Genomic DNA, 220291 nt, shown 5'->3' with positions numbered 1-220291 from the left:
CCATTTCGATCGCCGGCGCGTATTATACCGCTAAGGTCGGCTTCGCCCAATGCACTGAAATCGACATCTGTTTTCTTTGCAATCGTACGCAGGAGGGCTGTTATGAATTTTTCAGTGTTACCATTTGATGAGAGATTTGAACGCAGATCGCGGAAAGCGGACATGACATCTGGATACTGAGCGAACAAATACGGAACCTCGTTTACCGCAGCAAGAAAGGACTGCATAGGTGCGCCATCGCGATCCCAAGTGCCGTCTATGCCAAACCGAAAGCCAAATAACCTGCGAACGCAATCGACACGCATTCGCTCAAGTTCATTTTTCTTGATTAATTTGAAGGCGAAAAATATTGCGATACCTGCCGCGAGCAATGTCGAGAATGATTGGATCAACGCGCTCCAAATCTCGACCATGGTTGTGGCGCCCTCGGCTCAGACCGTCGCGATATCCGGCGCGTCCGGGTTCTTCATGCCCACGATGTGGTAGCCGCAATCCACATGCTGCACCTCGCCGGTCACGCCGGAGGACAGATTGGACAGCAGGTAAAGCCCCGCCCCGCCCACATCCTCGATCGTCACGTTGCGCTCCATCGGCGCGTTCAGCTGGTTCCACTTCAGGATGTAGCGGAAGTCGCCGATTCCGCTGGCGGCCAGGGTCTTGATCGGCCCGGCGGAGATCGCGTTCACCCGGATGCCGGACTTGCCGAGGTCGGCCGCCATGTAGCGCACGCTGGCTTCCAGCGCCGCCTTGGCCACGCCCATCACGTTGTAATGCGGAATCACTCGCTCCGCGCCCAGATAGGACATGGTCAGCAGCGATCCGCCCGGCTTCATCAGCGGCACGGCGCGCTGCGCCACGCTGACGAAGGAAAACACGGAAATATCCATCGCCTGCAGGAAGGCGTTGCGCGGCGTATCCATATAGCGGCCGCGCAGGAACTGCTTGTCGGCGAAGCCAATGGCATGGACCAGGAAGTCGATCCCGCCCCATTCGCGGCCCAGCGTCTCGAACACCGCATCGACGCTGGCATCGTCGGTCACGTCGCAGGGCAGCACCAGCTTGCTGCCGATGCTGTCGGCCAGGGGCCGCACCCGGCGTTCCAGCGCTTCCCCCTGATAGGTGAAGGCGATCTCGGCGCCCTGGGCGGCGATGGCCTGCGCGACGCCCCAGGCGATGGAGCGGTCATTGGCGACGCCCATGATGATGCCGCGCTTGCCCGCCATCAGCGTGCCGGTCGGTACCCCCGTGCTGGCGGCATCTGGCGTAACGTCGTCTGGCATGGGGAAGGGGCACCGGAGGCTGGTTGCGAATGGCCCCCGGTGGTGGCACATGCCCTTGTCACGGGCAAGGGGCATGGCATCTGTCTGGCCCCCGCACCCGCAGGAGAGCCGCCTTGGATTCGCCCCCGACCGACGACCCCATCGCCCAGTTCGAGTCCTGGATGGCGGAGGCGGCGAAGACCGAAATCAACGATCCCAATGCCGTATGCCTGGCCACCGCGACGCCGGAGGGCCGGCCCTCCGCCCGCATGGTCCTGCTCAAGGGCGTCGATCCGGGGGGATTCGTCTTCTACACCAACCTCGAAAGCCGCAAGGGCGGGGAGCTGGCGGCGAACCGCTTCGCCGCGCTGTGCTTCCACTGGAAGACCCTGCAGCGCTCCGTCCGGGTGGAAGGCGCCGTGCAGCCGGTCTCGGCGGAGGAGGCCGATGCCTACTACGCCTCCCGCGCCCGCGGCTCGCGCATCGGCGCCTGGGCGAGCAAGCAGTCCCGCCCGCTGGAATCGCGCTTCGCCCTGGAAAAGGCGGTGGCGGAGCAGACGCTGCGCTTCGGCCTCGGCGAGATTCCGCGCCCGGCCCATTGGTCCGGCTTCCGCCTGGTGCCGGACCGCATCGAGCTGTGGCGCGACATGCCCTTCCGGCTGCATGAGCGCCGCGTCTTCCACCGCGACGGCGCCGGCTGGCGGCTGGAGATGCTGTATCCGTGACCATCCCGGCGGATCAGGCCCCTGTCGCGGCGCTGCTGCGCCGCCTGGCCGGGGCCGATCCGGTGGAGACGCATATCTCGGCCGTCTTCGTCGGGCCGGACACGGTGTGGAAGCTGAAGAAGGCGGTGCGCCTCGGCTTTCTCGACTTTTCCGCCCTCGCGGACCGCGAACGTTTTGCGCGGCGGGAGCTGGCGCTGAACCAGCCGCATGCGCCGGGGCTGTACCGCGATGTGGTGCCGGTCACCCACGCGGCGGATGGCAGCCTGTCGCTGGATGGCGAAGGCGAGGTGGTGGACTGGGTGCTGCGCATGGCGCCCGTCCCGCCCGGCGACTTTTTGGACAATGTGGCGCGGCGCGGCGGGCTGACCCCGGCGCTGCTGGACGAGACCGCCGATGCGGTCTTTGCCCTGCACCAGGCTGCCGTGCCGGCCCCGCCCGGCTTCGACGCGCCCGCCGCCGTCGGCCGCGTGCTGGCGGGCAATATCCGCGACTGCAACGCCACTGGCCTGCCACCGGCGGAGGTCGCGGCCCTCGGCGCCGCGATGCAGGCGCGGCTGGACAGCCTCGCCCCGCATCTGGCCGGCCGCGCGGCGGAAGGGCGGGTGCGGCGCTGCCATGGCGATCTGCATCTCGGCAATTTGTGCCTTTGGGAGGGCCGGCCGACGCCCTTCGACGCGCTGGAATTCGACGAGGCCCTGGCCACCACCGACATCGGCTACGACATCGCCTTCCTGCTGATGGATCTGTGCCAGTTCGGCCAGCGCGCGGCGGCGACCCGGGTGATGAATCGCTATCTGGCGCGCGGTGGCGATTTCGGCCTGCTGCCGGCGCTCGGCTTCTGGATGGCGCTGCGGGCCATGGTGCGCGCGCATGTGGAGGCGCGGCGCGGCGGCGACGGCCATCGCTACCTGCGCGCCGCCAGCGATTTCCTGCGCCCGGTCCCGCCACGGCTGGTCGCCATCGGCGGCCTGCAGGGCACCGGCAAGACCTGGCTGGCGCGGGCCCTGGCGCCGGAGCTGGGCGCCGCGCCGGGCGCGCTGCATCTGCGCACGGATGAGACGCGCAAGCGCCGCGCGGGCGTGGCCCCGGAAGCCCGCCTGCCCGAGCAGGCCTATGCCGAGGCGGAAAGCCAGGCCGTACATGCCGAGATCATGGCCGCCGCCCGGCTGGCCCTGGCCGCCGGGCAGTCGGTGGTGCTGGACGCCGTCTTCCTCGACCCTGCGCTGCGCCAGGCGGCGGAAGCGGCCGCGGCGCCCCATCCCTTCACCGGAATCTGGCTGGCCGCGCCGCTCGATCTGCTGCGCGCCCGCGTCGCCGCGCGCAGTGCCGAGGGCCGCGATGCCTCCGACGCGACGGTGGCGGTGCTGGAACGTGCGGCGCGCGCCGATCCGGGCGCGATCGGCTGGGCGGTGCTGGACGCCGCCGCCCCTTTGCCCGCCGCGAGGGGGATGCTGGCCTTGGGTCCCGGAGATAGGGCATAAAGTTTCCGGGACCGCTTTCCGCACCCACTGGATAAAGGAGAGGCGCGATGGCCTATCGCCGCCTGTTGCTGCCGTTGACCGGGACCGCGGCCGGGGAGGCCGCACTTGCCACCGCCCTGATGGTGGCGCGGATCTGGAGCGCGCATCTGCACTGCCTACATGTGCGCGTCGATGCGCGCGATGTCGCGCCGCTGGCGGGCGAAGGCCTGTCGGGGGCGATGATCGAGGAGATGATGGCCGCCACCGAACGCGAAAGCGGCGAACGCGCCGGCCGCGTCCGATCGCTGTTCGAGAAATTCACCGCCACCCATGGCGACCTGACCATGGCGCCCGACCCCAATACCGCGCTGAAGGTGCCGGGCGTCACCCTGTCCTTCGAGGCGATCGCGGGGCGGGAGGAGGATGTGGTGGCGCAGCAGTCGCGCCTCTACGACATGGCGGTGGTGCCGCATCCGGAGGCGGATGAGGATGTCTCCTCCTCCGACGCGCTGCATGCCGTGCTGTTCGATTCCGGCCGGCCGGTGCTGATCGCGCCGCGCGTGGCGCCGGAGGTCATGGGCTCCCGCGTCTGCATCGCCTGGAATGGCAGCGCGGAGAGTGCGGCGGCGGTGGCGGCAGCGCTGCCCTGGCTGCACCGCGCCGAGGCCGTGCGCATCCTGCATTCCGAGGATTACCAGCGTCGCGGCCCGGCGGCGGAGGGCATCCAGGCCTATCTGCGCTGGCACGAGATCGAGGCGGAGCTGGTGCCCTTCAAGTCGCAGACCCGCGAAGTCGGCGCCGGCCTGCTGGGCGCGGCGCGCGATTTCGGCGCCGACCTGATGTGCCAGGGCGCCTACAGCCATTCCCGCCTGCGCCAGCTCATCCTGGGCGGCGTGACGCGGCATGTGCTGGAGAATTCGGAAATCCCGATCCTGATGTGCCGCTGATCCTGGGATGAACCGCGACTGGCACGCGGCGAACCCCATGCCGAAGCCGGCGACGCTGGACCAGCGCGTCGCCTGGCACCTCGCCCATGCCGAGGCCTGCGGCTGCCGCGACCTGCCCCGTACGGTGCGGGAGGAGCTGGTCAGGCGGGGCCAGGCCATCCCGTCGCGTCGCGGGGGCGACAGGGTCGCGTCACGATAACGGGCTGCGGCTTCATTCACTTGCTGAATGCCGCACATCCGTTCGGACCTGCTGCACGGATGCCGGACTGCGCCTATCTCTCCGTCCAACAGAAGCGCCGGGGCGGACCCCCCGGTCGCAGAGCGGAGACCCTTCCGATGATCGATGTCCGTCCCTTCGCCAGCCTCGGCGGTGCCAACCACGGCTGGCTCAAGGCGAAGCACCATTTCTCCTTCGCCAACTACCACGACGAAAGGCGCATGAGCTGGGGCCGGCTGCGCGTCTGGAACGATGACGAGATCGCCGCCGGCACGGGCTTCGATGCGCATCCGCATCGCGACATGGAAATCATCACCTATGTCCGCGAAGGCGCGATCACGCATCGCGACAACCTGGGCAATGAGGGCCGTACCGAGGCCGGCGACGTGCAGATCATGTCGGCCGGCACCGGCGTGGTGCATGCCGAATACAATCTGGAGCCGGAGACGACGAAGATCTTCCAGATCTGGATCATGCCGGATGTCCGTGGCGCCAAGCCGAACTGGGGCGCCAAGGCCTTCCCCAAGGCCAGCAAGGAAACCGGCTTTGCCGTCCTTGCCTCCGGCCGCCCCGGCGATGCCGGCAGCGATGCGCTGCCGATCAACGTCAATGGCGCGGTGCTGGCGACGACCCTGGCCAAGGGCCAGAGCCTGACCCAGAGGCTGGGCGCAGACCGGGCGGCCTATCTGGTGGTGGCGAAGGGTGCCGCCACGGTGAACGGCGCGGCGCTCGGGGAGCGGGATGGTGCGGGGATCGTCGATGAGGCGACCATCACCATCACGGCGGAGGAGGATGCGGAGCTGGTGATGGTGGAAGTGGCGAAGGAGTAAAGCGCGATGACCGAAGGTGCGAAGGCACCGGAGGTCTGAATCGCGCGTCTATACAAACTTGATTGCTGCGGGGGCTTGCCCCCGCAGCAGCCACCAAAGCTCATCCCGCAGCAGCCCCACCGGGTCGCGGCCCTGGCCACCCGCCACCAGGGCGCGGTGGCCGCCTTCCAGCACGCGCTGCCGCGCCCCCGGCAGCAGGGCCGAGCCGAGCGGCACCAGCCCATCGCCCGGCCCGGCGCCCTCCGCCTCCATCCAGCGCGCCAGCCGGCGATAGGCGCTTTCGCGCCAGTCGCCGCGCGGGGCGATCACGGTCGCCAGCGTGCTGACCGGGATGCGCGCGACCAGCGCCGCCACCTCCGCCGCATGCGCCCGCATCCAGGCCTGCCGCACCGGCACGGTCAGGTCGCGCAGGCCCCGCCCGGTGCCGAGGTGGGACAGCCGCGCCAGGTGATGCACCGCCAGCAGCACCTGCCGCCGCGCCAGTATCGCATCGGCCAGCGGTGATCCCATGAAGGGCGATTGCAGCGCGATGAAGCCGCGGCAGCGCTCGGCCATGCCCGGCCGCACCAGCGCCGCCAGCGCCTCCAGCCCCCCCTTGGAATGGCCGATCAGGATAGCGGGGGAGGGCTCCGCCAGCATCGCCGCGACGATGCGCCCGGCATTGACGCCGACCGGCGCAGCCGTCGGCAGTTTGGCCAGGTGCACCGCGACGTCGATGTCGCGCAGCCAGGCCATCTGGCGGCCCATATAGTCCAGGCCGATCGGGGCGAGGCCGGCAATGACCTCCCCCAGCAGCCCGTAGCAGAACAGCACCCGCGTGCCGTCCAGCGCGCGAGCCAGATCGGCGTCGGCCTTCAATCCAGCGCCACCACCTGCTTGCCGAAGTTGCGGCCCTCCAGCATGCCGATGAAGGCGGCCGGCGCATTGGCCAGGCCCATCGCCACATCCTCCCGGTACTGCATCCGCCCGGCCTTGATGTGGTCCAGCATCTCCGCCCGGAACTGGCCGTAGCGCTTCCAGCCATTGTCGGAGACGATGAAGCCCTGGATGCGCAGGCGCTTGCGCACCACCGGGCCGAGATTCGGGCCGGGCGGGGCGCCATGGGCGGCGAGGCCGGAGGCGGTGTTGTACTGGGCGATCACGCCGCACATCACCATGCGGCCGAATTCATTGAGGCGCGGAAACACCGCCGCCTGCACCGCGCCGCCGACATTCTCCCAATAGACATCGATGCCACCGGGGCAGGCGGCATCCAACTGGGCATCCAGGTCGCCGCGATGGTCGATGGCGGCGTCGAAGCCGAGCGTGTCCTTCACATAGGCGCATTTCGCCGCGCCCCCGGCGATGCCCACGACCTTGGCGCCCCGGATCCTGCCGAGCTGGCCCACCACCTGTCCCACGGCACCGGAGGCGGCGGAGACCACCAGCATCTCCCCGGCCTTCGGCTGGCCGATATCCTCCAGCCCCACCCAGGCGGTCAGCCCCGGCATGCCGAGCACGCCCAGCGCGGTGGAGGGGGAGGCCTCGGTGGGGTCGATCGGGATCAGCGCATGGGCCGGTCGCACCGAATGGCTCTGCCAGCCGAAGCCGCCCAGCACCCAGTCGCCTTCCTGGAACCGTCCATCCCGGCTGGCCGCCACCTGGCCCACCGCCTGGCATTCCATGACGGCGCCGAGCGCCACGGGGGCGGAGTAGGATTTCGCGTCATCCATCCGCCCGCGCTGATAGGGGTCGAGCGACAGGAAGCGATGGGCGACGATCACCTCGCCATATTCCGGCTCCGGCAATTCGGTCTCGACGAAGCGGAAATCCTCGGGCACGGGCGCGCCCTGGGGGCGGCGGGCGAGCAGGATCTGCTGGGTTTTCATCGGGCGGTTCTCCAGGCTTGCCGGAGGTCTATCACTCCGCGTCCCGCTTGGCGCGCTCCGCCTCCCGCAGCCAGTCCTCGGTGGTCTTGGCCACCGGGCGGGCCGGGCCGGCATAGGGATCGATCCGCGCATCGGTGGCGGCGAAGGGCCGGCAATCCTCGCAGAGCCGCAGCAGCGCCAACTGCCCGCTGTCGCGGAACATCCAGTGGCCGCTTTCGGTCAGCTTGCGGGTGACGCGGTCGATCTGGGATTTCACGCCGAAGGCTTTGCCGCAGCTTTCGCAGCAGAACGGGTCTTCCTGCTTCACCACCCGCATCTGGCTGGATTCAGGCGCCAGGTTCAGGCGTGGCTCCAGGGTGATGACCTTTTCCGGGCAGGTGGTGGCGCAGAGGCCGCACTGCACGCAGGCATCTTCCAGGAAGCGGAGCTGCGGCGTTTCCGGATTGGCGGTGAAGGCGCCGGTCGGACAGACCATGGTGCAGGCGAGGCAGAGGGTGCAGCCTTCCACCGCCACCTGCGCCTGGCCGAAGGGGGCCAGCGCCGGCATCGGCAGCACCGCGTCCCGCCGCTGCGCACCCTCCGCCAGGGCACGCCCGGCCTGGCGCAGCACCTCCCGCCCCGTGCCCAGCGCCACGAAGGTGGCGGGCGGGAAGGGCAGGCCGCGGCGGGGCAGGGCGGCCAGCGCCTCGCCAAGGGTGAAGGGGTCGTCCGTCTCGATGGCGGCGGCGCGCGGCGCGCCGTGGTCGGGCACGCCGAGGCCGGCCAGGGTTTCCAGCGCGAAGCCGATGTTGCGGAACACGCCTTCGGTCCCATGGCTGCGATGGCCGCGCATCAGCAGGCGGATCTGCGCCGCGCCCCAGGCGAAGGCCGAGAGGAAGAAGGCCAAGTCGAGCTGCGAGACCTCGTTCACCCGCAGCGGCAGCACCCGCGCCGGCAGCCCGTCGCCATGCCGGGCCAGGGCGTCGATCAGGGGTTCGCCATGCTCGGCGTCATGCACCAGCAGCACGGGGGATTCGCCGCCGGCCTCGCGGAAGGTCAGCAGCAAAGCGCGCAGGCGTTTCAGGAGCGATCCGGAATCGGGCAGGGCGTAGCTGGCCGCGCCGGTCGGGCAGACGGCGGCGCAGGCGCCGCAGCCGGCGCAGATCTCCGCGCTGATCTGAACGCTCTCCTTTCCCGGGGTGATCGCGCCGGTCGGGCAGAGGTCGAGGCAGCGGGTGCAGGCCACGCGCTTGTTGCGGCTATGGGCGCAGAGCCCGGCCTCGAAAGTGATGAAGCGCGGCTTGTCGAATTCGCCGACCAGCTCCTTCGCCGCGCCGATGGCGCGTTCCACCGCGGCGGCATCGGCGGGGTCGGCGCGCAGATAGCCCTGGCGCAGCTCATGCGTGGGGAACAGCGCGGCGCCGCCGGTCAGGTCCAGCACCAGGTCGCAGCGGCTGACCGCGCCATCGCGGCGCGGCCCCCATTCATAGGCGGTGCGGGAGGAGGGGCGCGGCATGGCATGGCCATCCACCACCACCTCGAAGGCGCCGAGCCAGCCCGTCGCGCCCCGGGCCTTGCCGCGCGCCACCGGAAAATCGGCGCTGCGCCGGGGCTGGACCGGGGCAGTGCCGTCCAGCAGCACGGTCACGTCCAGCGTGCCGGCCAGCCTTTCGGCGGCGGCCAGGGCCACCTCGTCCCGGCCGAGGATCAGGGTAACGCCCTCGCTCTTCAGGGGCACCAGGGCGGTGGCCGGCATCGGGACGGCGGCGGCGGCGATCAGGGCGGCCATCTTCGGCGCGGCGGCCTTGGCCTCCCGCGCCCAGCCGGCCGTCTCGCGGATGTTCACGAAGTCGAGCGGCCCGGTGAAGCCGGCATCCTCCGCCACCTCGGCGAAGAGTGGCGCCTGGGCGGTGCAGGCCACCGTCACGGGCACGCCTTCCCCCAGCGCCGCGAGGAAGCGGTCGAGCTGCGACTGGCAGAGCTGCTCCGCCATCCGGGGCGCGCCGCCGCCGCAGCCGCGCGCGATCACGCGGCCATCGAGCGGCATCGTATCCTCGCAGGTGCAGGCGAAGGTGATGCGGGCGCTGGCCATGGGGCGGGGGGTCATCCTGGCTGTCCACAGGCCCAGGACCTGTGGACAGTTGGGTTGCGGGCACGTCCGGCGGTGCTTTTCCGCGCTGGGTGCGTCAGCCATGCTCGCCGATGGATAGCCATCGGCTCCGCTGTCTTCCTTCCCAACACGAAAAATCCCTCACCGGCCGCATCCCGGCCCCAACTGTCCACAGGCCCTAGGCCCGGGGTGACCCTGCCCATATATCCATGGTCTCGCCTGCTTGCGAGGGATACCGGGAAAGACACCGCCGCCGTGACAACCGGCCTGCCCGAATTGCCGCCCGTCTTCCACCCCGTCATCGCCTTGCGGGAGGGTGGCGGCGACGCCATGCGTCGCGCCATCGAGGCCGCGCCCGGCCACGGCGCCGGCACGCTGGTCTGGGTGCGGTCCCTGGCCCGGGTGGAGGTGGCGGTGGTGCTGGAACCCGAAACGCCGCTCGCCGCCGCCCGCCCGGCCCTGTTCGCCGCCGCCAGCGCCTTCGCCGATGCGATCGGCGCCTATGGCCCGGCGGAGGTGCCGGTCAGCTTCGGCTGGCCCGACCGCCTGCGCATCAATGCCGGGGAGGTCGGTCGCGCCCGGCTCGCCTGGCCCCCCGGCACGCCAGAAGATGCGGTGCCGGACTGGCTGGTGGTGGGCATCGAGGCCCGGCTGATCTTTCCAACGGGCTGGGAGCCCGGCCATGGCCTGCACCAGACCGCGTTGCGGGAGGAAGGCTGGCTGGAGGAGGATCTCTCCGCCACCGACCTCACCGCCGCCTGGGCACGGCATCTGATGGCGGGCCTGGCCGAATGGCAGCATCCGGGCCGCCAGGGCGGCTTTTCCCGGCTCGCCGAACGCTACCTGGCGCGGCTGGATGCGGAGGATTGGATGGGCGCCGCGCGACGTGGCCTGGACCCCGCCACCGGCGCCCTGGTGCTGGAACAGGATGGCACGCGGCGCATGCACGCCCTGGCCGAGGCGCTGGTCGCCGCATGACCCGCCACCTGCCGCGCTGCCTGCGCCTCGACCCCTCCGACACCGTCATCTTCGAACAGCCCGCCGAGCCCGGCGAATGGGCGGTGCCGGGCGGCTTCGAATTCTGGGACACGCCGCCCGAAACCCTCGCCGGCAAGCGCCGTCAGGCCTTTCGCGGCGGCTTTCTGGGGCTTTTGTCCTTTGGCTGGTCCACCCTGGTCGAAGTCGCGGAGGTGACGGAGGCGGAACACGCGACTGCCCTGGCCGCCCTGGCCCGGCGCATCCGTACCCATCACGGCGCGCCCGACGACGCGGCCGCGATGGCGGCGGCGCGGGAGGAGCTGGCCTTCGCCGAAAGCCTCTGCGACCACCCGCCCGGCACCGTCCTGGCCCTGTCCCGCCGCGTCGAGGAGGGGGAGGTGCGCGAGAGCTTTCGCACGTTGCACCGGCGCGAGGCGCCGCATACCCAGTTCACCACTTTGCCGGTCTTCTCCGTCGTCGAGGACGAGGCGCCGGAACATCCCGACCTGACCGCATTCGCGAGGCGCCTGAAATCATGACCACGCCGGCCGGCCTCGCCCCGGGGGATTTCTGGGTCGCCAGCGGCCATCACCTCTGCGACCGCGACGATCAGGGCCGCATCCTCGGCACGCCCGACCTCTGGCGCGCCTTCTGCGCCCGGCCGGAGCTGGTGCCGCCGGAGGAGGCCTGCCCGGCGGAACGCGCGCTGCACGCGGCCCTGCTGCTGGAGCCGATGCGGGTGGTCCCGGCCGCCGAACTGGCCGGTCTGGCCGACCCCGATGCGCGGGAGAATTTCGGCGTCTTTCTGGGCTTCCGCGACCGTGTCGCGGCGCAGCCGAGCCTGGAGGCCGCCTGGCTCGACCTGTTCCGCAATGGCGTGCAGGGCGTGCCGCCGATCTTCCTTCAGATGCTGACCCATCTGGTCACCCGCGCCGCCCTGGAAGGCGTGGACGACCCCTTCGTGCTCCGCGCCGCCGAGCTGTTCTTCCGGCCACAGCGTGCCGCCATCCACCATGGCGCCCTGTTGCTGGCCGATGAGGAGTTTCTGGAGGCGCGCGGCGGCGATGGCGGCTTCGGGCCGCTCGGCCAGTTGCTGGTGGAAGCCGGGTCGCCGCCGCGCGAAGTGGAGCTGGATGTGCTCTCGGAGGAGACGGCGCCGCTGTATCGCGGCCGCTCCGACGCGCATGATTTCGCCCTGGATATCGCCGAGAACCGTCCCGGCCAGCACGGCCTGGCCCGCGCGCTGGAGCATTTCATCGGCCATGTGATCGGCGAGCAGGTCAAAATCCGCCCGGTGCCGGTGATCGAGGACCACAACTGGACCTGGCATGTCGGGCTGGATGCGGAGGCGACCTCCATCGCCAACGACCTCTGGCAGGGCAAGAAGGTGAAGCAGGCGCGGCTGGCCCGCATCCTGTGGCTCGGCGTTCTGGAGTTCTCGGAAACCTCCCGCGTGCTGCCGCGGGTCGCGGGGCGGCCGGTCTATCTGGCGCTGGCGATGGATGCGGCCCAGAAGCTGCGGATGAAGCCGCAGAACCTGGTCACCGGCCTGCCGCTGCGGGCGCGGGAGACGGGCGCATGACCCGCTCGCACAACCCCGAAAGCCTGTTCATCCCGCTGGCGGTGCTGGTGGAACGCCGCCCCGGCGTGACCCGCTGGGCGGAATTCGCCTGGCGCGCCATCGAGGTGCTGGAGGAAGCGCCGGACGTGCCGCCCTGGACCGTGCTGCGGGAGGAGCCGGGCCGCACCGTCTTCTTCGCCGGCAGTGCGGATGTGGCGCTGCACCCCACGGACACCGACAACTACCGCCACAACCTCGCCTCCGCCCAGCCCCTGGTCTGGGTGCTGCTGCGGCCCATCGAGGCCGCGCCGGGCTTTCATCTGCAGACGGTGACGGCCGATCCGGGGGAGGCGCATCTCTATGCCGATGTGGGGCAGGACCTGCTGGAATCCCTGCCCATGCCACCGCGCCTGCTGGCGGTGATGACGGAGTTCGTCGCCCGCCACCACAAGGAACGCGGCTTCTGGAAGCGCAAGCGCGACCAGGCGGACCCCGAAGCGCTGGCCCATCGCAGCCGCCTGACGGGGGAAGGATGAGCGGGGAGGAGGAGGGCTTCCTCAGCCGCTGGTCGCGGCGCAAGCGCGCGCCGGAGGCGGAGGCGCCCCAGCCGGAGCCGGAGAAGGTCGAGTCGCCCCCGCCGGCGCCGCGCCCGGAAGGGGACTGTCCGGCGCCGGCGGAGCCCGAGCTGGACCTCACGGCCCTGCCGCGGATCGAGGATCTGGATCTCGGCAGCGACCTGACCGCCTTCCTGCGCCCCGGCATTCCGACGGCGCTGCGCAGCGCCGCGCTGCGGCGGATGTGGAGCCTCGACCCGGGCATTCGCGACTTCATCGGCCCGTCCGATTATGCCTGGGACTACAACACCGCGGCCGGCATGCCGCCCGGCTTCAGCTTCGACCTGGGCGGCAACCTGAAGGAATTGCTGGCCCAGGCGATCGGCGAGCGGGAGGAGGCGCCGCCAGAGGCGACGACGGCGGAGGGAGCGGAGGCTGAACCCGAAGCCGAACCGGCCGCCCCGCAACTGGTCGCGGAAGCGGCCCCCGAGGCTGTGCCCGCGAGCCAGCCGCGCGCCGAGCCGACACCCGAGCCCGGCGCCCCGCGGCGGCGCCATGGTGGGGCCCTGCCCAGCTAGCTCTATCCCAGGCCATGGTTGCCTCCTGCCTTATGGCGGGCCCTCCGGCTCCGCCCAGTTGAGAACAATTCTCAATTAAATATCAAATGCTTGCAGATGGCCTGGCTTTGGGCTTGGCTGTACATTCCTGCGGGTCGAACATGGCTGGGGAGCTGTGCGACGCTGCACGAGGCTTGATTGACGCGAATGACCGAAGAAGCGCAGGCGGCGGTGCTGGAGACGAGGCTGGACCCGGTGGATGCCGAGCGGGCACGGCTGTTCGCGCTGCTCGGCCGGCTGCTGGGCGCCCCGCCGGATGCCGGGCTGCTGATCCGCATGCGGGCGCTGCGCGGCGAGACGGGCGAGCTGGGTGAGGCCTATGCGGCCCTGGCCGATGCCGCCGGCCGGACCAGGGCCGAGGCGGCCGAGAAGGAATTCTTCCATCTGTTCATCGGCGTCGGGCGCGGCGAATTGCTGCCCTATGCCAGCTACTACCTGACCGGCTTCCTGCATGAACGGCCTTTGGCCGATCTGCGCGGCGACCTCGGCCGGCTGGGCATCGAGCGGGCGGAGGGCATCGCGGAACCGGAAGACCATATCGCCTTTGTCTGCGAGGCCTTCGCCGGCCTGCTGGCAGGCGCCTTCCCGAGCGAGGCCGGGTCGTCCGCGCCCTTCTTCACCCGCCATATCCGCCCCTGGGCCGCGCGCTTCTTCGCGGATCTGGAGAAGGCGGAGATGGCGGATTTCTACCGTGCGGTTGGGCGGCTCGGCCGTCTGGCCGTGGAGCTTGAGGCCGCGGCAGCGGATCTGCCGGCCTGATATCTGTTGGGGAGTGCCAAGAGATGAACGAACAGGGACGTGAAGCGCCCGTCCGCCGCGGCTTCCTGAAGGCCCTTGGCCTCGGAACCGCCGCCGCCGCCGCCGTGGCGCCCGCATTGGCACAGCGCGCCGACAGCGTGCCGGCCCGCGATGCCCGGAAGGAGAATGCGCAGCAGCGCGTGGCGGCCCGCTACCAGGCCGATTCCGCCGATGTGCAGGCCTTCTATCGCACCAATCGCTACGAATAAGCACCGATGAACAAGAACGGGGAGCACGCCAGATGCTGATCAAGCGCTCCGAGGGCAAGGCCGCACGCCAGCGCCTGTCCGCTGCCTATCAGGGCCTTTCCTCCGGCGGTCTCGACCGCCGGAGCTTCCTGCGTCAGGCCGGTTTCGCCGGGGCGGGACTCGCAGCCTTGGGCTCGCTCGGGGCTTCGCGCGCGCAGGCTGCGCCGGGTGCCGCCATGGGCGTGCAGGACTTCAGCAAGCCGGTGCAGCGGATCAAGAACATCTGCACCCATTGCTCGGTCGGCTGCACCGTCACGGCGGAAGTGCAGAACGGCGTCTGGACCGGGCAGGAGCCCACCTGGGCCAGCCCGATCAACCGCGGCACGCATTGCGCCAAGGGCGCCTCGGTCCGCGAGCTGGTGCATGGCGACCGGCGCCTGAAATACCCGATGAAGCTGGTGGGCGGGCAGTGGCAGCGTCTGTCCTGGGACGTCGCGCTGAACGAGATCGCCGACAAGATGATGACGATCCGGCAGGAATCCGGGCCGGACAGCATGTTTCTTCTGGGCAGCGCCAAGTTCTCGAATGAGGGCGCGTACCTGTTCCGCAAGTTCGCGGCCTTCTGGGGCACGAACAGCGTCGACCACCAGGCGCGCATCTGCCACTCGACCACGGTCGCCGGCGTCGCCAACACCTGGGGCTACGGCGCGCAGACCAACTCCTACAACGACATCCGCAATTCCAAGACCATGATCATCATGGGCGGGAATCCTGCGGAGGCGCATCCGGTCAGCCTCCAGCACGTGCTGTCCGGCAAGGAACGCAACCGCGCCAACCTGATCGTCATCGACCCGCGCTTCACCCGCACCGCCGCCCACGCGAATGAATACGTCCGCATCCGGCCGGGCACCGACATCCCCATCATCTGGGGCATGCTGCACCACATTTTTGCGAACGGCTGGGAAGACAAGGACTTCATCGCCCAGCGCGTCTACGGCATGGAGCAGATCCGCGCCGAATGCGCGAAATGGACGCCGGAGGAGGTGGAGCGCGTCACCGGCGTGCCGGGCGCGCAGCTTCGCAAGGTGGCGGAGGCCTTCGCCACCCAGAAGCCGTCCACGCTGATCTGGTGCATGGGTGCCACGCAGAAGACCGTGGGCACCGCCAATGTGCGCGCCTTCTCCATCCTGCTGCTGGCCACCGGCAATGTCGGCAACAATGGCGGCGGCGCGAACATCTTCCGCGGCCATTGCAACGTGCAGGGCGCGACCGACTTCGGTCTCGATGTCACCACGCTGCCGGCCTATTACGGGCTGGACGAGAATGCCTGGCGCCATTGGTGCCGCGTCTGGAATGTTCGCTACGAGGACATGATCCCGCGCTTCGACAGCGCCGCGATGATGGGCACCCCGGGCATTCCCACCACCCGCTACTTCGATGCCATCACACTTCCAAAAGACCAGATCCAGCAGCGGGACCGGCTGCGCGGCATGCTGGTGGTGGGCCATGGCGGCAATACCGTCACCCGCATGCCGGAGGCGGTGAAGGGGCTGGAGGCGCTGGACCTGCTGGTCGTCGCCGACCCGCATCCCACCACCTTCGCCGTGCTCGCCGACCGCAAGGAGAACACCTACCTCCTGCCGGCGACCACGCAGTTCGAATGCGACGGCAGCCGCAGCGCCTCCAACCGCTCGGTCCAATGGGGCGCGCGGATCGTGGCGCCGCTGTTCGAATCGAAGACGGACTATGAGTTGATGTACCGGCTCGCCGGCGCGCTGGATGGCGCGGCGGAGCGCAAGGGCATGCCCATCCGGTTCCGGGAGGAGATGTTCAAGCCCTACGAGATCCGGAACAACGCGCCGACCGCCGAGAGCATCCTGCGCGAGATCAATCGCGGCTCGCTCAGCACCGGCTATTCCGGCCAGTCGCCGGAACGCCTGAAGCTGCACATGGAACACCAGGACAAGTTCGACCTGGTGACCCTGCGCGGCGCCCCCGGCACCCCGGTGGCGGGCGAATTCTACGGCCTTCCCTGGCCCTGCTGGGGCACGCCGGAGATGAAGCACCCCGGCACCCACGTGCTCTACAACACCAACCTGCACGTGAAGAACGGCGGCGGCACCTTCCGCGCCCGCTTCGGGGTGGAGCGTGAGGGCCAGACGCTGCTGGCGGAAGGCTCCTACTCGCTGGGCTCCGAGATCCAGGACGGCTACCCGGAATTCACCGTGGCGGTGCTGAAGCGCCTCGGCTGGTATGAGGAGCTGACGGAGGCGGAACGCGGCTGGATCGAGAGCAATGGCGGCACCTTCTCCTGGGCCACCGACCTCTCCTGCGGCATTATTCGCGTTGCCATGGAGCATGGGTGTGTTCCGTACGGGAATGCCAAGGCGCGCGCGGTCGCATGGAATCTTCCCGACCCGGTGCCGGTGCATCGCGAGCCGATCTACACGCCGCGGACCGACCTGATCGCGCAATACCCGACCCTGCCGGACCGCCGCGGCTTCCGCCTGCCGCATCTGGGTGTCTCCGTGCAGAACCGCAGCCATCAGGTGGCGGGCGACTTCCCCATCATCCTCACCTCCGGCCGTCTGGTCGAATATGAGGGTGGCGGCGAGGAGACGCGCTCCAACAAATGGCTGGCCGAGCTCCAGCAGGACATGTTCGTCGAGATCAACCCGGAGGACGCCGCCGCCCGCAACATCCGCGACGGCCAGTTCGTCTGGGTGATGGGGCCGGAGAGCAATTCCAAGGCCCGGGTGAAGGCCATGGTGACACCGCGCGTCGGCCGGGGCGTCGCCTGGATGCCCTTCCACTTCGCCGGCTGGTTCCAGGGCGTGGACCAGCGCAGCAAGTATCCGCAGGGCACCGACCCGATCGTGCTGGGTGAGAGCGTCAATGCGATCACCACCTATGGCTACGATCCGGTGACCTTCATGCAGGAAACCAAGGTCACGCTCTGCCAGATCAGGAGTGCCTAATCATGGCGCGCATGAAGTTCCTCTGTGACAGCGACCGCTGCATCGAATGCAACGCCTGCGTCACCGCCTGCAAGAACGAGCATGAGGTGCCCTGGGGCATCAACCGCCGCCGGGTCGTCACCATCAATGACGGCAAGCCCGGCGAGCGGTCGATCTCCATGGCCTGCATGCACTGCACCGATGCGCCCTGCGCCGCGGTCTGTCCCGTCAGCTGTTTCTACACGACGGCGGATGCCATCGTGCTGCACGACAAGGACCTGTGCATCGGCTGCGGCTACTGCTTCTACGCCTGCCCCTTCGGGGCGCCGCAATATCCGCGCGTCGGCAATTTCGGCGGCCGCGGCAAGATGGACAAATGCACCTACTGCGCCGGCGGGCCGCAGCAGGACAATACCATCGTCGAATACACGCAATACGGCGCCAACCGCATCGCCGAGGGCAAGCTGCCGCTCTGCGCCGAGATGTGCTCGACCAAGGCACTGCTGGCTGGCGATGGCGAGATGATCGCCACCATCTACCGCGAACGCGTGCAGCAGCGCGGCTATGGCGCCGGCGCCTGGGGCTGGCATACCGCCTATCGCGAGACGGTGACGGTATGATGCGCCTCGCCCCCACCCTCGCGCTGGCGCTGCTTCTGGCAACGCCCGCCCTTGCACAGACCCAGCCTGGCGCGCCCGCGGCCGGGACGCCGGAAATCCAGGCGCCGGTGCCGGAAGTCGGCCCCGCCAGCGGCGGCCAGGGCAGCGGCCAGGTGCCGGAATCGACGATCCAGGGCGATACGCCCACCGGCACGCCGGCGCCCGCGGCGGCGGCGGCTGTCACCGCGCCGCAGGCGCGCCAACCCTCCGCCCAGGCGCCGACTCCCGCGCCCTTCAGCGACCGTGGCCAGCCCTCGGCCGAGGAGCTGGAGTTGCAGGCGGCGCTGCGCGGGGAGCGTATCACCGGCCGCATCACCATCCCCGATGCGCGCGCGGCCACGCTGATCCAGCCCGAGGGCCAGGACTGGCGGACCTTCCACAACCGCACCCTGACCCTGGTGGGCGGCATCGCCGTGCTTGGCATGCTGGCGATCCTGGCGCTGTTCTACCTGGTCAAGGGTCGCATCCGCATCGATGCCGGCGCCTCCGGCCGCACCATCCAGCGCTTCAACCTGTTCGAGCGCGCGGCGCATTGGATGACGGCCAGCAGCTTCATCGTGCTCGGCCTCTCCGGCCTGAACCTGACCTTCGGCCGCTACCTGCTGCTGCCGCTGCTGGGGCCGGAGGCCTTCACCGCCGTCAGCATGTGGGGCAAGATCGCGCACAACTACCTGGCCTTCCCCTTCACCCTCGGCATCGTGCTGCTGTTCCTGATCTGGGTGAAGGACAATATCCCGGACAAGGTCGACCTGGCCTGGATCAAGGCGGGTGGCGGGATGCTGCGCCATGGCCATCCGGATGCGAAGCGCTTCAATGCCGGGCAGAAGGTGGTGTTCTGGATCACCGTGCTCGGCGGCACGCTGGTGGCGCTGTCCGGCTATGTGCTGATCTTCCCCTTCGCCGTGACCGACATGGCCGGGCAGCAACTGGCCCATATCGTCCACGGCATCCTTTCGGTGCTGATGGTCGCCGCGATGCTGGCGCATATCTATATCGGCACGCTGGGGATGGAGGGCGCCTTCCATGCCATGGGCTCCGGCGAGGTCGATCTGAACTGGGCCAAGGAGCACCACTCCCTCTGGGTGGAGGAGGAGCTCAGCAAGGCCCGTGGCACCGTGACCGGCCCGACCGCCGCCCGGCCCCTCGGCGCCGACTGACTTTCAGCCCCTTGCCCGAAGCGGGCCGGCCATGGTGGAAGCCATGACCGGCCCTTTCGCTGTCTGGATGACCTGATGCGCCTGATCGGATTGGCCGGATGGAGCGGTTCCGGCAAGACCACGCTGCTGACGCGGCTGATCCCGGAACTGGCCGCGCGGGGGGTGTCCGTCTCCACCCTGAAGCACGCCCACCATGCCTTCGACATCGACCAGCCCGGCAAGGACAGCCACAGCCACCGGGAAGCCGGGGCGCGGCAGGTGCTGGTCTCCTCCGCCCGCCGCTGGGCGCTGATGACGGAGCTGCGGGAGACGCCGGAGCCAAGCCTGAAACAGCTTCTGACTCGCTTCGACCCGGTGGACCTGGTGATCGTGGAGGGCTTCAAGCGCGACCCGCATCCGAAGATCGAGGTCTTCCGCCAGGCCAATGCCAAGCCCTGGCTGCATCCGGCGGACAGCGCGATCATCGCCGTGGCCAGCGACACGGCGCCGGACACCACCCTGCCGCATCGGCATCTGGACGATATCGCGGGGATCGCCGATCTGCTGCTGCAAGGCGCCATCCCGCTGCGGGATGTGCTGCAAGGCTGAAGGAGGCAGGACTTGGCCCAGCTCAGCGACGACTGCTTCGCCTTTGGCGGTCGCCTGATGTCGGTGGATGAGGCGCAGGCGCTGATTGCCGACCGCGTGCCGCCCTTGGCGGAGGTGGAACGCGTGGCGCTGCTGGCCGCGCCCGGGCGGGTGCTGGCGGAGGCCCTGCATGCCCCGCTGCCGCTGCCGCCCTTCTTCAATTCCGCCGTCGATGGCTATGCCTTCCGCCATGCCGACCTGGCCCCGGCGGGCGAAACGCGCCTGCCCCTCGCCGGACGCCTCCAGGCCGGGCAGGCGGCGGCGCCGATCGCGCCCGGCACCGCGCTGCGCATCTTCACCGGCGCACCGATGCCCGAAGGCGCCGATACAGTGATGATGCAGGAGGATGCGCGGGAGGCGGAGGGTGCCGTGCTGCTGGCGCCTGGCCTGAAGCGCGGCGCCAATTGCCGCCCGGCCGGGGAGGATGTGGCCCAGGGCGCGCTGGCCCTGCCGCAGGGCCGCCGCCTGCTGCCGCCCGATATCGGCCTGGCCGCCGCGCTCGGCCTGACCACGCTGGAGCTGCGCCGCAGGGTGCGCGTCGGCGTGTTTTCCACCGGCGACGAGCTGGCGGAGCCGGGCACGGTGCTGGGCGCGGCGCGGACCTATGATTCCAACCGCTTCACCCTGCTGGCCCTGCTCGCCGGGCTGCCGGTGGAGGCCAGCGACCTCGGCATCCTGCCGGATGAGCCCGCCGCCACCGCCGCGGCCCTGGCCGGGGCCGCCGCACGGCACGACCTGCTGCTGACCTCGGGCGGTGTCTCGACCGGGGAGGCCGACCATGTGCGCGCGGCCATCGAACAGGGCGGGCGGCTGGTGTTCTGGCGCCTGGCGATCAAGCCGGGGCGGCCGGCGGCGATGGGGGTGATCGGCGGCACGCCGGTCGTCGGACTGCCGGGCAATCCTGTGGCCGCCGTGGTCACCTTCCTGCACCTGGCGCGCCCGCTGGTGCTGCGCCTGGCCGGCGCCCTGCCTGAGCCCCTGCCGAGCTTCCCCGCCGAGGCCGCCTTCGCCTATCGCAAGAAGGAAGGCCGGCGCGAATATGTGCGGGTGCGCCTGACCCAGGCCGCCGGCCTGCCGGTGGCGGAGAAATTCGCGCGGGAGGGTGCGGGGCTGCTGACCTCGCTCACCCAATCCGATGCCCTGGCCGAATTGCCGGAGGACATCACCACGGTCAGCCCCGGCGACCGAATCCGGGTGCTGCCCTATCGCGGGATATTCTGACTATACCGCCGGTCTCTTGACCGGTCCGAGCGGCCGCCGCCGCTTATGCGGCGAAGCCAAACCGCCGGAGGGCGGCCCGGAGCGGTCACGCGGATGGGCCGTTGGTATCAAGCGATCAGAGCCGCACGCCCTGCGTCGCGTAGCGCTGGTCGGCGGTCTGCTGGAAGTTGTTGTCCAGCACGGCATAGGCGCCGATGGCGACGATGATGGCCGCCAGGGCGCCGATCAGGATGGATTTCATGGGGACGCGCTCCGTTTCCACTCCGCACCCTCCTGTATCGGATCAGGGGCGTTGCGTTGCAAGGCCAGCAGCGCCTCGGCCTGCGCCAGATCCTCCGGCGCATTGGCATTGAAGAAGGGGTCGAGGGGCGTCACCGGCCAATCGGCATGGGCGATGCCGTGCCGCGCCGTCCAGCGGTCGATCTTGCGCTCGCCCTCCAGCAGCGCCTGCCGCAGCGCCCCGCGCAGCGCCACGGGCCAGAGGCCGATGGGCGGATGGGTCTGGCCGTCCGACCGGGCGCAGGCCAGCGGCACGCCGGCCTGCGCCCGCGCCTGGTGCAGCCGTGCCACCAGATCGGGCGGGATCAGCGGTGAATCCCCGGGCACCGAGACCACCCAGGCGAGGTCGGGCCGGGCCTCTGCCGCCCAGTCCAGCCCGGCGAGGATGCCGGCCAGCGGGCCGGGATGATCCGGCAGGCTGTCCGCCACCACGGTCAGGCCCCAGTCGGCAAACCGGGATGAATCGCCATTGGCGTTCAGGATGGTCGTCGCCGCCTGCGGCCGCAGGCGTTCCAGCACATGGTCCAGCAGCGGCCGCCCGCCCAGCAGCCGCAGCGGCTTGTCGCCACCGCCCATGCGTCGTGCCAGCCCGCCGGCCAGCACCACCGCCAGAGTCTTGCGCGCCTCCGGCGCGACCGTGTCATTCCGCATCGGCGCGGCCCATCGCCTCGGCGCTGTTCTTGCGCCAGTGTTTCGCGGATTCCTCCGGCACATGGGTCAGATCGGCATCGAAGACGATGCGCTGTTCGCCGGCCAGGGCCAGGAAGCGCTTGCCCTTGCAGCGGCCGATCAGGGTCAGGTTCGCCTCCCGCGCCAGTTCCACCGCCCAGGCGGTGAAGCCGGAGCGGGAGATCAGGATGGGGATGCCCATGCGGACGGTCTTGATGACCATCTCGGAGGTCAGCCGGCCGGTGGTGTAGAAGATCTTGTCCTCCGGCGCCTCGCGCTCCCGGAACATCCAGCCGGCGATCTTATCGACCGCATTGTGGCGGCCGACATCCTCCATATAGACGATCGGCGCATCCTGCCGGCACAGGGCGCAGCCATGGATGGCGCCGGCTTCCAGATACAGGCTCGGCAGGGTGTTGATGCGGCCGAGCAGGCCATACAGCCAGGAAGTGCGCAGCCGTGCTTCGGGCGCCAGTTCGACCGTAGCAAAATCCTCCATCAGGTCGCCAAAGGCGGTGCCCTGCGCGCAGCCGGAGGTCAGGGTCTTTTTCCGAAGCTTGGTCTCGAAATTGGTCGGCGTTTCGGTGCGGACGATGACGAGCTGCAGATCCTCGTCATACTCCACCGCGGTCACCGCATCGGTCCGGCGCAGCATGCCCTGGTTCAGCAGGTAGCCCAGCGCCAGCTCCTCCGGCCGGTCGAGGATCGTCATCATGGTGACGATCTCCTGCCCATTGAGGAACAAGGTCAGGGCGCGTTCGACCGTGACGCTGGTCTCCACCGCCTTGCCGGTCTGGTCGAGCCCGGTCAGGCGCCGGGTCAGGCGGGGGTCGGAGGGGTCGGGTTGGACGCGGAGCGAGGACATGTGGGGAAGGTGGCGCCGCGCCGGGCTGGCCGCAAGCGGGCAGCGGGCAGGTTGCCCTTGTGGGAATCGTACAAAGAAAACACCATCAGCAACCCGCGATCGCTTACACATTTCCGGCAACATGGTATTGTGCATACGTGATCGAGCCGTCGCACCTGTCGTCGCCCGAGGCCCATGCGCTGGACCTGTACGCGTCCTTGGTCGATGGGCGCGGCCTGACCGCCGCGATCGAGCCAGTGGCCCGCGCGCTTCAGACCAGCACCCATGCGGTGCATCTGATGCAGTATGAGCGGGGCGTGCTGCGTGAAAGCCGCTGCGAGGGTGCCGGCCTCGCCACCGAGGTCACCACAGACTACCAGACCCACTGGATCCATCGCGACCCTTGGGCCACCGCGGCCTCCCGCCACGGGGAAGGCGTGTTGAACATGGACCGGGTGGTGCCGATGCGCCGCTACCGCGCCTCCGCCATCTGGAATGAGTGGAAGGCGAAGCGCGACGGCGCCTTCCACTGCCTGTCGGCGATGATGCAGGGTCCGGACGGCATGGTCGGCCGCATCGCCTTCCACCGCTCTGCCCGCGCCGAGCCCTTCGGGGCGGCGGAGGAAGCGCTGCTGACGCCGCTGTTCCTGCATCTGCGCCGTGCCCTGCTGATGGAAGCGCGGCTGGCCGCGAGTGGCTGGCAGACGGCCAATGCGCTGCGCAGCGGCTTCGCCGCGCTGCCGCAGGGCGTGGTGCTGCTCGATCGCCACCGCCGCGTCGTCGCGACCAACCCGGCGGTGGAAGCGATGGCGGCCCAGGGCGATGGGCTTGCCCTGGGGGGCGACAGCGGCCTCTCCACGCCGAATGCGCAGGCACGCCATGCCCTGTCCCAGGCCGTGGGTGCCGCGATCCAGGCGACCACCGGCAAGGTGAGGATGATGCCGGCGGCCGCCGGTGTCGCCCTGCCGCGACGCAGCGGGCGCCCCCCCTATATCGTCCAGGTTCTGCCCCTGCGCCGTATCGCGGCCCTCGGCATGCCGGAGGATTTCACCGGCGCAATGCTGCTGGTGACCGATGACAGCAACCGCCCGCGCCCGCGTGCGCCGCTGCTGCGCCAGGCCTTCGGCCTGACCCCGGCGGAGGCCCTTCTTGCCGCGGCGCTGGCGGCCGGGCGGACCGTGGCGCAGCACGCCGCGACTCGGAACATCGCGGTGGAAACGGCGCGCGGCCACCTCGCCGCGGTGCGCCGCAAGACCGGATGCCGGAGCCTGGCCGAGTTGACCGCGCTGCTGGGGCGGCTGAGCGGCTGATCCCGGCGGGCCGAGGCTTGCGCCTCAGTAGCCGCCGCCGATGGAAAAGGGCCGCATCAGGAAGGCCGTGCCCCAGCCGAAGGCGCCGTTCAGCAGCGCCGCGCGCGCCCAGACAATGGTGTTGCCGCCGGCCCACATCGGCACGCCGCGCCACTCCGCCACCAGGGTGAAGCCGACCACGGTGCAGATCACGGCGCCCAGCAGGAAGCCGGTCAGCAGGTCCGGCAGCCGCCCCCAGCGGATCAGCCCCGCCAGCACGATGCCCCAGACCCCGCCCCAGAAGGCCAGGGACAGCACCTGCGGCACGCCGAAGGGCGGCACCGGGCGGATGTTGAAGCCCGCGGCGCCGGGCCGGAAGGCATCCGGCACGCCCAGCATCTTGATCAGCGCGAACTGGTGGTACAGCACATAGAGCGTGCCCTGGTGGAACACGATCACCGCCAGGGCACCGCAGAGGAAGCCGACCAGAAGAACTTTTTTCATGCGGCGTCATCCAGGACCAGGGACGAAGACCCTATCCCGCCGCCCGGCCTGGCGCCATCCGCCCCGGCATCATTCCACCCCGAGCAACTGCTCCGTCCGCCGCAGCGCCAGGGTGTGGGTGACGCCGTTGTTCAGGTAGAATTCGTCGCGCGGGAAGACATCCGTCAGCACCGGTTCCGGGCGGGCCGTGCCGGGCTGCCAGACCAGCGCCGGCTCATCGAACATCCAGCCATAGTCACGGGTTTCGCGATTCCCCCGTTCCAGATGGGCGATCACCTCCGGCTGCGCGAAGCGTCGCGCCAGCTCGGCCGGGTCATAGGGGATGGGGCTGTCCGATCCGATCAGCACGCTGCCCGGCATCAGCAGCAGCGTATGCGGGAAGACCGCGGCGAAGGTCGCCACCACGCGCTCCGTCGGCCCCCATTGCACATAGATCCCGCCAGGCGCCAGGCGGCGGCGCACCTGTTCCAGGAACTCGGCGGAATAGAGCAGGCCGGAATGCGAGCCCTCCGGCAGGATCGCATCGGCCTGGATCACATCATACAGCGTCTCGCCCCGGGACAGTGCCCGGCGCCCGTCGCCATATTCCAGTTGCCAGCGCGGGTTGGACAGCATCGTCGCGATCGGACTGTCCGGGTAGCGCGCGGCGATGCCGGCATGGGCGGTCAGCACCGGCCCCACCAGCTCGATCGCGCGGACCGAGTCCGTCCGGGGTGAGACGCCCGCCGCCCAGGGCGTGCCGCCGGAGCCGATGCCGATGCACAGCACGTTCTTCGGATCCGCATGCAGCAGCGGCCCGACCGCGCCCAGGAACTGATGGATCGGCAGGAAGGGAATGCGGCCCTGGCTGAAGCCCTGGATGAAGAAGGGACCGTGCGGCCCGCCCTCCGCCCGGTTCTCATCGCGGAAGAAGGCGATGCCGGAGCGGTCCTCCGCCCAGTCCACCACCTGGTGCGGCTGTTCGGCATGCAGCCGCGACCACAGCGCCGCATTGCCCGGCAGCGCCACCAGCGCCACGCCGCAGGCCGCCGCCAGCGCCATCTCCGGCCGCCTCCCGCGCCCGGCCTTCCACAGCCAGCCGAGCATCAGCAGCAGCGACAACGCCGCCAGCAGCCGCAGCGTGCCGGCGGTGCCCAGCAGATGGAAGGTGACCAGGCCGGTCAGGATCGACCCCGCCGCATTGCCCAGGATATTCGCCAACTGCACCCAGCCGACGCGGGCGCCGACGCTGGCCAGGTCCTGCTGCACGGCGCGCTGCACGAAGGGGAAGGTCATGCCGATCAGGAAGCTCGGCGGGCCGACCACGGCGAGCGTCAGCAGGACGGTCGTCACCAGCCCGCCATCGCGCAGCCGCTGCATGTCGGCGGAGACGAACTGATTGACCGGCCAATGCGGCAGCGCCCAGATCAGCAGCAGGATCAGCGCCGCGCCCAGCGCGAAGCCGCCCGCCTGGGTCAGGAAGAAGGCCGGCCGCGGGTCGCGCATGCGCCGCACCATGCGCGACGCCACGGCGATGCCCAGCCCATCGGCCAGCAGGAAGATGCCGAGCACGGTGGGGAAGAGATAGGCGTGATACTGACCCACCTGGCCCATCAGCCGCACCCAGACGATCTCCAGCGCCACGATGATGTAGCCGGACAGGAAGACCAGCAGGCACCACAGGCGCAGGCTGCCGAAGGGCTCCGCCGGGGCCTGCGCGCGGGCCGAAGGGGCGGGCGGTGCCGGCGCCACGCGGGACAGGCCCGGCAGCAGCGTCAGCGCCAGGGCGGCGGCGAACAGGTCGAGCCCCGCCGCCAGGGCCAGGGCGCCGACGAAGCCCAGATGCCCCACCAGCACCCAGCCGCCCAGCAGCGCGCCGAGGCCAGCCCCCAGCGTGTTCAGCCCGTAGAGGCTGCCCACCCGTTCCGCCACCGTGTCCAGGCTGGTGGCGATGGCCCGCGCCAGCAGCGGCAGGGAGGCGCCCATCAGCGTCGTCGGCAGCACCAGCCCGGCGAAGCACAGCGCGAAGATCGCCACCGGGCTGTCCACCACGCCGGCCAGGTCGGTTGCCAGAAAGTCATACAGGAACAGCTTGGAGACCAGGGCGAATCCGGCGACCCCGGCCTCCGCCACGGCGAAGCCGAGCAGCGCGTGCCAGGGCGACAGCCGGTCGGCCAGCTTGGCGCCGATGATCGAACCCAGGCCAAGCCCGGCCAGGAAGGCGCCCACCACCAGGGCCGCCGAGATCGTGTCGGATCCTGCGAAAATGCCGAGCATGCGCTGCCAGACGATCTGGCACAGCAGCGCCGCAAAGCCGGAACAGAAGAACGCAATCGCCAGGCGTGGCATGCCCACCGCTCCCCAGAATCGCGCGGAAGCCCCCCTCCTCACGCGAATGTCAACCATGGCGGGCGGATTGCAGGACGTAAATCCGCTCGTCACCATCCGGACACAACATGGATGCATGTTCATTCATGAGGCACCCTTGCCGCCTCGTGCCGGGCCGCGCACCCTGCGGACATCGTGTTGGGGAGGTTTGTGGTGAACGGAGCCGAAAGTCTGGTGCACACCCTGCTGGGCGCGGGGGTGGACACATGTTTCGCCAATCCCGGCACCAGCGAGATGCATTTCGTCGCGGCCTTGGACCGCATCCCCGGCATGCGCTGCGTGCTCGGCCTGCAGGAGAATGTCGTCACCGGCATGGCCGATGGCTATTTCCGCATGACCGGCAAGCCGGCCGCGACCCTGCTGCATTGCGGCCCCGGCCTGGCGAATGGCCTGGCCAATCTGCACAATGCGCGGCGCGCGCGTTCCGGCATGGTCAATTGCGTCGGCGACCAGGCCACCTATCACCGCCCGCTGGACGCCCAGTTGACCGCCGATACCGAGGGTTTCGCCCGGGGCGTTTCGGGTTGGGTCCGGACGGTGGAGAAGGCCACCGAAGTGGCGCGCGATGCCGCCGTGGCCGTGCAGGCGGCGCGCACCTCCCCGGGCCAGATCGCCACCCTGATCCTGCCATCGGATGTGTGCTGGGACGAGGCGCCGGATGGTGGCGCCGCGGCGCTGCCGGTGCCGGCCGCGCCGCAGGCCGATCCGCTGGCCATCCGCAACGCCGCCGATGCCCTGCGTGGCCGGAAGAACGTGCTGATCCTGCTCGGCGGCCTGGCGCTGACGCAGCAGGCGCAGGCGCTGGCCTGGCGGATTGCCCAGGCGACGGGCGCCCATGTGCTGGCCGAGATGTCGAACAGCCGTGTCGAGCGCGGCCAGGGCCGCATGCAGCTGGAGCGCGTGCCCTATCCGGTCGATCTCGCGATCGAGGCGCTGAAGCCCTACACCACCATCATCCTGGTCAACAGCAAGGCGCCGGTCGGCTTCTTCGCCTATCCCAACAAGCCTTCGCGCCATCACCGCGAGGATGCGGACATCCTGCTGCTGACGCGCTACGAGGCCGATCCGATCCAGGCGCTGACCGCGCTGGCCGATGAACTCGGCGCGCCCGCCGCCGCCTTCCTCGACCCCGGCCCCCGGCCGCAGCCCGGCCGCGGCACCCCGACGCCGGAGGGCCTGGCGCAGACCCTGGCGGCTCTGATGCCCGACAATGCCGTGGTGGCCGATGAATCGGTCTCCTTCGGCCGCGGCTTCTACAAGTTCACCCACAACGCGCCGGCGCATGACTGGCTGCACATCACCGGCGGCGCCATCGGCTGCGGCATTCCGCTGGCGACGGGCGCGGCGATTGGCGCGCCGGGGCGGCGGGTCATCAACCTCCAGGCCGATGGCTCCGGCATGTATACGCTCCAGGGCCTCTGGACCCAGGCGCGGGAGAGGCTGCCGGTGACCACCGTCATCATCTCCAACCGCAAGTACCAGATCCTGATCGGCGAGTATCACGGCGTCGGCGCCAATCCGGGCCGCACGGCGATGGACATGCTGGACCTCGGCAATCCGAACCTCGACTGGGTGAAGCTGGCCAATGGCATGGGGGTGGAAGCGGCGCGCACCAACACGCTGGAGGGCGTCGCCGACCTGATGCAGCAGAGCTTCGCCGCCGATGGCCCCTTCCTGATCGAGATGGAGGTCTGAGCCGCATGGACCTGCAACTGGCCGGCAAGCGCGTGCTCATCACCGGCGGCTCGAAGGGCATCGGCCTGGCCTGCGCCCAGGCTTTCGCGGCGGAGGGCTGCGACCTGGTTCTGGTGGGGCGGGATGCGGCGACGCTCGCCACCGCTGCGGATGCGCTGCGCGGTGCTGCGCAGATCCGAGTGGAAAGCCTGGCCGCCGATCTGTCGAAGCCGGATGAGCGGGAGAGGCTGCACGCAGCCTTCCCGGAGGTCGACATCCTGGTGAACAATGCCGGCGCCATCCCCGCTGGCCGGTTGCAGGATATCCCCTTCGCCCGCTGGCAGCAGGCCTGGGACCTGAAGGTCCTGGGCTATATCCACATGTGCCAGATGTACTACGCCGGAATGGAGGCGAAGGGCGCCGGCGTCATCCTGAACATCATCGGCATGGCCGGCCGCGCGCCGCGCATGGGCTATATCTGCGGTGGCACAGGCAATGCGGCGCTCATCGCCTTCACCTCCGCGCTCGGCGGCGCGGCGCAGGCCAGCGGCGTGCGGGTGCTGGGCATCAACCCGGCGGCGACCCGCACGGACCGGATGGAGACCCAGGCGCGGGTCAACGCCCAACTGAAGTTCGGCGATCCGGAACGCTGGGCGGAGACCTTGACCGGCCTGCCCTATGGCCGCGCCATCGAGGCTGCGGAGATCGCGGACCTGTCGGTCTTCCTGGCCTCGCCGCGGGCGGGCTATATCAACGGTACCGTGGTGGATGTGGATGGTGGTGGAATGTTTCGAGGCTGAATCAGCCTGTTCCAGTCCCCGATGAGCGTCGCCAGCCCACGGCGTGGTTGCGGCGGACAGCGGCTCATGTCACGGTCGAATCATTAAGCGCTTGTCCACATGATCCCGCGGTGGATATGGGTGGGCTGCGGCGCCAGAATGGCGCGAAGCGCGGGCGATGGGGGGCAGGACCCTCCGGCGTCGAACCGTCAAAGCCATACGGGGTGGGCCAGGGATGAGCATCCGCGCGCGATTGCTGTGGCTTGTCGCCATGGCCACGATCGTGCCCGCGCTGCTGCTGGGATACCGCTTCGTGCAGGAACGCGACGCGCAGATCCAGGCGGCCACCAGCCGCCTGGTCAACTCCGCCGAGATCGTCGCGCGTGACTTCGACAGCCGCATCCATGCCACGGGCCAGCTTCTGTATGGCCTGTCCCGCGCCCGCGACCTGCAAAGCGACAATCGCGCCGCCTGCTCGGCCTTTCTCGGCCGCGTGCTGGACCAGTATCCGCAATTCACCGGAATCCTGACCATTTCGCCGGAAGGCGCGCTGTTCTGCGATTCCCTGCAGACGGGGCGCGAACTCGACCTGCGCGACCGTTCCTATTTCCAGCAGGCGCTGACCCTGCGCCGCGGGGTCGCGCTGCAGGCGGTGTTCGGGCGATTGACGGGGCTTTCCGTGCTCCAGATCGCCCAGCCTGCCCGCACGCCGGCCGGCGACCTGGATTTCATCCTGCTCGCCTCGCTGAACCTGCGGGCGGTGGTGCGCGACAACCTCTCCCTGGTGCAGCCGAATACGGAAATCCTGATGCTGGACCAGCAGGGCACGGTGCTGGCCTGGAATGGCGCATCGGGCACCGAGGGCGGCATCGGGCGATCCCTGGCCGGCACCCCGCTCGGCGACTTCGCGCTGCTGGCGGGCGATGGGCAGACGGCCGAATTGCGGGAGGCGGATGGCCGCCGGCAAATCTGGGCGGCCGGCAGCAACCCATTGCTGGCCCAGGCGGGGCTGCGCGTGTTGGTGGGGCAGGACCGGGAAGACCTGGTCGCCACGGCGGATCAGCGGCTGCGGGAGGATCTGGCGATCCTCGCCATGCTCTCCCTGGTCCTCGGCATTTCCGTCTGGCTGATCGGGGAGGTGGCGATCCGGCGGGAGGTCGCACGGATTTCGCGCATGGCCTCGCGTCTGGGCCAGGGCGACCTGTCGGTCCGCATTCCCCCGCCGCACCCGGGGGGGAGCTCGGCGGGCTGATGGCGGTGCTGAACCGCAGCGCGGAATCGCTGCAGAACCAGCAGGAAGCGATCTCCGAACTGAACCGCAAGCTGCTCCAGGCCCAGCGGATGGAGGCGGTGGGTCAGCTCACCGGCGGGCTGGCGCATGACTTCAACAACCTGCTGACCGTCATCCTGGGCAGCGCCGAATTGCTGGCCGAGCGGCTGGAGCATGATCCGGACCTGCTGCAGCTGGCCGAGACCACCCGCGACGCGGCGGAGCGCGGCGGGGAGCTGACGCGCAGCCTGCTCGCCTTCGCCCGCCGCCAGCCGCTGGAGCCGCGGCCGGTCGATGTCGGGCAGGAGATCCAGAGGATGGAACTGCTGCTGCGCCGCACGCTGGGAGAGCGGGTGGAATGCCGCTTCGACCTGACGCCCCGCCTGCCGCCCGCCCTGGTCGATCCGGCGCAGCTTGAGGCCGCCTTGATGAACCTCGTGCTGAACGCCCGGGATGCGATGCCGGAGGGCGGCCGCATGACGCTGGAGACCGGTTTCGCGCAGATCGACGACGACTATGCCGCACGGCATGAGGAGGTGGTGGCGGGCGAATATCTGGTGGTGGCGGTGACCGACACCGGCAGCGGCATGACGTCGGAGGTGCTGGCCCAGGCCTTCGAGCCCTTCTTCACCACCAAGGAATTCGGCCGCGGCAGTGGGTTGGGCCTTTCCATGGTCTATGGCTTCGTCAAGCAATCCAATGGCCATGTGAAGATCTATTCCGAGCCCGGCCACGGCACCACGGTGAAGCTCTATCTGCCGCGGGCGGCGGCGGCCGGCGTGCCACGCCCGATGAATCCCGGCCGGCCCGCGCGGCTGCGCGGCGGCACCGAATCGGTGCTGGTGGTCGAGGATGACGAAATGGTCCGCACCCATGTGGTGGGGGAGCTGACGCTGCTCGGCTACCGGGTGCTGGCCGCGCGCAACGGCGTCACGGCCATGGAGATCCTGCGCAGCGAGGTGCTGATCGATGTGCTGTTCACCGATGTGGTGATGCCCGGCGGCATCTCCGGCCCCCAGCTTGCCGAGGCCGCGCTGCTGCTGCGGCCGGGGCTGCGCGTGCTGTACACCTCCGGCTACACGGAGAACGCCGTGGTGCATCACGGCCGGCTGGACCCGGGCGTGGTGCTGCTCAGCAAGCCCTATCGCCGCCAGGAACTGGCGGAGAAGCTGCGCTACGTGCTGCGGCCGGAGGGCTGAGCGGCGCATGTCACGACGTGATTGGCTGATCCTGGCCGGCCTTCTGGTGGCGGCGCTCTGGACCGGCTGGCCCCGGCTTCGGGAGACGCCGGTCGGGCGCTACCTGGCCGGGGAGAGTCCCAGCTGCTGCGGCCGGGCGGGAGGCGGCGGCTTCAGACCCTCTCGATAGCGGCGCCCACGGCCGAAAGCTTGCGCTCCAGCGCCTCATAGCCCCGGTCGAGGTGGTAGACGCGGTTGACGATGGTCTCCCCCTCCGCCGCCAGCCCGGCCAGCACCAGGGAGACGGAGGCGCGCAGGTCGGTCGCCATCACCGGGGCGCCGGAGAGCTTCGGCACGCCGCGCACGATGGCGGACTGGCCGTGATACTTGATGCGGGCGCCCATGCGGGTCAGCTCCGGCACATGCATGAAGCGGTTCTCGAAGATCGTCTCGGTGATCATGCTGGCGCCCTCGGCCACGCACATCAGCGCCATGAACTGGGCCTGCATGTCGGTGGCGAAGCCGGGGAAGGGCTCGGTCATCACATCGGCGCCGCGCAGCCCGTTCTTCCGGGTGATGCGCAGCCCGGCGGTTTCCTCCGCCACATCCACCCCGCATTCCCGCATGGTCCGCACCACGGCGCCGAGGTCGACCATCCGCGCGCCCTCCAGCAGCACGGAGCCGCCGGTGATGGCGGCGGCGCAGGCATAGGTGCCGGCCTCGATCCGGTCCGGGATGATCGGGTGGGTGGCGGCGCCCAGGCGCTTCACACCCTCGATCACCAGGCGGTCGGTGCCGATGCCCTCGATCCGCGCGCCCATGCGCATCAGGCACATGGCCAGGTCGCCGATCTCCGGCTCCCGCGCCGCGTTCACCAGCTCGGTCGTGCCCTCGGCCAAAGTGGCGGCCATCAGCAGGTTCTCGGTGGCGCCGACGCTGACCTGGGGGAAGATGATGGTGGCGCCGCGCAGGCCCTTTGGCGCCTTCGCATGCATGTAGCCGCCTTCCAGGTCGAAGACGGCGCCCATCTGCTCCAGCCCCTTGATGTGCAGGTCGACCGGGCGCGTGCCGATGGCGCAGCCGCCGGGCAGCGAGACCCGCGCCTCCCCGAATCGCGCCACCAGCGGGCCCATGACCAGGACGGAGGCGCGCATCTTGCGCACCAGGTCATAGGGCGCCTCCAGGTTCTCGGCGGCGCCGGACAGCACGAGGCGGCGCTGCGCCTTGTCGTGCTCCACCTTCATGCCGTGCTGGATCAGCAGGGCGCGCATGGTGGCGATATCCGCCAGGTCCGGCGCGTTTTCCAGCGTCAGCGGCCCGTCGGAGAGCAGGCCGGCGGCCATCAGGGGCAGCGTGGCGTTCTTGGCGCCACCGATCGGGATATTGCCCGAGAGCGGCTTGCCGCCGCGGATGCGGATGCGGTCCATCAGAGGTACTTTCCTGGCCGGATCATCAGAACAAGGCGGGTGCCCGAAGGGCAACCGAGGCCCCGGATGGGGCCCGCGGCACGTGCCGCGTACTTCAAAGTTTCGGCAACGAGACGCCGCGCTGGCCCATGTATTTGCCCTTCCGGTCGGCATAGCTGACCTCGGGTGGGGCGCTGCCTTGCAGGAACAGGAACTGGCAGATGCCCTCATTGGCATAGATGCGGGCGGGCAGGGGCGTGGTGTTGCTGATCTCGATGGTCACCTGGCCTTCCCATTCAGGCTCCAGCGGCGTGACGTTCACGATCAGCCCGCAGCGCGCATAGGTGGACTTGCCGAGGCAGATCACCAGCACATCGCGCGGGATGCGGAAGTATTCGATGGTGTGGCAGAGGACAAAGCTGTTCGGCGGGATGATGCAGGTCTCCCCGCGCCGGGTGACGAAGCCCTGGTCCGAGAACACCTTCGGATCGACCACCGCATTGTCGACATTCGTAAAAATCTTGAACTCGTCGGCGAGGCGCGCGTCGTAGCCGTAGCTGGACAGGCCGTAGGAGATCACCCCCTCCCGCCGCTGGGATTCGACGAAGGGCTCGATCATCGCCGCATCCTGCGCCATGCGGCGGATCCAGGTGTCGGGCATGATGGACATGGGGCAGCGGCCTTCGGGCAACGGGAGGGCCGGGTTACCCGATGCGGGCGCGGGCGTCCAATCCGGCGCGGCTCAGTCCTGCTCCTCCGCCGCCGGCCTGGCGGGCTGATCGGCGCGGGCGCGCGCCTGGGCCTTGCGGCGGCGCAGGTTCTCCCGCAGCGCGGCGGCCAGCCGCGCTTCCCGCGCAAGCTGCGCCGCTGACTTGACCGGTGGCGTGGGGTCCGGCGGTGTGTCCATGCAAGGGGAGGAACCGCGCCGGGCGCGGTGGGTCAAGCCCTGGATTGCCTGGTGCATCGCCCCGCCGCGCGACGTGACCCCAGGGCCGGCGTCCTCCTCGAAAGCGGCGCGTCAGTCGATGCGGATCCCCGCCGCCTGCACCACCGCCGCCCAGCGCTGGACCTCGGCCGCGACGAAGGCGCTGTATTCCGGCGCGGTCATGCGGCGCGGCGTGGCACCGGTCTCGATCAGCTTGGCGGCGATATCGGGTGTCGCCAGCGCCGCCAGCACCTCCGCATTCACCCGGTTGACGATGGCGGGCGGCGTATTGGCGGCGGCCGAAAGGCCGAACCAGGTGGAGGCGACGAGGTCCGGGTGACCGAGTTCCTTGAAGGTGGGCAGGTCCGGCCAGCCCGGGACCCGCGCATCCGCCGTCACTGCCAGCAGGCGGAAGCGTTCGTTGCGCCCGGCCTCGACCAGGGTGGTGATCATGGATTCCAGCGCGCCGCCGGCCACGTCGTTCATCATCGGTCCGCTGCCGCGATAGGGCACATGGGTCGTCTCGATGCCGGCGGAGCGCTGCAGGATCGCTTGCTTGGCGTGGGAGGAGGTGCCATTGCCCGGCGAGCCGACATTCAGCCCCGGCCGCGCCTTCGCCGCGGTGATGAAGTCCGCCAGGCTGCGGATCGGGCTGCTGACATTCACCGCGAGGACGGAGGGAATCTCCGCCAGCAGCGCCACATGCGCGAAATCGGTGACGGAGTTGTAGGGCATGCTGCGATAGACGCTGGGCGCCACCCCGAAGCTCGCGATGTTGGAGACGATGAGCATGAGCCCATCCGGCGCGCTTTTCGCCACCAGGTCGGAGCCCAGCGTGCCGCCGGCGCCGGCGCGATTCTCGACCACGAAGGTCTGGCCGAAGACGGTGCTCAGCCGGGCGCTGACGAGGCGGGCGATGAAGTCGGTGGTGCCGCCGGGGGGGAAGGGCACGATCACCCGCACCGGGCGCGCCGGATAGCCTGCCTGCGCCAAGGCGAGGGAGGGGGCGGCGAGGGCGCCGGGCAGCAGGGACAGCAGGTGGCGGCGACGCATGGGTGATCCTCCGGTCGGGCAGGCGGGGCGTGGCAGTTAGCCCCGGGCGGGCCTGACGGACAAGCGAGTTGTATGCCAGTTTGCCGCCGCGGAGCGGAGCCCGTGCGTCGAGGCGCCAAGGAGCAAGGTCAGGATGACAGTCGAATACGCCCCGCGCGGGCTGGTGGGCGTGCTGACGCCGCAGGCGAATACGACGGTGGAGCCGGAATTCGCCATGCTCTGGCCGCCCGGCGTGGCCATGCTGAATGCCCGCATGACCAGCACCAAGCCGACCATCATCGCCCGCCTGCTGGATTATCTCCGGGACCTTCCAGGGGCCGCCGCGCAATTCGCCAATGCGCCGATCGATGCCATCGCCTTCGCCTGCACCGGCGCCAGCTACTATGCCGGCGTGGCGGAGGAGGATGCGCTGGTGGCGCGGATGCAGGATGCGCTGGGCATTCCCGTCATCACCGCGGCGCTGGCGGTGTGGGACGCGTTCCAGGCCGTGGGGGCGGAACGCATCGGGCTGGTCTCGCCCTATCCGGACGACCTGACGGAGGCCGCGGTGGGCTACTGGACCGCGCGCGGCTTCGACGTGACGGAGGTTTCGCGGGGCGCCATGGCCGATGGCAGCTTTCATCCGATCTACGCCATGACGGCACAGGGCGCGGCGGCGGCCCTGGCCGCGCTGCCGGCGGGGAATGTCCAGGCGGTCGCCATGCTCGGCACCGGCATGCCGACGCTGGGGCCGATCCTGGGGCAGCCTTTCGTGGGGGAGGCGCCCGTCACCTCCTGCATGCATGCCCTCGCCTGGCGCAGCGTCTGCGCCGTGACGAAGACAGCGCCCTCGGCGGAGAATTTCCTGGCCTGGGTGCGCGGGGAGGGCTGGGGCGCGCGCTACCGCGAACGCATGGGCGGCTGAACCCAGCCGCCCATCGGGAGATCAGGCCCGCAGCGAATTCGGCACGCGGCCGCCATTCTCCGCCAGCTTGGTCATCACCTGGCGATGCAGCCACAGGTTCATCGTGGCCGTATCGGCCATGTCGCCCGTGTAGCGCAGTTCCTTCGCCAGGTCGCGACGCGCGTCCTGCGTGCTGTCGAGGCCCAGCAGCTTCAGCAGGTCGACGATGGACCGCCGCCAATCCAGCTTCTGCTTGGAGGCGGCGGCCATCTGCATCAGGACGACTTCCACATCCACCTGCGCGATGGGCGTGGTGGCCGTCGTGGTGGTGCCGGCCGGCGTGGCGGCGGCGGCGGCGTCGCGATCGCCGAAGATCTTGGTCAGAATCGATTTGAAGATACTCAAGCCCATGCTCCCGAGGCCAAGGCGGCCATTCGGGGCTTCAACGCGGCAGGATGCGTTTGGTTCGTTCGTCTAATGGTTCGATACCAACCAATCCCGCAGCAGCGCATCGGTCTCCGCCGCCGCCTCATAGGCCACCCAATGCCCGGCGCCGGGCACCACGGCCACGCGCGCGCCCGGCCGGGCCTCCAGCAGTGCATCGATGCGAAGCTGGAGATTGGGCCAGGCCACGGCATCGCGCTCCCCCCAGATGGCATTGACGGGCACGCCGATGGCGGCGGCCAGGGCTTCCTTCAGATTGCCGCTGGGCGCGAATTGGCGGCTGCGCAGGCGGGCGGCCTGGGAATTGATCTCCTGGATCTCCAGCGCCAGCGCGTCGATTTTCTGCGGGTCCGCGAACATCAGGCTCGCCAGGTTGTGGCGGTGTGCCGCCACCTTCTCCGCGCCCTGCTTGTCCCGCACCTTGACCAGATGCGTCGGGCTGCGCGGCGTGCCCAGCGCGCCGGCGCCGCAGATGGTGACGCTGCGCAGCCGGGGCGCCAGCAGCCGCGCCACATGGCCGCTGGTGATGGCGCCGAAGGAAAAGCCGACGAGGTCCATCGCCGCCGTATCCGGCACGATCCGCTTCAGCCCCTCCACCAGCACGCCGGCGATGGTCGCGGGGTCCTGCGGCTCCGGCGGATCGTCGCTTTCGCCCAGGCCGGGGATATCGGGCGCGATCACCATGCGCTGCGCCGCCAGCCAGGGAATCTGCTTCACCCAATGCCGCCAGGACCCGCTGCCGCCATGCAGCAGCATCACCGGCGTGCCGCCCGAGGCATTCCATATCCGCCAGACCATGCGGCCACTGCCGCTCGGGGTTTCGACCTTCGTGGCCTGGGCATCCAACTCGGCAAGCATCAATAACATCCAGTCTCAGTAGCTTCGGGGAAGTCCGAGAACGCGCTCGGCGATGTAGCAGAGCACGAGCTGCGGGCTGACCGGGGCGATGCGCGGGATCAGGCTTTCGCGCAGCAGGCGTTCCAGATGGAATTCCTGCGCATAGCCATAGCCGCCCAGCGTCATCACCGCCTGCTGGCAGGCGTTGAATCCGGCCTCCCCGGCCAGGTATTTCGCCGCATTCGCTTCCGCGCCGCAATCCAGCCCCTGGTCGTAGCGCCAGGCCGCCTGCATCACCATCAGCCGCGCCGCCTCCAACTGCATCCAGCATTGCGCCAGCGGATGCTGGATCGCCTGGTTGCGGCCGATGGGGCGGCCGAAGACCACGCGTTCCTTGGCGTAGGCGCTGGCCCGGGCGATGGCGGCATGGCCGATGCCCACGGCCTCCGCCGCGACCAGGATGCGCTCGGGATTCATGCCGTGCAGGATGTAGGCGAAGCCCTGGCCTTCCGCGCCGATGCGATCCTCCAGCGGCACTTCCAGCCCGTCGATGAAGAGCTCGTTCGAATCGACGGCGTGGCGGCCCATCTTCGGAATCTCGCGCACCTGGACCTTGCTGCGGTCGAGCTTGGTGTAGAACAGCGACAGGCCCTCGCTGCGCTTCTTCACCTGCTCCAGCGGCGTGGTGCGGGCCAGCAGCAGCACGCGGTCGGCGACCTGCGCGGTGCTGATCCAGACCTTCTGGCCATGCACGACATAGCCGTCGCCGCGCCGCTCCGCGAAGGTTTTCAGCTGTGTGGTGTCGAGGCCCGTATTCGGCTCCGTCACCGCGAAACAGGCCTTTTCGGTGCCTGCGATCAATGGCGGCAACATCCGATCCTGCTGCGCTTCGGAGCCATGCACCACCACGGGCATGGGCCCGAAGATGTTCATGTGGATGGCGGAGGCGCCGGACATGGCGGCGCCGGATTGCGCCACCGCCTGCATCATGATCGCCGCCTCCGTCACGCCGAGCCCGGCGCCACCCACCCGTTCCGGCATGCAGATGCCGAGCCAGCCGTCGCGGGCCATGGCCTGGTGGAACTCGACCGGAAAGCGGTGGCCGCGATCCGCCGCCAGCCAATAGGCATCGTCGAAGCCGGCGCAGATGCGGGCGACCGCGTCATGCAGCGCCTGCTGCGCCTCGGTCAGGGCGAAATCCATGGGTGTCTGTCTCCTCCGCGCGCAGCGTGCCAAGCTGCGGGCGAAGCGCAACCCCGCCAGGACCGCCGTGCCCCTTTTCGCCCCGACTGACTTCCTGATTCCGCCCGACCTGATCCATGTCTGCGCCGGCGGCCAGACCCCGGTGCCGCATGCCCAGGGCGCCGCGCTGGCGCGCTATGCGCTGGACAAATCCACCGGCCCGGCCGGCCGCGCCCGCATGGATGCGGAGGTCGACCGCCTGCGCGCCCGGCTCGCGGCCTTCTGGTCCGTGGCGACGCCGGATATCGGGCTCGTCTCCTCGGTGGCCGAGGGCATGTCGATGCTGGTCGAGAGCCTGGATTGGCGGGAGGGCGACAATGTCGTGCTCGATGCCCATGAATACCCCTCCATCGCCCTGCCGATGGCGATGCGTCGCGGCGTGACCCTGCGCCACGTGCCGATCATGGACGCGGATGCGGTGGCGGCGGCGGTGGATGCGCGCACGCGGATGGTGGCGGCCAGCGCCGCGTCCTATTTCGATGCCAGCCGGCCGGATCTGGCGCCGCTGCGGGCGGCGGCGGATCGCGTCGGCGCGCTGCTGGTGGTGGACTATACCCAGGCGAGCGGCTGGCTACCGGTGGAGGCCGGAATCGCCGATTTCGCCTTCGCCGCCTGCTACAAATGGATGCTGGGCGGCACCGGCCTCGCCATCGCCTATTGGAACCGGGCGCGGCAGCCGGGCTGGGCGCCGGCGACGGCGGGCTGGTATTCGGTGGCGGACGATGCCTCCAACGAATACCGCAGCGCGCCGCCGCTGCGGCCGGATGCCAATCGCTTCACCCGAGGCAATCCGGCGCATCTGCCGGCCTATGCCTTGCAGGCGGCGATGGATCTGCACGAAAGCCTGCCGCGCGGCGCCATGCAGGCGCATGTGCAGGGTCTGACCACGGCATTGCTGGCACGGCTGGACCAGGCCGGCATTCCGAGCATCACCCCGCCCGACCCGGCGCGGCACGGCGCCAGCGTCTGCATCGCCCATCCCCGCGCGTCCCGCATCGTGGCCGCCATGGCGGAGCGGAACGTGCTGACGTGGAACGGCCGCGGCCGCATCCGCATCAGCTTCCACGGCTACAACGACCTTTCTCAAATTGACCCCATCATGGGCGCGCTCACCGCCGCGCTGGCTGACTGAGGACCGGAAAAAGATGCTGCAAGCACCGCCCGCCGAACCCGGGATGCGCGAGGAGGAGGTTGATACCCCCGCGCTGCTGCTCGACCTCGATGCCTTCGAGCACAACCTCGACACCATGGCGGCGATCCTGGCGCCGACCGGCGCGAAGCTGCGTGCCCATGCCAAGACACATAAATCCCCGATCATCGCCCTGCAGCAGATGAAGCGCGGCGCCATCGGCCAATGCGTGCAGAAGGTGGCGGAGGCCGAGGCGCTGGCCTGGGGCGGCGTGCCGGACATCCTGGTGAGCAACGAGGTGATCGCGCCGCGCAAGCTGGCCCGCCTCGCCGCTTTGTCCGGCCTGGCGAAGGTCGCCGTCTGCGCCGATGGCGAACACGGCATCGCCGCCATCGAATCCGCGGCCGAGGCCGCCGGCCTGCGCATGACCGTGCTGGTCGAGATCGATTGCGGCGGCGGCCGCTGCGGCGTGGCGCCGGGGCCGGAGGCGGTGGCGCTGGCCGAGCGCATCGCCGGCAGCCGCCACCTGATCTTCGGCGGGCTGCAATCCTATCACGGCAGCGCCCAGCACTACCGCACGCCGGCCCAGCGCCAGCAGGCCATCGGCGCGGCGGCGGACGGCACGCGGCGCACGGTCGAACAGCTGCGTCAGCGCGGGCTGGACTGCGCCATCGTCGGCGGCGCCGGCACCGGCACCTTCCGCAACGAGCTGGCGAGCGGCGTCTGGAACGAGATCCAGGCCGGCTCCTATGCCTTCATGGATGCCGATTACGGCCGCAACGACGACCCGCCGCCCTTCCGCCAGTCCCTGTTCGTGCTGGCCCAGGTGATGTCGGCGCCGCGCCCGGGCCTCGCGGTGGTGGATGCCGGGCACAAGGCGGTGGCGATCGACAGCGGCCCGCCGCTGGTGCACGGCTTCCCGGGCGTGACCTATGCCGGCGCCTCGGATGAGCATGGGACGCTGAAGGCGGAAGACCCCTCGGCCCTGCCGCGCCTCGGCCAGTCCGTGCGGCTGGTGCCGGGCCATTGCGACCCGACGGTGGATCGCCACGATTGGTATGTCGGGGTGCGCAAGGGCCGGGTGGAATGCCTCTGGCCGGTGGCGGCGCGGGGCGGCATGGCCTGAGGACGGAAGGACAAGGGCGGGTGCGTCCGGCGTCGACTGACCGCGCCGGCTGCGCCCCGCCCTGCTTTACCGGTTTCGTTTCCGGGATTAGTAAGCCGGCCCGGCTGTCTGGGTCGTCTGCATGCTGAAGCTGGCGTTTCTGTTGATTGGGCCGGCATCCTTCCGAGCCCACTGGTCCGCCATCTCGGTCCTCGGCGGCAGCCTCATCCTCCTGGCCATCCTGATCGCCGCCAATGTCGTGCCGGCCTTCGCCGAGATTGCCGGCGCGCTGCTCGGCCTGGCCTTCGCCGCCTATGGCGCGGCTGCGCTGGCCGGGGCGCTCGCCGCCCGGCAGCGCGGGGCGGAGCGTCTCGCCTGGGTGTTGCCGGCGGCCTCCGTCCTCATGGGCCTGCTGCTGATCCTGGCGCCCTTCCAGAGCGACCTGGCGCTGGGCTGGCTGCTCGCCATCCTCTTCCTGACCGATGCCATCGGGCGCGTGGTGCCGGCGCTGGTCGGCAAGTTCCGCGGCTGGCGCCTGCATGTGGCGATCGCTGCGGCGGAGGTGCTGCTGGCGGCCATGCTGATCCTGAACTGGCCGCTGCCGCGCAGCCAGAACATCCCCCTCTGCATCGGCGCCTTCCTCGGCCTGGCCGGCTGGCTGCTGCTGCGGCTGGGCGTCATGCTGCGGAACCTGGAGGAGGAGGTGGCGATCCTGATGCTGCCGATCTTCGCCGGTCGCGGCTGGTACGAGCATGCGCCGATCCTGGTGGATGACGACACGCCGCCGGGCCGCAGCGAGACGCCGCTGCTGATCCGCGTCTGGACACCGCGCGGCTGCGCCGTCGACACCGAGCGCATGCCGATCGTGGACCGCTATTTCGGTGCGGTGAATCCCGATGGCAGCATCTCCACCGGCCATTCCTCGCTGGAAATGGCGCCGGACGTCTATATCAGCCACTACCCGGTGGAGGAGAGGACACGCTCCCGCGACCATTTCCTGCATGCGCTCAGTGCCAGCACGGACAATGATGCGCCGGGCATCTTCCAGCCCTCCTATGCGGTGGAGGTCGCCAACTGGGTGGAGGCGGACCAGGAGGTGCGCTTCCACACCTACAATGCCCGCCGGCTGCGCGCCTTCTGGATCGGCTACCGGCAGGACACGCTCTACAACGTGGTCAACCGCAACTGCTCCACCGTCATCGCCGGGGCGCTGGATGCGGCGCTGGAGGGCGTGCTGGCCACGCCACATCCCTGGCGGCGGCTGCTTGGCCTGCTGCTGAACCCCGACCTGTGGCTGGCCGCGCTGATGCGGGTGCGGGCGGATTCCGCCACCTGGACGCCGGGATTCCTGCTGGACTACGTCGTGCCGCTGTCGCGCATCGTCGACCGGCCGGAGCTTTCCTGGTCCGCCCGCTTCGCCTGGTTCCTTTCGCGCTTCCGCCGCAGCATGCGGGATTCGGTGCCGGAGGCGGGGCGCCCGGAGGCGGCCTAGTCTAGCCGGGCCGCCGGATCCGATAGAGGCCCACATCGATGGCGCCTGTGCGGAAGCCGCCCTCGCAATAGGCCAGGTAGTAGCGCCACAGCCGCTGGAAGCGCGCATCCAGCCCCATTCCCGCCATGCGCGGCTGCGCCGCCAGGAAGCGCGCATGCCATTCGGCGAGCGTGCGAGCATAGCTCTCGCCGAAGCATTCCGCATGGTCCAGCACCAGGCCGGCGCGCGCGATCTCGGCCCGCAGCACGGAAGGGGAGGGCAGCATGCCGCCGGGGAAGATATGCGTCTGGATGAAATCCGCCCCCTGGCGATAGGCGGCGAAGCGCTCCTCCGCGATGGTGATGACCTGCAGCACCGCCAGCCCGCCTTCCACGAGACGCGCGCGCAGCGCCGCGAAGAAGACGGGCCAATAGGCCTCGCCCACCGCCTCGAACATCTCGATGGAGACGATGCGGTCGAAGCGCCCGGCCTCGTCGCGATAGTCGCGCAGCGCGAGCGCGGCGCGTGGCGCGAGGCCCGCCGCCGTGAGCCGCGCGCTGGCATGGGCCAGCTGGCGGGGGGAAAGGGTCAGCCCGGTCAGCCGCGTGCCGGGCACCGTCCGCAGCAGCCGCTCCACCAGCCCGCCCCAGCCGATGCCGATCTCCAGCACCGACTCGCCGCCCTGCATCTCCAGCAGCGCGATGGCCCGGTCCTGCTTCGCGGTCTGCGCCGCCTCCAGCGTCTCCTCCGGCCCGTGATACAGCGCGGAGGAATAGGACATGCCTGGGTCGAGCCAGGCGGCGAAGAAATCGTTGCCGAGGTCGTAATGGGCCAGGATGTTGCGGCGGCTACCGGCGTGACTGTTGCGGCGCAGCCGGTGCCGCAGCCGGTTCCACGCCCGCGCGAGGCGCGAGCCGCCGACCAACGGGTCGACCGTCTCCGCATTGACGCAGGCCAGGGCGATCAGGCTGGCGGGATCGGGGCTGGACCAGTCGCCGTCGCCATAGGCCTCGGCGAAGGCGACATCGCCGCCCCAGGCGAGGCGCCGCAGCGCGCGCCATCGATGCAGCGTCAGCATCGCCTCCGGCCCCGGCACCGGGCCGTGATGCTGCCAGGTGGATCCGTCAGGCAGCAGGATGGTCAGGCTGCCGCGTTGCAGGCCGGCGGCAAGCCGGCGCAGCAGCGCGCCCCGCAGGCTGGGACGCCGCTGCTGGGCGGCGGCTTGCTGGACGATCGCGCGCATCGCCGGCTCAGCTTGATGTGATGGCCGGGCCGGGCGGGGCGAGGGGATGTGCACGCGGGAGCAAACCTGGAGATCTGTTCGGAGTCGGTCCGGCCCGCTGTCGCACCGTCCGTGTCGCGGGCCGCGCGCCAGTCAGGCGGGGTGCCTCAGCGGCGCGGCCGGGGCGGGGCCAGCGGGGTGGTGCGGCGCGGGGCGATGGCGCTGCGCGTGGTCACCGGGCTGCGCGCGGCGCTGCGGCTGGTGGCCGCGGTGCCTCGGGTGGCGGTGCGGACCGTGGGGGTCGGCGCGGCGGCGCGGCGGGCGGGCTGTGCTGCCGGGCGGGGGCTGGTCGCGGCCGCGCAGGCGGCAGCCGGGCGGGGCGCGGTGCGGGCCGCCGCCGGGCGCGGTGCCGTCCTGGCGGCCCGGGCGCTGCGTGCCGCCGGGCGGGCCGGCGTGGCCCGGGCGGCGGAGGCGCTGCGCGCGGCGGGGCGGGGCGCCTGCCGGGTCGCGGTGCGGGTCGGCGCCGTGGCGGTGCGGGCCGCGGCGCGGGGGCTGCGGCTGGTCGCCGCCTGGGCCTGGCGCATCACCAGCGGGGCGGCCGCGGCCTGCGCCATGGCGGCGCGTGGCGTCGCGCCCAGCCGATCAAAACCCTGGTCGAGCAGCGCCGTCATGTGCTGGTCGCGCTCCACCCAGGAACTGCCACCGAACACCGCGCCCACCACCCGGCGCCCGTCGCGATTGGCGCTGGTGACGATGTTGAAGCCGCTGGCGCGGATATAGCCGGTCTTGATGCCGTCCACGCCCTCATAGCTGGTCAGCATGCGGTTGTGGCTGCGCAGGCGCAGGCCGCGGAAGGCGGCCTCGGTGCGGCCGAAATAGTGGTAGCGGTCGGGGAAATCGAGCATCAGCCGGCGGCCGAGCGTCACCATGTCCCGCGCCGTCGTCACCTGGTCCCAGTCCGGCAGGCCGGAGGCGTTGCGGAAGGTGGTGCGCGTCATGCCCAGTTCGCGGGCGCGCTGCGTCATCATCTGGGCGAAGCGTTCCTCGCTGCCGCCGAGCAATTCGCCGAAGGCCGCGGCCACGTCATTGGCGGATTTGGTGACCAGGGACAGGATGCCCTGCTCCACCGTCACGCTGCCGCCGGCCGGGATGCCAAGCTTGGAAGGCGGGCGGGACGCCGCCTCCTCCGAGATCGGCACGGCGGAGCCGAGCGAGAGGCGGCCGTCCCGCAGCGCATCGAACACCATGTAGAGTGTCATCATCTTGGTGAGCGAGGCCGGATGCCGCGTCTCATCCGCATTGGCGGAAACCAGGATGGTGCCATTGCGGTGGTCCACCACCATGGCGGCATAGCGTTCGCTGCCGATCTGCGCCTGGGCAGGCGAGAGCGCGGCGAACAGACCGGCCGCCAAGGCGACCAGCGGCGCGAGCCGAATGAACATGGTCGAAGACCCCCCGGGCAGCACACCCCCCGTGCGCCGCCAGAGCATGCAGGCTAGCGGTCCTGCGTCCCGCCTGTCCACAGGGGCGAATGCAGAACATCCTGTTACTGCAAGCACTTGGGCGGCGCGGCTGCAACGGAACGCTCGGCGAGCGGGCGGTGTTAAGGTCCCTTAGCGATTCCAGCATGCGCGACAAAATTATGCTGCACCGCAAAATCTCCTTGCATCTTCCGTGCGGTGGGCGATATGTGGAGCCTGTGCTGCACCGCAGCATAACGCGCCGAGCGACGCCTCCGGCTCCGGCCCTGGCGGTCGAGTTGGTGGGGCCTGAAAGGTCCCGCAAGGCGGCGCGGCGAGGAGTGAGGACGAAGGCCGTGGATAAGGCAGTGCGCCGCGGACGCCGCGGTGTGGCGAAGAACAGCCCTGGAACCGGGCCGAAGGTTCCCGCGATCCGGCCTGACCGGCGCGACACCGAGGAGGCCGATGTCATGGCGACGGAACCGAACGCCGAGACCACGCGCGAGGTCGCGCTGGTCGAGACCCCCACCGACCAGGTGGCGGAGACTGCCACGGAGAGCGTGGCCCAGATCACGGTCGAGGCGGCCAGCGAGGCCGTCGAGACCGCCGACGTGACCATCAACAAGACGATCGAGGAGGGCGCCAGCCAGGCGCGCATGACGATGGAGCAGGGTATGCAACAGGTGACGAAGACGGCCGAAGGCTTCTACAAGGCAGCCGAGGAGGCCGCGGAGTTCGGCCGTGGCAACATGGAAGCCTTCACCAAGGCGACGCAGGCCCTGACGGCCGGCTTCCAGGACCTGGGCAAGCAGTATTTCGCGATGTCCCAGGCCCTGTCCGAGCACGCGATGGAAAGCGCCAAGGCGCTGTCCGGCGTGAAGAGCCTGAAGGAGGCCACCGACATCCAGGCCGCCTTCGCCAAGGCCTCCATCGAGCGGACCATGTCCGAGACGGCGAAGCTGCAGGAAGCCGCCTACCGCCTGGCCGAGCAGGCCAGCGCGCCGATCACGGCCCGCATGACGCTCGCGGCGGAGAAGTTCTCCCGCCCGCTCGCGGCCTGATTGAGGCTTCCGGCCCGGCGGGGGTTTTCCCCGCTGGCCTGGTCGTGACAAAGGCCCGTCCGGGTCGCCGACTGCCCGGTTGCGGGCGGTGGGCGACCCGGGCGGGCCTTTTCGCCGTTTTGGCGGTTCCTGTTGCCCGGCTCTTCGCGGAGCGGTAACCCAAATCAGGTCTTCTGCACGGAGAAATGCGTCAAGCCCTTTCCGTGCGCCCCCGCGCTCCGATATCCTACCAGATGAGGCACCCGGCCAAGGCCCCCGATGCGACAGGGGGCGGAGGCCCAGCCAGGCAACCAAGGCAGGCATGAGCGACACCGACAAGCGCCCCGGGCAAGGCAATCCGGGGCAGGGCAGCAACGGCGGCGACAACCCGACCACGGGCGTGGTGGTCAAGGCACGTCCGCGCACGCGCAAGCCCGCCATGTACAAGGTGCTGATGCTGAACGACGACTACACGCCGATGGAATTCGTCGTGCATGTGCTGGAACGCTTCTTCCAGAAATCGCGGGAGGAAGCGACCCGCATCATGCTGCACGTCCATCGCCGCGGCGTCGGCGTCTGCGGCGTCTTCACCTATGAGGTGGCTGAAACCAAGGTGACACAGGTCATGGACCTGGCGCGCCAGAACCAGCATCCTCTGCAATGCACCATCGAAAAGGAATGATCGGTGGTGCGTCCCGTCCAGGACCCTTCGAAGTGTTGGACCCTTCGAAGTGTTGGGCGGGGGCTGGCCCCGGGCAGGGGGAGCGACCACATTGAGGGCAACCCGCGCCGGGATTCGTTTTTGAGTTTCCCGGCCACCCGATAGGGAGCGTCAGACCATGCTGTCCCGCAACCTCGAGCAGACGCTCCACCGCGCCCTCGGCCTCGCCAATGACCGCCGGCACGAATATGCGACGCTCGAACACCTGCTTCTTGCCTTGGCCGATGATGTCGATGCCGCCACCGTGCTCCGCGCCTGCGGGGTCGATGCCGACAAGCTGAAGCGCGACCTGGCGGAATTTCTCGACAAGGACCTCGCCGGCCTGGTTTCCGACCGCGCCGGGGACGCCAAGCCCACCGCCGGCTTCCAGCGCGTGGTGCAGCGTGCCGCCATCCATGTGCAATCCTCCGGCCGGGACGAGGTTTCGGGCGCCAATGTGCTGGTGGCGCTGTTCTCCGAACGCGAAAGCCATGCGGTCTACTTCCTGCAGTTGCAGGACATGACCCGGCTGGATGCGGTGAACTTCATCAGCCACGGCATCGCCAAGGCCCCCGGCCGCAGCACCACCCGCCCCGTCCAGGGCAGCGCCCAGACGCCGGAGGAGCCCGCCGAGAAGGAGGAGAAGCCCGCGCGCGGCAATGCCAATCGCGGCCAGGACGCGCTGTCCAACTACTGCGTGAACCTGAACAAGAAGGCCCAGGCCGGCAAGATCGACCCGCTGATCGGCCGCGACTCGGAAATCGAGCGCACCATCCAGATCCTCTGCCGCCGCACCAAGAACAATCCGCTCTATGTGGGTGATCCGGGCGTCGGCAAGACCGCCATTGCCGAGGGGCTGGCCAAGCGGATTATCGAGGGCGATGTCCCCGAGGTCCTGGCCAAATCCACCATCTTCGCGCTCGACATGGGCAGCCTGCTCGCCGGCACCCGCTACCGCGGCGACTTCGAGGAGCGGCTGAAGGCCGTGGTGAACGAGCTGGAGCAGCAGCCCGGCTCCATCCTGTTCATCGACGAGATCCATACGGTGATCGGCGCCGGTGCCACCTCCGGCGGCGCCATGGATGCCTCCAACCTGCTGAAGCCGGCCCTGGCCCAGGGCACGCTGCGCTGCATCGGCTCGACCACCTACAAGGAATACCGGCAGCACTTCGAGAAGGACCGGGCGCTCGTCCGCCGCTTCCAGAAGATCGATGTGAACGAGCCGAATCTGGAAGACGCGATCAAGATCCTCCAGGGCCTCAAGACCAACTACGAAAAGCACCACAAGGTCCGCTACACGCCGGAAGCCATCCGCGCCGCCGTGGAGCTTTCCGCGAAATACATCCATGACCGGAAGCTGCCCGACAAGGCGATCGACGTGATCGACGAGGTCGGTGCCAGCCGCATGCTGCTGCCGGAGCACAAGCGCCGGAAGACGGTGACGCTGAAGGATGTCGAGGAGATCGTGGCGAAGATCGCCCGCATCCCCCCGAAATCCGTCAGCTCCGACGACAAGGAGACGCTGCGGAACCTGGAGCGCGACCTGAAGGGCATGGTCTTCGGCCAGGACAAGGCCATCGACGCCCTCTCCGCCGCCATCAAGCTTTCCCGGGCCGGCCTGCGCGACGCGGAGAAGCCGATCGGCAACTACCTGTTCAGCGGGCCCACCGGCGTCGGCAAGACGGAAGTGGCCAAGCAGCTCGCAAAAACGCTCGGCATCGAGCTGATCCGCTTCGACATGTCCGAATACATGGAACGGCACAGCGTCAGCCGGCTGATCGGCGCGCCCCCGGGCTATGTCGGCTTCGACCAGGGCGGGCTGCTGACCGATGGCATCGACCAGCATCCGCATTGCGTGCTGCTGCTCGATGAGATCGAGAAGGCGCATCAGGACCTTTACAACATCCTGTTGCAGGTGATGGACCACGGGAAGCTGACGGACCACAACGGCAAGACCGTCGACTTCCGCAACGTCATCCTCATCATGACGACCAATGCCGGCGCCTCCGACATGGCGAAGAACTCCATCGGCTTCGGGCGCGACAAGCGCACCGGGGAGGATGAGGACGCCATCAAGCGGCTGTTCACGCCGGAATTCCGCAACCGCCTGGACGCCGTCATCGGCTTCGCCGGGCTGTCGCAGGAAATCGTCGCCCGGGTGGTGGACAAGTTCATCATGCAGCTGGAAGCCCAGTTGGCCGACCGCAACGTGACCATCGAACTGTCCTCCGCCGCCCGCGAATGGCTCTCCGAACGCGGCTACGACCCGCTTTATGGCGCGCGGCCGCTGGGCCGGGTGATCCAGGAAGTGGTGAAGAAGCCGCTGGCGGAGGAACTGCTGTTCGGCAAGCTGGCCAAGGGCGGCTCGGTCAAGGTCGGGCTGAAGGACGGGCATCTCGCCTTCGAATTCTTCGAAGCCGCGCCCCCCGCTCTGCCCCGCCCGGAAGACAGCGGCGACGGCGAATCCGAAAAAGAACCCGAAACTGCCGAGTAGTTTTGGGACGCTGCCGCGGTCTGGTTGGGAAGGTGTCTCCTGGTAAGGGGGGCACCTTTCTGTTTGTCAGGGGGGAAGAGTGATGACCACCGATACGCGCATTGAGGATTGGGACGGCTACAGCGCCGGGCTGCGGGAACGCGGCAAGGAACTGGGCACGCTGCATCCGGAGCTGATGAAGGGTTTTGGCGCGCTGAACCGCGGCGCCTCCACCACGAAGCATATCGACGCCAAGACCCGCGAATTCATCGCGCTGGCCGTCGCCGTCACCACCCGCTGTCAGGGCTGCATCGACGCCCATGTCCGCAAGGCCAAGGCGGCCGGCGCGACGAAGGAGGAGATCGCCGAGGCGCTGGGCGTCGCCATCGCGCTGAACGCCGGCGCGGCGCTGACCTATTCGCTGCATGTGCTGGATGCGATGGACGGCACCGGGCAGGGGTAGGACGTGCAGGTCACGCCTCGCCTGCGCTAGGCTGACCTCATGCCCACCATCCAGGACCTGGACCGCCGCCTCACCGCCGATATCGCCGCCGCGCGCAAGCCGTTGCTGGTGGCCTTGGCAGAGGCCGCGCGCGGCCGGTCCTGGCACTACCTGCTGTTCGGGTCGCTTGCGCGGGGTACGGCCCGGCGCGGCAGCGACGCCGACATCGCGGTGATCGGCGCGACCGGCCGCGATCGTGCGCTGGCGGAACGCGCGGCGCGGGACGCCTGCGAGGCGCTGGGGCTTGTCCCCGATCTGGTGCTCTGGGACGATCTTGCGCCCCTGGTCCAGGCCGAGGCGCAGCGGGAGGGTATTCGCTGTGGCGCCTGATCCACGCTGGCTGCCCCTGGAGCGCCTGCGGGACGCGGCGCTGGAAGACCTCGATCTCGCCCTCACGCTATGGGAGACGCGCGGGGCGGGTGAGGTTCTTGACATGCGGATGCGGGAGAAGGCCCTGCAGAAGTGCCTTCAGGATGCCTATGCCAGCCTGGAGCAGGTCGCGCTGCGCATCCTCGCCTTGGCGGAGGACCCCAAGCCGTCTGGATCGAGTTGGCATGAGGATTTGCTGGTGATGGTCACCCGCCCCTCCTCGCGTCGTCCCGCTTTTGCCGGGATGCTGTTCCCGGAACTCGACGAATTGCGGCGCTTCCGGCACGTCGCGGTGCATAGCTATCTGGGCTTCCGGCTGGATCGCGCGGCGCCGGCTATCGAATCCGCGGCGCGACTCCGGTCGGAATTGCCGGCGGCCTTCGAACACTTCGGGAAGGCGTTCGGGCTGCTACCCGGCTAAGCTCCGGACAAAGTCCACCACTTCGGCCACCACGGGCGCCGTGGTCAGCCCGACCAGCCCCGCCCCCGGCACGAAGCCGGTCATGATGCCGATATGGCCGACCTCCGGATACAGAACCAGCCGCACCGGCCGTCGGGCGCGTTCCAAGGCGGGCGCCAATTCGCGGGAATGGATGTCGCCCACCACCGTATCGGCCTGCCCATGCAGCAGCAGCATCGGCGGTGCGCCGGCCAGCATGGCGGGGTCGGGCGCGGCCTCGATCCGCCCGGCGGGGGCGGGGGCGAAGATGCTCACCACGGGCTCGTCCGTTGGCTGCCAGGAAATCGGCGCGGCCATCAGGATGCCGCCGGCCAGGGCGCCGCGCCCTTCCGGCAGCCCGGCGGCCGCCAGCCAGCGCGGGTCCAGCGCCAGGGCGGCGGCGATGAAGCCGCCCGCCGAATGGCCCATGACGAAGACCGGGCCGCGCGGCATCTCCGGATTGGCACGCAGCCAGGCGACGGCGCGGGCCGCATCCTCGATGAAGTCGGGCCAGCGCGCCTCCGGCCACAGCCGGTAATCCGGCACGGCGACCGCCATGCCGAAGCTGGCCAGACGCCGGGCGACGAAGGCGTATTGCCCACGCCCGCCTTCCGCCCACCCACCGCCATGGATGAACACCACCAGCGGCGTCTCCGGCGTCGGCATCGGCGGCAGGGTCAGGTCCAGCCGGTGGCGGGGTAGGGGGCCGTAGGCAAGCCCCTCCACCAGCATGGTGCCGCGCCGGGGTGTGGCGAGGTTGGCGATGTCATTCGGCGAGCAGGCCGCCAGCGCCATCCCGCCGAGCGACAGCCCCGCCAGCGCGCGACGGCGGATCAGGCGCGCAACTCCTCGCCGGCCTGGATCAGGGCGCGGCGTTCCTCCTCCGTCACCCGCGGGTAGTGCAGTTCCAGCTGCTCCAGCGCCCGGCCAATGGCGGCGACGACGACCAGGCGGGTGAACCACTTGCGGTCCGCAGGCACCACATACCAGGGCGCCTCGGGGGTGGCGGTGGCGCGGATCGCCTGTTCATAGGCGTCCTGATAGGCGTCCCAATGCGCCCGCTCCCGCACATCGCCGGCGTTGAACTTCCAGTTCTTCTCCGGCTCCTCGATCCGTTGGAGGAAGCGCCAGCGCTGTTCGTCCTTGCTGATGTTGAGGAAGAACTTCAGCACCACAGTGCCCTGCCGGCCGAGATAGCGCTCATAGGCGGCGATATCCTCCAGCCGCTGCTCCCAGATCTTTTCCGTCCGCAGGCGCGGCGGCAGCTTTTGCGAATCCAGGATGGCGGGGTGGATGCGCGCCACCAGCACTTCCTCGTACCAGGACCGGTTGTGGATGCCGATCTGGCCGCGGCTGGGCAAGGCGGTGGAATGGCGCCAGAGGAAATCGTGGTCCAGCTCATTCGCGGTCGGCGCCTTGAAGGACACCACATGGCAGCCCTGCGGGTTCACGCCGGAAAAGACATGCTTGATGGCACCGTCCTTCCCCGCCGCATCCATCGCCTGGAAGATGCAGAGCACCGACCAGCGATCCTGCGCATAGAGCATGTCCTGCTGGGTGGAGAGGAAATCCACGCCGCGCTTCAGCAGCGCCGGCGCCTCCGATTTCTTGATGTCGAGACCGGCCAGCTCATCCGGCTTGTGGTCCTTCAGGCGGAAATCGCGGCCGTCCTCCACCCGGAAGCGGGACAGGACCGATTCGATGCGCTTTTCCATGCCCGCCTGTCCTATCCCCGTCGTTCCGGCCGCAGCATCACCAGGCCGGCCGCAAGCTGAAATGCCACCGTCATCGCCATCGCCCAGCCATAGCCCGCCGAGGCCCAGCCGCCATCCGCCATGCGCGGCCAGAGGTCCAGGATCCAGCCGATGGCGTTCTGCAACAGGAACACGATCCCGAGCATCGCGACATTGATGGCGGTGGCCACCCTTCCGGCCAGCTCCGCCCCGAAGCGCTGGCCGATCGCGGCATAGCCCGCCGGCCCCGCCGAGCTGAACAGGGCAAAGAGGAACCAGATCGCGCCAAGCGCCGCCTGGTTGCCTGGGGGATGCGCGATCAGCAGGACCTGCACCAGCACGATCCCCGCCATGGACAGCCAGGGCACCAGCATCGGGTGCAGCCCGCGCCGTTGCAGCAGGGACGCCGCCTGGCCGGTGCCGACGCTGCCCAGCATCAGCCCCGCCGCGTAGCACAGCAGCAGCAGCGCCCGCCCGGCATCCCCCTGGCCGCCCACATCCCGCAGCCAGGGTCCGGCCCAGAGGCCCTGATAGGTGAAGTTCATCGCCGAAAGCAGCGCGACGGAGGGGGCGAAGCGCAGGAAGGTCGGGTGGCGGAAGATGCGCCCGAACTCCGCCACTTCCGCGGTGAGCCCTCGGCGTGGTGGCGCCGCCGCGCCCGGCCCGCGTTCGGGGACTGAAATCCAGATCCACAGGCTGACGCCGACCGACATCAGCGCCAAAAGCGCAAAAACGCCGCGCCAGCCGATCAGCGGTTCCAGCAGCGCCACCGGCAGGGTGGCCGCCAGGCTGCCGAGCGAGCCGAACAGGATGCCGAGCCCCGTCATCCCCGCCACCCGGTCGCGCGGATACCATTGCGTATTGACCTTCAGCATGGCGATCAGCCCGGCCGAGATCCCCACCCCCGTCACCACCCGCCCCAGCGCCAGCCAGAATGGCCCCACCGCCAGGGCGCACATCACGAAGCCCAGGGCGGCGACCAGCCCCAGCACCGTCTGCACCCGCCGGGAGCCCCAGAGGTCGATGGCGAGCCCCACCGGCAATTGCGCCGCCGCATAGGCCGCGAAGAACATCGCCGCCAGCAGGCCCAACTCGCTGGCGGACAGCGCGAATTCCAGCGCCAGCAATGGCCCCAGCGTCGCGATCATGGTGCGCGAGGCCTGGTTGACGAAGTTCAGCCCGGCGAGGGGAAGGGTGATCCGGGCGAATTGGCGCATGGCGGCGATACTGGCACGCCGGCCCGACTCAGGGGAGGCGCAGGCGGACGCTCATAGGGCAATGGTCCGACAGCGCCCAGCGATAGCGGCGCGCGCGTTCGCTGTAGGTCAGCACGGCAAAACTGTCCCGCACCAGCCAGTCCCGCGCCGGCCCGCCGAGGAACAGGTGGCTGACGAAGGCCCGCCCGCCCCGCGCATCCGCCCAGCAGGGGGAGGAAAGCCCCTCCGTTGTCCGGGTCAGCGGCGCCGCGGCTTCGAGAATTGTGAGAAAATCATCGCCCGGCGCCATGCGGCGGTTGAAGTCGCCAAGGATGGCGAAGCCCACCCCCTCCCGCGCCCTGGCCTGGGTCCAGCGCGCGAGAATCTCCGCCTGCCGTTCCAGGTTGCGGCAGTCGCGGGAGGCGTCGGGGGCGAATTCATCCTCCCGGCAGCCGGCATCCAGATGCACCGACAGCAGCCGCAGCCGCGCCCCGCCGCGCGATTCCACCAGGATATCGGCGCCCCGGCGCAGGCTGAAGCGGGCGCGCGGGATCAGGTCCAGCGCGCGGAGGTCGGGCTGGGGGGTGACGCGCAGATGCCGGCGGATGGCGAAGCCGGGGCGCTGGGTATCCTCCTCATCCGTCAGGTGGATGGTCCATTCGGCGGGATCGAACAGGCGCCGCGCCGCCGCCTCCCCATCGATTTCCTGCAGCGCCACGACATCGGCGGCGAGGCGGCTGGCATAGCTGCGCAACAGCCGGAAATCCTCGGGCGTGCGGGTTTCGAGGTTGCGCGGCAGGGCGGGGTCGCCGGCCTGTTTCAGGGTCAGCCAGGCGATGTTCCAGGTGGCGAGCTTGATCTCCTGCGCCCAGGCCGGGGCGGCGAGCAGCAGGAACAGGGCGAGAAGGAAAGGGCGCATGGGGCGCGCCTATAGCAGCAGGGCGGGGGCGGTGTCCTGTGGTGCCAGGGTGGCCTCCACCAGGGGGTGGGCACCGCAGGCGAGCAGGAAATCCGCCACGGCATCCATCTCCGCCGCATCCCGCGTCGGGTCGTGGAAGGGGCCTTGGCGGGGGCTGCCGGGCGGTACCCAGATCACCGTTTCATAGCGCGCGCGGGTCAGCAGCACGCGATAGGTGTTGCGGATGAAATCCTGGTCCTTCGCGGCGCGCTGCCAGGACGTGCCGGAAAAGGCGCGCGCCACCCAGGCACCACCCCGCCGGATGAAATCGCCACCCCAGGCGAGGCCGACCACATCCAGCTCCAGCCCCTGGCAGGCATATTCCGTCGCGGCGGCTTCCAGCGCGTCGGAGGCGCGGATATCGGGCCAACGGCGCAGGAACCAGTCCGGCACCTCCTTGGTCTCGACCTCCGCCCCCAGCCCCTCCGCCCGCAGGCGCCGCGCGCCCGCCGCACGCACCAGCCCGGCGCGACGCAGGCCCCGCGCCATGCCGCGCAGTGCCGCCCGCAGGGCGGTGAGGTCGCGGGTCACGAAGATCGGCAGGTTCGGGCCGGCGAGGCGCCGGGCTTCCGTCGCATCCCCCTCCAGCACCGCCGCCACCCAGGCGGCGCCCGAAGCGTCCCGCACGCTGCGGATCGGCACCATCAGGTCGAGGTCCGGATCCAGCGCCAGCCAATCGGGCCGTCCCTCCGCCAACCGCTGCACCGGGTCGGTCGCATCCACCACGCGCGGCGCGGCGGCGGCGCGCCAAGCCGGGTTGGCGGCGATCACACGGCCCCATTCGGCGAGGCCGGCTTCCCCGGTATTGATTTCCTGACCCTGGCCGATCAGGGCGACGATGACGGCCCAGCCGGGCCGGCGCCCCATGCTGTCCAGCGTATGGGCCGGCTCACTCATTGTCAGGATGGAGCGCTTGTTCTGCGTGCCGGCGCGCGCCTTGGCCTCGTCCCAGGCGCGCTGCGCCTCGTCGAAGACGATCAGCCGTTCGGGCGGGATCTGCGCGGGGTCGCGCGCATAGAACTCCAGGAAGTGGTGCACGTTCTGCAACTGCGCCTTCACGCGCCGCTCCGCCTCCCGCCTGTCGCAGTCGCCGCGCGCCACGGCGTCCCGCGCCAGGGCCGAGCGCAGCACGGCGACCAGCGGCGCATTGCCGGTGAGGAAGGCGGCGCCTTCCTGCCGAGACGGGCCGAAGACGGCGTTCAGGCCACAAAGCGTCTTGCCGGCGCCGGGAATGCCGGTGACGAAGACCACGACCTTCGCGGAATCCGCGCGCGCCGCCGCGATCTGCCGCGCAATGGCGTCCGCCGTAAGGCTCAGATTGGCGGCATCGGCCCGTGCCGCGGCGATCTCCGCCACGCCGTTGCGCGCATAGAGCAGCGTCGCCGCCTCGACGATATTGGGCACCGGCCGATAGGGCGCGGTGAGCCAGGCCGCGCCATCGAGCGGCAGGCCGGCGGGGCAGGCCTCCGCCACCCAGCGCAGCAGATCGGGCAGCCCGGCGCTGCCGCAGACGATCGGCTGCAGCACGCCATGCCAGAACAGGGGTGGCTGCGTCGGCGGGGTGAAGCCGCCGGGGCCGGCGACCAGCACCGGCAGGATGGGATGGCCGCGGCTGCCCTCATGGAAGTCGCGCAGGTCCAGCGCGTAATCCTCCGCCTCCGCCAATGTGGCGGGGGAGGCAGCGGCGGTCTTGAATTCCAGGCTCAGAATGGCGCGGTCGGTCAGCAGCACCGCGTCGATGCGCTTTTCCAGGCGCATCAGGTCGAATTCCAGCGCCAGGGTCCAGGCCTCGCCACCTGCCAACGCCACGGCCCGCCGCAGCGCGGAGACCTGCCCCTGCCACGCGGCCTCCTGATCCGGGGAACCCGCAAAGCCGCGCGCCTGCTGCGCCGAGGCCAATCGGCCGACAGTGTCGGCCGGCGCGCGGTTCAGCAATTCCAGACCGGTACAGGCGAACCAGGCGCGCATCCGCCCAGCCTAACCGTTCCGCCTTCGTCCTGGCCAGGTGGCCAGCAGCATGCTGCCTGTCAGCAGCACGAATCCAGCCGCATGCACGGCCGAGAACGCTTCCCCCAGAAACACCACCGCCACCAGCGCCGCCGTCGCCGGCAGGAATGCGGTGAACACCCCCGCGATTCCCGCCGGAGCCCGGCGCAGGCCCGCATACCAGAGCAGCAGGCAGATCACGCTGGCGGTCAGGCTGTGAAACACCAAAAGCCCCGCCACCTCCGGGTCCGCCAGCGCCGCGGCGCTGCCCAGCACCGGCAGGCAGAAGGGCAGCATCAGCAGCATGGAGAAGGCCTGCATCCAGAGGCTCGCCGTCACCAGCGGCACCCGGCCGGCGATGCGCTTGGCGAGCAGGATATAGATCGCCTCGCCGCAGACCCCGCCGAAGACCAGCAGGTTGCCGAGCAGGCTGCCATGCGCCTCCCCACCCGCGCGGGCCAGGGTCAGCGCGCCCATGCCGAAGGCGGCCAGCGCCACGGCAGCCCATTGCCGCGGCGGCAGCACCTCCCGCAGCCACAGCGCGCTGCCGATGGCGACGACGGCGGGCAGGGTGGCCAGCACCAGCCCCGCCTCCAGCGCCGTGGTCAGCCGCAGCCCGGCCAGCAGCCCGGCATTGTACAGCGCCGTGCCGAAGGCCGCCTGGAGGAACAGGTTGCGCAGGCATCGACCGTCCACTTGCACCCGGCCTTCCATGGCCCGCGCCAGCGGCCACAGCACCAGCACCGCCAGCAGGCAGCGCAGCCCGACGATCATCGCGATCGGTAGCGACCCCGCCAGCACCTTCGCAACGCCGACATTGGCGCCGACCAGCGCCATGGAGCCGGCGAGCTGCGCATAGGCGGTCAGCACGCTAGCGTCTTCTCCATGAAGACACTGAGCGGGTCCGGCGCATAACCCTCGAAGGCCGCGATCTCGACGAAGCCGGCGCGGCGATACAGCGCCAGCGCCGCATGGCTATGCACCCCGGTCTCCAGCCGCAGCAGGCGCAGGCCGGCATCGCGCGCGGCCTGTTCCAGGGCTTCCAGCACGGCCCGCGCCACCCCGCGTCCGCGGGCGGCAGGGTCGGTCCACATGCGCTTGATCTCGCCCCAGTCGCCATGCGCCACGACCGCCCCCGTGCCGAGCGCCAGACCTTGCGCGTCGCGCGCCACATGGAACAGCACCCCGGGCGCGCGCAGCGACGCCAGGGGCAGGTGATGGTTGCTCTCGGCCGGATAGAGCGCGGCGCTGTTCGCTTCGCCGGCGCGCAGCATGGCGAGGATGGCGGGTTGGTCCGGATCCTCGATCGTGACGGTAATCATTCGCCCTTGCGCTTGAAGGGCGAGGCTTCGTGCAGCGCCTCGATCTCCGCCATCATCGCCGGCCTCTCCCGATCCAGGAAATCCGCGATGGCGCGGCGCAGGCCGGGATGCTGGATCCAATGCGCCGAATAGGTCGGCACCGGCAGGTAGCCGCGCTGGATCTTATGCTCGCCCTGGGCGCCGGCCTCGACGCGGGACAGCTTGTGTTCGATGGCGAAGTCGATGGCGCGGTAGTAGCACAGCTCGAAATGCAGGAAGGGCGCTTCCACCAGGCAGCCCCAGTTGCGGCCGTACAGCGCATCGGTGCCGAGCAGGTTCAGCGCGCCGGCCACGGGCTCGCCCTCCTGCTCCGCCACCATCAGCACGACCTTGTCGCCCAGCCGCTCGCCCAGCAGCGGCCAGAAGGATTTTTTCAGATAGGCGCTGCGGCCCCATTTCTTGTCGGAGGTCGAGACATAGAAGCGGTGAAACGCCTCCCAATGTTTTGGCGTGATCTCATGGCCGCGCAGGGTCTTGAGCACGAAGCCGGAATTCTCGGCGTCGCGCCGCTCGCGCTTGATCTGCTTGCGCTTGCGGCTGGACAGCGCCGCCAGGAAACTTTCGAAGTCCGCATAGCCGGCATTGGACCAGTGGAATTGCGTGCCGATGCGTTGCAGCCAGCCGGCCTCGCCGAGGGCTTCCCACTCACGCGGCGTGCAGAAGGTGCAGTGAACGGAGGAAAGATCGAGCTGGCCGCAGGCCTGCACCAGGCCCTGCGCCAGCGCCTCCACGCCGATGCCGGAATCGGGCCGCACCAGAAGGCGGGGGCCGGGCACAGGGCTGAAGGGGGCGGCGACCTGGAGTTTGGGGTAGTAGCTGCCGCCGGCACGCTCGAAGGCGTCGGCCCAGCCATGGTCGAAGACATATTCGCCCTGCGAATGCACCTTGGCATAGCAGGGCGCGCAGGCCAGCAGCCGGCCGGCCTCGTCGCGCAGCGCCGCATGCTGCGGCAGCCAGCCACTGCGCCCACCGACGCTGCCCGACTCCTCCAGCGCGAGCAGAAAGGCATGGCTGACGAAGGGATTGTCGGCGCCCGCGCAGGCGTCCCAGTCCAGCGGAGGAATATCCGCGATGGCGCGGTGCAGCGAGAGGCTGAGTTCGGGCATGCCGGTCAAGGTTGGGCGCGCCCGCCGGGGCACAAGCTCTCAGGCGATCTCGAACATGCCTTCGACCTCGACCGCGGCATCGCCGGGCAGGGAGGGCACGCCGATGGTGCTGCGCGCATGCCGCCCGGCCTCCCCGAACACCGCCACGGCAAGGTCCGACGCGCCGTTCATCACCAGCGCATGCTGGGTGAAGTCCGGCGTGCAGGCGATGAAGCCGCCGAGGCGCACCACGCGCTTCACCCGGTCCAGATCCCCCACCGCCGCCTTCACCTGCGCCACCAGGTTGATGAAGCAGGTGCGCGCCGCCGCCTGGCCCTGCTCGACCGAAACGCCCGCGCCGAGCTTGCCGGTGGTGCTGATCTTGCCGTCCACCAGCGGGATCTGGCCGGAGACGACCAGCAGATTCCCGACGAGGTTGAAGCCGATGTAGTTCGCCACCGGCGCCGGCGCCTGCGGCAGGGTGATGCCGAGTTTGTCGAGATTCGCGTCCACGGTGCCGGGCATGTCTGAATTCCTTGATCCGAAACGGGCTGCGCGCGCTCTATCCCACCAGCTTCAACTGCCGCCGCCGCTGGCGCGGGGCCGGGCTGGCTGGCAGGTCCATCGGCAGCAGCGGCAGGTGTTCCGCCGCATGGCCGGTGGCATCCGGCGCGCAATCCTCCTCCGACGGGTCGATCAGGTCACGGCGGCCGAGATAGTCCAGCGCCAGCCGCCGAAAAGCCCAGTCGAGCACGCTGGTGGCGCGGCGGATCGCCGGGTCGCCATCGACCGTCCCGGAAGGCCCGAAGCGGGTATAGGCATAGGCCTCGATATAGGAATCCAGCGCCACGCCGCCGGCCAGCCCGATCGAGACCGCCTGCAGCATCGCCTCCATCAGGCTGCGATAGGCGGCCGATTCCTTGGTCAGCGCGATGGTCACCTCGGAGAGGCGGCCCTCCGCATCCTCCGCCGTGCGCAGCACCACCTTGTGCCCGCCGACCGAAACGCGCCAGACGGCGCCCGCCGGGCGCTGCGCCTGGGTCGGCGCGCGTTCCGGCAGGGGCGGCGCGGCGCGGGCCGGGGCGGCGGGGGCCACCGGCATGGGCGGCGGCACATGCAGGAAGGGGGCGAGGGCCTGGGCCATGCCGGCCCATTCGGCATCCGGCACCGGCGCCAGCAGCGTCTCCGCCGCCGCGCGGCCGATGCGCAGCGCGGTGCGACTCGGCACCTCCGTCACCCAGCCCTGGGCGTCCAGCGCCAGGCGGGTGGCGCCGGGGGTGGGGGCGAGGCCACCCGTCTCGGCGCCCAGAAGCTGTTCCACCGCATCGGGGGCGGAGAGCGCCACCAGCACCTGGTGCCGCAGGCCGAGGCTGCGCGCCGCCGCTTCCAGCGCCGCGCGGGCGGCTTCCGCCAGGCCGGGCACCACGGTGGCGCCGGGCGGGGCGGGGGCGAACAGAGCGAGAGGCTCGCGGGCGCCGCCGAGGACAGCGCCGATCCGGCCCGACTCGGCCTCCGCCGCGCCACGGGTCAAAGCGGTGATGGCCGCACCCACGGCGCGCGCCTCCGCGCTGCCATAGCGCAGGCCGAGGCCTGCCAGCAGCCCGGCGAGATCGGCGAAGCCGACCGACAGGCGCGGCGCCTTGGCGCCGGTCCAGATATCCAGGGCGCGCACCGCCAGGGCCACCGCCTGCCCATAGGCCGCGGCGTCGAAGCCGCCCTCCGGGTCGAGGAAGGCCGGCAGGTTCAGCACGAAGCGGGCGGGGCCGCGGGCCTCGTTGCGCCAGATGGTGACGCCCGGCGCGCCACGGCGGGCCAGCAGCAAGGCGCGCAGTGCATGGGCGAAGCTGTCCTGCGCCGCGGCGTCGGCCAGCAGCCCGACCTCCCGCCCACGCAGGGCAAGGCGGTTGATCCAGGCCTCTGCGAGCTTCGGGAAGACCACCGGCCCGGCGCCAGGTGCCAGGGCGGCCAGCGCCTCCGCCGCCTGTTCATCCCAGGCGACGGGCAGGGCGATGGGGCGGGTGGCGGCGTCAGGATCGGGCGCGGCGCGAACCCGCCACAGCGCGACCTGATCCCACAGCGTTCCGGCGAGTGATGTCATGCCCCAACCCTAAAGGCCCCTTGCGCCCGGCGGAAGCCGTATCTGGTGGGTGATTTGCGCGGATGCCGCAACATCCTGTGGACAACACGGCATTTTGCGTGAGGGCCAGGGTTGTGCGAAACTGTCCGCCCCCGCAGATGACGGCACAGCCATGGCAAGGGTCGCCAGGGCCGCGCCGAAGGATCGCATATGTCGCTGATGATGCGTCTGACCACAGCCCTGTCCGGTCGGAAGATCGGCACCGATCGCTTCGGCAACAGCTATCACGAGTCCCGCCGGGACTACCTGCAATATGGCCGCAAGCGCCGCTGGGTGCTGTTCAACGGCGCCGCCGACCCGACCAAGGTGCCGCCCGAATGGCATGGCTGGCTGCACCACACCGCCGCCGCGCCGCTGCCGGAGACCAAGCTGCATGCCTGGCAGGTGGAACACCGCCCGAACCCGACCGGTACCGCCTTGGCCTGGCACCCGGCGGGCCACGACTATTCCGGCGGGCGCCGCCAGGTGACCACGGGCGATTACGAGGCCTGGACGCCGGGGTCCTGACCCTGCGCGCTCCTGACAGGATCAAGCATCCATGAAGCGTCGTTCCCTCGCCGAGGTCCTGGCCGGCGCCGTGGTCCTGCTGGTGGTCTGCGGCTTCCTGTTCTACGCCCTGACCAATAGCGGCCGCACCGGCTTTTCAGGGCCGGGCGTGACCCTGACCGCCAAGTTCGACCGCATCGACGGGCTCGCCCCTGGCGCCGATGTGCGGATCGCCGGCGTGAAGGTGGGCAGCGTGGTGGATCAGCGCATCGATCCGACCAGCTTCCTGGCGGTGCTGTCGATGCGCATCGATTCCGCGCTGCAGATCCCCTCCGACAGCTCCGCCGAGATCGCGAGCGAAGGGCTGCTGGGCGGGCGCTTCGTCTCCCTGGTGCCGGGTGGCTCGGATCGCATCCTGGCCGATGGCGGGGAGATCACCATCACCCAGTCCGCCATCAGCCTGGAAAGCCTGCTGGGCCGTTTCATCTTCTCGATGACCGAAGGCCAGCCGACCCGCAGCGAGGGTGCGCCCGCCGCTGGCGGGGCCGCACCGAACGCGGCGCCCAGCCTGGCGCCCAGCCTGGCGCCATGAGCGGCCTCGCCCCGCCCGCCATCTGGCCGGGCACCGATGGCGCGCCGCTGTCGTGCCGGGAGAAGCTGAAGGTGCTGGCCGAGAACCATGTGGAAGCGGCCCAGGTGCTGCGCGATGCCTTTGAGGATGCGGTGCTGATGGGCGTGGATGAGGCGGCGATGCGGCGCATCCTGACCGAGATGGTCGCGGCCCTGCCGAGCCCGAAGCGCGCATGACGCGGCTTGCTTTCGCCTTCCTGCTATTGGCTGGCCCGGCTTTGGCCCAGGACTGGCGGCCGCAGCGCATCGCCCAGTTGCAGGCGCTGGACAAGGTGACGGCCCGCATCACCGTGCTGCGCGCCGCGCTGAACCAGCCGGAACGCTTCGGCAGCCTGACCATCGTGGTGCGCGCCTGCCATGCCCGCCCGCCGGATGAGGTGCCGGACGCCGCCGCCTATCTGGAGATCAGCGACAGTCGCCAGCCCGCCGAGGCCAATCCGGTGTTCCGTGGCTGGATGTTCGCCGAGGCGCCGGGCGTGAACATGCTCCAGCACCCGGTCTATGACATCCGCATCCTGGAGTGCCGGGCGCAGTAGTGCGCCGCCGTCAGTCCTCGCCCGCTGTCCCTCTCAGCCGGCGGATTTCGGCCAGCACGGCCGCTGGCTCCACCGCGTCGTTCCAGACGCCCTGCTCCTCCACCGCTTCCGACAGCAGGCGCTTATAGGCCTGGCGCGGCACCTCATGGCAGCCGAACTGGGCCAGGTGGGTGGTCTGGAACTGGGCGTCCAGCAGGGTGAAGCCGAACAGCCGCAGCCGCGCCACCAGATGCACCAGCGCGACCTTGGAGGCATCGCGGGCGCGCGAAAACATGCTTTCGCCGAAGAAGGCGCCACCCAGGGCCACGCCATAGAGGCCACCCGCCAGTTGCGGCCCGCCCTCCCCGGGCAGCCAGGCCTCCACCGAATGGGCGTGGCCCATGCGGTGCAGGGCGCCGAACAGGCGCTCGATCTCCGGGTTGATCCAGGTGTCCTCCCGCCCCTCGCCCGGGGCGGCGCAGGCGGTGATGACGCCGGCGAAGTCGCGATTGGTGGTGATGGCATAGGGGCCCGCCAGCACGGTGCGGCGCAGCCTGCGGGGCAGATGGAAGCGGTCCAGCGGCAGCACGCCGCGCAGCTCGGGGTCCAGCCAGTACAGCCGGTCCCCGCGCCGGGTTTCGGCCATGGGAAACAGCCCCGCGCGGTAGGCGCGGAGCATCAGGTCGGGGGTGATGTCGAACTGGCGTCTGCTCACCTGCTCACTATGGGGCAAGGAGCATGGCATCGCGAGGGCGACCTGTTTCGGCCGATGTCGCGGCAGTGATGGCGGGGCAGGAGTTGCGGCCGGCCCCGACCAAACTCAGGCCCCGCGCTCCACGAAGCGCTCCAGCCAGTGGATGGTATAGTCGCCGGCCTGGAATTCCGGGTCCGCCACGATGCGCTGGTGCAGCGGCAGGGTGGTCTTGATGCCGGAGACGACCATCTCCGCCAGCGCCCGCTTCAGGCGCGCGATCGCCTCCGGCCGCGTCCGGCCATGCACCACCAGCTTGGCCACCAGGCTGTCGTAGTTCGACGGCACGGTGTAGCCGGAATAGAGCGCGCTATCGACGCGCACGCCCAGCCCACCCGGCGCGTGGTACATATCCACCCGGCCGGGGCTGGGGGCGAAGGTTTCGGGGTCTTCCGCGGTGATCCGGCATTCGATGGCGTGGCCGGAGAAGCGGATGTCCTCCTGGGTGTAGCCGAGCGGTTCGCCGGCGGCGACGCGAAGCTGTTCCTTCACCAGGTCCACGTTGCAGACCATCTCGGTCACCGGATGTTCCACCTGAAGCCGGGTGTTCATCTCGATGAAGGCGAACTGGCCATCCTGCCACAGGAATTCCAGCGTGCCGGCATTGCGATAGCCGAGCTGGCGCAGGCCCTTGGTGACCTGGGCGCCCAGCGCATCACGCTCATCCGGCGTCAGCACCGGGCTGCCGGCCTCCTCCACCAGCTTCTGGTGGCGGCGCTGGAGCGAGCAGTCGCGCTCGCCGAAATGCACCACATTGCCGTGGCTGTCGGCCATCACCTGAAGCTCGATATGCCGCGGGCGATCCAGGTATTTTTCCATGTAGACGCTGTCATCGCCAAAGGCGGCCTTGGATTCCGTGCGCGCGACGCGCCAGGCTTCCTCCAGCTCATCCGCGCTGCGCGCCACCTTCATGCCGCGCCCGCCACCGCCGGCGGCGGCCTTGATGAGCACCGGATACTTGATTTCCTCCGCGACCGCGCGGGCTTCCTCCAGGCTGTCCAGCGCGCCGAGCGAGCCGGGCACCAGCGGCACGCCGAGGCTGCGCATGGCGTCCTTGGCGGCGATCTTGTCGCCCATCATGCGGATATGCGCCGCCGTCGGGCCGATGAAGGCCAGGCCGTGCGCTTCCACCATCTCGGCGAAATTGGCGTTTTCCGAGAGGAAGCCGTAGCCGGGATGGATCGCCTCCGCCCCGGTGATGGCGGCGGCGGAGAGGATCGCGGCCATGTTCAGGTAGCTGTCGCGGGCCGAGGGCGGGCCGATGCAGACGCTCTCATCCGCCAGCCGCACATGCATCGCGGTGTTGTCGGCGGTGGAATGCACGGCGACGGTGCGGATGCCCATTTCCTGGCAGGCGCGATGCACCCGCAGCGCGATCTCGCCGCGATTCGCGATGAGAACCTTCTTGAACATTATGCTCTCCTCCCGCCGCTGCGCGGCGTGCGGAGGCCGACCGGTTCAACGCATGCGTTGAACGACGTCCGAGCCTCCGGCCCTCCCGTCATCGGGCGGCTGATGGCTGGCGCCATCACTCGATGATCATCAGCGGTTCGCCGAATTCCACCGGGGACCCGCCATCCACCAGGATGCGGGTGACGGTGCCGGCGCGGGGGGCGCGGATCTGGTTGAAGGTCTTCATCGCCTCGATCAGCATCAGGGTCTGGCCCTGCGCCACCTTGGCCCCCAGCGTCACGAACTGCGCCGCGCCAGGCTCCGGCGACAGATAGGCGACGCCCACCATGGGGGAGGTGATGAGGCCCGGATGCGCCGCATCGGCCACGGCCGGATCCGGCGCCACCAAAGCGGCGGGGGCGGCGGCCAGGGGCGCGGCGGCGGCGGGCAGCTGCGCCACCTGCGTCACGGTGATCTGCCGCGCCACGCGGATGCGGCTGTCCTTCTCCACCAGCTCGATCTCGGTGAGATCGGTCTCCCGCAGGATCTTGGCGAGTTCGCGGATCGCCGCTGCGTCGAATTGTACGCCCGACATCAGGGCTCTCCTTCTTCAATGACCAGCTCGGCGATCGCCTGCAGCGCCAGGGCATAGCCCTGGATGCCGAGGCCCGCGATCACGCCGGTCGCAGCCTTGGACACATAGCTGAGATGCCGGAATTCCTCCCGGCGGTGGATGTTCGAAATATGGACCTCGACGATCGGCAGGTCGGTGGCCTTCAGCGCATCCATCAGGGCGATGGAGGTATGGCTGTAGCCGGCCGGGTTGATGATGATGCCATCGGCCCGGCCGCGGCATTCCTGCACCCAGGTGATCAGCTCGCCTTCCCCATTGGTCTGCCGGAAGTCGATGGCGAGGCCGAGCTGTTCCGCGGTTTCCGCGCAAAGCTGCTCGACATCGTCGAGCGTCGCGGCGCCGTAGATCTCCGGCTGGCGGGTGCCGAGCAGATTCAGGTTGGGTCCGTTCAGGACGGCGATCAGCGGCGGGTTCACGGGAATCCCAGGTTTTGCAGGGTTCGCCGGGCTAGCACGGTGGGATCGGCGGGGGCAAGCCGCCGTGCCTGCCCCAACCTGCCGGAAGCTTCCGGCGCCGCCCTTTTCCCGCCCGCATGTTACCCGATCTGGGAGTCGAACCAGGTCTTCCAGGCCGGAACCGCCCGGGCATAGGTGCCGCGATGGGTGGAATCCGCGCCGGTGGAAATCGCCTCCACCTTGTCATTGCCCATGGCGCGCTGGAAGTCCTGCGCCAGCCGGCCGACGCCGACGGTGATGACCTCGTCCCGCTCGCCGTAGTAGTTGCGCACCGGGGTGCGGATGACCCAGCGATAGCCGTGATTGGCGGCCATCTGCCGGCCGAAGGCCGATTCGGCGAAGAACTGCGTGTCGAAATAGGGCGCCGTCACCAGGTCGCGGAGATTGGTCGGAACCTTGGCCGGGTCGAAGGGCTGGCCCTGATAGGCCTGGAGGCAGAGGTCGTAATGCTCCGGCTTCAGGATCGACCGCGCCAGGCCCGGCACGCCGTAGTAGTTCTCGAAGGAGAAGGAGGCGAGGATGAACAGCGTCGTCGTCCAGGGCGCGTCGAAGGGCCGCGGGAAGTTCAGGAAGCCGTTGAGCGAGAGCCACAGGTCGATCGGCGCGCTGGCGGTGGCGGCGGCCTGCACCGGCATGCCGATCGCCTCCAGCCGCTCGGCCAGCGTCATCGTCACATAGCCACCCTGCGACCAGCCGGCGAGGAACAGCCGGTTGTCCGTCAGCCCGATGGCCCGCATCACGGCGCGGGCGGCCGGAATCAGGTCGGCCGTCGCCTGCTGGTGGCTGCCCTTCACCATGAAGCCCTGCGGCTCGGTCGATTCGCCCATGCCGACATAGTCGGCGCCGATCAGGGCATAACCCTGGCCGGCGAACTGGGCGATCATCAGCTGCGTCTCGGGGGAGTTCTCGGGGAAGGAGGGCACCTCCTGTTTCCCGTAGACCGTGCCGTGCTGGTAGGAGACCAGCGGCAGGCTGGTGGCGCCGCCATCCGGAATGGCCAGCAGGCCGGTGAGGGTCACCGGCTTGTTGCCGCGCTCCGGCACCATGGTGGGGTAGCTGATCCGGTACAGCCGCACGGCATTGCGCGCCGGGGTGTAGGTGACCGGGAAGCCGGAGAAGGCAGGGGTATCGACGCTGAGGATGCGGTTCAGCCGCGCCACATCCCACTGCCCGATCAGGCGGTAGCTGATGCCGCCGGGCACCTGCTGCGCGGCACCGGCCGGCGCCGCGCTGCCTTGCGCGGCGGCGGGGCCGGCCGCGGTGGCCAGGGCCAGGGCGCCGAAAGTGAGGCCGGCGGCGGCGGCCTGGCGGCGGTTGAGCTTCGGGGGCAGGTCCTGGGTCATGCGGGCCTCTTGCGAAATGTGTCCTGGCGATCATGACGCTACAGCAAGAAAAGTTTACAATCCGTGGTTGTGTGGCGGGAGTTCGCCTCCACCGCTGCTTTTCCCGCGGTGCTGCCTGCGGCGGTGAATGCCAGCCCTGCATAGCGCGCGCCTTGTTGCCGGGACTGCCGCCGGCCATCTTCCCGCCATGACGGGGACGACAATGGCCGGACAGATCGAGATCGAGGTGAATGGCGAGCGGCGGGAGGTGCCCGAGGGCGCGTCCGTCGCCGAATTGCTGACGCTGATTGGCCTGGCCGCGCCCAAGGTGGCGGTGGAACGCAATCTGGAGATCGTGCCGCGCTCCGCCTGGTCCAGCACGCGTCTTGGCGCGGGGGACCGGCTGGAGATCGTGCACTTCATCGGGGGTGGTTGAGATGGATGGCATTCCGCAGGCCGATGAGGGCTGGACCGTCGCCGGGCGGCGCTTCCGCTCCCGCCTCATCGTTGGCACCGGCCGCTACAAGGACCTGCCGGAGACCAAGGCGGCGATCGAGGCCTCGGGCGCCGAGATGGTCACCGTCGCGGTGCGGCGGGTGAACCTGTCCGATGCCAGCCAGCCGATGCTGCAGGATTTCGTGCCGCCCGACCGCTTCACCTACCTGCCCAATACCGCCGGCTGCTTCACCGCCCAGGACGCCGTGCGCACCCTGCGCCTGGCGCGGGAGGCCGGGGGCTGGAATCTGGTGAAGCTGGAAGTGCTCGGCCCGCCACCCTTCCTGTACCCCGACATGGCCGCGACCTTCGAGGCAGCCGCCGCCCTTCTGGCCGATGGCTTCGAGGTGATGGTCTATTGCGCCGACGACCCGGTGGCGGCGAAGCGGCTGGAGGAGATGGGCTGCGTCGCCATCATGCCGCTGGGCGCGCCGATCGGCAGCGGGCTCGGTGTGGCGAACCCCTTCATGATCAAGGCGATCATCGCCCAGGCCCGCGTGCCGGTGCTGGTGGATGCGGGCATCGGCACGGCATCGGATGCCGCGCTGGCGATGGAACTGGGCTGCGATGCGGTGCTGCTGAATTCCGCCATCGCCCATGCGCGGGACCCGGTGCGCATGGCGCGCGCCATGAAGGCGGCCGTGGCGGCGGGGCGGGACGCCTTCCTGGCCGGGCGCATGCCGCGCAGTCCGGCGGCGGATCCTTCCAGCCCTGTCGCGGGATTGATCCGCTGAGTTGAAAAGCCTGGCGGCGTCTCACTTGTGGGATCGACCGCCTGTATCCTAGCCTCGGCCCGTTGCAAACAGTTACGTAGCGGGAGAGAGACTATGAATCGCCGTCACATCGGGGCGCTGGGCTTCATGGCCCTGGCGCTGTCCGCCTGCGTCGAACAGCAGCAGCGCCCCGTGGTCGTGATGCCCGCGCGGGGCTGCGACACCTCGTTCCTCGTCATCAACCGGTCGTCCCAGACCGTGGCGCAGCTGCATTTCAGCCATGCCAGCCTGAATGGCTGGGGCACCGACCAGCTCGGCGCCAACGTGCTGCCGCCGGGACGGCAGATGAGCTACCGCGCGGCGAATACCGGCCAGTATGACTTCCGGGTGACCTGGGCGAATGGCCGCACGGCGGAGCTGCGCCGGGTGAATGTCTGCGTCGCCAGCCGGATCACCGTGACCAATAGCGGGCTGATCGCCAACTGAACGGCTTCCGGCGTTTTCGCGCGAGAACAGCGCGATTCGCCGGAGCCTTCCCGGCCATCCCCCCGGGGCCACGGGGGGGCTTTCCGGCCATTTAGCAAAGCTCACGGAAAAAAAACGGGCAGGTGGGCAAATACCGCTTCCCTCCCGGGCTCGCGGCGCCTATATGCGCCGCAGACGCAGTACGCACGTGCCGAAGGCCCCAGGCCCACGGAACCGGTCAGTAAGGCCCGGTCACCGCGGCGCAAGGTTAACGCAACGACGTCAGCGTTCTGGCAACCCCGGCGGCTCACCCCGCCGGCCTCCTTTGGTCGCTGGTTCGTTCGACCGTTTCGTCAATCTAGGGGCCGTCCCCCCAACAGGGGGCTGTCTCCGCTATTTGCAGGAGTACGGGCGCGATGAACCCGAAAATCGCTTCCTATCTGCGCGACCATGCGCCGGCCACCCCGTGCCTCGTGCTCGATGTGGACCGCGTGGAGCAGAATTTCCGCCGGCTGAAGGCCGCGCTGCCGCTCGCCCGCGTCTATTACGCGGTGAAGGCGAATCCGGCCGCGCCGATCCTGGACCGGCTGAGCGGCCTCGGCTCCTCCTTCGATGCGGCGTCCTGGGAAGAGATCCAGGCCTGCATGGAAGCCGGCGCGCGTCCGGCCGACATCTCCTTCGGCAACACGGTGAAGAAGGAGAGCGCCATCACGGCCGCCTTCGCCGCCGGCGTCACCATGTTCGCCTTCGACAGCGAGCCGGAGTTGAAGAAGCTCGCCCGCTCCGCCCCCGGCGCGCGCGTCTATTGCCGCATCCTGGTGGAGAACAAGGGCGCCGAATGGCCGCTCTCGCGCAAGTTCGGCTGCGAGGCCGAGATGGCGAAGGAACTGATGGTGAAGGCGGCCGAATGGGGTCTCGACCCCTATGGCATCTCCTTCCATGTCGGCAGCCAGCAGACGCAGACCGGCGCCTATGAGGCGGCGATCGCCCGCGTGGCGATGATCTTCACCGATCTGAAGGACGCCGGCATCAACCTGCGCATGGTCAATCTCGGCGGCGGCTATCCGGTGCGCTACCGGGCCGAGGTGCCGGAGATCGACGCCTTCGGCGACGCCATCATGGGCGCCATGACCACGCATTTCGGCAATGCCCTGCCGGAGATGGTGATCGAGCCGGGCCGCTTCATGGTGGGCGATGCCGGGGTGGTGTCGTCCGAGGTCGTGCTGGTCTCCCGCAAGGGTGAGGACGATCCGGTGCGCTGGGTCTATCTCGACATCGGCCGCTTCGGTGGCCTGGCCGAGACGGAAGGCGAGTCCATCCGCTACGCCTTCCAGACCCCGCATGACGGCGGCGAGGAAGGCCCGGTGACCATCGCGGGACCTACCTGCGACAGCACCGACACGCTGTATGAGAAGTCCAACTACCGCCTGCCGATGGCCCTCGATGCCGGCGACCAGGTGCAGCTTCTGTCGACGGGTGCCTATGTGACGACCTATGCGAGCCAGGCCTTCAACGGCTTCCGCCCGCTGGCCGAACACTACATCTGACGGCGAATGGCGGTCGCGAGGCCGCCATTCCACGTTCCGCGCGCGCTAGCGCAGGAAGCCGATCCCGAGGGTATTGGTTTCATCCTTGTTCCCTCCGGGCTGAACTTCCAGCGCGCCGTTCACCATGAGCGTTGCGCTGTCGCTGCCATCCAGAAACACCGCATTGTCGAAGCCGAGCGCGAGAAGCTGCTCGGCGAGCGTCGTGTAGCTCTGGCCCGGCAACACACCATCAGGCTGCACGGCGATGAGCAGTTTTTTCAGCCTGCTATGGGAGGCGAGAATCGTCTTTCCTGTCGTCGGCGGTCGCTTTTCGACAGAAATGAACGTGTTGTTGTTGCGCTGAATCAGGGACTTCGAGAGCTGGCCTCCGGGATCCCCGCGCAGCGGCAGGCCGGTCGTGCCCGGGCGGCCCTTGTTGCCGTCGCCATAGCGTAGCCCCTCGACGATCAGCGGCCCGAGGCCACCGATGGCGGCGATGATCGAGGCATTTTTCGGCGGATCGCCTGCGCCAGCAAAAAAGGTCCAGCCGGGCGCATTGGTGGTCGGCACCCGCATTTGCGCGAAGAAGAACCGTTCCGGCTCAGTTGAGCCAGCAACCAGCACGCCATTGCTGACGACCTGACCCAAAATCGTCGTCTTGTTCGCAGCGACGGGGTCCGTGCCGAAGGCTGCGTCTAAACTACCGAGGAAGGAAAGATCATAGTAGCTGCCATTTATGCAGGCGTTCATCCGCGCCCCGTCCCGGCGCAGCATATCCAGGAAGAGTTCCGTCTTTTTCCTGATGAGAGGCACCATCTTCACAGAATGGTCCATCACCAAGTATCTCAGGGAGCCATGCCGCAGCAGCTTGCCTTCGAGATTTGTGACGAGATTCCAGAATCGGGGATTGTTCAGAAAGATCTCCACGATGCCTCATCCCCGCTTCTGACCCACCCGGCGGCGGTGACGGCCCTTCCGGTCCCCGTGGTCCAATATCCTCGCTGTCCGTTCAGGAGATGACAAGGTATTTCGATATCGATTCGTATTCGGGGCGCAAGGGACGGGCGGTGCGCCCGGTTCTTCCGGCGTGATTGTCGATCCGCCGTTTCTTTTTTGGCGCCCCCCGGTCTAAGCTCGCTCCATGGATGAAATCGATCGCAACCTCGTCGTCGCCCTGCAGGAGAATGGGGCGGCTGGCCTCGCCGAATTGTCCAAGGTCGCAGGCCTGTCCGTCTCGGCCACCGCGGAGCGGGTGAAGCGGCTGGAGGAGCGGGAGGTGATCCGCGGCTGGCGGATCGACCTCGACCCCGTCGCCGCCGGCTGCCCCCTGCTGGCCTTCGTCTTCGTCGCCATGCATCCCGGCGACGGCGATGCCGGCTTCGTCGCCGCGATGAAGGGGCGGGAGGCGGTTCTGGAATGCCATACCGTCACCGGCGCCTGGTGCTACCTGCTGAAGCTGCGCCTGGCGGATATCGCCGCGCTGGAGACTTTTGTCTCGGATGCCGTGCGCGGCCAGCCCGGGGTGGCGCGGACCGAGACGATCCTGGCGCTGGCCTCGCCGAAGGAAACGGCGATCCTGCCGGTGGCGGAGGCCGAGGAGGAGTAGAGGGTTTCGGGGCGAGGCGGGCCGTTCCCGTCCCGGGCAGCCCCCCTCACCCAACCCTCTCCCCCCGTCGGGGGGGAGAAGGCTTTTATCGGGCGGGGACTCAGTTCGCGGGGCGGGCGTTCATCGCAACCGTGCGCTCATCCATCCGCGGCTCATAGGTGATGCCGCGGCGGGTGGCCCAGAAGTTCACGAGCTGGAACAGCGGGATCATCGCCGTTTCGCGATCCACCATCGCCACCGCCTGCTGCAGCAGCTTCTCGCGCTCGGCATCGTCCAGCGTGCCGGCGGCGCGGGCCGTCAGCGCATCCAGCTCCGGATTCGAGTAGCGGGAGTTGTTGGAGGCGCCGGTGCGGCGTTCGCGGTTATAGGTGCCGAAGATATTCACCAGCATGTAGCTGGCCTCCCCGGTCACGCTGCCCCAGCCGGCCAGGCGGGCGTTGAATTCCTGGCGGGAATTGCGCGCCGCATAGCTGGTCCAGGGCAGCGCATCGACGGAGGTGCGCACGCCGATGCGGCTCCACATCTGCGCCACGGCCTGGGCCGTGCGCGCGTCGTTCGGATAGCGGTCATTCGGCGTCGTCAGGGTCAGCCGGAAGCCCTGCGGGAAGCCGGCCTCGGCCAGCAGGCGGCGGGCGCCCTCCGGATCGGGGCGCGGGGCCTCCACGGCCGGGTTGTAGGAATAGGAGCCCGGCGGCAGCCACTGGCCGGTCGGGCGCGCGGTGCCTTCCATCACGCGATCGGCCAGCGCTTCCCGGTCGATGGCGATGGACAGCGCGCGCCGCACCCGCGGATCCAGCATCGGGTTGCGTTCCAGCGGCCGGCCTTCGTTGTCGCTGACCAGCACCGGCGCGGTGTCGGTGCGGGAGAAGTCGGTCATCAGGTAGATCAGGCGCAGGCCCTGGATCTCGGAGATGCTGAGCCGGTTGTCGCGGCGCAGCCGGGCGATGTCGGTCGACGGCACCTGGTCGATGACGTCGAGGTCGCCGGCCAGGATGCCCGCGGTGCGCGCCGCGTCATTGGCGACGAAGCGATAGGAGACTCGGCCCCAGGGCTCGGCGCCCTTCCAATAGGCCTCGTTGCGGGCGAATTCGGTGCGGTCGCCGGGGCGGTAGGACACCAGGCGATAGGGGCCGGTGCCGATGGCGGCGCGGCCCGCATTGTAGTCCTCGGTCGCCGCACCTTCGCCGACATGGCGGGAGATGATCTGGATCGAGGCGAGCTCGGTCGGCAGCAGCGGATGCGGGGCGGCGGTGTGGAAGCGGATGGTCAGCGGGTCCACCACCTCGACCCGGGTGATGGCGCGGACGAAGCCGCCGAAGCCGCCCGGGCTGTTCGGCACATTGGGCGCGCGGCCGACGGTGAAGGCCACGTCATCGGCGGTGAAGTCGCGCCCGTCATGCCACTTCACGCCGGCACGCAGCTTGAATTCCCAGGTCGTGTCGCTGACCGCGCGCCAGCTTTCGGCCAGCGCCGGCTGGATGCGCGCCTGCGAATCCTGCTCCGTCAGCCGGTCGAACAGGTGCATGGTCAGGCTGATATTGGGCGAGGCATTGTAGAAATGCGGGTCGAGCGAGGTAGGGGACCCGCCGATGCCGATGGTGAGGTTGCGCGATGCCGGCTGCGCAAAAGCGGGCGACGCGGCAGCCAGCAAGACCGCGGCCAGCAGCGCGTGGCGGCGACGCGGAGGATTAAATTGCATTCGCTGTGTCTCTCCGGACAGTCATGAACAGGCCGTTAGCCTAGCCGGTCGCGACACATGCTGCTACAGAGGCCGCTTCGGGGAAGCTTTCGTTGAGGAGAAGAGTGATGCGCAACAGCATCCGCAATGCCGCCCTGGTGGCAGCATCCGTTGTGGTGGCGGGCCTGCCGGCGGCAAAGGCTCAGACGCTGAACATGGGCGTTGGTTCGCCCGTGACATCGCTTGATCCGCATTATCACCAGTTGTCGCCGAACAACGCCGTCAGCGACATGATCTTCGACAAGCTGGTCAGCACCGATTCCGCGGCGCGCAACATCCCCGGCCTGGCGGAAAGCTGGCGCGCGGTCGGCCCGACCACCTGGGAATTCAAGCTGCGGCCGAATGTGACCTTCCACAACGGCAACGCCTTCACGGCGGAGGATGTGGTCTTCACCATCCAGCGCCTGCCGAACGTGCCGAACAGCCCGTCCTCCTACGCGGCCTATGCGCGGCCGATCGTGCGGATGGAGATCGTCGATCCGCTGACCATCCGCTTCCACACCGCGCAGCCCTATCCGCTGATGCCGCTGGACATGACCAATGTCCGCATTCTGGATTCGGAGACGCATGCGAATGCGGCGACCGAGGATTTCAACAGCGGCCGCGTCGCCATCGGCACCGGCCCCTGGCGCGTGGTGAACCATCGCAGCGGCGACCGGATCGAGTTCGCGCGCAACGACAATTACTGGGGCGACAAGCCGGCCTTCGAGCGGGTGAACTACCGCATGGTCACCAACGACGCGACGCGCACGGCGTCGCTGCTGTCGGGCGATCTTGACGTGATCGACCAGGTGCCGACCAGCGATCTGGCCCGGCTGCGCCGCGACCCGAACATCAACGTCACGGAGACTGTGGGCCTGCGCCTGGTCTTCCTCGGCCTGGACCATCTGCGCGCGGCGGATGAGAATTCGCCGCAGATCACGGACAATGATGGCCGGCCGCTGGGCCGCAACCCGCTGCAGGACGTGCGGGTGCGGCGTGCGCTGTCGATCGCGATCGACCGCAAGGCGATCGCGGAGCGGGTGATGGAAGGTGCGGCCACACCGTCCGGCCAGTTCCTGCCGCCGGGCACCTACAGCCATGTGCCGGGCCTGGAAGCGCCGGAATTCAATGCCGATGCGGCCCGCCGCCTGCTGGCCGAGGCCGGCTATCCCAACGGCTTCCGCATCACGCTGTCCGGCCCGAATGACCGCTACATCAATGACAGCCGCATCATCCAGGCGGTCGGCCAGATGTGGACCCGCATCGGCGTCCGCACCGCCGTCGAGGCGCAGACCTGGTCCACCTTCGTCGGCCGCGCCGGCCGCCAGGAATTCTCCTCCTTCCTGATCGGCTGGGGCTCCAACCCGGATGGCAGCCACCCGCTGCGCAACATCCTGGCCACCTACAGCCGGGACCGTGGCTGGGGCGCGTCGAACCGCGGCCGCTTCTCCAATGCCGAGGTGGACGCGCTGCTGACCGAATCGCTGTCGGAGCTGGACAATGAGAAGCGCGAGCAGCTTCTGATCCGCGCGCAGCGCATCGCGGCGGAGCAGGTGGCCGTGATCCCGCTGCATATCCAGACCAACATCTGGGCGTCGCGCCGCGGCTTCACGCATCAGGCGCGCGTCGATGAGCTGACCCGGGCGCAGGATACGCGCCCGGCGGCCGCCCGCTGAGCAAATAGGTCAAGGGGACCGGGATGAGCGTCTATCTGCTGCGGCGGCTGATTCAGGCCGCCGGCGTCGTGCTGGCGATGTCCATCATCGTCTTCGTCGGCGTCTTCGCCATTGGCGACCCGGTCGAGATCCTGATCAGCCCGGATGCGGACCAGTTCGAGCGTGAGCGCGCGATCATTGCCCTCGGGCTCGACCTGCCGCTCTGGCAGCAGTACCTGATCTTCCTGGGCAAGGCGGTGCAGGGGGATCTGGGGCGCTCCTTCGTCTTCAACGAGCCGGCGCTGCAACTGATCCTCCAGCGGATGCCGGCGACGCTGGAACTGGCCTTCGCGGCCACCTTCGGCGCCATCCTGATCGGCCTGCCGCTCGGCCTCTATGCCGGGCTGAAGCCGAACAGCGTCGGCTCCAAGGCCATCATGGCCGGGTCGATCCTCGGCTTCTCCCTGCCCACCTTCTGGGTCGGGCTGATGCTCATCATGGTCTTCGCCGTGCAGCTCGGCTGGCTGCCTTCCACCGGGCGCGGCGAGACGGTGGAGATCCTCGGCACGCGCTGGTCCTTCCTGACCTGGAACGGGCTGACGCATCTGGCGATGCCCGCGCTGAACCTCGCACTGTTCAAGATCAGCCTCGTCATCCGCCTGACCCGCGCGGGGGTGCGGGAGACGATGCTGATGGACTATGTGAAATTCGCCCGCGCCAAGGGGCTCAGCCCCTTCCGCGTGACCTTCGTGCATGTGTTCAAGAACATCCTGATCCCGGTCGTCACCGTCACCGGGCTCGAATTCGGCAGCACCATCGCCTTCTCGGTCGTGACGGAAAGCATCTTCGCCTGGCCGGGCATGGGCAAGCTCATCATCGACAGCATCAACGTGCTCGATCGCCCGGTGATCGTCGCCTATCTCATGATCGTGGTGCTGATGTTCATCACCATCAACCTGGTGGTGGACCTGATGTATTCGGTGCTCGACCCGCGCGTGCGGCTGGACAGCAAGTGAAGGGGGGCGCGGCATGAGCGCGGTCGTCGGCCAGGGGGCGCCCATCGAGGACCCCGCCAAGATCAAGGTGGAAACGCCGTTCCGGCGCTTCTGCTCGGAATTCGCCGAATCCAAGCTCGCCCTGGGCGGCTTGATCGTGATCTCCATCATCATCGTGGTGGCGATCCTCGCGCCCTTCATCTCGCCGCAGGATCCCTACGACCTGGCGGTGCTGGACATCATGGACGGGCGGCTGGAGCCGGGGGAGAAATCCGGCGACGGATCGATCACCTACTGGCTCGGCACCGATGACCAGGGGCGGGACATGCTGTCCGGCATCATGTACGGGCTGCGCATCTCGCTGACCGTGGGCGCCGGTTCGGCCTTCATCGCCTGCATGGTGGGCGCATCGCTGGGTCTCGCCGCGGCCTATGCCGGCGGCAAGACCGACAGCATCATCATGCGCATCGTCGACCTGCAGCTCTCCTTCCCCTCGATCCTCGTCGCGCTGATGATCCTGGCGTTCCTCGGCAAGTCCGTGACGAACGTGGTCATCGCCATCGTCGTGGTGGAATGGGCCTATTACGCCCGCACCGTCCGCGGCACCGCGCTGGTCGAACGCCGGCGCGAATATATCGAGGCGGCGGAATGCCTGGCGCTGCCGCGCTACCGCATCCTGTTCCGCCACCTGCTGCCGAACTGCCTGCCGCCGCTGATCGTCATCGGCACCATGCAGGTGGCGCGCGCTATCGCGCTGGAGGCGACGTTGTCCTTCCTCGGCCTCGGCGTGCCGATCACGGAGCCCTCGCTGGGGCTGCTGATCGCCAATGGCTACGAATACATGCTCTCGGGCAAATACTGGATTTCCTTCTATCCAGGCATCGCGCTGCTGGTGACGATCGTCGCCATCAACCTGGTCGGCGACCAGTTGCGCGACGTGCTGAACCCGCGGCTGCAGAAGTAAGGGTGCCCATGGCTGACTCCCTCAACCCGGCGACGGCCGCGGCGCCGACGCTGGAGGTGCGCAACCTCCAGACCCATTTCTTCACCCGCGGCGGCGTGGTGCGGGCGGTGGACGACGTGTCCTTCACCATCGGCCGCGGCAAGGTGCTGGGGCTGGTGGGCGAAAGCGGCTCCGGCAAGACCGTGACCGGCTTTTCCATCATGGGCCTCGTCGATGCGCCGGGCCGCATCGTCGGCGGCTCCATCCTGTTCCAGGGCAACGACCTGGCGAAGCTGTCCGAGGAGGAGATGCGGCATCTGCGGGGCAACCGCATCGCCATGATCTTCCAGGACCCGATGATGACGCTGAACCCGGTGCTCCGTATCGACACACAGATGATCGAGACGGTGCTGGCGCATGAGAAGGTGTCGGAGGATGAGGCCCGCGCCCGGTCCCGCGACGCGCTCGGCATGGTCGGCATCCCATCCCCGGATGAGCGGCTGAAATCCTATCCGCACCAGTTCTCCGGCGGCATGCGCCAGCGCGTGGCGATCGCCATCGCCCTGCTGCACCGGCCCGACCTGATCGTGGCGGATGAGCCCACCACGGCGCTGGACGTGACCATCCAGGGCCAGATCCTCGCGGAGGTGCAGAAGCTCTGCGCCACCACCGGCACGGCGATGCTCTGGATCACCCATGACCTGTCGGTGGTCGCCGGCCTCGCCGACGATATCGCCGTCATGTATGCCGGCCGCGTCGTCGAGCATGGCGATGTGGGAGAGGTGCTGGATGCGCCGCTGCATCCCTACACGCATGGCCTGATCGGCAGCGTCCCTTCGCGCAACAAGCGTGGCGAGCCGCTGCGGCAGATTCCCGGCATGACGCCCTCTCTGCTCAACCTGCCGGAGGGCTGTTCCTTCCGCGCCCGCTGCCCGCGCGCCCAGGCCGATTGCGTGGTGATGCCCGAACTGAAGCCCTGGCTGCCGGGGCGTCTCGCCCGTTGCCATCATCCGCATCTTGAGGAGGTGGTGGCGGCATGAGCCAGTCCCAGATGCAGATGCAAAGCGAATCCGTCGGCACCGCCCGGGTCTTCTCCGACAGCGAGACCCCGATGGTCGAGCTGCGCGGCGTCACCCGCCGCTTCGCCAAGAAGCTCGACATCGCCGCCAAGCTGGCGCGCCGCCTCGGCGCCTCGGTGAAGGAGGAGATTGTCCATGCGGTGGACGGCGTCGACCTCCGCGTCCGCAAAGGCGAGGTGGTGGGCCTGGTTGGTGAATCCGGCTGCGGCAAATCGACGCTCGGCCGCATCGTCGCGGGCATCCTGCCGCAATCCGAAGGCCAGGTGCTGTGGAACGGCCAGGACGTGGCCGGCATGCAGGGCGAGGCTGCCAAGATCGGCAAGCTGCGCCGGCAGATGATCTTCCAGGACCCCTATGCCAGCCTGAACCCGCGCATGCGGGTCGCCGATATCGTGGGCGAGGCGCCGCTGGTGCATGGCCTGACCACGCGCGCGAATTTCGACAGCTATGTCGATGAGCAGATGCGCCGCGCCGGTCTCGACCCCGCCTTCAAGCGTCGCTACCCGCACCAGTTCTCCGGTGGCCAGCGCCAGCGCATCGGCATCGCCCGGGCCCTTGCCGTGGCGCCGGAATTCATCGTCTGCGACGAGGCGGTGGCAGCGCTGGACGTGTCGATCCAGGCGCAGATCCTGAACCTGTTCATGAAGCTGCGGACGGATCTGGACCTCACCTATCTGTTCATCAGCCATGACCTTGGCGTGGTGGAACATCTGAGCGACCGCGTGGTCATCATGTATCTGGGCCGGGTGGTGGAGGAAGCGCCGACCGAGCGCGTCTTCACCGCGGCCAACCACCCCTATACCCAGTCGCTGCTGAACAGCGTGCCGCGCATCGGCAATCGCAAGCGGGCCTTCGCCACAGTGAAGGGGGAAATCCCCTCGCCGCTGAACCCGCCGCCCGGCTGCCATTTCCACCCGCGCTGCCCGCATGCCTTCGCACGCTGCTCGGTGGAAGTGCCGAAGCTGCGGGAGATCGCGCCGGGCCAGCGTAGCGCCTGCCATCTGAACGACGCGGCCTGATCCTGTTTCGCGCCCAATGGGAAAGCCGCGAGCTGGTCGCGGATTTCCTCGGCGGGCGCGATGCGGCGACCGATCCGCTCTGGGCCGCCAGCGGCGCGGCGGATGCGGCTGAATATGGCCGCTGGGCCGGGCACCTCTGCGGCTGCGCCTGTCTGCAAATGGTGCTCGGCGCGCTGGGGCGGCCGGTGCCGCCGATCCATGACATCCGGCGCGGCGTCCAGGCCGAGGGCGGCTACGTGGAAACGCCGGAGGGCGACATCCGTGGCCTGATCTATGCCGGGGCTGTGGCCTGGCTGGCGGGGCAGGGGATCGCCGCGCGCATCGCGCTGGACCTGACGGCGGAGCACCTGCCGGAGGGTCTGTTCATCGCCTCCGTCCATCCCGGCATCCGCCGGCCGGACATCGCGCCGCCGTCGCGCGGCGGGCATCTGGTGCTCGTCTTCGGCCGGGACGGGGCGGGCGCGCTGCGCTTCAACAACCCCTCCGGCGACACGGCCGCCACGCAGCAGGATGCCCGGCTGGCGCCGGCCGTTTTCGACCGCTTCTTCGCCGGGCGCGGCATCGCCATCGGCTGAGCGGCGGCCGTCAGATCCGCACGGTGCCGCCGCGGCCGCGTCCCGGCGGGTCCGTCGGATCGCGATCGGTCGGCCCGCTGGCGCCCTTGCGCGGCGCGGCGCCCCCCCGGCCTGCGCCGGGCGGATCGCTGGGGTCGCTGTCGCTCGGGCCGGCGCCCGGGCGATTGCCGCCACGGCCGCGTCCCACCGGGTCATTCGGGTCGCTGTCGGTCACGCCGGTGCCCGGCCGACTGCCACCACGGCCCCGGCCCGGCGGATCGGTCGGGTCGCTGTCGCTGGTGCCGGCGCCCGGCCGGTTGCCGCCACGACCCCGGCCTGGCGGATCATTCGGGTCGCTGTCGGTCGCCCCGCTGGGGGGCGGGGTGGGGGCGCTGCCGCCCTTGCCACCTGGCGCATTCGGAGCGCTGGGCGCCGGGCCGCCCTTCCCCCCTGGCGGCGCACCGGGCGCGACCGGCGGTGACTTGGAACTCTGCGCCGCCGCCGCAACGGGCAGCGCCGCGGCACCGCCCAGGCTTGCCAGGCGCAGTACCAACAGGCGTCGGGCCAGCGGGGACCCCTCGGACTTGGACATGCGGCGCTCCTTGCTTGGCACCATGTTCACGGGGCCGGCCGGCTTTCACAAGAGGCATCGTGGGCCGGGTCGGACAGCGTGATACGCATGGGGCCGAAGCGACAATGAATCGGCTTGCGTTCATGTTCTTGATATGTTCCAGTCACCCCCATGAGCAGCATCGCCCTCGGCTACCGCCCCCAGGCCTCTGTCGCCAGCGACATCCCGGCCGAACTCCGCATCCCGCCGCGGCCGCAGGTTCTGCAGCGCGCGGCCCCGGTGGAGCCCGCATGGAGGGAAGCGATGCGCTGGTCCTGGATCGGCCTGTCAGCCAGCATGGTGGCCGGGGAAGTGGCGCTGGCCCTGTTCGGGCCGTGACGAAGCGTGATGGCCGGAGGTGCGAAGGCACCGAAGGTCTGAATCACGCGTTCAGACGAAGGTTAGAGTGCGATGCGTGAACGAAGGTGAACGCATCGCACTCTAGACCGGCAAGGTCGCCAGCGCCGCCAGCCCGCCGCCGGCCCGGTTGCGCAGCACCACATCGCCGCCATGCGCCCGGAAGATGTTCCGCGCGATGGGCAGGCCGAGGCCGGTGCCGCCGGTTTCCCGGTTGCGGCTCGCCTCCAGCCGCCGGAAGGGTTGGAACACGTTCTCCAGCTCATCCTCCGGCACGCCCGGCCCGTCATCCTCCACCACGATCCGCACGACACCGCCCACCGGCGGCTGCAATCGCAGGGTGGCGGACCCGCCATAGGCCACGGCATTGCCCACCAGATTGGCCAAAGCGCGCTTCAGGGAGCCAGGCCGTGCCGCCACCGTCAGATGCTCCGGCCCCAGATAGGTGATGAGTTCGGCATAGTCCGGGCTACCATCCGCCGCCTCATCCATCACCGTGCGGCAGAGCGAGGCGAGGTCCACCGGCACCGACGGCTCCCGCGTCGAATCGTCCCGCGCGAAGGCCAGGGTGGCGGCGATCATCGCCTCCATCTCATCGAGGTCGGCCAGCATCTTCCGGCGCTGCTCGTCATCGTCCAGGAATTCGGCGCGCAGCTTCAGCCGGGTGATCGGCGTCTTCAGGTCGTGGCCGATGGCCGCCAGCATCTGGGTGCGATCGCCGACGAAGCGCCGGATGCGTTCGGCCATGGTGTTGAAGGCGCGCGCGGCAGTGGCGACCTCGCTCGGTCCGGTCTCCGGCAAAGGCGGCGCATTCACGTCGCGGCCGAGCCTGTCGGCCGCCTGCGCCAGCGCCGTCACCGGCCGGGTCAGCCGCCGCACGGCCCAGAGGGTCAGGGCCAGGGCGGCCAGGGTCATCAGCACGAAGGCGATGAGGAAGGTCAGGGAATGCCAGGGCCGGGGCGGCGGCATCTCCAGCCGCAGGTTCAGCCAGCCCTGGTCGGGGAAGCGCAGGCTGACCATCAGCCGGCCCGGATGCCCGTGGGTGCCGATGATCACCTCCCGCGGCCGCAGGCGCGGGGGCGCGCGGTGCAGGCCATCGAGGCGCAGCAGGCGGATCAGCCCCGGAGGCGGCGGCGGGAAGCCCGGCTGGGCGAGGGCCACCTCATCCAGCGTGATCCGCATGCCCGGCGGCATGTCCAGATCCTCCAGCACCGATTGGCGGCGGTCGGGCGGCAGTGGCAGCAGGCTGCGCCAGGCGCCGAAGGAGCGTTGGGAAATCTCCCGCGCATGCTGGTAGCGCTGCAGATCCACGCGATCCAGCGCATGGATGGTCAGCCCGGCCACCTGCACCAGGATCAGCCCCGTCAGCAGCACCAGCGCGGTGCGCCCGGCCAGGCTGCTCGGCCACAACCAGCCCAGCCAGCGGCGCATGGTCAGCCGCGCTCGACGGTGGCGGAGAGCACGTAGCCGCCGCCGCGCACGGTCTTGATGACCTGCGGGTTGCGCCCGTCATCCTCCAGCTTGCGGCGGAGGCGGGAGACGGCGACATCGATGGCGCGGTCGAAGGGCCCCGCCTGGCGGCCGCGCAGCAGGTCCATCAGCATGTCCCGCGTCAGCACCCGGTTCGGGCGTTCCACCAGCACCATCAGCAATTCGTACTCGCCGCCGGTCAGCGGCACTTCCGCGCCCTGCGGGTTCAGCAGGCGCCGGCGCGTCGGCTCCAGCACCCAGCCGGCGAAGCGGAGGACCTTGGCGGGCGGCTCCTGGGACGGGCCGGTGCTGCTGTCGGCCGTCGCGCGGCGCAGCACGGCGCGGATGCGGGCCAGCAATTCGCGCGGGTTGAACGGCTTCGCGACATAGTCATCGGCGCCGAGCTCCAGGCCGACGATGCGGTCCGTCTCCTCCCCCATCGCGGTCAGCATCACGATCGGCACCTCCGACTGCGTGCGCAGCCAGCGCGCGAGGTCCAGGCCGGATTCGCCCGGCATCATCAGGTCGAGCACCACCAGATGGTAGCGGCCCAGCGGCCAGAGCTTGCGCGCCTCCCGCGCATCGCGTGCGGCGGTCACGCGGAAGGATTGCTTTTCCAGGAACTTGCCGAGGAGTTCGCGGATTTCCCGGTCGTCATCGACCACCAGGATATGCGGGGCTGTGGGGTCCATGTCTGTAACATAGCGCGCCGGGCGCTGGTCCCTAGCGGCAAAGCGGGGGGATTGTTGCGGCGGGTGACGCCAGGGGCCGCCGTAACATGGTGTTGCACTTCCTGACGCTTCGGCCCCTGACCGCGTAACCGGCGCGGCCCATTTCCCGAATACGGCACGCCATTCCGGGCCGCGGCCACCACTATGCCGTGCGAGTCCCCCTCCCAGCCCGGGGTGGCGTGTTGTACTGGCGGCGGGGATGAGCCCCCCACCGATGTCCCCGCCGCCCATCTTCTTCCCCCACCCGCCCGGCTGGGCGCGGGATGCGGTGGCCGCGCTGGCGCTGCTCGACCCGGATTTCGCCGGCATCGAGGCGGCGGCCGGGCCATTGCCCTGGCGCTCGCGCCCGCATGGCTTTCCCGGGCTGCTGCGCACCATCTGCGGCCAGCAGATCTCCAACCAGGCGGCCGGCGCCATCTGGCGGCGGCTTTCCGCCATTCCCGGCGCGCTCGACCCGGCCGGGCTGGTGGAGATGGGCGATGATGTGCTCTGCGGCATCGGTGGCCTGTCGCGCCCCAAGGCGGCGCATGCGCGGGCGCTCGCCTTGGCCTGCATCGAGGGCCGGCTGCGCTTCGACCTGCTGGACGGCATGGGCGATGCGGAGGCGGTGGCGCATATGGTCGCGATTCGCGGCCTCGGCCCCTGGACGGCGGAGGTGCATCTGCTGTTCGCCCATGCCCGGCCCGACATTTTTCCGAGTGGCGACATCGCTTTGGCGGCCAGCGTCACGCATCTGAAGGGCCTGGCGGCGCGGCCCGCGCCGAAGGCGCTGGCGGCCATGGCGCTCGCCTGGCGGCCCTGGCGCGGCATCGCGGCGCGGCTGCTCTGGCATCATTGGCGGCATGTCACCGGCCGCCCGCTGGTGGAGGACGCGCCGGATCCATTGCCCGCCCCGCCTGGGGGCGGCACCATCCAAGCATGATTCTGTCCGACCGGGTCCTGGAGACCGCCGCCCCACCCATCCCCGCCGCCCGTGCCTGGGCCGCCCGCTATGCCGGCGCGGCCGGCGCGGCGCTGGACCTGACCCAGGCGGTGCCCGGCTACCCGCCGCCGCCCGAACTGCTCGCCCGGCTGGCGCAGGCGGCGGGCAGCATCGCCTGTTCCGGCTATGGCGCCATCGATGGCGATGCCGGGCTGCGCGCGGCGCTGGCCGAGGATATCAGTGGCTTCTACGGCGCGCCCATGGCGCCGGAGCATGTGGCGATCACCGCCGGCTGCAACCTCGCCTTCGCCATGACCATGGCGGCCCTGGCCGCGCCGGGGGAGGCGGTGATGCTGCCCGCCCCCTGGTACTTCAACCACCAGATGGCACTGACCCTGCGCGGCGTGCGCGCCGTGCCGCTGCCCGCCCGCGCCGAGGCCGGATTTGTGCCCGACCCGGCCGAGGCCGCCGTGCTGATGGACGCCACGCCGGTCCGCGCCTTGGTGCTGGTCACGCCCAACAACCCGACCGGCGCGGTCTATCCGCCCGAGGTCATCCATCAATTCGCCAGGCTGTGCCGGGACCGCGGTGTCTGGCTGGTGCTGGACGAGACCTATCGCGACTTCCTGACCGCCGCCCAATCCCCGCCGCATGGCCTGTTCGCCGAGCCGGGCTGGGGCGACCGGCTGGTGCATTTGTATTCGTTTTCCAAGGCCTATTGCGTGCCGGGGCACCGGCTTGGCGCGGTGGCCGGCGGCCCGGCCTTCCTGGCTCAGCTCGCAAAGCTGCTGGACACCTGGCAGATCTGCCCGGCGCGGCCGGCCCAGGCGGCGCTGGCCTGGGCGGTGCCGGCGCTGCGCGACTGGCGGGCCGGCAACCGGGCGCTGATGGCCGAACGCGCGGCGCTGTTCCGCGCCGGGGTCAGCCAGGTGCCCGGCTGGCGGCTGGACGCCATCGGCACCTACTTCGCCTATCTCCGCCTGCCGGAGGGCGCGCCATCCGCCGAGGCCGCGGCCGAAGTCCTGGCCGCCGAACAGGGGCTGATGACCCTGCCCGGCAGCTTCTTCGGCCCCGGCCAGGACCGCCACCTGCGCATGGCCTTCGCCAATGCGGGGGCGGAGGTGCTGGCGGAGGTGCCGGGCCGGATGCGCGCGGCCGCCGAAGCCTGGGGGTGACCCACCGGCTTGTGGAGATGGCCGTCGCGGCCGAAAGTCGCCGAAACGAGAGGACTCGCCTGCCATGAAGCTGACCACATCCGCCAACAGCCCCTATGTCCGCAAGGCGATGGCCTGCGCCATCCAGCGCGGCATCGACGACCGCATCGAGGCCTGGGCGGATGCCGGCAAGGACCCGGCGCTGCCGGCCCGCAACCCGCTGTCCAAGATCCCGACCCTGGTCACGGATGACGGCATGTCGCTCTATGACAGCCCGGTGGTCTGCGAATATCTCGACAGCATCGGCGATGCGCCGAAGCTGTTCCCCGCCGCCGGGCCGGCGCGCTGGAATGCGCTGCGCCAGCAGGCGCTCGGCGACGGCATCATGGACGCCACCCAGCCGCGCCGCCGCGAAATCGCCCTGCCGCTGGATGAGGGCCGCCGCACCTATATCGAGACCCAGCAGGGCAAGGTCAGCCGGGCGCTCGATGCGCTGGAGGCGGAGGCCGATACGCTCGGCGCCCTGACCACGATCGGCGAGATCACCATCGCCTGCGCGCTGGGCTATCTCGATTTCCGCTATGCCAATGAGCCCTGGCGGCCCGGCCATCCGAAGCTGGAGGCCTGGTTTGCGAAGGTCTCCGCCCTGCCCGCCATGGCCCGCACCGCGCCGCCGGCGGGGTGAGGCTGGGCGGCGGCACCTTACAACAGCGGACCGGTCTCTTGACCGGTCCGAGCGGCCGCCGCCGCTTATGCGGCGAAGCCAAGGAAACCGGAGGTTTCCGCCCGGGGATTGAGGGCGGTTGATATGTCTCAGCGCTCGCCCAGCACCTGCCAGACATCGCCCTGCACATCCCGCCGCTCGATATGGGCGCGGTGCCACAGGGCGTAGAACAGCAGGTGCCAGGCGGCGAAGCCGCGATGCTTGTCGCCGGCGGCGTTGCGGAACAGGGCGGCGACGCGATCCGGCCGGGCCACCTCCGCCACCCCGGCCTGCGCCGCGACCAGCGGCCCCAGACGCTCCCCCACCCCGCCGATCCAGGCGGCGACCGGCACCGTAAAGCCCTGCTTGGCGGCGAAGGGCTTCGCCCCCGGCACATGCCGGGCAGTCCAGGCCCGCAACAGCCACTTGCCGGTGCGGCCGCGCACCTTGAGCGAATCCGGCAGGCGAAAGGCGCAGTCCGCCACCGCCGGGTCGAGGAAGGGCGTCCGCCCCTCCACCGCATGGGCCATCAGGCAGCGGTCGAGCTTCGTCAGCAGGTCGTTCGGCAGCCAGTCGGCGATATCGGCCGCCTGCGCCGCCTGAAGCCGGCTGCGGCCGGGCAGGGCGGTCGCGGCCTCCGCCGCCGTGATGCCGTCCCGCCAGGCGCGCGGCGTCTCCCGCAGCACATGCTGCACATGGTCGAAGGCGCCCGTGGCGCGCGGCCGGCGGCCCCAGAGCCACCAGGGGCGCATGGCGCTGCGATAGCGGCCATAGCCGCCGAACAGCTCGTCCCCACCCTCCCCGGAGAGCACCACCTTCACATTCTGGCGCGCCCGCTGGGCCAGGAACCAGGTGGGGATGATGGCGTAATCCGCCGCCGGATCGTCCATCGCCGCGACGATTTTTGGTAATTCGCGCCAGACATCCGCCTCGGTCACGGTGATGGTGGTGTGAAGCGCGCCATGCGCCTTCGCCGCCGCCTCCGCCGCCGCGCGTTCATCCGCCGCGCCGGGCACGTCGAAGCTGGCGGTGAAGGCGCGCACGGGCTGGCTGTTCAGCCGCGCCATCATCGCCAGCACGGCCCCGGAATCGATGCCGCCCGAGAGGAACAGGCCGTAGGGCACATCGGCCCGCTGATGCAGCCGCACGCTGTCCTCGAAGGCGGCGTCGAGGCGGGACAGCGCCTGTTCCTCCGTCATCGGCACCGGCCCGCCTTCCGGCAGCGCGGCGCGGCGGTGGCGCTCCACGATGGCGCCATCGGCGATCACCACGGTTTCGCCGGGCAGAATTCGGGAAATGCCGGCAAAGATGGTCTCGGCGCCGGTGGTGAACTGCGATTGCAGCAGCTCGTCCCGCGCCTCCGCCCGCACCTGTGGCCGCACCAGCCCGGCGGCGATCAGCGCCTGGGGTTCGGAGGCGAAGGCGATGCCGCCCTCCACCTCGGCCAGGTACATGGGCTTGATGCCGAAGGGGTCGCGCGTCAGCACCAGGCGGCGCGTGGCGCGGTCGTGCAGCGCCATCGCATACATGCCGCGCATCGCCTGCGCCGTCGCCTCGATGCCGTCGCGGCGGTACAGGTGCAGCGGCGGTTCGCAGTCGGATCCGGTCGCGCAAACCAGCGCATGGGCCTGCCGCAGCTCGATGTAGTTGTAGACCTCGCCATTCGCGACCAGCGTGGCCGGGCCGGCGAACAAGGGCTGGTCGCCGGTCGCCAGGTCGATGATCGCCAGGCGGTTATGGGCGAGGCCGACATTGTCGGCGATATGCACGCCCTCCCCATCCGGGCCGCGATGCGCCAGGGCGGCGAGCATGGCCTTCAGGAGCGCGGGATCGGGCGTCAGGCCTGGGCGCAAGGCGAGGCCGGCGATGCCGCACATCAGGCGAGGCTCCCATGCCGGCGTGCGGCTTCCTCCAGGAACCGCGCCCAGGCGGCCAGCCCGGCGGCTTCCGCATGTTCGGCCAGGAAGGCGGCGCGGCCAGCGGCGGCGAGGGCCTCCGCGCGCTCCGGCTGGTCGAGCAGGGTGGTGATGGCGGCGGCCAGCGCCGGCGCGTCGCCAATCGGCACCAGCATCCCGTTCTCCTCCGGCCTGATGACCTCGCGCGGCCCATCGGCCAGGGTGGCGACGACGGGGCGGCTCGCGGAAAAACCTTCCAGCACGACATTCCCCAAGGGCTCGATCCGCGACGGGACCACCAGCATGCGGCTGGCCGCCAGCAGCGCGCCCACATCCTGGCGCCAGCCGAGGAAGGCAACCCGCCGGCCCAGCCCGAGTTCCCCGGCCAGGGTTTCGAGCATGATCCGTTCTGGCCCGTCCCCGGCCAGCGCCAGATGCACCTGCCCCGGCAGCAGCGCCATGGCGCGCAGCAGCGTGGCGAAATCCTTGTTGGGATGCAGCCGGCCCATGGCCAGCAGCGGGATGGCGCCCGGTGCGAAGGGCAGGGTGGCGGGCGGCGTGCCCAACAGGTCGGCAGCGAAATTGGGCACCCGCCGCACCCGATCCGCCGGCCAGCCCTGCGCCGTGATCCAGTCGCACAGCCCCTGGGTATTGGCGGCCAGCAGGTCGCAGGCGCTGTAGTGCCGCAGCGGATAGGCCCCGCCGAGCCGCCCCGTCATGGCCCAGGGCGGATTGCGGCCGGAGGCGGCACGGGCGAAGCCGGCGGCGCGGCTCATCCAGGCCACCACCACCCGCGGCCGGAATGTTTTCAGCTCGCGCCGCAGGCGTGGCGCGGTCAGCCAGTCCAGGGGACCGCCAAAGCGGAGTTGTGTGGGGGGCAGCCCGGCCTCCGTGAGGCGCGCGGCGCGGCCCGCATCCCGCCGGATCACGGCCAGCACATCCATCCCGGCGCGGTGCTGGGCGAGGACCAGGCGTTCGAAAAAGGCCTCGGCCCCGCCATGGGGGGCGCCGGCCATGACATGCGCCACTCTCACGCCGCCACCGGCCGGGCCAGCAGGCGGTTCGCCGCATCCAGCACGCGCTCGGCGGGCAGGTCGGTCATCGGCGATTCGAAGGGCGGGCCATCGGCCTCCACCGCCACGGCATGCGGGCCGGTCGGGCCGTATTCGGCGGCGCTGCTGCGGCCGAACAGGCCGATGGTCGGCACCCCCGTCGCAGCTGCCAGGTGCATCAGGCCGGAATCATTGCCGAGGAACAGCGCCGCCCGGCGCAGCACCGCCGCGACCTCCGGCAAGGCGAGACTGCCCACAAGGTCCACCGCCCCCGGAAAGGCGGCGAGCACCGGTGCCGCCATCTCCCGCTCCCCAGGCCCCGGGCCGCCCAGCACCGCGATCCGCGCGCCGGCCAGCGCGCCAGCGGGGGCGGTCAGTGCCTGTGCCACCTGCACGAAGCGATCCGCCGGCCAGACCTTCTGGGACCAGTTGGCGGTCGGCCCGAGCACGAGCCACGGGCCGCCGGGCAGCAGGGCGGTGGCGCGGGCCGCATCCTCCGGCGCCGTCCAGGCGACCGGCAGCGGCGGCGGCGCCAGGCCGAAGAGCGCGCCGAGATGGGTCAGGCGATGCCCGGCCCGTCGCCCGCCCTTGCCCGTCAGCCGCCGCCGCGCCGGCACCAGCCAGGCGAGCGCGGAGGCGCGCAAATCCACCACCAGGTCCCAGCGGGTGAAGGCCACCTGCCGCCACAGCTCGAGCCAGTGCAGCGACCCGCGCCGCTTGGCCAGCACGATCAGCTTTTCCAGCCCCGGCATGCGGGCGAAGACGCCGGCCGCCGCCGGGCCGCAGGCAACCGTGATCCGCGCCCCCGGATGGGTGCGGAGCAGGTGGTCGAGCAGCCCTGTGGACAGGACCGCATCGCCGATCCGGGTGGCTGTGACGAACAGGATGCGCATGCAGGGCGCGGCCATAGCACGGCCTTCGGAGCCGCCCCAACCGGGATGGCGCCGGATTGCACTTCGCCATGTTGCATCTGCACAGCGTCCCGCCCATGTCCCGCAGATGCCGATCACCCATCTCAGCGGACGTGGCGTTGTGGAGCTGACCGGGCCGGACCGGCTCGGCTTCCTGCAGGGCCTTGTCTCCAACGACGTCGCCGCCGCCACGCCCGAACGCGCGGTCTGGGCCGCGCTGCTGACGCCGCAGGGCAAGTGGCTGGCCGATTTCTTCATCCTGGCAGAGGCCGAGCGCCTGCTGCTGGATGTGGAGGCCAACCAGGCCGAAATGCTCGTCCAGCGCCTGTCGCGCTTCCGGCTGCGCGCCAAGGTGACGCTGCGCGATGCCTCGGCGGAGCTGGCGGTGCTGGCGGCCTGGGGCGGCACGCCGCCGCCGCCCGGCATGATCGCCGCCCCCGATCCGCGCCTGCCGGAGGCCGGCTGGCGCCTGCTGGCGGATCGTGCCGCGCCGCTGCCGGTGGCGGATGCGACGGAGGCGGATTGGGACCTGCACCGGCTGCGCCTCGGCCTGCCCGATGGCTCCCGCGACCTGGAGGCGGAGAAGACCGTGCTGCTGGAGGCCGGCTTCGACGAGCTCGGCGGCGTGTCCTGGTCCAAGGGCTGCTACATGGGGCAGGAGCTGACGGCGCGGACCAAATATCGCGGGCTGCTGAAGCGCCGGATCGTCCCCGTGACCGTGGCGGGCGGCCTGCCACCGGCCGGCACCCCGGTGCTGCGCGACGGGGTGGAGGTGGGCGCCATGCGCTCCGCCCGCGATGGCCACGGGCTGGCGCTGCTGCGGCTGGATGCGCTGGTGCCGGGCGTGACGCTGACCGCCGATGGCGCGGTGCTGACGCCCGCCGTGCCGGGCTGGATGAAGCTGCCCGCCGCCGCCGAGTGACGCCGCGGGAGCAACCCCTGTCGGGTGGTCGCGACACGCGCGGCGTGGTGCGGGTTGGCGATACGGTGCGGCGCCCGCGCAAGGACTCTTCTGATTTTGTGCGGGACCTGCTGCGGCATCTGGAGGCGGTGGGTTTTGCGGCCGTGCCCCGGCACCTGGGCGAGGATGCGGCGGGGCGGGACGTGTTTGGCTATATCCCCGGCGAGGTGCCCGCCAAGTTTCGTTACTTTGGGGATGATCAGGTGGCCGAGGCGGCGCGGCTGCTGCGCGGCTTCCACGAGGCGACGCGCGGCAGCGCCCTGGCCGGCGCCAGCCCGGTGGTCTGCCACCATGATGCCGGGCCGAACAATACGGTGTTCCAGTCCGGCCGCCCCGTGGCCTTCATCGACTTCGACTATGCCGCGCCGGGCGAGGCCCTGGTCGACCTCGCCTATATGGGCTGGAGCTGGTGCATCTCCTCCCGCCCCGACCGCGGGCCGCCGGCGATCCAGGCGGCGCAGTTGGGCTGCCTTGTGGACGCCTATGGGCTGGATACGGCGGGGCGGCAGGGATTTGTCGCGGCCATTATCCAGCGGCAGGCCGCGAACATGGCGCTGTGGCAGCAACGCCTGGCGCATTTCGACGGGCCACCGACGCCACTGGCAAAAATCCAGGAGGTGATCGACTGGTCGGAGCGGGAGATGCGCTTCACGGTCGCGAATGCCGCGCTGTTCAGCGGGGCGCTGTAGGCGGTCAGGCCGCGCGGCACCCGGCGGCGCGCAGCGCGGCGGCAAGATCGTGGTCCAGTTGCAGGTTCAGCCAGAAGCGCGGCGCATTGCCGAAGCGCCGTGCCAGCGGGATGGTGGTTTCCGCGGTGATGGCGCGGGTGCCGTTCAGGATGCCGTTGATGCGGTTGGGCGGAACGCCCAGCTCGCTTGCCAGCCGCCGCGCCGAGAGGTCCAGCGGGTCCATGAACTCGGCCCGCAGGATCGCGCCGGGCGTCACATCCTCCAGGCGCAGGCCACTGTCGATGTCGGCCAGATCGACAATGCCGGCTTCCAGATCCTCGCGGGTGAAGCTGGTCGACATGTCTGCATTCCTCAATAGCAGTCCACGATCTCGACATCGTAGGCATCGCCGTCGCGCCAGACGAAGCAGAGGCACCACTGCTGGTTGATGCGGGTGCTGTGCTGGCCCACACGACCCCTCCTCAGCGCTTCCAGCCGAATGTTCGGAGGCAATTTGAGATCGTCCAGGCCGGTCGCGGCATTCAGGATGCGAAGCTTGCGCTGGGCGACCTGCGCGATCTCCGTCGGAAATCCCTTGGGCAGGATGCCGAGGAAGACCGCGGCGGACTTGTCACCCCGCAGCCGCCTCGATCTCCGACCGCGTGAGCAAATCCGCGTATTTCTGGCCCATGTCGAACAGGTTCGCCTCATGCGGCCCGATCGCGCGGTCGCCGACGCAATCCGTCGCGACGATGGTTCGAAAGTTGTGCTGCAGGCTGTCCACCACGGTCGCGCGCACGCAGCCGCTGGTGGTGCAGCCCGTGACCACCAGCGTGTCCGCGCCCTGGTAGCGCAGCCAGGAAGCGAGGTTGGTGTCGAAGAAGCCGCTGGCACCCTGCTTGCGGACGATGTGCTCGCCGGGCAGCGGGGTCAGTTCCGGCACGATCTGCGACAGGGGCGAATGCTCGGTCAGCTTCAGTAGGGAAGGGGCCTTCAGGGTGAAGACGCCGGCATCCGACCCATCCTCGGCATAGACCACGCGGGTATGCGCCACCGGCCATTTGCGGGCGCGGGCGAAGGCGAGGAGCTTCACCGTCTGTTCGATGGCCGGCGCGATATTGCCGCCGCCGAAATGCGCGGGGTCGGCAAAACCCACCACGAAATCGACCATGACCAGCGCCGGGCGCTGGCCCATGCCGGCGGTCTTGCCCATGCCCTGGCGGTGGTAGATCTCGGCCTCGGGATGTCCGCTCATGCCACGCTCTCCAGGTCTCGCAGGGATTGGATCATGGACGAGCGTAGCAGATAGGCGCGGTGGCGCGCGGGGTCGGCGACCGTGGCGCGCAGCTCGTCGTGATAGGCCCGGCGCGCTTCCGGGTCGCGCTGGTTCAGGATCTGCCGGTTGCGCAGCGCCTGCTGCTGCACGACGTCGAGCGCCACCTTGCGGCGCTGGCGCTGGTAGCGGCCCATGCTGGCAAGGTCGGCGCCCTTCCAGACGGCGGTCAGCTTCTCCGCCAGGTTGAAGGCATCATGGATGCCGCCATTCATGCCCATGCCGCCGAGCGGGTTGTTGATGTGGGCGGCATCGCCGGCCAGGAAGACGCGGCCATGGACGTAGTCGTCCACCACCCGCTCATGCACCCGGTAGCCGGTGCGATGCACCACCTCATAGCCCGCCGGGTTCGGCACCACGGCCTGCAGGCGTTCGTTCATCCGCGCCGGCGCCGTCATCTGCTCCTCCGTCTCCTCCGGATCGGTCGGGAACAGCACGCGCCAGAGCGAGGCGGTGCGCAGCAGCACGAACCATTCCTGCGGGTCGGAGATGTAGGAGATATCCGCGAGGTCCGGGATCGCCTCATGGAAGGGGAAGGTGGTGGACATCGACAGGAAGATTTCGGGAATCGTCTGGCCGCGGAATTCCGTGCCCACCGCGCGGCGCACGGCGCTGCGCGCGCCATCGGCGCCGATCAGGTAGCTGCCGGCCAGCTTTTCCGTGCTACCATCCGCGCGCTCGATGGTCAGCGTCACGCCATCCGCATCCTGCGTCACATCCGTGGCGCGGGCGTCGTAGATGAAGGTGACCTCCGGGTTCGCCGCCATCCGGTCGCGCAGCATCTGCGTCAGCCGCCACTGCTCGCATTGCAGGCGATAGGGGTGGTCGGTGTCGGCGGAGAGCACGCCCATGTCGAAGGTGGCGATGGGGCCGGTGGCGCGGTCGCGGAACTGCCAGTTCGGGCAGACCAGCCCCTGTTCGATCAGGCTGTCCACGACGCCGAATTTGCCGAGCATGTCGAGCGTCGGCGGGTGGAAGGTGGAGGCGCGGAGGTCGCTCGGCAGTTCCCGCGCCTGCTCCACCACCGTCACCGGAATACCCTCCCCGGCCAGATAGGCGGCGGCGACCATGCCGACCGGGCCGGCGCCGGCAATGAGGACGGGGGAAGGCTTGGCCATCGGGAACCCTCGGGAGATGTTGTCCGGACAATGACCCGTCACGAGGCCGGGCGGAAGGGGTGCCGCCTTGTTCCGCCGGGGCGGCGGCGTATCTGGGAAGGATGCAGATTCCCTTCCTGTCCAAAGCCCCCCGCATCGCCGTGCTGCGGCTGTCCGGCCTGATCGCCGCGCGCCCGGCCAGCGCCTTCGCCGCCGCCGGCATCAGCGCCCAGGCCACCGGCCCGCTGATCGAGCGCGCCTTCGCCATCAAGCGCCTGTCGGCCGTGGCGCTGATCATCAACTCGCCCGGCGGGTCGCCGGTTCAGTCCAGCCTGGTGGCCCAGCGCATCCGCCGGCTGGCGGAGGAGAAGAAGGTCCCCGTCACCGCCTATGTCGAGGATGCGGCAGCCTCCGGCGGCTATTGGCTGGCCTGCGCGGCGGATGAGATTGTGGCCGACCCGGCCAGCATTTTGGGCTCCATCGGCGTCATCAGCGCTGGCTTCGGGCTGGAGGAGGCGATCGGCCGCATCGGCGTGCGCCGCCGCCTGCACACGGCCGGGGAGAACAAGAGCTTCCTCGACCCCTTCCGCCCGGAGGAGCCGGAGGATGTGGCGCGGCTGGAGGCGCTGCTGGGCGACCTGCACGAGACCTTCCGGGACTGGGTCCGGAGCCGGCGCGGGGCGAAGCTGACGGCGCCGGAATCGGAGCTGTTCAGCGGCCGCTTCTGGATCGGCAGGCGGGCGGTGGAACTCGGCCTGGCGGATCGGCTGGGGGAGTCCTCGGCCGATCTGCGCGCCCGATTCGGGGAAAAGGCGCAGGTGGTGAACATCGGCGCGCGCCGCCCGCCCTGGCCGCTGCGGCTGCTATCCGGCGCCGCGCTGGCGGAAGGCGCGATGGCGGCGGTGGAGGAAAGAGCTGCCTGGGCACGGCTGGGGGTCTAGCCACCTTCAATCGCCGTGCAGCCGGTCCAGCATCGCCTCGATATTGCGCCGCGCCCGCTTCTCGCGGTCCAGGTAGAAGCGGTCGGTCAGATAGAGGCGGCTGCGCCAGAGCAGCATCTGAAGCGCGGCGATGCGGCCCATGCGGTAGCGTTCCTCCGGCAGATGGGCGAATTCGTGGCGGATTGCGGCCTCGTAATCCGCATAGCGCTCGGCCGATTCGCCCAGCGGCGCATTGTCGAGGTCGAGCAGCAGCGCGGCATCGGCGCGCAGGCCGGGATCCTCGGTATCCGGCGGTTCCTGGCGCAGCACGGCCTGGATCAGCGCCTCCGCCCGCGCCAGCATATGCGGCGGCATCGCCCGGCCGAGATGGCGTTGCAGCAGGGCGATGGATTGCGCGGCGCAATCGGGCACGCCGCGATCGAAGACGGCGGTGTGGAACATCACGGCCAGGATGAAGGCCGGCCGGTCCGCCAGCGCATGCGAAACCTCCTCCGCCATTCCCAGCATGGCGGAGATGCGCGCCCAATTGTGCCAGGCGCGATGCGGCTCGGCGTGACGGTGCTGGAGGTCGGCGAGGATGGCCGGGGTCATGCCGTCACTTTGAAGGATCGCCGGGCGAGGTGCCCGCCCGGCGATCCGCCTTTAGTCTGGCGCCAGTCGCTTGTCAGGCGCTTTCGTAAAGCCGCGTCAGGCTGAATTCGCGGTGGCCCAGAAGCTCGGCCGCCGTCAGCTCGCCATCGGCGGTGCGCAGGATGCAATCCAGCAGCGCCTCCCCGGCCTCGTCCATGTTCATCTGCTTCTGCAGCAGCCCGGTCACGTCGACGTCGATATGTTCGGACATGGTGCGCTGCGTGCGCGGGTTCGCCGTCAGCTTGATGACCGGCAGGATCGGGTTGCCGATGACATTGCCCTGCCCCGTGGGGAAGGTGTGCACCGCGAAGCCGGAAGCGGCGCAGAGCGTTACCATCTCCGCCGCGGCGGAGGAGCTGTCCATGAACCACAGCCCGGCATGGGTCGGCACCTCGGCCTTGTCCAGCACGCCATCGACCGTGCACTTCTTGCCGATCTTGGTGATGTTGCCGAGCGCCTTTTCCTCGATGGTGGTCAGGCCACCCTCGATATTGCCCTTGGTCGGCTGGCTGTCGGACAGGTCGCTGGTCTTGTTCGCTTCCACCACGCGCTGGTAGCGGTCGAACATCGCCATGAACTGCGTGCGGATTTCCGGCGTCTTGCAGCGCGCGGCCACGAGGTGCTCGCCGCCGGTCAGCTCCGTGGTCTCGCCGAAGACCAGCGTGTTGCCGTTGGCCCAGAGCTTGTCATAGGAATTGCCGACGGTGGGGCACGACGCGAGGCCGGAGGTCGTGTCGCTCTCGCCACACTTGGTCGAGACCCACAGCTCCACCAGCGGCGCCTTGGTCTTCTTCAACTTGGACGCATGCTTGACCAGCCGGTAGGCGGCGCGCGACGCGCTGGCGATGGTGTTGATGTCGCCGTTCTGCTCGATCGCGAAGCCTTCCACCGGCTTGCCGGACTTGGCGATGCCCTCGACGATCTTGCCGGTCCAGCCCGGTTCGATGCCGATGACCACCACGCCGGCGACATTCGGGTTGGTCCCCGTGCCGATCAGCGTCCGGAAATGCAGGTCGAGGTCGGCGCCGAATTGCAGCCGGCCATAGGCGTGCGGGATGGCCAGCGCGCCCTTGATGTTGTTCGCCACCGCCTCGGCGGCCGCGTTCGAAAGATCGTCCACCGGCAGGATGATGACGTGGTTGCGCACGCCCATCCGGCCATTCTCGCGCCGCCAGCCTTCGAAGCTGGCCTCTCTCAGGTTCAGGCCCATCGGATGCGTTCCCTTACCAGCGCTTGGTCTTGACGTTGTGGACGTGCAGATGCTCGCCGGCGCCGATATCGGCCACCGCGCGGCCGATATCCGTGCCGTATTTCATGATGGTATCGCCCTGGGCGATGGCGCGGATGGCCAGCTTGTGGCCGATGGGAATGTCCGACTTCGCGTCGAATTCCATCATCTTGTCCTGGTCCATGATCCAGCCGTTCAGCCGGGTGCCGGCCTTCAGGCCTTCCACCACCACCACGCCCACGCTGTCGCCTTCATCATGGACGACGAAATGGATCGTCATCTGTTCCCCCCTGAAGCCGTGTCCCGGTCGCACCCTAGGCGCGGGCCGCGCCCCCTTCAACCATCCCCCCGGACGTGCCATTGCTGGGGGCAGGAACGCGGGAAGAAAGGGCTGCCGCCATGGCGGGCGTCTATTGGTATGCCGGCAACTGGTCCACCGAGGAGCCGAAGGTGATCGGCCCGATGGACCACGCCTTCTGGCTCGGCAGCGTGATTTTCGATGGTGGCCGGTCCTTTGGCGGTGTGGCACCGGACCTCGACCTGCATTGCGCGCGGGCGGTGCAGTCGGCCCGCAACATGCTGATGAAGCCGACGAAGACGCCGGCCGAGATCGAGGAACTGTGCCGCGAGGGCATCCGCCGCATGGGCCCGCAGGCGGAGCTCTACATCCGCCCCATGTTCTTCGTCCGCAAGGGCCTGGGCGCCGCCCGGCCGGACCCGGACAGCACGGATTTCATCCTGGCGATCTACGACAGCCCGCTGCCGGAGTACAAAGGCTTCTCCGCCTGCCTGGCGCCGCAGCGCCGCCCGGCACCGGACCAGGCGCCGACCGACGCCAAGGCCGCCTGCCTCTATCCCAACGGGTCCCGCGCCGCAGCCTTCGCCCATGACAAGGGGTTCGAGGCGGCGGTGGTCTGCGACCCGATCGGCCATGTCGCGGAATTCGCCCATGCCAACCTGATGTTCGCCAAGGATGGCAAGGTCATCACCCCGGCGGTGAATGGCACCTTCCTGGCCGGCATCACCCGCGGCCGCGTCATCGCCCTGCTGCGCGAGGCTGGCGTGACGGTGGAGGAACGCGCCGTGAAGCCGGAGGAGCTGGAGACGGCGGACGAGATCTTCTCCACCGGCAATTACGGCAAGGTCCTGCCCTGCTCCAACTGGCAGGGCCGCGCCATGCAGCCGGGGCCGCTGTGCCAGAAGGCCCGGACGCTGTATTTCGACTGGGCGGAGGCCAAGTGGCGCATCCTGCCGAAGGTCGCGGCCTAGCCGACTTCGGTAGTCTGCCGCGAAAGCCCTCTCCCTCCCTCGGGTGGAGAGGGCCTTGTTCCGCCATCCGCCGGGGCGCTACCGCTCGCTGAACAGGACGCCGCCCTTGGCCTTCGAGTCCTTGTCCGCCTCGACGATCTGGATGGTCACGGCCTCCGCCGGGACGCCGAAATTCTTCACCATGGCCTCGGTCATGTCACGGACCAGGGCGCGCTTCTGGTCGGTGGTGCGGCCGGCAACGGCGTAGATGATGATCTCGGGCATGTTTCTCTCCTCGATGCCGGCAGCATGGCGCCAGCCGCCTCGGCCGCCAAGCGCATGAGCCTGGTGCTTCTGCCCGGCTTCATGCTGGACGCCGGGTTATGGGACGACATGGCGCCGCTGCTGGCCCCGCTCGGCCCGATCCACCATGGCGACCTGTTTCGGGACGAGACGCTGGAAGGCATGGCGCGGCGGGTGCTGGAGGCCGCGCCGGCGCGTTTCGTGCTGGTGGGCTTTTCCATGGGCGGCTTCGTGGCGCGGGAGGTGGCGCGCATGGCGCCGGGGCGGGTGCGCGCCCTGGTGCTGATCGCCACCTCCGCCCGCGGCGACAGCGCCTCCCAGCGCGCGCGCCGTCATGCGGTGGCGGGGCGCCCGGCGGACTCCGCCTTCCGGGGGATGAGCCGCACCGCCATCGCCCGCGGCCTGCACCCCAGCCGTGCCGGCGATGCCGCGCTGGTGGACCGGCTGCGCGGCATGGGTGACCGGCTGGGGGGCGAGGTCTTCCTGCGCCACACCCTGCTGCCCCGCCCCGCCTTCGACGACCGCCTCGGCGAGATCGCCTGCCCCACCTTGGTGATCGCCGCCGCCCAGGACGCGCTGCGCAGCCTGGCGGAGGCGGAGGAGTTGCGGGACGGTATCCCCGGCGCCAGCCTCCGCGTCATCGAGGGCAGCGGCCATATGCTGCCGGTGGAGATGCCGGTGGAACTGGCGCGGCTGATCCTGGACTTCGTGGCTCAGGCGGAGACCTGACGGATCCATTCCGGCAGATTGTACTGCGTCGCCACGCGGGCGATCTTGCCGTCCCGGATGGTCAGGAAGGCACCGGCGGGCAGGGTGTAGCGCTGGCCGCGTGCCTCCGGCAGGCCTTCCTCGGTCCGCAGATACTGGCCGAGCACGGTGAATTCCGCCGCCGCGCGGGTGCCGGTGGCGTCCACCATGACCACGAGGTCCGTGATGCGCTCGGCATAGGCGGCGTCCATGCCGGCCAGGAAGGCGGAAAAGGCGGGCTTGCCGCTGCGGCGGGTGCCCTGGTTCGGGTCGTGGATCACGTCATCGGTCAGCAGGGCCAGCATGGCGGCGCGGTCGCCGGCATCGAAGGCGGCGTAATAGGCGCGGATCAGGCGCTCGGCATCGGTCATAACGGGGTCCCTTGCTTGCCGGGGGAGGCGGCAGGGGGGTATTGAAACAGCCGCAACCTCCCCGGCAAGACCTGTACTCGGCATGTCCGCAAAACCCCCTTCGTTCCAGGACATCATCCTTCGCCTCCATAATTTCTGGAGCGCCCAGGGCTGCCTGATCCTGCAGCCCTATGACATGGAAGTCGGCGCCGGCACCTTCCACCCGGCGACCACGCTGCGGGCGCTGGGCGCCAAGCCGTGGTCGGCCGCCTATGTGCAGCCCAGCCGCCGTCCCTCCGACGGCCGCTACGGCGAGAACCCGAACCGGCTTCAGCACTACTACCAGTACCAGGTCATCATGAAGCCGAGCCCGCGCGACGCGCAGGACCTGCTGATCGCCAGCTATCGCGACCTCGGCCTGGACCCGATGAAGCACGACTTCCGCTTCGTCGAGGATGACTGGGAAAGCCCGACGCTCGGCGCCTGGGGCCTGGGCTGGGAGATCTGGTGCGACGGGATGGAAGTCGGCCAGTTCACCTATTTCCAGCAGGTTGGCGGCATCACCTGCGAGGTGCCGTCCTTCGAGATGACCTACGGGCTGGAACGCCTGGCCATGTTCATCCAGGACGTGGACGATGTGTATGAGCTGGATTTCAACGGCCGTGGCGTGAAGTACGGCGAGGTGTTTCGCCGCGCCGAGGTGGAATACAGCCATCATAATTTCACGGGCGCGGACACCGCGATGCTGTTCCAGCACTTTGCGGACGCCGAGAAGGAATGCCAGTCGCTGCTGGCCTATGACCCGCCGCTGGCCCTGCCGGCCTATGACCAGTGCATCAAGGCGTCCCACCGCTTCAACCTGCTGGACGCCCGCGGCGCCATCAGCGTGACCGAACGCGCCGCCTATATCGCCCGCGTCCGCGCGCTCGCGAAGGGCTGCTGCGAGGCCTGGGTCGCGGGCGAGACCGCGTGACTTTGCCGGGTGTTTCTACCATATTGGCGCTTCGTTCTACCATGAGGGCGCCATGGGCCAGTTGAACATCAAGGACGATGCGCTGATCGCCGATGCGAAGGCGTTGGCCGAACTTTTGGGCACCAGCACCACCGCGGCGTTGCGGGAGGCTGTGCAGGGTCGCCTCGCCGCGGAGCGTGCGGCGCGGGAGGACCGGGTGCGCCGGAAGTATGAGGCGCTGATGGCGACGGGTCGGGAGTCCGCAAAACTGTTCCCGCCCGGCAGCAGCAGCGACCACAGCGACCTGTATGACGAGAACGGCCTGCCCAAGTGATCGTCGATACCTCCGCCTTCATGGCCATCCTGCAGCAGGAGCCGGAAGCCGAGCGCTTCACCGCGCTGCTGTCCGAGGCGCCGGAGGTGGCCGTTTCGGCCGCCACCCTGCTGGAACTGGGAATTGTGGCGGAGGGCAAGGCCGGCGCCGCGATCCGCTCACGCGTCGACCGGCTTCTGGCGGATGCGGAGGCGGAGGTGGTGCCCCTCACGGAGGCCCAGGCGCGCCTGGCGCTGGAAGCCTGGCGCCGCTTCGGCAAGGGCCGCCACAAGGCCGCGCTGAATTTCGGTGATTGCTTCGCCTATGCCCTGGCGCAGGAGCGCAATGCGCCGCTGCTGTTCAAGGGCACTGATTTTTCCGAGACCGATGTGAAGGCCGCGATCTGATGCCGGAGTTTCTGCTCGAACTCTTTTCCGAGGAAATTCCGGCGCGCATGCAAGCGCGGGGTGCCGAGGATCTTGCTCGAGTCTTCGCCACCGCCGCGGCGCCGCTTCTGGAAGGCGCACCGAAACCCTTCTACGGGCCGCGGCGCATCGGTCTGTCCGCGACGCTGCGCGCGGAGGTGACCACCGAGGGCAAGGAGGAGCGCGGCCCGCGCACCGCAGCCCCGCCGGCCGCCCTCGAGGGGTTTCTCCGCAAGCACGGCGCGACGCGGGAGCAGCTGGTGGACCAGAACGGCTTCTGGGTGCTCCAGAAGCCGGGCGAGACCATCGCCGCCGCCGCGCTGCTGTCGCAGGTGCTGCCCGGGCTGATCCAGAATTTCGGCTGGCCGAAATCCATGCGCTGGAACGGCCCCTTCACCTGGGTCCGCCCGCTGCACCGCATCCTGTGCCTGCTCGACGGCCAGGTGGTGCCCTTCGCCATCGAGGCGCTGCCGGGGATGGAAAGCGGCAACCTGACCGAGGGCCACCGCATCATGGCGGCGGAGGACCGGGTTTTTGCCGTGACCGGCCTCGCCGACTACGAAGCCGGCCTGCGTGCCCGCTTCGTGGAGCCGGATGCGGCGGCGCGCATGGCGCTGATCGAGACCGGCCTCGCGAAACTCGCCGCCGAACAGGGCGTCGCGGTGGTGCCGGATCGGGGGTTGCTGGAGGAGGTGGCCGGGCTGGTCGAATGGCCGGTGCCGCTGCTGGGGCGCATCGACGACGCCTTCATGGACCTGCCGGCCGAGCTGATGCGCACCACCATGCGCGTCAACCAGCGCTATTTTTCGATGACGAAGCCGGAGGGCGGCGCCGCGCCCTTCTTCGGGCTGGTGGCCAATATCGTCCCGAATGACGGCGGCACGGCCCTGATCGCGGGCAATGAGCGGGTGCTGCGGGCGCGGCTTTCGGATGCGCGCTTCTTCTGGGACCAGGACCGCAAGCAGAAGCTTGAGGACTTCCTGCCGAAGCTGGATGACATGGTGTTCCAGGCTAAGCTTGGTACACAGAGGCAGCGCGTAGAGCGGCTAGAGCGGCTAGCACGCTGGCTGGCACCAAAGGTCCGCGCCAATGCGGACGACGCTGCCCTTGCCGCGAAGCTGGCGAAGGCGGACCTTGCCTCCGGCTTGGTTGGCGAGTTTCCGGAATTGCAGGGCACCATTGGCCGCTACTACGCCCTCAACCAAGGTGAGAAGCCGGCAGTGGCTCAGGCGATCGGGACGCAGTACCGGCCGCTCGGCCCGGGCGATGCGGTGCCGAGCGAGCCTGTCGCTATCGCCCTGTCGCTAGCGGATAAGCTAGATACATTGGTTGGCTTTTTTGCAATCGCCGAAAAGCCCACGGGAAGCGGCGACCCATATGCCTTGCGACGTGCGGCACTAGGCATGCTTCGGTTGCTGCGAGAGGGTAACGTCCGTCTGCCCCTCCGGCCATCAATTGAATTCGCCTATGACTGTTTTATGGACACGTGGATCGGCGGGTTCCACTTGGCGCAGGACATATCCGTCGAGCGCCAGGCCGCCGGCGATCCCTTGGATTTTGAGCGCATGATGGAAGAAGACGATCTTCAGCGCGCAAAAAATGATCAGGCCAATGTTTATGTTGTGGGAACTGGCGTTGTCGCCGATTTCATGGAAGGCGACGACGGTCAAATTTATCGCACCTCTCATGTTACCAGGGCGGCATCAAAAGAAAGAGCCGTTCGGCTTGTTCCCAAGAGTGCGCTGGTTGGCGAGTTACTCGACTTCCTCGCCGAACGCCTCCGCGTCCAGCTGCGCGCCGAGGGCGCGCGCCACGACCTGGTCGCCGCCGCCTTCGGCCAGGGCGGTGAGGATGACCTGCTCCGCCTGCTCGCCCGCGCCGAGGCGCTCAAAACCCTGGTGGAAGGCCCGGACGGCCCGAACCTGCTCGCCGCCGCCAAGCGCGCCGCCAATATCCTGCGGATCGAGGACAAGAAGGACGGCCCCCATGCCGGCCCGGTCGATCCCGCCCTGCTGACGGCGCCGGAGGAACAGGCGCTGGCCGCCGCCCTCGACTCGGCGGAACCCGCCGTCGCCCAGGCCCTGCTTGCCGAAGATTTCGCCACCGCCATGTCCGCCTTGGCGGCGCTGCGGGCGCCGCTCGATGCCTTTTTCGAGAAGGTCATCGTCAACGACCCCGACAAGGCAACCCGCGCCAACAGGCTGCGCTTGCTCGCACGGCTCAGGGGCGCCATGGATACCGTTGCAGACTTTTCCCGGATCGAAGGCTGAGAAGCGGCGCCTCCCCCCACTCCCCTGGGGCTCCGTAACAGTCCAAACAGGAGAACGCCGTCCAATGACTCAATGGGTCTACAGCTTCGGCGCCGGCCACAATGAAGGCCGCGCGGATATGCGCAATCTCCTGGGTGGCAAGGGCGCCAACCTGGCGGAAATGGCCAGCATCGGCCTGCCCGTCCCCCCCGGCTTCACCATCACCACCGAGGTCTGCACCTACTACTACGACCACGGCCAGTCCTACCCGCCGGAGCTGCGCCACGCGGTTTCCGAGGCCCTGGGCCGGGTGGAACAGGCGGTCGGCGCCAAGTTCGGCGACCATCACAAGCCGCTGCTGGTCTCCGTCCGCTCCGGCGCCCGCGTCTCCATGCCCGGCATGATGGACACGGTGCTGAACCTCGGCCTGAACGACGCCACCGTGGACGGCCTGGCCGCCGCCTCCGGCGATGCCCGCTTCGCCTGGGACAGCTATCGCCGCTTCATCCAGATGTTCGGCTCCGTCGTCCTCAACGTGGACCACCACCGCTTCGAGGAAATCATCGAGCATGTGAAGCTCGACCGCGACGTGATGGAAGACACCGACCTTACCGCGCAGGACTGGCACCGCGTAGTCGATGGCTACAAGGACATGGTCGAGGAAGTCACGGGCAAGCCCTTCCCGCAGGACCCCCATGCCCAGCTCTGGGCCGCCATCGGCGCTGTCTTCGGAAGCTGGATGAACCCGCGCGCCAATACCTATCGCCGCCTGCACGACATCCCCGCCCAATGGGGCACCGCCGTGAACGTCCAGGCGATGGTCTTCGGCAATATGGGGCTCGATTGCGCCACCGGCGTCTGCTTCACCCGCGACCCCTCCACCGGCGAGAATTTCTTCTACGGCGAGTACCTGGTGAATGCGCAGGGTGAGGACGTCGTCGCCGGCATCCGCACGCCGCAGCCCATGGCCGAATCCCGCGCCAAGCCGGGTGAGCGCAGCATGGAAGTGGTGATGCCGAAGGCTTACGCGGAGCTCGTCGAAGTCCGCGCCAAGCTCGAGGCCCATTACGCGGACATGCAGGACATCGAATTCACGGTGCAGCAGAACAAGCTGTACATGCTGCAGACCCGCAACGGAAAGCGCACCGCCGCCGCCAGCTTGAAGATCGCCGTGGACATGGCGCGCGAAGGCCTGATCGACCGCACCGAGGCCATCAAGCGCGTCGACCCCAAGGCCCTCGACCAGCTCCTGCACCCCACCCTCGACCCCAAGGCCCCGCGCAAGGCCATCGCCAAGGGCCTGCCGGCCAGCCCGGGCGCGGCCTGCGGCGTCATCGTCTTCTCGGCGGATGAGGCCGAAGCCCGCGCCGCCAAGGGCGAGGCCGTCATCCTGGTCCGCATCGAGACGTCCCCCGAGGACATCCACGGCATGCACGCCGCCAAGGGCATCCTCACCACCCGCGGCGGCATGACCAGCCACGCGGCGGTCGTCGCCCGCGGCATGGGCCGGCCCTGCGTCGCCGGCGCCGGCTCGGTCAGCGTCGACTATGCCGGCCAGACCCTCACCGCCGGCGGCAAGCGCCTGACGGCCGGGGACACCATCACGCTGGACGGCGCCACCGGCGAAGTCTTCGCCGGCACCGTGGCGATGATCGAGCCGCAGCTCTCCGGCGACTTCGCGACCCTGATGGAATGGGCCGATGGCGTGCGCAAGATGAAGGTGCGCGCCAATGCCGAAACCCCGCTGGACGCCGAAACGGCCCGCAAATTCGGCGCCGAGGGCATCGGCCTCTGCCGCACCGAACACATGTTCTTCGACCCGGAGCGCATCGGCGCCGTCCGCCAGATGATCATGGCGGATACCGAGGACGCCCGCCGCGACGCCCTCGCCCGCCTGCTGCCCTTCCAGCGGGAGGATTTCCTCAAGCTGTTCCGGATCATGGCCGGTCTGCCCGTGACCATCCGGCTGCTCGACCCGCCGCTGCACGAATTCCTGCCGCACAAGGACAGCGAAATCGCCGAGGTGGCGCAAAGCCTCGGCGCCGACGTCGCCGCCATGCAGCGCCGCGCCGCCGACCTGTCGGAAGCCAACCCGATGCTCGGCCATCGCGGCTGCCGCCTCGGCCTGACCTATCCCGAAATCTACGAAATGCAGGTCCGCGCCATCTTCGAAGCGGCCGTCGCCACGGGCCAGGAAACCGGCAAGGCGCCCGTGCCGGAAATCATGATCCCGCTGGTGGCCGTGCGCCGCGAGCTGGAAATCCTGCGCGCCCTGGTCGACCGCGTCGCCCAGGAAGTCTTCGCCGAAACGAAGTACCACATCATCTACCAGGTCGGCACGATGATCGAACTGCCCCGCGCCGCCCTGACCGCCGACAGCATCGCCGAAGCCGCCGACTTCTTCAGCTTCGGCACCAACGACCTGACCCAGACCGTCTTCGGCCTGTCCCGCGACGACGCCGGCAAATTCCTGCCCTTCTACGTGGAAAAGGGCATCCTGCCGAAGGACCCCTTCGTCTCCATCGACATCGACGGCGTCGGCGCCCTGGTGCAAATCGCCTCCGAAAAAGGCCGCAAAACCAAACCCGACCTCAAACTCGGCATCTGCGGCGAACACGGCGGCGATCCCGCCTCCATCCACTTCTGCGGCTCCGTCGGCCTCGACTACGTCTCCTGCTCCCCCTACCGCGTCCCCGTCGCCCGCCTCGCCGCGGCACAAGCGGCGCTGACAGGGCAGGGCGGGGACCGGACGGCCTGAGAGGGCTGAAGTCGGCGCTGGTTGTTTGCAGGGGGCGCTGCCCCCTGCACCCCCGCCAAAGGGACAGTGGTCCCTTTGGAAACCCATTTAAGGGGTAGGCGAGAGGAGGGGCATTGCGCATCCGCTTGTCCCAACGCGCCCGCCGTGCCCCTCCTCTCGCCTACCCCTAAGTCGAGGGTTCGAAGGGGCCACTGCCCCTTCGCGGGTGGGTGCAGGGAGGGCGGAGCCCTCCTTGCAATCACCCGCGCCCACCTTCCAGCCCTTTCGAGGCCCGTCCGATGTCCCCACCCCGCCTGTCCGCGCTGATTGTCGCGCGGAATGAGGAGCAGCGACTGCCGGCGTGTTTGGCGTCGGTGGTGTTTGCGGATGAGGTGGTGGTGGTTTTGGATCGCAGCACGGATGGCTCCGCGGATTTGGCGCGGGCGGCGGGGGCGGTGGTGCTGGAGGGGGCTTGGGAGTTGGAGGGGGAGCGTCGCAATGCCGGGATTGAGGCCTGCACCGGGGACTGGGTGCTGGAGGTGGATGCGGATGAGCGGGTCAGCCCGGATCTGGCGCAGGCGGTGCGGCGGGTGATCGGGGAGTCGGGTTTTGCCTGGCACCAGGTGATGGTCGACAATTATGTGGGTGACCGGCTGATCCGGTACGGCTGGGCTGGCAGTTTCGGCACGACCTCGGTGCCGCGCCTGTTCCGGCGGGGGGCGAAGCGCTGGCGGGCGCAGCGGGTGCATCCGGGGTTGGACTGGGTGGGGCAGCAGGGGCCGCGGATCGAGCAGGGGGCCTTGGTGCATCTGGTCGACCGGGATGTGTCGGACATGCTGCGGCGGCTGGACAAGTATTCCTCGGCCAAGGCGGCGGATTTGCTGGAGAGTGGCAATATCGGGTCGCTGGCGGCGAATCTGCGGCGTTTCGTCTCGCGCGCCTTCAAGTCCTATGTGTCACGCAAGGGGTATCGGGAGGGCGCCTGGGGCGTGCTGCTGGCCTTCTGCACCGGGGCCTTTCCCTTGCTGTCCTATCTGAAGGCCAGGCTGGAGCCCGAGCGGCACGGCGGCCCCAAGTGATGCCGCCCAATTTGATAAGCCCTCTCCCCCCAACGGGGGGAGGTTGCGGCACTGCCGCAACGCCGAAGGCTGGTTGGGTGAGGGGCGCCGTGCCACCTCTCCCCTGGCACCGCTCCCCCACAAGCCCCCTGGCCGTCCTGCTGGCGATCGCGCCGCCCCTCGCAGTCGCGCAGTTCCGGGCCATGGCCCTGGCGGTGACGGTTGCCCTGCTGCTGGCGGTGGTCGCGCATTGGCGGCTGCGGCGCGCGGTGCCCTGGCCGCGCCCTGGCCGCACCGGCTGGCTGGCGGTGGGTCTGCTCGGCTGGTGCCTGCTGGCGGCGCTGTGGTCGCTGGAGCCGGCGCGGGCGGTGCAGACGGTGGGCGGACTCGCGGCGCTGCTGCTGCTGGCGCTGATGGCGTCGCGCGCGGTCGAGGATGATGAAGCGGCGCCGCGCCGGCTGGGCCTGGCCCTGGCGGGCGGGCTGGCGGCGGGGGTGGTGCTGGCGGCGCTGGATCATGCGAGCGGCAATTGGCTGCGCCTGGCGGTGCGCGGCTTTCCCACGGACATGCCGCAGATCAGTTTCGGGCTGAAGCCGGCGGTGTCGCTGATGGCGCTGCTGCTGCCGCTGGTTCTGGCGGTGCCGACGGGCTGGGTCTGGCGGGGCGCGCTGGTGGTGGCGGGTCTGGCCCTGTCGCTCTGGCTGCCCGCCGATTCGGCGAAGATCGCGGCGTTTGGCGGCGTGCTGGCGGCCGGGGCGGTGGCGCTGCTGCCGCGTCTGGTGCCGAGGCTGGCGGCGCTGGCCTTGGCCGGCTTCGTCGTCGCGGCGCCGCTGGTCTTCGCGGCGGGGCTGGCGCGGGCGCCGTCGCTGGAGCCTTTGCCACGTTCGGCGGCGCATCGCGTGCTGATCTGGGATTTCGTGGTGGACCGCATCGCGGAACGGCCGCTGATCGGCTGGGGAATGGAGGCAGCGCGTTCCATCCCCGGCGGCAGCGACAATTTCCCGGTGGAGGACCTGGCGCGCTACGGGCTGAATTCAGCGGAGGCGCGGCAGTGGTTCGCCATGCCCTCCGCCCGCCGCCTGCCGCTGCACACCCATAATGCCAGCCTTCAGGTCTGGCTGGAGCTGGGGCTGGTGGGGACGGCGATCGCGGCGGGGCTGGGGGCCGCGGCCTTGCTGGCGGCGGGGGCCAGCCCGGCGGGGTTCGGCATGGCCGTCTCCGCCGTGGTGACGGGCCAGCTTTCCTTCGGCGTCTGGCAGCCCTGGTGGGTGGCCTCGGTGCTGCTGGCGGCCGTGGTGGCGGGGGCTCTGGGGCGGCGGCGCTGAGCCCCCCCAAATCTGGCTTCGCTGCACTTGCGGCGGCGGCCGCTCGGCCGCTCGGACCGGTCAAGAGACCGGTCCGCTGGGCGCAGCTCACCACCGATGGCCACAAGGCGTATCTGGAAGCCGTAGAAGGCGCCTTCGGCGCCGATGTGGATTTATGCCCAGCTTGTGAAGCTCTATGGCGACACGCCCGGCCCGGCGGGGCGCTACAGCCCTGCGGAATGCACCGGCATCCGCAAGACGCGGATCGAAGGCCGCCCCGACAAGGCGCATGTCAGCACCAGCTACGTTGAGCGCCAGAACCTCACCATGCGCATGTCCATGCGCCGGTTCACGCGCCTCACCAACGGGTTCTCTAAGAAGGCCGAGAACCACGCTCACATGGTCGCGCTTTACACCGTCTGGTATAATTTCGTGCGCACCCACAAGACGCTGCGTTGCAGCCCTGCGATGGCGGCCGGGATCAGCAAGACGCTTTGGTCTATGGAGGACGTGGTTGCGCTGATCGACGCGCGTGAGGAGCCGGCAGCGAAGCGCGGTTCTTACAAGCCTCGCCAGCCGAAGGCGGCATAAGCCTATTTATCTGAGAGACATGCGAAGGCGCTTGCCAAACAAAGGACAAGCCAATCGCTCTAAGATTTTTCGCTCGGACCGCGCTTAACCCATCCATCAACGATTCGGTCAAGGAACCGGACTATGTATTCCATGCCACATTTGCGGGCCAGGACGCTGAGCAGGATTATTTGCAGGAAGACGATCGCCAGAGGAACGCCAGTGGTCTGAGTATTGGCAAAGATCGTCGTGTTGAATAGTATGACCGAAACAAGAATCCAGCAAAAACGCTCCTCCAGACGACCATCCTTAAGCGCCTGAACTTCCTCTTCAAGAGCAGCTATAGCTTGCTCTTGCGCCATTTCAGGCGGTCGAGAGACTCTGCCGGACGCAAAAATGCGGCCGAGCGGAGAATCAGGTGGATTGCTGTCTGGCTCGGAACTCATCTGCAATAGCTTCGTTCGGGATTATGATGCCGCGAGTACTTGGGCGGTAAACCTTCGCCCACGCTCCGTTTTGCCAATGCGTCAGATTTACCAACTGGCCTGGCGTGAAAGGCGCCAGAAACGGAACGACCTCGTTCAGGGTCGCTTTCTCGGCACCCTCCGGTAATGGTCGGGCATCGTAGAACACGTCCTTGATGGGCTGCGCGCCGAACATGCGGACCTGCCGGTATAGGCTCGGAATGACCGGCCCGTAATCCCACGCCTCGAAGCTCTCAGGCACAAGCGGGGCACCGAAGCGCCCGAGATGAACCATCTGAGCGACGTACAGGATTTTCTGCAGGGCGAGGTTCGAGACCTGCCAGTCCCGCATCTCGCACACAGCCTTGGCGGCTGCCGGAGTCGAGATCGTCATGCTCTGCGCCTCCCTGACTGCGGTTGCTTGCTGTCTAGGCTACAACAAGGCTCGACTGTCAATCGATGATATGTGTTTCCCAAATGTTCTCAAGCGAAATTTTGAGACCAGTAGCGGTGTTGCGGGTGCCGTGATCGGCCGCGCCCGCAAACAGCCCCTCATTTCAAACTGAGACACTACCGTCCGCTGGCATTATCCCATGCAGCGCATGAACAGGGTGGAGGGGTGCGCGATCTCGCCCACCTCTGCGGGGCTGCGGGGCGGGTTGTCGGCCAGCGTCGGCGTCACGCCGGCGGCGCGCAGAAAGTCCACCGCCTCATTCCCCTTCACCGCGAAGTTCACGTTCTGCGGGATGTCGCCGGTGCGCTGGGCGACGCGGGCGGCGTTGAGCTTGGAGACGATGACCCCCACCACCTGCCCGCCGAGGTCGAGCAGCGGCCCGCCGGAATTGCCCGGCTGCACCGGCGCCGAGATCTGGAACTGCCGCTGGTCATCCGCCAGCCCCGCCAGGGCCGAGATCTCGCCGGTGGTCAGGGTGGGACCGGAGGAGAGCATGCCGGCCAGCGGGAAGCCGTAGGTCACCACGCCCTCCCCACGCCGCATGTTCATCTCGCGTCGGAAGGACAGGGCAGGGCCGGAATCCGCGGGGATTTCAATCAGCGCCAGGTCGCGCTGGCGGTCGGCGCGCAGCACCCGGGCGGTGGCATCGGTGCCATTGGCCAGGCGCACCCGCACGGCGCGGCAGCGTTCCACCACATGGGCATTGGTCAGTGCCCGGCCGGGCGCCACGACGAAGCCGGTGCCGGAGGATATCATGCGGCCGGTGCCGCCCGGGGCGGGACCACCCGGCTTGCCGGGAACACCCGCCTGCGGCCCGGGGGCGAGGGGTGGTGGCTTGCTGGTCGGCAGCGGCGGGAAGCCGCCGGGCTGCGGCCCCGGGGCTGCGCCCAGGGGCGGTGGCTTGCCCTGTCCCAGGGCGTCGCCACCCAGGAGCAGGCCGAGCAGGAGGGCTGGGATCAGCGCGAGGGGACGGTGCATGTTCGGCCAGCATGCCGGGTCACGGGGCGCGCGGTCAACCGGCACCGGTTTCACCGCATGTCACAACAGCCCCTCGCGCCGGAAGGACAGGTGGCGGCCATTGCCGACGATCAGGTGGTCATGCACGGCGATGCCCAGCACCGCGGCGGCGGCCTTCACCTCCCGCGTCATCGCGATATCGGCGCGGGAGGGGGTGGGATCGCCGGAGGGGTGGTTGTGCACCAGGATCAGCGCCGTGGCCTGCAGTTCCAGGGCGCGCTTCACCACCTCCCGCGGATAGACCGGGGTGTGGTTCACGGTGCCGCGGGCCTGGGCCTCATCGGCGATCAGGCGGTTCTTGGAGTCGAGGAACAGCAGGCGGAACTGTTCGATGGGATCGCGGGCGAGGGCGGCGTTCAGGTAGCCGATCAGCTTGTCCCAGTTGTCCAGCACCGGTTGGTGGCGGATTTCCGCCCGCATCAGCCGCAGCGCCGCGCCGTGGACGGTCTTGAGCGCGGCGGCGCCGGCCTCCCCCATGCCTTCCACCTCCTGCAATTCGCGGGCGGGGGCGGCGATGGCATTGGCGAAACTGCCGAAGCGGGTCAGCAGGGCGCGGGCGATGGGTTTGGTGTCGCGGCGCGGCAGCGCCTGGAACAGCAGCATCTCCAGCATCTCATGGTCCAGCAGGCTGTCCGGACCGGCGGTCAGCAGGCGGCTGCGCATGCGGGCGCGGTGGCCGAGATGGCCGGGCGGCGGAGCCTCATCCGCCGGCGCCACGGCCGAGAACAGCCCGCCGAACCCGGCGCTGGCCTCCGATAATTGCGGCTTCCGGGCCATCCCGTCCCCTCTGCGTCCCGGCGAAGGTGCAACGACGGCCCGGGATATTCAACCGTCGCGCGCTACCAGCCGAAGACGACGGCACCCATGATGCGGCCGGGCAGCAGGGTGAAGGCACCGGCGACGATCAGCGCGCCGAAGAACAGGGAGATCATGGCGCTGCGATGCGACCGTATCCGGCCGCGCCGGGCGGCCAGCACGGCGAAGGGCAGAACCACCAGCGTCCAGCCGGAGATCAGGTGGATCCAGGACAAATGACCGCGGGACGTGATCCAGAAGGAGGAGACGGCAACAACCGCCAGCAGCACGACCCAGGCCCAGCCCAGCGTCCGGTGCGGCATGGTGCCTTTCGGCGCCAGCAACTGCACCACCCCCAGCAGCAGCGCCGCCAGGGCCGCGAAGGCATGGAGCTGGATGGTGGCGGAGGCAGCCAGCAGCGGCGCGAGGCTCATCGCGCCGACCCACCCTCGCGCACCGGCCGGTCAGGCGGCGTAGGGGGGGTGGTGCAGCCCGGCCGGCGACAGGGTGAAGATCTCCACGCCCGTCTCCGTCACGCCGACCATGTGTTCGAACTGGGCCGAGAGGCTGCGGTCGCGGGTGACGGCGGTCCAGCCATCGTCCAGCACCTTCACCTCCGGCCGCCCGGCATTCACCATGGGCTCCACGGTGAAGAACATGCCAGGCTTCAGCGTCGGGCCTTCGCCGGGGCGGCCGAAATGCAGCACATTCGGGGGGGCGTGGAAGCGGCGGCCGATGCCATGGCCGCAGAAATCCCGCACCACGGAAAAGCGGTTGCGCTCGACATAGGCCTGGATGGCGTTGCCCACATCGCCGAGCGTGGCGCCCGGCTTGATGGCGGCGATGCCGCGCATCATGGACTCATAGGTCACGTCCATCAGCAGCCGCGCCTTGGTCGAGGGTGTGCCGGCCACGTACATCCGGCTGGTATCGCCATGCCAGCCGTCCAGGATCACGGTGACATCGATATTGACGATGTCGCCCTCCAGCAGCGCGCGTTCCCCGGGAATGCCGTGGCAGACCACATGGTTGATCGAGGTGCAGGAGGATTTGGTATAGCCGCGATAGCCCAGCGTCGCCGGGATGGCGTTGTTGGCCAGGATGAAGTCATGGATCAGCCGGTCGATCGCCTCCGTCGTCACGCCCGGCTTCACATGCGGGGTGATCATGTCGAGGGTCTCGGCGGCCAGGCGACCGGCGCGGCGCATCCCCTCGAAATCGGCGGGGGCGTGGAGGGTGATGCGACGGCTCTCGCCGCCCTGCTGGTCCATGGTGCTGTGACCGTCCTGACATGATGCGGGATATGTGCCTGAAAGATGCGCCGCACCCCCCATGGATGCAAGGCGCGGCGGCGCAAGGCTGGGCTGCGATCAGCCTTGCGTCTTGTGTTCCACCGTGCCGAGCGCCTCGGCCAGCCGGTGCGTGGCGCTGCCGGGGCGGGCGGGCTGCTGCTGGCTGGCATGCGGGGCCCAGCCGGTGAGCATCAGCAGGCGCAGCCCCGGCTCGATGCCCTCGCGGCCTTCAGGCAGGGCGGCCGCTGCCATCGGGAACAGGGCGCGGGGCGGGGTGCGGCCGTCGCGGGCCAGCACGGCATTGCCTTCCCCGGCGGCGCGGAGGTCGGCCAGCAGGGCCAGCGGATTGCGATAGGCGATCGCCACCTCCTCCACATCCGCCACCGGCAGGGCGAAGCCGGCGCGCTGCAACAACCCGGCGGCGTCGCGCAGTTCCGGGAAGGGCGAGATGCGGGGCGACAGGCCGCCGCGCAGCGCCGTCTCCGCCTCCGCCAGCGCCTGGCGCAGCGGCTGCAAGGTGCCGAGGCCGGGCAGGGAGGCAAGGAACAGCCCATCCGGCGCCAGCGCCCGCCGGATTTGGATGAGTGCCCCCGGCAGGTCGTTGACCCAGTGCAGGGAGAGGGAGGCGACGATCAGGTCGAAGCTTTCGGGGGCGAAGGGCAGAAATTCCTCATCCGCCGCCACGGCCAGCCCGCCGGCCTGTGCCGCCATGGCCGGCGACAGGTCCGTGGAGATGACCGAGGAAATGCCGCGGGCGCGCAGCATCGGGGCCACCACGCCGCGGCCCCCGATCTCCAGCGCGCGGCTGAAGCGGCGCGTGGTGTCGTCCAGCCGGTCGAGCAACCGCTCCGCGCAATCCGCCAGGATCGGCGCCACCCGCTCCACCGTGGTGGCGGCCCGGTCGCGCCGCCGGCGCACCAGCTTCCGGTCGAAAACCTGCATCGCATCCATCCCCCGCAGATGCGCCGGCTTCGCCCCGCCTGCAAGCCGGTCTAGCCTGTCCAAAACCGGAGGATGCCCGCCCATGACCACCCGCCAGATCGCCCCCGCCACGCTGAAGGCCTGGCTGCATGATGGTCAGGAGCTTGCGATCCTGGATGCGCGGGAGGAGGGCGAGTTCGGCGCCTCCCACCTGTTCTGGGCCGTGCCCTGCCCGCTCTCCCAGGCCGAGCTGCGCGCGCCCGGCCTGCTGCCGCGCCGCGATGTCCGCGTGGTCTGCACCGATGGCGGGGAGGGATATGCCGAACGGCTGGCCGCCGTGTTGCAAAGCCTCGGCTGCACGGATGTCGCGGTGCTGGAAGGCGGCACGCCGGCCTGGCAGACGGCGGGCTACGAGCTGTTCTCCGGCGTGAACGTGCCCTCCAAGGCCTTCGGCGAATGGGTCGAACACCATTACGAAACGCCCTCCGTCGATGCGGCGGAGCTGGCGGCGATGCAGGCGGCGGGGGAGGACCTGCTGGTGGTGGACAGCCGGCCGATGGCGGAATTCCGGAACATGTCCATCCCCGGCGGCATCGACGTGCCGGGGGCCGAACTGGCCTACCGCGTGCCCAGCCTGGTGCAGCGGCCGGAGACGCTGGTGGTGGTGAACTGCGCCGGCCGCACGCGGTCCATCCTCGGCGCCGAAAGCCTGCGCCGGTCCAGCCTGCCGAACCGGGTGGTGGCGCTGCGCAACGGCACCATGGGCTGGGAGCTGGCGGGCTTCCAATGCGACCGGGGCAGGGAAGCCCGCTATCCGGAAGGCACTCCCGCCGACGCCGCCGAGAGTTTTGCGCGCGCGCGGCGCTTCGCGGAGGGCGTGGGCGTGCGCTGGATCGATCGCGCCGGGCTGGCGGCGCTGCGGGCCGAGGCCGGGCGCAGCCTCTATGTCCTGGATGTCCGCGACCCGGACGAATTCGCCGCCGGCCACCTGCAGGGCTCGCGCAGCGCCCCGGGCGGTCAGTTGGTGCAGGCGACGGATGGCTGGGTGGCGGTACGCGGGGCGCGGATCGTGCTGGTGGACGACACCGGCACCCGCGCCGCCATGACCGCCGGCTGGCTGCGCCAGCTCGGTGGCTGGGAGGTTTTTTGTTTGTCTGGCGGGCTGGAAGGCGATCTGGAAACAGGGCCGGTCACGCCCACCCTGGCGCAGCGGCCCGATGTTCCGCGCGTCGTGCCGGATGCGGTGCGGGGCGGGGAGGTGACGGTGGTGGACCTCGCCCGCTCGCTGGCCTTCCGGACCGGCCATATCCCGGGCGCGCTCTGGGGCGTGCGGACGCGGCTCGCCGCGCTGCTGCCGAAGCTGCCGGCGGGGCGGCCCGTGGCGGTCGCCGCGCCCTCCGCCGATCTGGCGGCGCTGGGGGCGGCGGAGCTGGCGGCGCTGGGCGTCAGCCCCGTGGCGGTGCTGGAAGGCGGCACGGCGGGCTGGGTGGCGGCGGGCTATCCGCTGGAATCCGGCCGCACCAACCCGCCGGACGAGGCCTGCATCGACGCCTATCTGCGCCCCTATGACCGCAACAGCGGGGTGGAGGATGCGATGCGCGCCTATCTGGCCTGGGAGATCGACCTGGTGCAGGCCGTGGAACGCGACGGCGATGCCCCCTTCGGCGCCTGGTAGGGCGCTTCGCCAGGGGCTGGCGCGGCTCGGCCTGGGTGCGCTGGATGCGCTGCTGCCGCCGCATTGCCTGAGCTGCGAGGCGCCGGTGGCACGCCAGGGCACGCAATGCGCCGACTGCTTCCGGCAGTTGACGCGCATCACCGCGCCCTTCTGCGCCCATTGCGGCGTGCCCTTCCTGCATGCCGGCCAGGCCGGGCCGGGTGGGCTCTGCCCCGCCTGCCTCGCCCGGCCGCCCGCCTTCGCCGAGGCGCGGGCGGCGTTGCGCTACGATGAGGGGGCGCAGCGGCTGATCCTGCCCTTCAAGCACGCCGACCGGACGGAACTTGCCCCGGCCCTTGCCGTGATGATGGCGCAATCCGGCGCGGCGCTGCTGGCGCGGGCCGATCTGCTGGCGCCGGTGCCGCTGCATTGGCGACGGCTGCTGCGCCGCCGCTACAACCAGGCCGCCTTGCTGGCCGGGCGGCTGGCCGCGATATCGGAAAAACCTTGCATTCCGGACCTGCTGCGCCGGTCCCGCGCCACGCCGGCGCTGGGCGACCGGGGTGCGGCGGAACGGGCGATGCTGCTGGCCGGTGCCTTCACCCTTTCCGCCCGCGCCGCCGCGCGGGTCGAAGGGCGGCGGGTGTTGCTGGTGGATGATGTCATGACCTCCGGCGCCACGGCGGAGGCCTGTGCGCTCACGCTGCTGGCGGCCGGTGCCACGGCGGTGGATGTGCTGGCCGCCGCGCGGGTCCCCGACCCGCGGCTGCAACGGGAGGCTTGACCGCGGGCCGCGACCGCCCGATGTGGGAAGCATGGCGAAGATCGAGATCTACACCCAGGATTTCTGCCCCTACTGCGCCCGCGCGGTGGCCCTGTTCACGCGCAAGGGCGTGGCCTTCGAGGAGAAATACGCCCCGAACGGGTCCGAGGCCCGGGCGGAGGCCATGGCACGCTCCGGCGGCCGCAGCTCCGTGCCGCAGATTTTCATCGACGGCCGGCATATCGGCGGCTGCGACGACCTGATGGCGCTGGACCGCAAGGGCGGGCTCGACCCGCTGCTGGCCGCCTGATGCGCGGCGCGGGCCTGGGAATGGGCTTCACCGCATGATCCACTACCAGCTTCGCTGCGGCGCGGCGCATGAATTCGATGGCTGGTTCCAGGACAGTGCCGGCTTCGAGAAGCTGGCCGCTGCCGGTCTGGTGGAATGCCCGCATTGCGGCGGCAGCCAGGTGACCCGCGCGCTGATGGCCCCCGCCGTCCGCAAGTCCCGCAGGAAGGTCGCCGCGCCACCCCCCGAGGAGAAGGCGGAGGACAACAAGCCCATCGAGGCCCCGGCCGCCCCGGTGCCGGCGCCGCAGGAGCCGGGCGGCATGGGCCAGCGGGTCGCCGCCGGGCCGATCCCGGCCCAGTTACTGGCCATGCTCCAGCGGATGCGGGCCGAGGTGGAGAAGTCCTGCGACTATGTCGGCGACGGCTTCGCCGAGGAGGCCCGCAAGATCCACAATGGGGAGGTCGAGGCCCGCGGCATCTATGGCGAGGCGACGGAGGCCGAGGCCGAGGCCCTGGCCGAGGATGGCATCGACATCGCCCGCCTGCCCTGGGTGCCCCGCGCCGACGGCTGACGCGGCACGTCGTGATTTGGCGCTGAACGGCCGGAAGGCATAGATTCAGCGCATGTTGGTCTTCAGCTTCGGCATTCCCAAATCCGGGTCCACTTTGGCCTTCGAACTCGCCAAGGGCGTGGCGCGGCTGGGCGGCCACCCGCAACGGCCGCTGCCGCCCGCGCTGAATCCCGGCGGCCACAAGGTGAATTTCGCGCAGGAGCTGACGGTGGAAGGGCTGCATGCCCTGTCCGAGGCGGCGGGCGCGCGCATCCTGGTGGTGAAGACCCATGCCAGCCCGGGGCCGGACTGGGTCGCGGCCTATCGGGCGATGGCGGCGGAGGGGCGGGTCGCCGCCCATGTCAACCATCGCGATCCGCGCGACATCTGCCTGTCGCTGCTCGATGCCGGCCGGCTGGCGCGCAGCCGGGGGGAAAAGGCCTTCGCCGAATTCGTGACCCTGGAGGATGCGGCCCACCGGGTGCGGGGCTACCTGGCCGAGCAACAGGTCTGGACCGACCTGCCGAACCGGCTGGACCTGCAGTATGACGACTGCGCCTTCCGGATGGATACGGCGATCGACGCCATCAAGGCACATCTCGGCATCGCCTGTCCGAACTGGCCCGTGCGCGTCTGGGTCCGCCGCTTCGCCTTCACCTACCGCAACAAGGCGGTGCCGAGCCGGTATGCGCAGGAGCTGACCGAGGCGCAGTCCGAATGGCTGGTCCGCGAACTCGACGCCTCGCCGGCGGGCTGAGCGCCTGCCAGCCACCAGGCGGACCAATCAATATATTGGCGCGATCTCCGTTGAGCATGTGAAATATCATGCCCCAACTGTCCGAGGCCTCGCGCAAGTCGCCTTGGCATCTCGACAGGATCGGCAGGTCAAGAGGGACGAGCCATGCGCCTGGCCGAAAGTTATGGGTCGGCTTGTCCACAGATTTACCCCCGTGAATGTGGAAAACCTGTCCTGTGGCCGAGATGATACATGGCGTGGCCAATGAATATTTTATCGGTGGGATCGAACACAGGAAGAACATCGCTGCGCGGCGCCGTCGCCCAAGGGGTCCCACAGGACATCCGGCGGCTTATCCCCAGATGCATCCACCGCTTTGGGGGATAAGTGGGCCTTGACCGGGGTAAGAGCGTGATGACCGAAGTTGCGAAGGCACCGAAGGTCTGAATCACGCGATCCAGCAAAGCTTGGACCGTGATGCGTGAACGTGAGTGAATGCATCACGGTCCAAGCCGGGTCAGCGCCGCGCCATGGCCAGGTAGTTCACCGACAGGTCCGGCGTTTCCCGCCACTGTCCGGTCAGCGGCGACATCGTCATCCCCGCCAGCTCCGCGATCCGGTAGCCGGTCGGGCGCAGGGCCGCGCCCAGCTCCCCGGGCGTGATGAACATGCGCCAGTCATGCGTGCCCACCGGCAGCAGCCGCAGCACATATTCAGCGCCGAGCTTGGCCATCAGGAAGGACCGCGCGGTGCGGTTCAGGGTGGAGAGGAAGATCGGCGCGCCCGGCTTGGCCAGGCTGGCCAGCGCGGCCAGGAACTGGGCGCGGTCCTCGACATGCTCGATCACCTCCAGCGCCACCACGGCATCGAAGCGCCGGCCCTGCGCCAGCAGATCCTCCGGCCCGCCCTGGCGGTAGTCGATGGAAAGCCCGCCGGCGGCGGCATGGGCGCGCGCGGCCTCCAGCGCCGCGCCGGCCGCATCCAGCCCGGTGACGGCCGCGCCCATGCGGGCGAAGGCCTCGGCGGCCAGGCCGGCGCCGCAGCCGACATCCAGGATGGTCCTGCCCGTCAGGTCGCGCCCGCCGAGGCGGTCGGCGATCCAGCCCGTGCGCAGCGGGTTCATCCGGTGCAGCGGGCGCATCGGCCCGTCGGGGTTCCACCATTCGCCGGCCAGCGCATCGAATTTGCGGCGCTCGGCCTCCACCGTCGTGCCGCTTTTCGCCGTCGCGCTGTCCGTCATGGCTGCATCCCCTTGCGTCATGGTTGCCCGCCGGCCGTCCCCCCGTTATCTGTCCGCGCCCCGGCGAGGCGCAACAGGGGTTGCCTCGCCAGATATCTGGACCCACCCCCCGGACCCGAGCATGGCCCGCATCGTGATGAAGTTCGGCGGCACCTCCGTCGCCGATCTCGACCGTATCCGCAACGTCGCGCAGCGCGTGAAGCGCGAGGTCGAGGCTGGCCATGAGGTGGCCGTGGTGGTCTCCGCCATGTCCGGCGTGACCAACCAGCTGGTGAAATGGTGCCAGGAACTGTCGCCGCTCTACGATGCGCGGGAATACGACACGGTCGTGGCGACCGGCGAACAGGTGACCATCGGGCTGCTGGCCATCGCCCTGCAGACGGTGGGCGTCGATGCCCGGTCATGGCAGGGCTGGCAGGTGCCGGTGCGCACCGACAATGCCCATGGCCAGGCGCGGGTGGACAGCATCGAGGGCGCGCTGCTGATCGAGCGGATGCAGATGGGCCAGGTGCCGGTCGTCGCCGGCTTCCAGGGCATCGGCCCGGACAACCGGGTGACCACGCTGGGCCGTGGCGGGTCCGACCTTTCGGCGGTGGCCATCGCCGCCGCAGTCAAGGCGGATCGTTGCGACATCTACACCGATGTCGATGGCGTCTATACCACCGACCCGCGCATCGTGCCCCGCGCCCGCAAGCTGGAACGCATTTCCTATGAGGAAATGCTGGAACTGGCCTCGGTGGGGGCCAAGGTGTTGCAGACCCGTTCCGTGGAACTCGCCATGAAGCAGCGGGTGCGGGTGCAGGTGCTTTCGAGCTTCGAGGACAAGCCCGGCTCGCTTGTCGTGGATGAGGATGAAATCGTGGAACAGCCCATCGTCTCCGGCATCGCCTATTCGCGCGACGAGGCCAAGGTGACGCTTCGCAGCGTGCCGGACCGCCCGGGCATCGCGGCTTCGGTCTTCGGCCCGCTTTCGGCGGCCAATGTGAATGTGGACATGATCGTGCAGAACATCGGCGCCGATGGCAGCACGGACATGACCTTCACGCTCGGCCGGTCCGACCTGCCCCGCGCCCGCGACCTGCTGGAGAAGCAGCAGGAGGCGATCGGCTTCCAGGCGCTGATCGCCGATCCGGACGTCGCCAAGATCTCCGTCGTCGGCATCGGCATGCGCACCCATGCGGGCGTGGCGTCCACCATGTTCAAGACGCTGTCGGAAAAGGGCATCAACATCCAGGTGATCTCGACCAGCGAGATCAAGGTGAGCGTGCTGGTTTCCGCCGACTACACGGAACTGGCGGTGCGCGCCCTGCACACCGCCTATGGCCTGGACGGGCCCGAACCCGCCCGGCGCGGCGAGGCCTGAGCCCATGGACATGCTGGCCCCCGTCGCCCCGCCTGCCGAGGCCCTGGCCCGGATCGACGCGCTGATGGCGCGCGGCGCGGCCTTCTTCGGCAGCCGCTACGCCATCATGGGCGGCGCGATGTCCTGGGTCAGCGAGCGCAACCTGGTCGCCGCGCTGTCCAATGCCGGGGCCTTCGGGGTGATCGCCTGCGGCGCGATGGAGCCCGACCGGCTCGCGCAGGAAATCGTCGCCACCCAGGCGCTGACGTCCAAGCCGTTCGGCGTGAACCTCATCACGATGCATCCGCGGCTGGACCAGCTGGTGCAGACCTGCATCGAGCATAAGGTCGGCCATATCGTCTTCGCCGGCGGAATCCCGCCGGGTTCCGCCATCAAGGCGGCCAAGGATGGCGGCGCCAAGGTGGTCTGCTTCGCCCCGGCGCTCGCGCTGGCCAAGAAGCTGGTGCGCTCCGGCGCCGACGCGCTGGTGATCGAGGGCAGCGAGGCCGGCGGCCATATCGGCCCCGTCTCGCTCACCGTGCTGGCGCAGGAAATCCTGCCGCATATCCGGGACGTGCCGGTCTTCGTCGCGGGGGGCATCGGGCGGGGGGAGGCGATCCTGTCCTATCTGGAGATGGGGGCGGCCGGCGCGCAGCTCGGCACGCGCTTCGTCTGCGCCACCGAATCCATCGCCCATCCCGCCTTCAAGAAGGCTTTTGTCCGTGGCGCTGCGCGTGATGCGCTGCCCACCATCCAGCTTGATGAGCGGTTTCCGGTGATCCCGGTGCGCGCGCTTCAGAATGGCGGCACCAAGCGCTTCCTGGAGCACCAGGCCGAGACCATCCGCCGCTTCCTGGCCGGGGAGGTGGAGAAGGGCGCGGCGCAGTTGGAGATCGAGCATTTCTGGGCCGGCGCGCTGCGCCGTGCCGTGATCGACGGCGATGTCGAGAACGGGTCGCTGATGGCCGGGCAGAGCGTGGGGCTGGTGACGCGCGAACAGCCGGTGGCCGAAATCGTTCAGGAACTTGTCACACAGGCGGCCGTCGCCCTGGCCGCGCGACGGGTATAAATCCCTGTCCTGGCAGGCGGCTGCGCGGCGTCGCTGAGATTCCGCGCCGCACCCGCCGGAATCGGTTTGCGGGCTGGATGGCCCCGCGCTAGGTGTCTCAGCCGTGGCCTATGACATGAAACGCTCCTCCCGTCTCACCGACACCAGTGGCGCCGAAGCCGCCCGCGTGGGCGAGGAGTTGCGCGATTCGCGCCTCTCGCTCGGCCTTTCGGTGGAGGAGATGGCGCAGCGGCTGCGTATCCGCCGTCCCTATCTTGAAGCGCTGGAAGAAGGCCGGGTCCGCGACCTGCCTGGGCCGGCCTATGCCGTGGGCTTCGTGCGCGCCTATGCGGTGGCGCTTGGCCTCGATGCCGATGAAATGGTGCGCCGCTTCCGCGACCTGTCCGGCGCGGCGGTGAACGGCAAGACCAACCTGGTCTTCCCCGAGCCGGTGCCGGAGCGTGGCGTGCCGGCCGGCGCTGTGGTCGTGGTGGGCGCGGTCCTGGCGATCGGCGCCTATGTCGCCTGGTACAATGTCTCGGGCACCGGCAATCGCTCGGTGGATTTCGTGCCGCCGGTGCCGGAGCGGCTTGAGGCCGCGGCGGAGCAGGGCCGCAGCCAGCTTCCGGGGCGGGAGGCGGCGCGGCAGGCCAGCCCCGTGCCGCCAGCGGGCAGCCTGCCGCTCGGCGCCCTTCCCCCGCCGGGCGGGATCGCCGCCACTTCCTCCCCCGGCGCCAATACCGCGGCCCAGGCCGCCACGGTGCCGGTCGCGCCGCCGCCGCCGGTGGTGCCGCCAGCCCCCGTCGCCGCGGCGCCGGTCGCGCCGCCGGCACCCCCCGCGATTGTCATACCAGGGTTGCCGGATGGCACCCGCGTGGCGCTGCGCGCCAGGACCGAAGGCCCGGAAGGCGCCTGGGTGCAGGTTCGCGACGGCCGGAGCGGCCAGGTGCTGCTGAATCGCGTGCTGCGGCCCGGGGAGGCCTGGCCAGTGCCGGTGCGGGACGGGCTGCTGCTCGATACCGGCCGGGCGCAGGGTCTGGACATCGTCGTGGACGGCGCCATCTCCGAGGTGCTGGAGGGTCTGGTCGGCGTTCGGCGCAACATTCCGCTCGCGCCGGATCGGCTGCGCAATCGTGCCCCGGCGGCCAGCGCGGCCGCCAACGGGCGCTGAACGGCCCCGCTGACCGCCCCTGTGACGGGGCGGGCCGGGCGCCTATGCTGAGCCGGCCCGGGATGGACGCCCGCTGGGAAGATCGCAGGGAAACCGCATGGCCTATCGCCCCTATCAGCAGATCACCCGCCGCAAATCGCGGCTGATCCATGTCGGCAAGGTCCCGGTCGGCGGTGATAGCCCGATCACCGTGCAGACCATGACCAATACCCCGACCGAGGATGCGGCGGCGACCATCGCCCAGATCCGCAAGTCGGAACTGGCCGGCGTCGACATCGTCCGCGTCTCCGTCCCGACGGAGGAGGCCACCGCGGCCCTGGCCGAGATCGTGCGGGAGGTGAATGTCCCGATCGTCGCCGATGTGCATTTCCACTACCGCCGCGCCATCGAGGCCGCCCAGGCCGGCGCCGCCTGCCTGCGCATCAACCCGGGCAATATCGGGTCGAAGGCGCGGGTGAAGGAAGTGGTGCAGGCCGCCCGCGACCACGGCTGCTCCATCCGCATCGGCGTCAATGCCGGGTCGCTTGAGAAGCACCTGCTGGAGAAATACGGGGAGCCGAATCCGGAGGCGCTGGTGGAATCCGCCCTGTGGCACGCCGACCACCTGCTGCAGGAAGGCTTTGATAATTTCAAGATCAGCGTGAAGGCCTCCGACGTCTTCCTGGCCGTTGCCGCCTATCAGCAACTGGCGGAGGCCTGCGACCATCCGCTGCATATCGGCATCACCGAGGCCGGCGGGCGGCGTGCGGGCACGGTGAAGTCCGCCATCGGGCTGGGGTCCCTGCTCTGGGCCGGCATTGGCGATACGCTGCGGGTTTCGCTGAGCGCGGAGCCGGAAGAAGAAGTCTCGGTGGGCTGGGACCTGCTGAAGTCGCTGCATATCCGCCATCGCGGCGTGAAGGTGATCTCCTGCCCCTCCTGCGCCCGGCAGGGATTCGACGTGATCCGCACGGTGGAGAAGCTGGAGGACCGGCTGTCCCATATCGACCAGCCGATTTCGCTGAGCATCATCGGCTGCGTGGTGAACGGGCCGGGGGAGGCGCTGATGACCGATATCGGCCTGACCGGCGGCGGCGCGGGCACGCACATGGTCTACGGCATGGGCAAGACCAGCCATACGGTGAAGACCGAGGAGATGGTGGAGCACATCGTGCAGCTGGTGGAAGCCCGGGCGACGGCGATGAAGGCGGCGAAGGACGCCGAGGCCGCGGCGGCGGCCGAGACGGCGCAGGCGGCGGAGTGAGCTTGAACCGCAGGGCGCGCGTAGCTACAATTCTGTCGTGACGGGGGATTGGGTCTGGGACCCGCGCAAGGCTGCGGCCAACCGCGCCAAGCACGGGGTCAGCTTCGATTTGGCGGTACTGGTGCTTGGAGATCCCTTGGCGCTGAGCCAGCCGGACCCGCATCCGGATGGCGATCGCTGGCTGACGCTGGGCCGGCCCGTCGCGGCGCTGCCGGCGCTGTTGCTGGTGGTGCATACGGAGCCTCATCCAGCGGGGTCGGGTCGCATCATCTCCGCCCGCCGCGCAACCGCCGCAGAAAGGCGCGCCTATGAACGAGATCACTGACAAGGACCTGCTGGCGGAAGCCAAGCGCCTGGCCGCCGATGCCACGCCGCCCGATACCTCCGACATGCCGGAGGTGACGGATTGGTCCGCCGCGGAGCGCGGCCGCTTCTGGCGGCCGGTGAAGCGACAGGTGACCCTGCGGCTGGACGCCGACCTGCTCGACTACTTCGCGCGCGATGGCGCCGGCTACCAGACGCGGCTCAATGCGGCGCTGCGGGAATGGGTGGAGAGCCGGCGCGGGCGGTGACACCTTGTGGCAGCCTCTTGCCGCCGCCCGCGCGCCGTTCTACCCGCCATGCCATGGCAAACCCTCCGCTCCAGCCCGTCCGCGGCACCCGTGACCTGATCGGCGAGGATTTCCGCGCGCATCATCATGTGATCTCGGCCGCCCGGCGCGTCACTGCGCTCTACGGCTATGAGGAATGGGCGACGCCGATCTTCGAGGCCACCGGCGTCTTCGCCCGCAGCCTGGGCGAGACCTCCGACGTCGTGTCCAAGGAGATGTATTCCTTCGAGGATCGCGGCGGCGATTCCATCACCCTGCGGCCGGAGAACACCGCCGGCATCTGCCGCGCCCTGGTCTCCAACGGCCTGACCCAGTCCAACCTGCCGCGCAAGGTGTTCTACGCCGGCCCGATGTTCCGCTACGAGCGCCCCCAGAAGGGACGCTACCGCCAGTTCCACCAGATCGGCGCCGAGGTGCTGGGCGCGGCGGAGCCGCTGGCGGATGCCGAGGTGATCGCCGCCGGCTGGCACATTTTGGTGGATCTCGGCATCAGCGAGGGCGTGGTGCTGGAGATCAATACGCTGGGCGATGCGGAAAGCCGCGACGCCTATCGGGCCGCGCTGGTCGCCCACTTCACGGCGCATCAGGACGGGCTTTCGGCCGACAGCCAGGTGCGGCTGGCCAAAAATCCGATGCGCATCCTGGACAGCAAGGATGAGGGCGACCGGCGCATTGTGGCGACCGCGCCGACCATCGAGCCCTTCCTGACCGAAAAGGCCTCGGCCTTCTTCGAGTCCGTCCTGCGCCACCTGGACACGCTCGGCGTGCCGACCCGGAAGAACCCCCGGATCGTGCGGGGGCTGGATTACTACAGCCACACCGCCTTCGAATTCGTCACGGACCGTCTCGGCGCCCAGGGCACCGTCATGGCGGGTGGCCGCTATGATGGGCTGGTCGAGGAAATGGGCGGCCCGGCCACCCCCTGCGTCGGCTGGGCGGCGGGGGTGGAGCGGCTGTCCATGTTGCTTGACGATATACCAAGAGGTCCCACACCTGTGGCGATAATAGCCGCAGAGGGTGGCTCGAGTTTGGCGATTGAAATCATGCAGGCGCTCCGGCGAGGAGGCATTGCTTGTGACATGGCATATAAAGGTTCTGTAAAACGTCAGTTCGACCGAGCAAATAAAAAAAAGATGCGCTTTGCCATTGTCTTGGGAGGTGATGAGATCGCCACAAGCACGGTGACTATGCGTGATCTACAGACCGGGGTTCAGGAGCGTGTGCCTGCAGCCCTCTATCCTATAGCTGAGTGGTTAGTGGCTCGAGGGGGGGCGGATCAGCAACTCAATCCATGAGCCTCCCCCAAAAACTCGACCGGCTGCTCAGCCGGGCGGATGAGGTGCGGCATGCGCTGAACACCGCGGATGGCGCGCAGGTCGGCGCGCTGTCCAAGGAGCTTTCGGAGCTTGAACCGCTGGTCGCCAAGGTTTCCGAATACCGCGCCGCCGAGAAGGCGCGGGACGAGGCGGAGGCGATGCTCTCGGACCCGGAACTGCGCGAGCTGGCGGAGCCGGAATTCTATGCGCTCCGCGACAGCCTGCCGCAGCTCGAGCGCGAAATCCGCCTGATGCTGCTGCCGCGCGATGCGGCGGACAGCCGCAGCGCCATCCTGGAAATCCGTCCTGCCGCCGGCGGCGACGAGGCGGCGCTGTTCGCGGCCGAGCTGTTCGGCGCCTATCAGCGCTACGCCGCCACCCAGGGCTGGCGCTTCGAGATTCTCGATTACGACGCGAGCGACCTTGGCGGCGTGAAGGGCGCGACCGCGGGCATCGAGGGGCGCGGCGTCTTCGCGAAACTGAAGTTCGAATCCGGCGTGCACCGGGTGCAGCGGGTGCCGGCCACCGAGACCCAGGGGCGCATCCACACCTCCACCGTCACCGTCGCCGTGCTGCCGGAGGCCGAGGAGGTCGACGTCCATATCAATGAGGGCGACCTGCGCATCGACACCTACCGCGCCTCCGGCGCCGGCGGGCAGCATGTGAACAAGACCGACAGCGCCGTCCGCATCACCCACATCCCCTCCGGCGTGGTGGTGGCGATGCAGGAGGAGAAGTCGCAGCACAAGAACAAGGCCAAGGCCATGAAGGTGCTGCGCGCCCGACTCTATGAGGCGGAGCGTGCGCGGCTGGCCGGGGTGCGATCCGCCGACCGCAAGGGCCAGGTCGGCACCGGCGACCGCAGCGAACGCATCCGCACCTACAACTTCCCCCAGGGCCGCGTGACCGACCACCGCATCGGCCTGACGCTGCACAAGATCGACCGCGTTATGCTGGGCGAGTTCGAGGAGATCATCGGCGCCCTGACGGCGGAGGATGAGGCGGCCCGCCTGGCCGCCGAGGGCGAATGACCGCCTGTGAGCCGGGCGAGACGGTCGGCGCCTTCCTCTGCCAGGCCGGCCAGATGCTGCGCGCGGCGGCCATCGAGAGCCCGCGCCTGGAAGCCCGGCTGCTGCTGGGCCATGCCATGGGCGTCACCGCCGAAACCCTGCTGCGGGACTCCCGCATGGTCGTGCCGGCGGAGGCGGTGGCCCGCTTCGGTGCGGCGCTGAAGGCGCGGCTGGCGCATGTGCCGATGGCGCATATCCTCGGCCGGCAGGGGTTCTGGACGCTGGACCTCGCCGTCTCGCCGGCCACGCTGATCCCGCGCCCCGACTCGGAATCCCTGGTGGAAGCGGCGCTGGCGGCCTTTCCGGATGCGGAGGCGCCGCTGCGGGTGCTGGACCTCGGCACCGGCACCGGCTGCCTGCTGCTGGCGGTGCTGTCCGAAAGGCCGCGCGCCTTCGGCATCGGGGTGGACCGGGAACCCGCCGCGGCGGCGCTGGCGGCGGCGAATGCGGCAGCCAACGGCCTTGCCGGGCGCAGCGCCTTCCTGGCCGCGGACTGGGCCGGAGCGCTGGCCGGGACCTTCGACCTGGTGCTGTCCAACCCGCCCTATATCGAATCCGCCGCCATTTCCGGGTTGATGCCGGAGGTGGCGCGGCATGAGCCGGGGCTGGCGCTGGATGGCGGGCCGGATGGGCTGGACGCCTACCGACTTCTGGCGGCCGCGCTGCCGGCGCTGCTGGCACCGGGCGGCGTGGCGGTGCTGGAACTCGGCCAGGGGCAGCGCGCGGCGGTCGAGGGTCTGGCCAGGACCGCGGGCCTGCGCCCCCTGTCCTGCCGCCCGGATCTGGGCGGGGTGGACCGCGCATTGAGCCTCGCAAAAAAACCGGTTGGCGGTCCGGCCTCGGAGGACTAAGCTGACAGAGCGGAGCAGGGCGCAAATGCGGCCCGGCACCGCCGGCAGAAGCGGCCGGGCGTCGGCGATGCGGGGTGTTCCCTTTTCGCATGCTGGCCTGCCGCGACGACGCAACCCGATAATCCCGCGTTCCCGGCAAGGGCCTGGCCCAGTCCGGCGGCGCGATTGCGAGACGGCGAACGCCATACCGATGAACATGAAACGCATGCGCGGCCGTGGCGGCAATCGCCATGGTGGCGGGGCTGGTGGCGGCGGCGGCGGTGGGCCGTATCGCCAGGGTGGCGGCGGCGGTGGGGGCGGCGGTGGCGGTGGCCATCAGCCGATGAACCGCAACCATATCTTCGACAGCAACGGTCCGGATATGCGGCTGCGCGGCACCGCCCAGCAGTTGTTCGAGAAGTATCTTCAGCTTGGCCGCGATGCGACCGGCGCCAGCGACCGGGTGATGGCGGAAAGCTACTTCCAGCACGCCGAGCATTATTTCCGCATCCTGAACGCCATGAGCCAGGCCCAGCAGCAGCAGGGCGGCCAGCCCTATCCGCCGCAGCGCCGCTACCAGGGCGGCCCGGACCAGGAAGGCGGCGAGGCTGGCCAGCAAGGCGAGCCGGGGGAGATGACCATGACCCCCTATGCCCAGAACGGCCAGGGCCATGCGAACGGCAATGGCAACGGCCATTCCAACGACTCGGATGACGGTCCGGAGGAACCCCGCGACCAGCGGGAGCGCGAGCAGCGCGACAACTGAGCGGCCCGCCTCCCCCCGAAACGGGGGAGGCCTGCCGATCTCACCCCAGCAGTTCCGCCTGCACCGGCTCCAGCGCATCGCCCAGCGCCACCCGGCCGCCCTCCAGCACCTCCGCATAGATGCCCATATCCATGTGCCCAAAGTGCTCCCGCAGCCAGCGCTGTGGGCGGGCATCGCGTTCGGCCGTCGCCGGGTTCACCTCCGTCGCCGCGCAGCGCTGGGTGCGCTTGAACACGCGCAGCCGGGTGCCGCCGAGCAGGATCTCCTTCCCGATCCAGCCGAACTCGGCGAAGGGCAGGCCGCCGGAGACCAGGACATTGGCGCGGAAGCGCAGCGGGTCGAGCGCCATGCCTACCTTCTCCTCCAGCGCCTTCACCGAATTCAGCCCGATGATGGAGACCGCCTTGGCGGCGATATCGGTGAAGGCATGGCCCGGCGCCTCCGCCAGGCGCAGCGGCCCGCGCGCCTCCTCCCCCATGAAATCGGTGATCCAGGCCGCGGCGGCGGCGCGGCCGGCCTCCGTGCCAAGCGCGGCATCCAGCGGCGCCATGCCGTCTGCCCGCAGGGCCAGAAGGCCGGCGGCGGAATCCCAGGCGGAGCGGATGCGGGCGACGCGGGCATGCGCCATCAGGCAGGCGAAATGGCGCTTCTGGAGCCAGGTCGGGGCCGCGGGGTCGAAGGGCGCATCGGCATGGGCGAAGGCGAAGCGGCGATCCTCCGGCAGGCCCTGGCCGGCTGTCAGCGCCACCTCCTCCATCACCTCCGGCGACAGACCCTTGACCGGGTAGCGGGTGATCCGTTCCACGCGCATGCATTATCCCCCTTGAAGCGTCACCTCCCCGCTTACCACATCACCGGCAGAGGCGAGTCCTCGCTGCCCATCCGGGGGCGAGGGAGGCCCGTCCGCTCACAGGAGGGACATGTAGGATGGACATCGAGAAATTTACCGAACGCGCCCGGGGCTTCCTCCAGGCCGCACAGACCATCGCCATTCGCGAATTCCACCAGCGGGTCACGCCGGAGCATCTGCTCAAGGCGCTGCTGGACGACGAACAGGGCGCGGCTGCCGGACTGATTCGCGCCGCCGGCGGCGATCCCGCCGTGGCCAAGCAGTCCGTCGATGCCGAGATCGCAAAGCAGCCCAAGGTGCAGGGCGCGGGCGCCGGGCAGCCGCAGTTCACGCCGGATATCGTGCGGGTTCTGGATGCCGCGCAGCAGGCCGCGACCAAGGCCGGCGACAGTTTTGTCGCGCAGGACCGGCTGCTGGTGGCGCTGGCCGCCAGCGAGGGCCAGGCCGGCCGCGCGCTGCGCGCTGCCAATGCCGATGCGGCGAAGCTGGAAGCTGCCGTCGCCACGCTGCGCAAGGGCCGCACCGTGAACAGCCAGAACGCCGAGGACCAGTTCGACGCGCTGAAGAAATACGCGCGCGACCTGACCGCGCTGGCGCAGGAGGGAAAACTCGACCCGGTGATCGGCCGCGACGAGGAAATCCGTCGCACCATCCAGGTCCTCGCCCGCCGCACCAAGAACAACCCGGTGCTGATCGGCGAGCCCGGCGTCGGCAAGACCGCCATCGTCGAGGGCCTCGCGCTGCGCATCGTGCGCGGCGACGTGCCGGAGGCGCTGAAGAACAAGAAGGTGATGGCGCTCGATCTGGGGTCGATGGTCGCGGGCGCGAAATACCGCGGCGAATTCGAGGAGCGGCTGAAGGGCGTGTTGAAGGAGGTCGAGGAGGCCGCCGGCGACATCGTGCTGTTCATCGACGAAATGCACACGCTGGTCGGCGCGGGCAAGGCGGATGGCGCGATGGATGCGTCGAACCTCATCAAGCCGGCGCTGGCCCGCGGCGAGCTGCATTGCGTCGGCGCCACCACGCTCGATGAATACCGCAAGCATGTGGAGAAGGACGCGGCCCTCGCACGGCGCTTCCAGCCGGTGATGGTGGGCGAGCCCTCCGTGGCCGACACCGTCTCCATCCTGCGCGGCATCAAGGAGAAGTACGAGCTGCACCACGGCGTCCGCATCACGGATGGCGCGCTGGTGGCGGCCGCCACGCTCTCCAACCGCTACATCACCGACCGCTTCCTGCCGGACAAGGCCATCGACCTGATGGACGAGGCGTCCTCCCGCCTGCGCATGCAGGTGGACAGCAAGCCGGAGGAGCTGGACGCGATCGACCGCGACCTGATGCGGTTGAAGATCGAGCGCGAGGCGCTGCGCAAGGAGACCGACGCCGCCAGCCGCGACCGTCTGCTGAAGCTGGAGAAGGAGCTTTCGGAGCTGGAGGAACGCTCCAACGAGATGACCTCCCGCTGGGCGGCGGAGAAGTCGCTCGTCGTCGAAAGCCAGAAGCTGAAGGAACAGCTCGACCACGCGCGCACGGAATTCGACCTGGCGCAGAATCGCGGCGACCTGGCCAAGGCTTCCGAACTGCGCTTCGGCGTCATCCCGCAGTTGGAAAAGAAGCTGGCCGAGGCCGGCGATGGCGATGCGCGGCTGGTGAATGAGGCAGTGACGGAGGAGGCGATTGCCGCCGTGGTCAGCCGCTGGACCGGCATTCCGGTGGAGAAGATGCTGGAAGGCGAGCGCGCCAAGCTGCTTCAGATGGAAGACCAGCTGCGCAAGCGGGTGGTGGGCCAGGAGGAGGCGCTGGAGGCGGTGGCCAAGGCCGTGCGCCGCGCCCGCGCCGGCCTGCAGGACCCGAACCGGCCCATCGGTTCCTTCCTGTTCCTCGGCCCCACCGGCGTCGGCAAGACGGAACTGGTAAAGTCGCTGGCGAATTTCCTGTTCGACGATGAGCGCGCCATGACCCGGATCGACATGTCCGAATTCATGGAAAAGCACGCCGTCGCGCGGCTGATCGGCGCCCCGCCCGGCTATGTCGGCTACGAGGAAGGCGGCACGCTGACCGAGGCCATCCGCCGCCGTCCCTACCAGGTCATCCTGTTCGACGAGGTGGAGAAGGCGCATGACGACGTCTTCAACATCCTGCTGCAGGTGCTGGATGACGGCCGCCTGACCGATGGCCAGGGCCGCACGGTGGACTTCCGGAACACCATCATCGTGCTGACCAGCAACCTCGGCAGCCAGGCCATCGCCGAACTGCCCGAGACCAGCGACATCGAGGCGGCGCGGCCGGCCGTGATGCGCGCGGTGCGGGAACGCTTCCGGCCGGAATTCCTCAACCGGCTGGATGAGGTGGTGCTGTTCCGCCGTCTGGCCCGGGCGGACATGGCCTCGATCGTCGATATCCAGCTCGGTGGCCTGCGCCGGCTGCTGGAGGATCGGAAGATCGCGCTGGAGCTGGACGAATCGGCGCGGGAATGGCTGGCGGAAGCCGGCTACGACCCGGCCTATGGCGCCCGCCCGCTGAAGCGGGTGATCCAGCGCAGCCTGCAGGACAGGCTGGCGGACCTGCTGCTGGCCGGCACGCTGCATGACGGCACCCGGCTGCTGGTGACCGCCGGCCCGGATGGGCTGGAGGTTCGGACGGCACCGGCCGACGAAAGCCGCGCCGCGGCCTGAACGACCAAGAAGGGGGGCGGTCCATCCTGGGCCGCCCCCCTTTCTTATTCAGCGCCGCGCAGCCAGCAGGCTGCCGAGGCGGCTGGACCGGCCGGCGATGGGCACCGGCATGCTCCGATAGGCATCAAGGCCCCGGCCATTCGTCCCTGCCGGCGCGGCCACCACCGCCGCACGCTCCGCGCCGTTCGACAGCATCGCGGCGCCGGCATTCCGGGGGGCGGTAGGCGCGGTTGGCCGGGGCTGGGCGGCGGCGGTCGCCGTATTTGCGGTGGGGGTGGGGAGTGCCGCATGCGGCTGGCCCTGTTCCCGCGCCCAGGCGGCCATCACCCTCTCCCGATACGGCTCCCCCCGCTCCGGCGTCTGGGAGTGGTAGGCGGCGACGGCGCGGTTCCAGTCGCCGAAGCGGGCATGCAACTCGGTCAGGAAGCGCGCGGCATAGGTGGCGTTGGTCAGCGGGTCGAAGGCGGCTTCCAGGCTTGGGAAGGCGTCCGGGTGGTGGCGCAGATTGACCTGCATGCAGCCGATGTCGATCGAGCGCATGCCGCCGGCCTGCAGGGCCTGCACCCCGGCAACTGCTGCCGCCTTGCTGGCGAAGAATTGCCCACGGCCCTCGGCATTGATGGTCCAGGGCCAGGGGTGGAAGGCGCCCGTTTCCGGGTCCCGCCGGCCGGATTCCATGCGGGCAATGGCGGTCAGCAGATGTGGCGGGATGCCGGCGGCGCGTTCCGCCGCCTGGATCGCGGCGCGGCACAGCAGGCCCGGCTCGGCCTGCGCGGCACGACCGGGAACCAGGGGCAGGATCAGCAGGAGGAGAAGCGCGATACGGGTCATGCCCCCGGCAGGGCAAATGGCGTGCCAGAGGGTGTTGGCGTCAGGGTGCCGCTGGGGCCGCGTCTGGCGTGCCGGGGGCCGGTGCGACGGGCGCCGGCGCGAGGGGAGACGGCGTCATGGCGGCTGGCGGGGCAGGCTCCGGCGCGGCCGGTGCCGGCCTCGCGGGAGCCTGTGGCGCCTGGTCCGGTGCGGCGAGGTCCGGCACGACAGGGGCCGGTGTGATCGGCTCCGGGGCTACGGGTGCCGGATCGACCGATGGCGGGGACAGGGGCGGCAGGGCCTCGCGCGCGGGCACAGCCTCGGTCGGCGCGGCGCTGCCATCCGGCGGGGTGGCACCGGCGGGGGCGTCCGGCGCAGGGGCCGGAGCGGGAGGCGGCGGCACCGGGCGGGCTTGCGCCGGGCGGGCGGCTGCCGGCGCCCCCGGCGTCGGCGCGCGGCCGGCGCCTTCCTCCGGCACGTTCTGCGTATAGTCCGGGATGATGCGGGCCTGGGCGCCGGCGATCACCAGCACCCGTTCGCCCACCGCCATCGCCACCTCGTCCCGCTGCGTCACCGACAGCAGTTCCCCATTCGGCTTGCGGACGATGTATTCCCAGGCAGTGGTACTGCCCGCCACCCGCTCCGTCGCCGAGCCCAGGATCCCGCCGACCAGCGCGCCGCCGACCGCGCCGATGGCGCCGGCCATGTTCCCGCCCGGCGCCTGCGACCCGACGATGCCACCCGCCGCGCCGCCGGTCGCAGCACCCGTATTGCCATCCGCCGTCACCGTTACGCGCCGTATGCCGATGATGACCGCCTGTTCGACTCGGTTCATCTGCTGCACCGCCGCCGTGGCGTAGTCGTCCGGCGAATAGCTCGGCCGGCAGGCGCCCAGCGCCAGCAGCAACAAAAGGGGGAGGGTGCGCGGATTGGCCATCGCCCGCTTGCATAGGCCAGCCGCACACGCCCGGCCAGCGGCCAGATGCACCACCTCTCCCATCTCTGATGACACCCTCTTGCCCGACGTCGCCACTGGCGGCACACCGCGATTGCGGCGGAGGAAGATGGAGCGGCGATGGCATCGGTGCGGCGACATCTGGCCGATCTGTCCCGGCGTGGGCTGCTGCGCGGGGCGCTGGCCCTGGCGGGGCTCGCCGCGCTGAACCCCCGGCCGTCCCGGGCCGGCCTGGCCCATCCCCGTTTCGCCGAGGACCCCTTCCGCCTGGGCGTCGCCGCCGGCGATCCGCGGCCCGATGGGCTGGTGATCTGGACCCGCCTCGCCCCCACCCCCGAACAGCCCGATGGCGGGCTGGACCCGCTGCCCGTGGAGGTCGGCTGGCAGGTGGCGGAGGACCCCGGCTTCCGTCGCCTCGCCGCCCAGGGCACCGCCATCGCCCAGCCCGATGCCGCCCACAGCCTGCATGTGGAGGTCGCCGGCCTGCGCCCCGCCCGCCCCTATTTCTACCGCTTCCTCTGCGGCGGCCAGGCCAGCCGAATCGGCCAGGCCCGCACCGCCCCGCCGATGGAGGCCGATTCCACCGTGCGGATCGTCTCCGCCGGCTGCCAGCACTACGAACACGGGTTGTTCACCGCCTGGAAACACATCGCGCGGGAGGAGGTGGACCTCGTCTTCCACTATGGCGACTTCATCTATGAATACGCCGCCCGCCCGGTGGGTTCGGTTTCCGCCGGCCGCACCATCATCCGCAGCCATCGGGGCGGGGAGACGCTGAGCCTCGCGGATTACCGCGACCGCCACGCGCAATACCGCCAGGACCCGGACCTCGCCGCCGCCGCCGCCGCCCATGCCTTCGCGGTGACCTTCGATGACCATGAGGTGGCGAACAACTGGGCTGGCGACACCGGCGGGCGCGGGGAGCACGGGCTGGACTTCGACCTGCGCAAGGCCGCCGCCTTCCAGGCCTGGTACGAGCACATGCCCGTCCGCGCCTCCGCTTTGCCGCGCGGCCCGCGCATCACCGCGCATCGCCGCCTGACCTATGGCGGCACGGTGAGCCTGCATCTGCTGGACACGCGCGGCCAGCGCGACGACCAGCCCTGCGGCGACGGCACGAAACCGCCCTGCGCGGAGGTGGCGCGACCGGACGCGCAGATGCTCGGCCCGGCGCAGGAACGCTGGCTGCTGGACGGCGCCGCCAACAGCCGCGCCACCTGGCAGGTGCTGGCGCAGCAGGTGCCGATGTTCGCCCGAGTCTCCCCCAATGGCGCCATCAGCATGGACAAGTGGGATGGCTACCCGGCCGCCCGCGCGCGCCTGCTGCACGGGCTGCGCGACAGGGGCGTGGAGAATACGGTCGTGCTCTCCGGCGATGTGCACAGCGCCTATGCCGCCACGGTCTCGGCGGTGCCGGAGGGGCCGGCGCTCGCCGCCGAATTCACCGCCACCTCCATCAGCAGCGAGGGCGATGGCAGCGAGGAACGGCGCGGCACGGCGGCGGCGCTGGCGGCGAACCCGCATATCGCCTTCCACAACAACCGCCGCGGCTATTGCCGCCACACCTTCTCCGCCCGCCTCTGCACGACAAGCTTCCTCGCCGTGCCCTTCATCACCCGCCCCGGCGCGCCGCTGGAGGAACGCGGGCGCTTCGTGGTGGAAAGCGGTGACGCGCGGGTGAAGCCGGCCTAGCCTTTCCCCCGGAACGAACGGGGGAGGGGCCGCCATGGCGCGCATCGGATTCGTGGGCCTGGGCAATATGGGCGCGCCGATGGCGCGGAACCTGGTGAAGGCCGGGCATCAGGTGGCGGTGTTCGACCTGTCCCCCGCCGCCATCGCCGCCGTGCCGGGGGCCGAAGCCGCGGAGAGCGGCGCGGCGGCGGCCACGGGCGCCGACATCGTCTTCACCATGCTGCCGGCCGGCGCCCATGTGCGGGAGGCCTGGCTGGGTGGCATGGCGGCGGCGAGCCGGCCGGACGCCGTGCTGGTGGATTGCTCCACCATCGATGTGGCGACGGCCCGCGCCGTGGCCGCAGCCTGCGGCCGCGCCTTCCTGGACGCGCCGGTTTCCGGCGGGGTGATGGGGGCGGAGGCGGGGACCCTGACCTTCATGGTCGGCGGCCCAGCGGCCGCCTTCGCCAGCGTGGAACCCGTGCTGCGCCAGATGGGCCGCGCCGCGATCCATTGCGGGGAGGTGGGCGCGGGCCAGGCGGCCAAGGCCTGCAACAACATGATGCTCGCGGCTACCATGATCGTGACGGCGGAGGCCTTTGTGCTGGCCGAGCGGCTGGGGCTTTCGCACCAGGCGCTGTTCGATGTGGCTTCGCAATCCTCCGGCCAGAGCTGGAGCCTGACGACCTATTGCCCCGTGCCGGGGCCGGTGCCGGGGAGCCCGGCCAATCGGGATTATGTGCCGGGGTTTGCGGCGGATCTGATGCTGAAGGATCTGGGGCTGGCGGTGGGGGCGGCGCAGGCGGCGGGGGTGAGGTTGGAGGTGGGGGAGAAGGCGCTGGATCTTTACCGGCGGTTTGTGGAGGAGGGGGGTGGGGGGAAGGATTTTTCGGGCATAATTAACAAAATGCTTCGTGACCTAGCTCACCCCGCCATCGATCCAAAGCCTTAGCTAGGTAATTTTTTGATGCCGTAGGCACAAGAGATTGACTGACCTTTTAATTACGTTATAGTAACAACCTAAGAGAGGTGTGGTGATGGCTGACGCAAGAGAGTTGAAAATATTAGCTGCTCGTGTAGCAGCACTGCGCGAGGCTATGGACGCTGTTAGATCGGGGACAACCCCAGATCATGCAAAGTGGTCAAGCACAAATTCATTTATTCGGGCATATACTGACGCGGCGCTGCAGTATAAAAAACTTACAAACGACCGAACAGTAAATATTTATGATATTAGTAGGCTTGCCGCCTCGGATGATAAGCGTTGGCCAGTCGAAAAGGGTCAATTCGACACAATTTACGCTGATATAGTCGTTCTTCAGAAATTGCTGACCCAGCCTGAGGAAGAACCTCTTGGGCCACTCTATAATCTTTTTGTGTCGGGGTTGGACGATAGCTGGTCGGGTGTGCCTTTTCACCTGGAACTTTCTCGTTGTCTTCGTGAATACACAGACGGAGAGTTGACCGAGCGATTTGGGCGACTGGATAGCGCGTCTATATCGGAGCTAAAGCGCTATCCCTGTATATTTGCCTATGAGTCTGGCATCCAAAAAGCACCGCTCTTTGGGTTTATTCGTGAAATTGATCGTCGGCAAAATGAGGTGAGAGTTGATTATCATCTCGTCGATGTCCATCCCTTCTTGACCGCAAATGAACTGTCGGAGATGAGATTTGAGCTAGATCTATCAAAACTTGAACTTTACAGGACTCACTGGGCACTGAAGCGTGTCGATCTCGCGAAAGAGCTTCATCGGAAGAACATTGCACTTCCTTCTTCCGCTGCCGACATTAAGAACAGTGTAGATATATCAAATCATGTTTTTGATGTTGCTTTGTCGTTCCCTGGAGAGGCTCGCGAACTTGTCGAGAAAATCTCCCACGAGCTGGAAAGAAGTTTGGGACCAAACGCTTATTTTTATGACGATAACTACACATCGCAGCTTGCTCGGCCTTCACTAGACACCCTGCTGCAGGGGATCTACAGCCGAGCAAAGCTTGACGTTGTTTTCGCCGGCAGCGACTATCAAGCAAAGAATTGGTGTGGAGTGGAGTTTCGGGCGATACGCGAGATAATTCAGCGCCGAGAGCATGAGCGTGTTATGCTTGTCAGGCTGGATGATGGCGAGGTTGAAGGCATATTGAAAGTAGACGGATATGTCGATGCTCGGAGATTCGGACCCGAAAAAATTGCGGAATTTATTGTTGATCGAATCGGGTTGATTAAGAGTAAAGAATAGTTTCTTCCTAACGTTGATTTTGCGCGGGCGCGCGAAATAGTGCGTGGTGGGTGCGGGTTAATCCGATGTTCGCCTAATTTCGAAGTTTAAGAGGTTACTTCCAAAAGATCCGCGGATCCATTACCACCGCCCGCTCCTCCCCCACCCGCACCCGCCCAAACTCAGGATGCGCCGGATTCACCACCACATTCTCATCCCGCCCCCCCGTCACCACGGATGGCACGATCAGCAGCGCCGTCCTTCCCTCCCGCAGCCACGCGCCCCCAAACGCCTGCGCGACCGAGGTATCAAACGGATCGTCCCACCCCGCATGTCGCGCCGGGTCAAACCGCTCCCGCGACACATCCTCGGGCACCTCCGCCTCCACATAGCGGGCGGCGCTTGGCGGGGATTGGCGGTTGGCGTGGACCAGCACCTCCAGCAGGCACAGCGCAAAACTGGTGCCGGTGTAGATCGCGGGCAGGCCGGGCGGATTCCAGCGCTGGCCGAACAGCCGCGCACCCTCGCCGGACCAGATCGGATGCGGCCCCGTGACAATGCGCCAAAGGCGCATGGCTCAGAGCGCCAGCCCGTATTCCAGCGCGTTCAAAACCTGTTCCACCCGCCGCGTGCCGAGGTCCGTGCGCGCCGCATCCACCGGGCTGCGCCCCTCCAGCGCCGGATGCGGCGCGGTCATGAAGGCCCGCGCCTCCGCCTCCGAGCCCAAGGCGCGGCGGGCATGGACGAACAGCCGCGCCACCCGCTCGGTCCGCTCGCTTTCCTGCGGCGAGAGGTTTTGGGCGCGGCGTTCCAGGGTGGTCTTGGGCACCACGCCGAATTCCAGGCTCGACGCCTTGGCCTTGTCGCCGCCGGCCAGTGATTCCGCGACATGCCGCAGCGCCTGCCGCGGCAGGCCGCGCTCCACCGCCTTTTCGATCAGGGCTGGGGAGGCCGCCAGCGTCCGCTCCGACCCACTCGCCGGCCGGCCAGTGTCACGCAGGACGACGAAATCGCCCGCCCCGGCCGCCTTGCTGTCGCGCAGGAAGGCGATGCCCATCACCTCGGCCACCGCCTTGGCATCATAATTGGTGAGCATGCCACAGGCCTCCAAACCAGTTGGGCGAAGATGGCGCCCCAATTGGTCAAAGACAAGCCCCGAATGCCGCGCTCAGCCGGGCCGAGGCTTCCCCGGAAGCCCCCGCCCGCTCACCACCACCCCCTCCCCAAACCGCGCCCGCAGTTTTTCGACCGCCGCCCATCGATCCGCCCGCCGCGCTGAATCCGGGTCCGCCAAATCCGGCAAATCCGCCTGATCCCCCGGTGCCAGCGGCTGCGCGCCCACGCCGATCAGTCGAAACGCCGCCCCCGTCGCCTCCTTCGCCAGCATCGGCTGGGCCGCCCGGAACAGCATTTCGGGCAGTCTTGTGGGGCGGCCGAGGCGCACCGTGCGGGTGCGGCTTTCGAAGGCGGCGGTCTTCAGCTTCAGCACCACCCCGGCGGCCCCGAATCCCTTCTCCCCCAGCCGCCGGCCAAGTTTTTCGCACAGCCGCCACAGCGGCACTTCCAGCTCCGCCAGCGTCCGCAGGTCGCTGTCGAAGGTGGTTTCGGCCGAAATGCTTTTCGTCTCCCGCGCGGGGTCCACGCGGCGCGTATCTTCGCCGCGGGCGCGGGCCACCAGGCCGGGGCCGTCCTCGCCGAAGCGGCGGGCGGCCTCCCGCGCCTCCAGCACCGCCAATTGGCCGAGCCGGGTGAAGCCGGCGGCGCCGAGTTTGCGGGCCAGCGCCGGCCCCACCCCGGGCAGCAGCCCCACCGGCTGCGGCGCCAGCCATGCGGCGGCCTCCGCGCCCAGCACGCCAAAGCCGCGCGGCTTGTCCCGCTCCGCCGCCAGCTTCGCCAGCAGCCGGTTGGGCGCCAGGCCGATGGAAACGGTGATGCCGAGCCGCGTCTCCACCGCCCGGGCGAAGCGCGCCAGCACAATGGCGGGCGGGGCGCGGTGCAGCGCCTCGGTGCCCGAAAGGTCCAGCACCGCCTCGTCGATCGAAAGCGGCTGCACCAGGGGGGTCAGGGTCTCCATCATCTCCCGCATCTGGCGGGCGGTGGCGACGTATTTGGCCATGTCGGGCTTGATGACGACGGCGTCCGGGCACAGCGCGAGCGCCTTGAACATCGGCATGGCGCTGCGCACCCCGCTGGTGCGCGCCACATAGCAGGCCGCCGAGACAACGCCGCGCCGGCCGCCGCCGACGATGACGGGGCGGGTCAGCAATTCGGGGCGGTCGCGCTTCTCGATGCTGGCGTAGAAGGCGTCGCAATCGATATGGGCGATGGTCAGGGCGAAAAGCTCGGGGTGGCGCAGCAGGCGCCGGCCGCCGCATTCGGGGCAGTTCGGCCCCACCGGATCGCGCCTGCCGCAATCCCGGCAGAGCGCGGGGGTCATCGCCGTGCCTTGGCGGAAGGTGCGGGGGTGACGATGGGCTGGACCTGCGCGAGGCATGCCGCGCCCCCCTCACCCAACCCTCTCCCCCCGTCGGGGGGAGAGGGCTTGTGGGGATACAGCTTGTGAGCAGGCATCACCGGCCGGCCAGGATGGCGGCGGGGATCGCCAAGGCGAAGGCGGCCAGTGCCCAGGGCCAGAGGCGGCGGAAGCGGGACCGCACCGCCAGCACATGCGGCACGGCGGCCGGCGGGGCGCGGCTGGTGTCGTAGAAGCGCGCGAAATCCCATAGCAGCCAGGCGCCGCCATGCCCGGCGCGGATCGCCTGGAACGCCGCCCATTTCGCCCATGCCAGGTGCCACATTGCCACCAGCATCAGCGCCACCGCGCCGGCCATCAGCGCATCGGCGATGGCCTGCCTCACCACAGCCGCGCGGCGCCGAGCACGCCGGAACTGTCGCCATGCCGGGCCTTCAGCACGGGCGTCGCGAAACTGTCGGAAAAGACGTGGCGGCGAATCAGCTTCGGCAGGACCTCATACAGATGGTCCATGTTGGACAGCCCGCCGCCGAGCACGATCACATCCGGATCGAGCAGGTTGATCACCGCCGCCAGGGCGCGCGCCAGTCGGTCCGCATGCCGGTCCAGCGCCGCGCGCGCCACCGCATCGCCGGCGGCGGCGCGGGCGGGCAGGGGGGCGGCGTCGCGCGCCTCCGGCCCATCCGCGTCGCGGGCCAAGGCGGGGCCGCAGAGGAAGGTTTCGATGCAGCCCTGCTGGCCGCACCAGCAGCGGGGGCCGGGGAATTCCCCTTGCGTCATCCAGGGCAGGGGGTTGTGGCCCCATTCGCCGGCGATGCGGTTGCGGCCTTCGATCAGCTTCCCGTTCACCACCAGCCCACCGCCGACGCCGGTGCCGAGGATGACGGCGAAGCCGGTGCCGCGCAGGTCGTGGAATTCGCTCATCGCCAGGCAATTGGCGTCGTTGGAAAGCCGCACCGCCCGCCGCAGCCGCGCGGCGAGGTCGGCGCGCAGGGCCTCGCCGTTGAGGAAGGTGGAATTGGCGCCGCGGATCAGACCGGTATCCGGGCTTTCGCTGCCGGGAATGCCGATGCCGATGCTGGCCGTATGGCCGATCTCGGCCTCCGCCGCCTCCACCATGCCGGCGATCTGGGCGACGGTGCCGCCATAGGTGGCCGGGGTGGGCAGGCGGCGGCGCAGGCGCAGCGCGCCATCGGGGGCGAGGGCCGCGATCTCGGTCTTCGTGCCGCCCAGATCGACACCAATGCGCCAGGTCATGGGGTGAGCCCTCGCGGATGCAGCGTCGGCAGGAAAGGCGGCGATCTCATGCCCCCAAAGTGACGCCGCGGGCAGGGCTCCGCAAGCGGCCTTGCCTTGGGGCGGCCGGGGTGGTGGACTCCCGCGCATGAGCGAGACCCTGCTGGATGTCCAAGGGCTGACCTGCCCGCTGCCCGTATTGAAGGCCAACAAGGCCCTGCGGTCGCTCGCCCCTGGCGCGCGGCTGGTGGTGCTGGCCACCGACCCGGCCAGCGTGAAGGATTTCCGCGCCTATGCGGCGGAGACCGGACATGCGCTGGTCGGGTTCTCGGAGGAAAAGGGGCTGTTCCGCTTCACGCTGCGCAAGCGTGAGGACCCGCCAGCCCAGGATGAGGCATGAGCATGGGCGTGCTGCTCTTCACCCATCTGGCCTGCCTGCGGCACGACCCCGGTCTCGGCCATCCGGAATGCCCCGACCGGCTGCGCGCCGTGCTGCGGGCGCTGGATGCGGGTGAGTTTACCGATCTGATCCGCGCGGAGGCGCCACTGGCGACCGTGGAACAACTCCTGCGCGTGCATCCGGCCGGCTATGTGGACGCCATCATGGGCATCCGGCCGGAGGGGGATGAGATCGTCGCGCTCGATGCCGATACGCTGATGAGCGCCGGCAGTGCGGAGGCCGCGCTGCGCGCCGCCGGGGCGGCCGTCGCCGCGGTGGATGCCGTCTGCAAGGGGGAGGTCCGCCGCGTCTTCTGCGCCACCCGCCCGCCCGGCCATCATGCCGAGCCCAACAAGCCGATGGGTTTCTGTCTGTTCGCCAATGCGGCGGTGGCGGCGCGGCATGCCCAGGCGGTGCATGGGCTCAGCCGCGTCGCCGTGGTGGATTTCGACGTGCATCACGGCAACGGCACCCAGGCCTGTTTCGAGGCCGAGGCCAGCCTGTTCTACGCCAGCAGCCACCAATGGCCGCTCTATCCCGGCACCGGCGATGTGGGCGAACGCGGCGTCGGCAATATCCGCAACGCCCTGCTGCCCCCCGGCGCCGATGGTGCCGCCTTCCGCGCCGCCTGGCGGGACGAGCTGCTGCCGGCGCTGGACGCCTTCACGCCGGAGCTGATCGTGGTGTCAGCCGGATTTGACGCCCATGCCGCCGACCCCCTCGCCCAGCTCCGGGTGCGGGAGGCGGATTTCGCCTGGCTCACCGGCGAACTCTGCGCCATCGCCGACCGTTATGCCCAAGGGCGGCTGGTGAGCCTGCTGGAGGGCGGCTATGACCTTGATGCATTGGCGCTTTCCACGGCGGCCCATGTGCGGGCGCTGATGCGCGCCTGACCCGCACGGCACTGCCCTTCCGGGCCGATCGCCGCCCCTGTATGTTTTTTCCTTCCCATGGAAGACAAGACTGATGTCAACTCAGCCTGACACGGCAAGGCAGGTCGCCTCTCTCTCCTTCGAGGAGGCACTGGCGGAGCTGGAGGGGATCGTGAAGGACCTGGAATCGGGCAAGGGGCGGCTGGAGGAAGCTGTGGCGGGTTATGAACGCGGCGCCGCGCTGCGCCGGCATTGCGAGGCGAAGCTGGCGGAGGCCGAGGCCAAGGTGCAGGCCATCGTCGAATCCAGCCCCGGCAACGCCGGCAGCCTGCGTGACATCACCTGATGCCCGATACCGCAACGACCACGCCGCTCGCCGCCGCTCTGGCCGAGGCCGCGCGGGATATCGACCACACGCTGGATTTCATCCTGCCCCAGGCGGAAGGCCCGGAAGGCCCGCTGCTGGCCGCCATGCGCTATGCCGTGATCGGCGGCGGCAAGCGGCTGCGCGGCTTCCTGGTGCTGGAAGGGGCGCGGCAATTCGGCGTCTCCCGCCAGGCGGCCTTGCGCGTCGCGGCGGCGATCGAGATGCTGCACGCCTATTCGCTGGTGCATGACGACCTGCCGGCGATGGATGATGACGACCTGCGCCGCGGCAAGCCCACGCTGCACAAGGCCTATGACGAGGCCACCGCCATCATCGCCGGCGACGCCCTTCAGGCGCTGGCCTTCGGCACCCTGGCGGAGGAGGAAACCCATGCCGATACCGCCGTGCGGATCGAGCTGGTGCGCTGCCTCGCCAAGGCGGCCGGCGCGCGCGGCATGTGCGGCGGGCAGATGCTGGACATGCTGGCGGAGGCCGCCGACGAACCCCTGGACGAGGTGCAGGTCGGCCGGCTGCAATTGCTGAAGACCGGCCGCCTGATCGAATTCGCCGCGGAGGCCGGCGCCATCCTCGGCAAGGCGCCGCTGTCCCAGCGCAATGCCCTGGCCGCCTATGGCCGCGATATCGGCGCCGCCTTCCAGATCGCGGATGACCTGCTGGACGCGACCGCCAGCGCGGATGAGACCGGCAAGCGCACGGGCAAGGATGCGGCGGCGGGCAAGGCCACGCTGCTCGGCCTGCTCGGGCTGGACCGCGCCCGGATGCAGGCGGAACGCCTGGTCGCCCAGGCGCGTGACCACCTGGACAGCTTCGGCGATCGTGCCGATCTGTTGCGGGACCTTGCGACCTACACCATCGAGAGGAAGAGCTGACAGCCATGGCGCCCCCCGCGACCCCCCTGCTCGATCGCGTCCGAACCCCGGCCGATCTCCGCAACTATTCGGGGGAGCAGCTCAAGCAACTGGCGGAGGAACTGCGGGCGGAGACCATCGATGCCGTCAGCCAGACCGGCGGCCATCTGGGCGCCTCGCTGGGCGTGGTGGAGCTGACGGTCGCCGTGCATGCGGTGTTCGACACGCCGCGCGACCGGCTGATCTGGGATGTCGGCCACCAGGCCTATCCGCATAAGATCCTGACCGGCCGCCGCGACCGCATCCGCACGCTGCGGCAGGAGGGCGGGCTGTCCGGCTTCACCCGGCGGGCGGAAAGCGAATACGACCCGTTCGGCGCGGCGCATTCCTCCACGTCGATCTCCGCCGGCCTCGGCATGGCCATGGCGCGCGACCTGAAGGGCGATGACCGGCAGGTCATCGCCATCATCGGCGACGGGTCGATGTCCGCCGGCATGGCCTATGAGGCAATGAACAATGCCGGCGCGGCCAAGGCGCGGCTGATCGTCATCCTGAACGACAACGACATGTCGATCGCCCCGCCGGTGGGGGCGATGAGCGCCTATCTGTCCAAGGTCGTCTCCTCCAGGCCGTTTCTCTCGGTGCGGGAGATGATGGCCAAGCTGGCGCGGCGTTTCCCCCGCCCGCTGGAACGCACCGCCCGCCGGGCGGAGGAATTCGCCCGCGGCTTGTTGACCGGCGGCACGCTGTTCGAGGAGCTGGGCTTCTACTATGTCGGCCCGATCGACGGCCACGACCTGGACCATCTGTTGCCGGTGCTGCGCAATCTGCGCGATGCCGAGGATGCGCTGCCGATCCTGCTGCATGTCGTGACGCAGAAGGGCAAGGGCTACGCCCCCGCCGAGGCCAGCGCCGACAAGTATCACGGCGTCCAGAAGTTCAACGTCATCACCGGCGAACAGGCCAAGGCGCCCCCCGGCCCCCCCAGCTACACGAAAGTCTTCTCGAATGCCCTGATCGCGGAGGCGGAGGCGGATGAGCGGATCGTCTCCATCAATGCCGCGATGCCGGCCGGCACCGGGCTGGATGCCTTCGCGAAGAAATTCCCGAAGCGCTGCTTCGATGTGGGCATCGCCGAGCAGCATGCGGTGACCTGCGCGGCGGGCATGGCGACGGAGGGGCTGAAGCCCTTCGTGGCGATCTATTCCACCTTCCTCCAGCGCGCCTATGACCAAGTGGTGCATGACGTCGCGCTGCAATCCCTGCCGGTGCGCTTCGCCATGGACCGTGCCGGGCTGGTGGGGGCGGATGGCGCCACCCATGCCGGCAGCTTCGACATCGCCTATCTCGGCTGCCTGCCGAACATGGTGCTGATGGCCGCCGCCGATGAGGTCGAGCTGATGCATATGGTGGCCACCGCCGCCCAGATCGACGACCGCCCCAGCGCATTTCGCTACCCCCGCGGCGAGGGCCTCGGCCTGACCCTGCCGGCCCGCGGCACGCCGCTGGAGATCGGCCGCGGCCGGGTGCTGCGGGAGGGGACGGCGATCGCCATCCTGTCCTATGGCACCCGCCTGGCCGAATGCCAGAAGGCGGCGGACGAGTTGGCGGCGCAGGGCCTGAGCTGCACCGTCGCCGATGCCCGCTTCGCCAAGCCGCTGGACACCGGTCTGGTGGAACGCCTGGCGAAGAACCACGAGGTGCTCATCACCATCGAGGAAGGCTCGGTCGGCGGCTTCGGCGGCCTGGTGGCGCATCACCTGCTGTGGAAGGGGCTGCTGGACGGGCAGACGAAATTCCGGCCGATGGTGCTGCCCGACAGCTTCATCGACCATGCCGCGCCGAAGGTGCAGTACGACCAGGCCGGGCTGAATGCCCGGCACATCGTCGCCACCGCGCGCGCGGCGCTCGGCATGGCGGAGGCCAAGGCCCAGCCGGCGCGCGCCTGATGCGTGCGACGAGGATCCGCTCGGTCACGCCGCATGTGCTGATGGCGGATCTGGCGGAGCCCTTCGCCTATTCCCAGGCCTGGTACCGCCGCCGCGGCGCCATGCTGGTGGAGGTGGTGACGGAGGATGGCATCGTGGGCTGGGGCGAGGCCTTCGGCCCGCCGGAACTGACCGCGCCGATCTGCGCCTGGCTCGCCCCGCTGCTGATCGGCCAGGATGCCCTGGCGCGGGAGGCGCTGTGGCAGGCGATGTACAACCGGCTGCGCGACCATGGCCAGCGCGGGCTGGTGATCGAGGCGATCAGCGCGCTCGACATCGCATTGTGGGACATCGCCGGCCAGGCTTTTGGCGTGCCCGTCCACAAGCTGCTCGGCGGCCCGCTCCGGACGGAGGTGCAGGCCTATGCCACCGGCTTCTACCGCCGCGAACGCGCCGACCATCTGCGCTACCTGACGGAGGAGGCCGAGGATCGGTTGGAGGAGGGCTTCTCCATCCTCAAGCTGAAGACCGGCTGGGGCCTGGCGGAGGACATCGCCTTGACCCGCGACTTTCGCCACGCCATCGGGCCCAATATCGGGCTGCTGGTGGATTGCAACCATGCCTATGACGTGCCGGCCGCCATCGCCTATGGTCGCGCCGTGGCCGAATGCGACATCGGCTGGTTCGAGGAGCCGGTGCAGCCGGAGGACCTCGATGGCTATCTGGAGGTGAAGCGCGGCCAGCCGATCCCCGTGGCCGGCGGCGAGGCCAGCTTCACCCGCTGGGGCTTCCGGGACATGATCACCCGGCGCGTGGCGGATATCCTGCAACCGGACGTCGCCGCCTGTGGCGGCATATCGGAGTTGAAGAAGATCGCCGACATGGCCAATGCCTTCGGGGTCCGCATCAACCCGCATGTCTGGGGCACCGGCGTGGCCCTGGCCGCGTCCCTGCACCTTCTGGCGGTGATCCCGGACAATCCCCCCGGCCTGTTCCCCCGCCCACCGCTGCTGGAGCTGGACCGCTCGCCGCATCCGGTGCGGGACGCGCTGCTGGCGGAACCGATCGGCTTCGCGGGCGGCGTGGTGCGGGTGCCGCAGGGGCCGGGGCTGGGCATCACCGTGGATCGCGCCGCGCTGACGCGTTTCGCCGCCTGATGGCCGCCATTCCGAAGCAGCGGGCGGACCAGGCGCTGGTCGATCGGGGCCTGGTCGAGACCCGCACCAGGGCCCAGGCGCTGATCCTGGCCGGCAAGGTCTTCTCCGACACCGCCCGCATCGCCAAGGCCGGCGACATGGTGAAGCCGGACCAGCCGCTGGAGGTGCGCGGCCAGGACCATCCCTGGGTGTCGCGCGGCGGGGTGAAGCTGGCCCACGCCATCGCGCATTTCGGGCTGAAGGCGCAGGGGATCACGGCGCTGGATGTGGGGTCTTCCACCGGCGGCTTCACCGATGTGCTGCTGCATCACGGTGCGGCGAAGGTCTATGCGGTGGATGTGGGCCATGGGCAGCTCGCCTGGAAGCTGCGCAACGATCCGCGGGTGGTGGTGATGGAGCGGACCAATGCCCGCTACCTCGATTCCACCATGATCCCGGAGGCGCCGGCGGCGGTGGTCTGCGACGCCAGCTTCATCGGCCTGCGCACGGTACTGCCTTCGGCCCTGGGCCTGGTTTCGCCGGGCGGCTGGGCTGTGGCACTGATAAAGCCGCAATTCGAGGTGGGGCCGAATGTCGCCAAGGGTGGTGTGGTGCGCGATGCCCGGGTGCATGACAGCGTCTGCGCCGGCATTCGCCACTGGTGGTCGGAACTGCCGGGCTGGAAGGTGCTGGGGGTGGAGGCGAGCCCACTGCTCGGCCCGGAGGGCAACAGGGAATTCCTGATCGCGGCGCGACGCGAAGGATAGGGGTGGTCAGGCGGGGCGTTTCAAGCGGGGCGGGGCGCGCTTCCCCCATTGCCCACAGCCTGCCGGCTGATCTCCGCCAGCAGCGCCCAGACCTTGTGCGGGTCCATGCGCGTCTCCGGATCGTTCAGCAGGCGATCGAGTTCCGCCATCTTCTGGTCCAGCTCACGCTCGGTCATCGGGTCGGCATCCTGCGGGTGGCTGCTCGCGTCTCGCACCGCAGCATCATGCGCAGGAACGCGCGACATGAGAGATGGGTTGCTTAACGCCAGTGCATCACGTGTGCGCGATGAATGATACGAAGCTAGATTAATCTATTTTTAAGAAACGGGTCCAGCGGAATCCCTGATGCCGCGCCACGGATGATGATTTGGGCGAGTTCCGCCGCTTCCAGCGTGCCGCTGGAATCCTGCACAGGCCGGTCGGCCACCTTCCGCCCACCCTTCAGGACAACCACGCGTTGTGCCACGGCGACCACATCGCCCATGGCGTGGCTCACCAGGATCACGGTGCGTCCCTCCGCGTGCAGGCGGCGGATCAGGTCCAGCACCTGCGCCGTCTCCTTGACCCCCAGCGCCGCCGTGGGTTCGTCCATGATGATGATGCGCGCATCCCAGCGCAGCGCCCGGCAGATGGCGACCGCCTGGCGCTGCCCGCCCGAGAGGCGCTCCACCGGCGTGTCCATATCGGCGATGGTCACGGCCAGCCGCGCCAGGTAGCCCCGGCTGGCCTCCGCCATGCGCCGCTTGTCGAGCAGGCCGAAAGGCGGCCGCGTCAGCTCCGACCCCAGGAACACGTTCTGCCAGATGGACAGGCGCGGGGCGACGGCCAGGTCCTGGTAGATGGTGGCGACGCCGCGCCGCAGCGCGTCCTGCGGCCCGCGGAAGCGGGTGGCGTCGCCGTCCAGCGTCAGCGTCCCCTCGCTCGGCGCCTGGGCGCCGGAGAGGATCTTCACCAGGCTGGACTTGCCCGCGCCATTGTCGCCGCAGAGCGCCAGCACCTCGCCCTCCGTCACATCGAGGTCGATGCCCGTCAGCGCCTGCACGGCGCCGTAGCGCATGCCGATGCCGCGGAGCGCCAGCAGCGCCATGTCAGAGGAAGCGCTGCACGTTGTTGCCATCCACCAGCACGGAATCGAGGAACAGGTAGGGGCCGGACGCCATGGCGCCCTTCGGTTCGCCCTTCAGCACGATGCGGTCCACCGCCTCCACCGCCTTGTTGCCCATCTCCTCGAAGGGGATGGTGACGGTGGCCATCAGCGTGCTCTCGGGGTCGGCGATGCGGCGATAGGTCTCGGCGCCGCCGTCGATGGAGACGAACTTCACCTGCCCCTTCTTCACGCCACGCGCCTGAAGCAGGTCGTCGATGACGAAGGCCTGGCCGTCGAAGCTGGCCCAGATGCCCTGGGTATTCGCCGCATGCCGCAGCAGAAGTCCGGAAAAACCCTGGCGGACGTCGTCGCGCCAGGAGGCGGTGCGCGCCATGGTATGGGTGGCGAGCACGCGCACGCCGGTATTCTCGGACAGAACGGCGTCCAGCACCTTGCCGCGGATGCGGGTGCCGACGTTGCCCTCGAAGCGCTGGGTCAGGATATTGCCCTGGTAGCCCAGCTCCCCCAGCAGCCAGAGCGCCGCATCGGCGCCCACCTTGTATTCGTTCACCTGGATGTCGAAGACCGTGTGCGGGGAGGCGCCGGCCATGATGGTGATGATGGGGATGCCGGCGGCCTTGGCGCGCTGGAACTGCGCCTCCGCCTCCACCGGCTTGCCCATGGCGACGATGATGGCCTTGGGGCGGCGCTGGATCAGCGTGTCGAGCTGTTCGGCGTGGCGGGGCAGGGCGCCCTCGCTGTTCAGCACCGTCGCCGTCCAGCCCTTGGCGCGGGCGGCGGTGGCGGCGGCATTGGCGGCGCGGGCATGGGTCTCGCTGCTCATCTGGAAGCCGACGATGGCGATATCCGTGCCCGCTTGGGCCTGGGCCAAGGCGGGTGCTGCGAGAAGGCCGGCGCCGGCCAGCAATACGCCGCGGCGAGTGGTTTCGGTCATGGTCATTTCCCCGTCCGGAAATTCAGCTTCTTCACGAAGGGCGCGCGGCCCATGCCGGCGGCCGAGAGGGCCACGGAGGCGAGGATGATCGCGCCCAGCACGATGTCCTGCCAGTAGTATTCGGCGCCCAGCAGCACCAGCCCATTGCCCAGCACCTTCAGCGTCAGCGCCGCGAAGATCGTGCCCGGGATGTTCGGGCGCCCCGGCTCGAACATGCACATGCCCAGCAGCACGGCTGCGATGGCATAGAGGAAATGGTCATTGGCCATGCCCGGTGCGGCGGAGGAGAGGGACGATGCCAGCAGCACCGCCGTCAGCCCGGCGCAGGCACCGGCCAGCGTCAGCGCCAGGCGCTTCATGGACAGGGTGCGGATGCCGGCCAGCCGCGCGGCCTCGTCCGCTTCGCCTGTGGCCACCAGATGCGCGCCGAGGCGGGTCCATTTCACCAGCACCCAGGCGGCCAGCCCGACGCCGCCCAGCCACCAGACCAGGTTGGGCAGGCCCATCGTGCTGCCCCGCGCCAGCCCGGTGAAGCTGCTCGGCCAGCGGCCGACGAAGGCGACGCCCTGGGTCAGCATGAAGCCGAGCCCCTTGGCGATGGCCGCCGTGCCCAGCGTCGCGATCAGCGACGGCACCCGCAGCACCGTCACGGCGATGCCATTCGCCGCGCCGCAGGCGGTGCCCACCGCCAGCCCGGCGCAGATCGCGACCCAGGGCGCCTGCCCGCCATGCACCAGCGCCCCGGTCACCACGGCGGCCAGCGAGGCGACCTCCGCCACCGACAGGTCGATCTCCGCCGTGGTCAGCGCCAGGGTGAAGCCGATCGCCAAAATGCCGAGGAAGGCGGTTTCCTTGAACACCACGGCCATGTTGCCGGCGGTGAGGAAGACCGGGGAGGCGAGGGCGAAGCCGGCGAAGACCAGCAGCCCCGCAATCGCCGCGCCATAGCGTGTGAGAAAGCCTGACATCCCGCCCCCGTTGATCGCCGTCATCCTCGGCGGTGCGCCGGCCGCGTCAAGCCAGCAGGCGGGAGATCGGCGCCACCGCCGCCTCCGCCGCCTGGAAAGTGGCGTGCAGCCGCGCGGCCATGGCGTGCCGCGCCGGGTCCGGCTGGAAGCGGGCGGCGGGCCGGGCGAGGCGGTCCTGCATCGCCGCCAGGCTCACGCCTTCCAGCGCTGCGAAGGCAACGATGGCGGCGCCGAGCAGGCCGGGCTCGGCGGTGGCGGGCAGCAGCACCTCCCGCCCCAGGACGTCGGCGCGGATCTGCGCCCAGCCCGGCGTGGCGCCGCCGCCGCCGAGGCGCAGCGCGCTGGCCTGGCGGCCGGCTGCCGCCTCCGCCCGCAGCAGCACCGTGCGGTTGTTGAAGGCGATGCCTTGCATCACCGCGCGCGCCAGGTCGGCCGCCGAATGGTCGCGGCGCAGTCCCAAAAAGGCGCCGCGCAGCTCGGGGTCCCAATGCGGCACGCGTTCCCCGGCCAGGGTCGGCAGGAACAGCAGCGGGATGGGGTCGCCCGGCGGCGGATCGCCGCGCCCGACCTCCACGCCCAGCCCGGCCAGCCAGGCCAAGGCATCGGCGCCATGCTGGCTCGGCCCGCCGATCTGGAACAGCCCGTCCCAATCCACCGTCAGCAGGCCGGGGGCGGTGGCGGGGGCATGATGCAGCAAGCCCAGCACCTCCGTGGTGCCGGAGATGCAATAGGCCTCGCCGTCCCGCAGCGCGCCGAGCCCGGCCACGGCGGCCCAGGTGTCGTTCGCCATGGCCAGCACCGGCACCGGGCCGAGCCCATCGATGGCGCCCGGTTGGACATGGCCGAGGATGTCCGTTGGCCGCAGCAGCGGCGGCAGCAGGGATTCCGGCAGGCCGATGCCGGGCAGCAGCGACGCGGCGGCGGCCAGCCGCGCGGAGGACACCCGGTCCGAGGCGATCCGCCCGGTCAGCCGGGCATTCAGAAAATCCTTCGGCTCCAGCACCGCGACGCTGCGCGCCAGGGCCGCCGGATCGGCCTCCCGCAGCCAGGCGAGGCGGGCCAGGGGATGGAAGGCGTTGATCTGCGGCGCCTCCGCATGCCCCTCCGGCAGCCCCGCCTGCAGCCCGGGCACGGCCTCGGCAGCGCGGGCATCGGTGAACAGCAGGGCCGGGCGGGTCGGCGCGCCGGCCGCATCCACCAGCACCAGGCTGCGGGTGAAGGCACTGATCGCCACGGCGGCAATGCCGGCGAAATCCGCCGGGGCATCGCGGCGCAACGCGGCGGCGCCATCGCGCAGCCCCTGCCACCAGGCTTCCGCATCGGCCTCCCGACCCAGGCTGTGGCGGGTGGCCTGAAGCGCCAGGACGGCGCCATCCGGGCCGATCAGGGCGCAGCGCAGGCTCGACCCGCCGAGATCGACGGCGAGGATGCAGGGAGGAGGGACGGGTGCCATGGCGGCGGACCATCCGCCGCGGCGCCGCATCCGGCAAGGGGACCGGCGCGGTGCCGCCGCGCGCGATCCCGCGCCTGTTTCAACGGCCGCAGCCGCGCCCGCGCCCCGCTTGCGCCACGGCGGCGAGCAGCGCATGGCGTTCGACGGGCTTCGCCAGATGGCCGTCGAAGCCCGCTTGCAGCATGGCCTGCACCTGTTCCGGCAGCGCATCCGCGGTCAGCGCGAGGATCGGCAGGTTGGCGGCGGGGCCGGGCATGGCGCGAATCCGGCGCACCGTGCCGCTGCCATCCAGCTCCGGCATCTGCTCGTCCATCAGGATCACATCCGGCAGTGGCCCCTGTTCCAGCAGGTCGAGCGCCGCCAGTCCGCTCGCCGCTTCGATCACCTGATGCCCGGCCGGGCCGAGCAGCGCCGCGGCGACGAAGCGGTTGGCGGCGATGTCGTCCACCACCAGGATGCGCAGGCCCCGCTGCACGGATGCGGCGGATGGCGCCGTCGCCGCATCCCGCCGCACCGCGACTTCCGCCGCCGAGGTGGCGGGCAGGGGCAGGGACAGGGTGAAGCAACTGCCGCGCCCCTGTGGCCCATCGGCATGGGTCAACTCACCCCCCATGGCGCGCGCCAGGGCGGCGCTGATGGCCAGCCCCAACCCGCTGCCGCTGCGGGAGTCGTCCTCCGTGGCCTGGGAGAATTCCTCGAACAGGCGCGGCCGCAGCGCCGGCGGCACGCCGCTGCCGGTGTCGATCACCTCGAAGCCGGTGGCCTCGCCCCGGGGCGCCACGCGCAGCGTCACCGTGCCGCCGGGCGGCGTGAAGCGGATGGCGTTGGCCAGCAGGTTCATCAGGATCTGCCGCAGGCGCAGCCCATCGGCCAGCACCGCCACCGGCACCGCCGGATCCAGGCGCAAGGCCAGCGTCACCTGCCGGGTGGCGGCCGCTTCCCCGACCAATGCGACGGTGTCCCGCAGGAAGGTGCCGAGCCGCAGCGGTCGGGGCACGGCGACGAAGCGCCCGGCCTCGATCCGGGAGATGTCGAGCACGTCGTTGACGATGGCCAGCAGATGGCGGCCGGCCTGTTCCAGCGTGTCGGCCTGGCGTCTCTGTTCCCGCCCCAGGCTGGCATCATGCGCCAGCGCCTGCGCCAGCCCGAGCACGCCGTTCAACGAGGTGCGCAGCTCATGGCTCATCCGCGACAGGAAGCGGGTCTTGGCCAGGTTGGCGCGGTTGGCGGCATCGCGCGCCGCGGCCAGGGCAGTGGTGGAGCGCGCCTGCGCCTTTTCCTTGGTCAGGGCGACCAGCAGCAGCGTGGTGCCGGCCAGGAAGACAACGTTCAGCACGACCAGCGCGCCGAACATGAAGCCCTGCGGCAATTGGTTGCCGATCGGCCGTGGCGCGAAGATCAGGCTGATGGCCGCGATGGCCAGGTAGGTGACGGTCACGGCGATCAGCAGCGTGATGAGCAGGGAGCGCGTGGGCAGGGGCCGTTCCCGCTGGCCCCGGGCGAATTCCAGCACCGCCAGGCCATTATATCCCACCAGCACCGCCCCCATCAGCGCGACGCGCAGGTCGATATTGCCATGGAAGGCCGGAATCCGGTTGGCAACCAGCCAGACCGCCGCGCCCAGCAGGCTCGCCCAGAGGATCGGCCGCCGCCCCTCGAACTGGCGCGCCCCGACCCAATGCAACCCATAGGCGATGCAGATCAGCATATTGGCCAGGTCGATCGTCAGCCAATCCGCCGCCAGGCCCCGCAGGCTGAGCAGCACAGTGCCACCCGCGCCGAACAGACGCGCCAGACCCCAGCTCGCCAGCGCGACTTCCCCGCGATCGCGGGTCCAGAGCCAAAGGGTCGCGAAGCCGAGGAAGCCGCCCAGGATCGCGGAGAAGACGAAGACCGTCGGCAGGTGGATGTCAGGCAAAACTCGGTTCCGCCCCTGGGAGACAGGGCGCCTCGTGCATGTTGCCCGGTCGTATAGCGCCAGGACCGAGGGGTGCTCAACCGATGGTTGTCGGTGCCGCTCCTTTGCCTAGCGCCGGCTGCATCGCATGGGCAACGGTCCTGGTCGCGCCAGCCCGGATCGGCCCGCGCCTATAGTCCCGCCTCGGCCGGCACGATCACCTGCCCCGCGGCATCCAGCCGCGCCGGCACCGCCTCCAGGCTCTCGCCATAGCAGGGGCCGGAGGTGCATTCGCCGTCCTCGATCCGGAAGCGCGCGCCATGGGCGGCGCAGATGATGGCGCTGCGCTTGGCGTCCAGGAAGCGGTGCGGCGCCGGGTCCAGCGGCAGTCCGACGTGCGGGCAGGAATTCACATAGACGAAGACCTGCTCGCCGCGCCGCACCGCGAACAGCCCGGTGAAGGCGCCAACGGCCGGGCTGAATCCGCGGCTTTCGCCATCGGGGATATCCGCCAGCCGGCACAGCACCCGTTCATCCGCCGCGACCTCGCTCATCGCTTCTCCAGTCCCAGCCGCGCATGCCAGTCGGCGATGCTTTCCTTCGGGAAATCCTTGTGGCGCCGGTCGCCTTCCGCGAAGCAGGGCTCCACCCAGTTCGCCTTGGAGCCGAGCAGCAGGTGGGTGTGTTCCGGCGGCACCGGCAGCTTGGTATCAATGGCCGAGGCGAAGGGATGCACCAGCTCCGGCCAGCGCGGGTCGAACAGCCAGAGCGCGCTGCCGCATTCGCCGCAGAAATGCCGCTGGCCGGGGCTCTTCCGGGCACGTTGGCCCGGTTCGCGCAGCCGGGCCTGATAGACCTTCAGGTGCTTTGCGCCCCGCACCTTCAGCGTCGCCGCATCGCCGGACAGGTTGATGGCATAGCCGCCACCCCCCTGGGTCTTGCGGCAGATGGAGCAGTAGCAGCGCTGATAGGGGTAGGGATGCGCGCTTTCCAGCCGGAAACGGACCTTCTGGCAGTGACAGGACCCCTCCAGCCGCATCGCGCTACTTCCCCTTCCAGCCGCCGAGCTTGCAGAGCTTCTTCCAGTGTTCCGCCGAGACCGGCATGACCGAAAGCCGCGACATCCGCACCAGCGCCAGTTCGGAAAAGTCCGGATCGGCCTTGATCTCGGCCAGCGTCACCGGCTTCGGCATCGGCCCCACCGCCTTCATGTCGACGCAGAGCCAGGCACCCTTGGTGTCCGGCTCCACGCTGGGATCGGGATAGGCCTCCTTCGCCACCTCCACCACGCCGACAATCTCCTTGCCGATGTTGGAGTGGTAGAAGAAGGCCAGGTCGCCCTTCTTCATGGCGGCGAGGTTCGCCTTGGCCATGTGGTTGCGCACCCCGGTCCAGGGCTCGACGCCGTTCGCCACCTGCTGGTCCCAGGAAAAGGCGTCCGGCTCCGACTTCACCAGCCAGTACTGGCGCGCGGGTGCCATCACACCATTGCCCCGTCCTTGAACACCATGCGGAAGGGGCGGATCGTCACCGTCTCGAACAGCCCGGCCTTGGCATAGGGGTCGCCGGCGGCCAGGGCCTCGGCCTCCGCCTGGTCGGCCGCTTCCACCACCAGCAGGCTGCCGCAGGGCTTGCCCTCGGCGTCCAGCACCGGGCCGACCACCACGAAGCCGGCCATCTTGGACTTCAGGTATTCCAGATGCGTCGGCCGGGTGGCCATGCGCAGTTCCAGGGAATTCGGCTTGTCGGTGCAGCTGATGGCGAACAGCATGGAGTCTCTCCCGGCCAGGATCGGCAGAAAGGACGTAACGCCCTCCGGCTTCGGCTTCAATCCGGCGCGAAGCCGCCCTAGTGTAGGGATGTGGACGCCAGAACCCTGACACCGCCCGCCAAGACGGGCCCGCAAACCGCGCAAACCAGCCCCACCGGGGCGCGGTCCCTGCATCGCTTCGCCAATCCCGGGCGCTTCCTGCGGATGACGGGGCGGATCATGCCCTGGCTCTGGGCGGTGGCGCTGGGCGTCACCGCCTGGGGCACGATCTGGGCGCTGGGCTTCGCGCCGGCGGATTGGCAGCAGGGCGAAACGGTCCGGATCATGTTCGTGCATGTGCCGATGGCCTGGCTGGCCATGGGCGGCTATCTCGGCCTGGGCATCCTGTCGCTGATGTCGCTGATCTGGCGACACCCGCTGGCCGATCTGGCGGCGCGGGAGCTGGCGCCGGTCGGCGCCGCCGTCACCGCGCTGTGCCTGGCCACCGGCAGCCTCTGGGGCAAGCCGATGTGGGGCACCTGGTGGGTCTGGGATGCGCGGCTGACCAGCGTGCTGGTGCTGTTCTTCCTCTGGCTCGGCCATGCCGCTTTGGTGCGGGCCTTCGACGAGGCGGATCGCGGGGCGCGGGCCGGCGCCATCCTGGCCCTGGTCGGGCTGGTGAACCTGCCGGTGGTGAAGTTCTCGGTCGATTGGTGGAACACGCTGCACCAGCCGGCCAGCGTCACCCGGCTGGACGCGCCGGGCATGCATGTCTCCATGCTGTATCCGCTGCTGGTCTGCGCCATCGGCTTTTCGCTGCTCTTCGGCGCGGTGGTGCTGGCGCGGACGCGGGCCGCGGTGATGGAACGCCGCATCCGGGCGCTGGAGACGGCCCGCGCCCGCCGTGCCGATGTGCCAGCCTAGGGGCTTGATCCATGACAATGCATTGGACCCATATCGCCCTATCCTGGGGCGGCACCCTGGCGGTTTTCGCGGCGCTCGCCATTTCGGCGGTGCTCCGCCAGCGTCAGGCGGTGGCCAAGCTGAAGCGCCTCGATCCCCGGGGTGAGAGGGAGACATGACCCGCAAGCGCCGGCGCCTCTGGATCCTGTTGCTCTGCGCCATCGGGGTGGGCAGCGCCACGGCGCTGACCCTGACGGCCTTCCAGGACAATATCGTCTTCTTCCGCTCCCCCTCCGACATCATGGCGGAACGGCCGGCGCCCGAGCGCAGCTTTCGGCTCGGCGGGCTGGTCGAGGCCGGCAGCGTGGTGCGGGAGGAGGGGCGAACCGGGGAACGCCCCACCGTGCGGTTTCGGGTGACCGACGGCGCCCATGCCGTGCCGGTGACCTATCAGGGCGTGTTGCCGGACCTGTTCCGCGAAGGGCAGGGCGTGGTCACCGCCGGCCGCTACGGGCTGGACGGCCAGTTCCGCGCGACGGAGGTGCTGGCCCGGCATGACGAGACCTATATGCCGCCGGAGGTTGCGGATGCGCTGAAGCGCGCCGGCCATTGGCAGCCTGAACAGGGCACGCCGCCGCCGGCCGCCACCTGGAACACCCTGCAACCCACGCGCACGGGCAGCGGCTCATGATCGCGGAGCTTGGTCATTTCGCCCTGGCGCTCGCCCTGGTGCTGGCGCTGGCCCAGTCCATCCTGCCGCTGCTGGGCGCGGAGCTGCGCAATGGCCGGATGATGGCCACGGGCGCGCCGCTGGCGCTCGGCCAGTGCCTGGCCATCGCGGCGGCCTTCGGCTGCCTGATGTATTCCTACGCCATCAACGACACGACGGTGACGAATGTCGTGCAGAACAGCCATTCGGCCAAGCCGATGCTGTACAAGATCACCGGCACCTGGGGGAATCACGAGGGGTCGCTGATCCTCTGGATCATGATTTTGGGATTCTGTGGCGCCGCCGTCTCGGCCTTTGGGCGGGAACTTCCCACGGCGCTGCGGGCGCGGGTACTGGGTGTCCTGGGCCTCATTTCGCTCGGATTCCTCGCCTTCACCATTCGGACGTCCAATCCCTTCGAACGGGTCTGGCCGCCGGCGCCGGATGGGCAGGGGCTGAACCCGATTCTGCAGGATATCGGCCTCGCGCTGCATCCGCCGCTGCTCTACCTCGGCTATGTCGGCTACGCCGTCACCTTCGCCTTCGCCATCGCCGCCCTGATCGAGGGCCGAGTGGACGCCGCCTGGGGCCGCTGGGTGCGGCCCTGGTCGCTGGCGGCCTGGAGCTTCCTGACGCTCGGCATCGCCCTCGGATCCTGGTGGGCCTATTACGAGCTCGGCTGGGGCGGCTACTGGTTCTGGGACCCGGTCGAGAACGCCTCGCTGCTGCCCTGGCTGATCGGCACCGCGCTGCTGCACTCCGCCATCGTGGTGGAGAAGCGGGAGGCGTTGAAGACCTGGACCATCCTGCTGGCGATCATCGCCTTCGGCATGTCTCTGCTGGGCACCTTCCTGGTGCGCTCGGGGGTGCTGAATTCCGTGCACTCCTTCGCCAATGACCCGGAGCGCGGGCTTTTCATTCTTGGCCTGCTGATGTTCTACTTGGCCGGCGCCTTCCTGCTCTTCGCCTTCCGGGCGCGCGCCATGATCCCCACGGGGATCTTCGCGCCGGTCTCGCGCGAAGGCGCGATCGTGCTGAACAACCTGCTGGTCTGCTCGATCACGGCCGTCGTCTTCGTCGGCACGCTGTGGCCGCTGTTCGCGGATGCGTTGTTCGGCAGCAAGGTCTCGGTGGGACCGCCCTTCTTCAATTCGGCCAGCTTCCCGCTGGTGGTGCCGCTGCTGCTGGCCATGGCGGCGGGGCCGCTGATGCCCTGGAAGCGGGCGCAGCTCGTGCCCGTCGTAATGAAGCTGTGGTGGGTGGCGGTGATCGGCTTTGCCGCGTTCTTCGTGGCGCTGCTGGCCTCCGGCCAGAAGGTTCTGCCGGCGGTGGGCTTCGCCTTCGCAGCCTGGGTTGTGGGCGCGGCCTTCGCCGACATCGCCGACCGCACGGCGCTGTTCCGGACCAACCTGGGCAACGCCTGGAACCGTGCCAAGGGCCTGCCGCGCGCGGCCTGGGGGGCGGCCATTGCCCATGCCGGCATCGGCATCACCGCCGCCGGCATCGCCGGGATGGGGCTGGCGCAGGAACGCCTCGCCTCCATGGCGCCGGGCGAATCCGTGACGCTGGCCGGCTATGAATGGCGGCTGGACGCGGTGCGGGACGAGGTCGGCCCGAACTGGACCGCCCGCCGCGCCCAGATCACCCTGCTGCGCGATGGGGCGGAGGTGCGCGTGATGCGCCCGGCCCGCCGCTACTTCCCCGTCGCCCGCATGCACACCACGGAGGTCGCGATCCATACCAACCTGATCGCCGACCTCTACGCCGTGGTGGGGGAGGAGGAGGCCGCGACCGGCCGCGCCGTGATCCGTCTGCACTACAACCTTCTGGCGCCCTGGATCTGGCTGGGCGCCGCCATCATGGCGCTGGGGGCGGCGCTGTCGCTGGCCGACCGGCGGGTGCGGGTTTCCGCCCCCAACCGCGCCGCGGCGCGCGCGGCGGCGCCGGCATGACGCCACTCGCCCGACGCCTGCTGCTGACCACACCCTTCGTCGCCGCGGCGGTGGGAGGCGTGGGCTTCTACACGGCGCTGCAACGCCAGCGCACGGGTGTCTACAACCCGCGCGGCGTGCCCTCCGCCCTCATCGGCCAGCCGCCGCCCGATTTCGTCCTGCCCGAACTGCCGGAGAGCGGCGTGGCCAGCTTCGGCGGCGCCGATCTTCGGGCCCTCGGCCGGCCGGTGCTGGTGAATTTCTGGGCGAGCTGGTGCGTGCCCTGCATCATCGAGCATCCGCAGTTGATGAAACTGTCCCGCGAGGGCGTGCCGGTGTTCGGCATCGCCTATAAGGACAAGGCGCCCGACAGCCTCCAGTTCATCCGCCGCCACGGCAACCCGTTCCACCGCCTGGCGCAGGACGTGCCGGGCCGGGTCGCCATCGACTGGGGCGTCTATGGGGTGCCGGAGAGCTACCTGCTCGACGCCCAGGGCGTGATCCGCTGGCGCTATGCCGGCCCCATCACCGACGAGGTGCTGGAGCAGGACCTGCGCATACTCCTTCGTCGATATGCTTAAATCAGACCCTCAAGCGGCGGGCGGCGGCTCCGCCGCCTGGCCTGCGCGCCCTGCACTGGCCGGCCCGGCCGGACGGCTGGTTTGGGCGCGGCGCGCTTTCGCGCGCTCGGCCCGCTTTGCGGGCCGCATAGCGCTCCTGATGGTTCTGGTCCTGCTGATGGCGGGCCCGGCGCTCGCCGTCAGCAACCCCGCCGACATGCTGCCCGATCCGGCGCAGGAGGCGCGGGCGCGGGCGCTGGGCTACGAAATCCGCTGCATGGTCTGCCAGAACCAATCGATCGAGGACAGCGAGGTCGGCCTGGCCCGCGACCTGCGGCTGCTGGTGCGCGAACGCATCACCGCCGGCGACAGCGACGCCCAGGTGAAATCCTTCCTGCACGCCCGCTACGGCGATTTCGTGCTGTTGCGGCCGCCCTTCGCCTGGAACACGCTGATCCTTTGGGCGACGCCGCTGGTGGCGCTGCTGGCCGGCTTCGGGCTGATCCTGCTGGCCCGCCGCGGCGCCACCGCGACGCCACCCCCCGCGCCGCTGAGCGCGGAGGAACAGCGCCGCATCGCCGCGATCGAGGCGGCAATCGAGAACAAGGACGGAACCAAGGCGTGATCTGGCTTCTGCTCGGCGGGCTGGCGGTGCTGGCCCTGGCGCCGCTCGCCTATGCGCTGATCCGCCCCGCCCGGCTGCGCGGCCGCGCCGAGGCCGACCTTGCTTTGTACCAGTCGCAACTGGCGGAACTGGCGCGGGAGGCGGAGTCGGGCCGCCTCGACCCCACCCAGTACCAGGCCGCGAAGCTGGAGGTGCAGCGCCGCATTCTGGCCGCCCCCGGCGCTACCGATGCATCTGATGTGCGCCCCGGCCGCACCCCGGCGCTGCTCGCCGCCCTGGTCTTCCTGCTGCCGGCCGCAGCCCTCGGCCTGTATCTCGTACGCGGTACGCCCGACATGCCGGCGGTGCCCTTCGTCGAGCGCCAGCGCATGATGGAGGCCGAGGACCGGATGCTGGAGACGCTGCGCAGCCGCGTCGCCGCCCTTGACCCGGCCAGCGATGTCGGCCGGCAGGGGCGTATCCTGCTCGGCAATGCCGAACGGTCCCGCGGCCGCCTCGCCGAGGCCGCCGCCGCCTATCGCACCGCGCTGGAGGCCCGCTTCGACGGCGAGCTGGCCGGCGACCTGGCGGAGCTGGAGATCGAGCGTGGCGAGACGGAGGCCGCCGCCGCGCTGATCGCCCGCGCCCTGGGCTCATCCCCGCAGGAGCCGCGCCTGCGCTTCCTCTCCGGCCTCGCCGAGGCCCGCGCCGGCCGCGCCGAGAATGCCCGCCGCATCTGGCAGGCCTTGCTGGCCGAGGCGCCGCCGGAAGCGCCCTGGCGCCGCGTGGTCGAGGGGCAGTTGCAGACGCTGCCGTGATCGTCAGGCCAGCGGCCGGAAACCCGTGGGGATGGCGATATCCGGCTGCGCGGCAAACAGCCGCGACCAGGCACGGTTCGCCACCTCCTCCGCCTGCCGGACGATGCGCGCCTCATCCATGGTCAGCACGCGGCGGTCGCGCATCAGCCAGCGCCCGTCGACCATGACATCGTCGATATCCGCCGCCTGCCCCTGATGCACGAAGACCGCGACGGCGCGCAGGAAGGGCGCCAGATGCGGGCGGTCCGTCCGCAGCATGATGAGGTCGGCGAGGTTGCCCGGCGCCAGCCAGCCGCCATCGGCCACCCCCATCGCCTTGTAGCCATTGCGGGTGGCCCAGCGCAGCGCCTCCTCCGGCGTCGGGCTGCGGCCGTCGCGGCGGCGGATGCGCTCCATGAACAGGCCGGTGCGCATCGCCTCCACCATGTCTTCCGCCATGTTGTCGGTGCCCATGGCGATGTTGCAGCCGGCCTGTTCCATCTCGCAGACCCGGGGGCTCAGCCCGCGCCGTGCCGCGATGGCGGAATTGAAGGCCACATGCACCTTGTTGCGGCCGAGGATCTTCTCCTCCAGCGGCGCCATGCAGCGGCAATGGGCGGCCACCAGCCGGTCATGCAGGAAGCCGATGCTGTCCAGGAATTCGCTCGGCAGCATGTTGTGATGCGCCTGCACCGCCGCGACCTCGCCCCAGATCTGGTTGAGGTGGATGGTGCAGATTGTGTCGAGGCGCTGCTGCAGCGCCCGCACCTGCCGCAGCAATTCCGGGGAGCACATGTCCGGCGCCCAGGCGGAGACCCCCACCCGGATGCGGCCTTCCCCGGCGCCATCCCAGTCGCGGTGCAGCGCCTCGATCCGCGCCAGCCCGGCTTCGCCCAGCGCCGCGTCCCGCACGAAGGCGGTGGGGTCGCCGATGGAGCCGCCAACCCGGTCCCAGCAGCGTTCCGCCAGCACCATGCGCAGCCCGGTCGCGAGCATCTGCGGGGCGTAGTTCCCGATCCGCACCGCATCCTCCAGCACCGCCGTGGTGCCGGAGCGGATCGCCTCCAGCGCCCCCAGCTCGCACATCAACGCCTGTTCCTCCGGCGAGAGGTCGGGCAGCGGGATGGGGGAGAGGCCGCCGCAGAAGGGCGGCTCATGCGGCGGCGACAGATCCTCGAAGACGCCGCGCGCCAGGGTCATCACCAGATGGGTGTGGATATTGGCGAAGCCGGGGAAGACCACGCGGCCGCTGGCATCCACCTGCTCAGCCTCGGGGAAGCGTGCCGCGATCTCGGCATCGGGGCCAAGCGCCGCGATGCGCCGGCCCTCGATGGCCAGGGCCGCGTCGTAGAAGATGGTGCCGGCATCGTCCCCGGTGACGATGGTGGCGTTGCGGATCAGCAGTGTCATGGCCCGGCTACTCCGTTGGCTCGGCGCATGATGTCGCGATGGGATGCCGGGGTCGAGCGCGCGCCGCTACCCCCGCCCGCCCGCCAGCCGCGCGGCTTCCGCGCTGCGGCCCAGCCGCAGCATCGCCACGCAGCCCAGCACCGGCCCCGCCGCCAACACCGCGAAGGCAGCGCCCCAGCCGAGGGCCGCCACCATGGGGGGCATCAGGTGGATGGTCACCAGCGTGAGGGCAAAACCCAGGCTGGTCTGCACCGTCAGCATGGTGCCGGTGAGGCCCGGCTCCGCCAGCTCCGCCACGCTGGCCGAGAACTGTGCCGAGTCGGCCACCACGGCGACGCCCCAGACCAGGCCGAGCAGGATCACCAGGGCTGGGTGCAGCCCAAAGAGCGGCCCCGCCAGCAGGCAGCAGGCGCCGGAGATGGCCATGGCGGTGACCGTCACCCGCACTCGCCCGACCCGATCCGCCGCCAGCCCGGCGGCGACCGAGCCCAGCGCCCCGGCGGCGATCACGGCGAAGGTGGCCAGCGCGGCCTCCGCCGGCCGAGGCGCATCGCCGCGCCAGGCGGCGAAGCTGGCGGCGAAATACAGGCCGATCCAGGCCCACATCGCATAAAGCTCCCACATATGGCCGAGATAGCCCAAGGTCGCGAGGCGGGTGCCGCGGTTGCGGAACAGCGCGAGCGCCGCGGCGGGCCGGAAGGGCGGGGCCGGGGCGTGGCGCGGGCCGAGCCGGACCCAGGCCATCAGCGCCGCGCCCGCCACGGCGGAGAGCGAGGCCGCCGCCAGCACCGGCCGCCACGCCGCCCCGCCGAGTGCGGACAGCAGATGCGGCGCGGCGGAGCCGAGCGTCAGCCCGCCGACCAGCAGCCCGACCACCAGGCCCATGTCGCCGCGATCCGCCCAGCCGGCGGCGAGCTTCATGCCTACGGGATAGACGCCCGCCAGCGCCATGCCGGTCGCGAAACGCGCGGCGATCACTGCCTCCGACCCCGGCGGCAGGACCAGGATCAGCGCATTCGCCGCCGCGCCGAGTAGTGCGCTGGCGGCGAAGACGCGGCGCGGATCGGTGCGGTCCGGCAAGGCGAGCGCGGCGGAGAGCAGCGTGCCAATGACAAAACCCGCCTGCACCGCGCTGGTCAGCAGCGCCTGGAACCCTTCGCCGCGGCCCGGCGCCTCCGCCAGCATGCCCGGGCCGGCGGCGGTGGAGGAGAACCACAGCGCCAGCGCCAGCATTTCTGCGAACGTGATCAGCGCGATGTTGCGGCGCTTGTTCATGCCCAGCGATGGCCCGCGGCGGGATGGTCTGCCGGCAGCAGCCGGTCCGCGCCGAACAGCTTCTCGCGGTAGGTGCCGGGGGCGTAGCTGGTCTTGTAGAGGCCGCGTTCCTGCAGCACCGGCACGACGAGCTCGATGAAGTCCACGAGGCTCTCGGGCAGCACCGTGCGGGACAGGTTGAAGCCATCCACATCGGCGTCCCGCATCCAGCCCGCCAGCGCATCCGCCACCTGCACGGGGTCGCCGACGATGGGCGGCTGGCGGCTGCCGAGGACCGATTGCGCGAGCAGCATGCGCGGGGTCCAGTCCGGGCCTGTGACCTTGGCCATGGCCTCGACGTTCGAGCGGATCGCCTGGCTCTCGCCGGCCCGCACCGGCTCATCCATCCCGAATTTTTGCAGATCGATGCCGAGCGAGGCGGAGGCATGGGCCAGCGCGCCCTCCGCACTGGCCCAGCTTGCGTAGTCGTTGAGCTTGTCGCGCGCTTTGGCTTCGGTGCGGCCGACCACCACAGTGGCGCCGGCGAAGACAAGGATGGGGCGCGGGGCCGCCGCCGCACGCAGCTGCGCGACAAGACGCGCCACGACGGAGGCGTTGGTGCCATTCACAAAAACGCATTCGGCATGGGTGCCGGCGAAGCGGCGGCCGCGCTCGCTGGCGCCGGCCTGGTACAGCACGGGCGTTCTTTGAGGGGAGGGTTCGGCCAGGTGGATGGCGTCGATGCGGTATTGCGGGCCACCGTGGCGGATGCGGCGTACCCGCGCCGCATCGGTATAGACGCCGCCGGCGCGGTCGCGCTTCACCGCATCCTCGGCCCAGCTTCCCTCCCACAGCGCATAGACGGCCTGCATGTATTCATCGGCCAGGTCGTAGCGGTCGTCGTGCCGCATCTGCTCGGCCTGGCCCAGCGCACGGGCGGCGCTGTCGAGGTAGCCGGTGACGATGTTCCAGCCGATGCGGCCCTGCGTCAGATGGTCCAGCGTGCTCATGCGCCGCGCGAACAGGTAGGGCGGTTCATAGGCCAGGTTGCAGGTCACGCCGAAGCCGAGGTGCTTTGTCACCGCCGCCATGGCCGGCACCAGCAGCACCGGGTCCAGCAGCGGCACCTGCACGCCGCCGCGCAGCGCCGCATCCGGGCTGCCGCCGTGGACATCGTAGATGCCGAGCACATCGGCGAGGAACAGCCCGTCGAACAGCCCGCGCTCCAGCAGCCGGGCGAGGCCGGTCCAATGCTCAAGGCTCGTGTAGTTCGCAGCGCTGTCGCGCGGGTGGCGCCACATCCCCTGCTGGATATGGCCAGGCGTCGCCATGTCGAAGGCGTTCAGGCGCATCATGCGGGGCGTTTCCTCGGGCCGGTTGACCCGATCATGCCCGAGTTGCGGGTTCAGGCCAGTAGCTGGCGCAGCCTGGCCGTTTCAATCTTGCCCAGCGCCGTGCGCGGCAGGGCCCGCACGGTGACCACGGCGCGGGGAATCTTGAAGCGGGCGATCTGGCCCTCGAAATGCGCCAGCAGGCGCGCCGCGTCGAAGTTTTGCGCGGGCACCACCACGGCGACCGGCACCTCGCCCCAGCGCGGATCGGGGCGGCCGATGATAGCGCCCTCGACGATGCCGGGGGCGCTGCGCAGCAGGCGCTCGACTTCCGCCGGGTAGATGTTCTCGCCGCCGGAGATGATGACGTGCTTCAGGCGATCGGTGAACCAGAAGCGGCCCTGCGGGTCGACGCGCCCGACATCGCCGGTGGCGAACCAGCCTTCCGCATCCAGCGCCGGCACATCCGGCCAGTAGCGGCGCAGCGTGGCGGGGCCGCGGATCTGGATTTCGCCTTCCGTGGCACCGTCGGCGATGCGCGCTTCCGCGTGGCGCGCCGGGCGGCCGAGCGAGCCGGGTGCGGCGAGCGCCTCCGCGCGATCCTGGATGATGGCGATGGGACAGGTTTCGGTCGCGCCATAGACCTGCTGCACGGGGATTCCCCGTGCGTGAAAAGCCTCGATCAGGGACAGGGGCACGTCGGAGGAGCCGGCGCCGATGGCGCGCAGGCTCGAAAGATCGGCCGAGGCCCAGCGCGGATGGCTGACGAGCGCCTGCATCACGGCGGGCACCAGCAGCGTCAGCGTCGGGCGGTGGCGTTCCAGATGGTCGAAGAAGGCCTCGGCGTCGAAGCGCGGATGCAGCAGCACCTCGGCGCCGGCCATCAGCGCCGGCGTGGTCTGGATGTTGAGGCCGCCGACATGGAACAGCGGCAGCACGGTCAGCACGCGGTCGGCCTGCGTCAGTTCGAAGGCGTGGGCGGCGTTCAGCGCATTGTGGTGCAGCGCGCGCTGGTCCAGCACCGCGCCCTTCGGCCGGCCGGTGGTGCCACTGGTATAGACCAGCAGCACGGGATCGCTTTCCTCGCCGTCATCCGGCGCATCGCCGCTGGCGGTCAGCGTGGTGACGTCCACGGCGCGGTCAGGCATGGCCAAAACCATGTCGGGCGTCGCCAGCAGAAGCCGCACGCCGGCGTCCTCGAGAATGAAGCGCCACTCCGGTGGCGCCAGGCGCCAGTTCAGCGGCAGCAGCAGCGCGCCGAGCCGGGCGCAGGCGAACAGCGCCACGATCTGCGCCGGGTGGTTCTGGCCGAGGAAGCCGACGCGGTCGCCGTGCCGAACGCCCCGCGCGGCGAGGGCCGCCGCCATCGCCATCGCCTGCGCGTGCAACGCGCCATAGCTCAGCGCCTCAGTGCCGAAGCGCAGCGCGATGCGGTCGGGCGGCTGCGCGGCGAGCCAGTGCTTCACTGGTCCGTCTCGCCCTTCTCATACAGCGCGTCGCGGCCGATGCGGTCGATGCACAGCTCCGCCGTCCAGGGCAGCATCAGCGCGCCGCAGCGGCTGTCCCGAAAGATGCGTTCCAGCGGCAGGGATTTCAGCATGGCCTGGCCGCCGCAGGTGCGGATGGCGAGGCTGGCGATGGCCTGGGCGTTCTCCATCACCGTGTGCTGGGCGGCGAGCGCGCGCAGCATCTGTTCCTTCGATGGATCGGGCCCGGCCTCGGTGATCGCCTGGAACCACAGCGCCTTGGTCTGTTCCAGCATCACGCGCATCTGCGCGACCGCGATCTGCTTGGTGGGGTACATGCGGCGCTTTACGGGCGGCGTGCCCGGCTGTTCGCCACGCAGGTAGCGCACGCAGAAATCGTAGGCGGCTTGCGCCAGGCCCATGTAGGTGGGGCTCAGTGTCAGGAACATGTGCGGCCAGCGCATCGCCGCCTGGAAATACAGCCCTGGCGGCATCAACGCCGCATCTTCGGGCACGAAGACATTGTCGAAGATGAGGGTGCGGGAGACGGTGCCGCGCATGCCGAGCGGGTCCCACTCCCCCGTGACGGAGACGCCCGGCGCATCCGCCGGCACGCCGAGATACAACGTGTTCTTCCGGGATGCCTTCTCGCCCGGCAGCATCTCGGTGCACAGAATGCCGTAGGTATCGGCGTGGCCGGCGAGGCTCGCAAAGATCTTCTTGCCGTTGATCCGAAAACCACCCGGCACACGCTCCGCCGTGGTGCCGAAGGCCGCCGCACCGGCCGCCGCCGCGCCGCCTTCCGAGAAGGGTTGCGAGAAGATTTTTCCGTCGCGCAGGATGGTGTCGTAGTGCAGCCGGCGGCGGCGACGATGCTCGGCGCGGGTGGCTTCCTCCATCTCCAGGTCTTCGGTCAGCGCGCCGGTCCATAGCGTGGAACAGACATGCATGTTCCAGGTCAGCGCCGTCGCGCCGCAATAGCGCCCGAGTTCCGCGGCCGTCATGCAATAGGCCCGAAAATCGGCGCCGAGGCCGCCTTCCTCCGCCGGGATGCAGATGCCCAGCAGACCCTCGCTGTGCATGTCGCGGTAGTTGTCGACGGGGAAGGTTGCCTCGCGGTCCCAGCGCGCCGCGCGCGGCGCCAGCACGCGCGCGCCGAAATCACGGGCGTGGGCGGTGAGATCCGCTTCGAAGGGCGTCAGCCGAAAAGCCTTGGGATCGAAGATCGGCGCGTCGGTCATGCGCTCACGGCTCCAGGAAAGGCAGCAGCGCGGCGCGAAAGGCGTCCGGCGCTTCGAGATGGATGAGGTGGCCGGCACCCGCGATGACCGTGATGCGCGCGCCGGGAATCGCCTCCGCCATGCGCTGCATCGTCTTCAGCGGCGCGGCCTGGTCGCGCTCGCCCGCGATCAGCAGCGTCGGCACGGCGATCTTCGGCAGATCGGCTCGGCGGTCGAAGGTGGTGAGGCAGCGCAGCGTGTCGCGGTACACATCCTCGGGGATCGCGCGCATGGCGGCGAGCGCGCGCGGCATCGCCTCGGGTGGCGCGGTATCCGGCAGCATGCCCGCCATCAGCTCGGGCGCCGCATCCTGCATCGAGCGCCCTTCCAGCGGGCCGAGACGCGCGGCCAGGAACTGTTCGGCGAAGGACGGGTCGCGGCCGCCGAAGGCGGGCGTCGTGCCATAGAGCACCAGCTTCGCCACACGCCCCGGAAAGCGCGCCACGAATTCCTGCGCCAGCATGCCGCCCATCGAATGCCCGACCAGCGTCACGCGATCCAGCCCGCGCGCATCCAGCGCATCCCGCAGCGCTTCCGCCAGCGCTGGAAAGGTCATGTCCGGCAGCGGTGCGGTGCCGCCAAAGCCGGGCATCGGCCAGTCGATCGCGCCCGGCACCATGTCGTCCCACGAAGGCCCACCGATTCCATGCAGCAGGATGATGCTCATGCGACCAAAGCTCCTTCGCGGACGACGACCTCGCCATCCAGGGCGATCGTGCAGCCGAAGACGGGGATGTCGAAATGCCCCTCGGTGAAGCGGCCGGCGAATTCATTGGCGCCGGTGGAGAACAGGAAGTTGCCGGCGGCCGCGCGCAGCTCCGTGCCGTTCAGGTCGCGCTTGTCGTGGAACAGCAGGCCCTCGCGCCGCGCCCGCCGGTTCATGCCCCAGCCGACATGGCTGACCGCATAGGCGCCCGGATCGCCCCAGGCGGCCAGGTAGTCGCGCATCAGCCGCGCATCGACACCCTCGCCCTCCACCGCCACCACATGGTCATCGCGCAAGGTCAGGCGCACGGGCTGTTCGATGTAGCGCTTGAAGGTGAGGTTCGCATCGCCCGGCGCCAGCACCAGCGTGCCGGCCACGCTGCCCGCCGCGGGGAAGGACACGACCACGCCGCCCGGCCAATGCGCGATGGTTCCGGGGCGATCCGTAAAACCCCAGACGCCGGCGGTGGTGGCACCCGCCATGGCGACGGTCAGGTCGGTGCCCACCGCGCTGGTCACGCGCATCTCCCGCGCGCCACGAAGCCGCTTCACCGCGGCCTTCACCGGGGCGGCATCCTCCGCGCGCGGCACCAGGCGTTCCAGCACGTCCGGGTGTTCGTCGCTGACCATCAGCACCCGCGCGCCACTGGCGAGAATCCCGCGCAGCTCCGGTGCGTGCAGCAGCCCCTCCCGCGTCAGGTCCAGGATGAGGGAGGAAGCCCCCAGCGCCGCCAGCACCGACGGATGCCCCGCCAAGGCGCGCGACGCCCCGGTGGAGCGCACCGGCACCGGCGCCGTCTGCCGCGGGGTCGGCACTTCCAGCCGGAAGGGCCGGCAGCCCAGGCGATGCGCCGCCAGCTCCGCCAGGTCGATGTTCAGCCGCCGCGACTGGCTTTCGGAGAGGAGGCAGACCGTCTCCCCTGGCTGCGCCGCGCAAAGCCGCAGGACGGATTCGAAGGCGTCGATCCACTGTGGCTCAATCCGGTCGTCGCGCAATCCGCTGCCCTCCCTGCGTGAGGCAAGGCTAGCGATGGCGCCCATTTATGAAAAGTCATATATTCGCGGCGTGACCGAATCCCCCCGCTTCGTCGAGGACTATCTTCTGGCCCTGCTCGCCCAGGCCTCGCATGCGGCCTCGGCCGATTTTCATGCGCGGCTGAAGGCGCGCGGCGTGGCGGTGCCGGTCTGGCGCGTGCTGGCGACGCTGCACGGCGCGGAGGACGGCGCGACGGTCGGGACCCTGGGGAAAATCTGCCTGATGCAGCAGCCCACCATGTCCAAGCTGCTGGATCGCATGGCGGCGGAGGGGCTTGTGGTCCGCACCCGTCAGGGCCGCCAGACGCGCATCGCACTGACGGAGGCGGGTGCCGAATGCGCGGAGGCGCTGGTCGCCGAGGCGCGCGCGCATGAGGCCGCGCTGCTCGCCCGCCATGCGGAGGCCGCACCCGCCTTGAAGGCGCTGCTGCGCGGGATCATCTCCGGCTGATGCCGCCGATATCCACGCTGTCGAAAATCGTCCTCATCCTGCTGGTGGTCTCCGCCCTCGTGCAGATCGGGATGCTCGTCTTGCGCTGAACGCCGCCTCCCGCCAGCCTTGCGCGATCAGGGAGGCAGGATGATGCAGGTTGCGGTGATTGGCCTTGGGGCCATGGGAATGGGGGCGGCGCTGTCCTGCCTGCGGGCGGGGCTTTCCGTGACGGGCTGCGATTTTTCCGAAGCCGCCCGGAACAGCTTCGCCGAGGCCGGCGGCCAGGTGGCGGCCCGTGCGGAGGCTATCGCGCCGGGGACGGAGGCGGTGCTGCTGCTGGTGGTGAATGCCGCGCAGACCGAAGCCGCCCTGTTCGGCCCCGCGGGCTGCGCGCCGCGGCTCGCGCCGGGTGCCGTCATCGTCGCCTCCGCCACCATGGGCCCCGACGATGCGCGGCGGCTGGCCATGCAAGCGGAGGCGGCGGGCTTTCTCTACCTCGATGCGCCGGTCTCCGGCGGTGCGGCGAAGGCCGCGACCGGGGAGATGACCGTCATGGCCTCGGGCAGCGCTGGCGCCTTCGCCAAGGCCAGGCCGGTGCTGGAGGCGGTGGCCACAAAGGTGTGGGAACTGGGCGAGGCCCCAGGCATCGGCGCAACTGTCAAAGTGGTGCACCAGCTTCTGGCCGGCGTGCATATCGCCGTGGCGGCGGAGGCGATGGCGCTCGGCATCCGCGCAGGTGCGGACCCCCAGAAACTCTACGACGTGGTGACCAGCGCCGCCGGCAATAGCTGGATGTTCGAGAACCGCATGGCGCGCGTGCTGACCGGCGACGAAGCCCCGCGCTCGGCCGTCGATATCTTCGTGAAGGACCTCGGCCTGGTGGCGGAGATGGCGCGGGGGCTGAACCACCCGGTGCCGCTGGCCAGCCAGGCGCAGCAATTGTTCACGGCCGCCAGCGCCATGGGACAGGGCAGGGTGGATGATGGCTTTGTCATCCGCGTCTGGCAGGCGCTGACCGGCATCCAGCTGCCCGGCGACAAGCCGGGCTGAGCGGTCAGCCGACCGCGGTGATGACGACGGCGATCAGGATGAACAGGGCGGTGAGCGCACCGCCCGCGCGCACCAATTCCCCGGCCTTTTCCTTGTCCACCAGCGGACCGGCGGGCGGACGGGGGGCTGCATTGCTGGCCGGAGCGTCGCCGTAAGGGTCGTGCAGACCCAGGAACTCGGAACGCGGCCTGTTTGCCTGCGACATTGCGACCCTGTGAAATAACCTAGAACACAGTCTATCCATCTGAAGGCGCCACTAAAACCAACCGGCGGTTGCGCGAAACCGCCGTGAAACACAACCGAAACGGGCGCATCTCGCCCGCCATCTGCCGTTAGCCGCGTCGCGGATAGGTCTCCGCCCGCACCTCCTCCAGGAACGGCGCCCGCAGGCCGGGTGGGGTCACCAACTCCGTCGCCACATGGTCCGCATGCAGCACATGGCGCAGGAAACCGCCCACACGCTGCCCCGGCAGCCCCGGCTGGATCTCCGGCTCGCAGACGAAGGAGGCCGGCGGCGCCCAGACGAAATCGACCTGCCCGCGCCGCATCCGGTGATGCAGGTGCAGATGGCCGGAGGCGACCAGCCGCAGCGCCGGATGGTCCAGCAATGGCGCCAGCGCGCCGCGCCCCTCCGGCGGCACTGACCAGTAGTCGAAGGGGTCGTCCGGCGCGGTGACGAAGGCCGGCTTGTGCAGGAAGGCGGCGATGCGCCGGGCGCCGAGGCCGGACAGCGCCACCTCCGCCAGCCAGGCGGCTTGCGTCGCCTCCTCCGCCATGCCGGTGCCCATGATCTCCGTGTTCAGCCCGATCAGCCGCCAGGCCTCGCCCTGCGCGCCGTCCAGGTCCAGCAGGAAGCGGTCGGGGCCGAGACTGGCCTGCCAGCGGGCCAGCCGCGCGGGGTTCACCGGCTGGGTCGGCATGCTGCGCGGGTCGCTGCCGACGTCATGATTGCCGGGAATCGCCAGCAGCGGCGCCGCACCGGCCAGGTCCCGCAGGCTGGCGGCGGCGAAGGGCAGGTCGGCCCCATCGCCCGCGCCATCCAGCGACAGATCGCCGCTGGCCACCAGCGCCGCCGGCGGCATGTCGCGCAGCAGCGGCGCGATGGCGGCCATATTGGCATGGAAGACCTTCGTCCCCGGGCCGAGATGGGCGTCGGAGATCTGGGCGACGGTCAGGGTCATGCAGGCTCCTGCGGCGGGCGGGTGGAGGCGCGGATCACCAGCTCCGGCACCAGTCTTATGTCGCGGCGGGGCAGGGCCGGGTCGGCCATCTCCGCCAGCAGGATCTCGGCCGCCTGCCGGCCCATGGCGTCGTGCTGGATACGCACCGTGGTCAGGCCGGGATGGATGCGGTCGACGAAGGGCATGTCGTTGAAGCCGGTGACGGAGACATCCGCCGCCACGCGCCGCCCCGCCGCCTCAACCGCGTCATAGACGCCGAGGCAGAGCATGTCGTTCGCCACCGCCACGGCCGTGAAGGGCGGGCCGGCCAGCAGCGCGGCCATCGCCACCTGTCCCGCCTCCCGCGTATAGGCCGCCGCGGGGACGAGGCCTGCGGGCTCCAGCCCGTGGTGCCGCAGCCGGTCGAGGAAGCCGGTGCGCCGGTCGGTGGCAGTGGAAACCCCCTCCGGCCCCGCCAGATGGGCGATGCGGCGATGGCCGAGCGCCACCAGGTGGTCCACCGCCAGGCCGATGCCATGCCGGTCGTCATTGGTGACGGCGGAGGTGGCGGCGCAATCGGCGCCTTGCGGCATGCGCCGGTTGATCAGCACCGCCGGGATGCCGAAGCGGGCGCAGAGCGCCAGCGCCCCGGTGCCGGCCGCCGCCGAGGCCAGCATCAGCCCATCCACCAGATGCGTCGCCATCCGCTCGATCAGCAGCGCCTCTCGCGCCGGGTCGTTGTCGGTGTTCGCGACCAGCGTGGCGTAGCCGCGCGCCGCCATCACGGTTTCCACCGCATGCAGGATCGGCGGGAAGATCGGGTTGATGAGGTCCGGCACCAGGATGCCGATGGTGCGGGATTTCCGCGTGCGCAGCCCGGCGGCCACCGCGGAGGGGCGCCAGCCCAGCCGGTCCGCCACCTCCGTCACGCGCAGCGCCACCGCCTCCGTCACCATGCCGCGGGTGGCGGGGTTCAGGGCGCGGGAGACGGTGGAGGCATGGACCCCGGCCTCCCGCGCCACATCGGCGATGGTGGCGCGGCCTGGCGGGGGGCTTGGGATGGGTGGGGGCAGCATCGGCGCGTCTGTAGCGCAAATGTGGAGGGCATGCCCAATGCAATCGATTGCAGATTTTGCTTGACCCTGCCGGACCGAGCGCCTACCCAACCGGGCAACAGAGGAAACCGACCAGCATGACCGACGCACCCCCCCTCGCGGGAAAGGCGCCCCTAACCAGCCTGCCGCCGCGCGCCGCCGCCCTGCGCTTCGCGGCCTTCGGCGGGCCGGAGGTGCTGGCCTGCCAGGACGTGGCGTTGGCGGCGCCGGAGGCCGGGGAGGCGCTGCTGCGGGTCCATGCGGCCTCCGTGAACCCCTCCGATGTCAAGAACGTCGCCGGCCGCATGCGCCAGACCGTGCCGCCGCGCACCCCGGGCCGCGATTTCGCGGGTGTGGTGGTGGATGGGCCGGCCGAGTGGCTGGGTGCTGAGGTCTGGGGCACCGGCGGCGATATCGGTTTCACCCGGGATGGCAGCCATGCCGAATATCTGCGCCTGCCGGTCGCCGCCCTGGCGCGCAAGCCGGCCAATCTCAGCTTTGAACAGGCCGGCGCGGTCGGGGTGAACTACGTCACCGCCTGGATCGGGCTGGACTACGCGCAGCTCAAGGCTGGCGAGACCCTGCTGGTGCTGGGTGCGACCGGCGGTGTCGGCGGCGCGGCCTGCGGCATCGGCGCGGCGCGCGGCTGCACGGTGATCGCGGCCGTGCGTGGCGAGGCGCCATCCGACAGTCCCGCACGGCATGCCACGACGAGCTTCGTCGATGTCACCCGCGACGACGTGGCGGCGCAGATCGCGGCGCTGACCGGCGGGCGCGGCGTCGATGTGGTCTATGACTGCGTCGGCAAGCCGGCACTGACCGAGGTGGCGCTGGCCGCGCTGGCCTTCGGCGGCCGCATGATCGTCATCGCCGGCACGCCGGGTGAGCAGGTGAAGTTCGAGCTGATCCCCTTCTACCGCCGCGAATGCCGCCTGCTCGGCGTCGACAGCCTGAAGCGGACCGCCGCCGCCTGCGCCCCGATGATGGAGGCGCTGCGGCCGGGCTTCGAATCCGGCGCCTATCCGGCGCCCGCCATCGCCGAAACCTACGACCTGGCGCGGGGCGCCGAGGCCTATGCCGCCGTCGCCCGCGGCACGCGCGGTCGCGTCGTGCTGACCATGGGCCGCTGAGAGGGAGACGCAACATGCCCGAAGGCCACATCACCTATACCAGCGAGAACCTGACCGACGCGGTGCTGGCGCGGATCTCGCCCGAGGCCAGCCCGCGAGTCCGCGAGGTGATGACCGCGCTGGTCACCCATGTGCATGACTTCGTGCGCGAGGTGGAGCTGACGCCGGAGGAATGGGAGCAGGGCGTCGGCTTCATCACCGAACTCGGCCGCTGGTGCGACGACAAGCGGCAGGAGGTGATTCTTCTGTCCGACATCCTCGGCGTCTCGATGCTGGTGGATGCCATTGCCCATCGCACCCATGCCAGCGTCAGCGAGACCACCGTGCTCGGCCCCTTCCACCGCGAGAATCCGCCGCCCCTGAAGAACGGCGAGAACATGTCGCCCGGCGTGGAAGGGGAGCCGCTGGAGGTCGAGGTGCATATCCTGGACGAGGCCGGCCAGCCGCTGGAAGGCGCGCAGGTGGATGTCTGGCACACCTCGCCGGATGGCTTCTATGACAGCCAGCTTGGCGACGAACACAATATGCGCGGCCGCTTCGTCACCGGGCCGGATGGGCTGCTGGCCTTCCCGACCGTCATGCCCTCCGCCTATCCGGTGCCGCATGACGGGCCGGTGGGCCGCGTGCTTTCCGCCATGGGGCGCGGGCCGATGCGGCCGACGCATGTGCATTTCTGGATCAAGAAGCCCGGCTACCGGGATCTCATCACCCACATCTTCAAGGACGGCGACCCTTACCTGCATGATGATGCGGTGTTCGGCGTGAAGGCCAGCCTGGTGACCGACTGGGATTCGCCCAAGGCGGCAGGCAAGCCGGCCAAACTCGTCTACGAATTCCGCATTCCAAGGGAGGATGCCACCTGATGCTGTTCCTGATCCACTGCACCCAGAAGCCGGATGGCCAGGCCATTCGCGACGCGCATTACGACGCGCACCGCGCCTATCTGAAGGCCAGCCCGGTCGACATCAAGCTGGCCGGCCCGACGGTCGACGATGCGGGCGAAGCGCGCACCGGCAGCGTCTTCATCGTCGACGTGCCCGACCGCGCGGCCGCCATCGCCTTCTCCGATGGCGATCCCTTCACCGCGAATGGGCTGTTCGAAAGCCGCACGGTGACCCGCTTTCTCGACATCACCCGCGGCAAGCCCGCCTTCGGCCCGGCCAAGGACTGAGATCATGCGCCGCAAATACATGCTGACCTGCGCCGTCACCGGCAATATCACCACGCCGGAACAGACGCCGCATCTGCCGATCACGCCGGAGCAGATCGCCAACGCCGCGATCGAGGCCGCCAAGGCCGGCGCCGCCGTCGCCCATATCCATGTCCGCGACCCGGCGACGGGCAAGCCGAGCATGGAAATCCCGCTGTACCGGGAAGTGATCGACCGCATCCGCTCCTCCGGCACCGATGTCGTCATCAACCTGACCACCGGCCCGGGCGGGCGCTTCGTGCCCTCGCTGGACAACCCGCGCCAGGCGGCGGCCGGGTCCACGCTGATGTCGCCGGAACAGCGCGTGGCGCATATCGTCGAGCTGAAGCCGGAAATCGCGACGCTCGACCTGAACACCATGTGGTCGGGCAGCGCCGTGGTCATCAACGCGCCCTGGTCGGTGACCAAGATGGCGGAGCTGATCTATTCCGTCGGCACGATTCCGGAGCTGGAGGTCTTCGACAGCGGCGATATCGGCCTGGCGAAGAAGCTGATGGCCGATGGCGTGCTGAAGGGTCCCTGCCTGTTCCAGGTCTGCATGGGCATCCGCTACGGCTTCGACTGGGACCCGGCGACGCTGAATTATGCGAAGTCGATCCTGCCGCCCGGCAGCCCCTGGGCGGCGTTCGCCATCGGCCGGATGGAATTCCCGATGCTGGCCCAGGCCTGGCTGCTGGGCGGCCATGTGCGCGTGGGGCTTGAGGACAATATCTACCTCAACAAGGGCGAGCTGGCCGTCAGCAACACCGTCCTCGTCGAACGCGCCGTGCGCATTCTTCGCGAGCTGGGTGCCGAGCCGATGACGGCGGCGGAAGCGCGCGCGGAACTGTCGCAGGTCGGCGGATGGTCGCGGTGACCGACCGCGGCGTCCTGGTCGTCACCGGTGCCGGGCGCGGCATCGGCGCCGCCATCGCCAAGGCGGCGGCGGCGGATGGCTGGAATGTGGTGGTGAACTATGCCCGCGATGCCGTCTCCGCCGAGGCCACCGTCGCGGCCATCACCCAGGCCGGCGGGCGTGCCCAGGCGGTGCAGGCGGATGTGCAGTCGGAGGCCGGCATCGCGGCGCTGTTCGCCGCGGCGGATGCCATCGGTCCCGTGAAGGGGCTGGTGAACAACGCCGGCGGCAGCGCCCAGGCGCCGATCGCCGACATCACCGCGGCCGATTACGACCTGATGATGGACGGCAATCTGCGCACCACCGTCTTCTGCGCCTCCGCCGCCGTGCGGCGCATGGCGACGGATCGCGGCGGGTCGGGCGGCGTCATCGTCAATATCGGTTCCCGAGCTTCCGTGCTCGGCGGGCAGCCGGGGCGGGTGATGTATGCGGCGGCGAAGGGCGCGGTGGATGGATTCACCGCCGGTCTCGCCAATGAAGTCGGAAAGCTCGGCATCCGCGTCTGCTGCGTGCGGCCCGGCGTGATCCGCACCGAAAGCCATGAGGCGCGCGCGGGGGCGGAGCGGCTGAAGGCCATGACCTCCGCCATCGCGCTGGGGCGGCCCGGGGAGCCGGAGGAGGTGGCGAGCCTCGTCACCTTCCTGCTCTCGCCGGGTGCCGCCTACATGACCGGCACGCTGGTGGATATCGGCGGGGGGCGCTGAGCGAGGCGACAAGGCGCGCGACGGGCCCAGGCAATTCCTACCTGCACAGCCCCCCTCACCCAAACCCTCTCCCCCCGTCGGGGGGAGAGGGCTGCGCAGGCTTGGCGCGTAGCGCCTAGCCGAAGCGGGTGAGGGGGGCAGCGCAGGATCAAGACAAACCAGGCCGGCAAACCGGCCACCCCAAAAACGTCCAAGGGAAACAGACAAAAATGACCATCCACACCACCCGCCGCACCCTGCTCGGCGCCGCCCTCGCCACCCCGGCCCTGCTCGCCGGCACCGCCCGCGCCCAATCCGCCTGGCCGGGCGGGCAGCCCATCACCCTCATCATCCCCTTCGCCCCCGGCGGTCCCACCGATGCGGTCGGGCGCATGCTGGCGGAGGCGATGACGCGCGACCTCGGCGTCAATGTCGTGGCGCAGAATGTCGGTGGCGCCGGCGGCACCATCGGCGTGAACCGCGTGGCCCAGGCGCGGCCGGATGGCCACACCATCCTGCTGCACAATATCGGCATGGCCACCGCGCCGACGCTGTATCGCCGCCTGCCCTACAACCCGCTGACGGCCTTCGAGATGCTGGGCCTGGTCACCGCCACGCCGATGGTGTGGCTGACCCGCCCGGATTTCCCCGCCGCCAATTTCGGCGAGATGCTGCGGCTGATCCGCGAGGGTGGGGAGCGTATCAACCTCGGCAATGCCGGTCTCGGCTCCGCCAGCCAGCTTTGCGGCACGCTGCTTCAGGCCAGCCTCGGCACGCGCTTCACCGCGGTGTCCTTCGCCGGCTCCGGCCCGATCTATCCCGAGTTGATGGCTGGCCGCCTCGACATCTATTGCGACCAGACGACCAGCGCGATTCCCTTCATCCAGTCGAACCAGATCAAGGCGCTGGCCGTGACGACATCGGCGCCGCTGCCCGCCGTGCCGGGCGTGCCGACGGCCGTACAGGGCGGGCTGGCGGGCTTCGAGGTGGCGATCTGGCACGGCCTCTACGCGCCCGCCGGCACGCCGAAGCCGGTGCAGGACCGGCTGAACGCCGCGCTGCGCTTCGCACTCGCCGATGCGCGGGTGGTGGAGCGCATGACCGGCCTCGGCAGCCCGCCGGAGCCGGTGGCGCGCCAGAATGGCGAGGTGCACCGCGCCCATCTGGCCGCCGAGATCGAGCGCTGGCGCCCGGTGCTGGTCGCCGCTGGCCAGTTCGCCGATTGATGCGGCCATGCACCCCATCACACGGAGAGGCGCCATGACCGTCGCGGGCGCCCTCGCGGCCGGTGCGGCCAGCGCGCAGACGCTGGCCCGGCTGAACGTCGTCGCCTTCGCCGGCGCCTCCAACCTCGTCCTCTGGGCCGCCCAGGCCCAGGGCATTTTTGCGCGTTATGGGCTGGAGGTGGCGCTGGAGCTGACGCCGAATTCGCGCGCCATGGCCTCCGACCTGTATTCAGGCAAGTACGACCTGGCGCTGACATCGGTCGACAATATCGTCGCCTATAATGAGGGGCAGGGGGAGGCGCAGCTTCCCGGGCCGTCCGACTTCACCGCCTTCTTCGGCGTCGATGACGGCATGCTCTCCGTCATGGCGGCGGCCGATGTGCCGGATCTGGCCGGGCTGCGCGGCAAGGTGGTGTCGGTGGATGCCATGACCACCGGCTTCGCCTTCGTGCTGCGGGAGGTGCTGGGCCAGGCCGGCATTGCCGAACAGGTGGAATGGGTTGCCGTCGGCGGCGGCGCGCAACGGCTGGCGGCGCTGTTGGAGGGAAAGCAGGCGGCCACCCTGCTGAACACGCCGCTCGACCTTGCGGCGGAAGCGCGCGGCTTCCGGCGGCTGGCGCGGGGCACCGATGTGGTGGGCCGCTACCAGGGCATCGTCGCCGCCGCCCGTCGCGGTGTCATCGCCCAGAAGCGGGACGCGCTGGTGGGCTTCACCCGCGCCTTCCGCGACAGCCTCGACTGGCTCGACGCCAATCGGGCGGAGGCCGCGGCCATCCTGACGGCGCGCGCCAATATGCCGCCGCCGGTCGCGGCCCGCGCCGCCACCGCCCTGCTGGACGCTGATCGCGGCATCTTCCGGGATCTGCGGATCGACGAGGAAGGGCTGCGGACGGTGCTGCGGCTGCGCAGCAAATACGCGCAGCCGGCGAAGGAACTGACCGACCCGTCGCGCTACATCGACCCCTCGATCCGCGCGGCGGCGCTGGGGTAGTTACTGCCCGGTGCCGAAACTGTAGGTCAGGGCGGCGGTCAGCCGCAGCCGGGGCGAATCGCGGTTCACCCCGGCGCCGGCGGCCAGGCCCAGGCTGAGCGTCTCGGTCAGGTTGCGGATGACGCCGGCCTCCACCAGCCGCAGGTCACGCTCCCCCTCATCCTGGGTCTGCTGGGCGTAGGCGGCGACCAGCACGGTCTGCGGATTCAGCACATGGCTGATCGCGCCGCCGAACAGGTAGCCATTGGGCCGCTCCCCGGGCAGCGGGTTGATGGTGGCGAGGAAGCCGGCATTCAGGTGCAGGCCCCAATGCCCGGTGCCGCTGCCGGTCACCCAGCTCGTCGCCGCGCCGAGCTCGGTGCCCCAGCCGCCCCGGCCGGGACCGAAGGGCATGGCCGCGCCCAGGCTCAGCGACAGAGTCGGGCGCCAGCCCTCCTGGTCCGCCAGCCGCCAGGTCAGCGCCGGGCCGATGCTGCCCAGGTTCACGCCGGAATCATTGCCCAGGCCATAGGCGCCATCCAGGCTCAGCTCCATCCGGTCGTTCAGGCCGTATTTCAGCGTTGCCCCGGGGGTGAAACCCTCTCGCCCACCGCGGGCGCGCTCGTAGCCGAAGGTGCCCTGCAACTGGAACTGCCCGGCATCGGAGGTATAGGCATCGCCGACCGAGAAGGGCGCGCCGGCGGCAGGTTCGGCGTCATCCTCCGCCTGCGCCGCAGCGGGCAGGGTGGTGGCCAGCAGGGCCAGGAGGAGGGCGTGGCGCGGCTTCATGGGCATCGGGGTCTTCCTGGGCCTGACTACCGCTCACACCGCAGCAGCACGGTCGAACGGTGGGCGATGTCGCCCACATCGGCCGCGCTGCGATCCGTGCCGCTGCTCTGCGCGGTGCGGAAGGGCAGGCCGGCGCGGCGCAGGAAGGCCTGGGCGGCCTCTCCCTTCACCGCGAAATTCACGTTGTCGACGTTCTGCACCCGGCGGCTGTCCAGCTTGGCCACCACCACGCCCACCACATGGCCCTGCATGTCCAGCAGCGGGCCGCCGGAATTGCCCGGCTGGACCTCCGCGCTGATCTGGTAGTTGTTCGGGTCGTTGCGCAGCCCGGCCAGGGCGTTGATCTCGCCCCGCGTCAGCTTCGGATCGGCGGAGAGCAGGCCGGTCAGCGGAAAGCCATAGGCCACCACGCTCTCCCCCCGGCGCACCGCCGGCCCGGCGCGGAATTCCAGCGCCGGGCCGGGATTGCCTGGGATGTTGAGGATCGACAGGTCCAGCGCCCGGTCCACCTGGGCCGGCGGCACGGCGGCCAGCCAGCGGCCATCGGCGGTGCGGGCCAGGATGCGGTCGCAGCCATCGACCACATGCTGGTTGGTCAGCACCCGGTCCGGCGCCACCACGAAGCCGGTGCCGGTGGACACCCGCCGCGCCTGCGCATTCGGCCGTGCCTGCGCCACATTGGGGGTTGCGGCCGGCGCAGGCATGGCCGCGCTGGCCGAGTACAGTTCCACCCGCGGCGTGGCGCAGATGTCCTGGTTCCGGGCGATGCTCTCGCGCCCATCGGCCAGCACCAGGCGCACATCGAAGCGGCAGCCGGCCTCGGCATTCGGGCGCATCGGGAAGCCGGCATTGTTCGGCAGCGGGCCGCGATTGAGCAGGTTGCCGCCCCAATCCGCCCGGCCGCTGCGCACGGCATGCAGCGCGGTGGCCGGCTGGCCGGTTCGGTTGATGATCCGCACCGGCTCGGCCTGCGGCGCGGCCTGCGCCAGGGCCGGAGGGATGGCGCCGCCCGGCAGCGCCCCCGGCAGCAGGCAGGACAGAAGAATCAGGGTCGGCAGGGTGCGGCGCATGGCGGCCAGCATGTCGGGCGCGGAAGCACGGCCGTCAAGCTGCGGCGCAAAACCTGCGCTGGATCAATGCGGCGGCCCGCCGGGCGACGCACCCTGCCCGAGGATATCAAATCGCCCCTTGACCTTCCCATATTGGGAAGACCCATCTCCTGACCCATGGAACAGAATCACATCTCGATGCCCGAGGCCCCGCTTCCCAGCCTCCCCCGCCTGTCCTTACCCATCGAGGGCATGACCTGCGCGAGCTGTGCCGGCCGGGTCGAACGCGCCCTGCTCGCCGTGCCCGGCATCGTCGAGGCGCGGGTGAACCTCGCCTCCGAACAGGTGAGCATCCGTGGCACCGCCCCGGTGGCGGCCCTGGCGGCGGCGGTGCGGGAGGCCGGCTATGCGGTGCCGGAGACGGTGCGGCAGATCGGCGTGGAGGGGATGACCTGCGCAAGCTGCGCCGGGCGTGTGGAACGTGCGCTGCGGGCCGTGCCGGGGGTGGCGGAAGCCTCGGTGAACCTCGCCTCGGAACAGGCGACGCTGCGGCTGCTGCTGCCGGTGGAGGATGCGGTGCTCGCCGCCGCGCTGGCCGAGGCCGGCTACCGGCTGGCCGCCAGCGCCGAGGATGGCGCGGCGGAGGCCCTGGCGGCGGAAGCGAAGCTGCGGGCGCAGCGTCGTGACCTGGTTATTGCGGGACTGCTGGCCGCGCCCTTCCTGATGGGCATGCTGGGCATGCCCCTGGGCCAGGACTGGATGCCGAATGGCTGGGTGCAGCTCGGCCTGGCCCTGCCCATGCAGTTCTGGTTCGGCGCGCGCTTCTACCGCGCCGCCTGGGCCGCGGTCCGCGCCGGCACCGGCAATATGGACCTGCTGGTCGCGATCGGCACCTCCGCCGCCTTCGGCCTGTCGCTGGTGCTGCTGCTGCAACATGGCGGCGGGCACAGCCATGCGCTGTACTTCGAGGCGGCGGTCGTCGTCATCCTGTTCGTCATGCTCGGCAAGCATCTGGAAGCCCGCGCCCGGCGCGGCACCGGGGCGGCGCTGCGCGCGCTGCTGGATTTGCGCCCGCGCAGCGCCAGGCTTCTGGCGCCGGATGGCACCGAGCGCGAGGTTCCGGCGGCCTCGCTGGTGGTGGGCGATGCGGTGGTGCTGCGCCCCGGCGAGAGCGTGCCGGTGGACGGCCTGGTGGAACAGGGCGAGGCCGGCGTCGATGAAAGCGCCCTGACCGGCGAAAGCCGCGCGGTCGAGAAATCCCCGGGCGACCGGCTGGCCACCGGCACGGTGGTGCTGGACGGGCGGCTGGTGCTGCGCACCACGGCGGTGGGCGCTGATACCACTTTGGCGCGCGTTGCCGCGCTGGTCTCGGCCGCCCAGGCCAGCCGGGCGCCGGTCCAGAAACTGGTGGACCGGGTCGCCGCGATCTTCGTGCCCATCGTGCTGCTGATCGCCGCCGGCACCCTGGCCTACTGGCTCTGGGCCGATGCGGGGGTCGAGGCGGCGCTGCTGCATGCCGTGGCGGTGCTGGTCATCGCCTGCCCCTGCGCGCTCGGCCTCGCCACCCCCGCCGCCATCATGGCCGGCACCGGGGCGGCGGCCCGCGCCGGCATTCTGGTGCGCGATGCGGAGGCGATCGAGCGCGGCCAGGGAATCACGCTCGTGGCCTTCGACAAGACGGGAACCCTGACCGAGGGGCGGCCGCGCCTGGCCGCGCTGCATCCGGCTTCGGGCGTGGCGGCGCAGGATGCGCTGGCCTGGGCCGCCAGCCTGCAAACCGGCAGCGAACACCCGCTGGCCGCCGCCGTGCTGGCCGCCTTCGCGGAAGCCGCGCCCGGCGCGTTGCCGCCCCTCGTCACGAACTTCCGGGCGCTGCCTGGGCGGGGCGTGGAGGGTGTGGTCGATGCCGCCCGCCTGACCCTGGGCAGCCCGCGCCTGCTGGCCGAATCCGGCCTGCCCGAAGGCGCACTGGCGGAGCTGGCCACGCAGGAAGCTGCCGCCGGTCGCAGTCTCGCCTGGCTGGTCGGCTCCGGCCGCGTGCTGGCGCTGCTGGCCTTCGAGGATGCGCTGAAGCCCGGTGCCGCCGGCGCCATCGCCGCCTTGCGCGACATGAAGGTGGAGGTCGCCATGCTGTCCGGTGACGGCCCCGCCGCCGCCGGCGCCGCCGCCCGCGCGCTCGGTATCGCCCGGGTGGAGGCGGAGGTGCTGCCCGAGCACAAGCTGGAGGCGATCGCCCGCTGGCAGGCGGAAGGCGCGCGCGTGGCCATGGTGGGCGATGGCGTGAACGACGCCCCGGCGCTGGCCTCGGCCGATCTCGGCATCGCCATGGGCACCGGCACCGACGTGGCCATGGCCGCCTCCGGAATCACCCTGATGCGCGGCGACCCGGCGCTGGTGCCGGCGGCGCTCGACATCACCCGACGAACCTATCGCAAGCTGCAGGAGAATCTGGCATGGGCCTTCGCGTACAACCTGCTCGGCATCCCGCTGGCGGCAGCCGGACTGCTGTCGCCAGCTTTCGCCGGAGCGGCGATGGCGCTGTCCTCGGTCTCGGTGCTGGGGAATGCCCTTCTGCTGTCCCGCTGGCATCCCCGCGCGACGGGGCGGCGCGCGTGAGCGGTGGCATGAATATCGGCGAGGCCTCCGCCGCCTCCGGCGTCTCCGCCAAGATGATCCGCCATTACGAGGCGATCGGGCTGATCGAGGCGATGCGCCGGCCGAATGGCTATCGCAGCTACGGCCCGCAGGATGTGGCCGTGCTGCGCTTCATCCGCCATGCGCGGGACCTGGCCTTCCCGCTGGAGGATATCCGCAGGCTGCTGGCGCTGTGGCGCGACCGCAGCCGGGCCAGCGCCGATGTGAAGCAGATGGCGCTGGACCATGTGGCGGCGCTGGAAAGCAAGGCGGCCTCGCTCCAGGCGGTGGCTGACAGCCTTCGGCATCTGGCGCAGCATTGCCAGGGCGACGATCGGCCGGATTGCCCGATTCTCGCGGAGCTGGAAGGGGTGCGCGAATGACCGAGGAATTGCAGGTGGCCGGCATGACCTGCGGCCATTGCGTGCGGGCGGTGACGCTCGCCATCCAGAAGCGGGACCCGGCGGCCAAGGTCGAGGTGGACCTGGAGGCTGGCCGGGTGCGGGCCGACAGCCGGCTGAGCCGTGACGAAATCGCCGCGCTGGTGACGGCGGAGGGCTATTCGGTGGCGGCGTAGCCGTTCAGCCGGGCACGCGTATCTCGGCGAGCGGCGTGCCGATCCCACCTTGCGCCGGCTGCGCCAGCAGGCGCCGGTACAGCCGCACCAGCCGGGCCGCCTCCGCCGCCCAGCAGAAGCGGCGCAGCGCGGCATGCCGGCCGCGCAGGCCCATATCAGCCCGCAGCGAAGGGTCCGCCAATCGCCGCACGGCCGCGGCGAGGCTGTTGGCGTCGCTGACATCCACCACCAGGCCGCAGCCGGCCTCCCGCACCACCGCCGCCACTTCCTCGGCGAAGTCGGGCACGATCACCGGCAGGCCGGCCAGCATGCAGTCGAACAGCTTGTGCGGCAGCGCCAGGCGATGGTTTTCCACCCCGGGCTGGAACAGCACCAGGCCGATATCGCAGCCGGCCGCCGCCTCCAGCGCCGCCTCCCGCGGCATCCAGCCCAGCGCCTCGATCCGGTCGGCGACGCCCAGCGCGCTGGCGCGAGCGTGGAAGGCGGCCTCGCTGGCATCGGTGAAGCGGCCGATCAGGCGCAGCCGCGCCCCCGGCAGCGCCGCCAGCAGCTCCGGCATCAGCAGGGCACCGCGGCTGCGGGTCAGCGCGCCCAGATGCAGCAGGACCGGCGGGCCGGCGCCATGCCGGCGCGGGGTCAGCGGCACCGGCGTGGCGTAGTTGCGCACCGGGGTGCAGAGCGCCTCGCCGCCGAAATCCGATGCCAGCCCGTCCTTCGCCACCACCACCGCATCCGCCTGCGCCGCCACCAGCCGGCAGAAGCGGCGCAGCGCCACCCGCGCCAGCGGCCGCAGCAGCGCGGGCAGATGCGGATCGAGGCGGGAGGGGTAGTGTTCGTGCACATCCAGCACCACCCGCGCCCCGCAGCGCCGCGCGGCGAGCAGCGCGGCGATCCAGCTATCCGGCTCATGCGCATGGATCACGGCCGGCCGGGCCGCCTCGGCGCGGCGGGCCAGGTCCCATATGCCGCGCAGCCGCCCGGCCCAGCCCGGCCGGGCGGGGAAGGTCTCCAGCGCCACGCCGTGCAGGCTGGGCGGCGGTGGCGGCCCGGGGTGGGCCGGCGCCAGGTGGCGCAGCCGGTGCCCGGCGCCGACCAGCGCCGCACCCTCCTTCGCCACGATGCGCACATCCTCCGCCGGATGCGCGGCGGAGAGCATCAGAACCAGCGGCGTCACGCGGCGGTCTGGTCGCGGCGCGGCGCGGCGCGGCGGGGCGCGCGGCCGGCCACCGCCTCCACCACCGCCACCAGCCGGGCGGCGATGCGCCTGGTGTCGAGCTGGCGCTCCGCCACCAGCCGCGCCGCGCGGGCCATGGCGCGGCGGCGCGGCGGGTCGGTGGCCAGGGCGAGCAGCGCGGCGGCCAGCGCATCGGCATCGCCGGGCGGCACGGCCAGCCCGCAGCCACCGGCCGCCAGCAGCCGGGCGGCACGGCCGGGCACATTGGTGACCATCGGCAGGCCGGAGGCGAGCCCCTCCGCCAGCTTGTTCGGCGCCGTCCATTCGGCGAATTCCGGCACCGGCGCCAGGCAGAGCAGGCCGACCTCGGCGGCAGCCAGCAGCCGCGCCAGATGTGCCTTGGGCATCGGGTCGAGGAAGGTGACGGGCAAATCCTCCGCCGCCGCGCGGGCCATCAGCGCCGGCTTTTCCGCCCCCTCGCCGACCAGCACGATGCGCAGGCCGGTATGTCGCAGCCGGGCGGCGGCGTCGAGCAACTGGTGCAGGCCATTGGCCGGGCCATGCGCCCCGGCATAGACCGCCAGCACTTCCTGCGTCGGGACCTCCGGCGGGCGCCAGGGGGCGATGCCGGGATGGAACAGCACCAGGTCGGCGCCTTGCGGCAGCACCCGGACCCGGTCCGGATCGGCGCCCCGGGCGAGCGCCAGCCGGGCGATGCCCTCGGTCAGCGCCACGACGGAGGCCGCCTGCCGGCAGGCCGCATCGGCGAGGCGGCCGATCGCGGCCAGCACCGGCTTCGGCACGGCAGTCCCTTGCCGGGAAAGCGCCGCGGGCAGTTCCGGCCAGGGGTCGCGGACCTCGAAGATGAAGGGCGTGCCGCGCAGCCGCCGCGCCAGCAGGGCCGGGATCGCCACGGTCGGCGGGGTGGAGGAGGCGATGATGAGGTCCCAGCGCCGGCCCGCGGGATCCCCGGGCGCCGGGCGCAGCGCCAGCCGGCTGGCGGCCAGGGCGAAGCGCAGGAAGGCGAGGGACCGTGCCACCAGACCCTGCGCATTGCCGCAGCGGATGTCGAATTCCACCACCTCGAACCCCGCCACCTGGCCCTGGCGGCGGCCGTGATGGAGGGCGCCGGACAGCCCCGTCACAGCGCCATCATAGCGGCCGCAGGCCAGTGTCACCCGGTGCCCGGCGGCGGCCAGCGCGCCGGCATGGTGGAAGGCGCGCGTCGCGGTGCTGCCGGAGGGGGTGGAGAAATGCTGGTGCAGATACAGGATGCGCAGCGGTGCCGCCCCGGCCTCCGGCACGGCCACCATCGTGTCAGCGTCGCGCACAGGACGCGATGGCCTCGATCACGCGGGCCTGCTCGGCCTCCGTCATGCCGCTGCCGGAGGGCAGGCAAAGCCCCTGTTCGAACAGGCCGGCGGCCATGGCGCCACTTGAACGCGGCGCGTCCCGGAAGGCCGGTTGCAGATGCAGCGGCTTCCAGGCGGGCCGGCTTTCCACCCCGGCGGCATCCAGCGCGCGGCGAACCGCCTCCCGGTCCGCGCCGAAGGCCTGGGGATCGAAGCGCGCCACGGACAGCCAGCGATTGGCGCGGCCCCAGCCGGGCTCGGGGATGAAGGACAGACCCGGCAGGTCGCCCAGGGCCGCGGCATAACGGGCGAAGACGGCACGGCGGCGCTGCACCCGTGCCTCCAGCGCCGGAAGCTGGGCGAGGCCGACGGCGGCGAGCAGGGAGGACAGGCCATAGGCATAGCCCGTGGTCTCATGCTCGTAATGCGGCCAGGGCTCCTTCGCCTGTCCGGCCAGGTGGCGGGCGCGGTCGATCAGCGCCGGGTCGTCACTGGCCAGGGCACCGCCGCCGCCCGTGGTGACGATCTTGTTGCCGTTGAAGGAGAAGGCGGCGAGACGGGCGCCGCGCCCGGCATGGCGCCCGCCACGATGCACCGCGCCCATGGCCGCCGCGCTGTCGCTCAGCACCGGCACGCCCCAGCGGTCGCAGATGGCGACGATGGTATCGAGATCGCTGCACTGGCCATAGAGGTCCACCGGCACCACCACCCGCGGCAGCCGGCCGCGCCGCGCCGCGCGCACCAGTTCGTCCCGCAGCATTCCGGGGTCCAGCGTGAAGCCCTGCGGTGTGACGTCCAGGAAGCGCGGTACCGCGCCCATCTGCACCGCCGGCGCCACGGTGGCGATGAAGGTCAGGCTGGGCGCCCAGACCTCATCCCCCCGCGTCACGCCGAGCAGCCGGTAGGCGAGATGCAGGGCGGCGGTGCCGGAGGTGGTGGCGAGGGTGGCGGCGAAACCGGTGCGGGCGGCGAGTTCGGCCTCGAAGGCGGCAGGGGTGGGGCCGGCGGGTGCCAGCCAGCCGGAGTCCAGGGCCATGCGCAGCGAGTCCAGCTCCCCTCCCGCCAGGTCGGGCGGGGACAGCATCAGCCGCGCCGCCGACGGGTGCCGCGGGAAAGGCAGGATGGCGGCGGCGGGGGGCACGGCTTGCAGGGGCAGCATCCGAACCAGTAGGTTGATGGTCCGTTAAAACATTCATATTTTGGTTGAGTCAACAAGGGAAGATGCCCCCTTGGCGGGCTTTCGTTGCCACGCCACAACCAAGGCTCAGCCCTGTTTGGAGCGCCGCGCCGGCTGCGGCGCGAAGGCCGGCATGGTGGCCTGGCCCGGCGCGGTGGCGCCCTGGCCGCGCAGCAGCACACCGAGGCTTCGGCCGAGCAGGATCAGGTCGTCGCGCAGGCGCGGCGGCGCGGCGGCATAGGCGGCCTCCAGCTCCAGCCGCTGCATCCAGGGCACCGCATTGCGCCCGGCCGCGACCCCTGGCCCGACCAGCCCGGGGCGCCGCTTCAGCCGCAGGGCCTGCCGCGCCGAGTAGAGCGGCAGGTAGGACAGCGGCAGCGGGCGGGGCCCCACCAGGCTCATCTCGCCGCGCAGCACCTGGAGGAGCTGCGGCAGTTCATCGAGGCCGCTGGCCCGCAAGGCCAGGCCGAAACGGCACAGCCGTTCCGCATCCGGCGCGTCGCCCGGGGCCATGGAGCGGAATTTCAGCAGCGTGAAGGCACGGCCGCCAAACCCGGCACGCGGCTGCACATACAGCAGCGGCCAGCCCAGGCAGATCCGCACCGCCAGCGCCACCAGGGCGAAGACCGGTGCCAGGGCCAGCAGCAGCAGCGCCGCCCCGATCATGTCCAGCGCGCGCTTGCCGAAACGCTCATACATCGGCGCGATGCCTGGCCGGGTAGACGGTGACACCGAGGCTCAGCGCCAGGCCGAGCGCGAACCAGGCCATGCGGTTGCCGAGATCGGTGGAGACCAGGATGGTCAGCGCCACCGGCAGCACCAGCGCCGCGATCCGCGCCAGCCGTGCCGGCGCCACCTGTGGCGCCAGCCGGAGCAGCGCCAGCGCGGCGCCGCCGAAGGCGCCGCACCACAGCAGCAGCCCGGGCAGCCCGCCCTCCGCCAGCGCCTCCAGCGCATGGTTGTGGGGGTACAGGCCGCGCCACTCGCCATGGCCGGCGGCGATGGTGAAGCCGCCGGTGCCGAGGCCCCAGGGCGCCGCCAGCCCGCCCCAGCGCAGCGCCGCCGCCCAAAGGTCCTGCCGCGCCTCCAGCCCCGCCGGTTCCGCCGTCAGCCGTTCCAGCGTGCGCAGCCCCTCGATCCAGGCGGGGTTCAGCGCCAGCCAGGCGGCGCCGGCCGCCAGCAGCGCCAGCCCCGCCAGCAGCCAGGTCAGGCCTGCCGTCCCGCGCAGCCGCAGCGCCGGGGCCAGGACGCAGCCCAGCAGCAGTGCGGCCAGGGCGGTACGGCCGCCGGGCAGCAGCGCCGCCATGGCCAGGGCGAGCAGCGCCGCCAGCCAGCCAAGCCGCGCCAGCGGGTGCCGCGCCTCCACCAGGGCCAGCGCGGCGAGCGACGCCGCCATGGCCAAGGCGAGGCCGGCGAGCTGGTGATGCACCCGCGCGGACTCCACCAGCATCGCCGGGTCGCCGCCGGGGATGCCCGCCAGGATGAGGCAGGCTAGGACCAGGCCGATGCCCAGGCTGGCCTGGCACAGGGCGCGCCGCGCCACAGGCTCCGCCCCCACCAGCAGCCCGGCCGCCAGCATAGCCGGCCCGGCCAGCACAAGCTCCGGCAGTTTCTGGGCCAGCACGAGGCGGGAGGATGACCAGGCGCCGGCCATCACCAGCCAGAGCCACAGCAGGGCGGCGGCGGCGATCGGCACAGCGAGGAGCGGCGCCACGTCCCATCTCCGCGTCACCAGCAGCAGCGCCAGCAGTGGCAGCAGCGCGGCGAGGCTCAGCAGGGTGAGATCCACCGGCAGCGCGGCGAAGGGCCCCGCCGTCTTCAGCGCGCCCGCCATCTGCAACACCGCCGCCGCCGAACCGGCCATGGCGGCCAGCGGGATGCTGACCGAACCGGTCATTCCGCCGGTTCCATCCGCAGGCCGGGCAGGGGGGGCGGCGCGCGCAGCAGCAGGCCGGCGGCGCCCAGCGCCAGCGCCGCGATCGGCGCCGTGACCAGCAGCAGCAGCAGCAGCAAAGGGCGGTTGGGCAGGGAGGCGCGCTGCTCGACCATCGGCGCTGAGACCAGCCGCGCCGCCACCGCCTCATCCGCCGCCACCACCAGCCCGACGCGCTGCTGCTGCGCCAGCATCTCGTACAGGGACTGGCGGATGTAGAGATCCGTCTCCCGCGCCAGCCGTGCCTCCAGCGCCAGGATGCGGCGGCGGGCCATGTCGTTCAGGTCGGCGCGCACCTTGGCTTCGGCGAAGGCGTGCAGCCGGCGCAGCGCGTCCAGTGCCTGGTCGCGGTCCGGATGCGCCAGGGCCAGCGTCCAGGTCACCGCGCCCAGCGTCTGGGTCACCGCCAGCTGCCGCGCCAGCCAGGCGCGGGCATCGTCCAGGTCGGCCGCGATCCGCAGGCCGAGCGTCTGGCGCAGCAGCCCGCCCGGCCCCGCCGCCCGCCGCGCCGTCAGCCCGTCCAGCAGCGGCGTCTCCTCCACCAGCAGGGCGGCAGCCTCGGCCGAGCGCAGCGCGCCGAGATAGATCGCGAAATTGCCGGTGGGGCGCGGGTCGAGCAGGCCGGAGAAGGCCGGTGAGGGAGATAGCAGGGAGGATGTGGCGATGCCCGTGGTCTCCGAGGGCGCGACCAGCGCCTCCGCCACGAAGCTGCGCGGCCAGGAGAGCACGGCGGTGGTGCCGGCGCCGAGGAACAGGGCGGCGAGCAGGGCGATGCGCCCGCGCATGCGCCACAATCCCGCAATCAGCACCTCCAGCGGCATCGAAGCCTCCCTGCCCGGGGGCAGAATGTTAAGGAAGCAACCTGAATGCAACCCTTGATGGTTATGGGAGGCGAATTTCTGTCGTGATGCGCGTGGCCGGGGCGGCGACACGCAGCCGCAGCACGGGGCAGGCGGCGATCTCGCCATAGGCCGGGCTCTCCCAGCCCGTCTCCAGCGCCAGGGTCAGCCCGGCATCGGCCGTGATGCACAGGCGGAGGTGGCCATCGGTGGCGCCATCCGGCAGCAGTCGCCAGGGGCCGGCCGGCAGGCGCCAGCGCAAGGTGGCGGCCCGGAAATCGCCAGCGATTTTATCCGCCACCGTCCAGACCCGGCCCTGCACGGAAATGCGCCGGGCCTGGCGATGGCCGGCGGCATCGCGCCGGGCCGCACCATCGGGCAGGGCGCGCAGGCGCGGCCAGCAGGCGAAGAGAAAGCGGCCGAGGCGGGGCATCGGCGGGCTTTCGTCGAAGACCACCGCATTATGCGCCCCGGCCTCCGCCAGGGCTGCCGGCCACCAGGGGGCGGGCGGGTTGTAGGCGCCGGTGCCGCCATCCCGCAGCACGATCCGGGCGCCGTCGCGCAGGGTCAGGTGCAGCAGGTCCGACTGCGCCGGCCGGAACCGCAGCGGGCCGCAGCGCAGCAGCGCGGTGGCGCCGGCCGCCGCCCAGCCCATGCTGCCGGCAGCCCGCCAGCGCGCGGGCCGGCCGAGCCGTGCCGCCGGGCAGGTCAGGCCGAGCCAGGCACAACCCGCATCCCGCGGCAGGTCGGCGCCCGCCCCGGCGAACAGCCGCGCCGCGCGTTCCACGCTGCCACGCGCATCGGCCGGGCCGTGCAGGCCGAGATCGGCGAAGGCCGAGCCATCCTCCACCCCCAGCGCCGGGGTGGAACCATCCTCCGGCGCCACCAGCCGGTGCAGCCAGGTGGTGAGCGCGGCGGCACGGGCGCGCAGTACGGGCGCGAAGGGCGGCGCCCCGTGCCGGGCGCGCAAAACCTCCGCCACCGCCAGCACATCCAGCGCCAGCCGGGCATAGCCGGCCGAGACCTGGGCGAAGCCGCCATCCGGCGCCACCAGCCGCGCCACCGCCGCCGCCAGTTTCCGCGCCGCGCGGGATGCGCCCGGCGCGTCGCCCAGCAGCAGGGCGCAGGCAAAGGCGCCGGCGGGTTCGGAGATGCTGTGGTTGTTGTCCTGCGCCGCGGCATAGGCCGGCGTCGCCGCGATGCGGCGGGCGCAAAGGCGCAGCAGATGGCGCGCGGCCGGCGGCGGGTCGCGGTCGGCCTCCAGCAAGGCAAGGCTCAGGCACAGCGACAAAGCACGCAGCGCCGCCTCCTGCCCACAGGCCCAGGCGGGGCCGCGAAAGGCCGGGTTGGCGGCGCACCAGTCGGACAGCCACTGCTCGGCTCGCGCCAGATGACCGCCCGCGGGCTCCAGCCGCGCGGCCTGGGCCAGCAGCAGCAGATCGGCGAAGCGGCTGGCCTCCCAGACCGGGCGGATGTCGCCGGCCGCGAAAAGATCCAGGCGGAGGGCCGGGGCGGCGGGGTCCAGGCCGCCATGCCAGTCCCGTCGCGCCGGCAGCGCCGCCGCCGCGGCCAGCAGGCGCCCGGCCGTTTCGGGCGGCAGGGCGGGTGCCGGCGGTGCCGCGCGGGGCAGGAAGCGGCCCTCCACCGCATCGGCCCGGGCCAGGGCGCGCTGCGGTTGGCCGAGCGCCAGGCTGGCCCTGTGCCAGAGCATCAGGGCCACCGGCCGCGGACCAAGCCGCCATGCAGCGTCCAGCACCAACCAGCCCCGTCGCGCCCGGACGACATCGGGGAAAGGCGTGATCGACGGTTGGTCAGTCATGAATGAACTGTCTATGGTGTAACGAAGCTAATATCCAATACGCAATTCACCCAGGAGTTGTGGTGACGCCCGCCTTCGGACACGGCCCCGGCCGGCTTCTCCTGCTGCTGCTGGCCGCCGCTGGCCCTGCCATGGCGCAGCCCGGGCCGGATGGCGGCCTGCTCGCCCCGCCCACCTTGCCGAGCCTGCTGCCCGGCGGCCTGCCCGTGCCCAGCCTGCCACCCGCCGCGCAGCAGGAAATCCTGAGCCGCATGCGCGACGCCGCCGCCGGGCGCACCCCGCTGCCGCCCGGCCCGCTGCCCAGTCCCGCCACCGCGAACCCGCCCCCCGCCGCCAGCCCCGGCCCCGCCGCGCCGCCCGACAACCTGTCTCATACCGAGGCCTTCTTCGCCGGCCGGCTCGGCCTGCCGCTGCGGCAGTTCGGCTATGACAGCTTCGGCGGCGGCAGCCGCGGCCCCGGCCATATCGGCGCCCTGCCCGAGGACTACCTGATCGGGCGGGAGGATGAGCTGATGCTGGCCCTGCGCGGCCGCACCCGCGCCACCCTGGCGCTCCGCGTGCAGCGCGACGGCACCATCCTCACCCCCGACCTGCCGCCCATCCCCGCCGCCGGCCGCACCCTCGGCGCGCTGCGCGCCGACCTCGAAGCCCGCGTCGCCCGCGACATGCCGGGCACCGAGACCTTCCTGTCGATCGGCCAGGTCCGGCAGATCAGCGTGCTGGTGGCGGGCGAGGTGCAGCGGCCGGGGATGCAGGCCGTCACCGCCCTGTCCTCCGCCCTCGATGCGCTGATCCAGGCCGGCGGGCCACGCCGCACCGGCAGCCTGCGCGCCATCCGCATCGACGGGCCGCATGGCCGCCGGACCCTGGACCTCTACGCCGTGCTGACCGGGGAAGGGGGCGATATCGACCTGACCCTGCGGGAGGGTGAGCGGATCCTGGTGCCGCCGCTCGGCAGCGTCGTCGCCGTGGCCGGGGAGGTCACCCGCCCCGGCATCTATGAACTGCCCGCCGGCACCACCGCCGCGCCGCTCGCCACCGTGCTGCGCCTGGCCGGCGACCCGCTGCGCCCGGCCGGCAACCGCTTCCTGGTGCAGGGCACCGATGCCGGCGGCACCCGCAGCTTCGCCGAGATCGGCCCCGGCGACCGGGTGCGGCGGGGCGACAGCATCCTGGTGCAACCAGGCGCCGATATCGCCACCAACCAGCTTCGCCTCGCCGGCCATGTCGCGGCGCCGGTCACCCGCGCCCTCGGCCGCCGCGGCGCCACGCTGCGCAGCCTGTTGAGCGATGCCCGGCTGGTGCGGCCGGACCCCTATCCGCGCCTCGCCGTCATCCAGCGCCTCGACCCCGCCACGCGCGGCCGGCGCTTCCTGCCCTTCGACCTGTCCCGCGCCCTGCAGGGCCAGGTGAACCTGCCGCTGGCCGAGGGCGACGAGGTGATCGTGCTCGGCCAGTCCGACATCGCCTTCCTCGCCAGCCCACCCGTGCAACGCGCCCTGCGCGGCGAAGCCCCGGCGGAGGAGGCCTGCCCGGCCCTGACCCAGCTCGCCATCGCCAGCCGCAGCGCCCCCGCCCGCTTCGCCCATGCCCGCGGCGCCGGCTTTCCCGAGATCGGCGCGCCCGGCTGCCCGCCCGTGTTCCGCGACTATCCTCAGCTTCTCGGCTTCCTGCTCGACGCCGCCGTGCTGCTGAGCGGGGAGGTGCGCCAGCCGGGGCTGTTTCCCATCCTGGACGATACCGGGCTCGACCTGCTGCTCGCCGCCGCCGGGGGCGCCACCGATGGCGCCGACCTCTCCGCCGTCGAACTCGCCCGCGAAGCCGGCGCCTCCTCCGGCGCGCAACCGCTGTCGCGCCTTTTGCTCGACCTGCGCGCCGCCAATTTCCGCGCCGTGCGGCTCTCCCCCCGCGACGTCCTGCGCATTCCGCGCGGCTTCTCCGACCGGGAATCCGGGCCGGTGGTGCTGGCCGGGGAGGCGCTGCGCCCCGGCAGCTACGACATCCGCCGCGGCGAGCGCCTGTCCGAACTGCTCGCCCGCGCCGGTGGCCTGACCCCCCAGGCCTATCCCTACGGCGCCATCTTCACCCGCGACAGCGTGCGCCAGCGCCAGCAGGAAGGCTTCGCCCGCACCGCGCGGGATCTCGAAACCTCCCTCGTCCAGGTCGCCGCCGGGCAGGCCGTGGCCGGCGGGCGCGGACCCTCCGGCGATGTCGGCAACGCCATCACCGCCGGGCGCGAACTCGCCAACGCCCTGCGCCAGGCCCAGGCCGCCGGCCGCATGGTGGTGGAAGCCGACCCCGTGCAACTCGCGGCCTTCCCCGAACGCGACGTGCTGCTGGAACCGGGCGACCTGATCCTGATCCCGAAACGCCCCAACGAAGTCACCGTCGTCGGCGCCGTGCTGAACCCCGGCAGCCTGCAATTCCGCAGCGGCTGGCGCGCCAGCGACTACACCCAGGCCGCCGGCGGCCCACAACGCTTCGCCGACACCGCCCGCGCCTTCATCATCCTGCCCAACGGCCAGGCCAGCCCCGCCGGCCTGTCCGCCTGGCAGGCCGGCGGTCCCCCCATCCCGCCCGGCAGCCTCGTCGTCATCCCCCAGGACCCCTCCCCCTACGAGACCTGGGGCTTCATCCGTGACCTCACCCAGGTGCTGAGCCAGGTCACCATCTCCTCCGCCGCCCTGGCGGTGATCGCGCGGGAACTGCGTTGAGGGGGCGGGGTGGCGTGGGTGGTTTGCAAGGAGGGCTCTGCCCTCCCTGCACCCTCCCGCCAGGAGGCAGTGGCCTCCTGGACCTCAGGACCTTGAAGGGAAATGGAGAGGGGCCAGCGGTACCGCATGTTCGACGGTCCCTCTGGCCCCTCTCCATTTCCCTTCATGAATCAAAGGGTGCCAAGGGGCCACTGCCCCTTGGCAGGGGGTGCAGGGGGACAGCGTCCCCCTGCAGAGCCACCAGCGCCACCCTCCTCCTCACGCTGCTTTTGCCCGTCACGGCCCAGGCGCAGGAGGTGGCGGGGACGGGGTCGAGTTATGGCGGGGTGGGGTTGGTGGAGATGCGCAATGCGCGGTTTCGGCCGGATGGGGTGGTCGAGGCGGGGACGGTGTTGCGGCATCAGCGGCGGTTTCATTTTCTGAATTGGCAGGCTTTGCCTTGGTTGGAGACGGGCTTTCGGTTGGCGGAGCGGTTGGATGGCACGACGGGGGCCGGGATGGTCACGGATCGGGCCTTTGATCTGAAGTTGCGGCTGATGGAGGAGGGGGATGGGCGGCCGGCGGTGGCGCTGGGGCTGCAGGATGCCGTGGGCACCGGGATTTATGCGGGCGAGTATCTGGTGGCCTCGAAGCGGTTCGGGCCGTGGGATGTGACTTTGGGATTGGGCTGGGGGCGGCTGGGGACGGGCGAGGATTTCGGCAATCCGCTGACCGGTTTGTCGGCGCGGTTCGAGGATCGGCCGCGGGATGTGGGGCAGGGTGGGCTGGCGAATGGCGTGCCGTTCTTCCGGGGTGGGGAGACGGCGCTGTTCGGCGGGGTGGAGCATTCGCTGCCGGAGGTCTGGACGCCCTGGGGTGGGGTGGAGGGGTTTCGGGCGAAGCTGGAATATTCGGGCGATGCGCTGCGCGATGAGCGGGGCGGCTGGCCGGCGCGGCGGGCGGGGCTGGGCGGGCGGGCGGCGAGCCGGGTGAATTACGGGCTGCACTGGTCGGATGGCACCTGGGATGCCGGGCTCGACTGGGTGCATGGCACGGACCTGCTGTTCCGGCTGTCGGCCCGGATCGACCCGGACCGGGCGCAGCCGGCGGCGCCCCGGTTGCCGGCGCTGGCGGCCCGGCCGGTGCAGGTGACAGGGCCGGAGGAGGTGATCCGCGTGGCGCTGGCGGAGGCCGGGTTCAGGCCGGTGGCGGTGGTGATCCAGGGGATGGAGGCGCGGATTGCCGTGGCGGGCGGGCGGCAGCGGCGCCTGGCCGGGGCTGTGGGACGGGTGGCGCGGGCGGTGCAGCCGCATCTGCCACGGCAGGTGGAGGTGCTGCGCCTGTCCTGGCGCCAGATGGGCGTGGAGGTGGCGCGGCTCACCCTGCCACGCCGGGCGATGGAGGCGGCGAGCCGGGGCGATGGCAGTGCGGAGGAGCTTTTCCATGCCAGCACGCTGGAACCGGCCGGGGCCGATGCTTTCGGGGGCATGGCGGATGATGGCGGGGTGAGCTGGGGGGTGGAGCCGCGGATTTCGCTGCTGCTCGGCGATCCGGGCCGGACGCTGCGCTGGCAGGTGGCGGCGGTGGCGGGGGCGCGGTGGGAATTGGGCGGCGGCTTCGCCCTGGCGGGCAGTGTCGCGCGCAGCCTGGCCGGCAACCTGGCGGAGGGCGTCGCCTCCGACAGCGTCCTGCCGCATGTGCGCAGCGATGCGGCGCGCTATGCGCGGGAGGGGGAGAATGCGATCCCCGCCTTGTATGGGGAGCAGATTCGCGGGCTCGGGCCGGACCTGTTTGGCCGGGTGACGGCGGGGTATCTGGAGCCGATGTTCGCCGGGGTTTCGGCGGAACTGCTGTGGCGGCCGCAGGGCAGGCCCTGGGCGCTGGGTGTCGATGTCGCGCAGGTGGTGCAGCGGGACTACGACCAGCGGCTCGGCGTGCTCGGCTACCAGGTCACCACGGGGCATGTCTCGGCCTATGCCGACCTGCCCTGGTTCAACCTCTATGGCGTGGCCCGCGCCGGGCGCTATCTGGCGGGGGATTGGGGCGGCACGGTGGAGATCGGCCGGCGTTTCGCCAGCGGCATCGAGATCGGCGGCTTCGCCACCATCACCGACGTGCCCTTCAGCCGGTTCGGGGAGGGCAGTTTCGACCGCGGCATTTTCATCCGTATTCCGCTCGACCTGTTCGGAATCGCGACGCGGGCGGTGGCGCCGGTGGTGGTGCGCGGCGTGGCGCGGGATGGCGGGCAGCGGCTGGCGGTGGACAATCCGCTATGGGAGGTGACGCGGGAAGGCACGGCGCGGGCGTTCCGGGACGGGGTGGGCGATTTCCTGCGCTGATCCTGGCGGTCCGCTCGACGGGGCAGCTTCTCGGCCATTTGCGGATAGCGGCTGCGTTGACGAAGGGGCACTCGCCAAACCCCGGGCCTTTGCAGCGATATCCGGATGACAAAATATTCCGAATCGGTGCCGTTTTTGCCAGCGGCCCAATCGCGTGACCATGCCGCGCCGCCCTCAAGCGATCTCCTGGCGGCGGCACCCATTCGGGCGCTCGGTGCGGTTAAGAAACCGGGTGGCTGAATTATCGACCGGTGGAGCTTTTGATACCCCGCGACGATATGGCGGATTGTATAACGGTGACGGCCCTCGGCCGATCGCAGACCCCGAACAATGACGAGGCGCGGAAATGACGACCTGGCAGACACCGGCACATCCAGCCGACGGCATCAATGCCAATTCGGTATGATCGGATTGTTTTGGGCAGGCCGGTCGCCGGCTGCGCCATTAAAAGTCCGACAGCGGCCATTCACGCGATTGGCGCCGGCTTTCGCACCACCGCCGGCCGGGGCCTGGCGGGTAGTGCGAAAACGCGGTCCTGACCCGAGTCGCCCGGAGAAGCCTTTCCGGGCGCGGTCGCGTTCAGGACTTGATGGCGAAATTCTCGCGGGACTTGCCCTCGGCCTCGGCGACCTTCAGCCAGATCGGCATACGGCCACGCCCGGACCAGGTCGTGCCTGTCTCCGGATTGCGGTACTTGGCCTCCACCGACGACTTGCCGGCCTTCTTGGCGCCGCGGCTCGGCGTTGCCTGCCGCCGCGGCGGCGTGCCGACCAGTTCATCGAAGGAAAGACCCATGGCTTCCGCCTTGGCGCGGAATTCCTCCATCAGTTCTTTCTTTTCACTTTCCATCCGGCCATCGCGCTGCTCCTCGGCAGCCGCAATAACCTGGATGATCTCGGCAACCGAAAGGTTTTCGAGGGCGGAGATGACGTCGGATACCGACATCTTGGATTCGCGTGTCATGTACGCGCCTCTACACTTCAATCCCGTGAAAAGCAATATTGTGCTGGATGCCGGGACCGCGTTGCGTCAATGCGAATTACGCGCCCCCGGCGCCCGGGCTTCAATTGGGGCGGGTCGGGATCGGCCATTCGTGAAATCGCCGCCATCAGGCATGAATGGATCCGCCATGAATGGCGATCGACACCAGCGGCTCTCGCCCGGCGGACTGAATGGCACAGCGAGGCGGGCGGAAAATCGTCGGCAACAATGCTGGCAGCAAAAGGAACTGCCGTTTTCTAGCGACCCGGTTCCGCCCCGCGCCCGGGACATCCGCAGATCGGGCAACGCCAGCTTATCGCGGCGTCCAGCGGCGCGCGATGCGCCTCCCGCTCACAGGCACCGACCAGGTCGCTGGCGATGCCACCGCTCGCGGCGCGGGTGGTGACGACCGTGCTGGCCATCGCGGGTGCGGGCAGGCAGAGCAGGGGGGCGAGGCGCAGCATGTGGCGGCGTTCGAACATCGCGGGGAAGTCCTTCGGCGAAGCAGCGCATGCTATCGCATGCACGCCGGCGCTGGAAACGCCACCCCTCCCCATCGCGGCCAGCTTCCGCCACCCTGGCGGGCGCGCAACCAGCGGGAGTCCCCATGGCGTTCGACGTTCTGCCCGGCCTGGGCCAGCCCCTGCGACGGCTGGAAGACCCGCGGCTGCTGACCGGCGGCGGGCAATTCACCACAGACCTGCAGGCGCATGGCGCGCTTCAGGCGGTGTTCCTGCGCTCGCCCCATGCCCATGCCCGTATCCTCCGTGTCGATGCCGCGGCCGCGCGGGCGCTGCCCGGGGTGGTCGCCGTCTTCACCGCGGCCGAGACCGCCAGCCTTGGCCACAATCCGGCGGTGACGGAAATCCACGACGCCGCCGGCCGCCGCCATGCCGAGCCGCACCGCCCCCCCATCCCGGCCGACCGGGTGCGCCATGTGGGGGAGATCGTGGCGATGGTGGTGGCCGAGACCCTGGCCGCGGCGCGGGAGGCGGCGGAGGCCGTGGCAGTGGACTACGACCCGCTGCCCGCCGTGGTGCGCGGCGACGACGCCCTGCGCCCCGGCGCGCCGCGGCTGCACGACCTGGCCCCGGGCAACCTGGTCTGCGACTGGACCAAGGGCGATGCGGCGGCGGTGGAGGCCGCCTTCGCGCGTGCGGCGCAGGTGGCGCGCATCAGCGCCCGCTCGCCCCGCATCCTAGCCGGCTATCTGGAAACCCGCGCCGCCCTGGCGCAGTGGCAGGAGGGACAGGTGGTGCTGACCACCCCCTCCCAGGGCGTTCATCTGCTGCACCGCATCCTGTGCGACCATGTGCTGGGCTGGCCGCGCGACCGGCTGCGGGTGGTGACGCCGGATGTCGGCGGCGGCTTCGGGCCGAAGCTGCCGCCCTATCCCGAACAGGCCCTGGCCTGCTTCGCCGCCTGGGAATTGCGGCGCGACGTGCGCTGGGTGCAGGACCGCACGGAACATCACCTGGCCGATACCCATGCCCGCGACCTGGTGGCGGAGGCCGCGCTGGCGCTGGATGCCGAGGGCCACTTCCTGGCCCTGAAGCTGGAAGGCGTGGCGAATTTCGGCGCCTTCGTCTCCACCGTCGCGCCCACCATCCCGACCGGCGGCATGGCCAAGGTGCTGGGCGGCCTCTACCGCATCCCGGCCATCCACATCGCGCTCCGCGGCGCCTTCAGCAACACCGCCCCCGTGGATGCCGTGCGCGGCGCCGGCAAGCCGGAGGCGCTGGTGCTGCTGGAGGGGCTGGTGGATGTCGCGGCGCGGGAGGGCGGCTGGGACCCGGTCCATCTGCGCCGGCGCAACCTGCTGCGGCGCGGCGACTACCCGTTCCGCACCGCCCTCGGCTATCGCTACGACAGCGGCGACCCGCCGGCGCTGCTCGATGCCGTGCTGCGACTGGGCGATGCGGCGGGCTTCGAAGCGCGGCGCGCCGCCTCCGCCGCCGCCGGGCTGCGGCGGGGGCAGGGCTTCGCCTGCCATCTGCATGGCTCCGGCGGCTGGGGCGACGAGACCTCGGTGGTGGAGGTGCTGGCGGATGGCCGGATCGAGGCCCGCACCGGCACGCAGAGCCAGGGGCAGGGGCATGCCACCGCCTATGCCCAGATCATCGCCGCCCGCTTCGGCGTGGCGCCGGAGCGCGTGCGGGTGATCCAGGGCGACAGCGCCGGCATTCCGCGCGGCGGCGGCACCGGCGGGTCTTCCTCCACCATCATCTCCGGCACCACCTTCGTCCGCGCGGCGGAGGCGGCGATCGAACAGGGGCGGGGAGTGGCGGCGGAACTGCTGGAGGCGGCGGCGGCCGACATCGCCTGGCGCGACGGCGCCTATGAGATCGTCGGCACCGATCGCCGCATCGGCCTGGCCGAGGTGGCGGCGCGGGCCGGCGGGCTGCGGGGCCTGGCGGATTTCGACGCCACGGTGGAAAGCTGGCCGGCGGGCATCGCGCTCTGCGAGGTGGAGGTGGATCCGGAGACCGGCGTGGTGATGCTCGACCGCTTCGCCTGCAGCTTCGATGCCGGCGTGGTGGTGAACCCGATGCTGCTGGAAGGGCAGTTGCATGGCGGCTGGGCCGCCGGCATCGGCCAGGCGCTGTCCGAGGATGCGCTGTATGACGCGGAGGGCCAGATGCTGGCCGCGACGCTGATGGACTACGCCATGCCCCGCGCCGCGGATCTGCCCGACTTCACCCTGCTCTCCTTGCCAAGCCCGACGCCGAACAACGTGCTGGGCATCAAGGGGGTGGGCGAGCTGCCGACCAATGGCGCCCCGGCGGCGCTGGCCAATGCCGTGGCGGATGCGCTGGGCGGGGTGAGGGTCGAACTGCCGATGACGCCGGAACGGGTCTGGCGGGCGCTGCGAGGGATGTAGAGCACCTCGCCAGGGCCGGCGCGCCGGTTCATGCTGCCCGTCATCGTGGACAGGGGTGCAGCATGAACGAGGCGGTGATCGAGGGCGTGAAGGCCTGGCAGGCGGAACTCGCCGCCATCCGGCAGGACATCCACGCCCATCCCGAGCTGGGGATGGAGGAGGTGCGGACCTCCGCCTTGGTGGCGAAGCAGTTGCGCGACTATGGCGTGGAAGTGGAGGAGGGTATCGGCCGCTTCGGCGTGGTCGGCACCATTCGCGGCACGCGGCCGGGCCAGCGGGTGATCGGCCTGCGCGCCGACATGGACGCGCTTCAGATCCCGGAGGCGACGGGCAAGCCCTATGCCTCCACCAACCCCGGCATCATGCATGCCTGCGGCCATGACGGGCACACCACCATGCTGCTCGGCGCCGCCCGCTGGCTGTCGGAGAATCGCGACTTCGCCGGCACCGTCCACCTGATCTTCCAGCCGGCCGAGGAAGGCCGGGGCGGCGCCCGCGCGATGCTGGCGGATGGGCTGTTCGATCGCTTCCCCTGCGACGCGGTCTATGGCCTGCACAACAAGCCGACCCTGCCGGCGGGGCAGTTCGCGACGCGCAAGGGGCCGGCGCTGGCCGCGGCGGACCGCTTCGCCGTGGTGTTCCGCGGCACCGGCGGCCATGGCGGATCGACGCCGCACCTCGCCACCGACATCACCATCGTGCAGGCGCATTTCGTGCTGGCCCTGCAGACCATCGTCGGGCGCAATGTCGCGGCGGTGGATGCGGCGGTGCTCAGCGTCGGCTCGATCCAGGGCGGTTCCCCGGTCTCCTCCAACGTCATGCCGGCGGAGTTGACCGTCACCGGCACCTCCCGCAGCTACACGCCCGCGGTGCGCGACCTGCTGGAACGGCGGATCGGGGAACTGGCGCAGGGCCTGGCGGCGATGCATGGCTGCACGGCGGAGGTCACCTACCAGCGCGGCGTGCCGGCGCTGGTGAACCATGCCGAACAGACCGACCTGGCCATCAGCGCGGCCAGGGCGCTGGTGGGCGATGCGGCGGTGGAGACCAGCTTCCCGCCGGTGACGGGCGGCGAGGATTTCGCGCTGATGCTGGAAGCGCGGCCCGGCGCCTTCATGTTCCTCGGCGGCGGTTCCGGGCCGGATGGCACCTCGCCCAACCTGCACACGCCGCATTTCGACTTCAACGACGCGATCATTCCGATGGGCGTCGCCTATTGGGTCAGTGTTGTGGACCAAGAGCTGGGCCAGCAGCGGCGCTGAGAAAGGTTGCGAAAAAAGGGGTTAGACAGTCCGTCGTCATGCTGTAGCGTTCCCGCCACAGGGGTTTCCCGAAGGCAGCCGGGCGGTCGAACAGACCTGGCGCCATCGGGGGCAAATGAGGCTTGGGAGAGTTGGGCATGAACGAGGACGACCTGCGCCAGATGATCGGGCGCGTGCAGCGGGGCTCGCTGTCGCGCCGCGGTTTCGTGAAGCGGATGGCGGCGGTGGGGCTGACGGCGCCGATGGCGACGCAGCTTCTGGCGCTGTCCGGCATTTCGCCGGCCTCGGCGCAATCGGTGCCGACCTATGCGCCGTCGCGGCGCGGTGGCGGCGGGGCGCTGAAGATCCTGTACTGGCAGGCGGCGACGCTGCTGAACCCGCATTTCGGGTCAGGCACCACCAATGCGGATGCCAGCCGCGTCTTCTACGAACCGCTGGCCGGCTGGGCTTCCGACGGCACGCTGCACCCGATCCTGGCGGCGGAGATTCCCTCCACCGACAATGGTGGGCTGTCGGCTGATGGCCGCTCCGTCACCTGGAAACTGAAGCGCGGTGTGAAGTGGCATGACGGCCAGGACTTCTCGGCCGATGACGTCATCTTCAACTGGGAATTCGCGAAGAACCCGGCGGTCGCCGCCGTCTCCTCCGGCTCCTATCGCGACGTGAATGTCGTGAAGGTGGATGACCACACGGTGCGGGTGGAATTCGCCCAGCCCACGCCCTTCTGGGCCGATGCCTTCGTCGCCGCCATCGGGCAGCTCATCCCGAAGCATCTGTTCAAGGATTATGCGGGCGCCAATGCGCGCGACGCGCCGACCAACCTGCGGCCGGTGGGCACCAGCGCCTACAAGTTCGTCTCCTTCGCGCCGGGCGACAACCTGCGCGCGGAGCTGAACCCGAACTACCACATGAACAACCGCCCCTTCTTCGACACGCTGGAGGTCAAGGGCGGTGGCGATGCGGTCTCCGCCGCGCGGGCGGTGCTTCAGACGGCGGATTTCGACTATGCCTGGAACATGCAGGTCGAGGACGAGATCCTGAAGCGGCTGGAAGCCAATGGCCGCGGCAAGGTGAATATCATCGAGAACGGCAATATCGAGTTCGTCCAGCTCAACCCGACCGATCCGCATAACGAGGTCGAGGGCGAGCGTGCCTCGATCAAGTCGCAGCATCCGGCCTTCGGCGATCCCGCGGTGCGCCAGGCGATGGCGCTGCTGATCGACCGCAATGCGCTGCAGCAATTCATCTATGGCCGCGGTGGCCCGGCGACGGCGAATTTCCTGAACAACCCGCCGCGCTTCGTCTCCCCCAACATGCGTTGGGAATTCAGCATCGCGAAGGCGAACGAGATCCTCGACGCCGCCGGCTGGGTGCGCGGGCGGGACGGCATCCGCGCCAAGGATGGCGTGCGCCTGCGCTTCATCTACCAGACCTCGGTCAACGCGCCGCGCCAGCGCACCCAGGCGGTGTACAAGCAGGCGGCGCAGCGCGCCGGCATCGACCTGGAGCTGAAGTCGGTCACCGCCTCGGTCTTCTTCTCCTCGGATGTCGCCAACCCGGACACCTACACGAAGTTCTGGGCCGACATGCAGATGTACACGACGACGATGCCGCAGGCGGATCCCGAGCGCTTCATGAACCAGTATGTGTCCTGGGAGGTGTCCTCCAAGGCCAATAACTGGCAGGGCCGCAACATCGCGCGCTTCCGGTCGGAGGAATACGACCGCATCTTCCGTGAATCGCAGGGTGAGCTCGACCCCGTGAAGCGGGCGGCGCTGTTCATCCGCATGAACGACATCGTCGTCTCCAGCAACCACATCATCCCGCTGGTGAAGCGGCCCCTGGTCAGCGCCAGCCTGAACAACCTGAAGCCCGTGCTGAGCGCCTGGGACGGCACCACATGGCTGCTCGGCGATTGGTGGCGCGAGACCTGATCTTCCTCGCGTGACCAACTACCTCACCCGGCGCCTGCTGATCGCGATCCCGAGCCTGCTCGGGATCAGCGTGATCCTTTTCACCATCCTGGCCCTGGCGCCGGGCGATCCCTTCGAGGAGCTGGCGACCAATCCGGCGATCCCGCCCGATGTGCGCGCGCATCTGCGCGCCAGCCTCGGGCTGGATGACCCGATCCATGAACGCTACTGGTCCTGGCTGACGGCGATGCTGCGCGGCGAATGGGGCTATTCCTTCGTCAGCCGCATTCCGGTGGATCAGCTCATCCTGCAACGCCTGCCGACCACCATCGCGGTGATCGGGCTGGCGCAGATCGTGGCGCTTTGCATCGCCTTGCCGGTCGGCGTCTATGCGGCGACGCGGCCCTATTCGCTGTTCGACCAGGTGGCGAATACGCTGGCCTTCATCGGCTTCTCGCTGCCCACCTTCTTCACCGGGCTGCTAATGATCCTGTTGTTCTCCATCTACCTGGACTGGCTGCCCTTCGTCTTCCGCACGGATATCGAGGCGACGGGCCTGAACTGGTGGTGGCAGATGCTGCGCCAGACCATCATGCCGATCATGGTGCTGGGCCTGTTCCAGGGCGCGGCCTGGACGCGCTATGTGCGCTCCGCCGTGCTGGATGTGATCCGGCTGGACCATGTGACCACGGCGCGCGCCAAGGGCCTGCCGGAATCGCGCGTCACCATCCTGCATGTGGTGCGCAATGCGATGATCCCGGTGGTCACGCTGGTGGCGCTGCAGATGCCGGCGGTGTTCGGCGGCGCCATCGTGACGGAGCAGATCTTCCGCATCCCCGGCATCGGCTCGCTGCTCGTCACCTCGATCCTGTCGAACGACACGCCGGTCATCATGGCCGTCACCTTCGTCTTCGCGATCCTGGTCATCTTCTTCAACCTGGTGGCGGATATCCTTTATGGCTGGCTCGATCCCCGTATCAGCTACCGCTAGCCCCGCCCGGAAGCCCCATATCGGTCCATGGGGCGAGGCGTGGCGCCGCTTCCGCAAGCACAGGCTCGCGGTGGTCAGCGCAGTGGTGCTGTTCTTCCTCGTCTTCGCCGTGCTGTTCGGCCCACTGATCTGGACGCTGCCGATCGACGAGATCGATTTCACCGCAAGGCTCGAAAGCCCGTCCTGGGCGCATCCGCTGGGCACCGACGATCTCGGCCAGGACCTGCTGGCGCGCATCCTGTACGGCGGGCGGATTTCACTTGCCGTCGGCTTCACCGCGATGCTGGTGGCCGTCGGCCTCGGCGTGCTGGTCGGCAGCGTCGCCGGCATGGCGGGTGGCAAGCTGGATGCGGCGCTGATGTGGCTGACGGACCTTTTCCTGTCCCTGCCGCAACTGCCGCTGCTGCTGCTCATCATCTACCTGTTCCGCGAATCGCTGACCGGCATCGTGGGCGTGGAGATGGGCGTCTTCATCATGGTCGTCGCCGTGATCGGCATCTTCAACTGGATGCCCGTGGCACGCCTGGTGCGCGCGCAGTTCTTCTCCCTGCGGGAAAAGGAATTCGTGGAGGCCGCGCGCGCGCTGGGGGCCAGCCGGATGCGGCTGGTGCTGCGCCATATCCTGCCCAATGCGCTGGGGCCGGTGATCGTCGCCGCCACCATCGATGTCGCCGGCGCGATCATCGCCGAAAGCACCCTGTCCTTCCTCGGCCTCGGCTTTCCGCCGGATGTGCCGACCTGGGGGCGGCTGCTGTTCGATGCCAAGGACAATCTGGATTTCGCGCCGCATTGGGCGCTGTTCCCGGGGCTCGCCATCTTCCTCGCCGTGGTCAGCATCAACTTCGTCGGCGACGGATTGCGCGACGCGCTCGACCCGAGGCGCGTCCAGTGACCGGCCAGCGTCTTCTCGAAATCCAGGGCCTCAAGGTTCATTTCCGCACCGATGACGGCTGGGTGCGCGCGGTGGATGGCATCGATATCGGTGTCGATCGCGGGGAGACGGTCTGCATCGTCGGCGAATCCGGCTGCGGCAAGACCGTCACCGCCAAGACCGTGCTGAAGCTGATCGACATGCCACCCGGCAAGATCGCCGCCGGCCAGGTGATGTTCGAGGGGCGGGACCTGGTGCCGCTGCCATCGGAGGCGATGCAGAAGATCCGGTCCAAGGAAATCGGCTTCGTCTTCCAGGAGCCGATGACCAGCCTCAACCCGGTCTATACGGTGGGTCACCAGATCGCGGAGGCGGTGCGCCAGCATGAGGGCCTGTCCCGCCGCGCCGCCATGGACCGCGCGGCGGAGATGCTGCGGCTGGTCAATATCCCGAATCCGGAACGCCGCGTGCATGACTATCCGCACCAGTTCTCCGGGGGCATGCGCCAGCGGGTGATGATCGGCATGGCGCTGTCCTGCGGCCCAAAGCTGCTGATCGCGGATGAGCCGACCACGGCGCTGGACGTCACCATCCAGGCGCAGATCCTCGACCTGCTGGCGGAGATGAAGCAGCGGCTCGGCATGGCCGTGCTGCTGATTACCCATGCGATGGGCGTCGTGGCCGAAGTCGCGCAGCGGGTGGTGGTGATGTATGCGGGCAAGGTGGTGGAGGAAGCGCCGGTCGGCGCGCTCTTCGCCACCCCGCGGCACCCCTATACGCAGGGGCTGATCCGCTCCATCCCCCGCATCGACCGCGCCGCCATCAGCCATGCGCGGCTGGAGGCGATTCCCGGCACCGTGCCCTCCCTGCTCAATCCGCCGGTTGGCTGCCGCTTCGCCGCGCGCTGCCGCCACGCCATGCCCGAATGCACCGCCGCGGAGCCGCCGCTGCGGGAGGTGGCGCCCGGCCACAAGGTGGCCTGCATCCTGTATCCGGAAGTCCGCTCATGACCGAGCCGCTGCTGCGCGTGCAGGATCTGCAGAAACGCTTCGCCGTGCGTGGTGGCTTGTTCGGCCGCAAGGTGGAGGAGGTGCATGCCGTCTCCGGCGTCACCTTCGACATCGCGCCGGGCGAGACGCTGGGCCTTGTCGGGGAATCCGGCTGCGGCAAATCCACCACGGGTCGGCTGATCCTGCGGCTGATGGAACCCAGCGCCGGCACGGTCTGGTTCGAGGGCCAGGAAGTCACGGCAATGGACCGCCAGCAGCTCGGCCGGCTGCGGCGCGACATGCAGATCATCTTCCAGGACCCTTTTGCCAGCCTCAATCCGCGCATGACGGTGGGCGCGATCATCGGCGAGGCGCTGGTCATCCACAATCTCGGCCGCACGCGGCAGGAACGCGAGGACCGGGTGGTGGAACTGCTGGAGACGGTGGGTCTGAACGCCGACCACATGCGCCGCTTCCCGCATGAATTCTCCGGCGGCCAGCGCCAGCGCATCGGCATCGCCCGCGCGCTCGCCGTCTCGCCCAAGCTGGTGGTCTGCGACGAGCCGGTCTCCGCGCTGGATGTCTCGATCCAGGCGCAGGTTGTGAACCTGCTGGAGGATCTGCAGGAGAAGTTCGGCCTGACCTATCTGTTCATCGCCCATGACCTGTCGGTGGTGGAGCACACCAGCGACCGGGTGGCGGTGATGTATCTCGGCCGCATCGTGGAGATCGCCTCGGCGCGGGACCTCTACGCCAATCCGCTGCACCCCTATACCGAGGCGCTGCTGAGTGCCGTGCCGATCCCGGACCCGACGGTGAAGCGCCAGCGCATCATGCTGAAGGGTGACGTGCCGAGCCCGCTGAACCCGCCCAGCGGCTGCCATTTCCACACGCGCTGCCCGATCGCCAAGGCGGAGCCGTGCCAGACGGTCGTGCCGGAATTGCGGGAGGTTGCGCCGGGCCATCGCGTGGCCTGCCATCTGCGGGGCTGACGCGTTTTCAAGTCAGGTTCTTCACCTGACGGTTCGGAAAATGCGTCCTTGATCGCTACCGCGCTGCGCCCAGGTGGTCGAAGGTCACCGCCTTCAACAAGGCCCAAACCTGCTTCCCTGGCGCCAGCCCCAGCCGCGAAACGCTGTCCTGCGTCACCCGTGCCAGCAGCTTGCTTGGGCCGATGGCGAGCTGCAGGAAAACCTCCTGCGGGCCGCTGCCGGGGCTGATGGCGGTGATCTCGGCGGCCAGGATGTTGCGGGTGGAAAGGCCGTGCGGTTCCTCCGTCGCCACCGCCACGTCGCGCGCGCGGATGCGCAGGCGCAGCCGGGTGCCCACCGGCTCCGGCCGCGCGGTGGAGAGCAGCGTGCCGCCCGCGAAATCCAGCCGCGTCAGCCCGCCCGGGTCGGTGCCGCCGACCTGGCAGCTCAGCAGCGTGCCGGCATCGCGGCGGGCGGCCAGGGGCAGGTCGGTGCGCGCGGTCAGCGCCTCCACCCCGCCTTCCGCCAGCACGCGGCCGTCCTGGAGCAGGACCAGCCGGTCGGCCAGCGCGTCCACCTCCTCCAGCGCATGGGTCACATAGAGGATGGGCAGGCCGGCGGCGTCGCGCAGCCGGGCGAGGAAGGGCAGCACCTCCGCCCGTCTTCCCGCATCCAGCGCGGCCAGGGGCTCGTCCATCAGCAGCAGGCGCGGGCGGGCCAGCAAAGCGCGGCCGAGCGCCACGCGCTGGCGCTCGCCGCCCGATAGCCTGGCGGGCCGGCGGTCCAGCAGCGCCGCCAGGCCGAGCAGGGCCACCACCTCCTCGAAGCCCGGGCCGGTGGCGCCCGGTGGGGCGCGCTTCTGGCCGTAGCGCAGGTTGCCCGCCACGCTGAGATGCGGGAACAGCCGCGCATCCTGGAACACCACGCCGCAACGGCGGCGCTCCGGCGGCAAAGCGATGCCGCGTGCCGTGTCCAGCAGCACCGTGCCATCCAGCACGACGCGCCCGGAATCCGGCCGCAGCAGCCCCGCCACGGCCGCCAGGATGGTGGATTTGCCGCAGCCGGAGGGGCCGAACAGGGCGGTCACCCCGGCCTCCGCCACGCCGAAGGCGGCCTCCAGCGCGAAGCCGTCGCGGCCGTAGCGATGCCGCAGTGCGACCTCCAGCATCAGCCGCGCCCGAGCAGCAGGTGCATGCGCCGTGCGATCAGCTCCGCCAGCAGCAGGCCGGCGACGGCCAGGGTCAGCGAAATGCCGGCCAGCCGCGCTGCCACCGCCTCTCCACCCGGGCTTTGCGTCGCGCTGTAGATCGCCAGCGGCAGGGTCTGGGTCTCGCCGGGAATGTTGGAGGCGAAGGTGATGACGGCGCCGAACTCGCCGAGGCCAGCGGCGAAGGCGGTGACGGCGCCGGCCAGGATGCCGGGGGACATCAGCGGCAGGGTCACGGTCAGGAAGCGGTCGACCCGCCCGGCGCCGAGCGTGCGTGCCGCGGCCTCCAGCCCAGGGTCCACCTGGTCCAGCCCCAGCCGCACGGCGCGCACGATCAGCGGGAAGGACATCACGGCGGTGGCGAGCGCCGCGCCCTCGGTGGTGAAGACCAGGCGGATGCCGAACCAGTCGTTCAGCGGCCCGCCGATCGGCCCGCGCAGGCCGAACAGCATCAGCAGCGCCCAGCCCACCACCACGGGCGGCACCACCAGCGGCAGATGCACCAGCGCATCCAGCAGGAAGCGCCCGGGGAAGCGGCCACGCGACAGCAGCAGCGCCATCAGCACCGCCGGCACCAGGCCCAGCGCGACGGAGCGCAGGGCGACATCCAGGCTCAGCCGGACGGCCTGCCATTCCTCGGCCGACAATTCCATCAGCGGGCGAGGCGGAAGCCGAAGCGTTCGAAGACCGGCACTGCGTCGGGCCCGGCCAGGAAGGCGTGCAGGGCCAGGGCCTCGGCATTGCCGGCGGCGCGGCGGGTGATGGCGAAGGGGTAGGTGATGGGCGCGTGGCTCCCGGCCGGGAAGGTGCCGAGCACTGCCACGCCGCGGCTGGCCGCCGCATCGGTGGCATAGACGATGCCGAGCGGCGCCTCTCCGCGTTCCACCAGCAGCAGGGCGGAACGGACATTGTCAGCCCGGGCCAGGCGGGGGGCGATGGCCTCCCACTGCCCCATCCAGCGCAGCGCCGCCTCCGCATAGCGGCCGACCGGCACATGGGCAGGGTCGCCCGTGGCGATGCGGCCGCCGGCGGCCAGCGCCAGCAGGTCCGTCCCGCGCCCCAGCGCCACCGGGGCGCGCGTGGGCGTCGTGGGCGCCACCAGCACCAGCGCATTGCCGATCGGGCTGATGCGGCTGTTGTTCACGATCAGCTCACGAGACTGAAGATAATCCATCCAGGGTTCATCGGCCGAGAGGAACAGGTCGGCGCCCGCCCCCTGTTCGATCTGGCGCGCCAAGGCGGAGGAGGCGGCGAAGGACAGGCGCGGTGCCGGATGGCCGCGCGACGCCCATTCCTGCCCCAGGGCACGCATCGCGTCGGTCAGGCTGGCGGCGGCGAAGACGGTGGCCGGCTGCTGGGCCAAGGCGGGTGCTGCCAGCAGCAAGGCGAGGGCGGCCAGGATCAGGCGGCGCATCATCGGCTTCCTTCACGATATCCGTTTGTAACGATATCCATGACGGAAGATAACGCAAGCCCCATTTCCGCGCGGCCCGGTCCATGGTTCCCTGGCCGCCATGCCCACCTCCAATGCCCTTCGGATTCGTGTCCTGCTGGCCAAGGACATGCCCTTCGGCCCCGGCAAGGCCGATCTGCTGGAGGCGATCCGCGAGACCGGCTCCATCGCCGCCGCCGGGCGCCGTCTCGGCATGTCCTATCAGCGCGCCTGGGACCTGGCCTCCGCCATGAACACGCATTTCAGGGAGCCTGTGCTGGCCCCGGCCAAGGGCGGGTCCCGTGGCGGCGGCAGCGCGCTGACGCCGTTTGGGGAGGAGGTGCTGGCCGCCTATCGCGAGATCGAGGCGCGGGCGGCCGAGGCCTGTGCCGACCGCCTCGACTGGTTCCGGCGCAACCTGGCGCCGTGACGCCTCATGCGCCCGGCTCGGCCTGCGCCGCATTCGGGAAGAACAACTGCTCCCCATTGATCTTGTAGCCGGCGATGGCGGCCTGGCCGGCGGGGGAGACGATCCAGTCGATGAAGCGCTGGCCATCCTCCCGCTTCACATGCGCATGGCGCGCCGGGTTCACCAGCATGACGCCATACTGGTTGAACAGCCGCGCATCGCCCTCGACCACGATGCGCAGGCCCTGGCGGTTGCGGAAGGACAGCCAGGTGCCGCGATCGGTCATGGCATAGGCGCCCTGGGCGGCGGCGGTGTTCAGCGTCGGGCCCATGCCCTGGCCGATCTCACGGTACCACACGCCACGGCCGCTGGCGGGATCGACGCCCGCCTGCTGCCACAGCCGCAGCTCCGCCGCATGGGTGCCGCTGCGGTCGCCGCGGGAGATGAAGGGCGCGCGGGATTCGGCGATTCGCTTCAACGCCGCGGCGGTATCGCGCGACCCGGCGATGCCGGCCGGATCGGCCTCCGGCCCGACGATGACGAAGTCGTTGAACATCACATGCTGGCGTTCCAGCCCATGGCCTTCCCGCACGAAGCGCTGTTCCGCCACGCGGTCATGCACGAAGACCACATCGGCATCGCCGCGCCGGCCGACATCCAGCGCCTGGCCAGTGCCGAGCGCCACCACGCGCACGGCAATTCCCGTCTCCCGCGTGAAGATCGGCAGGATATGGCCGAACAGCCCGGACTGTTCCGTGCTGGTGGTGCTGGCGACGGTGATGCTGCGCTCCTGCGCAAAGGCCGGTGTGGCAAGCGCGAGGGCGGCGGCGAGGATCAGGCGGCGGAACATGGCGTTTCTCCCAGGGTTCTTGTCACCACAGCAATTCGCCGCGCAGGAAGGCGGCGGCCTCGGCCGTGGCCGGGGCTGCGAAGAAGCGCGCGGCCGGCGCGTGTTCCAGCAGGCGCCCGCGATGCAGGAAGGCGACATCGCCGGCCAGGCGGCGCGCCTGCGCCAGGTCATGCGTCGCCATCACCAGCTTGGTGCCGCGCGCGGCCAGCGCCTGGAGGGTCTCCTCCACCGCGCGGGTCGCGGCGGGGTCGAGGCTGGCGCAGGGCTCGTCGAGGAACAGCACCTCCGGCCGCAGCGCGGCCGCGCGGGCCAGCGCAAGGCGCTGCTGCTCCCCCCCCGAGAGCTTTCGCGCCGGGCGGTCGGCCAGCGGCGCCAAGCCCACCAGGGCCAGGGCCTCCGCCGCGCGCCGGTCCTGCTCCGCCCGATCCAGCCCGGCCAGCGCCAGCGGGTAGCGGAGGTTGGCGAGGACGGATCGGCGCAGCAGCACCGGGCGCTGGAACACCATGGCCTGGTGGCGGCGCGGATCGGCGGCCGGGCCGTCCCAGGTGACATGCCCGGTGGTGGGCGGCAGCAGGCGGTGCAGCAACCGCAGCAGCACGCTCTTGCCCGCGCCATTCGGGCCGATCACCAGGGTCGGCCTGCCGGCCTCGATGGTCAGGCCGATCCCCTTGAGGATGGCGACGCCGTCGGCCGAGAAACCCAGCCCTTCGGCCCGCAGCGGCAGGATGGCCTCAGGCGCGCGCATCAGCCGGCCTGCCGCGCGGCGATGTCGCGCAGGCCCTGGGCCAGCGCGTTCACGGTCAGCACGATCGCCATCAGCACCATGCCGAGCGCGAGTGCCAGCGGCAGGTCGCCCTTGCTGGTCTCCAGCGCGATGGCGGTGGTCATCACGCGGGTGAAACCCTCGATATTGCCGCCGACGATCATCACCGCGCCGACCTCGGCACTCGCCCGGCCGAAGCCCGCCAGCAGCACGGTCAGCAGGGCGAAGCGGCCGTCCCAGAGCAGGGTCGGCACCGCGCGCCAGGGGCCGGCGCCGAAGCTGCGGAGCTGTTCGGCATATTCCTCCCACATCGCCTCCAGCACCTGCCGGGCGAGGGCGGCCAGGATGGGCGCGATCAGCAGCGCCTGCGCGATCACCATGGCGGTGGGCGTGAACAACAGGCCGAGCGGCCCCAGCGGGCCGGAGCGGGACAGCAGCAGGTAGATCAGCAGCCCCGCAACCACCGGCGGCAGCCCCATCAGCGCATTCAGCGCCACCACCACCCCGCCGCGCCCCGGAAACCGCGCCACCGCCAGCAGCGCGCCGAGCGGCAGCCCGACCAGCGCCGCCAGCGCCACGGCGGTCAGGCTGACACGCAGCGACAGCAGCACGATGTTCCCGAGCGTCGCATCGCCATCGGCCACCAGGCCCAGCGCCTGGCCGAAAGCAGAGTGCAGGTCGTTCATGGCCGGCAGGCTGACCATGGCGGTGCTTGACGTCAACCGAAGCCGGCTGCTCTGCTGGCGCAGCATTTGCCGGAATCTGCCGTAATATGCCGGATATCCTGACACTGAAGGAGGCTGCCGCCTATCTCCGCCTGTCGGAGCGGGCGCTGTATGACCTCGCCCGCGCCAAACGCCTGCCGGCGGCGCAGCTCGGTGGCAAATGGCTGTTTCCGAGTCGCGCCCTGCAAGGCTGGCTGGCCGCCGAGGCGGGGGAGGGCACGGCCCGTCCCGCGCCGCCGCCGATCCTCGCCGGCAGCCACGACCCGCTGCTGGACTGGGCCGTGCGGCAATCCGGCTGCGGCCTCGCCTTGCGCGCTGGCGGCAGCCTGGACGGGCTGGCGGCGCTGGCCGAGGGGCAGGCGGTGGCGGCGGCGACGCATCTGCTCGACCCCGACAGCGGCACCTTCAACGAGCCGGCGGCGCGGGACCTGCTGGCCGGGCAGGCGGTGGTCGGGCTGGTCTGGGCCTGGCGCGACCAGGGGCTGCTGCTGGCCCCCGGCAATCCCGCCAGCATCCTGGGCGTGGCGGACCTCGCCCGCCCGGGCCTGCGCGTCATCGGCCGGCAGCCCCGGGCCGGCAGCCACATTCTGCTGATGCATCTGCTGGCCGAGGCCGGGCTGCGGCTGGAGGCGATCGGCTTCCTCGCCGAACCGGCCCTGTCGGAGGATGAGGTCGCCGCCGCCGTGGCGGAGGGCCGCGCCGATTGCGGCTTCGGCATCCGGGCGGAAGCAGCCTCCCGCGGCCTGGACTTCGTGCCGCTGCTGCGGGAGCGCTTCGACCTTGTGATGCCCCGCCGGCAGTATTTCGAGTCGCCCTTGCAGACCCTGTTCGGCTTCGCCCGCAGCCCGGCCTTCGCCGCCCGCGCGGCGCGGATGGGCGGCTACGACATTGGCGAGACCGGCCGGGTGTCCTTTAACCTTTAGTCATCTTCAGGCTCGGCGGCTTGACGGAAGGTTTATCACGTATCACTGGATGATACATGACAAAGGACAGCCGGCTCTCCGCCGCCCTGCATGCCCTGCTGCACATGGCCGAGCATGACGGACCCACCACCTCCGAAACCCTGGCGCGCTGCATGCGCAGCCATGCCGCCCTGGTCCGCCGCACCATGGCCGGGCTGCGGCAGAATGGTCTGGTCCGCTCGGAAAAGGGCCATGGCGGCGGCTGGCGGCTGGCCCGCGACCTGAATGCGATCACCCTCCGCGACGTGCATGAGGCGCTGGGCGCGCCAGAGGTCTTCGCCATCGGCAACCGCTCCCCCGCGCCGCAATGCCTGGTCGAGCAGGCGGTCAACCATGCCCTGGCCGACACGCTGGAGCAGGCGGAGGCGATGCTGGTGCGGCGCTTCGGCATCATCACCCTGGCGTCCCTCTCGGCGGATTTCCATCGGCGGCTGGAGGCTGTGAAGAAGGATGCGACCCATGCGGCATGACGCCATCATCGTCGGTGGCAGCTATGCCGGCATGGCCGCGGCCCTGCAGCTGGCTCGCGCCCGGCGCTACGTGCTGGTGGTGGATGCCGGCCAGCGGCGCAACCGCTTCGCCGCCGAATCGCATGGCTTCCTGGGACAGGACGGTGTCGCGCCCGGGGTGATCGCCGACCAGGCCCGCGCCCAGCTTCTGCGCTACCCTACGGTTGCCTGGGCGGTCGACAAGGCCATCGAGGTCGCCGCGGAGCCCGAGGGCTTCCAGGTGAAGCTGGGCTCCGGTGCGGCGTCGCGAGGGCGTCGCCTGCTGCTGGCGACCGGTGTGGAGGACGTGTTGCCGGACCTTCCAGGGCTGGCCCAGCGTTGGGGACGCAGCGTCTTCCTCTGCCCCTATTGCGACGGCTATGAGCTGAAACGGGGTCTGCTGGGGGTGCTGGCGACCACTGACGCCTGGTTCCACCAGGCCATGCTGATCCCCGAATGGGGCCCCACCACCGTGTTCACCCAGGGTCGCTTTCCGCCCGATGCCGCGCAGCGCGCGGCGCTGACGGCGCGCGGCGTCACCATCGAGGAGACCCCGGTGGTGGCGCTGAGCGGGCCGGCGGCGACGGCGGAACTGCAGGACGGCCGCAGCATCGCCTTGCGCGGCCTGTTCCTGGTTCCCCGCATCCGCTTCGCCAGCCCCATCGCGGCGCAACTGGGCTGCGCCATGGAGGAGGGGCCGATGGGGCCGATCATCCGCACCGATCCGACGAAGGCCACCAGCGTGCCCGGCGTCTTCGCCTGCGGCGATGCGGCGCGCGGGGCGGGCTCCGTCTCCCTCGCGGTGGGGGATGGCGCCCTGGCGGGGGCGGCGCTGCACCGCTCGCTCATCTTCGGCTGAGACTCAGCGCCGCAGCCAGGCCAGCGGCGCGAGCGCCAGCCCCGCCAGCAGGAGAAAGCCGGCCACCGGCCCGCCCGTGGCCGCCAGCAAGGTGCCGAACAGCGCCGGGCCGAGGCAGGCGCCGGCATAGATCATCATCATGATGCCGGAGGTCGCGGCCGCCACCCGGCCCGGCGCCGCCAGCCGCGCCGTCTCCGCCAGGCAGATGCCGTTCCAGCCGAAGGCGGCGAAGCCGAACAGCCCCGCCACCAGCCAGACCAGCCAGACCGGCGTGGCCGGCCCCAGCCCGGTGCAGGCCAGGCAGGCCAGCGCGATCGCCACCCCCAGCCCGCCCAGCACCCGCGCCGGCGCCACCCGGTCCGCCACCCAGCCCAAGGCGAGGCGCGCGGCGATGGAGACCAGCAGGCCGATGGTCAGGGTCAGCCCGGCCGCGCCGATGCTCCACCCCGCCACCGTCACCAGCACGGTGGCCAGGAAGGCGGAGAAGGTGAACTGCACGCAGGCGAAGCAGAAGGAGGCCAGGCCCAGCCGCAGCGTCGGCCCGCCCGACAGCACTGCCGCGAAGGGCGCCCAGAGCCCCAGCCCGCCGCCGCGCGGCGCCAGCGACCCGGCATCCAGCCGCCAGCGCCAGGGCTGCACCAGCAGCGCCGCCAGCAGCAGCGCCAGCGCGAGGCCGAGGCAGGCCGCCTGCCAGCCGAGCGTCGCCGCCAGCACCGGCACCACCACCCCCGCCGAGGCGCCGCCCACCGGCACCGCCACCTGCTTGATGGAAAAGACCCGGTTGCGCAGATGCGCCGGTGCCAGCCGCGCCAGCAGGGCGGAGCTCGCCGGATTGGCCGGGCCATAGGCCAGCCCGATCAGCACCGCGCTCGCTGCCAGGGCCAGCGGATGCGCCACGGCCAGCGCCAGCAACCCGGCCCCGGCGGAAGCGAGCATCGCCTGGTGCAGCCGCACCGGCCCCAGCGCCGCGACCAGTTGCGGCGTCACCAGGGTGGAGATCGCGCCGGAGGAGAACAGCAGCGCCGCATACCAGCCCACCGCCGCCTTCGGCAGGCCGGTCGCCGGCAGCACCAGCGCCGCCGTCACTGGCAGGACCAGGGAGGCCAGCACCACCAGCGCCTGCGCCCCCAGGGTCACCCCCACCGCCGGCCGCAGCAGGGTTTCGTCGGCATGCGGCGGCTGCATCATCGGCCATGAGGTCCCGCGCAAGTGGAAGCCCCGCCATGCCGGGAATGGGGGGCGCTGTCCATCGGGGCCGGCTTGGCCGCGGCGGGGACGGCGCCTATACGAAATCAGGCCGAATTTCCTCCCCGAACCGGTCTTGCGCAAATGATCCTGCCTTCGGATGCCGGATCGGAGTTGGAGATTTCGGCATGGCGGCTGTTGCTTCGGGTGGAGAGGGCGGGCCTGCGGGCTGGGGGCCGAAGCTGCGCAAGCTGGCGCCGGGCCTGTTGGTATGCCTGGCCATCGCCATTGCCTCCGTCTGGCTGCGCAATGCCTCGGGCATCGCCGCGCTGAACCCGGTGGTGATCGCGCTGCTGGTGGGCCTCGCCTGGCGCTCCTTCCAGGGCAAGCAGCCGGTGCTGGATCCAGGCCTGTCCTTTTCCATCCGCCCATTGCTGCGCTTCGCCATCGTGCTGCTCGGCCTGCAGGTGACGGCGACGGAGGTGCTGGCGCTCGGCCCGGGCGCGCTGGCGCTGGCCGTGGTGGTGGTGGGGGTGACGGTGCCGGCGGCGATCTGGCTGGGCCGGCTGCTCGGCGTGCAGCCGGGGCTGGCGGCGCTGCTCGGCATGGGCACCGGCATCTGCGGCGCCTCCGCCATCGTCGCGACCAACCAGGTGGTGCGGGCCAAGGACGAGGACGTGACCTATGCCCTGGCCGTCATCACCCTGTGCGGCACGGTCGGGCTGGTGTTGATGCCGCTGCTGGCCGGGCCGCTGGGGCTGGACAGCATCAGCTACGGCCTCTGGGCCGGTGCCTCCCTGCATGAGGTGGTGCAGGCGGTGGGCGCGGCGGCGGCGGGTGGGCCGGAGGCGGCGCAATCCGGCACGGTGATGAAGTTGGCCCGCGTCATGCTGCTGGCCCCGGCGATCATGGCGCTGGGCTGGTGGGTGGCGCGCGGCGCGGCCGAAGGCGGCGGCACGGCCAAGGTGCAGGTGCCCTGGTTCGCGGTGTGGTTCCTGGTGATGGTGGCGGTGGTCTCCACCGGGCTGGTGCCGCGGATTGCCATCGATGCCTCCCGCTTCCTGGTGCCCCTGATGATGGCGGCGAGCGTCGCGGCGCTGGGCCTGTCCACCGACCTGAAGGCGCTGCGGGCGCGTGGGCTGGCGCCGCTGGGCCTCGGCGTGGCGCTGAGCCTGCTGATCGCGACCATCGCTTTTGTCGGGGTGACGCTGATCGGGCTGTGATCGGCGCGGCACCGTAACCGCCTGCGCTTTCGCGGCGAAGCCGCGGGGGTGAAGGCAGGAGACGGGCCATGAAGATTGCACCGCCGCGGCGTGCCGTGCTCGCATTGCCGCTGCTGGCCCTGGCGCCAGTGGCCGAGGCGCAGGCCCCGGCCGGCGATGGGCTGGTCACGGTCCCCAGCGCGCATCCGCCGCGCGCCACGCTGGATCGTTTCGCCGCCGCGGTGCGGGCGGCCGGCTGGGTGGTCTTCACCGAGATCGACCACGCCGCCGCCGCGCGGCAGGTCGGCATGGACCTGCCCGCCCGCACGGTGCTGCTGTTCGGCAATCCCCGCGCCGGCACTCCCGGCATGGCGGTCAATCCGACCCTGGCGCTGGACCTGCCGCTGCGGGTGCTGGTCTGGCAGGACGGGGCCGGGCGCACCTTCCTGACCCGCTCCAGCGGCGCCGACCTGGCCTCGCGCCTTTTCGCTCGCCACGGGGTGACGGTGCCGGCGGAGGGGCAGGCGGCGACCGAGGCCCTGCTCGAGCGCCTGGCGCGGCAGGCGACCGAATAGGGCCTTGGCTTCCCTGGTCCTGCCCCGGCCGCATTGGCCCGGCCTGCTGCTGGGCCTCGCCGGGGTGGCGCTGGTTCTGGCGCTGCTGCCACAACCTGCGAAGCTGCCGGTCTTCGCCGTGGCGCTGGCGCTGGGCGTGGCCTTCGTGCTGCTGGATTACGGCTTCGCCGGCGGCTACCGGGCCTTGCTGGAACAGGGCGATGGGCGGGCGCTGGGCGCCAGCTTCATCGCGCCCGCGGTGGCGGCGCTGGTGGTGCTGCCGGTCGGGCTGCTGGCCGAGGGTTTTGGGCGCTTCGTCGCGCCGATCGGGCTGCCGCTGCTGGGCGGCGCCATGGTCTTCGGGGTCGGCATGCAACTGGCCAATGGCTGCGGTTCCGGCACGCTGGTCGCGGCCGGGCAGGGGTCGCGCCGGATGTGGGTGGCGCTGCCCTTCTTCTGCCTGGGCGGGGTGCTGGGCAGCCTGATGGTGCCCGCCGCGATGCGGCTGCCCGATCTCGGCGTGGTGGATTTCGGCGCCCTGCTCGGCCCCTGGGGCGGGCTGGCGGCGACCCTGGCCGTTCTGCTGGCCGGCGCGCTGCTGGTGCTGCGCGGGGCCTGGCCGTCGGCGGCAGCCTTGCGCGCCGGGGCGATCATCGGCGTGCTGGCGGGGCTGATGTTCCTCGCCTCCGGCCTGCCCTGGGGCATCACCACCGGGCTGACGCTCTGGGGCGCCAAGGTGGCGATGATGATGGGCGCCGACATGCCCGCCGCCGCATTCTGGGCTGAGGGTTGGACCCGGGCGGCGCTGGAGGGGCCGGTGCTGGCGCTGGATTCCTCCCTCGCCGATGTCGGGCTGCTGCTCGGCGCGCTGCTGGCCGCGGCGGCCCAGGGCCGGCTGCGGCATCGCCAGCCGCTGGGCCTGCGCGGCGCGGCCGGGGCGGCGCTGGGCGGGGTGCTGATGGGGGTGGGCGCGCGCCTCGCCTTCGGCTGCAATGTCGGCGCCTTCCTGGGCGGCGGCGCCTCCGGCAGCCTGCATGGCGT

At 70.3% G+C, this 220291-nt stretch carries 229 protein-coding genes and 1 pseudogene (2 of these 230 only partly in view); 125 read left to right on the top strand and 105 right to left on the bottom strand.

Going from position 1 to position 220291, the window contains the following annotated elements:
* Both JJQ90_RS05300 and fabI read right to left on the bottom strand, forming a co-directional pair.
* Positions 1–413: the 5' portion of a hypothetical protein gene (locus tag JJQ90_RS05300; RefSeq protein ID WP_216873402.1), read on the bottom strand. Its footprint begins 43 nt before the window's first position; 413 of the gene's 456 nt are visible here — the first part of the coding sequence; the start codon lies at positions 411–413; the stop codon falls past the left edge of the window.
* A gap of 18 nt (positions 414–431) precedes the next feature.
* Positions 432–1280, bottom strand: a complete 849-nt coding sequence (fabI, locus tag JJQ90_RS05295) for an enoyl-ACP reductase FabI (RefSeq protein WP_230410343.1) — start codon at positions 1278–1280, stop codon at positions 432–434.
* Positions 1281–1441: 161 nt separating this feature from the next.
* Here fabI and pdxH point away from each other — a divergent pair, with 161 nt between their 5' ends.
* From pdxH to JJQ90_RS05270, 5 genes are all read left to right on the top strand, one after another.
* Positions 1442–1984 carry a pyridoxamine 5'-phosphate oxidase gene (pdxH, locus tag JJQ90_RS05290; protein WP_230410442.1) on the top strand — a complete coding sequence of 181 codons (543 nt, stop codon included), beginning with the start codon at positions 1442–1444 and terminating at the stop codon, positions 1982–1984.
* Positions 1981–3465, top strand: coding sequence for a bifunctional aminoglycoside phosphotransferase/ATP-binding protein (locus JJQ90_RS05285; RefSeq protein ID WP_216873400.1), 1485 nt, complete (start codon positions 1981–1983; stop codon positions 3463–3465). Before pdxH ends, JJQ90_RS05285 begins: the two co-directional genes overlap by 4 nt.
* A gap of 47 nt (positions 3466–3512) precedes the next feature.
* On the top strand, positions 3513–4391 hold the full coding sequence (locus JJQ90_RS05280) for a universal stress protein (protein WP_216873399.1): 879 nt from the start codon (positions 3513–3515) through the stop codon (positions 4389–4391).
* 7 nt (positions 4392–4398) lie between these two features.
* Positions 4399–4590 carry a hypothetical protein gene (locus JJQ90_RS05275; protein WP_216873398.1) on the top strand — a complete coding sequence of 64 codons (192 nt, stop codon included), beginning with the start codon at positions 4399–4401 and terminating at the stop codon, positions 4588–4590.
* 137 nt (positions 4591–4727) lie between these two features.
* On the top strand, positions 4728–5438 hold the full coding sequence (locus tag JJQ90_RS05270) for a pirin family protein (protein ID WP_216873397.1): 711 nt from the start codon (positions 4728–4730) through the stop codon (positions 5436–5438).
* 48 nt (positions 5439–5486) lie between these two features.
* On the opposite strand, the gene JJQ90_RS05265 is transcribed toward JJQ90_RS05270, so the two are convergent.
* The 3 genes from JJQ90_RS05265 to JJQ90_RS05255 are packed head-to-tail and all read right to left on the bottom strand — an operon-like array spanning position 5487 to position 9392.
* Positions 5487–6296: a hypothetical protein gene (locus JJQ90_RS05265; RefSeq protein WP_216873396.1), complete on the bottom strand. Its 810-nt coding sequence runs from the start codon at positions 6294–6296 to the stop codon at positions 5487–5489.
* A complete protein-coding gene (locus JJQ90_RS05260; protein ID WP_216873395.1) occupies positions 6293–7306 on the bottom strand; it encodes an NADP-dependent oxidoreductase in 1014 nt (337 codons plus the stop codon). Before JJQ90_RS05260 ends, JJQ90_RS05265 begins: the two co-directional genes overlap by 4 nt.
* 31 nt (positions 7307–7337) lie before the next feature.
* On the bottom strand, positions 7338–9392 hold the full coding sequence (locus JJQ90_RS05255) for a 4Fe-4S dicluster domain-containing protein (protein ID WP_230410342.1): 2055 nt from the start codon (positions 9390–9392) through the stop codon (positions 7338–7340).
* A gap of 258 nt (positions 9393–9650) precedes the next feature.
* On the opposite strand from JJQ90_RS05255, the gene JJQ90_RS05250 reads away from it, so the two are divergent.
* The 12 genes from JJQ90_RS05250 (at position 9651) to JJQ90_RS05195 (ending at position 20712) form a co-directional block, all read left to right on the top strand.
* Positions 9651–10373 carry a biotin/lipoate--protein ligase family protein gene (locus JJQ90_RS05250; protein ID WP_216873394.1) on the top strand — a complete coding sequence of 241 codons (723 nt, stop codon included), beginning with the start codon at positions 9651–9653 and terminating at the stop codon, positions 10371–10373.
* The gene (locus tag JJQ90_RS05245; protein WP_216873393.1) at positions 10370–10912 is read left to right on the top strand and encodes a DUF6505 family protein; all 543 of its coding nucleotides are present in this window, start codon (positions 10370–10372) and stop codon (positions 10910–10912) included. The genes JJQ90_RS05250 and JJQ90_RS05245 overlap by 4 nt, the downstream gene beginning before the upstream one ends.
* Positions 10909–11955 (top strand): DUF6352 family protein, encoded by a 1047-nt coding sequence (locus JJQ90_RS05240; RefSeq protein ID WP_216873392.1) that lies wholly within the window; start codon positions 10909–10911, stop codon positions 11953–11955. Before JJQ90_RS05245 ends, JJQ90_RS05240 begins: the two co-directional genes overlap by 4 nt.
* A complete protein-coding gene (locus JJQ90_RS05235; protein WP_216873391.1) occupies positions 11952–12470 on the top strand; it encodes a DUF3305 domain-containing protein in 519 nt (172 codons plus the stop codon). Before JJQ90_RS05240 ends, JJQ90_RS05235 begins: the two co-directional genes overlap by 4 nt.
* Positions 12467–13066: a DUF3306 domain-containing protein gene (locus tag JJQ90_RS05230; protein WP_216873390.1), complete on the top strand. Its 600-nt coding sequence runs from the start codon at positions 12467–12469 to the stop codon at positions 13064–13066. The genes JJQ90_RS05235 and JJQ90_RS05230 overlap by 4 nt, the downstream gene beginning before the upstream one ends.
* Before the next feature lie 186 nt (positions 13067–13252).
* Positions 13253–13864: a TorD/DmsD family molecular chaperone gene (locus JJQ90_RS05225; RefSeq protein WP_216873389.1), complete on the top strand. Its 612-nt coding sequence runs from the start codon at positions 13253–13255 to the stop codon at positions 13862–13864.
* A gap of 23 nt (positions 13865–13887) precedes the next feature.
* Positions 13888–14112 (top strand): twin-arginine translocation signal domain-containing protein, encoded by a 225-nt coding sequence (locus JJQ90_RS05220; protein WP_216873388.1) that lies wholly within the window; start codon positions 13888–13890, stop codon positions 14110–14112.
* A gap of 32 nt (positions 14113–14144) precedes the next feature.
* On the top strand, positions 14145–17069 hold the full coding sequence (locus JJQ90_RS05215; RefSeq protein ID WP_216873387.1) for a formate dehydrogenase subunit alpha: 2925 nt from the start codon (positions 14145–14147) through the stop codon (positions 17067–17069).
* Between the two features lie 2 nt (positions 17070–17071).
* Entirely contained in the window at positions 17072–17668 is a 597-nt protein-coding gene (gene fdh3B / locus JJQ90_RS05210) for a formate dehydrogenase FDH3 subunit beta (RefSeq protein ID WP_216873386.1), read from the top strand.
* Positions 17668–18864: a formate dehydrogenase subunit gamma gene (locus tag JJQ90_RS05205; protein ID WP_230410341.1), complete on the top strand. Its 1197-nt coding sequence runs from the start codon at positions 17668–17670 to the stop codon at positions 18862–18864. The genes fdh3B and JJQ90_RS05205 overlap by 1 nt, the downstream gene beginning before the upstream one ends.
* A gap of 75 nt (positions 18865–18939) precedes the next feature.
* Positions 18940–19452, top strand: a complete 513-nt coding sequence (gene mobB, locus JJQ90_RS05200; protein WP_216873384.1) for a molybdopterin-guanine dinucleotide biosynthesis protein B — start codon at positions 18940–18942, stop codon at positions 19450–19452.
* Between the two features lie 12 nt (positions 19453–19464).
* A complete protein-coding gene (locus JJQ90_RS05195; protein WP_216873383.1) occupies positions 19465–20712 on the top strand; it encodes a molybdopterin molybdotransferase MoeA in 1248 nt (415 codons plus the stop codon).
* A gap of 115 nt (positions 20713–20827) precedes the next feature.
* Here the strand turns inward: JJQ90_RS05195 and JJQ90_RS27250 are convergent, their stop codons facing one another.
* The 3 genes from JJQ90_RS27250 to fdhD are packed head-to-tail and all read right to left on the bottom strand — an operon-like array spanning position 20828 to position 22525.
* Positions 20828–20953, bottom strand: a complete 126-nt coding sequence (locus tag JJQ90_RS27250) for a hypothetical protein (protein WP_268958577.1) — start codon at positions 20951–20953, stop codon at positions 20828–20830.
* On the bottom strand, positions 20950–21642 hold the full coding sequence (mobA, locus tag JJQ90_RS05190; protein WP_216873382.1) for a molybdenum cofactor guanylyltransferase MobA: 693 nt from the start codon (positions 21640–21642) through the stop codon (positions 20950–20952). Before mobA ends, JJQ90_RS27250 begins: the two co-directional genes overlap by 4 nt.
* Positions 21632–22525: a formate dehydrogenase accessory sulfurtransferase FdhD gene (gene fdhD, locus JJQ90_RS05185; protein ID WP_216873381.1), complete on the bottom strand. Its 894-nt coding sequence runs from the start codon at positions 22523–22525 to the stop codon at positions 21632–21634. The genes mobA and fdhD overlap by 11 nt, the downstream gene beginning before the upstream one ends.
* 137 nt (positions 22526–22662) lie before the next feature.
* Between fdhD and JJQ90_RS05180 the strand changes: the two genes are divergently transcribed.
* The gene (locus JJQ90_RS05180) at positions 22663–23814 is read left to right on the top strand and encodes a helix-turn-helix transcriptional regulator (RefSeq protein WP_216873380.1); all 1152 of its coding nucleotides are present in this window, start codon (positions 22663–22665) and stop codon (positions 23812–23814) included.
* A gap of 24 nt (positions 23815–23838) precedes the next feature.
* Here JJQ90_RS05180 and JJQ90_RS05175 read toward each other — a convergent pair whose 3' ends face one another.
* Complete coding sequence (locus JJQ90_RS05175; protein ID WP_216873379.1) at positions 23839–24297, bottom strand: hypothetical protein; 459 nt, start codon at positions 24295–24297, stop codon at positions 23839–23841.
* A gap of 69 nt (positions 24298–24366) precedes the next feature.
* Complete coding sequence (locus tag JJQ90_RS05170; protein ID WP_216873378.1) at positions 24367–26625, bottom strand: fused MFS/spermidine synthase; 2259 nt, start codon at positions 26623–26625, stop codon at positions 24367–24369.
* A 192-nt stretch (positions 26626–26817) separates the two neighbouring features.
* Between JJQ90_RS05170 and JJQ90_RS05165 the strand changes: the two genes are divergently transcribed.
* From JJQ90_RS05165 to JJQ90_RS05150, 4 genes are all read left to right on the top strand, one after another.
* Positions 26818–28359 (top strand): acetolactate synthase large subunit, encoded by a 1542-nt coding sequence (locus JJQ90_RS05165; RefSeq protein ID WP_216873377.1) that lies wholly within the window; start codon positions 26818–26820, stop codon positions 28357–28359.
* Between the two features lie 5 nt (positions 28360–28364).
* Positions 28365–29138, top strand: a complete 774-nt coding sequence (locus tag JJQ90_RS05160; protein WP_216873376.1) for a short-chain dehydrogenase/reductase — start codon at positions 28365–28367, stop codon at positions 29136–29138.
* Positions 29139–29352: 214 nt separating this feature from the next.
* The gene (locus tag JJQ90_RS05155; protein WP_216873375.1) at positions 29353–30369 is read left to right on the top strand and encodes a PDC sensor domain-containing protein; all 1017 of its coding nucleotides are present in this window, start codon (positions 29353–29355) and stop codon (positions 30367–30369) included.
* Positions 30369–31586, top strand: coding sequence for an ATP-binding protein (locus JJQ90_RS05150; protein ID WP_216873374.1), 1218 nt, complete (start codon positions 30369–30371; stop codon positions 31584–31586). The genes JJQ90_RS05155 and JJQ90_RS05150 overlap by 1 nt, the downstream gene beginning before the upstream one ends.
* Before the next feature lie 152 nt (positions 31587–31738).
* On the opposite strand, the gene murA is transcribed toward JJQ90_RS05150, so the two are convergent.
* The 4 genes from murA to JJQ90_RS05130 form a co-directional block, all read right to left on the bottom strand.
* The gene (gene murA / locus JJQ90_RS05145; RefSeq protein WP_216873373.1) at positions 31739–32992 is read right to left on the bottom strand and encodes a UDP-N-acetylglucosamine 1-carboxyvinyltransferase; all 1254 of its coding nucleotides are present in this window, start codon (positions 32990–32992) and stop codon (positions 31739–31741) included.
* Between the two features lie 94 nt (positions 32993–33086).
* Positions 33087–33641, bottom strand: coding sequence for a dCTP deaminase (gene dcd / locus JJQ90_RS05140; RefSeq protein ID WP_216873372.1), 555 nt, complete (start codon positions 33639–33641; stop codon positions 33087–33089).
* A gap of 72 nt (positions 33642–33713) precedes the next feature.
* Positions 33714–33878 (bottom strand): hypothetical protein, encoded by a 165-nt coding sequence (locus JJQ90_RS05135; RefSeq protein WP_216873371.1) that lies wholly within the window; start codon positions 33876–33878, stop codon positions 33714–33716.
* A gap of 111 nt (positions 33879–33989) precedes the next feature.
* A complete protein-coding gene (locus JJQ90_RS05130; protein WP_216873370.1) occupies positions 33990–34949 on the bottom strand; it encodes a Bug family tripartite tricarboxylate transporter substrate binding protein in 960 nt (319 codons plus the stop codon).
* Between the two features lie 133 nt (positions 34950–35082).
* Between JJQ90_RS05130 and JJQ90_RS05125 the strand changes: the two genes are divergently transcribed.
* Positions 35083–35853 carry a maleate cis-trans isomerase family protein gene (locus JJQ90_RS05125; RefSeq protein ID WP_216873369.1) on the top strand — a complete coding sequence of 257 codons (771 nt, stop codon included), beginning with the start codon at positions 35083–35085 and terminating at the stop codon, positions 35851–35853.
* Positions 35854–35874: 21 nt separating this feature from the next.
* Here JJQ90_RS05125 and JJQ90_RS05120 read toward each other — a convergent pair whose 3' ends face one another.
* The 3 genes from JJQ90_RS05120 to JJQ90_RS05110 all read right to left on the bottom strand — a co-directional run bounded on the left by JJQ90_RS05120 (position 35875) and on the right by JJQ90_RS05110 (position 38316).
* A complete protein-coding gene (locus tag JJQ90_RS05120; RefSeq protein WP_230410339.1) occupies positions 35875–36237 on the bottom strand; it encodes a DUF3597 domain-containing protein in 363 nt (120 codons plus the stop codon).
* Positions 36238–36306: 69 nt separating this feature from the next.
* Positions 36307–37143: an alpha/beta fold hydrolase gene (locus JJQ90_RS05115; RefSeq protein WP_216873367.1), complete on the bottom strand. Its 837-nt coding sequence runs from the start codon at positions 37141–37143 to the stop codon at positions 36307–36309.
* Between the two features lie 6 nt (positions 37144–37149).
* Positions 37150–38316: an acyl-CoA dehydrogenase family protein gene (locus JJQ90_RS05110; RefSeq protein WP_216873366.1), complete on the bottom strand. Its 1167-nt coding sequence runs from the start codon at positions 38314–38316 to the stop codon at positions 37150–37152.
* Between JJQ90_RS05110 and JJQ90_RS05105 the strand changes: the two genes are divergently transcribed.
* The 3 genes from JJQ90_RS05105 to JJQ90_RS05095 all read left to right on the top strand — a co-directional run bounded on the left by JJQ90_RS05105 (position 38315) and on the right by JJQ90_RS05095 (position 42081).
* Positions 38315–39487 (top strand): aminotransferase class V-fold PLP-dependent enzyme, encoded by a 1173-nt coding sequence (locus JJQ90_RS05105; protein WP_216873365.1) that lies wholly within the window; start codon positions 38315–38317, stop codon positions 39485–39487. The two genes, JJQ90_RS05110 and JJQ90_RS05105, sit on opposite strands and share 2 nt — an antisense overlap.
* Positions 39488–39500: 13 nt before the next feature.
* Positions 39501–40610: a DSD1 family PLP-dependent enzyme gene (locus JJQ90_RS05100; protein ID WP_216873364.1), complete on the top strand. Its 1110-nt coding sequence runs from the start codon at positions 39501–39503 to the stop codon at positions 40608–40610.
* Positions 40611–40731: 121 nt separating this feature from the next.
* On the top strand, positions 40732–42081 hold the full coding sequence (locus JJQ90_RS05095; RefSeq protein ID WP_216873363.1) for an HdeD family acid-resistance protein: 1350 nt from the start codon (positions 40732–40734) through the stop codon (positions 42079–42081).
* 1 nt (position 42082) lies between these two features.
* Here JJQ90_RS05095 and JJQ90_RS05090 read toward each other — a convergent pair whose 3' ends face one another.
* Positions 42083–43303 (bottom strand): SAM-dependent methyltransferase, encoded by a 1221-nt coding sequence (locus JJQ90_RS05090; RefSeq protein ID WP_216873362.1) that lies wholly within the window; start codon positions 43301–43303, stop codon positions 42083–42085.
* Positions 43304–43449: 146 nt separating this feature from the next.
* Positions 43450–44724, bottom strand: coding sequence for a D-alanyl-D-alanine carboxypeptidase family protein (locus tag JJQ90_RS05085; RefSeq protein WP_216873361.1), 1275 nt, complete (start codon positions 44722–44724; stop codon positions 43450–43452).
* Between the two features lie 89 nt (positions 44725–44813).
* On the opposite strand from JJQ90_RS05085, the gene JJQ90_RS26825 reads away from it, so the two are divergent.
* The 6 genes from JJQ90_RS26825 (at position 44814) to JJQ90_RS05055 (ending at position 50247) form a co-directional block, all read left to right on the top strand.
* Positions 44814–45803, top strand: coding sequence for a phasin family protein (locus JJQ90_RS26825; RefSeq protein ID WP_230410338.1), 990 nt, complete (start codon positions 44814–44816; stop codon positions 45801–45803).
* A 301-nt stretch (positions 45804–46104) separates the two neighbouring features.
* Positions 46105–46464 (top strand): ATP-dependent Clp protease adapter ClpS, encoded by a 360-nt coding sequence (clpS, locus tag JJQ90_RS05075; RefSeq protein ID WP_216873360.1) that lies wholly within the window; start codon positions 46105–46107, stop codon positions 46462–46464.
* Between the two features lie 157 nt (positions 46465–46621).
* Positions 46622–48976, top strand: a complete 2355-nt coding sequence (gene clpA / locus JJQ90_RS05070) for an ATP-dependent Clp protease ATP-binding subunit ClpA (RefSeq protein WP_216873359.1) — start codon at positions 46622–46624, stop codon at positions 48974–48976.
* 100 nt (positions 48977–49076) lie between these two features.
* On the top strand, positions 49077–49418 hold the full coding sequence (locus JJQ90_RS05065; RefSeq protein ID WP_329959394.1) for a carboxymuconolactone decarboxylase family protein: 342 nt from the start codon (positions 49077–49079) through the stop codon (positions 49416–49418).
* Between the two features lie 39 nt (positions 49419–49457).
* Positions 49458–49787, top strand: a complete 330-nt coding sequence (locus tag JJQ90_RS05060) for a nucleotidyltransferase family protein (protein ID WP_216873357.1) — start codon at positions 49458–49460, stop codon at positions 49785–49787.
* A complete protein-coding gene (locus JJQ90_RS05055; protein WP_216873356.1) occupies positions 49777–50247 on the top strand; it encodes a ribonuclease toxin HepT-like protein in 471 nt (156 codons plus the stop codon). Before JJQ90_RS05060 ends, JJQ90_RS05055 begins: the two co-directional genes overlap by 11 nt.
* Here JJQ90_RS05055 and JJQ90_RS05050 read toward each other — a convergent pair.
* The 10 genes from JJQ90_RS05050 to JJQ90_RS05005 are packed head-to-tail and all read right to left on the bottom strand — an operon-like array spanning position 50236 to position 60682.
* Positions 50236–51060, bottom strand: coding sequence for an alpha/beta hydrolase (locus JJQ90_RS05050; protein ID WP_216873355.1), 825 nt, complete (start codon positions 51058–51060; stop codon positions 50236–50238). The genes JJQ90_RS05055 and JJQ90_RS05050 overlap by 12 nt on opposite strands.
* A 38-nt stretch (positions 51061–51098) precedes the next feature.
* Positions 51099–51980 carry a polyphosphate kinase 2 family protein gene (locus tag JJQ90_RS05045; RefSeq protein ID WP_216873354.1) on the bottom strand — a complete coding sequence of 294 codons (882 nt, stop codon included), beginning with the start codon at positions 51978–51980 and terminating at the stop codon, positions 51099–51101.
* Between the two features lie 11 nt (positions 51981–51991).
* Entirely contained in the window at positions 51992–53215 is a 1224-nt protein-coding gene (locus tag JJQ90_RS05040; RefSeq protein ID WP_216873353.1) for an MFS transporter, read from the bottom strand.
* Between the two features lie 28 nt (positions 53216–53243).
* A complete protein-coding gene (locus JJQ90_RS05035) occupies positions 53244–54113 on the bottom strand; it encodes an endonuclease/exonuclease/phosphatase family protein (RefSeq protein WP_216873352.1) in 870 nt (289 codons plus the stop codon).
* A gap of 9 nt (positions 54114–54122) precedes the next feature.
* Positions 54123–56120, bottom strand: a complete 1998-nt coding sequence (locus JJQ90_RS05030; protein ID WP_216873351.1) for a DNA/RNA helicase domain-containing protein — start codon at positions 56118–56120, stop codon at positions 54123–54125.
* Between the two features lie 9 nt (positions 56121–56129).
* The gene (locus JJQ90_RS05025; RefSeq protein ID WP_329959372.1) at positions 56130–57008 is read right to left on the bottom strand and encodes a DMT family transporter; all 879 of its coding nucleotides are present in this window, start codon (positions 57006–57008) and stop codon (positions 56130–56132) included.
* On the bottom strand, positions 57002–57460 hold the full coding sequence (locus JJQ90_RS05020; protein WP_216873350.1) for a GNAT family N-acetyltransferase: 459 nt from the start codon (positions 57458–57460) through the stop codon (positions 57002–57004). Before JJQ90_RS05020 ends, JJQ90_RS05025 begins: the two co-directional genes overlap by 7 nt.
* Positions 57457–58605: a GNAT family N-acetyltransferase gene (locus JJQ90_RS05015; RefSeq protein ID WP_216873773.1), complete on the bottom strand. Its 1149-nt coding sequence runs from the start codon at positions 58603–58605 to the stop codon at positions 57457–57459. Before JJQ90_RS05015 ends, JJQ90_RS05020 begins: the two co-directional genes overlap by 4 nt.
* A gap of 39 nt (positions 58606–58644) precedes the next feature.
* Positions 58645–59109 carry a RidA family protein gene (locus tag JJQ90_RS05010; protein WP_216873349.1) on the bottom strand — a complete coding sequence of 155 codons (465 nt, stop codon included), beginning with the start codon at positions 59107–59109 and terminating at the stop codon, positions 58645–58647.
* 37 nt (positions 59110–59146) lie between these two features.
* Positions 59147–60682, bottom strand: coding sequence for a TSCPD domain-containing protein (locus tag JJQ90_RS05005; RefSeq protein ID WP_216873348.1), 1536 nt, complete (start codon positions 60680–60682; stop codon positions 59147–59149).
* A 198-nt stretch (positions 60683–60880) separates the two neighbouring features.
* On the opposite strand from JJQ90_RS05005, the gene JJQ90_RS05000 reads away from it, so the two are divergent.
* Genes JJQ90_RS05000 through JJQ90_RS04985 form a run of 4 tightly spaced genes read left to right on the top strand, consistent with a single transcriptional unit; the run spans position 60881 to position 62373 of the window.
* Positions 60881–61228, top strand: a complete 348-nt coding sequence (locus JJQ90_RS05000; RefSeq protein ID WP_329959371.1) for an NADH:ubiquinone oxidoreductase subunit NDUFA12 — start codon at positions 60881–60883, stop codon at positions 61226–61228.
* A 31-nt stretch (positions 61229–61259) separates the two neighbouring features.
* Positions 61260–61799, top strand: coding sequence for an outer membrane lipid asymmetry maintenance protein MlaD (gene mlaD, locus JJQ90_RS04995; RefSeq protein ID WP_216873346.1), 540 nt, complete (start codon positions 61260–61262; stop codon positions 61797–61799).
* A complete protein-coding gene (locus tag JJQ90_RS04990; protein ID WP_216873345.1) occupies positions 61796–62014 on the top strand; it encodes a hypothetical protein in 219 nt (72 codons plus the stop codon). The genes mlaD and JJQ90_RS04990 overlap by 4 nt, the downstream gene beginning before the upstream one ends.
* A complete protein-coding gene (locus JJQ90_RS04985; protein ID WP_216873344.1) occupies positions 62011–62373 on the top strand; it encodes a DUF2155 domain-containing protein in 363 nt (120 codons plus the stop codon). Before JJQ90_RS04990 ends, JJQ90_RS04985 begins: the two co-directional genes overlap by 4 nt.
* Positions 62374–62383: 10 nt before the next feature.
* Here the strand turns inward: JJQ90_RS04985 and aat are convergent, their stop codons facing one another.
* From aat to JJQ90_RS04960, 5 genes are all read right to left on the bottom strand, one after another.
* On the bottom strand, positions 62384–63031 hold the full coding sequence (gene aat / locus JJQ90_RS04980; protein ID WP_230410439.1) for a leucyl/phenylalanyl-tRNA--protein transferase: 648 nt from the start codon (positions 63029–63031) through the stop codon (positions 62384–62386).
* Between the two features lie 141 nt (positions 63032–63172).
* Positions 63173–64516, bottom strand: a complete 1344-nt coding sequence (gene accC / locus JJQ90_RS04975) for an acetyl-CoA carboxylase biotin carboxylase subunit (protein ID WP_216873342.1) — start codon at positions 64514–64516, stop codon at positions 63173–63175.
* A 115-nt stretch (positions 64517–64631) separates the two neighbouring features.
* The gene (gene accB, locus JJQ90_RS04970) at positions 64632–65090 is read right to left on the bottom strand and encodes an acetyl-CoA carboxylase biotin carboxyl carrier protein (protein ID WP_216873341.1); all 459 of its coding nucleotides are present in this window, start codon (positions 65088–65090) and stop codon (positions 64632–64634) included.
* Entirely contained in the window at positions 65090–65545 is a 456-nt protein-coding gene (aroQ, locus tag JJQ90_RS04965) for a type II 3-dehydroquinate dehydratase (protein WP_216873340.1), read from the bottom strand. Before aroQ ends, accB begins: the two co-directional genes overlap by 1 nt.
* A 119-nt stretch (positions 65546–65664) precedes the next feature.
* Positions 65665–66927 carry an alpha/beta hydrolase family protein gene (locus JJQ90_RS04960; RefSeq protein WP_216873339.1) on the bottom strand — a complete coding sequence of 421 codons (1263 nt, stop codon included), beginning with the start codon at positions 66925–66927 and terminating at the stop codon, positions 65665–65667.
* Between the two features lie 187 nt (positions 66928–67114).
* On the opposite strand from JJQ90_RS04960, the gene thiS reads away from it, so the two are divergent.
* The 4 genes from thiS (at position 67115) to JJQ90_RS04940 (ending at position 70126) form a co-directional block, all read left to right on the top strand.
* Positions 67115–67342, top strand: a complete 228-nt coding sequence (gene thiS, locus JJQ90_RS04955) for a sulfur carrier protein ThiS (RefSeq protein WP_230410337.1) — start codon at positions 67115–67117, stop codon at positions 67340–67342.
* 1 nt (position 67343) lies between these two features.
* Positions 67344–68135 (top strand): thiazole synthase, encoded by a 792-nt coding sequence (locus JJQ90_RS04950; RefSeq protein WP_216873338.1) that lies wholly within the window; start codon positions 67344–67346, stop codon positions 68133–68135.
* 93 nt (positions 68136–68228) lie between these two features.
* Positions 68229–68600, top strand: coding sequence for a hypothetical protein (locus JJQ90_RS04945; protein WP_216873337.1), 372 nt, complete (start codon positions 68229–68231; stop codon positions 68598–68600).
* A gap of 395 nt (positions 68601–68995) precedes the next feature.
* Positions 68996–70126: a type III PLP-dependent enzyme gene (locus tag JJQ90_RS04940; RefSeq protein ID WP_216873336.1), complete on the top strand. Its 1131-nt coding sequence runs from the start codon at positions 68996–68998 to the stop codon at positions 70124–70126.
* Between the two features lie 45 nt (positions 70127–70171).
* On the opposite strand, the gene JJQ90_RS04935 is transcribed toward JJQ90_RS04940, so the two are convergent.
* Complete coding sequence (locus tag JJQ90_RS04935) at positions 70172–71032, bottom strand: phosphodiester glycosidase family protein (protein WP_216873335.1); 861 nt, start codon at positions 71030–71032, stop codon at positions 70172–70174.
* Between the two features lie 214 nt (positions 71033–71246).
* On the opposite strand from JJQ90_RS04935, the gene JJQ90_RS04930 reads away from it, so the two are divergent.
* Complete coding sequence (locus JJQ90_RS04930; RefSeq protein ID WP_216873334.1) at positions 71247–71711, top strand: Lrp/AsnC family transcriptional regulator; 465 nt, start codon at positions 71247–71249, stop codon at positions 71709–71711.
* Between the two features lie 100 nt (positions 71712–71811).
* Here the strand turns inward: JJQ90_RS04930 and JJQ90_RS04925 are convergent, their stop codons facing one another.
* Positions 71812–73410 (bottom strand): ABC transporter substrate-binding protein, encoded by a 1599-nt coding sequence (locus tag JJQ90_RS04925; protein ID WP_216873333.1) that lies wholly within the window; start codon positions 73408–73410, stop codon positions 71812–71814.
* A 107-nt stretch (positions 73411–73517) separates the two neighbouring features.
* On the opposite strand from JJQ90_RS04925, the gene JJQ90_RS04920 reads away from it, so the two are divergent.
* The 6 genes from JJQ90_RS04920 to JJQ90_RS04895 all read left to right on the top strand — a co-directional run bounded on the left by JJQ90_RS04920 (position 73518) and on the right by JJQ90_RS04895 (position 79697).
* Positions 73518–75107, top strand: coding sequence for an ABC transporter substrate-binding protein (locus JJQ90_RS04920; protein ID WP_216873332.1), 1590 nt, complete (start codon positions 73518–73520; stop codon positions 75105–75107).
* 23 nt (positions 75108–75130) lie between these two features.
* Positions 75131–76102: an ABC transporter permease gene (locus JJQ90_RS04915; protein WP_216873331.1), complete on the top strand. Its 972-nt coding sequence runs from the start codon at positions 75131–75133 to the stop codon at positions 76100–76102.
* A 13-nt stretch (positions 76103–76115) separates the two neighbouring features.
* The gene (locus JJQ90_RS04910; protein ID WP_216873330.1) at positions 76116–77045 is read left to right on the top strand and encodes an ABC transporter permease; all 930 of its coding nucleotides are present in this window, start codon (positions 76116–76118) and stop codon (positions 77043–77045) included.
* Positions 77046–77053: 8 nt separating this feature from the next.
* Positions 77054–78064 (top strand): ABC transporter ATP-binding protein, encoded by a 1011-nt coding sequence (locus JJQ90_RS04905; RefSeq protein WP_216873329.1) that lies wholly within the window; start codon positions 77054–77056, stop codon positions 78062–78064.
* A gap of 17 nt (positions 78065–78081) precedes the next feature.
* Positions 78082–79122: an ABC transporter ATP-binding protein gene (locus JJQ90_RS04900; protein WP_216873771.1), complete on the top strand. Its 1041-nt coding sequence runs from the start codon at positions 78082–78084 to the stop codon at positions 79120–79122.
* A gap of 158 nt (positions 79123–79280) precedes the next feature.
* Positions 79281–79697: a hypothetical protein gene (locus tag JJQ90_RS04895; RefSeq protein WP_216873328.1), complete on the top strand. Its 417-nt coding sequence runs from the start codon at positions 79281–79283 to the stop codon at positions 79695–79697.
* A gap of 10 nt (positions 79698–79707) precedes the next feature.
* On the opposite strand, the gene JJQ90_RS04890 is transcribed toward JJQ90_RS04895, so the two are convergent.
* Complete coding sequence (locus tag JJQ90_RS04890) at positions 79708–80268, bottom strand: hypothetical protein (protein WP_216873327.1); 561 nt, start codon at positions 80266–80268, stop codon at positions 79708–79710.
* Between the two features lie 150 nt (positions 80269–80418).
* Here JJQ90_RS04890 and JJQ90_RS04885 point away from each other — a divergent pair, with 150 nt between their 5' ends.
* The gene (locus JJQ90_RS04885) at positions 80419–80625 is read left to right on the top strand and encodes a hypothetical protein (protein WP_216873326.1); all 207 of its coding nucleotides are present in this window, start codon (positions 80419–80421) and stop codon (positions 80623–80625) included.
* A gap of 102 nt (positions 80626–80727) precedes the next feature.
* On the opposite strand, the gene JJQ90_RS04880 is transcribed toward JJQ90_RS04885, so the two are convergent.
* Both JJQ90_RS04880 and JJQ90_RS04875 read right to left on the bottom strand, forming a co-directional pair.
* Positions 80728–82074 carry an ATP-binding protein gene (locus tag JJQ90_RS04880; protein WP_216873324.1) on the bottom strand — a complete coding sequence of 449 codons (1347 nt, stop codon included), beginning with the start codon at positions 82072–82074 and terminating at the stop codon, positions 80728–80730.
* Between the two features lie 2 nt (positions 82075–82076).
* Positions 82077–82805, bottom strand: a complete 729-nt coding sequence (locus JJQ90_RS04875) for a response regulator (RefSeq protein WP_216873321.1) — start codon at positions 82803–82805, stop codon at positions 82077–82079.
* A gap of 253 nt (positions 82806–83058) precedes the next feature.
* Between JJQ90_RS04875 and JJQ90_RS04870 the strand changes: the two genes are divergently transcribed.
* From JJQ90_RS04870 to JJQ90_RS04860, 3 genes are all read left to right on the top strand, one after another.
* Entirely contained in the window at positions 83059–83766 is a 708-nt protein-coding gene (locus JJQ90_RS04870; RefSeq protein WP_216873320.1) for a DNA-3-methyladenine glycosylase family protein, read from the top strand.
* The gene (locus JJQ90_RS04865; protein WP_216873319.1) at positions 83763–84941 is read left to right on the top strand and encodes an aminotransferase; all 1179 of its coding nucleotides are present in this window, start codon (positions 83763–83765) and stop codon (positions 84939–84941) included. Before JJQ90_RS04870 ends, JJQ90_RS04865 begins: the two co-directional genes overlap by 4 nt.
* A gap of 64 nt (positions 84942–85005) precedes the next feature.
* Positions 85006–85605 carry a glutathione S-transferase N-terminal domain-containing protein gene (locus JJQ90_RS04860; protein WP_216873318.1) on the top strand — a complete coding sequence of 200 codons (600 nt, stop codon included), beginning with the start codon at positions 85006–85008 and terminating at the stop codon, positions 85603–85605.
* Between the two features lie 128 nt (positions 85606–85733).
* Here the strand turns inward: JJQ90_RS04860 and asnB are convergent, their stop codons facing one another.
* Genes asnB through JJQ90_RS04845 form a run of 3 tightly spaced genes read right to left on the bottom strand, consistent with a single transcriptional unit; the run spans position 85734 to position 89463 of the window.
* The gene (asnB, locus tag JJQ90_RS04855) at positions 85734–87500 is read right to left on the bottom strand and encodes an asparagine synthase (glutamine-hydrolyzing) (protein WP_216873317.1); all 1767 of its coding nucleotides are present in this window, start codon (positions 87498–87500) and stop codon (positions 85734–85736) included.
* Positions 87500–88534, bottom strand: a complete 1035-nt coding sequence (locus tag JJQ90_RS04850; protein WP_216873315.1) for a glycosyltransferase — start codon at positions 88532–88534, stop codon at positions 87500–87502. The genes asnB and JJQ90_RS04850 overlap by 1 nt, the downstream gene beginning before the upstream one ends.
* Before the next feature lie 14 nt (positions 88535–88548).
* A complete protein-coding gene (locus JJQ90_RS04845) occupies positions 88549–89463 on the bottom strand; it encodes a glycosyltransferase family 9 protein (RefSeq protein ID WP_216873313.1) in 915 nt (304 codons plus the stop codon).
* A 106-nt stretch (positions 89464–89569) separates the two neighbouring features.
* On the opposite strand from JJQ90_RS04845, the gene ygfZ reads away from it, so the two are divergent.
* Positions 89570–90403 carry a CAF17-like 4Fe-4S cluster assembly/insertion protein YgfZ gene (gene ygfZ / locus JJQ90_RS04840; RefSeq protein WP_216873312.1) on the top strand — a complete coding sequence of 278 codons (834 nt, stop codon included), beginning with the start codon at positions 89570–89572 and terminating at the stop codon, positions 90401–90403.
* A gap of 98 nt (positions 90404–90501) precedes the next feature.
* Positions 90502–91131: a phosphotransferase family protein gene (locus JJQ90_RS04835; RefSeq protein ID WP_216873310.1), complete on the top strand. Its 630-nt coding sequence runs from the start codon at positions 90502–90504 to the stop codon at positions 91129–91131.
* Between the two features lie 4 nt (positions 91132–91135).
* Here the strand turns inward: JJQ90_RS04835 and JJQ90_RS04830 are convergent, their stop codons facing one another.
* From JJQ90_RS04830 to JJQ90_RS04815, 4 genes are read right to left on the bottom strand one after another with little or no spacing between them, the layout of a single operon-like run.
* A complete protein-coding gene (locus JJQ90_RS04830; protein WP_230410336.1) occupies positions 91136–91471 on the bottom strand; it encodes a HigA family addiction module antitoxin in 336 nt (111 codons plus the stop codon).
* Positions 91472–91482: 11 nt separating this feature from the next.
* On the bottom strand, positions 91483–91821 hold the full coding sequence (locus tag JJQ90_RS04825) for a type II toxin-antitoxin system RelE/ParE family toxin (RefSeq protein ID WP_216873309.1): 339 nt from the start codon (positions 91819–91821) through the stop codon (positions 91483–91485).
* Positions 91742–92365 (bottom strand): isochorismatase family protein, encoded by a 624-nt coding sequence (locus JJQ90_RS04820; RefSeq protein ID WP_216873308.1) that lies wholly within the window; start codon positions 92363–92365, stop codon positions 91742–91744. Before JJQ90_RS04820 ends, JJQ90_RS04825 begins: the two co-directional genes overlap by 80 nt.
* Positions 92362–93561 (bottom strand): FAD-dependent oxidoreductase, encoded by a 1200-nt coding sequence (locus JJQ90_RS04815; RefSeq protein WP_216873306.1) that lies wholly within the window; start codon positions 93559–93561, stop codon positions 92362–92364. The genes JJQ90_RS04820 and JJQ90_RS04815 overlap by 4 nt, the downstream gene beginning before the upstream one ends.
* Positions 93562–93662: 101 nt before the next feature.
* On the opposite strand from JJQ90_RS04815, the gene JJQ90_RS04810 reads away from it, so the two are divergent.
* Complete coding sequence (locus JJQ90_RS04810; RefSeq protein ID WP_216873305.1) at positions 93663–94481, top strand: S49 family peptidase; 819 nt, start codon at positions 93663–93665, stop codon at positions 94479–94481.
* A gap of 6 nt (positions 94482–94487) precedes the next feature.
* Here JJQ90_RS04810 and JJQ90_RS04805 read toward each other — a convergent pair whose 3' ends face one another.
* The 3 genes from JJQ90_RS04805 to JJQ90_RS04795 all read right to left on the bottom strand — a co-directional run bounded on the left by JJQ90_RS04805 (position 94488) and on the right by JJQ90_RS04795 (position 96619).
* Positions 94488–95072 carry an HD domain-containing protein gene (locus tag JJQ90_RS04805; protein ID WP_216873304.1) on the bottom strand — a complete coding sequence of 195 codons (585 nt, stop codon included), beginning with the start codon at positions 95070–95072 and terminating at the stop codon, positions 94488–94490.
* Between the two features lie 73 nt (positions 95073–95145).
* Positions 95146–96321, bottom strand: coding sequence for a UxaA family hydrolase (locus JJQ90_RS04800; protein ID WP_329959369.1), 1176 nt, complete (start codon positions 96319–96321; stop codon positions 95146–95148).
* 13 nt (positions 96322–96334) lie between these two features.
* Positions 96335–96619: a UxaA family hydrolase gene (locus JJQ90_RS04795; RefSeq protein WP_216873302.1), complete on the bottom strand. Its 285-nt coding sequence runs from the start codon at positions 96617–96619 to the stop codon at positions 96335–96337.
* Positions 96620–96738: 119 nt separating this feature from the next.
* On the opposite strand from JJQ90_RS04795, the gene JJQ90_RS04790 reads away from it, so the two are divergent.
* Entirely contained in the window at positions 96739–97608 is an 870-nt protein-coding gene (locus JJQ90_RS04790) for a branched-chain amino acid aminotransferase (protein ID WP_216873301.1), read from the top strand.
* Between the two features lie 78 nt (positions 97609–97686).
* On the opposite strand, the gene JJQ90_RS04785 is transcribed toward JJQ90_RS04790, so the two are convergent.
* Positions 97687–97872 (bottom strand): tautomerase family protein, encoded by a 186-nt coding sequence (locus JJQ90_RS04785; RefSeq protein WP_216873300.1) that lies wholly within the window; start codon positions 97870–97872, stop codon positions 97687–97689.
* A 54-nt stretch (positions 97873–97926) separates the two neighbouring features.
* Between JJQ90_RS04785 and JJQ90_RS04780 the strand changes: the two genes are divergently transcribed.
* Entirely contained in the window at positions 97927–98619 is a 693-nt protein-coding gene (locus tag JJQ90_RS04780) for an alpha/beta fold hydrolase (protein ID WP_216873298.1), read from the top strand.
* On the opposite strand, the gene JJQ90_RS04775 is transcribed toward JJQ90_RS04780, so the two are convergent.
* Positions 98604–99008, bottom strand: coding sequence for a ketosteroid isomerase-related protein (locus JJQ90_RS04775; RefSeq protein WP_216873297.1), 405 nt, complete (start codon positions 99006–99008; stop codon positions 98604–98606). The genes JJQ90_RS04780 and JJQ90_RS04775 overlap by 16 nt on opposite strands.
* A gap of 82 nt (positions 99009–99090) precedes the next feature.
* On the opposite strand from JJQ90_RS04775, the gene JJQ90_RS04770 reads away from it, so the two are divergent.
* From JJQ90_RS04770 to JJQ90_RS04735, 8 genes and pseudogenes are all read left to right on the top strand, one after another.
* Complete coding sequence (locus tag JJQ90_RS04770) at positions 99091–99960, top strand: glycine--tRNA ligase subunit alpha (RefSeq protein WP_216873296.1); 870 nt, start codon at positions 99091–99093, stop codon at positions 99958–99960.
* Positions 99961–100012: 52 nt separating this feature from the next.
* Positions 100013–100273, top strand: coding sequence for a type II toxin-antitoxin system VapB family antitoxin (locus JJQ90_RS04765; protein ID WP_216873295.1), 261 nt, complete (start codon positions 100013–100015; stop codon positions 100271–100273).
* On the top strand, positions 100270–100659 hold the full coding sequence (locus tag JJQ90_RS04760; protein ID WP_216873294.1) for a type II toxin-antitoxin system VapC family toxin: 390 nt from the start codon (positions 100270–100272) through the stop codon (positions 100657–100659). The genes JJQ90_RS04765 and JJQ90_RS04760 overlap by 4 nt, the downstream gene beginning before the upstream one ends.
* Positions 100659–102947, top strand: coding sequence for a glycine--tRNA ligase subunit beta (glyS, locus tag JJQ90_RS04755; RefSeq protein ID WP_216873293.1), 2289 nt, complete (start codon positions 100659–100661; stop codon positions 102945–102947). Before JJQ90_RS04760 ends, glyS begins: the two co-directional genes overlap by 1 nt.
* 64 nt (positions 102948–103011) lie before the next feature.
* Entirely contained in the window at positions 103012–105684 is a 2673-nt protein-coding gene (ppdK, locus tag JJQ90_RS04750) for a pyruvate, phosphate dikinase (protein ID WP_216873292.1), read from the top strand.
* Positions 105685–105962: 278 nt separating this feature from the next.
* Positions 105963–106742 carry a glycosyltransferase family 2 protein gene (locus JJQ90_RS04745; RefSeq protein WP_216873291.1) on the top strand — a complete coding sequence of 260 codons (780 nt, stop codon included), beginning with the start codon at positions 105963–105965 and terminating at the stop codon, positions 106740–106742.
* Between the two features lie 89 nt (positions 106743–106831).
* The gene (locus JJQ90_RS27445) at positions 106832–108046 is read left to right on the top strand and encodes an O-antigen ligase family protein (protein WP_216873289.1); all 1215 of its coding nucleotides are present in this window, start codon (positions 106832–106834) and stop codon (positions 108044–108046) included.
* An 83-nt stretch (positions 108047–108129) separates the two neighbouring features.
* Positions 108130–108616 (top strand): annotated as a pseudogene (locus tag JJQ90_RS04735) (IS1 family transposase); the annotation flags it as partial.
* Positions 108617–108675: 59 nt separating this feature from the next.
* On the opposite strand, the gene JJQ90_RS04730 reads toward JJQ90_RS04735, so the two are convergent.
* The 7 genes from JJQ90_RS04730 to JJQ90_RS04700 all read right to left on the bottom strand — a co-directional run bounded on the left by JJQ90_RS04730 (position 108676) and on the right by JJQ90_RS04700 (position 113568).
* Positions 108676–109041, bottom strand: a complete 366-nt coding sequence (locus tag JJQ90_RS04730) for a hypothetical protein (protein WP_216873287.1) — start codon at positions 109039–109041, stop codon at positions 108676–108678.
* Positions 109010–109453, bottom strand: coding sequence for a Panacea domain-containing protein (locus tag JJQ90_RS04725; protein WP_216873286.1), 444 nt, complete (start codon positions 109451–109453; stop codon positions 109010–109012). The genes JJQ90_RS04730 and JJQ90_RS04725 overlap by 32 nt, the downstream gene beginning before the upstream one ends.
* 192 nt (positions 109454–109645) lie before the next feature.
* Complete coding sequence (locus JJQ90_RS04720) at positions 109646–110491, bottom strand: S1C family serine protease (protein WP_216873285.1); 846 nt, start codon at positions 110489–110491, stop codon at positions 109646–109648.
* A 60-nt stretch (positions 110492–110551) separates the two neighbouring features.
* Positions 110552–111307 (bottom strand): RadC family protein, encoded by a 756-nt coding sequence (gene radC, locus JJQ90_RS04715; RefSeq protein WP_216873284.1) that lies wholly within the window; start codon positions 111305–111307, stop codon positions 110552–110554.
* A gap of 62 nt (positions 111308–111369) precedes the next feature.
* Complete coding sequence (locus JJQ90_RS04710; RefSeq protein WP_216873282.1) at positions 111370–111759, bottom strand: DUF2306 domain-containing protein; 390 nt, start codon at positions 111757–111759, stop codon at positions 111370–111372.
* A 30-nt stretch (positions 111760–111789) separates the two neighbouring features.
* Entirely contained in the window at positions 111790–112596 is an 807-nt protein-coding gene (gene map / locus JJQ90_RS04705; protein WP_216873280.1) for a type I methionyl aminopeptidase, read from the bottom strand.
* 99 nt (positions 112597–112695) lie between these two features.
* On the bottom strand, positions 112696–113568 hold the full coding sequence (locus tag JJQ90_RS04700) for a methyltransferase domain-containing protein (RefSeq protein WP_216873279.1): 873 nt from the start codon (positions 113566–113568) through the stop codon (positions 112696–112698).
* Between the two features lie 73 nt (positions 113569–113641).
* Here JJQ90_RS04700 and JJQ90_RS04695 point away from each other — a divergent pair, with 73 nt between their 5' ends.
* Genes JJQ90_RS04695 through JJQ90_RS04675 form a run of 5 tightly spaced genes read left to right on the top strand, consistent with a single transcriptional unit; the run spans position 113642 to position 117554 of the window.
* Positions 113642–115213: a rhodanese-like domain-containing protein gene (locus JJQ90_RS04695; RefSeq protein WP_216873278.1), complete on the top strand. Its 1572-nt coding sequence runs from the start codon at positions 113642–113644 to the stop codon at positions 115211–115213.
* Positions 115191–115976, top strand: a complete 786-nt coding sequence (locus JJQ90_RS04690; RefSeq protein ID WP_216873277.1) for a ComF family protein — start codon at positions 115191–115193, stop codon at positions 115974–115976. The genes JJQ90_RS04695 and JJQ90_RS04690 overlap by 23 nt, the downstream gene beginning before the upstream one ends.
* 31 nt (positions 115977–116007) lie before the next feature.
* Positions 116008–116265, top strand: coding sequence for a glutaredoxin 3 (gene grxC, locus JJQ90_RS04685; protein ID WP_216873276.1), 258 nt, complete (start codon positions 116008–116010; stop codon positions 116263–116265).
* Positions 116266–116299: 34 nt separating this feature from the next.
* On the top strand, positions 116300–116818 hold the full coding sequence (locus JJQ90_RS04680; RefSeq protein ID WP_216873275.1) for a DUF1178 family protein: 519 nt from the start codon (positions 116300–116302) through the stop codon (positions 116816–116818).
* 52 nt (positions 116819–116870) lie between these two features.
* Complete coding sequence (locus JJQ90_RS04675; RefSeq protein ID WP_216873273.1) at positions 116871–117554, top strand: hypothetical protein; 684 nt, start codon at positions 116871–116873, stop codon at positions 117552–117554.
* Between the two features lie 496 nt (positions 117555–118050).
* On the opposite strand, the gene ubiG is transcribed toward JJQ90_RS04675, so the two are convergent.
* A complete protein-coding gene (gene ubiG / locus JJQ90_RS04670; RefSeq protein ID WP_216873272.1) occupies positions 118051–118773 on the bottom strand; it encodes a bifunctional 2-polyprenyl-6-hydroxyphenol methylase/3-demethylubiquinol 3-O-methyltransferase UbiG in 723 nt (240 codons plus the stop codon).
* Between the two features lie 121 nt (positions 118774–118894).
* Here ubiG and JJQ90_RS04665 point away from each other — a divergent pair, with 121 nt between their 5' ends.
* From JJQ90_RS04665 to JJQ90_RS04620, 10 genes are all read left to right on the top strand, one after another.
* Complete coding sequence (locus tag JJQ90_RS04665; RefSeq protein WP_216873271.1) at positions 118895–120136, top strand: aspartate kinase; 1242 nt, start codon at positions 118895–118897, stop codon at positions 120134–120136.
* Positions 120137–120146: 10 nt separating this feature from the next.
* The gene (locus JJQ90_RS04660; RefSeq protein ID WP_216873270.1) at positions 120147–121184 is read left to right on the top strand and encodes an NAD(P)H-dependent flavin oxidoreductase; all 1038 of its coding nucleotides are present in this window, start codon (positions 120147–120149) and stop codon (positions 121182–121184) included.
* Between the two features lie 115 nt (positions 121185–121299).
* Positions 121300–122334, top strand: a complete 1035-nt coding sequence (locus JJQ90_RS04655; RefSeq protein WP_216873269.1) for a helix-turn-helix domain-containing protein — start codon at positions 121300–121302, stop codon at positions 122332–122334.
* Between the two features lie 97 nt (positions 122335–122431).
* Positions 122432–123577: a flavodoxin-dependent (E)-4-hydroxy-3-methylbut-2-enyl-diphosphate synthase gene (gene ispG, locus JJQ90_RS04650; RefSeq protein WP_216873268.1), complete on the top strand. Its 1146-nt coding sequence runs from the start codon at positions 122432–122434 to the stop codon at positions 123575–123577.
* Between the two features lie 37 nt (positions 123578–123614).
* Positions 123615–123902 (top strand): BrnT family toxin, encoded by a 288-nt coding sequence (locus JJQ90_RS04645; protein ID WP_216873266.1) that lies wholly within the window; start codon positions 123615–123617, stop codon positions 123900–123902.
* On the top strand, positions 123886–124149 hold the full coding sequence (locus JJQ90_RS04640; protein ID WP_216873265.1) for a BrnA antitoxin family protein: 264 nt from the start codon (positions 123886–123888) through the stop codon (positions 124147–124149). The genes JJQ90_RS04645 and JJQ90_RS04640 overlap by 17 nt, the downstream gene beginning before the upstream one ends.
* 53 nt (positions 124150–124202) lie before the next feature.
* A complete protein-coding gene (gene hisS, locus JJQ90_RS04635; RefSeq protein ID WP_216873768.1) occupies positions 124203–125483 on the top strand; it encodes a histidine--tRNA ligase in 1281 nt (426 codons plus the stop codon).
* Positions 125480–126535, top strand: coding sequence for a peptide chain release factor 1 (prfA, locus tag JJQ90_RS04630; protein WP_216873264.1), 1056 nt, complete (start codon positions 125480–125482; stop codon positions 126533–126535). The genes hisS and prfA overlap by 4 nt, the downstream gene beginning before the upstream one ends.
* Positions 126532–127425 (top strand): peptide chain release factor N(5)-glutamine methyltransferase, encoded by an 894-nt coding sequence (gene prmC, locus JJQ90_RS04625; protein WP_216873263.1) that lies wholly within the window; start codon positions 126532–126534, stop codon positions 127423–127425. The genes prfA and prmC overlap by 4 nt, the downstream gene beginning before the upstream one ends.
* Positions 127426–127747: 322 nt before the next feature.
* A complete protein-coding gene (locus JJQ90_RS04620; protein ID WP_230410335.1) occupies positions 127748–128170 on the top strand; it encodes a DUF4167 domain-containing protein in 423 nt (140 codons plus the stop codon).
* Positions 128171–128210: 40 nt separating this feature from the next.
* Here the strand turns inward: JJQ90_RS04620 and JJQ90_RS04615 are convergent, their stop codons facing one another.
* Positions 128211–128981, bottom strand: a complete 771-nt coding sequence (locus JJQ90_RS04615) for an MOSC domain-containing protein (protein ID WP_216873260.1) — start codon at positions 128979–128981, stop codon at positions 128211–128213.
* Between the two features lie 116 nt (positions 128982–129097).
* On the opposite strand from JJQ90_RS04615, the gene clpB reads away from it, so the two are divergent.
* Positions 129098–131695 carry an ATP-dependent chaperone ClpB gene (clpB, locus tag JJQ90_RS04610; RefSeq protein WP_216873259.1) on the top strand — a complete coding sequence of 866 codons (2598 nt, stop codon included), beginning with the start codon at positions 129098–129100 and terminating at the stop codon, positions 131693–131695.
* Positions 131696–131743: 48 nt separating this feature from the next.
* On the opposite strand, the gene JJQ90_RS04605 is transcribed toward clpB, so the two are convergent.
* Positions 131744–132526 carry a lytic transglycosylase domain-containing protein gene (locus tag JJQ90_RS04605; RefSeq protein ID WP_216873258.1) on the bottom strand — a complete coding sequence of 261 codons (783 nt, stop codon included), beginning with the start codon at positions 132524–132526 and terminating at the stop codon, positions 131744–131746.
* A 40-nt stretch (positions 132527–132566) separates the two neighbouring features.
* Entirely contained in the window at positions 132567–133442 is an 876-nt protein-coding gene (locus tag JJQ90_RS04600) for an outer membrane lipoprotein (RefSeq protein ID WP_216873257.1), read from the bottom strand.
* 138 nt (positions 133443–133580) lie between these two features.
* Between JJQ90_RS04600 and JJQ90_RS04595 the strand changes: the two genes are divergently transcribed.
* The 3 genes from JJQ90_RS04595 (at position 133581) to JJQ90_RS04585 (ending at position 137368) form a co-directional block, all read left to right on the top strand.
* Positions 133581–135152: an alkaline phosphatase D family protein gene (locus JJQ90_RS04595; RefSeq protein ID WP_216873256.1), complete on the top strand. Its 1572-nt coding sequence runs from the start codon at positions 133581–133583 to the stop codon at positions 135150–135152.
* A 34-nt stretch (positions 135153–135186) separates the two neighbouring features.
* The gene (mmsB, locus tag JJQ90_RS04590) at positions 135187–136083 is read left to right on the top strand and encodes a 3-hydroxyisobutyrate dehydrogenase (protein ID WP_216873255.1); all 897 of its coding nucleotides are present in this window, start codon (positions 135187–135189) and stop codon (positions 136081–136083) included.
* Between the two features lie 85 nt (positions 136084–136168).
* A complete protein-coding gene (locus tag JJQ90_RS04585) occupies positions 136169–137368 on the top strand; it encodes a TIR domain-containing protein (RefSeq protein ID WP_329959368.1) in 1200 nt (399 codons plus the stop codon).
* A gap of 94 nt (positions 137369–137462) precedes the next feature.
* On the opposite strand, the gene JJQ90_RS04580 is transcribed toward JJQ90_RS04585, so the two are convergent.
* The 5 genes from JJQ90_RS04580 to JJQ90_RS04560 form a co-directional block, all read right to left on the bottom strand.
* A complete protein-coding gene (locus JJQ90_RS04580) occupies positions 137463–137921 on the bottom strand; it encodes an RES family NAD+ phosphorylase (RefSeq protein WP_216873254.1) in 459 nt (152 codons plus the stop codon).
* Positions 137922–137924: 3 nt separating this feature from the next.
* On the bottom strand, positions 137925–138443 hold the full coding sequence (locus JJQ90_RS04575; protein ID WP_216873253.1) for an antitoxin Xre/MbcA/ParS toxin-binding domain-containing protein: 519 nt from the start codon (positions 138441–138443) through the stop codon (positions 137925–137927).
* Between the two features lie 72 nt (positions 138444–138515).
* Complete coding sequence (locus JJQ90_RS04570; RefSeq protein ID WP_216873251.1) at positions 138516–139784, bottom strand: DNA polymerase IV; 1269 nt, start codon at positions 139782–139784, stop codon at positions 138516–138518.
* Between the two features lie 133 nt (positions 139785–139917).
* A complete protein-coding gene (locus JJQ90_RS04565; RefSeq protein ID WP_216873250.1) occupies positions 139918–140205 on the bottom strand; it encodes a hypothetical protein in 288 nt (95 codons plus the stop codon).
* The gene (locus tag JJQ90_RS04560) at positions 140202–141077 is read right to left on the bottom strand and encodes an ROK family protein (protein WP_216873249.1); all 876 of its coding nucleotides are present in this window, start codon (positions 141075–141077) and stop codon (positions 140202–140204) included. Before JJQ90_RS04560 ends, JJQ90_RS04565 begins: the two co-directional genes overlap by 4 nt.
* A gap of 127 nt (positions 141078–141204) precedes the next feature.
* On the opposite strand from JJQ90_RS04560, the gene JJQ90_RS04555 reads away from it, so the two are divergent.
* The 7 genes from JJQ90_RS04555 to JJQ90_RS04525 all read left to right on the top strand — a co-directional run bounded on the left by JJQ90_RS04555 (position 141205) and on the right by JJQ90_RS04525 (position 147434).
* On the top strand, positions 141205–141456 hold the full coding sequence (locus JJQ90_RS04555) for a sulfurtransferase TusA family protein (RefSeq protein WP_216873248.1): 252 nt from the start codon (positions 141205–141207) through the stop codon (positions 141454–141456).
* A gap of 2 nt (positions 141457–141458) precedes the next feature.
* Positions 141459–142388: a histone deacetylase family protein gene (locus JJQ90_RS04550; protein ID WP_216873766.1), complete on the top strand. Its 930-nt coding sequence runs from the start codon at positions 141459–141461 to the stop codon at positions 142386–142388.
* A 73-nt stretch (positions 142389–142461) separates the two neighbouring features.
* Positions 142462–142713 (top strand): exodeoxyribonuclease VII small subunit, encoded by a 252-nt coding sequence (locus JJQ90_RS04545; protein ID WP_216873246.1) that lies wholly within the window; start codon positions 142462–142464, stop codon positions 142711–142713.
* Positions 142713–143624: a polyprenyl synthetase family protein gene (locus JJQ90_RS04540; protein WP_216873245.1), complete on the top strand. Its 912-nt coding sequence runs from the start codon at positions 142713–142715 to the stop codon at positions 143622–143624. The genes JJQ90_RS04545 and JJQ90_RS04540 overlap by 1 nt, the downstream gene beginning before the upstream one ends.
* A gap of 5 nt (positions 143625–143629) precedes the next feature.
* Positions 143630–145552 carry a 1-deoxy-D-xylulose-5-phosphate synthase gene (gene dxs / locus JJQ90_RS04535; protein WP_216873244.1) on the top strand — a complete coding sequence of 641 codons (1923 nt, stop codon included), beginning with the start codon at positions 143630–143632 and terminating at the stop codon, positions 145550–145552.
* Positions 145552–146688: a mandelate racemase/muconate lactonizing enzyme family protein gene (locus JJQ90_RS04530; RefSeq protein ID WP_216873243.1), complete on the top strand. Its 1137-nt coding sequence runs from the start codon at positions 145552–145554 to the stop codon at positions 146686–146688. Before dxs ends, JJQ90_RS04530 begins: the two co-directional genes overlap by 1 nt.
* Positions 146688–147434 carry a TlyA family RNA methyltransferase gene (locus JJQ90_RS04525; protein WP_230410334.1) on the top strand — a complete coding sequence of 249 codons (747 nt, stop codon included), beginning with the start codon at positions 146688–146690 and terminating at the stop codon, positions 147432–147434. The genes JJQ90_RS04530 and JJQ90_RS04525 overlap by 1 nt, the downstream gene beginning before the upstream one ends.
* A 20-nt stretch (positions 147435–147454) precedes the next feature.
* Here the strand turns inward: JJQ90_RS04525 and JJQ90_RS04520 are convergent, their stop codons facing one another.
* From JJQ90_RS04520 to JJQ90_RS04475, 10 genes are all read right to left on the bottom strand, one after another.
* Positions 147455–147610: a peptide chain release factor 1 gene (locus tag JJQ90_RS04520; RefSeq protein ID WP_216873241.1), complete on the bottom strand. Its 156-nt coding sequence runs from the start codon at positions 147608–147610 to the stop codon at positions 147455–147457.
* A 125-nt stretch (positions 147611–147735) separates the two neighbouring features.
* The gene (locus JJQ90_RS04515) at positions 147736–148521 is read right to left on the bottom strand and encodes an ATP-binding cassette domain-containing protein (RefSeq protein ID WP_216873240.1); all 786 of its coding nucleotides are present in this window, start codon (positions 148519–148521) and stop codon (positions 147736–147738) included.
* 1 nt (position 148522) lies between these two features.
* A complete protein-coding gene (locus JJQ90_RS04510; protein ID WP_216873239.1) occupies positions 148523–149476 on the bottom strand; it encodes a sugar ABC transporter substrate-binding protein in 954 nt (317 codons plus the stop codon).
* Positions 149477–149478: 2 nt separating this feature from the next.
* Positions 149479–150444, bottom strand: coding sequence for an ABC transporter permease (locus JJQ90_RS04505; RefSeq protein ID WP_216873238.1), 966 nt, complete (start codon positions 150442–150444; stop codon positions 149479–149481).
* A 46-nt stretch (positions 150445–150490) separates the two neighbouring features.
* Positions 150491–151897 carry a xylulokinase gene (locus tag JJQ90_RS04500; protein WP_216873237.1) on the bottom strand — a complete coding sequence of 469 codons (1407 nt, stop codon included), beginning with the start codon at positions 151895–151897 and terminating at the stop codon, positions 150491–150493.
* 79 nt (positions 151898–151976) lie between these two features.
* Positions 151977–153815 carry an ATP-binding protein gene (locus JJQ90_RS04495; protein ID WP_216873236.1) on the bottom strand — a complete coding sequence of 613 codons (1839 nt, stop codon included), beginning with the start codon at positions 153813–153815 and terminating at the stop codon, positions 151977–151979.
* 170 nt (positions 153816–153985) lie between these two features.
* On the bottom strand, positions 153986–154348 hold the full coding sequence (locus JJQ90_RS04490) for a Rieske (2Fe-2S) protein (protein WP_216873235.1): 363 nt from the start codon (positions 154346–154348) through the stop codon (positions 153986–153988).
* Positions 154345–154833, bottom strand: coding sequence for a GFA family protein (locus JJQ90_RS04485; RefSeq protein ID WP_216873234.1), 489 nt, complete (start codon positions 154831–154833; stop codon positions 154345–154347). The genes JJQ90_RS04490 and JJQ90_RS04485 overlap by 4 nt, the downstream gene beginning before the upstream one ends.
* Before the next feature lie 4 nt (positions 154834–154837).
* A complete protein-coding gene (locus tag JJQ90_RS04480; RefSeq protein WP_216873233.1) occupies positions 154838–155275 on the bottom strand; it encodes an EVE domain-containing protein in 438 nt (145 codons plus the stop codon).
* Positions 155275–155565 (bottom strand): YciI family protein, encoded by a 291-nt coding sequence (locus tag JJQ90_RS04475; RefSeq protein WP_216873232.1) that lies wholly within the window; start codon positions 155563–155565, stop codon positions 155275–155277. The genes JJQ90_RS04480 and JJQ90_RS04475 overlap by 1 nt, the downstream gene beginning before the upstream one ends.
* A 168-nt stretch (positions 155566–155733) precedes the next feature.
* Here JJQ90_RS04475 and JJQ90_RS04470 point away from each other — a divergent pair, with 168 nt between their 5' ends.
* From JJQ90_RS04470 to ccmI, 7 genes are all read left to right on the top strand, one after another.
* Entirely contained in the window at positions 155734–156468 is a 735-nt protein-coding gene (locus JJQ90_RS04470; protein ID WP_230410429.1) for a heme ABC transporter permease, read from the top strand.
* Between the two features lie 11 nt (positions 156469–156479).
* Positions 156480–156626, top strand: a complete 147-nt coding sequence (gene ccmD / locus JJQ90_RS04465) for a heme exporter protein CcmD (RefSeq protein WP_216873230.1) — start codon at positions 156480–156482, stop codon at positions 156624–156626.
* Complete coding sequence (gene ccmE / locus JJQ90_RS04460; RefSeq protein WP_216873229.1) at positions 156623–157138, top strand: cytochrome c maturation protein CcmE; 516 nt, start codon at positions 156623–156625, stop codon at positions 157136–157138. The genes ccmD and ccmE overlap by 4 nt, the downstream gene beginning before the upstream one ends.
* Entirely contained in the window at positions 157135–159108 is a 1974-nt protein-coding gene (locus JJQ90_RS04455) for a heme lyase CcmF/NrfE family subunit (protein WP_216873228.1), read from the top strand. The genes ccmE and JJQ90_RS04455 overlap by 4 nt, the downstream gene beginning before the upstream one ends.
* The gene (locus JJQ90_RS04450) at positions 159105–159668 is read left to right on the top strand and encodes a DsbE family thiol:disulfide interchange protein (RefSeq protein ID WP_216873227.1); all 564 of its coding nucleotides are present in this window, start codon (positions 159105–159107) and stop codon (positions 159666–159668) included. The genes JJQ90_RS04455 and JJQ90_RS04450 overlap by 4 nt, the downstream gene beginning before the upstream one ends.
* A gap of 139 nt (positions 159669–159807) precedes the next feature.
* Positions 159808–160272: a cytochrome c-type biogenesis protein gene (locus JJQ90_RS04445; RefSeq protein ID WP_216873226.1), complete on the top strand. Its 465-nt coding sequence runs from the start codon at positions 159808–159810 to the stop codon at positions 160270–160272.
* Positions 160269–161069, top strand: a complete 801-nt coding sequence (gene ccmI / locus JJQ90_RS04440; protein ID WP_216873224.1) for a c-type cytochrome biogenesis protein CcmI — start codon at positions 160269–160271, stop codon at positions 161067–161069. The genes JJQ90_RS04445 and ccmI overlap by 4 nt, the downstream gene beginning before the upstream one ends.
* Before the next feature lie 3 nt (positions 161070–161072).
* Here the strand turns inward: ccmI and JJQ90_RS04435 are convergent, their stop codons facing one another.
* The 7 genes from JJQ90_RS04435 to JJQ90_RS04405 form a co-directional block, all read right to left on the bottom strand.
* A complete protein-coding gene (locus JJQ90_RS04435; protein WP_216873223.1) occupies positions 161073–162458 on the bottom strand; it encodes an amidohydrolase family protein in 1386 nt (461 codons plus the stop codon).
* A 66-nt stretch (positions 162459–162524) separates the two neighbouring features.
* Positions 162525–163733, bottom strand: coding sequence for an MFS transporter (locus tag JJQ90_RS04430; protein ID WP_216873222.1), 1209 nt, complete (start codon positions 163731–163733; stop codon positions 162525–162527).
* Positions 163730–165067 carry an LLM class flavin-dependent oxidoreductase gene (locus tag JJQ90_RS04425; protein ID WP_216873221.1) on the bottom strand — a complete coding sequence of 446 codons (1338 nt, stop codon included), beginning with the start codon at positions 165065–165067 and terminating at the stop codon, positions 163730–163732. The genes JJQ90_RS04430 and JJQ90_RS04425 overlap by 4 nt, the downstream gene beginning before the upstream one ends.
* Before the next feature lie 50 nt (positions 165068–165117).
* Positions 165118–166509 (bottom strand): AMP-binding protein, encoded by a 1392-nt coding sequence (locus tag JJQ90_RS04420; RefSeq protein WP_216873220.1) that lies wholly within the window; start codon positions 166507–166509, stop codon positions 165118–165120.
* Positions 166506–167750 (bottom strand): acyl-CoA dehydrogenase family protein, encoded by a 1245-nt coding sequence (locus tag JJQ90_RS04415; RefSeq protein ID WP_216873219.1) that lies wholly within the window; start codon positions 167748–167750, stop codon positions 166506–166508. Before JJQ90_RS04415 ends, JJQ90_RS04420 begins: the two co-directional genes overlap by 4 nt.
* 4 nt (positions 167751–167754) lie before the next feature.
* Positions 167755–168456 (bottom strand): alpha/beta fold hydrolase, encoded by a 702-nt coding sequence (locus tag JJQ90_RS04410; protein ID WP_216873218.1) that lies wholly within the window; start codon positions 168454–168456, stop codon positions 167755–167757.
* The gene (locus JJQ90_RS04405; protein WP_216873216.1) at positions 168453–169490 is read right to left on the bottom strand and encodes a M29 family metallopeptidase; all 1038 of its coding nucleotides are present in this window, start codon (positions 169488–169490) and stop codon (positions 168453–168455) included. Before JJQ90_RS04405 ends, JJQ90_RS04410 begins: the two co-directional genes overlap by 4 nt.
* Positions 169491–169560: 70 nt before the next feature.
* On the opposite strand from JJQ90_RS04405, the gene JJQ90_RS04400 reads away from it, so the two are divergent.
* The gene (locus JJQ90_RS04400; protein ID WP_216873215.1) at positions 169561–169980 is read left to right on the top strand and encodes a MarR family winged helix-turn-helix transcriptional regulator; all 420 of its coding nucleotides are present in this window, start codon (positions 169561–169563) and stop codon (positions 169978–169980) included.
* Positions 169981–170109: 129 nt separating this feature from the next.
* Positions 170110–171012 carry an L-threonate dehydrogenase gene (ltnD, locus tag JJQ90_RS04395; protein ID WP_329959367.1) on the top strand — a complete coding sequence of 301 codons (903 nt, stop codon included), beginning with the start codon at positions 170110–170112 and terminating at the stop codon, positions 171010–171012.
* A 4-nt stretch (positions 171013–171016) separates the two neighbouring features.
* Here ltnD and JJQ90_RS04390 read toward each other — a convergent pair whose 3' ends face one another.
* The 3 genes from JJQ90_RS04390 to JJQ90_RS04380 all read right to left on the bottom strand — a co-directional run bounded on the left by JJQ90_RS04390 (position 171017) and on the right by JJQ90_RS04380 (position 173248).
* Positions 171017–171217, bottom strand: coding sequence for a hypothetical protein (locus JJQ90_RS04390; protein ID WP_216873213.1), 201 nt, complete (start codon positions 171215–171217; stop codon positions 171017–171019).
* 127 nt (positions 171218–171344) lie between these two features.
* Positions 171345–172193, bottom strand: coding sequence for a metallophosphoesterase family protein (locus JJQ90_RS04385; RefSeq protein WP_216873212.1), 849 nt, complete (start codon positions 172191–172193; stop codon positions 171345–171347).
* Positions 172190–173248, bottom strand: coding sequence for a LacI family DNA-binding transcriptional regulator (locus JJQ90_RS04380; RefSeq protein WP_216873211.1), 1059 nt, complete (start codon positions 173246–173248; stop codon positions 172190–172192). Before JJQ90_RS04380 ends, JJQ90_RS04385 begins: the two co-directional genes overlap by 4 nt.
* 116 nt (positions 173249–173364) lie before the next feature.
* On the opposite strand from JJQ90_RS04380, the gene JJQ90_RS04375 reads away from it, so the two are divergent.
* The 7 genes from JJQ90_RS04375 to JJQ90_RS04345 all read left to right on the top strand — a co-directional run bounded on the left by JJQ90_RS04375 (position 173365) and on the right by JJQ90_RS04345 (position 179401).
* The gene (locus JJQ90_RS04375) at positions 173365–174396 is read left to right on the top strand and encodes a quinone oxidoreductase family protein (protein ID WP_216873210.1); all 1032 of its coding nucleotides are present in this window, start codon (positions 173365–173367) and stop codon (positions 174394–174396) included.
* 14 nt (positions 174397–174410) lie between these two features.
* Positions 174411–175259 carry a dioxygenase family protein gene (locus JJQ90_RS04370; protein WP_216873209.1) on the top strand — a complete coding sequence of 283 codons (849 nt, stop codon included), beginning with the start codon at positions 174411–174413 and terminating at the stop codon, positions 175257–175259.
* Positions 175259–175567, top strand: coding sequence for a YciI family protein (locus tag JJQ90_RS04365; protein ID WP_216873208.1), 309 nt, complete (start codon positions 175259–175261; stop codon positions 175565–175567). Before JJQ90_RS04370 ends, JJQ90_RS04365 begins: the two co-directional genes overlap by 1 nt.
* 4 nt (positions 175568–175571) lie before the next feature.
* Positions 175572–176462, top strand: a complete 891-nt coding sequence (locus JJQ90_RS04360; RefSeq protein ID WP_216873207.1) for a BKACE family enzyme — start codon at positions 175572–175574, stop codon at positions 176460–176462.
* A complete protein-coding gene (locus tag JJQ90_RS04355) occupies positions 176459–177205 on the top strand; it encodes an SDR family NAD(P)-dependent oxidoreductase (RefSeq protein WP_329959366.1) in 747 nt (248 codons plus the stop codon). The genes JJQ90_RS04360 and JJQ90_RS04355 overlap by 4 nt, the downstream gene beginning before the upstream one ends.
* A gap of 209 nt (positions 177206–177414) precedes the next feature.
* Complete coding sequence (locus JJQ90_RS04350) at positions 177415–178410, top strand: tripartite tricarboxylate transporter substrate-binding protein (RefSeq protein ID WP_216873205.1); 996 nt, start codon at positions 177415–177417, stop codon at positions 178408–178410.
* A 34-nt stretch (positions 178411–178444) separates the two neighbouring features.
* Complete coding sequence (locus tag JJQ90_RS04345) at positions 178445–179401, top strand: ABC transporter substrate-binding protein (protein ID WP_216873204.1); 957 nt, start codon at positions 178445–178447, stop codon at positions 179399–179401.
* On the opposite strand, the gene JJQ90_RS04340 is transcribed toward JJQ90_RS04345, so the two are convergent.
* Together JJQ90_RS04340 and JJQ90_RS04335 are read right to left on the bottom strand one after the other, a co-directional pair.
* The gene (locus JJQ90_RS04340) at positions 179402–180175 is read right to left on the bottom strand and encodes a hypothetical protein (protein WP_216873203.1); all 774 of its coding nucleotides are present in this window, start codon (positions 180173–180175) and stop codon (positions 179402–179404) included.
* Positions 180176–180195: 20 nt separating this feature from the next.
* Positions 180196–181239: a trypsin-like peptidase domain-containing protein gene (locus JJQ90_RS04335; RefSeq protein WP_230410331.1), complete on the bottom strand. Its 1044-nt coding sequence runs from the start codon at positions 181237–181239 to the stop codon at positions 180196–180198.
* 177 nt (positions 181240–181416) lie between these two features.
* Between JJQ90_RS04335 and JJQ90_RS04330 the strand changes: the two genes are divergently transcribed.
* From JJQ90_RS04330 to JJQ90_RS04320, 3 genes are read left to right on the top strand one after another with little or no spacing between them, the layout of a single operon-like run.
* Positions 181417–183834: a heavy metal translocating P-type ATPase gene (locus JJQ90_RS04330; protein ID WP_216873201.1), complete on the top strand. Its 2418-nt coding sequence runs from the start codon at positions 181417–181419 to the stop codon at positions 183832–183834.
* 8 nt (positions 183835–183842) lie between these two features.
* Positions 183843–184235, top strand: coding sequence for a Cu(I)-responsive transcriptional regulator (cueR, locus tag JJQ90_RS04325; RefSeq protein ID WP_216873200.1), 393 nt, complete (start codon positions 183843–183845; stop codon positions 184233–184235).
* Complete coding sequence (locus JJQ90_RS04320) at positions 184232–184429, top strand: heavy-metal-associated domain-containing protein (protein WP_216873199.1); 198 nt, start codon at positions 184232–184234, stop codon at positions 184427–184429. The genes cueR and JJQ90_RS04320 overlap by 4 nt, the downstream gene beginning before the upstream one ends.
* Before the next feature lie 4 nt (positions 184430–184433).
* Here JJQ90_RS04320 and JJQ90_RS04315 read toward each other — a convergent pair whose 3' ends face one another.
* The 7 genes from JJQ90_RS04315 to JJQ90_RS04285 form a co-directional block, all read right to left on the bottom strand.
* Positions 184434–185603 (bottom strand): glycosyltransferase, encoded by a 1170-nt coding sequence (locus tag JJQ90_RS04315; RefSeq protein WP_216873198.1) that lies wholly within the window; start codon positions 185601–185603, stop codon positions 184434–184436.
* A complete protein-coding gene (locus JJQ90_RS27240) occupies positions 185600–186934 on the bottom strand; it encodes a glycosyltransferase family 4 protein (protein ID WP_329959365.1) in 1335 nt (444 codons plus the stop codon). The genes JJQ90_RS04315 and JJQ90_RS27240 overlap by 4 nt, the downstream gene beginning before the upstream one ends.
* On the bottom strand, positions 186921–188114 hold the full coding sequence (locus JJQ90_RS04305) for a DegT/DnrJ/EryC1/StrS family aminotransferase (RefSeq protein WP_216873197.1): 1194 nt from the start codon (positions 188112–188114) through the stop codon (positions 186921–186923). The genes JJQ90_RS27240 and JJQ90_RS04305 overlap by 14 nt, the downstream gene beginning before the upstream one ends.
* Positions 188115–188219: 105 nt before the next feature.
* Positions 188220–188831, bottom strand: a complete 612-nt coding sequence (locus JJQ90_RS04300; protein WP_216873196.1) for a sugar transferase — start codon at positions 188829–188831, stop codon at positions 188220–188222.
* A complete protein-coding gene (locus JJQ90_RS04295; protein ID WP_216873195.1) occupies positions 188824–190029 on the bottom strand; it encodes an O-antigen ligase family protein in 1206 nt (401 codons plus the stop codon). The genes JJQ90_RS04300 and JJQ90_RS04295 overlap by 8 nt, the downstream gene beginning before the upstream one ends.
* A complete protein-coding gene (locus JJQ90_RS27235; RefSeq protein ID WP_216873194.1) occupies positions 190026–190886 on the bottom strand; it encodes a hypothetical protein in 861 nt (286 codons plus the stop codon). The genes JJQ90_RS04295 and JJQ90_RS27235 overlap by 4 nt, the downstream gene beginning before the upstream one ends.
* Before the next feature lie 61 nt (positions 190887–190947).
* Positions 190948–192615 (bottom strand): heparinase II/III domain-containing protein, encoded by a 1668-nt coding sequence (locus JJQ90_RS04285; RefSeq protein WP_230410330.1) that lies wholly within the window; start codon positions 192613–192615, stop codon positions 190948–190950.
* Positions 192616–192785: 170 nt separating this feature from the next.
* On the opposite strand from JJQ90_RS04285, the gene JJQ90_RS04280 reads away from it, so the two are divergent.
* Positions 192786–195437: an SLBB domain-containing protein gene (locus JJQ90_RS04280; protein ID WP_329959364.1), complete on the top strand. Its 2652-nt coding sequence runs from the start codon at positions 192786–192788 to the stop codon at positions 195435–195437.
* Between the two features lie 191 nt (positions 195438–195628).
* The gene (locus JJQ90_RS04275; RefSeq protein WP_457851879.1) at positions 195629–197755 is read left to right on the top strand and encodes a YjbH domain-containing protein; all 2127 of its coding nucleotides are present in this window, start codon (positions 195629–195631) and stop codon (positions 197753–197755) included.
* A 579-nt stretch (positions 197756–198334) separates the two neighbouring features.
* Here the strand turns inward: JJQ90_RS04275 and JJQ90_RS04270 are convergent.
* Positions 198335–198718 carry an H-NS histone family protein gene (locus JJQ90_RS04270; protein ID WP_216873192.1) on the bottom strand — a complete coding sequence of 128 codons (384 nt, stop codon included), beginning with the start codon at positions 198716–198718 and terminating at the stop codon, positions 198335–198337.
* A 275-nt stretch (positions 198719–198993) separates the two neighbouring features.
* A complete protein-coding gene (locus JJQ90_RS04265; RefSeq protein ID WP_216873191.1) occupies positions 198994–199218 on the bottom strand; it encodes a hypothetical protein in 225 nt (74 codons plus the stop codon).
* 125 nt (positions 199219–199343) lie between these two features.
* Here JJQ90_RS04265 and JJQ90_RS04260 point away from each other — a divergent pair, with 125 nt between their 5' ends.
* The 7 genes from JJQ90_RS04260 (at position 199344) to JJQ90_RS04230 (ending at position 208635) form a co-directional block, all read left to right on the top strand.
* Positions 199344–201617: a xanthine dehydrogenase family protein molybdopterin-binding subunit gene (locus JJQ90_RS04260; RefSeq protein ID WP_216873190.1), complete on the top strand. Its 2274-nt coding sequence runs from the start codon at positions 199344–199346 to the stop codon at positions 201615–201617.
* A gap of 62 nt (positions 201618–201679) precedes the next feature.
* A complete protein-coding gene (locus tag JJQ90_RS04255) occupies positions 201680–202879 on the top strand; it encodes a M20 aminoacylase family protein (protein ID WP_216873189.1) in 1200 nt (399 codons plus the stop codon).
* Between the two features lie 137 nt (positions 202880–203016).
* Positions 203017–204813, top strand: a complete 1797-nt coding sequence (locus tag JJQ90_RS04250; protein WP_216873188.1) for a peptide ABC transporter substrate-binding protein — start codon at positions 203017–203019, stop codon at positions 204811–204813.
* Positions 204814–204823: 10 nt separating this feature from the next.
* Positions 204824–205783, top strand: coding sequence for an ABC transporter permease (locus JJQ90_RS27440; protein ID WP_216873187.1), 960 nt, complete (start codon positions 204824–204826; stop codon positions 205781–205783).
* On the top strand, positions 205749–206675 hold the full coding sequence (locus tag JJQ90_RS04240) for an ABC transporter permease (protein WP_216873186.1): 927 nt from the start codon (positions 205749–205751) through the stop codon (positions 206673–206675). The genes JJQ90_RS27440 and JJQ90_RS04240 overlap by 35 nt, the downstream gene beginning before the upstream one ends.
* A complete protein-coding gene (locus tag JJQ90_RS04235) occupies positions 206672–207664 on the top strand; it encodes an ABC transporter ATP-binding protein (protein WP_216873185.1) in 993 nt (330 codons plus the stop codon). Before JJQ90_RS04240 ends, JJQ90_RS04235 begins: the two co-directional genes overlap by 4 nt.
* Positions 207661–208635 (top strand): ABC transporter ATP-binding protein, encoded by a 975-nt coding sequence (locus JJQ90_RS04230; RefSeq protein WP_216873184.1) that lies wholly within the window; start codon positions 207661–207663, stop codon positions 208633–208635. Before JJQ90_RS04235 ends, JJQ90_RS04230 begins: the two co-directional genes overlap by 4 nt.
* 55 nt (positions 208636–208690) lie before the next feature.
* On the opposite strand, the gene modC is transcribed toward JJQ90_RS04230, so the two are convergent.
* Genes modC through modA form a run of 3 tightly spaced genes read right to left on the bottom strand, consistent with a single transcriptional unit; the run spans position 208691 to position 211235 of the window.
* Positions 208691–209782, bottom strand: a complete 1092-nt coding sequence (gene modC / locus JJQ90_RS04225; protein ID WP_216873183.1) for a molybdenum ABC transporter ATP-binding protein — start codon at positions 209780–209782, stop codon at positions 208691–208693.
* Positions 209782–210474: a molybdate ABC transporter permease subunit gene (gene modB, locus JJQ90_RS04220; protein WP_216873182.1), complete on the bottom strand. Its 693-nt coding sequence runs from the start codon at positions 210472–210474 to the stop codon at positions 209782–209784. Before modB ends, modC begins: the two co-directional genes overlap by 1 nt.
* Complete coding sequence (gene modA, locus JJQ90_RS04215) at positions 210474–211235, bottom strand: molybdate ABC transporter substrate-binding protein (protein ID WP_230410328.1); 762 nt, start codon at positions 211233–211235, stop codon at positions 210474–210476. The genes modB and modA overlap by 1 nt, the downstream gene beginning before the upstream one ends.
* Before the next feature lie 100 nt (positions 211236–211335).
* Here modA and JJQ90_RS04210 point away from each other — a divergent pair, with 100 nt between their 5' ends.
* Positions 211336–211683, top strand: coding sequence for a winged helix-turn-helix domain-containing protein (locus JJQ90_RS04210; RefSeq protein WP_216873180.1), 348 nt, complete (start codon positions 211336–211338; stop codon positions 211681–211683).
* Between the two features lie 4 nt (positions 211684–211687).
* Here the strand turns inward: JJQ90_RS04210 and JJQ90_RS04205 are convergent, their stop codons facing one another.
* The 3 genes from JJQ90_RS04205 to JJQ90_RS04195 are packed head-to-tail and all read right to left on the bottom strand — an operon-like array spanning position 211688 to position 213997.
* Positions 211688–212512, bottom strand: coding sequence for a substrate-binding domain-containing protein (locus JJQ90_RS04205; protein ID WP_216873179.1), 825 nt, complete (start codon positions 212510–212512; stop codon positions 211688–211690).
* Positions 212513–212534: 22 nt separating this feature from the next.
* The gene (locus JJQ90_RS04200) at positions 212535–213257 is read right to left on the bottom strand and encodes an ATP-binding cassette domain-containing protein (protein WP_216873178.1); all 723 of its coding nucleotides are present in this window, start codon (positions 213255–213257) and stop codon (positions 212535–212537) included.
* Positions 213257–213997 carry an ABC transporter permease gene (locus tag JJQ90_RS04195; RefSeq protein ID WP_377097743.1) on the bottom strand — a complete coding sequence of 247 codons (741 nt, stop codon included), beginning with the start codon at positions 213995–213997 and terminating at the stop codon, positions 213257–213259. The genes JJQ90_RS04200 and JJQ90_RS04195 overlap by 1 nt, the downstream gene beginning before the upstream one ends.
* A 50-nt stretch (positions 213998–214047) precedes the next feature.
* On the opposite strand from JJQ90_RS04195, the gene JJQ90_RS04190 reads away from it, so the two are divergent.
* From JJQ90_RS04190 to JJQ90_RS04180, 3 genes are read left to right on the top strand one after another with little or no spacing between them, the layout of a single operon-like run.
* Positions 214048–214923: a helix-turn-helix transcriptional regulator gene (locus JJQ90_RS04190; protein ID WP_216873177.1), complete on the top strand. Its 876-nt coding sequence runs from the start codon at positions 214048–214050 to the stop codon at positions 214921–214923.
* A 56-nt stretch (positions 214924–214979) separates the two neighbouring features.
* Complete coding sequence (locus tag JJQ90_RS04185; protein ID WP_216873176.1) at positions 214980–215432, top strand: Rrf2 family transcriptional regulator; 453 nt, start codon at positions 214980–214982, stop codon at positions 215430–215432.
* Entirely contained in the window at positions 215422–216309 is an 888-nt protein-coding gene (locus JJQ90_RS04180) for an NAD(P)/FAD-dependent oxidoreductase (protein ID WP_216873175.1), read from the top strand. Before JJQ90_RS04185 ends, JJQ90_RS04180 begins: the two co-directional genes overlap by 11 nt.
* Positions 216310–216312: 3 nt before the next feature.
* On the opposite strand, the gene JJQ90_RS04175 is transcribed toward JJQ90_RS04180, so the two are convergent.
* Positions 216313–217497 carry an MFS transporter gene (locus JJQ90_RS04175; protein WP_216873174.1) on the bottom strand — a complete coding sequence of 395 codons (1185 nt, stop codon included), beginning with the start codon at positions 217495–217497 and terminating at the stop codon, positions 216313–216315.
* A 185-nt stretch (positions 217498–217682) separates the two neighbouring features.
* Here JJQ90_RS04175 and JJQ90_RS04170 point away from each other — a divergent pair, with 185 nt between their 5' ends.
* The 3 genes from JJQ90_RS04170 to JJQ90_RS04160 form a co-directional block, all read left to right on the top strand.
* Entirely contained in the window at positions 217683–218717 is a 1035-nt protein-coding gene (locus JJQ90_RS04170) for a YeiH family protein (protein WP_216873173.1), read from the top strand.
* A gap of 68 nt (positions 218718–218785) precedes the next feature.
* Positions 218786–219271: a DUF302 domain-containing protein gene (locus JJQ90_RS04165; protein ID WP_216873172.1), complete on the top strand. Its 486-nt coding sequence runs from the start codon at positions 218786–218788 to the stop codon at positions 219269–219271.
* A gap of 4 nt (positions 219272–219275) precedes the next feature.
* Positions 219276–220291, top strand: partial view of a YeeE/YedE thiosulfate transporter family protein gene (locus JJQ90_RS04160; RefSeq protein WP_216873171.1) — the 5' portion only. The gene runs 142 nt beyond the window's last position; only the first 1016 of its 1158 coding nucleotides appear in the window; the start codon lies at positions 219276–219278; its stop codon lies beyond the right edge, outside the window.

The sequence above is a fragment of the Falsiroseomonas oleicola genome (genome assembly GCF_019029495.1).
Classification (GTDB): Bacteria; Pseudomonadota; Alphaproteobacteria; order Acetobacterales; family Acetobacteraceae; genus Falsiroseomonas; species Falsiroseomonas oleicola.
This window is presented reverse-complemented; position numbering and strand designations above follow the sequence as displayed.

Excerpts from the sequence above, each read along its gene's own strand:
- ppdK (WP_216873292.1), top strand. The coding sequence starts at position 103,012 with ATGACTCAATGGGTCTACAGCTTCGGCGCCGGCCACAATGAAGGCCGC.
- JJQ90_RS04605 (WP_216873258.1), bottom strand. The coding sequence starts at position 132,526 with ATGACCCGTATCGCGCTTCTCCTCCTGCTGATCCTGCCCCTGGTTCCC.
- JJQ90_RS27235 (WP_216873194.1), bottom strand. The coding sequence starts at position 190,886 with ATGCCGCTGGAGGTGCTGATTGCGGGATTGTGGCGCATGCGCGGGCGC.
- JJQ90_RS04320 (WP_216873199.1), top strand. The coding sequence starts at position 184,232 with ATGACCGAGGAATTGCAGGTGGCCGGCATGACCTGCGGCCATTGCGTG.
- JJQ90_RS04550 (WP_216873766.1), top strand. The coding sequence starts at position 141,459 with ATGGGCGTGCTGCTCTTCACCCATCTGGCCTGCCTGCGGCACGACCCC.
- JJQ90_RS04725 (WP_216873286.1), bottom strand. The coding sequence starts at position 109,453 with ATGACGATCTCGACTCCGGCAGCCGCCAAGGCTGTGTGCGAGATGCGG.
- JJQ90_RS05270 (WP_216873397.1), top strand. The coding sequence starts at position 4,728 with ATGATCGATGTCCGTCCCTTCGCCAGCCTCGGCGGTGCCAACCACGGC.
- JJQ90_RS05205 (WP_230410341.1), top strand. The coding sequence starts at position 17,668 with ATGCGCCTCGCCCCCACCCTCGCGCTGGCGCTGCTTCTGGCAACGCCC.
- JJQ90_RS04720 (WP_216873285.1), bottom strand. The coding sequence starts at position 110,491 with ATGCACCGTCCCCTCGCGCTGATCCCAGCCCTCCTGCTCGGCCTGCTC.
- JJQ90_RS05110 (WP_216873366.1), bottom strand. The coding sequence starts at position 38,316 with ATGGATTTCGCCCTGACCGAGGCGCAGCAGGCGCTGCATGACGCGGTC.
- JJQ90_RS05155 (WP_216873375.1), top strand. The coding sequence starts at position 29,353 with ATGAGCATCCGCGCGCGATTGCTGTGGCTTGTCGCCATGGCCACGATC.
- JJQ90_RS05170 (WP_216873378.1), bottom strand. The coding sequence starts at position 26,625 with ATGCCACGCCTGGCGATTGCGTTCTTCTGTTCCGGCTTTGCGGCGCTG.
- JJQ90_RS04615 (WP_216873260.1), bottom strand. The coding sequence starts at position 128,981 with ATGCGCGTGGAACGGATCACCCGCTACCCGGTCAAGGGTCTGTCGCCG.
- JJQ90_RS05090 (WP_216873362.1), bottom strand. The coding sequence starts at position 43,303 with ATGCGCGCGATCGTCCAGCAAGCCGCCGCCCAGCAGCGGCGTCCCAGC.
- JJQ90_RS04385 (WP_216873212.1), bottom strand. The coding sequence starts at position 172,193 with ATGACCCTGACCGTCGCCCAGATCTCCGACGCCCATCTCGGCCCGGGG.
- mmsB (WP_216873255.1), top strand. The coding sequence starts at position 135,187 with ATGGCGCGCATCGGATTCGTGGGCCTGGGCAATATGGGCGCGCCGATG.
- fabI (WP_230410343.1), bottom strand. The coding sequence starts at position 1,280 with ATGCCAGACGACGTTACGCCAGATGCCGCCAGCACGGGGGTACCGACC.
- JJQ90_RS04700 (WP_216873279.1), bottom strand. The coding sequence starts at position 113,568 with ATGGATGCGATGCAGGTTTTCGACCGGAAGCTGGTGCGCCGGCGGCGC.
- JJQ90_RS04580 (WP_216873254.1), bottom strand. The coding sequence starts at position 137,921 with ATGCGCCTTTGGCGCATTGTCACGGGGCCGCATCCGATCTGGTCCGGC.
- JJQ90_RS04300 (WP_216873196.1), bottom strand. The coding sequence starts at position 188,831 with ATGTATGAGCGTTTCGGCAAGCGCGCGCTGGACATGATCGGGGCGGCG.
- JJQ90_RS04620 (WP_230410335.1), top strand. The coding sequence starts at position 127,748 with ATGAACCGCAACCATATCTTCGACAGCAACGGTCCGGATATGCGGCTG.
- JJQ90_RS04370 (WP_216873209.1), top strand. The coding sequence starts at position 174,411 with ATGCCCGAAGGCCACATCACCTATACCAGCGAGAACCTGACCGACGCG.
- JJQ90_RS04585 (WP_329959368.1), top strand. The coding sequence starts at position 136,169 with ATGGCTGACGCAAGAGAGTTGAAAATATTAGCTGCTCGTGTAGCAGCA.
- JJQ90_RS04850 (WP_216873315.1), bottom strand. The coding sequence starts at position 88,534 with ATGGCCGGCGCCCCCCATGGCGGGGCCGAGGCCTTTTTCGAACGCCTG.
- JJQ90_RS05095 (WP_216873363.1), top strand. The coding sequence starts at position 40,732 with ATGCTGAAGCTGGCGTTTCTGTTGATTGGGCCGGCATCCTTCCGAGCC.
- ubiG (WP_216873272.1), bottom strand. The coding sequence starts at position 118,773 with ATGACGGACAGCGCGACGGCGAAAAGCGGCACGACGGTGGAGGCCGAG.
- JJQ90_RS04345 (WP_216873204.1), top strand. The coding sequence starts at position 178,445 with ATGACCGTCGCGGGCGCCCTCGCGGCCGGTGCGGCCAGCGCGCAGACG.
- JJQ90_RS04905 (WP_216873329.1), top strand. The coding sequence starts at position 77,054 with ATGGCTGACTCCCTCAACCCGGCGACGGCCGCGGCGCCGACGCTGGAG.
- JJQ90_RS04545 (WP_216873246.1), top strand. The coding sequence starts at position 142,462 with ATGTCAACTCAGCCTGACACGGCAAGGCAGGTCGCCTCTCTCTCCTTC.
- ccmE (WP_216873229.1), top strand. The coding sequence starts at position 156,623 with ATGACCCGCAAGCGCCGGCGCCTCTGGATCCTGTTGCTCTGCGCCATC.
- JJQ90_RS04795 (WP_216873302.1), bottom strand. The coding sequence starts at position 96,619 with ATGACGATCCATTTCGTCGTCCATGATGAAGGCGACAGCGTGGGCGTG.
- dxs (WP_216873244.1), top strand. The coding sequence starts at position 143,630 with ATGGCGCCCCCCGCGACCCCCCTGCTCGATCGCGTCCGAACCCCGGCC.
- JJQ90_RS04190 (WP_216873177.1), top strand. The coding sequence starts at position 214,048 with ATGCCGGATATCCTGACACTGAAGGAGGCTGCCGCCTATCTCCGCCTG.
- JJQ90_RS04665 (WP_216873271.1), top strand. The coding sequence starts at position 118,895 with ATGGCCCGCATCGTGATGAAGTTCGGCGGCACCTCCGTCGCCGATCTC.
- JJQ90_RS04500 (WP_216873237.1), bottom strand. The coding sequence starts at position 151,897 with ATGGCACCCGTCCCTCCTCCCTGCATCCTCGCCGTCGATCTCGGCGGG.
- JJQ90_RS04480 (WP_216873233.1), bottom strand. The coding sequence starts at position 155,275 with ATGGCACCCGCGCGCCAGTACTGGCTGGTGAAGTCGGAGCCGGACGCC.
- JJQ90_RS04265 (WP_216873191.1), bottom strand. The coding sequence starts at position 199,218 with ATGTTCGAACGCCGCCACATGCTGCGCCTCGCCCCCCTGCTCTGCCTG.
- pdxH (WP_230410442.1), top strand. The coding sequence starts at position 1,442 with ATGGCGGAGGCGGCGAAGACCGAAATCAACGATCCCAATGCCGTATGC.
- JJQ90_RS04890 (WP_216873327.1), bottom strand. The coding sequence starts at position 80,268 with ATGTCCAAGTCCGAGGGGTCCCCGCTGGCCCGACGCCTGTTGGTACTG.
- modB (WP_216873182.1), bottom strand. The coding sequence starts at position 210,474 with ATGGAATTGTCGGCCGAGGAATGGCAGGCCGTCCGGCTGAGCCTGGAT.
- JJQ90_RS04520 (WP_216873241.1), bottom strand. The coding sequence starts at position 147,610 with ATGACCGAGCGTGAGCTGGACCAGAAGATGGCGGAACTCGATCGCCTG.
- JJQ90_RS04175 (WP_216873174.1), bottom strand. The coding sequence starts at position 217,497 with ATGATGCAGCCGCCGCATGCCGACGAAACCCTGCTGCGGCCGGCGGTG.
- JJQ90_RS04340 (WP_216873203.1), bottom strand. The coding sequence starts at position 180,175 with ATGCCCATGAAGCCGCGCCACGCCCTCCTCCTGGCCCTGCTGGCCACC.
- JJQ90_RS04775 (WP_216873297.1), bottom strand. The coding sequence starts at position 99,008 with ATGACCGATGCCGAGCGCCTGATCCGCGCCTATTACGCCGCCTTCGAT.
- JJQ90_RS05130 (WP_216873370.1), bottom strand. The coding sequence starts at position 34,949 with ATGCGTCGCCGCCACCTGCTGTCCCTGCTGCCCGGCGCCCTCGCCGCC.
- JJQ90_RS04515 (WP_216873240.1), bottom strand. The coding sequence starts at position 148,521 with ATGGCGCTGCTGGCGCTCCGCGGCATCGGCATGCGCTACGGCGCCGTG.
- accC (WP_216873342.1), bottom strand. The coding sequence starts at position 64,516 with ATGTTCAAGAAGGTTCTCATCGCGAATCGCGGCGAGATCGCGCTGCGG.
- thiS (WP_230410337.1), top strand. The coding sequence starts at position 67,115 with ATGACGGGGACGACAATGGCCGGACAGATCGAGATCGAGGTGAATGGC.
- JJQ90_RS05115 (WP_216873367.1), bottom strand. The coding sequence starts at position 37,143 with ATGTTATTGATGCTTGCCGAGTTGGATGCCCAGGCCACGAAGGTCGAA.
- JJQ90_RS04270 (WP_216873192.1), bottom strand. The coding sequence starts at position 198,718 with ATGACACGCGAATCCAAGATGTCGGTATCCGACGTCATCTCCGCCCTC.
- JJQ90_RS04540 (WP_216873245.1), top strand. The coding sequence starts at position 142,713 with ATGCCCGATACCGCAACGACCACGCCGCTCGCCGCCGCTCTGGCCGAG.
- JJQ90_RS04210 (WP_216873180.1), top strand. The coding sequence starts at position 211,336 with ATGCCCACCTCCAATGCCCTTCGGATTCGTGTCCTGCTGGCCAAGGAC.
- prfA (WP_216873264.1), top strand. The coding sequence starts at position 125,480 with ATGAGCCTCCCCCAAAAACTCGACCGGCTGCTCAGCCGGGCGGATGAG.
- JJQ90_RS04930 (WP_216873334.1), top strand. The coding sequence starts at position 71,247 with ATGGATGAAATCGATCGCAACCTCGTCGTCGCCCTGCAGGAGAATGGG.
- JJQ90_RS05160 (WP_216873376.1), top strand. The coding sequence starts at position 28,365 with ATGGACCTGCAACTGGCCGGCAAGCGCGTGCTCATCACCGGCGGCTCG.
- JJQ90_RS04780 (WP_216873298.1), top strand. The coding sequence starts at position 97,927 with ATGAGCCTGGTGCTTCTGCCCGGCTTCATGCTGGACGCCGGGTTATGG.
- mobB (WP_216873384.1), top strand. The coding sequence starts at position 18,940 with ATGCGCCTGATCGGATTGGCCGGATGGAGCGGTTCCGGCAAGACCACG.
- JJQ90_RS04985 (WP_216873344.1), top strand. The coding sequence starts at position 62,011 with ATGACGCGGCTTGCTTTCGCCTTCCTGCTATTGGCTGGCCCGGCTTTG.
- JJQ90_RS04185 (WP_216873176.1), top strand. The coding sequence starts at position 214,980 with ATGACAAAGGACAGCCGGCTCTCCGCCGCCCTGCATGCCCTGCTGCAC.
- JJQ90_RS04525 (WP_230410334.1), top strand. The coding sequence starts at position 146,688 with ATGGCCGCCATTCCGAAGCAGCGGGCGGACCAGGCGCTGGTCGATCGG.
- aat (WP_230410439.1), bottom strand. The coding sequence starts at position 63,031 with ATGCTCCGCGCCTACCGCGCGGGGCTGTTTCCCATGGCCGAAACCCGG.
- JJQ90_RS04295 (WP_216873195.1), bottom strand. The coding sequence starts at position 190,029 with ATGACCGGTTCGGTCAGCATCCCGCTGGCCGCCATGGCCGGTTCGGCG.
- JJQ90_RS04800 (WP_329959369.1), bottom strand. The coding sequence starts at position 96,321 with ATGGGCCTGAACCTGAGAGAGGCCAGCTTCGAAGGCTGGCGGCGCGAG.
- JJQ90_RS04335 (WP_230410331.1), bottom strand. The coding sequence starts at position 181,239 with ATGCGCCGCACCCTGCCGACCCTGATTCTTCTGTCCTGCCTGCTGCCG.
- modC (WP_216873183.1), bottom strand. The coding sequence starts at position 209,782 with ATGCTGGAGGTCGCACTGCGGCATCGCTACGGCCGCGACGGCTTCGCG.
- ccmD (WP_216873230.1), top strand. The coding sequence starts at position 156,480 with ATGACAATGCATTGGACCCATATCGCCCTATCCTGGGGCGGCACCCTG.
- JJQ90_RS05035 (WP_216873352.1), bottom strand. The coding sequence starts at position 54,113 with ATGCGCCCTTTCCTTCTCGCCCTGTTCCTGCTGCTCGCCGCCCCGGCC.
- JJQ90_RS04910 (WP_216873330.1), top strand. The coding sequence starts at position 76,116 with ATGAGCGCGGTCGTCGGCCAGGGGGCGCCCATCGAGGACCCCGCCAAG.
- ltnD (WP_329959367.1), top strand. The coding sequence starts at position 170,110 with ATGATGCAGGTTGCGGTGATTGGCCTTGGGGCCATGGGAATGGGGGCG.
- JJQ90_RS04250 (WP_216873188.1), top strand. The coding sequence starts at position 203,017 with ATGAACGAGGACGACCTGCGCCAGATGATCGGGCGCGTGCAGCGGGGC.
- JJQ90_RS04305 (WP_216873197.1), bottom strand. The coding sequence starts at position 188,114 with ATGCTGCCCCTGCAAGCCGTGCCCCCCGCCGCCGCCATCCTGCCTTTC.
- JJQ90_RS04860 (WP_216873318.1), top strand. The coding sequence starts at position 85,006 with ATGAAGCTGACCACATCCGCCAACAGCCCCTATGTCCGCAAGGCGATG.
- fdhD (WP_216873381.1), bottom strand. The coding sequence starts at position 22,525 with ATGTCCTCGCTCCGCGTCCAACCCGACCCCTCCGACCCCCGCCTGACC.
- JJQ90_RS04350 (WP_216873205.1), top strand. The coding sequence starts at position 177,415 with ATGACCATCCACACCACCCGCCGCACCCTGCTCGGCGCCGCCCTCGCC.
- JJQ90_RS04830 (WP_230410336.1), bottom strand. The coding sequence starts at position 91,471 with ATGTCGACCAGCTTCACCCGCGAGGATCTGGAAGCCGGCATTGTCGAT.
- JJQ90_RS04285 (WP_230410330.1), bottom strand. The coding sequence starts at position 192,615 with ATGCTCTGGCACAGGGCCAGCCTGGCGCTCGGCCAACCGCAGCGCGCC.
- accB (WP_216873341.1), bottom strand. The coding sequence starts at position 65,090 with ATGTCGGGCGTACAATTCGACGCAGCGGCGATCCGCGAACTCGCCAAG.
- JJQ90_RS04505 (WP_216873238.1), bottom strand. The coding sequence starts at position 150,444 with ATGTCAGGCTTTCTCACACGCTATGGCGCGGCGATTGCGGGGCTGCTG.
- JJQ90_RS04640 (WP_216873265.1), top strand. The coding sequence starts at position 123,886 with ATGAACGAGATCACTGACAAGGACCTGCTGGCGGAAGCCAAGCGCCTG.
- JJQ90_RS04415 (WP_216873219.1), bottom strand. The coding sequence starts at position 167,750 with ATGACCGACGCGCCGATCTTCGATCCCAAGGCTTTTCGGCTGACGCCC.
- JJQ90_RS04445 (WP_216873226.1), top strand. The coding sequence starts at position 159,808 with ATGGTTCTGGTCCTGCTGATGGCGGGCCCGGCGCTCGCCGTCAGCAAC.
- JJQ90_RS04805 (WP_216873304.1), bottom strand. The coding sequence starts at position 95,072 with ATGACCCCGGCCATCCTCGCCGACCTCCAGCACCGTCACGCCGAGCCG.
- JJQ90_RS04170 (WP_216873173.1), top strand. The coding sequence starts at position 217,683 with ATGGCGGCTGTTGCTTCGGGTGGAGAGGGCGGGCCTGCGGGCTGGGGG.
- JJQ90_RS05105 (WP_216873365.1), top strand. The coding sequence starts at position 38,315 with ATGGGTGTCTGTCTCCTCCGCGCGCAGCGTGCCAAGCTGCGGGCGAAG.
- JJQ90_RS04530 (WP_216873243.1), top strand. The coding sequence starts at position 145,552 with ATGCGTGCGACGAGGATCCGCTCGGTCACGCCGCATGTGCTGATGGCG.
- JJQ90_RS05255 (WP_230410342.1), bottom strand. The coding sequence starts at position 9,392 with ATGACCCCCCGCCCCATGGCCAGCGCCCGCATCACCTTCGCCTGCACC.
- JJQ90_RS04880 (WP_216873324.1), bottom strand. The coding sequence starts at position 82,074 with ATGCGCCGCTGGCTGGGCTGGTTGTGGCCGAGCAGCCTGGCCGGGCGC.
- JJQ90_RS04895 (WP_216873328.1), top strand. The coding sequence starts at position 79,281 with ATGGTGCTCGGCGCGCTGGGGCGGCCGGTGCCGCCGATCCATGACATC.
- ispG (WP_216873268.1), top strand. The coding sequence starts at position 122,432 with ATGGCCTATCGCCCCTATCAGCAGATCACCCGCCGCAAATCGCGGCTG.
- JJQ90_RS04165 (WP_216873172.1), top strand. The coding sequence starts at position 218,786 with ATGAAGATTGCACCGCCGCGGCGTGCCGTGCTCGCATTGCCGCTGCTG.
- JJQ90_RS04510 (WP_216873239.1), bottom strand. The coding sequence starts at position 149,476 with ATGACCGAAACCACTCGCCGCGGCGTATTGCTGGCCGGCGCCGGCCTT.
- JJQ90_RS04425 (WP_216873221.1), bottom strand. The coding sequence starts at position 165,067 with ATGATGCGCCTGAACGCCTTCGACATGGCGACGCCTGGCCATATCCAG.
- JJQ90_RS04205 (WP_216873179.1), bottom strand. The coding sequence starts at position 212,512 with ATGTTCCGCCGCCTGATCCTCGCCGCCGCCCTCGCGCTTGCCACACCG.
- JJQ90_RS04920 (WP_216873332.1), top strand. The coding sequence starts at position 73,518 with ATGCGCAACAGCATCCGCAATGCCGCCCTGGTGGCAGCATCCGTTGTG.
- dcd (WP_216873372.1), bottom strand. The coding sequence starts at position 33,641 with ATGTCCATCATGCCCGACACCTGGATCCGCCGCATGGCGCAGGATGCG.
- JJQ90_RS04790 (WP_216873301.1), top strand. The coding sequence starts at position 96,739 with ATGGCGGGCGTCTATTGGTATGCCGGCAACTGGTCCACCGAGGAGCCG.
- JJQ90_RS04410 (WP_216873218.1), bottom strand. The coding sequence starts at position 168,456 with ATGAGCATCATCCTGCTGCATGGAATCGGTGGGCCTTCGTGGGACGAC.
- JJQ90_RS04655 (WP_216873269.1), top strand. The coding sequence starts at position 121,300 with ATGAAACGCTCCTCCCGTCTCACCGACACCAGTGGCGCCGAAGCCGCC.
- JJQ90_RS04745 (WP_216873291.1), top strand. The coding sequence starts at position 105,963 with ATGTCCCCACCCCGCCTGTCCGCGCTGATTGTCGCGCGGAATGAGGAG.
- JJQ90_RS04200 (WP_216873178.1), bottom strand. The coding sequence starts at position 213,257 with ATGCGCGCGCCTGAGGCCATCCTGCCGCTGCGGGCCGAAGGGCTGGGT.
- JJQ90_RS04960 (WP_216873339.1), bottom strand. The coding sequence starts at position 66,927 with ATGACCCAGGACCTGCCCCCGAAGCTCAACCGCCGCCAGGCCGCCGCC.
- JJQ90_RS05015 (WP_216873773.1), bottom strand. The coding sequence starts at position 58,605 with ATGCCCGAACTCAGCCTCTCGCTGCACCGCGCCATCGCGGATATTCCT.
- clpB (WP_216873259.1), top strand. The coding sequence starts at position 129,098 with ATGGACATCGAGAAATTTACCGAACGCGCCCGGGGCTTCCTCCAGGCC.
- asnB (WP_216873317.1), bottom strand. The coding sequence starts at position 87,500 with ATGTGCGGCATCGCCGGCCTCGCCTTGCGCCCAGGCCTGACGCCCGAT.
- JJQ90_RS05175 (WP_216873379.1), bottom strand. The coding sequence starts at position 24,297 with ATGAAAAAAGTTCTTCTGGTCGGCTTCCTCTGCGGTGCCCTGGCGGTG.
- JJQ90_RS04255 (WP_216873189.1), top strand. The coding sequence starts at position 201,680 with ATGAACGAGGCGGTGATCGAGGGCGTGAAGGCCTGGCAGGCGGAACTC.
- JJQ90_RS04660 (WP_216873270.1), top strand. The coding sequence starts at position 120,147 with ATGCTGGCCCCCGTCGCCCCGCCTGCCGAGGCCCTGGCCCGGATCGAC.
- JJQ90_RS04690 (WP_216873277.1), top strand. The coding sequence starts at position 115,191 with ATGCCCCCTTCGGCGCCTGGTAGGGCGCTTCGCCAGGGGCTGGCGCGG.
- JJQ90_RS04900 (WP_216873771.1), top strand. The coding sequence starts at position 78,082 with ATGCAAAGCGAATCCGTCGGCACCGCCCGGGTCTTCTCCGACAGCGAG.
- JJQ90_RS05240 (WP_216873392.1), top strand. The coding sequence starts at position 10,909 with ATGACCACGCCGGCCGGCCTCGCCCCGGGGGATTTCTGGGTCGCCAGC.
- JJQ90_RS04845 (WP_216873313.1), bottom strand. The coding sequence starts at position 89,463 with ATGCGCATCCTGTTCGTCACAGCCACCCGGATCGGCGATGCGGTCCTG.
- radC (WP_216873284.1), bottom strand. The coding sequence starts at position 111,307 with ATGGCCCGGAAGCCGCAATTATCGGAGGCCAGCGCCGGGTTCGGCGGG.
- JJQ90_RS05230 (WP_216873390.1), top strand. The coding sequence starts at position 12,467 with ATGAGCGGGGAGGAGGAGGGCTTCCTCAGCCGCTGGTCGCGGCGCAAG.
- JJQ90_RS05050 (WP_216873355.1), bottom strand. The coding sequence starts at position 51,060 with ATGGCGCTGGCGGCCTGCTCGCCGAATGACATCGCCAACCTCGCCACA.
- JJQ90_RS04595 (WP_216873256.1), top strand. The coding sequence starts at position 133,581 with ATGGCATCGGTGCGGCGACATCTGGCCGATCTGTCCCGGCGTGGGCTG.
- JJQ90_RS04230 (WP_216873184.1), top strand. The coding sequence starts at position 207,661 with ATGACCGAGCCGCTGCTGCGCGTGCAGGATCTGCAGAAACGCTTCGCC.
- JJQ90_RS04555 (WP_216873248.1), top strand. The coding sequence starts at position 141,205 with ATGAGCGAGACCCTGCTGGATGTCCAAGGGCTGACCTGCCCGCTGCCC.
- JJQ90_RS04730 (WP_216873287.1), bottom strand. The coding sequence starts at position 109,041 with ATGAGTTCCGAGCCAGACAGCAATCCACCTGATTCTCCGCTCGGCCGC.
- JJQ90_RS04925 (WP_216873333.1), bottom strand. The coding sequence starts at position 73,410 with ATGCAATTTAATCCTCCGCGTCGCCGCCACGCGCTGCTGGCCGCGGTC.
- glyS (WP_216873293.1), top strand. The coding sequence starts at position 100,659 with ATGCCGGAGTTTCTGCTCGAACTCTTTTCCGAGGAAATTCCGGCGCGC.
- JJQ90_RS04490 (WP_216873235.1), bottom strand. The coding sequence starts at position 154,348 with ATGAGCGAGGTCGCGGCGGATGAACGGGTGCTGTGCCGGCTGGCGGAT.
- JJQ90_RS05220 (WP_216873388.1), top strand. The coding sequence starts at position 13,888 with ATGAACGAACAGGGACGTGAAGCGCCCGTCCGCCGCGGCTTCCTGAAG.
- JJQ90_RS05235 (WP_216873391.1), top strand. The coding sequence starts at position 11,952 with ATGACCCGCTCGCACAACCCCGAAAGCCTGTTCATCCCGCTGGCGGTG.
- JJQ90_RS04770 (WP_216873296.1), top strand. The coding sequence starts at position 99,091 with ATGTCCGCAAAACCCCCTTCGTTCCAGGACATCATCCTTCGCCTCCAT.
- JJQ90_RS04815 (WP_216873306.1), bottom strand. The coding sequence starts at position 93,561 with ATGGCCAAGCCTTCCCCCGTCCTCATTGCCGGCGCCGGCCCGGTCGGC.
- JJQ90_RS27250 (WP_268958577.1), bottom strand. The coding sequence starts at position 20,953 with ATGAAATCCATCCTGATCGGCGCCCTGGCGGCCATCATCGTCGCCATC.
- JJQ90_RS04375 (WP_216873210.1), top strand. The coding sequence starts at position 173,365 with ATGACCGACGCACCCCCCCTCGCGGGAAAGGCGCCCCTAACCAGCCTG.
- JJQ90_RS04430 (WP_216873222.1), bottom strand. The coding sequence starts at position 163,733 with ATGAACAAGCGCCGCAACATCGCGCTGATCACGTTCGCAGAAATGCTG.
- hisS (WP_216873768.1), top strand. The coding sequence starts at position 124,203 with ATGGCAAACCCTCCGCTCCAGCCCGTCCGCGGCACCCGTGACCTGATC.
- JJQ90_RS04180 (WP_216873175.1), top strand. The coding sequence starts at position 215,422 with ATGCGGCATGACGCCATCATCGTCGGTGGCAGCTATGCCGGCATGGCC.
- JJQ90_RS04950 (WP_216873338.1), top strand. The coding sequence starts at position 67,344 with ATGGATGGCATTCCGCAGGCCGATGAGGGCTGGACCGTCGCCGGGCGG.
- JJQ90_RS05000 (WP_329959371.1), top strand. The coding sequence starts at position 60,881 with ATGATGCGTCTGACCACAGCCCTGTCCGGTCGGAAGATCGGCACCGAT.
- JJQ90_RS05005 (WP_216873348.1), bottom strand. The coding sequence starts at position 60,682 with ATGACATCACTCGCCGGAACGCTGTGGGATCAGGTCGCGCTGTGGCGG.
- JJQ90_RS04560 (WP_216873249.1), bottom strand. The coding sequence starts at position 141,077 with ATGACCTGGCGCATTGGTGTCGATCTGGGCGGCACGAAGACCGAGATC.
- JJQ90_RS04360 (WP_216873207.1), top strand. The coding sequence starts at position 175,572 with ATGCGCCGCAAATACATGCTGACCTGCGCCGTCACCGGCAATATCACC.
- JJQ90_RS04865 (WP_216873319.1), top strand. The coding sequence starts at position 83,763 with ATGATTCTGTCCGACCGGGTCCTGGAGACCGCCGCCCCACCCATCCCC.
- clpA (WP_216873359.1), top strand. The coding sequence starts at position 46,622 with ATGCTGTCCCGCAACCTCGAGCAGACGCTCCACCGCGCCCTCGGCCTC.
- JJQ90_RS05100 (WP_216873364.1), top strand. The coding sequence starts at position 39,501 with ATGCTGCAAGCACCGCCCGCCGAACCCGGGATGCGCGAGGAGGAGGTT.
- JJQ90_RS04680 (WP_216873275.1), top strand. The coding sequence starts at position 116,300 with ATGATCCACTACCAGCTTCGCTGCGGCGCGGCGCATGAATTCGATGGC.
- JJQ90_RS04485 (WP_216873234.1), bottom strand. The coding sequence starts at position 154,833 with ATGCGGCTGGAGGGGTCCTGTCACTGCCAGAAGGTCCGTTTCCGGCTG.
- JJQ90_RS05260 (WP_216873395.1), bottom strand. The coding sequence starts at position 7,306 with ATGAAAACCCAGCAGATCCTGCTCGCCCGCCGCCCCCAGGGCGCGCCC.
- JJQ90_RS26825 (WP_230410338.1), top strand. The coding sequence starts at position 44,814 with ATGCAGAACATCCTGTTACTGCAAGCACTTGGGCGGCGCGGCTGCAAC.
- JJQ90_RS05275 (WP_216873398.1), top strand. The coding sequence starts at position 4,399 with ATGAACCGCGACTGGCACGCGGCGAACCCCATGCCGAAGCCGGCGACG.
- JJQ90_RS04765 (WP_216873295.1), top strand. The coding sequence starts at position 100,013 with ATGGGCCAGTTGAACATCAAGGACGATGCGCTGATCGCCGATGCGAAG.
- JJQ90_RS04390 (WP_216873213.1), bottom strand. The coding sequence starts at position 171,217 with ATGTCGCAGGCAAACAGGCCGCGTTCCGAGTTCCTGGGTCTGCACGAC.
- JJQ90_RS04820 (WP_216873308.1), bottom strand. The coding sequence starts at position 92,365 with ATGAGCGGACATCCCGAGGCCGAGATCTACCACCGCCAGGGCATGGGC.
- JJQ90_RS04475 (WP_216873232.1), bottom strand. The coding sequence starts at position 155,565 with ATGCTGTTCGCCATCAGCTGCACCGACAAGCCGAATTCCCTGGAACTG.
- JJQ90_RS05280 (WP_216873399.1), top strand. The coding sequence starts at position 3,513 with ATGGCCTATCGCCGCCTGTTGCTGCCGTTGACCGGGACCGCGGCCGGG.
- JJQ90_RS04810 (WP_216873305.1), top strand. The coding sequence starts at position 93,663 with ATGCAGATTCCCTTCCTGTCCAAAGCCCCCCGCATCGCCGTGCTGCGG.
- JJQ90_RS05060 (WP_216873357.1), top strand. The coding sequence starts at position 49,458 with ATGCCCACCATCCAGGACCTGGACCGCCGCCTCACCGCCGATATCGCC.
- JJQ90_RS04710 (WP_216873282.1), bottom strand. The coding sequence starts at position 111,759 with ATGAGCCTCGCGCCGCTGCTGGCTGCCTCCGCCACCATCCAGCTCCAT.
- JJQ90_RS05135 (WP_216873371.1), bottom strand. The coding sequence starts at position 33,878 with ATGGACACACCGCCGGACCCCACGCCACCGGTCAAGTCAGCGGCGCAG.
- JJQ90_RS04940 (WP_216873336.1), top strand. The coding sequence starts at position 68,996 with ATGAACCCGAAAATCGCTTCCTATCTGCGCGACCATGCGCCGGCCACC.
- JJQ90_RS05150 (WP_216873374.1), top strand. The coding sequence starts at position 30,369 with ATGGCGGTGCTGAACCGCAGCGCGGAATCGCTGCAGAACCAGCAGGAA.
- JJQ90_RS05125 (WP_216873369.1), top strand. The coding sequence starts at position 35,083 with ATGACAGTCGAATACGCCCCGCGCGGGCTGGTGGGCGTGCTGACGCCG.
- modA (WP_230410328.1), bottom strand. The coding sequence starts at position 211,235 with ATGCGCCGCCTGATCCTGGCCGCCCTCGCCTTGCTGCTGGCAGCACCC.
- JJQ90_RS05085 (WP_216873361.1), bottom strand. The coding sequence starts at position 44,724 with ATGTTCATTCGGCTCGCGCCGCTGGTCGCCTTGGCGGCCGGTCTGTTC.
- JJQ90_RS04330 (WP_216873201.1), top strand. The coding sequence starts at position 181,417 with ATGCCCGAGGCCCCGCTTCCCAGCCTCCCCCGCCTGTCCTTACCCATC.
- mlaD (WP_216873346.1), top strand. The coding sequence starts at position 61,260 with ATGAAGCGTCGTTCCCTCGCCGAGGTCCTGGCCGGCGCCGTGGTCCTG.
- JJQ90_RS05040 (WP_216873353.1), bottom strand. The coding sequence starts at position 53,215 with ATGCGCCAATTCGCCCGGATCACCCTTCCCCTCGCCGGGCTGAACTTC.
- JJQ90_RS04240 (WP_216873186.1), top strand. The coding sequence starts at position 205,749 with ATGGCTGGCTCGATCCCCGTATCAGCTACCGCTAGCCCCGCCCGGAAG.
- grxC (WP_216873276.1), top strand. The coding sequence starts at position 116,008 with ATGGCGAAGATCGAGATCTACACCCAGGATTTCTGCCCCTACTGCGCC.
- JJQ90_RS04455 (WP_216873228.1), top strand. The coding sequence starts at position 157,135 with ATGATCGCGGAGCTTGGTCATTTCGCCCTGGCGCTCGCCCTGGTGCTG.
- JJQ90_RS04450 (WP_216873227.1), top strand. The coding sequence starts at position 159,105 with ATGACGCCACTCGCCCGACGCCTGCTGCTGACCACACCCTTCGTCGCC.
- JJQ90_RS05010 (WP_216873349.1), bottom strand. The coding sequence starts at position 59,109 with ATGCCCGGCACCGTGGACGCGAATCTCGACAAACTCGGCATCACCCTG.
- mobA (WP_216873382.1), bottom strand. The coding sequence starts at position 21,642 with ATGCGGAATGACACGGTCGCGCCGGAGGCGCGCAAGACTCTGGCGGTG.
- JJQ90_RS05020 (WP_216873350.1), bottom strand. The coding sequence starts at position 57,460 with ATGATTACCGTCACGATCGAGGATCCGGACCAACCCGCCATCCTCGCC.
- JJQ90_RS04825 (WP_216873309.1), bottom strand. The coding sequence starts at position 91,821 with ATGAGGCGAACCTGTTCGACATGGGCCAGAAATACGCGGATTTGCTCA.
- JJQ90_RS05245 (WP_216873393.1), top strand. The coding sequence starts at position 10,370 with ATGACCCGCCACCTGCCGCGCTGCCTGCGCCTCGACCCCTCCGACACC.
- JJQ90_RS05030 (WP_216873351.1), bottom strand. The coding sequence starts at position 56,120 with ATGCGCGCCTGGTTCGCCTGTACCGGTCTGGAATTGCTGAACCGCGCG.
- murA (WP_216873373.1), bottom strand. The coding sequence starts at position 32,992 with ATGGACCGCATCCGCATCCGCGGCGGCAAGCCGCTCTCGGGCAATATC.
- ygfZ (WP_216873312.1), top strand. The coding sequence starts at position 89,570 with ATGCCGATCACCCATCTCAGCGGACGTGGCGTTGTGGAGCTGACCGGG.
- JJQ90_RS04915 (WP_216873331.1), top strand. The coding sequence starts at position 75,131 with ATGAGCGTCTATCTGCTGCGGCGGCTGATTCAGGCCGCCGGCGTCGTG.
- JJQ90_RS04260 (WP_216873190.1), top strand. The coding sequence starts at position 199,344 with ATGGCGTTCGACGTTCTGCCCGGCCTGGGCCAGCCCCTGCGACGGCTG.
- clpS (WP_216873360.1), top strand. The coding sequence starts at position 46,105 with ATGAGCGACACCGACAAGCGCCCCGGGCAAGGCAATCCGGGGCAGGGC.
- JJQ90_RS04785 (WP_216873300.1), bottom strand. The coding sequence starts at position 97,872 with ATGCCCGAGATCATCATCTACGCCGTTGCCGGCCGCACCACCGACCAG.
- JJQ90_RS05215 (WP_216873387.1), top strand. The coding sequence starts at position 14,145 with ATGCTGATCAAGCGCTCCGAGGGCAAGGCCGCACGCCAGCGCCTGTCC.
- JJQ90_RS04870 (WP_216873320.1), top strand. The coding sequence starts at position 83,059 with ATGTCCCCGCCGCCCATCTTCTTCCCCCACCCGCCCGGCTGGGCGCGG.
- JJQ90_RS04945 (WP_216873337.1), top strand. The coding sequence starts at position 68,229 with ATGAATCGCCGTCACATCGGGGCGCTGGGCTTCATGGCCCTGGCGCTG.
- fdh3B (WP_216873386.1), top strand. The coding sequence starts at position 17,072 with ATGGCGCGCATGAAGTTCCTCTGTGACAGCGACCGCTGCATCGAATGC.
- prmC (WP_216873263.1), top strand. The coding sequence starts at position 126,532 with ATGACCGCCTGTGAGCCGGGCGAGACGGTCGGCGCCTTCCTCTGCCAG.
- JJQ90_RS04435 (WP_216873223.1), bottom strand. The coding sequence starts at position 162,458 with ATGACACTGCTGATCCGCAACGCCACCATCGTCACCGGGGACGATGCC.
- JJQ90_RS04570 (WP_216873251.1), bottom strand. The coding sequence starts at position 139,784 with ATGACCCCCGCGCTCTGCCGGGATTGCGGCAGGCGCGATCCGGTGGGG.
- JJQ90_RS05045 (WP_216873354.1), bottom strand. The coding sequence starts at position 51,980 with ATGGAAAAGCGCATCGAATCGGTCCTGTCCCGCTTCCGGGTGGAGGAC.
- JJQ90_RS04575 (WP_216873253.1), bottom strand. The coding sequence starts at position 138,443 with ATGCTCACCAATTATGATGCCAAGGCGGTGGCCGAGGTGATGGGCATC.
- JJQ90_RS04875 (WP_216873321.1), bottom strand. The coding sequence starts at position 82,805 with ATGGACCCCACAGCCCCGCATATCCTGGTGGTCGATGACGACCGGGAA.
- JJQ90_RS04885 (WP_216873326.1), top strand. The coding sequence starts at position 80,419 with ATGAGCAGCATCGCCCTCGGCTACCGCCCCCAGGCCTCTGTCGCCAGC.
- cueR (WP_216873200.1), top strand. The coding sequence starts at position 183,843 with ATGAATATCGGCGAGGCCTCCGCCGCCTCCGGCGTCTCCGCCAAGATG.
- JJQ90_RS05225 (WP_216873389.1), top strand. The coding sequence starts at position 13,253 with ATGACCGAAGAAGCGCAGGCGGCGGTGCTGGAGACGAGGCTGGACCCG.
- JJQ90_RS04380 (WP_216873211.1), bottom strand. The coding sequence starts at position 173,248 with ATGCTGCCCCCACCCATCCCAAGCCCCCCGCCAGGCCGCGCCACCATC.
- JJQ90_RS04365 (WP_216873208.1), top strand. The coding sequence starts at position 175,259 with ATGCTGTTCCTGATCCACTGCACCCAGAAGCCGGATGGCCAGGCCATT.
- JJQ90_RS04675 (WP_216873273.1), top strand. The coding sequence starts at position 116,871 with ATGTTGGTCTTCAGCTTCGGCATTCCCAAATCCGGGTCCACTTTGGCC.
- JJQ90_RS04600 (WP_216873257.1), bottom strand. The coding sequence starts at position 133,442 with ATGGCCAATCCGCGCACCCTCCCCCTTTTGTTGCTGCTGGCGCTGGGC.
- JJQ90_RS04990 (WP_216873345.1), top strand. The coding sequence starts at position 61,796 with ATGAGCGGCCTCGCCCCGCCCGCCATCTGGCCGGGCACCGATGGCGCG.
- JJQ90_RS04695 (WP_216873278.1), top strand. The coding sequence starts at position 113,642 with ATGACCACCCGCCAGATCGCCCCCGCCACGCTGAAGGCCTGGCTGCAT.
- map (WP_216873280.1), bottom strand. The coding sequence starts at position 112,596 with ATGGACCAGCAGGGCGGCGAGAGCCGTCGCATCACCCTCCACGCCCCC.